Raw genomic sequence first — 229,931 nt, 5'->3', positions numbered from 1 at the left:
GCGACCGGCGGCCACGGCACGTTCCGCCAGCAGGTCGCCGGCTACCGCACGGTGTTCGGCGACCGGCTGTTCTGGCGGGTGGCGCCGCTGACCGTCACCACCATGACCGCCAATCTGGCGATCCAGGGGCTGTGGGCCGGCCCGTGGCTGCGCGACGTCGCCGGCTTCGACCGGGCCGGCGTCGCCACCTACCTGTTCGCCATCGCCGCCGCCATGACCGCCGGTTTCGTGGCGACCGGCGCGTTCGCCGACTGGTGCGGCCGCCGCGGCATCGGCCTGATCCCGGTGGTCGGCGGGCTGTGCGCCGCGTTCCTGCTGGCCCAGGCGGCGATCGCCTTCGAGCTGGCGCCGGCCTCGCTGCTGCCGTGGCTGGCGTTCGGCCTGCTGGCGAACGGCGCCGCCCTGGCCTACCCGCTGCTGAACCGGCACTTCCCGCTCGCGCTGGCCGGCCGGGCCTCGACCGGATTGAACACCCTGGCCTTCTTTGGCGCGTTCGCGGGACAATATCTCCTGGGGGCCGCCATCGACCTGTGGCCGCCCGCCGAGGCCGGCGGCTATCGGCCGGAAGCCTATCGCTGGGCGTTCGGCGGGCTTCTGGCGCTGCAGGCGGCGGGGCTGCTGTGGTATTTGCTGCCCGGAGGCACGCGCGAACCGGAGACCGCCCGTTGAGCCGCGACGTCAAGACCGAGGCCTTCGCCATGGCCTCCTTCGTCCTGCTGGTGAACACCCTGCGCACCCTGGTGCGCAAGGGCGTGCTGGACCGCAGCGAGGCGGTCGAGATGGTGGACGAGGCGCGCCGGCAGCTCGACCAGCTGATCGCCGCCAACCGGACCGACCGCACGGTCATGCTGGAGCGCGAGCTGCTGGACTACGAGGCGATCTTCCGCAACATCGACGACCGCGCCGCCGAGGACCTGCTGCGCACCCTGCGCGACGCCCTCAACCGGATTATGGACGACGATTCCGAGCCGGTAGACATCTGAGCGACGACCTCCTGACGGTGGGTCCCGGCTCTCCACGGCCGCGCCGCTGCGGCCGGGATGAGGCTTCTCCCTTCAATCCTCATCCCGGGCAAGCGAAGCGCGACCCGGGACCTATCTGCCCCCCTCACCCCGGCCCGACCACCAGCTCGGCACGTTGGTCGATCAGTTCGAACCCCATCGCCTCGTAGCTGCGGCAGGCCGCCCGGTTCTCGGCGGTCGCCCCGAGGGTGGCGAGCCGGATGCCGTCGGCGGCCAGCGACGCCAGCACCGCCGCCATGACCACCTTGGCGAGGCCGCGGCCGCGATGCTCGGGGATCGTCAGGAAGTTTCCGAGGTTGACGGTCGACAGCCCGGCGTTCCGGATCACCACGCCGCCGCACGCCACCAGCGACCCGCCTTCGACCAGCCCGACCAGCGTGTCCTCGAGCATCCAGCGCGAGAAGATGGTCGACGGATGGTGCGCCCGGAACAGCGCCGCCGCTGTCTCGTAGTCCGCCGCCGCCAGGCGACGGCAGCGCGGGTCCGGCGGCGGCTCGTCGCCGACCGGCCGGGCGTAGTAGCGGATGCTCTGGTCGGCCAGCACCCGGCCGACGCACAGCTCGATCACCGCCGGCCGCAGCGGCTCGGCCACGTGCAGCTCGGTCCGGCGATCGGTCGCGCAGACCGCAGCCAGTTCGTCGTCCGCCAGCCGGCCGATGACGGTACGCACCGTCACGTCGTCGAACTCGATCGCCAGAACCGCGCCGGCCCCGGCCCGGCCGATCATGACCGAGCGGTTCCGCTCGCCCGCCCGGGCCGCGTCGAGCCCGGCCTCGAAGTACAGCCGGAACACCGGGTGCCCACCCAGCAACCCGCGGACCGCCGCGCACTCGCCGTCGGTCAATCCAGCCAGTTGCCGGAATCCGTCAGCAGACGCTTCGATCACCGGTTCAGCCCCCCTTTCGCGCAAAAATTGGCGTGATAAGGTCGCGGGTCAGACATCTCGTACCCCGTCTCGGGAGAACACCATGAGCTTCCAGCCGAATTCACCGGCGGCGCGCGACGTCGCCTATTTCCTCCATCCGTACACCAACGCCAAGGCCCACGAAGAGCAGGGCCCGATGATCATCGAGCGAGGCCAGGGCGTGTACGTCTACGACGACGCCGGCAAGGCCTATATCGAGGCGATGGCGGGTCTGTGGTGCGCCTCGCTCGGCTTCGACGAGAAGCGCCTGGTCAAGGCCGCGACGGCCCAGCTCGAGAAGCTGCCGTACTACCACACCTTCGCCCACAAGGCGCACCTGCCGGGCATCGACCTGGCGGAGAAGCTGATCCAGCTCGCGCCGGTGCCGATGTCGAAGGTGTTCTTCTGCTCCTCGGGCTCCGAGGCCAACGACACCGTCATCAAGCTGGTCTGGTACTACAACAACGCCCGCGGCCGGCATGCCAAGAAGAAGTTCATCAGCCGGATCAAGGGCTATCACGGCGTCACCGTCGCCTCGGCCAGCCTGACCGGCACCCCGGTCAACCATCCGGGCTTCGACCTGCCGTTGGCCGGCTTCAAGCACACCTCGAACCCGCACTACTACCGCTTCGGCCAGGAGGGCGAGAGCGAGGAGGACTTCGCCACCCGGATGGCGAACGACCTGGAGCAGATGATCCTGGAAGAGGGCCCGGAGACGGTCGCGGCGTTCATCGCCGAGCCGATCCAGGGTGCCGGCGGCGTCATCGTCCCACCGGCCACCTACTTCGAGAAGATCCAGGCGGTCCTCAAGAAGTACGACGTGCTGATGGTCGCCGACGAGGTGATCTGCGGCTTCGGGCGCACCGGCAACTTCTGGGGCTCCCAGACCGTCGGCATCAAGCCGGACATCCTGAGCTGCGCCAAGGCGCTGTCGTCCAGCTACCTGCCGATCTCGGCGGTGATGATGACCGACGAGGTGTACCAGCCGATCGCCCAGGCCAGCGCCGATCTCGGCGTGCTCGGCCACGGCTACACCTACTCGGCGCACCCGGTGTGCGCCGCGGTCGCGCTCGAGACCCTCAAGATCTACGAGGAGCGCGACATCGTCGGCCACGTGCAGGCCGTGGCGCCGCGCTTCCTGGAGCGGCTGCACGCGCTCGGCGCCCACCCGCTGGTCGGCGAGACCCGCGGCCGCGGCCTGATGGGCGCGCTGGAGATCGTCGCCGACAAGGCCACCAAGGCCCCGTTCGACCCGAAGGCCGGCGCCGGTGCCCTGGCCTACAAGGCGGCGGCCGAGCACGGCCTGATCGTGCGGTCGATCGGCGACACCATCGCCTTCACCCCGCCGCTGATCATCAACGAGAGCCAGATCGACGAGATGTTCGACAAGATGCACAAGGCTCTCGACGACGCCCTGGCGGCGCTCAAGAAGGCCCAGGCGGCGTAAGGTCTACGCGGCGTAAGGCCCACGCCAGCCGGAAGTTCATGGAGGGGGCCGCCTCGGCGGCCCCCTTCTGCGTCCACCCCAGCCCGCTGAACCGCCATGCCGCCCGTCATCGACGCCCACGCCCACTTCCTCCCCGAGCCGATCGTGGCCGCGCTCCGCGCCCGCGGCGAGGCGCCGGACATCCGCGCCGAGCCCGGCGGCGGCGAGAGCTTCGGGATCTACCGCACCCGCATGCCCTACGGCCGGGCCTACGACGACCTGGACGCCCGGCTCGCCCGCATGGAGGAACTCGGCGTCGACCGCCAGGTGATCTCGCTGCCGGGGTTGTTCGGCGTCGACTCGCGGCCGGCCGACCAGGCGCTACCGCTGGTGCGTGCCTTCAACGACGGCATCGCCGAGCTGGTGCGCCGGCATCCCGACAGATTCTCCGGCATCGCCGCCCTGCCGCTGGCCGATCCGGCCGCGGCCCTGGAGGAGTACCGCCGGGCCCGCGGCCTGGGCTTGAGCGGCATGATCCTGCCGGGCGACGCCTTCGTCAGCGTCGCCGGCGCCGAACGGGTGCGACCGCTGTTCGAGCTGGCGGCCGAGATCGGCGGGCTGGCGTTCGTGCATCCGGGGCCGCTGCCCGACACGGTCTCGGGCGCCGTCGACGCCCCGGCCCCGCACAGCGACAGCATCGTCCATCGCCGGGTCACCGTGGACATCCAGAACCGCATGACCGAGGTGATGGTCACCCTGGCGCTGACCGATTTCCTCGATCCCTACCCCTCGGTGCCGGTGCAGGTCGCCAATTTGGGCGGCACCCTGCCGTTCGTGATCGAGCGCATGGACCACGTCTACGCGCTGCGCCACCCGGACCAGCCGGCGCCGTCGCGCAGCCTGCGCCCGCTCTACGTCGACGCCGCCTCGCTCGGGCCGCGGGCGATCGCGCTGGCCGCCGAGGTGTACGGCGCCGACCGGGTGCTGTTCGGCAGCGACTGGCCGATCTTCGACGACGCCCGCTGCCTCGACGCGGCGCGCCAGGCTCGGCTCACCCCGACCGAGCAGGCCCTGATCGCCGGCGGCAACGCCGAGCGCATGCTGGCCGAGGCCGGTTGACCGGCCGGGCCGGCGCTCCGACCATCGGCCGGAAGGCCCCCAGCCCGGAGACCGTCCCATGACCCATCCCGTCCTCGGCTCCCACCGCGCCGCCGTCGTCACCGGTGCCGCCAGCGGCATCGGCCTCGCCACCTGCGAGCGGTTCGCCGCACTGGGCATGCCGGTCTGCCTGATCGACCTGGAGGACGACGCCCTGGAGCGGGCCCGAGACCGGGTCGCCGCCCATGTCGCACACCCGCACCAGCAGGTGATCGCGGTCGCCGCCGACGTCTCGAACGCCGCCGAGATGGAAGCGACCGCGGAGCACGTGCAGGACCGGCTCGGCCCGGTGGCCATGCTGATGAACAACGCCGTCACCCGGACCGGCGGCGGTGTCTGGGCCAGCCCCGACGACTGGCGAAAGGCCTTTGAGGTCAATTTCTGGGGCGTCACCAACGGGGTGAACGCCTTCGTGCCGGCCATGATCGCGCACGGCGAGCCGGCCATGGTGGTGAACTGCGGCTCCAAGCAGGGCATCACCAACCCGCCCGGCAACACCGCCTACAACGTCACCAAGTCGGCGGTGAAGTCCTACACCGAGGGGCTGCAGCACGAGCTGCGCAACACTGCGGGCTGCCAGGTCACCGCCCACCTGCTGGTGCCGGGCTGGACCACCACCGGCAACCGGCCGCACAACCCCGGCGCCTGGCTGCCGGAGCAGGTGGTCGACCGGATGATCGGGGCACTCGAGGCCGGCGACTTCTACATCGTCTGCCCGGACAACGAGGTCACCCCGGAGATGGACCGCGCCCGCATCCTGTGGGGCGCCGGCGACATCACCGAGAACCGCCCGGCCCTGTCGCGCTGGCACCCGGACTGGCAGGCCGCATTCGCCGCGTTCAAGCCGGGGGAGTAGCCGCTCTGCAGCGCCGAGGCGGCGGGTGGGTTCCGACTCGGCCGCGCCGGGGCGGCCCGGCCGTCCGGAATGACGACAAGGGGGACGTTCCGCCGCTTTCTCCCCCTGTCGTCATTCCGGAGCGGGTCGCCGCAGGCGGGTCGCATCCGGAACCCACGCAGCGACGTGCGACTGCTGCGCTACACCGCACTGCGGCAATTCCGCCACACCCGGCGGCCAACTGCGTCATCCCGCCGCAGTTCGACTCGACGGCCCGCATGGGTTGTGCGAGACAGGGCGCCCGTCGGCTGCGGCCCGTCCGCCCCGGCGACAACCGAAAGGAAACTCGATGTCGTACGAACGGCTTCTGATTCTCGGCCGAATGGCCTGAGGCGCCGGCGCCTGACATGCGACGCGGATCGCGGGACCTGAGTTCCGCCTGACCGCTTCACCCGATCACGCGACCGGTGATGCCCCCGAGAGGGCACTCCAATTTCCCGCGTGCGTGGAGCGAAGCGATGATCCGCTGGATCGAGACCTATCTGGACCCCTTCTCGTCGGACCGGCTGGACCAGCCGCCCCAGCGGCTCGCCGCATTCTTCCGGCACTACCTGATGCAGGCCTGGGGGATGTTCGCCCTGACCCTGTTCACCGCCGCCCTGGTGGCGGTGCTGGGGGCGGCGCTGTACGCCTATGTCGGCGTCCTGATCGACCGCATCGAGCAGGCCCCGGACGCGCACAGCTTCTTCGCCGACAATTTGGGCCTGCTGATCGGCGTCACGATCCTGGTGGCCGTGCTGACCCCCGGGGTCGACGCGGTCCACATCCTGGTGATGAACCAGGGCATCGTGCCGTCCTTCACCAACCTGGTGCGCTGGCAGACCCACCGCTACGTGCTGCGGCAGTCCATGGGCTTCTTCCAGGACGACTTCGCCGGGCGGATCGCCAACAAGGTCCTGCAGACCTCGCTCGGCCTGCGCCGGGCGGTGGCGGAGTTCATCAACGCGGTCTGGTACGTGTCGGTGTTCGTGGTCAGCGCCCTGGCGATCCTGGCCGACAACGACTGGCGGCTGGCGATCCCCCTGCTGGCCTGGATCGCGCTGTACGCCGCCGCGCTGCGGCACTGGGTGCCCGAGATCAAGCAGCGCTCGACCGTGTCGTCGGAGGCGTACTCCCGGCTGACCGGGCGGGTCGTGGACAGCTACACCAACATCCTGACGGTCAAGCTGTTCAGCCACGCCAACCGCGAGGACGACTACGCCCGGGCCGGCATCGCCGAGCAGAACGTGCGGACCACGGAGCTGCTGCGCTCGCTCACCGCGATCAACATCGTGGTCGGCGCCCTGCACTCGTTCCTGATCGTGTCGGTCGGCGGCACGGCGCTGTGGCTGTGGTCGGTGCAGGAGCTCAGCGTCGGCGCGGTCGCCGCCAGCATCGGCCTGGCCATGCGGATCTCGATGATGTCGCACTGGATCATGAACGTCGCCACCGGCATCGCCGAGAACGTCGGCGTGGTGCAGGAGGGCATCGGCACGATCTCGCGGCCGCATGCGGTGGTCGACCGGCCGGACGCGGCGGCGTTGCGGGTCGACCGGGGCGAGGTGCGCTACGAGCACATCGGCTTCCGCTACGGCCAGGCGGCGGCGGTGATCGAGGACCTGTCGCTGACCGTTGCACCCGGCGAGAAGGTCGGGCTGGTCGGCCGCTCCGGGGCCGGCAAGTCGACCCTGGTGCAGCTGCTGCTGCGGTTCCACGACCTCGACGGCGGCCGAATCCTGATCGACGGCCAGGACGTCCGGAACGTCAGCCAGGAGAGCCTGCGCCACGCCATCGGCATGGTCACCCAGGACACCTCGCTGCTGCATCGCTCGGTCGCCGACAACATCCGCTACGGGCATCCCGAGGCGACGATGGAGCAGGTGATCGAGGCGGCCCGGCAGGCCCATGCCCACGACTTCATCCTCGGGCTGGAGGACCGCAACGGGCGGCGCGGCTACGACGCCCAGGTCGGCGAGCGCGGGGTGAAGCTGTCGGGCGGCCAGCGCCAGCGGGTGGCGATCGCGCGGGTTCTGCTGAAGAACGCGCCGATCCTGATCCTGGACGAGGCGACCTCGGCGCTCGACAGCGAGGTCGAGGCGGCGATCCAGGAGCAGCTGTTCAACCTGATGGCCGGCAAGACCGTGATCGCCATCGCCCACCGGCTGTCGACCATCGCGGCGATGGACCGGCTGGTGATCATGGACCGCGGCCGGATCGTCGAGCAGGGCAGCCACAACGAGCTGCTGCGGCGCGGCGGCCTGTACGCCGACATGTGGAGCCGACAGGCCGGCGGCTTCCTGGCCGAGGACACGGTGGCGGCAGAGTAACGGCCGCCACCGTGGGCCTCGAGTGCGCCCCCACTACCTGACGTCATCCCGGCCCGCTTCACCGAAGGTGGAGCGGAGCCGGGACCCACCCGCTGCCCCGAAGTGGCCGTGCCCATCGAGCGCCCCATGGGTCCCGGATCGGCCGCGCTGTCGCGCGCCCGTCCGGGATGACGTCAATTTGGGAATCGGCGTTTTGCGGCCTCCGCCTGCCATAGCCTCCGCATGGCAGACCCGACCCTGCGTCTACATCCTCGCGTCCCGCCGGCACGGAACGCTCTACGTCGGGGTGACCGGCGATCTGGTCCGGCGCGTGTGGGTGCATCGCGAGCATCCGTCGGGCTTCTGCGCGCACTACCGTGTCGACCGGCTGGTCTGGTACGAACCACAGACCGACATGATCGCCGCCATCGCCTTCGAGAAGCGCCTCAAACGCTGGCGGCGAGCCTGGAAGATCGCCCTGATCGAAAAGCAGAACCCGGACTGGAGAGACCTCTATCCGGAGCTGACAACAGGCACCGCCGGTCTCCAGGCCATCGAACGGCCATCGAGACAATGACCTCATCCCGGACGGCCACGCGCCAGTGTGGCCGATCCGGGACCCAGCAAGGCCCACGCCTACTCCGCCGCCAGCTTCTGCGACTGCAGGGCGATGGTGGCCTGGGCGGCCGACAGGCGGGCGATCGGCACGCGGAACGGCGAGCAGCTGACGTAGTCGAGGCCGACGGTCTCGCAGAACCCGATCGAGGCCGGGTCGCCGCCGTGCTCGCCGCAGATCCCGAGCTTGAGGCCCGGGCGGGCGGCGCGGCCGCGCTCGGCGGCGATCTTCACCAGCTCGCCGACGCCCTCCTGGTCGAGGCTGACGAACGGATCGGCCTCCAGCAGCCCCTTGTCGACGTACTCGCCGAGGAACGAGCCGGCGTCGTCGCGCGACAGGCCGAACGCGGTCTGGGTGAGGTCGTTGGTGCCGAAGCTGAAGAACTCGGCGACATTGGCGATCTTGCCGGCCTGCAGGGCGGCGCGCGGCAGCTCGATCATGGTGCCGACCATGTATTCGAGCGCGACGCCGCTGGCCGCCTTCACCTCGCCGGCGACCCGGTCGATGATCGCCTTCAGGACCGCGATCTCCTTCTCGGTCGCGGCCAGCGGGATCATCACCTCCGGCACCGGCGCGTCCTCGCCGGCCTTGGCCACCTCGGCCGCCGCCTCGAAGATCGCCCGGGCCTGCATCTCGCAGATCTCCGGGAAGGTGATGGCCAGCCGGCAGCCGCGGTGGCCGAGCATCGGGTTGGCCTCCTTCAGCTCCAGCGCGCGCCGGCGCACGGTCTCGACCGAGATGCCGGCGGCCTCGGCCACCTGCTTCATCTCGGCATCGGTGTGCGGCAGGAACTCGTGCAGCGGCGGGTCCAGCAGGCGGATGGTCACCGGCAGGCCGGCCATGATCCGGAACAGCTCGACGAAGTCCTGGCGCTGGTACGGCAGCAGCTTGGCGAGCGCAGCGCGCCGGCCCTTCTCGTCGGTGGCGACGATCATCTCGCGCATCGCGACGATGCGGTCGCCCTCGAAGAACATGTGCTCGGTCCGGCACAGCCCGATGCCCTCGGCGCCGAACTCGCGGGCGGCGCGGGCGTCGGCCGGGGTCTCGGCGTTGGTGCGAACCCGCATCCGGCGGACCTTGTCGGCCCACTCCATGATGGTCGCGAAGTTGCCGGACAGCTCGGGCTGCACGGTCGGGACCTCGCCCAGCATCACCTCGCCGGTGCCGCCGTCGATGGTGACCCTGTCGCCCGCCTTCACCGTGACGTCGCCGACGAAGAAGCTGCCGTCGGCGTAGTCGACGCGGATTTGGCCGGCGCCGGACACGCAGGGCCGGCCCATGCCGCGCGCCACCACCGCGGCGTGGCTGGTCATGCCGCCGCGGGTGGTCAGGATGCCCTCGGCGGCGTGCATGCCGTGGATGTCCTCGGGGCTGGTCTCGACCCGCACCAGGATCACCCGTTCGCCCTTGCGGGCCTCGGTCTCGGCCTCGTCGGCCGAGAACACCACCTTGCCCGAGGCCGCACCCGGCGACGCCGGCAGGCCCTTGGCGACGACCCTGCGCTCGGCCTTCGGGTCCAGGGTCGGGTGCAGCAGCTGGTCGAGACCGCGCGGCTCGATGCGGCTGACCGCCTCGTCGTGGGTGATCAGGCCCTCGGCCGCCATCTCGACGGCGATCCGCAGGGCGGCGTGCACGGTGCGCTTCCCGTTGCGGGTCTGCAGCATGTACAGCTTCTTCTGCTGCACCGTGAACTCGATGTCCTGCATGTCGCGGTAGTGCTGCTCCAGGGTCCGGCGGACCTCGGCGAGCTGGGCGAACACCTCCGGCATGGCCTCTTCCATGGCCGGCAGGTCGGAGCCCTGGGCGCGCTTGGCGGCGACCGTGAGCTGCTGCGGCGTGCGGATGCCGGCGACCACGTCCTCGCCCTGGGCGTTGATCAGGAACTCGCCGTAGAACACGTTCTCGCCGGTCGACGGGTCGCGGGTGAACGCCACGCCGGTGGCGCAGTCGCTGCCCATGTTGCCGAACACCATGGCCTGGACGTTGACCGCGGTGCCCCACTCCTCGGGGATCGAGTTCAGCTTGCGGTAGACGATGGCGCGCTGGTTCATCCAGGAGCCGAACACCGCGCCGACCGCGCCCCACAGCTGGTCGCGCGGGTCCTCCGGGAACGGCTCGCCGGTCTCCTGCTTGACCTTGTCCTTGAAGCGCTGGGTCAGGGCGGCCAGGTCGTCGGCGTCGAGGGCGGTGTCGAGTTCGACCCCCTTCTCCTCCTTCGCCAGGTCCATCAGCTCCTCGAAGTGGTAGTGGTCGACCCCCAGCACCACGTCGGAGTACATCTGGATGAAACGGCGATAGCTGTCGTAGGCGAAGCGGCGATCGCCCGACCGGTTGATCAGCCCGACCACCGTGGTGTCGTTCAGCCCGAGGTTCAGGACCGTGTCCATCATGCCCGGCATCGAGGCGCGGGCGCCGGAGCGCACCGACACCAGCAGCGGGTTGTCGGCATCGCCGAACTTCGCACCGACCTCGGCCTCGATGGCGGCGAGCGCGGCCTCGACCTGGCCTTGCAGCTCGTCCGGGTACTTGCGGCCGTTGGCGTAGTAGTAGGTGCAGACCTCGGTGGTGACGGTGAAGCCCGGCGGCACCGGAAGGCCGATCGAGCTCATCTCGGCCAGGTTCGCGCCCTTGCCGCCCAGCAGGTTCTTCATGTCGGCCCGGCCGTCCGCCGTGCCGCCGCCGAAGCCGTACACCCACTTGGTCATCATCGCACCCTCTTGGTGTTCAACCCTCGATTTTCGAGAAGTCGGCAACTTGGTTCATCGTTCGCACAATACTCGAGAGAAATCTCAAGCGATTCTCCCGACGGGTAGCGTCGGCGTCGTTGACAGTCACTTTCTCGAAGTACCGGTCAACCGGCCCTCTCAACGTCGCCAAAAGTCTCATTGCGTCAGTGAATTTTTCGTCAACCAGCAGCGGCTCGATCTTCTCATCCACCTCGCCAAGGGCGTGCATGAGCTCGACTTCAGCACTTTCGTTCGGATCGCTAAAGGCAGCGAACTGACTGATCTCCGGCCAGCTCTCGTAAGTACGACCGTCCTTCTTTTCTTCGATGCGCACGATATTCGCAGCGCGCCGGAACCCGGTCAGCAGGTTGGCGCCGTCGTCGGTGCCGAGGAAGTCGGCCAGCGCATGGACCCGCGCCAGCAGCCGGACCAGGTCGTCCTCGCCACCCAGCTCGAACACCGCGGCGATCAGGTCGTGCCGCACGCCCTGCTCGCGCAGGTGGACCTTCAGGCGGTCGGCGAAGAACGCCAGCAATGCCGCCACAACATCATCGCAGCTAAGAAGCGCCCCTTGCTCAGAGGATTCGCCATCCTCTTGGCCCAAATGCTCACTGAACCGCTCGAAGCCCGTCACATGATTGGCGATGGGCCAATAGGCAGATGCGAGCATCTCGGCGAGGGGAAGCCTGAGGTCATTTTCCAAGATAAGTCTGATCACCCCGAGCGCGGCGCGGCGCAGCGCGAACGGGTCCTTGGAGCCGGTCGGCCTCTCGTCGATCGCGAAGAACCCGACCAGGGTGTCCATCTTGTCGGCCAGCGCGACCGCGACCGAGACCGGTGCGGTCGGGCAGGTGTCGGACGGGCCGAGCGGCGAGTAGTGCTCGGCGATCGCGTCGGCGACCGCCGGGTCCTCGCCGGAATCGAGGGCGTAGTAGCGGCCCATGATGCCCTGCAGCTCGGGGAACTCACCGACCATGCCGGTGGTCAGGTCGGCCTTGCTGAGGGTCGCGGCGTGCCGCGCCAGCTCCGGATCGGCGCCGATCCGGCCGGCGATCTCGGCTGCCAGCGTGGCGAACCGCTCGACCTTGTCTGCGATTGTCCCAAGGCTCTCGTAGAACTTGACGTCCTGCAGCGCCGCGCGCCGGTCGGCCAGCCGGACCTTGCGGTCCTGGTCCCAGAAGAACTTGGCGTCCGACAGCCGGGCGCGCAGCACCTTCTCGTTGCCGGCGACGATGTTGGCGTCGCGCTTCGGCTCGCTCGCCATGTTGGCGACCACCGCGAACCGGTCGGCCAGCGCCCCGTCGGCGGTCTCCAGCGCGAAGTACTTCTGGTGGCTGCGCATCGAGGTGACCAGCACCTCCTTCGGCACGCCCATGAACTGGTCGTCGATGCGGCCCAGCATCGGTACCGGCCACTCGACCAGACCGCAGACCTCCTCCAGCAGGCCCGGATCGCCCTTGAACACCAGCCCGGCTTCGGCGGCCAGGGCGGCGATGCCGTCGGCGATGATCCGCTTGCGCTCCTCGCGGTCGAGGATCACGCAGGCGTCCTTCAGCTTCGCCTTGTAGTCGGCGAACGACCCGACCGCGAACGGTTCGGGCGCCAGGAAGCGGTGGCCACGCGTGGTGTTGGAGGCGCGGATGGTGCCCGCGGCGGTCGGCGCCTCGGCCTCCTCCTTGGTGCGCAGCAGGTGGAAGTCGAGGTCGAGCGGCTTGCCGTCGACGATCGCCAGGATCGAGTGCAGCGGCCGCACCCAGCGGAAGTCGTTGCGCCCCCAGCGCATCGACTTCGGCCACGGCATTTCCGAGATCGCCTCGAACAGCAGGTACGGCAGGTAGGTCTCGAGCGGCGCACCGGCGATGTGGCGGACCGCGAAGTAGAAGTCGCCCTTGTCGGTCGCCCGGATCTCGGCCTGGTCGATCGACTCCAGACCGGCGCCCTTCAGGAAGCCCTGCACCGCCTTGTCGGGCGAGCCGACCTTCGGGCCCTTGCGCTCCTCGGTGCGGTCCGGCTGGCGGGCCGGCAGGCCGTCGATCGCCAGCGCCAGCCGGCGCGGCGTGACGTGCGCCTCGGCCGACGCGAATCCCAGGCCGGCGGCCTTGAGCTTGGCCGTGACCAGCCCCTTCAGGTCCTCGGCGGCGCGCGCCTGCATGCGCGCCGGGATCTCCTCGGAGAACAGCTCGACGAGCAGTTCAGCCATTGCTGCGGCGCTCCCGCTTCTTCTGCTCCCAGTCGGCCTTCCAGGCCGTGCTGGTCTCCACCCACTTCTCGCAGCACGCCTTGGCCAGCGCCCGCACCCGGCCGATATAGGCCTGGCGCTCGGTCACGCTGATCACCCCGCGGGCGTCCAGCAGGTTGAAGCTGTGGCTGGCCTTCATGCACTGGTCGTAGGCCGGCAACGGCATCGGCTTGTCGGCCGCCAGCAGCCTCTGGCAGGTGCGCTCGGCGTCCTCGAAATGCCGGAACAGGGTCTCGGCGTCGGAGAACTCGAAATTGAAGGTCGAGAACTCCAGCTCGGCCTGCTTGTAGACGTCGCCGTAGACCTTGCCGCCCTGGTCCTTCGGGATGCCGTCCCAGTCCAGGTCGTAGACGTCGTCGACCCCCTGGATGTACATCGCCAGCCGCTCCAGGCCGTAGGTCAGCTCCAGGCTTACCGGCGCGCAGTCGATGCCGCCGACCTGCTGGAAGTAGGTGTACTGCGACACCTCCATGCCGTCGCACCAGACCTCCCAGCCGAGCCCCCAGGCCCCCAGGGTCGGGCTCTCCCAGTCGTCCTCGACGAACCGGATGTCGTGCTCCATCGGGTCCAGGCCGATGGCGCGCAGCGAGCCGAGATAGAGCTCCTGGCTGTCGACCGGCGACGGCTTGATGAGGACCTGGAACTGGTAATAGTGCTGCAGCCGGTTCGGGTTCTCGCCATAGCGCCCGTCGGTCGGCCGCCGCGACGGCTGCACGTAGGCCGCCTTCCAGATGTCGTCCGGACCGAGCGAACGCAGCGTGGTCGCCGGGTGGAAAGTACCCGCGCCCACTTCCATATCGTATGGCTGCAGGATCAGGCAGCCCTTGCTGGCCCAGTAGCTCTGCAGGGTCAGGATCAGGTTCTGGAAGGCGAACCGGCTGTCCGGTCTGTCCCCATCGGGCATGGCACGACTCGCACGTCACGATTCATGGCCGCTTTCGCGGGTGCGAGAAACTAGACGGCAGGGTCCGGGGAATCAAGCAGACTCACGGCCGCACGCCACGGCCGGACCGCGGCCGGCCCTGCCCTATCCGAGCAGGCTGCCGAGCAGCCACACGGTCAGCGGCAGGGTGACGAACGCAAGTGCGGTCTGGACCGTGATGATCGTGGCCATCAGCGGCGCGTCGCCGCCCATCGCCCGGGCCAGCGTATAGCCCGACGCCGCCGTCGGCACCGCCCCGAACAGCCCGGCGACCGTCACCGCCATCGGCGACAGCCCGGTCCACACCGCCAGCCCGACCAGGACCGCCGGGAACACCACCATCTTGCCGACGGTCGACAGCAGGGCCGGGCCGACCGACGCGGTCATCTCCCGCACCCGGATGTTGGCGCCGACGCACAGCAGCACCACCGGCAGCGCCGCCTGCCCGAGGATCGCCGTCACGTCGTGCAGCACCGGGATGAGCCCGACGCCCGACAGGTTGACCGCCACCCCGCCGAGCACCGAGATCAGCAGCGGGTTGCGCGCCAGGTCGCGGGCGATCGCGGTGGCCAGCCCGAGGCCGCCGGCCGCCCGGCCGCGCAGCATGGTGACCATCAGCGACACCACCGTGATGTTGGTCACCGGGATCAGCAGCGCGGTCGCCAGCGCCGCCATCGCCAGCCCCTCGCCGCCGTACAGCCGCTCGGCGGCGGCCAGCGCGATGAAGGTGTTGTGCCGGCCCGCCCCCTGCAGCACCGAGGTGGCGGTCGGCCCCGGCAGCCGGAACACCGCCGTCGACAGCAGCGCGAACGCGACCGCGCCGCCGAAGCCGCCGAGGATCACCACCGCGTAGTCGCCGACCAGCTCGCCGGACAGCTCGATGGTCGAGGTCTTGTAGAACAGCAGGCTCGGGAACAGCACCCAATAGACCAGCTTGTCGTTCAGGTTCCAGAACTCGACCGACGGGATGCCGCCGCGCCGCAGCCCGTGGCCGAGGACGATCAGCAGGAAGATCGGGGCGATCGACAGCAGGATCGCGATCATGCGGGCTCCGGAGAGGACGACAGGGTTCGACGACCAGTGCCGCTCAGCGCGGCCGGTACCGCTGCATTACCGCGCAGAGGCGGCCGCGGTCGATCCCCCAATCCGGGTCGCAACACTTCGCCCGGCGCCCCTCGTTCCTGCCATACTCCCGCCGGCAAGCCCGGGGTCGACCGAGGGAGGGACGGATGGCTGGATGGGTGGCGTGGCTGGATCTGCTCGGTGTCGCGGTGTTCGCGGCAACCGGGGCGCTGGTGGCCTCGCGCAAGCAGATGGACCTGATCGGCTTCGGCCTGATGGCGACCGCCACCGGCATCGGCGGCGGCACCCTGCGCGACGTACTGCTGGGCCGGCCGGTGTTCTGGATCGCCGACGGCCGCTATCTCGCGGTCTGCCTCGGCATCGCCGTGCTGGTCTATGTCGGCGCCCATGTGGTGCAGCGCCGGTTCGTCGCCCTGCTGTGGGCGGATGCGATCGGCATCGCCGCCTATGCGGTGATGGGCGCCGAGCTCGGCCTGCGTTCCGGCGCCGCCGCCGCCGTCGCCGTGGTGCTCGGGGTGATGACCGCGACCTTCGGCGGGCTGATCCGCGACGTGCTGTGCCAGGAGACCCCGCTGATCCTGCGCCGCGAGGTGTACGCGACCGCGGTCGCCGCCGGCGCCGGGACCTATGTGGCGGCGCTGGCGCTCGGCGCCGGCAAGCCCTGGGCGGCGGCGCTCGGCTTCCTGGTCGGCTTCGCGATCCGGGGCGGCGGCATCCAGTTCGGCTGGACCCTGCCGACCTACAAGCCGCGGCCGGGGCGGGAATACCCGGTCGAGTGACGCCGCACCGTTAACGTCCTGGTGAGCCCCGGGTGCTAAGCTGGGTTTGCACGACCACATCCCAGAGGAGCGGCTCGGACCGGCTCACTCGGTGCTTGCCGCACTGGTCTCACGAGAGGCCTGGCGATGACCAAGGGACTCATCTTCCTGATCCTGCTCGGTTGCGACGACAGCGGCACCCTGTGCGACGTGCTTGCCCAACCGCCGGAATCCTACGCGAGCCGCGAGGCCTGTCAGGTCGCGGCCGACCGGCTGCTCGACGGTTCCTTCGGCTACCCCTATCCGGTGCTGGCCACCCAGTGCGGCACCGAGACCGAGATGGCCGCCCTGCTCGGCGCGGTCGCCGCGCCGGAGGCGCTCACCGCCGCCGGCAAGCCCCCAGTCCCGCCCGGCGACCGGTAGCCCCGCCGGTCGGGTTTGCGCCGCACAACGCTCCCGGCTATGAGTCGCGGCACGCTGCGACCGGACGGAGATCGACAGATGGCTGACGCCTTCAACCTCACCGGCAGGACCGCCCTGGTGACGGGGGCCAGCCAGGGCCTCGGTGCCGGCTTCGCCGTCACGCTGGCCGCGGCCGGCGCCAAGGTGGCGTTGGCGGCCCGCCAGGCCGGCAAGCTGGCCGAGCTGCAGAAGACCATCGAGGATGCCGGCGGCACCGCCCACGCGGTCGCCATGGACGTCACCGACGCCGCCTCGGTGCGGGCCGCCTTCGACGACGCCGAGGCCGCGCTGGGGCCGGTCGACGTGCTGGTGAACAACGCCGGCATCGCCATCCCCAAGCCGTTCCTCGAGGTTACCGAGGCGGACTGGGACGCGGTCGTCGACACCAACCTCAAGGGCTGCTTCCTGGCCGGCCAGGAGGCCGCGCGGCGGATGTCGCAGCACGGCGGCGGCTCGATCATCAACATCTCCAGCGTGCTCGGCCAGCAGGTGATCGGCCAGCTCGCCAGCTACTGCGCCTCCAAGGCCGGGCTGATCCACCTGACCAAGGCGATGGGGCTGGAGCTGGCGCGGGTCGGGGTGCGGGTCAACGCGATCTGCCCCGGCTACATCGAGACCCCGATGAACAGCGAGTTCTTCCACAGCCCGGCCGGCGAGAAGCTGGTCAAGGGCATCGCCCAGCGCCGGCTCGGCCAGGCCGACGACCTGGACGGCGCCCTGCTGCTGCTGGCCTCCGACGCCTCGCGCTACATGACCGGGACGGTGGTCACCGTCGACGGCGGCTTCCTGCTGGGGTGACACGATGGCGGTGCCGCTGATCGACCGGGACGACCTGGATTTCACGCTGTGGCGGGTGCTCGGCGCCGAGTCTCTCACCCGCTACCCGCGCTTCGCCGAGCACGACCGCGGCACCTTCAGCCAAGTGATCGAGACCGCCCGGGCGATCGCCGAGGACAAGTTCCGCCCGCACGCCGCCAAGTCCGACGCCAACGAGCCGCGCATCGAGAACGGCAAGGTGGTGCTGATCCCGGAGATCGGCGAGGCGCTGCAGGCGTTCGCCGAGGCCGGCTTCCTGGCCGCCCACCACGACGCCGAGATCGGCGGGCTGCAGCTGCCCTGGACCATCCAGCAGGCCGCCTTCGCCCACTTCAAGGCGGCCAACACCCCGACCGTCGGCTACGCCTTCCTGACCATCGCCGCCGCCAACCTGATCCACGCGCACGGTTCCGCTGAGCAGAAGCGGCTGTGGATGCAGCCGATGCTGGACGGCCGCACCTTCGGGACCATGGCGCTGTCGGAGCCGCATGCCGGCTCGTCGCTGTCGGACGTGCGCACGGCGGCAAGGCAGCTCGACGGCGACCGCTACGCCATCAAGGGGTCCAAGATGTGGACCTCGGCCGGCGAGCACGAGCTGACCCGCAACATCGTGCACATGACGCTGGCCCGCATCGAGGGCGCGCCGCCGGGGGTGAAGGGCCTGTCGCTGTTCATCGTGCCGCGCTACCGGCTGGACGCGGCCGGCGAGCCGACGGTTCCGAACGACGTCACCCTGGTCGGCCTGAACCACAAGATGGGCTACCGCGGCACCGTCAACACGGCGCTGAACTTCGGCGACGGCGACGACTGCGTCGGCTATCTCGTCGGTGCGCCCGGCCGCGGCCTCGCCAACATGTTCCACATGATGAACGAGGCCCGGGTCGGCGTGGCGTTCGGCGCCATCATGCTGGCCTATGCCGGGTTCCAGGAGAGCCTGGAGTACGCCCGCACCCGGGCGCAGGGCCGGCATCCCGGCGACAAGGACCCGACCACGCCGCAGCTGCCGCTGGTCGAGCACGCCGACATCCGCCGCATGCTGTTGCAGCAGAAGGCGGTGGCCGAGGGCGGGCTGATGCTGGCGCTCGACCTGGCGCTGCGCATCGACCGCCAGAAGCAGGACCCGGACGAGGCGGTGCGCCGGCACGAGGCGCTGCTGCTCGACTTCCTGACGCCGATCATCAAGGCCTGGTACTCGGACCGGGCGCTGGAGGCGAACCACAACGCCATCCAGATCCTCGGCGGCTACGGCTACACCCGCGACTACCCGGTCGAGAGGATCTACCGCGACAACCGGCTGAACCCGATCCACGAGGGCACCAACGCGATCCAGGCGATCGACCTGCTGGGCCGCAAGGCGGGGATCGCCGAGGGCGCGGCGTTCCGGGCGGTGGTCGACGAGATCCGGGCGACCCTGGCCGAAGCCGAGGGCAAGCCGGAACTCGACGCGCTGCGGCGCGAGACCGCAACCGGGCTGGAGCGGCTGGTCGCGACCACCGAGACCCTGCTGACCGCCGCCCCCGACATCGGGGCGATCCGCATGCTGTCGAACGCCGCCGCCTACATGGACATGGCCGGGCTGGTGGTGTTCGGCTGGGTGTGGCTGCGCCAGGGGCTGGCGGCGCTGGCCGAGCTGCCGCAGGCGGCCGCGGGCCGGCCTCGCGATTTCCTGCTGGGCAAGCTGCAGACGGCGCGCTACGTCGCCGCCTGGGAGCTGCCGCGTACGGCCCAGCACGCCGCCCTGCTCGGCTCGCTCGACGACACGCTGACGACCATGGAGGCGAGTTGGCTGTGAGCGCTCGTCGCTTCGTGGGTTCCGGAGCCGGGCGCTCACGCGCCCTCTCCGGAATGACGAAAAGGAAGTGTGGTCCCTGACCCTGCTTCGTCATCCCGGAGGGGCTACGCGAGCAGCCGGCTCCGGGACCCACCGGCCGCCTCGACCATCGAATACAGACAGACCCGACCAACCCGGAGGAACTTGATGACCATCCAGAAGATCGGCGTGTGCGGCGCCGGCATGATGGGCTCGGAGATCGCGCTGGTGTTCGCGCTCGCCGACCACAAGGTGCGCCTGATGGACATGGACAAGGCGTTCGTCGACAAGGCGATGAAGAAGCTCGAGGCGACCCTCGACGCCGGCATCGGCCGCGGCTTCTACACCGAGGCCGACAAGCCGCGCGCGCTCGCCAACATCGAGACCGCGACCGACGTCTCGGCCTACGGTGACGTCGACCTGGTGATCGAGGCGATCACCGAGGACCAGGAGGCCAAGGGCGCGCTGTACAAGCAGCTCGACGCGGTGCTGAAGCCGGACTGCATCATCGCGTCGAACACCTCGTCGATCTCCATCACCGTGCTCTCGTCCTACTTCTCCGAGGCCCGGCAGAAGAACTTCATCGGCCTGCACTTCTTCTCGCCGGTCAGCCGCATGAAGCTGGTCGAGGTGATCACCGCAATGGACAGCGACCCGGAGGTCGTGAAGGCCGCGACCGCCGCCTGCGAGGCGATCGGCAAGAGCCCGATCCAGGTGAAGGACGTGGTCGGCTTCGCGGTCAACCGCATCCTGTTCGCCATGTGGGACGAGGCGATCCGGCTGGTCGAGGAAGGCGCCTGCACGCCCGAGGACATCGACACCGGCTGCCGGCTCGGCCTCGGCCACCCGGTCGGCCCGTTCGAGCTGATGGACAACGTCACCGTCGACCTGACCTACAAGGTGTCGCAGATCCTCGAGGACGCCTACGGCGACCGCATGCACACCCGGCCGACCATCAAGCAACTGCACGCCGCCGGCCGCCTCGGCCGCCGCTACGGCCGCGGCTGGTACCGCTACGACGAGAAGGGCAAGCGGGTCGGCTGAGGCCGGCGCCGGAACTCAGCCGCGTCGGGGGCCGAACGGATGCTCGACGCCGGTGGCCTCGAGAAACCGGTAGTCGTGGGTGGTGAGGTCCCGCGGCAGATCGATCACGTCGCGCACGTCCAGGGTCCGGGATCCGGGCCCTGGAACCGGCGCGCTCGGCGACACCTGCTCCAACCCGGGCGTCGGCGAAATCCTTAGCTTCTCGCCTTCACCGTAGCGGAAGAACTCGGTGTCCGGCGCGGCATAGAGCCAGAAGTCCTGGCCCCTGACGTTGTGGAATCCGGCCCGGCAGAACTCGGTGTGAATGTCTTTCACCTTGGACACGAACTGCATTCCGGGCGACACGTAGGCGAAGAGGCCGGGGCTACCGCCGCGCAGCAGCCTGGACGACAGCCTCAGGGTGTACCGGAGCCCGATCCGGTCCATCTCGCCGAGCATGTCCTCGGCGATGACGAGGTCGATCGCCGGCAGCTTCTCGGCCTCGAACAACTCGACGAAGTCCCACCACGGAAGGTGCACGATCGTCGCCCCCCCGTCGAGATACCGTTCCGGCGCCCGTCCTGTCTCCACGGTCTCGACGAAGTGATCACCGAAGGCGCGACGGAACAGCCGGTTCTGCCAGAGGTAGTAGCCCTCGGCATTGTCCATCAACAGGCATTGATGACCGGCGAGGCCGAGGTACAGGCCGACGTAGCCGCTGCCGGGGCCGATTTCCAGGATCCTCAGGGGCCGCCCTACAGCCTGTGCCAGGCTGGTCACCAGGCGATACAACTCGAGGCTCTTGACCGTGGTGAAGACGGGCCGAATTGACCGGCCGAAGCGTTCGCCGGTCAGTTCCTCGGCCAGGGCACACGCATCCTGGACAAGTTTGGCCTCGTGTTCCGACACGGCGAACCGCTCGGTCCAGTAGGCGATGGCCTTGCCCACGAACAGGTTGTCGACATAGCGCTGAAGCCCCCGCTCCGTCAGCGCCCGGGTCGGCATTCCCACCGCAGCGAACGTGATCGGCGAGAACGCCTGGATGGCCCGAACGCCGATGGCGTCCATCGCTTCCGCCTCGCGGGCGCGGTAGGTCTCGGAGGAAAGGAAGGGTTCGGGCGTTGTCATGGGAAGTCCTGGACGACTGCCGGCAGGGTCATCCCTCATGGAGTACGCGACCCGCATTGGCAAGCCACCAATCGACCGCATCCCGGTCCCAGGGCCGCCGGAACAAGTCGCCCCTCCTCGCCGGTCAAGCGCTGTTGACCACCGCCCCCGTTCCCACGGCTCCCCGCCCCGTCTACCCTGCCCCGTCAGCTCGTTGTGGCAGGAGGCGACGTGCTCATTCGATCGGCTTCCGAGACCCGGCCCTACCATCTCGGCCCGTTCCCGCTCGAGGTACTGAAGCGCGATCCGAGCGTCGCCGAGGTCGAGGCCGCCCGGCCCCGGGTCGCGGCACCGCCGGCCCGTCCCGCCACCGACACCGCCTTTGCCCGCGCCGCCGCGCGCTACGATGCGCTGTTCGGCGGTTTCGTCGACGGCGAGACCGCCCCGGTCCGGGCCCCGGTGCCCGACGACCTCGATCGTCGCGCCGCCGACATCAAGGGCGGGGCGTATTTCCTGAACGCCTCGCAGGTCGGGATCTGCCGGCTGCCGGCCAACGCCTGGCTGCTCGGGGCCAAGCCGGCGGCGCACGATCACGCCGTGGTCGTCCTGGTCGAGCACGCCCGGTTGCCGGAGCCGGACAACCTCGCCCGCGGCTGGATCGGCGACGCCGCGGCGGCGACCTTCGACATGCGGGCCGGCTCGCTCGCCGTGGTGGTCGCCGGGCACATCCGCCGCATGGGGTTCGCGGCGCGCGCCCACACCGCCGCCGACATGCTGGTCGACCTCAACCGGCTCGCGGTGCTGGCCGGGCTGGCGTTCCGGTCGTCCGACGGCCCGCTCAGCAACCCGTTCATCGCGGGCGGCTTCTCGCTCGCCGCCGTCACCACCGACTACGCGCTGGCGGTCGACCTGCCGCTCGACCCGACGGCCCCCGGCCCTTCCGCCCTGCGCTATTGGTGGGGCATCGACGGTGCGATGTCGGGGCGCGAGCGCCGGCGCCGGGCCGGCCGCGCCAGCCACCTCAGCGCCTATCCGATGGAGCAGGTGAAGCGGGTCGACCGGCCGACCACGCTGATCCTCGACGACGAGGTGCCGCGGGTGCCGAAGCGCGCCGCCTTCTTCGAGCGGGCGCTGCGCGGCGACCTCGGCGACAAGAGCAGGGCCGAACGCGGCCGGTTCGCCCTCAAGCACCCGTTCGCCCATGCGATGACGCCGCTGATCCGCGGCATGGTGCCGATGCAGGACGGTCCGGCGGCGGAGACCGCGCCGCACGGCCTCTCCGATCCGGCAGCCAACGCCCGGGCGGTCAAGTCGCTGTCGTACTTCCTCGGCGCCGACCTGACCGGGATCTGCGAGGTCCCGCGCTACGCCTGGTTCTCGCACAAGGAGGACGGGACCCCTATCGAGCCCTACCACCGCTACGCCGTGGTCATGCTGATCGACCAGGAGTTCGACACCATGGAGGGGGCGAGCGGCGACGACTGGATCTCCGGCGCCCAGTCGATGCGCGCCTACATGCGCGGCGCCGAGATCGCCGGGGTGATGGCCGACACCCTGCGCGACCTCGGCGTGCCGGCGCGACCGCAGACCAATTTGGACAGCGACGTGCTGCACATCCCGCTGGTGCTGTGGGCCGGCCTCGGCGAGCTGGCGCGGATCGGCGAACTGGTGCTGAACCCGTTCGTCGGCCCGCGCTTCAAGTCGGTGGTGCTGACCACCGACCTGCCGCTGGAGGTCGACCGGCCGATAGACTTCGGCCTGCAGTACTTCTGCGACCGCTGCCTGAAATGCGCCCGCGAGTGCCCGTGCGACGCCATCCCGTACGGGCCGAAGGTGATGTTCAACGGCTACGAGATGTGGAAGCCGGACGTCGAGCGCTGCACGCGCTACCGGCTGACCAACGTCAAGGGCTCGGCCTGCGGGCGCTGCATGAAGACCTGCCCGCTGAACAAGGTGATCTCCGCCGACGGGCCGCTGCTGACCCGGGTCGCGAGCTGGATGGGCGTCAACGCCATGTGGGCCAAGCCGGCGATGGTGCCGGCCGCGGTCCGGCTCGACGACGCGCTCGGCCACGGCAAGCGCAACCCGGTGAAGAAATGGTGGCTCGACCTGGAGATCGTCGACGGCGTCTGCGTGACGCCTCGCGGCACCAACGAGCGCGACATCGACCCGGCCCGGGAGGCCTCGCTCGACCCGGCGAAGCAGCGGATCGCCTACCACCACGCCGACGCGATGCCGCCTCCCGACCGCCTCGACCCCGTGCCGGTCGACCGCAAGGCGGCGCTGGCGGCGGCGGAGAGGATCGAGAGCCCGGAAGCGGCCCGCGAGCGGGTGGCACGCGGCGGGCTCCCACCTGCCCACTACACGCCGACGCCGGCTTCACGGTAGTCTGCTCCGCCGGCACCAGGGCGGCCGTCCGGCCCGCCCGCGCCGGCGTTCAGCGAACCCGGAGTTCCGCTCCATGATCGACTTCTACACCGCCGGCACCGGCAACGGCCGCCGCCCCGCCCTCATGCTCGAGGAATGCGGCCTCGCCTACACCGCCCACAAGATCGACCTGATGAAGGGCGAGGGCAAGAGCCCGGAATACCAGAAGATCAACCCGGTCGGCGCGATCCCGGCGATCGTCGACCGCGACGGCCCGGGCGGCAGGACCGTCACGCTGGCGCAGTCGGGCGCGATCCTGCTGTATCTCGCCGAGAAGACCGGCAAGTTCTGGCCGGCCGACCCGGCCGAGCGCGCCGTCCACCTGCAATGGCTGCTGTACGCGCTGACCGACGTCGCACCGACCAGCAGCGCGGTGTTCTACGCCTCCCGACTGGACGACAAGTCGGCGCAGGGCCTGTTCGAGGGCCGGCTGCTGGCGATGTTCGGCCATGTCGACCGGCGACTCGGCGAAAGCGAGTATCTGGCGGGCGGCTACGGCCTCGCCGACATGGCGCTGTACCCGGTGTACGACGGCCGCAGGGCGTTGATCGAGGCCAAGGGCGGACTGCCGAACGTCGCCCGCTGGGCCGCCGCGGTCGGCGGCCGGCCGGCCGTGCAGAAGGGCATGGCGGTGGCCTGAGCCCCCGCCGCCATCGTTTCGTGGGTCCCGGCTCTGCGCGGCTTCGCCGCTTCGGCCGGGATGAGGGGTTGCAGCGATCGCCACTCCTCCTCATCCCGGCCGAAGCGCAGCGAAGAGCCGGGACCCATGCCCTCAGTGGCTCTCGCGCAGCACCGGTGTGCCGGACTTGCCGACCAGGAAGTCCAGGTCGGCGCCTTTGTCGGCCTGGTTGACGGTCTCGACGTACAGCTTCGAGTAGCCGCGGTCGTACGGGTTCACGAACGCCGTGCCGGCGGCCCGGCGCCGCGCCATCTCCTCGTCCGACACGTCGAGGTGCAGGCGCCGGTTCGGCACGTCGACCTCGATCATGTCGCCGTTCTGCACATAGGCCAGCGGCCCGCCGGCCGCCGCCTCGGGCGCGCCGTGCAGGATCACCGTGCCGTAGGCGGTGCCCGACATGCGGGCGTCGGACACCCGGATCATGTCGGTGATGCCCTTGCGCAGCACCTTCGGCGGCAGGCCCATGTTGCCGACCTCGGCCATGCCGGGATAGCCCTTCGGCCCGCAGTTTTTGAGGACCATGATGCAGGTCTCGTCGATATCGAGGCTCTCGTCGTCGATCTTCGCCTTGTAGTCCTCGATGTCCTCGAACACGACCGCCCGGCCGCGATGCACCATCAGTTCCGGCGAGGCGGCCGACGGCTTCAGCACCGCGCCGTCCGGGAACAGGTTGCCGCGCAGCACCGCGATGCCACCGTTCGGCTTGAACGGCTTCTTCAGCTCGAACACCACGTCGCGGTTCCAGCACGGGGCGTCCTTGACGTTCTCCCAGATGCTCTTGCCGTTGGCGGTGACCGCGTCCTTGTTCAGGAAGTCGCCGATCTCGCGCAGGATCGCCGGCAGGCCGCCGGCGTAGAAGAAGTCCTCCATCAGGTGCTCGCCCGACGGCATCAGGTTCAGCAGGCACGGCACGTCGCGGCCCAGCCGGTCCCAGTCGTTCAGGTCGAGCTCGACGCCGACCCGGCCGGCGATCGCCAGCAGGTGCACCACGGCGTTGGTCGAGCCGCCGATCGCGCCGTTGGTGACGATGGCGTTCTCGAACGCCTGCTTGGTGAGGATCTTCGACAGCCTCAGGTCCTCGATCACCATCTCGACCGCACGCATGCCGGACATGTGGGCCAGCACGTAGCGCCGCGAATCGACCGCCGGAATCGCCGCGTTGCCCGGCAGGGTCATACCGAGCGACTCCGCCATTGACGCCATGGTCGAGGCGGTCCCCATGGTCATGCAGTGGCCGGCCGAGCGCGAGTTGTCGGCCTCGGCGCTCATGAAGTCCTCGATGCTCATCTGGCCGCCGCGCACCGCCTCGGAGAACTTCCAGATGTGGGTGCCGGACCCGATCTTCTCGTTCTTGTAGTAGCCGTTCAGCATCGGCCCGCCGGACACGCAGATCGTCGGCAGGTCGCAGCTCGCGGCCCCCATCAGCAGGGCCGGCGTGGTCTTGTCGCAGCCGACCAGCAGCACGACGCCATCCATCGGCAGACCGCGGATCGCCTCCTCGACGTCCATCGAGGCGAGGTTGCGGTACAGCATCGCGGTCGGCCGCAGCTGGCTCTCGGAGTTCGAGAACACCGGGAACTCCACCGGGAAGCCGCCGGCCTCGTAGACGCCGCGCTTCACGTGCTCGGCGAGCTTGCGGAAGTGCGCGTTGCAGGGATTGAACTCGCTGAAGGTGTTGGCGATGCCGATCACCGGCCGGCCGTCGAACAGGTGCGCCGGGAAGCCCTGGTTCTTCATCCAGGACCGGTGGGCCCAGCCGTCCTTGTCGGTCTTGCCCCACCATTGCGAGGAGCGGCGCTTGCCCTTCATGGGATCGGGACGGTCGGTCATGGTGGTTTCCTCCGGGAGTCGGTGGCCGGCTTGGCGTCGCGGCTTGGGGCGGTCGAGCGTTGCGGTCGAGTGATAGTATGAATCCGTGCCGGCAGCCTGCCCCCGGCGACCGGCAGCGGTCAAGCTGCTGCGCGAGCGCGCGACCGGCCGGCGAAGCGGCGGCAGCCATGCACGGAGCGCAACGACAGGAATGCGCGCGCCGATATGGTAGATCGGCGCCGGCCCCCCATCTACAGCGGCCAGTCCCGAAACCGAACGGCTCCCCGACCGATGACGATCCTTCTGCTCTTCGCAGGCCTGGTCCTGCTGCTCGCCGGCGGCGAGGTTCTGGTGCGCGGCGGCACGGCCCTGGCCGAGCGATTCGGCGTGCCCCACTTCGTGATCGGCGTGGTGGTCGTCGGCTTCGGCACCTCGACGCCGGAGCTGGTGACCAGCGTCGAGGCCGCCCTGGTCGGGGCGCCCGGCATCGCCGTCGGCAACATCGTCGGCTCCAACATCGCGAACATCCTGCTGATCCTCGGCCTGACCGCGGCACTCATGCCGATCGCCGTCGACCGGGCGGTACTGCGCCAGGACGGCGCGATCGCCCTGGCGGTCGCGGTGGCCTGCCTCGGGCTCGCCCTGTTCGACGTGGTCGACCGGCTGACCGGCGCCCTGCTGGTCGCCGGCCTGGTCGCCTACATCTACGTCACGATCCGCCACCCGGCCTGCCCGGACTGCCCGCTCCCGCAGGACGGCGAAGCCGCCCCGGCCCGGCTGCCGGTCGCCGTGCTGCTGGCGCTCGCCGGGCTCGCCATGGTGATGTTCGGCGCCGACCTGCTGGTCTCGTCGGCCGTCGACATCGCCCGCAGCACCGGCGTCTCGGAATCGGTGATCGGCCTCACCATCGTCGCGGTCGGCACCTCGCTGCCGGAGCTCGCGACCTCGCTGGTCGCGGCCTATCGGCGCCAGACCGACATGGCGCTCGGCAACATCCTCGGCAGCAACATCTACAACGTGCTCGGGATCCTCGGGATCACGGCGATGGTCAAGCCGATCGACCTGCCCGACGACATCGCCGGCTCCGACATCTGGGTCATGGTCGGCGCCACCCTGCTGCTGATGTTGTTCGCCACCACCGGCCGGCGGATCTGCCGGCTCGAGGGGCTCGGCTTCCTGGCGCTGTACGGCGGCTATATCGGCTGGCTGACGGTCGGGTAAGCGCCCGTCGGCGCCGAGGCGGCGGGTGGGTTCCGGGGCGCCCCTCGACCAGCTCGAGGGTCGCCCGGAATGACGAAGAAGAGAAGCAAGCCACCCTCGCCATCGTCATTCCGGAGCGGACCGCAGCAGGCGGGACGCATCCGGAACCCACGAAGCGACGGACGGCCTAAACCAGCGAAGCGCGGACGATTCCCGAGGCCTTGGGCAATTCAGGCAACACAGTCAATACGGTGACAGTGCACTTAGAATACGGTGACAGTGCACTTAACTGCGCCGAATACGGTGACAGTGCACTTAACTGCACCGCTGCGACGCCCGACGAGCGAAGCGCGGAGATGAGCGCACTGTCACCGGATTGACGGTCGGGTACCGGGCCATCGGCGCCGAGGCGGCGGGTGGGTTCCGGGGCGCCCCTCGACCAGCTCGAGGGTCGCCCGGAATGACGGTGAGAAAATGCGGCCCCCCCCTGTCGTCATTCCGGAGCGGGCCACATCCGGAACCCACGAAGCGACGGGCTGCCTACACCAGCGAAGCGCGGACGATTCCCGAGGCCTTGGAGAAGTCCATGCGGCCCGGATAGCGCTCCTTCAGGGCGGCCATGGTGCGGCCCATGTCCTTCAGGTTGGAGGCACCGATCTCCTTGATCGTCGTCTGCACCGCGGTCTCCAGCTCGGCGCCCTCGATCGGCGTCGGCATGAACCGGCGGATGACGTCGATCTCCTCCTGCTCCTGCTCGGCCAGCTCGCATCGCCCGCCCTGCTCGTAGAGCCGGATCGATTCCTGGCGCTGCTTGATCATGGTCTGCAGCATCGCGAGGACCTCGTCCTCGCCGACACCGTCCATCACGCCCTTCTCGCGGGCGGCGATGTCGCGGTCCTTGAGGGCCGCGAGAATCAGACGCACGGTGGCGACGGCGCGGCTGTCCTTCGCGCGCATCGCTTCCTTCAAGGCGGTATTGAGCTGTTCGCGCAACATTGTCGGTTCTCCCCAAGGACCGAAACCGTCGCCCGTCATTCGCCCCAGGGCGGAGCGATGGCGGACATTACAGGATCGGCCCGCACCATGCAAACGGGGGCCTGTTTTGCAAGGCTTTGATTTTACTGCATTCTCATAGATTCTTCCGGCTTGACGCCAGACGGCCTTTCGCCTATCAACCCGCCAATTTGCCCGTTCGCAGCCGGATTTCAAGCCCAGCGCCCCCGTTGGGCCGCCATGCGCGCGGGTACCCGCCCGACCGGAGTCCGCCGATGACCGACCCTTCCGCGCCCGCCTCTCCCCTGCCCGGCGCCACCGCCGCTCTCGTGCTCGCCGACGGCACGGTGTTCTGGGGGCGAGGCCTCGGTGCGGCGGTCACCCGGGTCGGCGAGGTCTGCTTCAACACCTCGATGAGCGGCTACCAGGAGATCCTCACGGACCCCTCCTACGCCGGCCAGATCATCACCTTCACCTTCCCGCACATCGGCAACGTCGGGGCCAACCCGAACGACCTGGAGAGCACCACGCCGGCCTCGCTCGGCTGCGTGCTGCGGGCCGACGTCACCGACCCGTCGAACTACCGCTCTCAGCGCCACCTGGACGACTGGCTGAAGTCGGTCGACCTGCCCGGCATCGCCGGCGTCGACACCCGCCGCCTAACCCGCCGGATCCGCGACCTCGGCGCGCCCAGCGGCGCCCTGTGCCACGCCCCGGACGGCGCCATCGACGTCGCCGCCCTGCAGAAGCTGGCGGCCGAGTGGCCGGGCCTGGAGGGCATGGACCTCGCCAAGGAAGTGTCCTGCAGCCAGACCTACATCTGGACCGAGACGCTCTGGGACTTCGCCGACGACGGCCGCAGCGACGGCTTCGGCACCCTGGCCGAGCCGAAATTCCACGTGGTCGCGGTCGACTACGGTGCGAAGCGCAACATCCTGCGCAACCTCGCCTCGCAGGGCTGCCGGGTCACCGTGGTGCCGGCGAGTGCCACCGCCGACGAGATCCTCGGCCACAAGCCCGACGGGGTGTTCCTGGCCAACGGCCCGGGCGATCCGGCGGCGACCGGCGTGTACGCGGTGCCGGAGCTGCGCCGGCTGATCGACAGCGGCGTGCCGATGTTCGGCATCTGCCTCGGCCACCAGATGCTGGCCTTGGCGCTGGGTGCGAAGACCGAGAAGATGCACATGGGTCACCGCGGTGCCAACCACCCGGTCAAGGACCTGGAGACCGGCAAGGTCGAGATCACCAGCCAGAACCACGGCTTCGTGGTCGCCGAGGGCTCGCTGCCATCAGGCGTCACGGTCACCCACCGCTCGCTGTTCGACGGCACCGTCGAGGGCCTGAAGGTCGACGGCAAGCCGGTGTTCTCCGTGCAGTACCATCCCGAGGCCTCGCCGGGCCCGATGGACAGCCACTATCTCTTCGCCCGCTTCCGGGAGCTGATGGAACGCAATGCCTAAGCGCACCGACATCGAGAGCATCCTGATCGTCGGCGCCGGGCCGATCGTCATCGGCCAGGCCTGCGAGTTCGACTACTCCGGCACCCAGGCCTGCAAGGCGCTGCGCGAGGAGGGGTACCGGGTCATCCTGGTGAACTCCAACCCGGCGACCATCATGACCGACCCGGGCACGGCCGACGCCACCTACATCGAGCCGATCACGCCGGAGATGGTCCGCAAGGTGATCGAGCGCGAGCGCCCGGACGCCCTGCTGCCGACCATGGGCGGCCAGACCGCGCTGAACACCGCGCGCTCGCTGGCCCGCGACGGCACGCTGGCGGAGTTCGGGGTCGAGCTGATCGGCGCCGACCTGGAGGCCATCGAGAAGGCCGAGGACCGCCAGCAGTTCCGCGCCGCCATGGACGCGATCGGCCTCGACACCCCGCGCTCGCGGCTGATCGGCGACTTCGCCGACGCGGCGGAAGCGCTGGAGCATGTCGGCCTGCCGGCGATCATCCGCCCCAGCTACACGCTCGGCGGCCAGGGCGGCGGCATCGCCTACAACCGCGAGGAATTCGAGCAGATCGTCCAGAACGGCCTGCGCCTGTCGCCCTCCCACGAGGTGCTGATCGAGGAATCGGTGCTGGGCTGGAAGGAATACGAGATGGAGGTGATCCGCGACCGCGCGGACAACTGCATCATCGTCTGCTCGATCGAGAACGTCGACCCGATGGGCGTGCACACCGGCGACTCGATCACCGTGGCGCCGGCGCTGACCCTGACCGACAAGGAATACCAGCGCATGCGCAACGCCTCGATCGCGGTGCTGCGCGAGATCGGGGTGGATACCGGCGGCTCGAACGTGCAGTTCGCGGTCGACCCGGCGACCGGCCGGCAGATCGTCATCGAGATGAACCCGCGGGTGTCGCGGTCGTCGGCTCTGGCCTCCAAGGCCACCGGCTTCCCGATCGCCAAGGTCGCCGCCAAGCTGGCGGTCGGCTACACGCTGGACGAGCTCGACAACGACATCACCAAGGTCACGCCGGCCAGCTTCGAGCCGACCATCGACTACGTGGTCACCAAGATCCCGCGCTTCACCTTCGAGAAGTTTCCGGGCGCCGATGCCCGGCTGACCACCTCGATGAAGTCGGTCGGCGAGGTCATGGCGATCGGCCGGACCTTCGCGGAATCGCTGCAGAAGGCGCTGCGCGGGCTGGAGACCGGGCTGGTCGGCCTGGACCCGGTCGAGCTGCCCGGCACCGAGGGCGGCGAGATCGACCGCCAGCGGGTGACCGCCGAGCTCAGCACGCCGACCGCCGACCGCCTGCTGAAGGTCGCCCAGGCCCTGCGGGTCGGGATGACGGTCGAGGAGGTGCACGCCGCCTGCCACATCGACCCGTGGTTCCTGGCGCGCATGAAGGAGATCGTGGACGCCGAGGCGCAGCTGGCGGCCGACGGCCTGCCGGACAGCCCGGCCGACTGGGTGCGGGCCAAGTCGATGGGCTTCTCGGACGCCCGCCTCGGCCAGCTCACCGCCCACGACGAGGACGTGGTGGCGGCCCGCCGCCGCAGCGCCGGGGTGCGCCCGGTGTTCAAGCGGATCGACACCTGTGCCGGCGAGATCCCGTCCGACACGCCGTACATGTACTCGACCTACGAGACCGGCATGGCCGGCCCGGACGGCGCCGTGGCGGCCGAGAACGAGGCCGACCCGACCGACCGCCGCAAGATCGTGATCCTGGGCGGCGGTCCGAACCGGATCGGCCAGGGCATCGAGTTCGACTACTGCTGCGTCCACGCCGCCTACGCGCTGTCGGAGGCCGGGTTCGAGACCATCATGGTCAACTGCAACCCGGAGACCGTCTCGACCGACTACGACACCTCGGACCGGCTGTACTTCGAGCCGCTGACCGCCGAGGACGTCACCGAGATCGTCGAGCTCGAACGCTCCAAGGGCGAGGTGCTGGGCGTCATCGTGCAGTTCGGCGGCCAGACCCCGCTGAAGCTGGCGGCGGCGCTGGAGAAGGCGCAGATCCCGATCCTCGGGACCTCGCCGGACGCCATCGACCTGGCCGAGGACCGCGAGCGCTTCCAGAAGCTGCTGCACAAGCTGAAGCTGCGCCAGCCGGAGAACGGCACCGCCACCTCGACCGAGCAGGCCGAGAAGATCGCCGAGACCATCGGCTATCCGGTGGTGATCCGGCCGTCCTACGTACTGGGCGGCCGAGCCATGGAGATCGTGCACGACATCGAGGGGCTGCGCCGCTACATGCGGACCGCCGTCGTGGTGTCGGGCAAGAACCCGGTGCTGATCGACAGCTTCCTGCGCAACGCCACCGAGATCGACGTGGACGCGGTCGCCGACGGCACCGACGTGTTCATCGCCGGGGTGATGGAGCACATCGAGGAAGCCGGCATCCACTCCGGCGACAGCGCCTGCTCGCTCCCCCCCGTGTCGCTGCCCGACGGCATCGTCGACGAGGTCAAGCGCCAGGCCGAGATGCTGGCCCGCGGCCTCGGCGTGGTCGGGCTGATGAACGTGCAGTTCGCGGTCAAGGACGGCGAGGTGTTCATCCTCGAGGTCAACCCGCGCGCCAGCCGGACCGTGCCGTTCGTCGCCAAGGCGACCGGCAACCCGATCGCCAAGATCGCCTCGCGGGTGATGGCCGGCGAGAAGCTGGCGTCGTTCACCCTGTCGGAGCGGCCGCTCGGCCATATCGCGGTCAAGGAGGCGGTGTTCCCGTTCGCGCGCTTCCCCGGCACCGACATCATCCTCGGCCCCGAGATGCGCTCGACCGGCGAGGTCATGGGCATCGACCGCGGCTTCGACCGGGCGTTCGCCAAGTCGCAGCTCGGCGCCGGGGTGGTGCTGCCGGAGACCGGCACGGTGTTCGTCTCGGTGCGCGATTCCGACAAGGCCGCGCTGGTGAAGATCGCCGGCGACCTGCACCGCCTGGGCTTCAAGCTGATGGCGACGGCCGGCACCGCGGACGCGCTGGAGGCCGAGCAGATCCCGGCCAATCGGGTCAAGAAGGTGCTGGAGGGACGGCCGCACATCGTCGACAACATGCTGTCCGGCCACGTCGATCTGGTGATCAACACCACCGAGGGCGCGCAGGCCATCCGGGACAGTTTCAGCTTGCGCCACACCGCCCTGACCCACAATATTCCCTATTACACGACCGTCGAGGGCGCCCGCGCGGCGGTTCGAGCGATCGCGGCGATGAAGGCCGGGCGCCTTGAAGTGGCTCCCCTGCAGTCCTACTTGACCGGATCGTTCTGACGGTCGCGGCGTGGGCGGGGAGCCGTTCCGGTTCCCCGACACGGCCGGGAGTCGACGATGCGGTAGCGGCGGCGCGGTAGCGGCGGCGCGGCTATGGCGGCGCCCGGAACGGACGAGCTAGAATTCGCAGGTGAACGGACAGCGTGGGCCGATGGACAAGGTTCCTATCACAGCGGGCGGCTTTCAGCGTCTGCAGGAAGAGCTGAGGCAGCTCAAGACGGTCGAGCGGCCGGCGGTGATCAAGGCGATCGCCGAGGCGCGCGAGCACGGCGACCTCTCGGAGAACGCCGAGTACCACGCCGCGCGCGAACGCCAGTCCTTCATCGAGGGGCGGGTGGCCGAGCTCGAGGACGTCATCAGCCGGTGCGAGGTCATCGACGTCAAGAAGCTGTCCGGCGACACGGTCACCTTCGGCGTCACGGTCGAGGTCGCCGACGAGGACACCGACGAAGAGACCAAGTACACGATCGTCGGGCCCTACGAGGCGGACCTGTCGAAGGGCATGATCTCGACGTCCTCGCCGATCGCCCGCGCCCTGATCGGCAAGCGGGTCGGCGATTCCGTCGAGGTCGCGACCCCGCGCGGCGCCAAGAGCCTGGAAATCCTGTCGATCGCCATTCAGTAGGGCGACACAGCGACGTGCGGCGAGTGGGTCCCGGATCGGGCCCACCTTCGGCGCGCCCGTCCGGGATGACGTCAAATAGGGGAATGCCGACCGCTTGCCCCTCCCCCGACGTCATCCCGGCCGACGCGCAGCGGCGAGCCGGGACCCACGGAGCGACCGGCGCGTGGCCGCGCCGCCTCAACCGGCGGCGTGCTCGTCCTCGTGATCATCGTCCGGCTCCTCCTCGACCGGCACGCCCGGCAGGCGCTTGCGGGTGCGGATCACCAGCGCGGTCTTGACGTTGGAGACCAGCGGCGCCGGCGTCAGCTTGGAGGTCAGGAAGCGCTGGAAGGCGTCCCAGTCCTTGGCGACGATCTTCAGCAGGAAGTCGGCCTCGCCCATCAGCATGTGGCACTCGCGGACTTCCGGCCAGTCGCCGACCATCTGCTCGAAGCGGGCGAGATCGCCCTCGGCCTGGCTGGTCAGGCCGACATGGGCGTATATCGTCACCGTGAAACCCAGCATTTCGGGCGCGATGTCGGCGTGGTATCCCCGTATGTACCCCGCCTCCTCCAGCGCCCGCACGCGCCGCAGGCAGGGCGGGGCCGAGATGCCGGCCCGGCTCGCCAGGTCGACATTGGTCATGCGGCCGTCGTCTTGGAGATCGCGCAGAATGCGTCGATCGATCCGGTCAAGTTTCACGCGACGCATCGCGCGGCTCCCATCTGAGTGGCTGTCGGGGACGGTGTTGTCATGGGTGAATTGGGATCGGCGCGCTCGGCGCCCGGCAATCAACATAGGCACGCCGCACCCATTGCGCAAGATTATTACTCGAACGTGACATAAATGACCAAAATTCTCCCAGAACCGGCGCCCCCCGAGGCCTCTCGCGGCCTCCGACAGCCCGTGACCTGGATCCTGACCGACGGCACCGTCGGCATGCGGATCCAGTGCCTCGGGCTCGCCAAGGCGGCCGGGCTGACGCCGATCGTGAAGCATATCCACCCGAGCTGGTTGCTGCGGGCGCTGCCGGCGATCGCCGGCGTCCCCGGCGTGCCGGCCGCGGCCGGCGGCGACCCGCTGACCGCGCCGTGGCCGGACGTGGTGATCTCCTGCGGCCGGCGCACCGCCGGCGCCGCCCTGGCGGTCAAGCGGCTGTCCGGCGGCCACGCCTTCCTGGCGCACATCCAGGACCCGCGCCTCGACCCGCGCCGCTTCGACATGCTGATCGTGCCGGAGCACGACCCGGCCCGCGGCCCCAACGTGGTCACCACGCTGGGCGCGCTGAACCCGCACGACCCTGAGATCCTGGCGGCGGCCGCCCGGCAGTGGGAGCCGGAGGTCGCCGGCCTGCCGCGTCCGCTGGTCGGTGTCATGGTCGGCGGCAGCAACAAGCGCTACGACTTCTCGGCCGATGCCGTGGCCCGGTTCATCGGGCAACTGCGGGCGGTCTCCGAGGCCGGAGCCAGCCTGCTGGTCGCGGCTTCGCGCCGGACCGACCAGGCGACCCGCGCCGCGCTGCGCGACGGCCTCGCCGGCTGCCCGGGCATCGTGTGGACCGGCGACGGCGAGAACCCCTATCTGGCGTTCCTGGCGCTGGCCGATGCGCTGGTCGTCACTTCCGACTCGGTCAACATGGCCTCCGAGGCCTGCGCCACCGGCAAGCCGGTGCACGTCGCCACGGTCGAGCCGGAGACCGGGCGACTGGCCGCGTTTCACGCCCGGCTGCGCGCCGACGGCCATACCCGCGCGTTCGAAGGCCGCATCGACTCCTGGTCGCCCCCGCCGCTCGACGAGACCCCGCGGGTCGGCGCGCTGCTGCGCCGGCGGCTGGCGGAACGCGGCCTGTTCGCCGCCGAGTGACGACGGAGCGGCGGGTGGGTTCCGGCTCGCCCGCGCCGAGGGCGGCGCGCCCGCCCGGAATGACGACAGGGAGAGAATCCGCCCCTCATTCTTTCGTCATTCCGGGCCGGATCGCTGGAGGCGAGACGGACTCGGAACCCACCAGCCGCCCCACCGCCGGAAGCCGCCGCGCCTTACCCCTGGGCCATCCGGCCGCGTTGCCGGAAGCGCCCCGGTCGGGTATGCATCCGACCGACACCGCTCCGACCGCACCGGGACGCGCGCCATGGCCCTCAAGATCGACACCTTCTCGAACCAGAACGGCAGGGGGTTCAGCTTCTTCAAGGCGGTCGGCCACCCGCTGACGGCCGAGGCGCTGGACGCGCTGCTGACCCGGCTGGCCGGCCTTGGGCCGGTGGCGCTGTACGACCCGATGGGCCATCTCGGCACGCTCGCCGAGCTGCACGACCTCGGCCGGCTGACCGTCGCCGACGTGTTCGTCCAGGCGATCGAGCGGATCGGCGAGGACATCCTCGGCCACCCCGCCCGCCCGGTGACCGAGCTGCCGACGACGACCGCCCGGTCGGTGCTGGTCGCCGGCTTCGACGCCGGCCGGGCCGCCGACCACATCCGGCACCTGCTGCCCGCGGGCGTCGAACTGGTCACCCTGGACGCGGTCCGGCTGCCGGACGCCATGCTGACCAACAGGCGGAACTACCTCGACCCGCTGAACTTCGCCACCAACCACGGCTTCCTGCGCGACGCGGGCGGCCGCCACACCCGGCTGGTGACCGCCAACTACTGGGCCGGCTACGGCGGCACCGGGCTGCGGCTGTGGCTGCGGCTGTTCGATGCCGACGGCGGCGTGCTGGCGACCTGGGAGCAGCCGCTCGGCGACGGCGTCTCCGGCATCGTCATCGACAGCGCCGAGGTGCGCCGGCGCTTCGGCCTCGGCGAGTTCACCGGCACCCTGTTCGTGCACGCCATCGGGGCGCGCGGCCACGACGTGGTGAAGTACGCGGTCGACACCTACGGCGACGCCGAGGACGAGCTGTCCTGCACCCACGACGCCAACGCCTGGCCGGCCGACCTGTACGCCGGCCTGCCGGCGCCGAAGGACGGCGAGCGGGTCACCCTGTGGCTGCAGAACGCCCACCCCTCGCCGGTCCCGGCCGGCGCGATCGGCCTGAACCTGATGGGCCGCGACGAGATCCGCCCCTTCGACGAGGCGATCCCGGGCTTCGGCTGCCGTGCCCTGGACCCGGCTGCGCTGTTCCCGGACGAGCGCTGGCCGGCGCAGTTCGAGCTGCAGGCCGGCAAGCACGTGGTGCGGCCGCGCTACGAGATCCTGGCCGGCAACCGGCGCAACCGGATCGCTCACGTCAACGTCGAGCGCGTCGACCTGAAGCCCGATCCGCGGATCGCCGAGGCGTCCAGGCACCTCGGCAAGGGCTGGGTCCTGCCGGCGCCGATCCTGCCGCTCGACCGCTACCGGTCGTTCGCGCTGCCGACCCCGATGTCGACCGCCCAGACCCGCCTGCCGCTGCAGGCCGTGGTCTACGACGCCGACGGCATCGAGGCCGCCCGCCACCGGTTCGGCGTGCTGGCGCGCTCCGACAGCGTCGCGATCGAGGCCGGCGCCCTGGTCAACGGCAGCGGCCTGCCCAGCGGCTACGGCCACCTGGAACTGATCTACGACTTCGAGGCCGGCGCCAACGACGCCCCCGACGGCTGGCTGCACGGTCTGTTCCGCTACGAGGACACCCGGACCGGTCACGCCGCCGACACCAGCTTCGGCGGCCACGTGTTCAACGGCGTGCTGACCTTCAAGGGCGAGCCGCAGAGCTACGGCGGTCCGCCGCCGGGCCTGTCGACCCGGCTGTTCCTGCGGCTCGGCCACGATCTGGAGCGGGTCGACACGCTGTGTCACCTGATCTATCCGGCGTCGACGCCCTGGCACGCGGTGTCGGCCACCGACCTGATCCTGACCTCCGCGGACGGCGAGACCATCGCCCACGCCCCGCTCGCCATCCCGTGCGGCGGCTCGCGGCTGTGGCGGGCGTCCGAGACGTTCGCCGCGGAGGATCTCGCCCGGGCGGGCGGCGGCGGCTACGTGCTGATCCGCGACACCACCTGCCGGCTGTTCGGCTATCACGGCCTGATCCGCGACGGCGCGGCGTTCTCGCTCGATCACATGTTCGGGTTCTGAGCGACCGCCGGAGTCGCACGCGCGCCGGACCGTCCGCGGAAACCGGCTGTCGGACCCGCCACTCGACGACTCGCGGCAATTGTGGCGTCTCGGATTGTCACCGGACGGTCGGTTGAGGCGGTCCGGCGACGTCACTATGTTGGGCGGGTTCCCACGGACGGAGGAGTCGATGGCCGAGCATCGCGTGAAGGTTCTCATCATCGGCGCGGGTGCGGCCGGGCTGACCGCCGGCATCTACACCGCGCGCGCCAACCTTTCGCCGATGCTCGTCGCCGGGCTTCAGCCGGGCGGCCAGATGACCATCACCTCCGAGGTCGAGAACTACCCCGGCTTCGCCGACGTGATCCAGGGCCCATGGCTCATGGAACAGATGCAGAAGCAGGCGGAGAACGTCGGCACCAGGATCGTCAGCGACGTGATCGTCGACGTCGACTTCTCGTCCCGGCCGTTGCGCTGCGTCGGCGACACCGGCGACGTCTACCTGGCCGACGCGGTGATCGTCGCGACCGGCGCCCAGGCGCGCTGGCTCGGCCTGCCGAGCGAGCAGCAGTTCAACGGCCGCGGGGTGTCGGCGTGCGCCACCTGCGACGGCTTCTTCTACCGCAACAAGGACGTGGTGGTGGTCGGCGGCGGCAATACCGCGGTCGAAGAGGCACTGTACCTAGCCAACATCTGCAGCTCGGTGACGCTGGTGCATCGCCGCGACACGCTGCGGGCCGAGAAGATCATGCAGGACCGGCTGTTCCGGAACCCCAAGATCCGGCTGATCTGGGACAGCGTGGTCGACGAGGTGCTGGGCGGCGACGGCCCGTTCGCCGGCGTCGAGGCGGTGCGCATCAAGAACGTGCGCAGCGGCGACGCCACGGTGATCCCGGCCGAGGGACTGTTCGTTGCGATCGGCCACGATCCGGCGACCAAGCCGTTCCGCGGCCACCTGCCGGTCGACGGCGAGGGCTATCTGCTCGCCCAGCCGGGCTCGACCCGCACCACGGTGCCGGGCGTGTTCGCCGCCGGCGACTGCGTCGACAAGGTGTTCCGCCAGGCCGTGACCGCCGCCGGCATGGGCTGCATGGCGGCGCTCGAAGCCGAGCGCTACCTCGCCGAGCTCGAGGACGCCTCGCAGGCGGCCGCGGCGGAGTGATCCGCCGGCCCGACCCCGGCACTTCGCGAATCGGACAAGCCGTCGAAGGGGTTAACCCGGCGCCCGGTCTCGTGTAGAGATAGGGGGCGCGGTCGGCACCGCGCCAGTGTCGGCGGGCGGAATATGGACTGGGACAAGCTGCGGGTCTTTCATGCGGTCGCCGAGGCCGGCAGCTTCACGCACGCCGGCGACACGCTGAATCTCAGCCAGTCCGCGGTCAGCCGTCAGATCAGCCATCTCGAGGAGAGCCTGCGGGTGCCGCTGTTCCACCGGCACGCCCGCGGCCTGATCCTGACCGAGCAGGGCGAGATCCTGTACCAGACCGCGCGCGACGTGTTCGCCAAGCTGGCGACCACCGAGGCGATCCTGTCCGAGGGCAAGGACCGCCCGAAGGGCCCGCTCCGGCTGACCACCACGGTCGCGCTCGGCTCCAACTGGCTGACCCCGCGGATCGGCGCGTTCCTGGAGCTGTACCCGGAGATCAGCCTGACGCTGATCCTGAACGATTCCGAGTTGGACCTGTCGATGCGCCAGGCCGACGTGGCCCTGCGGCTGACGCCGCCGCGCCAGCCGGACCTGATCCAGCGCCACCTGAAGACCATCAAGTTCCACCTGTACGCGGCCCCTTCCTACCTGAAGAGGGCCGGGGTGCCGCGCTCGCCGGCCGATCTGGTCGACCACCGGCTGGTGATCTACGGCGAAACCGCGCACCCGCCGTTCCCGAACGTCAACTGGCTGCTCGACGTCGCGGCGGGGCCGCGTGGCCGGCCGACCTCGGTGCTGCGGGTGAACAATTATTTCGCCATGTACCGGGCCGTGCAGACCGGCATCGGCATCGCCGCCCTGCCCGACTACATGGCGCGTGAGGACGTCAACCTGATCCGCGTCGTGCCGGATCTGGAAGGGCCGCAGGTGCCGGCCTACTTCGTGTATCCGGAGGAGCTTCGGCACTCCAAGCGGATCACCGTGCTGCGGGATTTCCTGATCCAGGAAGTCGCGAAGTCGCAGTTCTGAGGGGTTTCCGGCGGCTCCGACCGGCCCCGTCGATTCGACATTCCGAGCCATGCGTCTGGCGCATATCGGAACTGTTGTTTTGCGAATGGTCGTTAAGGCTTCCGCAACCTATTTCTCCTAATGTTCAGATGTTGCGTTGCAACATCCTCTGAGCCCCCCGCTCAGAGCAGGGCCCTCCGGGGTCCTACGTCTCCCAGACGTGAAGCCTCCCTGTTCAACTTGCCCGGAAGCCCCCGCTTCCGGGCAGTTTTTTTATCCGGCACTGCCGTTCCCGCGGGCAATTCCGCTGCATTCGCTCGACCCCTTCCGGGCGGCGACGGGAATACTTGCGCGTCCGGCGCTTCGCGTCCGGCGGCTCCAGGATCCGGTCTCGCTCCCCCGCCCTACAGCCGAAACCGTGAATTCGCTTCGAGGAATCGTTCGGAAAACGCTAAGCTCGACATACTTCTCGACCGAAACGAGGATCGGGCGTTCGGGCGCCGATGTCGTTTGTCGTGGAATGCAGCGGCGGGGCGAGGCGAATGGCCGGACTGTCGACGAGTTCCCTGGTTGTCATCGCCGTGGCCGTTGTCGTCCTCGGCTGGGGCGTTCTCACCTACAACCGCTTGGTTGCACTGCGTCAGCGCGTCCGCGAAGGCTGGAGCGGCATCGACGTGCAGCTCAAGCGGCGAGCGAACCTGGTTCCCAACCTGGTCAGTACCGTCAAGGGATACGCGCAGCACGAGCGCGGCGTGCTGGAGGCGGTCACCGAGCAGCGGGCCCGCGTGCAGGCGGCGGCCGGCGCCACCCCGGCGGACCGCCAGGCGGCCGAGAACGGGCTCACGGCGGCGCTGACCAGGCTGTTCGCGGTCGCCGAGAACTACCCGGACCTGAAGGCCGACGGCACCTTCGTCGACCTGCAGCAGACACTCGGCGAGCTCGAGGACCAGATTCAGATGGCGCGCCGCTACTACAACGGGACCGTGCGCGACCTGAACACCCTGATCGAGGCCTTCCCGAGCAACCTGATCGCCGGCTGGTTCCGGTTCGAGCCGCGCGAATACTTCGAGGTCGAGCATGACGGCGACCGGGCCGTGCCGACCGTGTCGTTCTAGCCCACGGGACATCGCGCCGTGACCGTGTCCGCCCTCCGCCGTGTCTCCCTCGCGATCGTGGCGGCGGTCGGCCTGCTGATCGCGACCGGCGGTCCGGCCTCGGCCGAGCGGGAGCGCATCGTTTCCTTCGACTCCGACATCACGGTCCGGCCCGACGGCTGGCTGCACGTGGTCGAGACCATCGAGGTCGTCGCGACCGGCGACAGCATCCGCCGCGGCATCTACCGCGACTTCCCGACCCGCAGCCTCACGGAGTACGGCGTGAACCGCCGCGTCGACTTCGAGATCGACCGGATCGAGCGCGACGGCCGGCGGGAGCCCTATCATACCGAACAACTGAACGCCGGCGTGCGCGTCTACGTCGGCAATGCCGACGTTCTGCTGCGGCCGGGACGATACCGCTATACGATCGCCTACGACACCAGCCGCCAGCTCTACCACTGGCCCGACACGGACGAGCTGTACTGGAACGTCACCGGCGACGCCTGGGCGTTCCCGATCGAACGGGCCACGGCAACGGTGCACTTGCCGGAGGGGGCCGCGGTCGGGCAGACCGACGCCTACACCGGCCCGCGCGGCGCCCGCGGCGACGACTTCCGGATCGTCGGGAACAGCGGCGGCACGTTGCGGATCGCGACCACCCGCACCCTGCTCCCCGGCGAGGGCCTGACGATCGCGACGGCGTGGCCCGCCGGGCTGGTCGACCGCCCGACCCAGGCGACCGTGATCGGCCGGGCGGTGTACGACAACGCGGGCCTGGCAGCCGGCGCCTTCCTGACGGCGGTGCTGCTGGTCTACTTCCTGGTCGCCTGGCACCGGGTCGGCCGCGATCCGCGGAAGGGCGTCGTGTTCCCGCGCTTCGAGGCCCCGGACGGGCTGTCGCCGGTGGCGGTCGGCTACGTCTGGCACGGCGGATTCGGAAACGGCTTCGGCGTCGCCCGCGCCCTGACCGTGGCGATCACCAGCCTCGCCACCAAGCGGCGCCTGGTGATCGACGACGACGGCAAGCGCCGGTACACGCTGTCGGCCGTCAAGGGTGCGCGCGGCAAGCTGCCGCCCGGCGAACTGGCGGTGTACAAAGCCCTGTTCCCCCACGGCCGCGACACGGCCAGCTTTGGTAGCGAGTACGAGCCGGCGATGGGGCGGGCGTCGTCGGTCCTGCTCGACGCGTTCGACTGGGAATACGGCCGGGCCTACTTCCGGAGCAACTCCCGCCCCTGGCTGATCGGCGCCCTGATCGCCGTCACCGCAACCCTCAGCAGCCTGGTGATCGACGCCACGGGCCAGGATGCCTGGCTTATCGTGTCCGTCATGGCGGTGTTCGCCACCGCCCTGCTGACGATCGGGACGACCATGGTCATCCTCGTGTCGGGACGCTGGTCCAGGGCGTTCTCCATCGGGACCCCGATCCGGCCGATCCTGTCGCTCGGGCAACTGGTCGGCGGGATCGCGGGATTCCTGGCCGCCGCGGTCGTCGGGCTGATCCTGGCCGACTTCGTGGCACCGGCGGCCGTACCGCTGGCCGCCCTGCCGGTGCTCGTGACGATCGCGTTCTGGTTCCTGATGAAGGCGCCGACCCGACTCGGTCGCCGGACCCTCGACGCGATCGAGGGATACCGCTTGTACCTGTCGGTGGCCGAGGCCGACCGCCTGAACAGCGCCGGCCGCGAGCCGGAGGTCACCACCGCGCTGTTCGAGACCCACCTGCCCTACGCCATGGCCCTGGGTGTCGAGGAGCAGTGGACGGACAAGGTCATGGCGCGTCTGGAGGCCAGCACCGACAAACCGTTCGACCGCGGCTCGTACCGGCCCAGGTGGTACCGCGGCGACGGCAGCGGCTTCGCGAAGGCCGGAACGCTCGCCGGCGCGCTGTCCCAGGGGCTCGGCAGCGCCGCCGCGCACGCCATGTCGCGTCCGTCCAGCAGCGGCTCGTCCGGCGGCGGCTTTTCCGGCGGTGGCGGGTCGTCCGGCGGGGGCGGCGGCGGCGGTGGCGGCGGGGGGTGGTAGATGCCGGCGGGCTGGGCAGCGCAGCGCCTGTTGCGGGACGCCGTGACGCTCCTGTACGTGACCATCCCGTTCCTGGCGCTGGCGGTCACCTTCCTGATCCTCGGCAAGCTGACCGGCGGCGGCCTGGACGCCCTCGACTACCTGGTCTACGCCATGGCCACGGGCGTGCTGTGGGCGGCCGCGGTGATCCTGTACATGGCCTGGATCGTGATCCGCGACGGCTGGCAGCTGTCGAGCGTCCCGGCGGTGACGGTGCTGGCCGTCGTCGCGCTGGCCGTCGCGGCCTGGGCCTACGACCGGCACGCCCGGGAGGCGGAGTGCCGGGCGGCGGAAGAGTTCTACCAGACGCTGGTCGTCCTGCCGGCCGCCGAGCGGGCGGCGGCGATCCGCGACGCCGGGGCCTTCGTGCGCACGCCGACGATCTGCGCGATCGACAGCCTGCGCGTGGTGCTGGGTCGCCACGTGCTGGATCCGGAGCCGAGTTCGCCCGAGCAGGACGCCGCCCGGCGCGCGATCCTGGCGGAACTGCTCGCGGCCGGGTTGCCGCCGGACTACCGCCTCCTCTATGGCTTCGCCGTGTCCGACGCCGATCCGGCCGCGACCCGGATGCTGCTGCAGAGGCGCAGGCTGGCGATCCAGACCGGTGGGGCGGAGTGGGATCTGTTCCCCGACGACATCGTCCGAACCCTGTTGACGCGCGCCCGTGAGGCGCCGGGAACCGAGCCCGATCGCAACGCCGCGCGGTATCGCGCGACCCTGGCGGTCCTGGTCGAGGAGGCCGGGCCCGACCCGACCAGGCTGACCGGCTGGACGCGGGAAACGCTGATGTCGCTCGGCCTGCTGCCGGCGTCGGCGACGGCGCGCTGACCGATCGCTGCCGGAGCCGGTTCGCCGATCCCCTGGACGGCGGCGTCTCCGTCCGGTCTCATACCCGCCGATCTTGTCCATCGTCCGTCGGGGGCCGCCGGGAACATCGTGCTCAATCGGGGACCGAACACCGACCGGCGCCTGCGGGCGGACCAGGTCGTCGTGCAAGCGGTGTCGCTTCCGGTCACCGCCGCGGAGGCGCTGACCTCGGCGATCTGCCGGAGCGGCCTGGAACACTGGCGGCACCTGCGGGGGGATCGGGCGATGCCGAACCGCAACGCCGTCGACCCGTCGGCGATGCGGCCGCTTCTGCCCTACACCTTCCTGCTGGATGCGCTGGAGCGGGGCACCGACTTCCGCTACCGGCTGGTCGGCACCGACATCGTCGCGCACACCCCGCGCGACAACACCGGACGGCGGCTTTCCGAGATCGCCGACCAGGGCACCCAGCAGCAGCTGACCGCCCTGTACGCGTCGGTCGTGGCGGGGCGGACCCCGCGGTTCCAGCGGATCGCCTACCGGACCCGGATGGGCCTGCGGTCCTGGTACGAGACCGTGGTCTGCCCGCTGGGCGACCCGAGCGGAGCCGGCGACGTCGCGATGCTGATCGGCTGGGCCGAGCACTTCCACCAGCCGGTCGCGGAAACCGGCAGCGCGTAGCCGCCCTCCGGTCGACCCGGCCTATCGCCAGGGCCCCGGGTCGTCCAGGCCGACCTCCGGCAGCAGGCATGCCGGCGACGCGAACCCGACCTCCGGCTCCGCCTCCAGCCGATCGGGGACCGCGCGGTCGTGGCGCACGGCGCCGCTCTCGGTGACGATGCCGTCCATCGGCACGTCGTGATCCAGCGGATGAATGGTGTCGAGCCGACCGAGATCGAGCCCGAGCCCGATGGCCCAGGGACGCGGCCGCCGGGCGGCCAGGGTCCGGTCGTAGTAGCCGCCGCCGTAGCCGAGCCGGTAGCCCATGGCGTCGAAGCCGACCAGCGGCACGACCAGGCAGGCCGGATGCACGGTCGGCGTGCCGTCCGGGATCGGGATGTTCCACACCCCTCGCGTCATCGGGACGTCCGGCGCCCATTCGCGGAACGCCACCGGCGCGTTGCGCTCGACCACCACCGGCAGGCCGACCCGGGTGCCGGATTCGATCAACGATCGCGCCAGGGGACGCGGGTCGATCTCGCCGCGGAACGGCCAGTACAGGCCGACCGTGGCGAAGCGGGCCAGATCGACCGCGTCCGCCAGGGCCGCGAGCGCCCGGGCGGCCCGGCGCGCGCGCTCGTCCACCGGCAGCGCGAGCCGGGCCTCGATAAGCCGGCTCCGGGTCTCCCGCCGCCACCCCATGATCTCGGCTCGTGCCGGCATCGGTCCGCCCTCCGCTCGTCGTGCCCCTACCCTGCCACGACCGCCGGTCCTGTCGACCCCCGGCACGCGCCGCCGACCGTCGCGATCCCGCCACCGATGCCGGTCTGCAACGGTCGGCCAGGAAGCGACGCGCACCGCGCGGCGCCTCGTGAAACCCGGCGACGGCCCTGCTAGTGTGCGGGTCTTCTCGTTCTGGAGGCGGAGCATGAAGCTGGTTTGGATGCTGGTGACGATGATCGGCAACCAGGTTATCGAAAGCGGCGTGACCTTCACCGCGGCGAAGGAGTGCTTCGAACACGCGGCAGGCCTGCAGGTCGAAGCCTACAAGGCGGTCGACCTGGCGTTCATCCTGAACCACCAGCAGAACCTGTCGGCGGAACCGGTCCGACCGATGTTCTCCTGCATCGTCACCGTGCCGGTCGGCGAGTAGGCCGGGACAGTGGATGGTGCCCTCCGCCCGGCGACGCTCGGTCTCCTGGCGCTGGCCGGCGCCGCGGCGCTGTGGGCCGGACCGGCGGCGGCCCGCGAGGAACGCGTCGTCGCGATCGGCAGCGTCGAGCTGACCGTCGCGCTCGCCGACGGCGACTGCTTCTTCGACCCGGAACAGCCGGCCGACCGCGCCCTGATGGATCAGCTCGAGGTCGCCACCGGACCGGCCTTCGTCCCGCTGCTCGCCTTCGGTGCCTGCGACCGGATCGCCGGCTGGCGGACCGGCGACCCGCCCGCCCTGCGCCGCTTCGGCTACGTGATGATCGCCGAGACGCACCTCGAACCGGTCTTCGGTTTCGACCAGCCGGCGCTCGCCGACGCGATCGCCCAGGCGCTGGCCGACCAGGGCGTCGCCGACTACCGCGCCGACATCGCGCGTCTGGCCGCCGACCTGGAGGCCGCCTGGACGGCCGTGCCACCCGGCGGCAAGCGGGACCTCGGGGTCGTCCACCGGGATCGCTACGGACCGGTGCAGGCGGCCGTGCTGAGCGTCGCCGGCCCCGACGGCCGGGCGTTCCCGCGCGTCATGCTGCACCAGTCGGTGCTGCTGCACGGCAAGGTGCTGAGCGTGGTCGCGCTCCGCGACTACCGGGACCAGGAAAGCATCTTCGAGGCATATGGTGACCTCTCGGCCGTGGTCGAGGCCACCGCGGCACGCAACGCCAAGTGACGATCGCGGATGGGTATCCCGGCTGACCGGCTCGAAAGGGAGTTCGAAGCGTGCTGATTCTCGGCATACACATGGGCCACGACGCCGGTGTGGCGGTTGTCGACGACGGTCGGATCGTCGCGTTCGTCGAGCGCGAGCGGCACACCCGCGTGAAGCACGCGGCGATCGCCACGATCGACGACGTCGAGCTGGCCCTGGCCGATGCCGGCGCGACGATCGACGACGTCGACTACGTCTCCATCACGGGAACCCAGAACTGGCCGTTCATCTTCTACGACGAGGCCGAGTTCCGGTTCGATTTCGCGCCCGGGATGGCCGGCCCGCTCGGCGTGCCTCCCGCCTTCCAGGAGCGGACCCGGGATCACGCGAGGGCGATGGTCGAGCAGCGCGACGCCTTCCGCACGGTCATGCTCGAATGGTTCAGCGGGTCGAGCGACTACGTCCGGCTCAGCGCCCGTCCGGTCGACGTCCGGGCGCCCGGCTTCGACTTCCACGGCACCCGCGAGTTCCCGTTCTATCCCAACATCTGGGACCGCAACCTCTCGCTCGGCGCCCTGCGCCGCATGCCGGGAGGCGAGCTCGCGGAGCAGCTCTCCGGCTGGGTGCAGCACGGCGTGTTCCACATGCCGGTCGAGGTTCGGCTGCGGCACCGGCGCCTGGCGGGGATCCTGATCTCCCACCACACCGCGCACGCCGCGAGCGCGTTCTACCAGTCGGACTTCGACACGGCGGCGATCCTCACGTCCGATGGCGGGGCCATCAAGAGCCGGTTCGGACACGGCGGCGGGCTGTTCGCCCAGGGTCGCGGCAACAAGCTGGTTCCCCTGCTGCCCAACTACCTGACCTCCGGTCCGACCTACATACGGGTCGGCCAGCACCTGTGTCTCGACAACGGGCCCGGCGCCCCCGGCAAGCTCATGGGCCTCGCCCCGTACGGCAAGCCGAGGTTCTTCGACCCCGATCTGGTCGGCAATGCCTACGACCGCCCCGACCTGATGCTGTCGTCGCGCCGGCCGGGCGACGGCGACGACCATCTGATCTATGCACAGACCCTGGTCGACCGGGCCCGGACCCGCGCCCGGCAGATGGGATACGACCATGTCGAGCCGAGCGCCGACACCAGGCTCTCGCCGTTCAGCCGGGATCTGGCCGCAACCACCCAGAAGCTGTTCGAGGAACAGAACCTGCTGGCCACCCTGACCCTGTTCGAGCTCGGCCTGAAGCTGGGTCGCCGTTCGCCGAACCTCGCGATCTCCGGCGGCTGCGCCCTGAACTGCCCGTTCAACAGCCGGGTCTGGCGCGAAGGTCCGTTCGAAAACGTCTTCGTACCGCCGTCCTGCGACGACAGCGGGCTGGCGATCGGCTCGGCCCTCTACCTCACCCACCACGTTCTCGACCGGCCGCGGCAGCCGCAGGGATCGAAGACATCGACCTCGGCCTATCTCGGGCGCCGGCACCCCCCGGAGGCGGTCGAGCGGGCGCTCCGCGAGGCCGGCGACGACCTGGTGGTGACCCCGGTCGGCGACGCCGCCGCCGACGCCGGTGCGGCACTCGCCGGCGATGCGGTCGTGGCCTGGTTCGAGGGGCGCAGCGAGATCGGGCCGCGCGCCCTCGGGCATCGATCGATCCTGGCCGACCCGCGGGCCGGCGGCAACTGGGAGCGGGTCAACCACATCAAGCGCCGCGAGACCTGGCGGCCGTTCGCGCCGGCGGTCCTGGAGGAACGGGCCGCCGACTGGTTCGACGGGGCCCCGCTGCCGTCGCCCTTCATGCTGTTCACGGCCCGGGTCCGCTCGCGGGAGCTACCGGCCATCACCCATGTCGACGGAAGCGCGCGGATCCAGACCGTCGCCCGCGACGGCGGCGGCTTCCGGGCCGTGCTCGAGGCGTTCGACCGCGAGACCGGCGTGCCGGTGGTGCTCAACACCTCGTTCAACGGCCCGGGCGAGCCCATCGTCGAGACCCCGCAGGACGCCGTCCGGTTCTTCCGGACCTCGGAACTGGATCGGCTCTATTTCGACGGGCTGCGGGTCGAGCGCAAGGCCGCCGCGAACACCTAGGCCGTGCCCGCGGCGCGCGAGTGCCGCCGGCTCAGCCGTGCGGCACCAGGATCTGGCGCACCACCTCGCCGTCGGCCAGCCGGTCGAAGCCGCGGTTGATGTCCTCGAAGCCGATGTGCTCGCCGATCAGCCGGTCGACCGGCAGCCGGCCCTGACGGTAGGCCTCGATGAAGCGCGGGATGTCGCGCACCGGCACGCACGACCCCATGTAGCTGCCCTTTACCGAGATCTCCCGGGTCACCAGGTCGGCGGCATGGATCGGGAACGCCGCGCCGGCCGGCGACAGGCCGGCGGTAACCAGGGTCCCGCCGGTGCGCAGGATGCCGTAGCCGGTCTCCAGAGCCTTGATGTTGCCGGCCAGCTCGACCGCCACGTCGACGCCGCCGCCGGTCAGGTCGCGGATCTGGTCGAGGTGGTCGGGCTCGCGCGCGTCGATCGCGTGGTCGGCGCCGAGCTGGCGGGCGAGACCGAGCTTGGCCGGGTTGGCGTCGACCGCGATCAATACCGACGGACCGGCCAGCTTCGCGCCCAGCAGGCCCGACAGGCCGACGCCGCCGAGCCCGATGATCGCCACCTTCTGGCCCGGCCGGATCGCCGCGGTGTTGAGCGCCGCACCGACTCCGGTCATCACCGCGCAGCCGAACACCGCCGCCATCGCCAGCGGCACGTCCTTGTCGACCTTGACCACCGAGCCGCGGTCGACCGTCGCGTACTCGGCGAAGCACGACACGCCGGACTGGTGGTTGACCGGCTGTCCGCGGGCGTCGCGCAGGCGCTTGCCGCCGGCCATCAGCTCGCCCTTGGCCCGGGCCGCCCCGTGCGCGATGCAGATCTGCGGCCGGCCCTCCAGGCAGCGCTCGCAGCGCCCGCAGCTGGCCGAGAACTGGAACACCACCGGATCGCCGGGGGCGATGTCGCGGACGCCGACCCCGACCTCGACGACGGTGCCGGCGCCCTCGTGGCCGAGCGCCACCGGCAGCGGCCGCGGCCGCGAGCCGTCGATCACCGACAGGTCGGAATGGCAGAGCCCGGCGCCGGCGATCTTCACCAGCACCTCGCCGGCCTGCGGTCCGTCGAGCTCGACTTCCTCGACCGAGATCGGCTGGGTCCGGGCGTAGGGACGGTCGGGGGCGATGGTCCTGAGGACCGCGGCGCGCATCTTCATGGGCTTCCTCCTGCTTTGCCGGGAGACTAGCCGCGGCAGCTGCTGGCCGACAGACCGCAAATCGGCAATACGCCAAGCCGTGGGCGAATGGTATTGACGGCATCGGCCGTCTTCCCGCGGCAGGCGGCGGGACGCGGTTTCGCCAGGTTCGATGGAGACGGCAGGACGTGCTTGTACTGGGCATACACATGGGCCACGACGCCGGCGTCGCGGTGGTACACGACGGCGTCATCCGGGCGCTGGTCGAACGGGAACGCCACACCCGCGTCAAGCATGCGGGCATCTCGACCATCGAGGACATCGAGCTGGCGCTCGCGGATGCCGGCGCGACCCTCGACGAGGTCGACTGCGTCGCGGTTTCCGGCACCCAGAACTGGCCGTTCATCTTCTACGACAGCGACGCGTTCCGCTTCGACTTCGCCCCCGACCTCGACGGCCCGCTGGGCGTGCCGGCGCCGCTGCGGGACGGCGTCCGCGCGCATATGCGTTATCTGGCGAACACCCGTCGGCAGTTCGCGGAGATGATCGCCATCCGGTTCCAGACCCGCAGGGACTTCGCCCACCTGGCGGCCCGGCCGGTCGACGCCTCGGCCCCCGGATTCGACTTCCACGGCACCCGCGAGTTCCCGATCTACCCGCAGGTCTGGGACCGCAACCTGTCGCTGCGGGCCTTGCGGGACATCAGCCCCGAGGATCTGCGGAAAGGTATCGCGCCCTGGATCGAGGCGAAGACCTTTCACCTCCCGATCGCGGTCCGGCTGCGCGACCGGGTGGTTCCCGGCGTCCTGCTGTCGCACCATACCGCCCATGCCGCCAGCGCGTTCTACCAGTCGGACCGCGACGATGCGGCGATCCTGACGACCGACGGCGGCGTCAACCGCAACCAGTTCGGCCACAGCGGCGGCCTGTTCTGTCTCGGTCGCGGCAACCGGATCTACCCGCTGCTGCCGAACTTCCTGACGTCCGGCAACATGTACATGCGGGTCGGCCGCTATCTGCAGCTCGATCGCGGCGAAGGGGCGCCGGGCAAGCTGATGGGGCTGGCGCCGTACGGGCGCCCCCGGTACTTCGACCCCGATCTGGTCGGCAACGTCTACGACAATCCGGCACTGATCTTTCCGACGGCGGACGGGGCGGACGGGCCGCAGTTCATGGCCAGCGCCGAGGCACTGATCGCACAGGCCCACCGGCGGATGCGGGAGGCCGGCCTCGACGTCTCGGAGCCGTCGGCCGAGACCAAGCTGTCGCGGTTCAGCAAGGACCTTGCAGCGACCACCCAGAAGCTGTTCGAGGAACAGGGCCTGCTGGCGACGCTGACGCTGTTCGAGCTCGCCCGGAAGCTGGGTCAGCCATCGCTGAACCTGGCGATCTCCGGCGGCTGTGCCCTGAACTGCCCGTTCAACAGCCGGGTCTGGCGCGAAGGCCCGTTCGAGACCGTGTTCGCGCCGCCGTCATGCGACGATTCCGGGCTCGCCATCGGCTCCGCGCTCTACCTCAGCCACCACGTGCTCGACCTGCCGCGCCAGCCCCAGGGCGCCGAAACCTCGACCTCGGCCTATCTCGGCCGGCGGCACGGCTCCGAGAGCGTCGAGCGGGCCCTTCGCGAGGCCGGCAGCGACCTGGTGGTGACGCCGGTCGGCGACGCGGCCCAGGACGCCGGCCGCGCGCTCGCCGACGACGCACTGGTCGCCTGGTTCGAAGGCCGCAGCGAGATCGGTCCGCGCGCCCTCGGGCACCGCTCGATCCTGGCGGATCCGCGCCGCCAGGAGAACTGGGAGCGCGTCAACCGCGTCAAGAAGCGCGAGGCCTGGCGGCCGTTCGCCCCGGCGGTCCTGGAAGAACGGGCGGCGGAGTGGTTCCAGGGAGCGCCGCTGCCTTCGCCGTTCATGCTGTTCACCGCGCAGGTCCGCTCGAACCGCCTGCCGGCGATCACCCATGTCGACGGCAGCGCCCGGATCCAGACGGTATCGGCCGATTGCGGCGGCTTCCGGCGGGTCATCGAGGCCTTCGACCGGGAGACCGGCGTCCCGGTCGTCATGAACACGTCGTTCAACGGGCCGGGCGAGCCGATCGTGGAGACCCCGCAGGACGCCGTCCGGTTCTTCCGGCAGTCCGAGCTCGACCGGCTGTACTTCGACGGTTTCCGGGTCGAGCGTCGCGGCGGCGGGCCGACAACCGGGCCCCGGCCCTAGGTAGCGGCCCGGAACGGCCGGTCGCAGAGGCTGATCAGGTCGTAGCGGAACAGCGGCTCGAGTTCCTTCTCCAGTCGCTGCCGGAGCGTGTCCCGGTCGCCGAACGCCGGCTGCTTGGCGATCATGAGGTCGAAGATCTCGCCGTTCGTCCGCACCTCGTTCACGCTCAGCAGATAGAAGGTCGCCGCCCCGCCGACCTGCATCCGCAGGCCCCCGAACCGGGTGTCCCGCAGCTCGACCCGGCCCTCGGTGTCCAGGGTCCAGCGGATGTTGGTGAAGATGGTCCGGTGCGGAATCATGTCGTCGACGAACGGGGCGCGGCGGGCGGCACCGCGCGAGGCGTAGGCGCTCTGGACCACGAGCCGTCCGTGGAACAGCTCGAGGAACCGCTTGCGCGCCAGTTCGGGCAGCGCCTCGACGCGCCGTCGCAGGTCGGCGGGGAACCGGTAGCCCCGGACATCGTAGACCATCTTCTGGAACGGCTCGCAGTGGTCGGCGAACACCAGACCGGAGCCGTCGAGCAGCGCGCGGAAGCTGTAGGCGTCGTAGGCGACGTCGCGGGCGTGCAGGATGGCGTCCAGCAGCGCGTTGTCGCCGTGGCGGCCGATGTGCAGCATCATCGCCGGATCGGAACGGAGCCAGTTGGACTTCGGGAGCCGCTCCATCGCGGACCGCGCGATCGCCACCGTCTCGTCCAGGCTCGCGACACCGTCGGTCAGGACGCCCATCGCCTCGCGGGCGAGATACACCGCCGTGCGACCGACGTCCGCATAGACCGCGAGCGACAACGCGCCGCCGTCGGTGAGTACCCCGGCCAGCCTGTCGAGACCGGCCTGCGGGTCGGGAAGGTGGTGCAGCACTCCCATGCACTGCACGTAGTCGAAGCGGCGCCCCGGCAGCAGCGACGGGATGTCGTGGATCGAGCCCTGCACGAACTCGACGTTGTCGACGCCCCTGGCCCGGCAGAACCCCTCGGCGACCTCGATCGAGCGCCCGCTCAGGTCCAGGTGAACGATCCGGGTCCCGAAATGCCGGGTCAGCATGGCCAGGCCGAGCGTCTTCTCGCCAGTCCCGCCGCCGGCGATCAGGATCGACCAGGTCGACGGGTCCGCCCGACCGCCGAACAGCGACCCGCTGAGACGCGCCGGATCGTCGGAATTCGCCAGGGCGGAGATCACGGCACGCGACTTCGAGTGGTCGGGGAACGGAAACCGCTCGTACTGCTCGCGCACCCGGCTCTCCAGGGCTCTGTGTTCAGGGTCATTCATGGACCGTCCGCCGCCGTCACGATGTGGTGCTTCACAGAATCGTCCGAAGATAGCCCGCGCAGCCGCGGCCGTGATCCCATTGTCGCGGATAGCCGAGCGAGACCTCCTCGAAGCGGGCGCCGTCCACGATGTCGGTGCGCCGGGTGTGCAGGTGCCCGGTCACGACCGCATGGGCCCGGTAGCGGCGATGCCAGTCCTCGGTCTCGGTCGTCCCGCACCACGGCGTGAACCGCGGCACCCGGGGGATGCGTACGAGGTCGCGGCGCAGCGGCCAGTGGTTCACCAGCACCGTGTGCGCCTCGGCCGGAAGCTCGCGCGACAGCCGGTGCCGGGTCTCCTCGAGCCGGGCCCGGCACCAGTCGTGCCGCGTGCTGAACGGGTCCGGCAGCAGATGCAGTTCGTCGGCGCAGACGTTGTGCGCCTCGTCGGCCCAGGCCACCACGTCGGCGAGCGCCACGTGGTCCGGGCGGAAGCTGTAGTCGTAGAGCAGGAACAGCGGCACGATCACCAGCCGCGACACCCCGTCCGGCAGCGGCCCTGGCCAGTCGGGGAACGGGTCCTCCGGCGTGACGACACCGTGCCGGCGGGCGATCGCGATCAGCCGCTCATAGCGCGCCACGCCGCGCGCCGCATCCGGGCCGTCGCGCGCGACGGTCCACAGCTCGTGGTTGCCCGGCACCCAGACCACCCGCTCGAAGCGGCCCGCCAGCAGGCCGAACGCCCAGTCGACGACCTCCAGCCGTTCGGCGACGTCGCCGGCGACGATCAGCCAGTCCCCCGGGTGCTCGGGCAACGCCTCGAGCGCCGCCCGGTTGTGCGCCGCCGCGAGATGCAGATCGGAGATCGCGCGCAGGCGCATCGCCTGGGTCCCGGTCGCTCAGAACGCGCTCGCGCCGCTCTCCGCCGGCAGGATCGCGCCGGTAATCCGCCGGGACTCGTCCGATGCCAGGTAGAGTGCCAGATAGGCGATGTCGTCGGGCTCCAGCACCCCCATCAGGGATTTCGCGACCAGCGGATCGTCCGGCTTCAGCATGGCCTTCACCCGCTCGGTCGCCACCACGCCGGGGCCGATCGCGTTCACCCGGATCTTCGCGGTATGCCATTGCATGGCGAGCGACTTGGTCAGAGTCAGAACCCCGCCCTTGGCGGCCGAGTAGGCATCGGCCCCGGCGGTGCCGATCAGCGCCCGGATCGAGGTGGTGTTGATGATCGACCCGCCGCCGCCGGCCGCCATGTGGGGGATCGCGAAACGGCACCCCAGGAAGGTGCCGAACAGATCGACCGACATGGTGCGCCAGAACTCCTCCAGCGGCATCTCGGTGACCTTGCCGTCCTTCGGAGTCGCGCCGCCGGCGTTGTTGTACAGCACGTCGAGCCGGCCGTGCCGGGCGACCGCGCCGTCGATCAGCGCCTGGACCTCGGCCTCCTTGGAGACGTCGGTGGTCACGAACTCCGCGCGGCCGCCGGAGGCGACGATCTCGGCGGCGGCCGCGTCCCCGGCCTCGCGCTTGACGTCGGCCATCACCACGACCGCGCCCTCGCGCGCGAACAGCGCCGACGATGCCCGTCCGATACCCGATGCCGCACCGGTGATCACCGCGACCTTGCCCTGCAGCCGTGCCATTCCGTTCCTCCGAGATCGTCGTTGAAGCCTTGCGAGATCCGGGACTCTAGCGAAAGCGGCCCGAAGGCGCATCCCGAGCCTGCCCTGGTGACGGATTGTTAAGGCCCGCTACGGATGATCGCCGCGAACCTGCGACACGCCACCGCCGAGAGTAGCCGTTTGACGTCGGTCCCGCCCCTGCAGAGCGATGTCGAACAGGAGCTGACCGCACCGCCCGAAGCGCTGCTCGACAGGCCGCTGCATCCCAAGATCCGGACGCTGATCGAATACTGGCTCTCGATCCGGCCGGCGGAGGCAGCGGTGCCGGGGCGCGTGCATTTCGAGCCGCTGGACGTGCCGACCCTGCTGCCGAATCTGTGGCTCGCCGACGTCGAGCGCGCCCCGGCCCTACGGTTCCGCTACCGGCTGGTCGGCACTCACATCGCCCGGGCCTTCGACGGCGATCCGACCGGAGCGTATCTCGACACCCTCACGCCCGGCTCCCGCGACGACCGTGTCGAGGCGTCGCTCGGGACCGTCGCCACCAACGGCCAGGCCTCATGGCGCGCCGGCCGCCCGCGCCTGTGGCGGCTGCACGACTATGTCCGCATCGAGCGGATCTACCTGCCGCTGGCCGGCGACGGCCGCACCGTCGACATGATCCTCGCGGCCACCCTGTTCCTGGACCGCTACGGCGACGAGCTCTGAGCCCGGCCTCACATGAACAGGCGCTCGCCGTCCATGCCCTTGTACAGGTCGGCCACGAACTCGCCGTAGCCGTTGTACAGCTGGGTCGGGATGCGCTCGGACTCGCCGAGCGGCTGCTCGGTCGCCTGCGACCACCGGGGGTGCGGCACCTCCGGGTTCACGTTGGCCCAGAACCCGTACTCGCTGGCCTGCAGGTGCTCCCAGAACGACACCGGCCGCTTGTCGGTGAAGGTGAAGCGCACGATCGACTTGATGCATTTGAAGCCGTACTTCCACGGCGTGACCAGCCGAATCGGCGCGCCGTTCTGGGCGGGCATCGGCTTGCCGTAGATGCCGGTCGCCATGAACGCCAGTTCGTTGGTCGCCTCCGCGATCGTCAGTCCTTCGACGTACGGCCACGGGTACCAGTACTGCTTCTGCCCGGATGCCAGGTCCGGGTTCTGGAAGGTCTGCATGGTGACGTATTTCGCGGAACCCAGCGGCTTGGCGTACCCGACCAGCCGTTTCATCGGGAAGCCGGCCCACGGCACGGTCATCGACCAAGCCTCGACGCAGCGATGCCGGTACACCCGCTGCTCCAGCGGTCCCATGGCGTTCAGCAGGTCGTCGATGGCCACCGATTGCGGCTTCTCGACCATGCCGTCGAAGGTCACGGTCCACGGCCGGATCGGCAGGACCTGGGCCGCACGCCAGATGTTCTTGTGGCTGCCGAACTCGTAGAAGTTGTTGTAGGTGGTCGCGAGATCCTCGGGCGTCATGGCCCGCTCGCCGCGGTAGCGCATGTTGGTCTTCGGCGGGTACAGCCCGGCCGACGGGTCGGTCGCCGCCTGGGCACCGGCCGTCCCGGCGCCCAGCATGGCGGCGGCCCCGGTCAGGACCGGCCCGGCCGCCAGGCCCTTCAGCAGACGGCGGCGGTCGAGCCACACCCCCTCCGGCGTCGCCCGGTTCTCCGGGATCTCCCATCCCCGGGTACGCTTGATCAGCATGGCGGCCCTCCTCGACTAGCGATTGCCCGTTTCGAGCTAGGCCGTTCCGCGACAAACGCCAAATCAACTCGGGGTGAGGAACGGCCGGCTCCCGGACAGGCAATGCCGCCCGGGAGCCTTTGGTTGCTCAACGACCGCCGACGGTCGCCGGCCGCGTCAACGGGCGTCCGCCTCCTCGCGATGCTGCACCACCTGGTCGGCCAGCCGCCCGGTCAGCTCCGACAGGTGATCGAACCGCCACTCGAAGGTGGCCAGGCCCTGGCTCTGGGCCCGCAGCTCCAGGATCAGGTCGTGGATCTCGGCCTCCGGCAGATAGGCCGTGACCGCGTCCCAGCCGGGCCAGCCGTCCTTGGCGTCGAACCCGAGGATCTGGCCGCGCCGGCTCGACAGGATGCCGTGCACCCGGCTGGTGGCGTCCGACGGTACCGAGATCGTGACCTCGTGGATCGGCTCCAGCAGCACCGGGTCGCACTTCGGCAGCGCCTCGGACAGCGCCAGCCGGGCGGCGATCTTGAACGCCATGTCGGAGCTGTCGACCGAGTGGAAGCCGCCGTCGTGGAGCGTCACCTTGAAGTCGACCACCGGGAAGCCGAGCGGTCCGCGCTTGGTGTACTCGCGGCAGCCCTCCTCGACCGCCGGGATGTACTGCTTCGGCACCGACCCGCCGACGATCCGCTCCTCGAACTGGAAGCCGGACCCGCGCGGCAGCGCCTCGACCTTGACCTTGATGTCGGCATACTGGCCGTGACCGCCGGACTGCTTCTTGTGGCGGGCGTGCTGGTCGGTCGACCGCCGGATGGTCTCGCGGTAGGCGACCGCCGGGCGGCCGGTCTCGACGTTCAGCTTGAAACGGTTGCGCAGCCGCTCGACCACCACCTTCAGGTGGGTGTCGCCCTGGCCCCACAGCACCAGCTCGCCGAGCTCGGCGTCCTGCTTGACCAGCAGCGACGGATCCTCCTCGCACAGCTTGGTCAACGCGCCCGAGACCTTCACCTCGTCGTTGCGGTCGGGCACGTGGGCGGCCAGCGCATAGACCGGCTGGGGCGGCGCCGGCCAGGCCAGGCCGGCTTCCGGCACGCCGCCGGACGGGGTCAGCACGTCGCCGGTCTGGATCGGATCCATGCGGCCGAACGCCACCACCTGGCCTTCGGCGGCGGACGCGGCCTTGTCCAGCTTGCCGCCGAGAATGCGGTAGACGCCCGACACCTTGGCGCCGTTCAGCACGTCGCCGTCCTTGACGGTGCCGCGCCACATCCGGACATAGGACAGCTTGCCCATGTGCGGCGCGTGCACCGTCCGGAACACCTGCGCCAGCGGCTCGCCCTCGACCGCGATGCCGCGGCGCGCGACGGTCGCGGTGTGGCTCGGTCCCTCGTGGCGGATCAGCTTCAGGAGCCGCTGCACGCCGTTGTCGCGCTCGCCGGCGCCCAGCACCACCGGCACCAGCAGGTCGGCCTGCATGGTCTCGGTCAGGTGCGCATAGACCTGCTTCTTGTCCGGATCGATCTCCTCGAGCAGCTGCTCCAGCAGCCCGTCGTCGTAGTCGGCCAGCGTCTCGAGCAGCTGGGTCCGGGCCTCGGCCTCGCGCTCCGCCACGTCGCCCGGCAGCTCGATCAGCGCCGACGGCTCGCCGTTGCGGTAGCGGTAGGCACGCTCGCTGACCAGATCGACGTAGCCGGTGACCTCCTCGCCCTCGCGGATCGGCACCTGGCGCAGCACCAGCGGGCGCGTGGAAAAGCCCTGCAGGGACGCCAGCACGTCGCGCACCCGCTCGTTGTCGGTATCCATCTTGTTGATCAGCACGACGTGCGGGACGTCGTGGTCGTCGAGGAACTTCAGCATCGGCCCGGCGGCCATCGCCTTGCCGGCCTCCGGCTCGACCACCACGATCGCCAGGTCGGCGATCATGCAGGCGCTGCGCGCCTCGGGCGCGAACTCGATGCTGCCCGGCGTGTCGATGAAGGTCCAGGAATCCCCGAGATACTCGCCGTAGCCGACCGCCAGCTCGGTGCTGGCGTTGCGGGCCCGCGCCTCCGGCGCCGTGTCGCCGACCGTCGACCCGTCCTTCACGGAGCCCTTGCGCGGGATCGTCCCGCAGGCGGCGAGCAGAGCTTCGAACAGGCTGGTCTTGCCGGACTGGTAAGGTCCAACGATCACGGCGCAACGTGTGGCGCCGTTCGGTTCTCCTGCCATGTGGTTCTCCCTCGGTTCGCCCGGGTGGTGCCACCCGTGTCGAGGTTCGAGCGGGGGCGTCCCGGGTCGCGTGATCCCGTGGTCGCCCCTGGTCCGAGGGCATTCATCGTCGGAACGCCGGGACGACCGGCGTCGGTTCGGTCATCTTCGACCCGTCCGAACCGGGGGCGCAAGCCGATTCGGGCGGAAGCCGGCACCGCCTCACCCGGTCGAGGTCATGCGGGCGGCCTCCGGCATGGCGAGGGAGGCCCAGGCCGCCAACGCGCCGGCGACGCCCAGCGCGACGATGCCGATCTCCACGCCGCCGGCCTCGACCAGCAAGCCGAAACCGGCAGCCATCATCGATAGGAGCCCGACCAGCGTGTTTGAGAACGCCGCGAACAGCGCTCGCTCGTCCGCGGGGGCGCCGTCCACGAGGTAGGTCTTGCGGCCGAGCCGAACGCCCGCCAGGGCGATGCCGAGAACCAGGAACACCCCGCCATACGCCCAGCCGAGCGCATCGCCGTGCAGCAGCCGCGGCAGGGCCAGCGCCAGAACCGCGGAAGCCGCCCCCAACAGCGCCGACACGATCATGACCCGGCGTGCCGAGCCGTCGGCCAGCCGCCCCCAGAACGGGCTCGCCACCACCCCGGCCAGGCCGACCGCCAGCACGAAATAGCCGAGGTCGGCGGCGCCGCCGCCCAGCAGGCCGTGGGCATGCAGGGCATAGAACGGCATGGCGACCTCGACCGCCAGCAGCAGGGCACGGGCGGTCAGGAACCGCCGGAACCCCGGATACCGGCGCAGCGCCGCCACTCCGCGTCGCCATTCCGCCAGGGCGTCCCGGACCTCGCCCGGCTCGCTCGCCGGCTCCGGTATCGCCGCGAACAGCGCCGCCGAGACCGCCCACAGCAGGGCCGCCGCGCCGACCAGCGCCAGCAGCGGGAGCACCTCGACCGTCTCGCCGAGCGTCGCTCGCATAGCGGCTCCCGCCGCCAGGGTCAGCGCCCCGCCGACGGCGGCCCGGGTCGCCAGCATCCGGCCCCGGGCGCCGCCCGGCACGGTCTTGCCGGTGACGTCCTGAAACGCCACCGAGCCGCACCCGCTCGCCGCGCTGAACAGCAGCAGCAACGCAATCAGCGCCCAGCCGGCCGCGGCGGTCGGCAGCAAGGCGGCAGCCGGTATCATTGCCACCAGCAGCAACGCCTGTGCCGCCGCCGCCGAGACCCACGCCCATTTCCGTCGCGCCAGCCGCCGGATCCTCCCCGACACCGCCAGTTGCGGGACAAGCGAGCCGGCCTGTTTCGCCGGCACAAGCAGCGCCACCAGCCCGGCCGGCGCCCCGATCGCCCCCAGCAGCCACGGCAGCACCAGTTCAGGACTGGCGAGCTGTTCGGCGAGCTTGGTGCAGGCGCCGCTGGCGACATTCAGCCGGTAGGCACGCGCCGCCTGCGGCGTGTCGATCTGCTTCGGAAGAAGGATGTCCGCCAACCGACGGAGAGGGCCGGCGGCCCCCGGCGTCGCCTCCACCATTCGAATGCCCGTCCGAAAATGGAACGGGCGCCACCGGACGTGGCGCCCTTGCCCATCGGGAACCTAGGTCATTTCGGCGCCCCGGCCACCCCCGGGGCGGCCGGAGCGGCGTCTCAGCGCAGCGAGCCGCAGAACCGCTGGATGCGGGTGCAGGCCTCTTCCAGCAGTTCGGTGGCGGTGGCGTAGGAGATCCGGAAGTGCGGCGACAGGCCGAACGCCTCGCCCTGGACTGCGGCCACGCCCTCGGCCTCGAGCAGGGCCGAGACGAAGTCGCTGTCGTTCTCGATCACCTTGCCGTCCGGGGTCTTCTTGCCGATCACGCCGGCGCAGGACGGATAGACGTAGAACGCGCCCTCCGGCGTCGGGCAGTTCAGGCCGTTGGCCTGGTTCAGCATCGACACCACCAGGTCGCGGCGCTGCTTGAACACCTCGTTGTTGGCCTTGATGAAGTCGTGCGGGCCGTTCAGCGCCGCCACCGAGGCGGCCTGGCTGATCGAGGACGGGTTCGAGGTCGACTGCGACTGGATGTCGGTCATCGCCTTGATCAGGTTCGCCGGGCCGCCGGCGAAGCCGATCCGCCAGCCGGTCATGCAGTACGCCTTCGACACGCCGTTGACGGTCAAGGTGCGGTCGTACAGCGCCGGCTCGACCTCGGCCGGGGTGCAGAACTCGAAGTCGTCGTAGACCAGGTGCTCGTACATGTCGTCGGTCAGGACCCAGACGTGCGGATGCTTCAGCAGCACGTCGGTGATCTTCTTCATGTCGTCGCGGGTGTAGCCGGCGCCGGTCGGGTTCGACGGCGAGTTCAGCACCAGCCACTTGGTCTTCAGCGTGATCGCCTTCTCCAGGTCAGCCGGCTGCAGCTTGAAGCCGGTCTCCTGCGGGCAGTCGACGAACACCGGCTTGCCCTCGGCCAGGATCGCCATGTCCGGATAGCTGACCCAGTACGGCGCCGGGATGATCACCTCGTCGCCCGGATCCAGGGTCGCCATGAAGGCGTTGTACAGCACCTGCTTGCCGCCGGTGCCGACGATGATCTGGTTCGGCTTGTAGTCGAGGTTGTTGTCGCGCTTGAACTTGGCGCAGATCGCGTCCTTCAGTTCCGGCGTGCCGCCGACCGCGGTGTACTTGGTCTCGCCCCGGTCGATCGCGGCCTTGGCCGCGTCCTTGATGTGCTGCGGGGTGTCGAAGTCCGGCTCGCCGGCGCCCAGGCCGATGACGTCGTGGCCGGCGGCCTTGAGTTCGCGGGCCTTGTTGGTGACGGCAATGGTGGGCGACGGCTTCACGCGGCTGAGCCGTTCGGCGAGAATGCCCATGATCTTTCCTCGTGGACTGGCGGACGGGAGACGGCGAGCAACCTACGCCCGCCCCCGGGCCTGTGCAAGCCGAAGCGCGGGCCTCCGGGCGAGGTTCTCGAACGGCAAAGGGCCGGCCTCTCGGCCGGCCCCATCCCATGGAAACCGATACGCGTCGAGCGGGTTCAGAGCTTCTCGACGTTGATGCCGACGGTGATCGCGCCGATCGGTTGGCCGGTCGCCGGATCGACCACCGTCCCGCTCACCTGCGACTGGAAGGTCTTGCTCGACTCGTCGAACTCGACATCGTCGATGAACATGGCGTCCGGGCCGACCGGGTAGGTCTTCTGCCACTTGCCCTCGTCGCCCTGCATGTAGTCCGAGGTCACGTCGCTGGCGCCGACGTTCAGGCCCTTGGCGTCCATCACGAAGATCTCCGAGTACACGCCGCCGGAGCCGTCCTTCTTGCCCTTCAGGAAGGCCGACAGGGCATTGCCCATGACCTCGTTCACCAGCGGCCCGCCGCCGGCCTTGGCCTCGGCCCGCCACTGCTTGTCGAGCTTGTCGATGTCGGCGTCGCTCAGTCCGGAGGTCTTGGCGTTCTGGGCCTTGACCGCATCGACCACGGCCGGGTCGCTGAGCCACGGCTTGATCTGTTCGTTCATCAACTTGGTGATCTGCGGTGCGAAATCGTTCGCTGCCGCGGCGGTCGTCAAAGCGCCGAACAGCAGCAGGCCGGCCGACGTGACCCTGAGAATCCTTCCGAGCATTCCACCCTCCTTCTGGACCATTGTGAACGAGCCCCGTCATCGGCGCGGGCCTCAGGCTCAACGCGAGGGTTTACTCAAAGCTTTAAGAAATAGTTTCTAACAATGTCGCAACTTTTGAGAGAACTCCAAGAATATCGCTTTTTATAATCATTTGTTAACCGGCCCTACTGTTGTGTGATCCTCGAATAGGCACGTTGAACCGTGAGGGAAGCGATGCGGATCGGCAGCAAGATCAGTGCCGGGTTTGCGGCGATGGTCGTCCTTACCGGCGTACTGGGCCTGGCGGGATGGCTCGGACTGGACCGATATGCGACGTCCGTCGACGGCGCCGACCAGATCGCCGCCATTGCGGAGCAGGTCGCCTCTGCAAACATCGACGCGACGTCCTTCCGGGCAACCGGCGACAAGGATGCCGTCACCCGAGCCGCCGACAGCCTCAGCGGGGCCGGCGAAGCCGCCACGCGGATCGGAGCGGCCGAGTTGTCGGACGCCATCGGCCGCTTCGACACTGCGTTCTCCGACCTCGTCCGCCTGAGCGACGAGGCGAACAGCCTGACCGCCGACATGGAAGCCAACACCAAGCAGTTGGAGCGGTTCGCGGTGGCCATCCAGAAGATGGAACGCGCCAGGTACACGCGGGTCGCCGAGGAACGCCAGGCGGCGCTGGCCGAGCAGGAGCGTACGCTGAAGGGCGCCCAGGCCGCCGAGGCGCTGATGCGCGCCACCCTGACCGCCGACCGCGAGCAGGCGATGTTCCGGCTGTCGGGCGACGAAAAGGCCGCGGAAAACGCGCGAAACGCCATCAAGGCGATGTTCCTCTCGGCACTCTCCCTCAAGAAGGTCGCCGGCGACGGCGCCGGAGCAGATCTGGCGAGCAAGCTGGCGGGCGCCGTGAACGAGTACCGGCAGGCCTTCGACAAACTGAGCAAGTCTGCCGCCGGAACCCCCGAAGCGCTGGAGGCGGCGGCTGCCCTGGATTCCGTAACCTCGGAGATCAGCAAGATGGCGATGGAGCTGTCGCGGATGGAGCTCGACAGCTATGCCAAGGCACGCACCGTTGCCGATGCGGCTTCCGAGGCGACCGAGAAGGCGGTCATCACAATGACAGAAGCGCTGACGATGGTCGTCGACGTGCAGCGCGTTGCACTTGCACGGGAAAGGGTCACCGCTTCCGGCGGGCAGCGCGAGACCATCGAGCATGTGGTGTCGGCCCTCGACGCCCTGGAGAAGAACGTCGACCAGTTGGCGGCCGACGCGACCGCGGACTCGACGCGCGCTGCGATCAAGACCGCCAAGGCCGAGATCGGCAAGTATCGGAGCTCGTTCGCGGCGATGGTCGCCGCCCTCGAGCAGCAGGCGCAGGCCGCGGCGTCGATGACGGCGTCGGCCCAGGACGTGAACGCCACCGTCGCGACGGCCGTCGGGGAATTCGCCCACACCCGCGACAGCGACGGCGACACCGCGCGCATCGTGATCGCGGCGGCCACCGCCGGCGCCGCGGTGCTGGCGATCCTGGTCGCCCTGGTCCTGGGACGCGGCATCACCCTACCGATCCGCTCGATGACCGAAGCGATGAACCGGCTCGCCGCCGACGATACCGAGGTCGAGGTGCCTGGCCGCGACCGCAAGGACGAGATCGCCGACATGGCGAAGGCCGTCCAGGTGTTCAAGGAGAACGCCGAGCGCATGCGCGTCATGGAGGCGGAGAAGGCGGAGGCCGACCGCCGGGCGGCCGAGGACAAGCAGCGGGCCATGGCCGAGCTGGCGGACAGCTTCGAGCAGTCGGTGGGTTCGGTGGTGGCGAACCTGAGCGGCTTCGTCAACGACGTGCGAAATCGCGCCGAGGCCATGACCGAAGCCTCGGAGCTGGCACAGCAGCAGGCCACCGGCGTCGCCAGCTCGTCCGAGGAGGCGAGCGCCAACGTGCAGGCGGTCTCGGCCGCAGCCGAAGAGCTGGCCGCCTCGGTGAGCGAGATCGGCAGCCAGGTCGCCAGGGCCGCCGAGATGGCGCGCCGGGCCAGTGAAGAGGCCAGGCGCGGCGACTCCCGGGTTCAGGCGCTGGCCGACACCGCCACCAGGATCGGCGACGTGCTGACGCTGATCCAGGACATCGCCGAGCAGACCAACCTGCTGGCCCTGAACGCCACCATCGAGGCGGCCCGGGCCGGCGAGGCCGGCAAGGGCTTCGCGGTGGTGGCCTCGGAGGTCAAGAACCTGGCCAGCCAGACCGCCAAGGCGACCGAGGACATCCGCACCCAGATCGAGGAGATCCAGCAGAGCAGCCGGGACGCGGTCAGCGCGATCCAGTCGATCGGCGAGGCCGTGAACGAGTTGGACTCGATGAACGGTGCGGTCGCGGCCGCGGTCGAGCAGCAGAGCGCGACCACCAACGAGATCGCCCGCAACACCCAGGAGGCGGCGGCCGGCAGCAGCCAGGTCTCGGTCGCGATCGTCGAGGTCTCGAGCGCGTCCGAGCGGACCGGCGAGGGCGCCTCCGCGGTGCTCGCCATGTGCGGGGAACTCGCCGGTGCGGCCGACACGCTCAACCAGGAGGTCCGCGACTTCCTCGTCCGGATCCGCGCCGGTTGACCAAGAGTGGTTCCAGCGGCCGCGGACACAATTTTAGGTAAATGCTGCAACGCAAAATTATCTCCGCGCGAGAGTAGGAATTTAATAGACCGTTAAGGTTGCAAGCCTTCCAATGCCCGGGTTCAGGCATGAGCAGGAGGGCTCGCAGCCATGCGGATCGGGACCAGAATCGGGATCGGATTCTCGGCAATCGTCGTCCTCACCGGCGTGCTCGGCGCCGCCGGATGGTTCGGCCTCCAACGCTACGCCCTGTCCGTCGACGCCGCCGACCGCATGGCGGCCATCGCCGACACCGCCCGGTCGGCGGGCAACGACATCGACGCCTACCGGGCGAGCCAGGACCCCGACCGGATCAGCGCCGCCAGCAGCAAGCTGGCGGCCGCCCGCAACATCGCCACGGCCGCCGGGCTGGCGACCGTGGTCGGCAGCATCGACCGGGTCGAGGCCGCCTTCGACGACCTCGTCAGCCTGATGGACACCACCGCCGAGGCGCGCCAGGCGCTGTTCGACCGGATCGCGGACATGGAGTCGGTCGCCGAGGCCGTGCGGGCGCACGAGGACGAGCACTTCGCCGCCCTGACGAAGAAGCGCGACGACGCCATGGCCGAGCTGCTCCGTCGCATCGGGGCCGCCACCCTCGCCGGCGACCTCGGCAGCGCCACGCTGGACGCGCAGTTCGCGACCTACCGGATCCGCGGCGGCGACGCCGACGCGGTGCAGAACGCCCGCAAGGCGTTCGCCGTCCTGACCAAGGCCTCGACCGGCCTGCGCGAACTGATCAGCACCGGCAACGAGGCACCGATCATCGTCAAGCTCGGCGAGATCGTCGACGACTACCGCAAGGCCTTCGATGCCTGGCAGGCGTCCGGCGGCAGCGACGCCGAGGCCGGCAAGGCGCTCGACAAGGTGTCGCGGCGCATCGGCATGACCGCCGCGATCACCAGCCGGGCCCAGCTCGACCACCGGCGCTCCGCGCAGGCCGGCGTCGCGGCGGCCTCGTCCGCGCTCACCAGCGCCGCCGGCACGGTCACGGTCGCGACCCAGGCGCTCGCCGACATCCGCCAGCTTCGCCAGGCGGTCAACGTGGTGTTCGAGGCCGGCGGGACCGGGGAGGCCGCCGCCGACGCACGGGCGGGCATCGAGACGATCCGGGCCGACCTGACCAGGCTCGGCGCCATGGCCACCGAGCCTTCGACCCATGAGGCGCTGACCGCCCTGGGCGGCCTGCTGGACAGCTACCGATCGGACCTCGACGCCGCGCTCGGCACGCTTGCGGCGCGCGCCGATGCCGGCGAGACCATCAAGTCGGCGACCGCCGAGGTGCTGGCCGCCGTGCACCACGCGGTCGATGACGTCTCGGCGGCGCGCAGTGTCGAGGGCGAGCTCGCGCGACGGGTGATCCTGGGCGCCACCGGGGGCGCCGTCGTGCTGGCCCTGCTGGTCGCGATCGTGCTCGGCCGCGGCATCACCCGGCCGATCCGCGAGATGACCGGCTCCATGCGCCGCCTCGCCGACGACGATCTCGACGTCGAGGTGCCCGGCCTCGCCCGCACGGACGAGATCGCCGACATCGCCCGGGCGGTCCAGGTGTTCAAGGACAACGCCGTCAGGATGCGGACCATGGAAGCCGAACAGGCCGCGGCCGACCGCCGGGCCGCCGAGGACAAGCGCCGGGCCATGGACGAGCTGGCGGCGAGCTTCGAGTCCTCGGTCGGCGCGATCGTCGAGACGTTGGCCGGCTACGTCGCCGACGTTCGGAGCCGCGCCGAGGCGATGAGCCAGGCGACCGACGAGGCCCGCTCGCAGGCCAGCGTGGTGGCCGGCTCGTCCGAGCAGTCGAGCACCAACGTGCAGGCGGTCTCGGCCGCCGCCGAGGAGCTGGCCGCGACGGTCACCGAGATCGGCAGCCAGATGACCCGGGCCGCCGAGATGTCGCGCCAGGCCAACGAGGAGGCCCGGCGCGGCGACGGCCGGGTCCAGGCGCTGGCCGAGACCGCCCAGCAGATCGGCGACGTGATCACCCTGATCCAGGACATCGCCGAGCAGACCAACCTGCTGGCCCTGAACGCCACCATCGAGGCCGCCCGGGCCGGCGAGGCCGGCAAGGGGTTCGCGGTGGTCGCGTCCGAGGTGAAGAGCCTGGCCAGCCAGACCGCCAAGGCGACCGAGGAGATCCGCGCCCAGATCGAGGAGATCCAGTCGGCCAGCCGCGACGCGGTCGAGACCATCAAGGCGATCGCCGAGGTGGTGCAGTCGCTCGAGCAGATGAACACCGCGGTCGCCTCGGCGGTCGAGGAGCAGGGCGCGACCACCCAGGAGATCGCCCGCAACACCCAGGAGGCGGCGTCCGGCGCCAGCCAGGTGTCGGACGGCATCGCCGACGTGTCGGCGGCGTCGGAACGCACCGGCGAGGGTGCGGCCGAAGTGCTGAACATGTGCGGCGAGCTGGCCGCCTCAGCCGGCAATCTGGAGCGCGAGGTCCACGATTTCGTGCGCCGGATCCGGGCGGCGTGATCCCGGCACCGCGATCCGGGCGGCGTGATGCGGGCGTCTATCCGATGATCGGCACGTGCGGCGCCGCGGTGCGCGGCACCGTGCCGGTCAGCCGCGGGTCCTCGGCGACCTCGATCTGCCGGCGGAACGGCACGAACCCGGAGCGCACGTAGAACGCCAGCGCTCCCGGGTGATCGAGCGTGCAGGTGTGGACCCAGAGCCGCTCGACCGGTCGCTGCCAGACCAGATCGAGCGCCCGGTTCATCAGCCACCGCCCGGCGCCGGTACCCTGGACCGCCGCGGTCAGCCCGAAGAACGCCAGCTCGCATTCGCCGGCCGCCCGGAAGTCGAGCTCCAGCAGCCCCTCGGCGGCTCCAGCGGCCTCGAAGGCATACACCGCGACCCGCGAGTCATGCACGATCCCGGCGAGTTCGCCGTCGCTCATCCGCAGGCGCGAGAACCACAGCCAGTCCTCGCCGACCCGGCGGTACAGGTCGCGGTACCAGTCGAGGTCAGGGCGCTCGACCGCCCGCAGCGACCAGGTCCCGCCGCCCGCCTCCGGCCGCCGCCCCGGGTGGGCCGTCATCTGCAGCGAAGTCACGACCGTGGCCACGCGGCCGGCGGGCACGTCGCTGTATCCGTCCGGGACGATCATGCGGGTTCCTCGACTCGATGGTGGCGAAATCCAGTCAGCTATAGACCGGGGGCCGGTCGGAACGGAACCCGGTTGACGGCGCGACGGATCGCGACGGATCGCGACGCCGCAATCGGTGTGTTGCCGATCCGCCGGGGTAAGGCGATCCTGCGCGCCTGTCGGAACGCGCATCGACGCGCGCCGACGGGCGCGGCAGAGGCCCGAACCGGCCGGGAGGAACGCATGAGCGAGGCAGACGAAACCGGACATCCGCCGGAAACCGGACACTTGCCGTCGGCTCGTCTGGCCGGCGTACAGGAGGCCCTCCGCAACCTGATTGCCCGGACCTCCGATCTCGACGTTGCCGCGGCCCTGGCAGCGGCCGCCCGGGAAATCGGCGAGGTCCGGCTTCTGCTCGACCTGCCGCGCCCCGGAGGCCGCCGCGCCCACATGCGGGTTCCGGAGACCATCGGCACCGCCCTGATGGTCGACGACCGCGAGCTCGATGCGGCGATCGTCGACATCTCGGTGGGCGGCGTCGGGCTTGTCACCGACGAGCAGCTCGCTGCCGGCACCGTGCTGCGGATCGCCGTCCCGCCGGCCGGCTGGATCGAGGCCGAGGTGGTCGGGGCGAGCGGCGACCGGCTGCACGTCCGCTTCCGGTCCGACGATGCCGACACCGACCAGCAGCGCGCCCTGCTCGACCTGGTGATGCGGCATTACGAGTAGCAGGCGGTCCGCCACCGGGGGACTTTCGCCCGCCCGCCGTTCGCTCTATGTTCCCACCATGAGCACCCAGACCGCCGAGCGCGAACGGCCGGCCCCGCTGCACGGCGCGGTCGCCCCCGACCTCAAGTCCGACGTCGCCCGCCAGGACGCCGGCGTGCCGTTCCAGGTGGTGTCGGAGTTCGCGCCGGCCGGCGACCAGCCGCGCGCCATCGAGGAGCTGACCGCCGGCATCCGGGCCGACGAGCTCGACCAGGTGCTGCTCGGGGTCACCGGCTCCGGCAAGACCTTCACCATCGCCCACGTCATCCAGGCGGTGAAGCGGCCGACCCTGATCCTGGCCCCGAACAAGACGCTCGCCGCCCAGCTGTACGGCGAGATGAAGAGCTTCTTCCCGCACAACGCGGTCGAGTACTTCGTCTCCTACTACGACTACTACCAGCCCGAGGCCTATGTCCCGCGCACCGACACCTTCGTCGAGAAGGAGGCGTCGGTGAACGAGCAGATCGACCGGATGCGGCACTCGGCGACCCGCGCGCTGCTGGAGCGCGACGACGTCATCATCGTCGCATCGGTGTCGTGCATCTACGGTATCGGCGCGGTCGAGACCTACGGCAAGATGACGGTCAACCTGAAGGTCGGGGCGATCGTCGACCGCACCGAGCTGATGCGCCGGCTGGTCGAGCTCCAGTACAAGCGCAACGACGCCAGCTTCCACCGCGGCACCTTCCGGGTGCGCGGCGACAGCCTGGAGATCTTCCCGGCCCACCTGGAGGATCGGGCGTGGCGGCTGTCGCTGTTCGGCGACGAGCTGGAGGCGATCCAGGAGTTCGACCCGCTGACCGGCGAGAGGACCGCGAGCCTGGAGCAGGTCCGGGTGTTCGCGAACTCGCACTACGTCACCCCGAAGCCGACCCTCCAGCAGGCGGCTCGGCTGATCAAGGCGGAGCTGAAGCAGCGGCTCGACGAGCTGAACCGGGCCGGCAAGCTGCTGGAGGCGCAGCGCCTGGAGCAGCGCACGACGTTCGACATGGAGATGATCGAGGCGACCGGCTCGTGCGCCGGTATCGAGAACTACTCGCGCTATCTCTCGGGCCGCAATCCCGGCGAGCCGCCGCCGACCCTGTTCGAGTACCTGCCCGAGAACGCCCTGCTGATCGTCGACGAGAGCCACGTCACGGTTCCGCAGATCGGCGGCATGTACAAGGGCGACTACGCCCGCAAGTACACGCTCTCGGAGTACGGCTTCCGGCTGCCGTCCTGCATGGACAACCGCCCGCTCAAGTTCGAGGAGTGGGAGGACATGCGGCCGCAGACGGTGTTCGTCTCGGCGACCCCGGGGCCGTGGGAACTGGACCGCACCGGCGGCGTGTTCGTCGAGCAGGTGGTGCGGCCGACCGGGCTGATCGACCCGGTGTGCGAGATCCGGCCTACCAAGAACCAGGTCGACGACGTGATCGCCGAGTGCCAGGACGCCGCCGCCCGCGGCCACCGGGTGCTGATCACGGTGCTGACCAAGAAGATGGCCGAGGCGCTGACCGAGTACATGAACGAGGCCGGCATCAAGGTGCGCTACATCCACTCCGACGTGGAGACCCTGGAGCGCATCGAAATCATCCGCGACCTGCGGCTCGGGGTGTTCGACGTGCTGATCGGCATCAACCTGCTGCGCGAGGGGCTCGACATCCCGGAATGCGCGCTGGTCTGCATCCTGGACGCCGACAAGGAGGGCTACCTGCGCTCCAAGACCTCGCTGATCCAGACCATCGGCCGGGCGGCGCGCAACGTCGACGGCCGGGTGCTGCTGTACGCCGACCAGATGACCGCCAGCCTGGACTATGCGATCGGCGAGACCGAGCGTCGGCGCCAACGCCAGATGGAGTACAACGCGGCGCACGGCATCACGCCGGAGAGCGTGAAGAAGAACATCGGCGACATCCTCTCCAGCGTCTACGAGCGCGGCGACCACGTCACGGTCGACACCGGCGCCGAGGAAGGCGAACTGGTCGACAAGCCGATCCGCCAGATCATCGAGGAGCTGGAAGCCCGCATGAAGGCCGCCGCCGCCGACCTCGAGTTCGAGGAGGCGGCCCGCATCCGCGACGAGATCAAGCGCCTGGAGGCGGCCGAGCTCGGCATGACCACCGAGGGCAAGCCGCTGCCGAAGGGCGCCGTCGTCAGGCTCAAGGTGCCGATCCAGCCGCCCAGCGGGCGGCCGCCGGAGAAGAAGGGCGGCGGCCGGCGGCCCAGGCGGGGGCGGTAGGTCAGCCGGCCGTCAGCCGCCGGTCCGGTGCGCGCGGGCCGCGATCGTCCGCCGGGTCGGCTTCCTCGCTGCCGGCCGTTTCCCGAGCCGCCAGGTCCTGCCCGACCGCCGGATCGGCCCGTGCCTCGTCCGCCGCCGCGGCAGTGGCAGCCGCGCGGCCGCCCGGCGGGGGCATCGGCGCGGTGTCCGCCGCTCCGCCGTCTGCCGTCGCGGCGTCCGCTGTTCCGGCATCCGCGGTTCGGGCATCCGCGGTTCGGGCCTCCGCGGTTCGGGCAACGTCAGCCTCGACTTCCGCCGCCTCGGCCCGCTCCGCCTCCTCCTGGCGCTCCTCCTCCTCGGCGAACATGGCGGCCGCCAGCACCGGGTCGGCCGGCGGCGCCGCCGGCTCGCCCTCGCCGGCCGGGCGCACGCCGATCGGGTCGGAGATGCCGTCGACGAAGCGGAGCTGGCGGATCAGCTCCTCGATGTCGCGCCAGTGGGCGCCGGTGCGCCGCAGCACCTCGCCGCCGAGCTGCAGGCTGGCCTCCAGGGTCTCCAGCACGGTTCCCTCGGCCCCCAGCTCCTCCAGCCGGCGGGCGTGCAGCGGGTCGCGCGCCCGGGCGTAGACCGGCAGTTCCGGGAACCGGGCCTTCAGGTAGGCGACGGTGCGGTCGACCCCCTGCCCGCTGGTGGTCAGGGTAACGACCACCGCCTGGGCCCGCTCGCCGCCGAGGCGCCGCAGGACCTCGTGCCGGCTGGCGTCCCCGTAGAACACCGGCTGCCCGGCCCGCCGGCCCTCGCGCACCCGCTGGGCGTCGGTGTCGAGCGCCACGTAGGGCACCAGCTTGGCGTCGAGCAGCCGGGCGACGGTGCGGCCGACCCGGCCGAACCCGGCGATGATCACGTGACCCTCGAGTTCCGCGACGCTGTGGTCGGCGGCGCCCATCGCCTGGTTCTGACGGTGCTCCAGCAGGTCGGCGAGGCGCCCGACCAGGGCCACCACCAGCGGCGTGGTGGCCATGCTGATGGCGACCACCAGGAACAGCAGGTCGCTGAGCCCGTCGGAGATCAGGGCATGCGAGTCCGCGAGGCCGAGGATCACGAAGGCGAACTCGCCGCCCTGGGCGAGCAGCGCGCCGGTCCTGAGCGCGGTCGCGAACGGCATCCGGAACGCCAGTACCAGGCCGAACACCACCGCCAGCTTCAGGCCGACCAGGCCGGCCAGGAAGCCCAGCACGGTCAGGGACTCGCGCAGCGCCAGCCCGAGGTCGACCGTCATCCCGACGGTCATGAAGAACAGGCCGAGCAGGATGCCGCGGAACGGCTCGATATCGGCCTCGACCTGATGGCGGAACTCGCTCTCCGACAGCAGCAGCCCGGCCAGAAACGCGCCCAGCGCCATCGACAGGCCGACCATCTGGGTCGCCCAGCCGATGCCGAGCACCACCAGCAGGGTCATCGCCGTGAACACCTCGGGCGCGTTGGCGGCGGCGATGATGTGATAGAGCGGGCGCAGCAGCTGGCGGCCGGCGATCACGATCACCGCCAGCGCCGCCAGCGCCTTCAGCAGGGCGATCGACAGGGCCAACGCGATCGACTCGCCGTCGCCGCCGCCGGCGATCAGCGGGACCACCACCAGGATCGGCACCACGGCGAGGTCCTGGAACAGCAGCACCGCGAACGCCGCGCGGCCGTGTCGGGTGGCCAGCTCGCCGCGCTCGGTCATGAGCTGCAGGACGAACGCGGTCGACGACAGCGCCAGCGACGCGCCGACCACCGCGACGGTGGCCGCGCCGTAGCCAAGCGCCACGCCGGCGGCCGCGATCAGCACGGCGGTGGCGGCGACCTGGGCCGCCCCCAGGCCGAACACCAGCCGACGCATTACCTTCAGGCGTTCCAGCGACAGCTCCAGGCCGATCGCGAACAGCAGGAACACCACGCCGATATCGGCGAGCTCGCGGGTCGCGTCGACGTCGTCGACCATGCCGAGGGCATGCGGGCCGATCACCGCCCCCGCGGCCAGGTAACCGAGGACCAGGCTGAACTTCAGGCGCCGGAGCAACGGTGCGACCAGCACGGCCGCCGCCAGGAAAACCAGCGCGTCGCCGATCGTGCCGCCGTGGCCGTCCACCGGCATCCCGCCGAACGCGCTCAGCAGGGTCTCCACCGCCTTCCTCCGGTCGAATGACAGTCCCTCAACCCTAGCCCGCCGGCCGACGAGCGGCCAGACGTCAGACGAATTCAGCCGACGGACACATTGAAATGTGGCAAAGAATCACCACAACTGGTCCCATGCTGGCGTCGTCGTGCGCCGGCCCTTCCACCGACGGCCGGCAATGATCATCGACAACCGACGCGACCGAGTGCATCTCCGAAGCGCCGCCGATGCCGGGGGCCCGTCGCCGCGATGATCTCTGCCGCCTGGATCTTTGCCGGACTCGTCCTGCTTCTGCTCGGTGCCGAGGTGATGATTCGCGGCGCCGTCGCCATGGCCCGACGGGCCCGGGTCAGCCCGCACGTCATCGGCCTCACCGTCATCGCCTTCGGAACCTCGGCGCCGGAACTGTTCGTCAGCCTGAAGGCCGCGCTGCACGGCTCGCCGGGCATCGCCATCGGCAACGTGATCGGCTCGAACATCGCCAACATCCTGCTGATGATCGGCACGGTCGGCGTCGTCACCCCGTTCGTGTGCCGCGGCGCCCCTCTGAAGCGCGACGGGCTGGTGCTGCTGCTCGGTACCGTGCTGTTCGTGGCGGCCGGCCTCCACGGCATGATCGAGCGCTGGCACGCCGTCCTGATGCTGGTCCTGCTGATCGGCTACCTGCTGTACTGCTACCGCGAGGAGCGGCGATCCGGGGACGAGAGCCTGCACGCCAAGGAAGTCGCCGAATTCGACCAGCTGCCGACCAGCCTGTGGCGCAGCGCGGCCTATACGATCGGCGGGCTGATTGCGGTGCTCGCCGGCGCACGCCTGCTGGTCGACGGCGCCATCGCGGTGGCGCAGGTCGCCGGCATCTCCGAGACCGTGATCGGCGTGACCGTGGTCGCGGTCGGAACCTCCCTGCCCGAGTTGGCGACCACCGTGGTCGCCGCCATGCGCCGGCACTCCGACGTGGCCCTCGGCAACATCATCGGGTCCAACATCTTCAACACGCTCGGCATCCTCGGCGTCGTCGCGATGGTCCAGCCGCTGGCAATCCCGCCCGAGGTGCTGTCCGCCGATCTGTGGATCATGGCGGCGGTCACCGTCGGGTTCGTCGCCCTGGCGATCCGGCTCCCGGCCTTCAACCGGCCCTGGGCCGTGCTGTTCTTCCTCGGATACGCCCTGTTCATCACCGAGCAGTTCCTGCCGGCCGGCGCCTGGGCATCGGCTTTCGACATGGCCGCCAACTGACCGCTCCGGACCAGCCCGTGCAAGCGCTTGACGTTGCGCCATCCGGCGTCAGGTTAACGACATGACGCAGCGCCACCCCTGCCCCGTTCCCCGCGCAGCCCTGGTCACCGGCGCCGGCAAGCGCGTCGGGCGGGCGGTCGCCCTGCGCCTGGCCGAGGCCGGCTGGGACATCGCCGTGCACTACGGCCGGTCCCGCGACGAGGCCGAGGCGACCGCCACCGCCGTCCGCGAGCGGCAGCGCCGGGCGGTGACGCTGTCGGCCGACCTTGCCGAGGAAGCCGAGGTCGAGGGACTGGTCGGGCGGGCCCGGGAGGCGCTCGGGCCGATCGGCCTGCTGGTCAACAACGCCTCGGTGTTCGAGCCCGACCGGCTCGACACCATGACCCGCGACAGCTGGGACCGGCACATGGCGACCAACCTGCGGGCGCCGGTGGTGCTGATGCAGCGCTTCGCGGCCCTGCTGCCCGCCGACAACGACGGCGTGGTCGTCAACATCCTGGACCAGCGCGTCTGGAATCCGAACGAGGAGTTCCTGTCCTACACCGTCACCAAGGTCGCGCTGCACGGCCTGACGCGGACCCTGGCGCTCGACCTGGCCCCGCGGATCCGGGTCTGCGGCGTCGGTCCCGGGCCGACCCTGCCGAACGCCCGCCAGCATCCCGAAGCGTTCGACGCCCAGGCGCGGTCGCTGCCGCTGCGCCGCGCGATCGACCCGGCCGAGATCGCCGACGCCGTCGCCTATCTCGCCGACGCCCGCTCGATCACCGGCCAGATGATCGCCGTCGACGGCGGCCAGCACCTCTGGTGGGCGCCGCCGACCGACGCCACCCCGCGCGACTGAACCGCCCGGATTGACAGGCGAATCGGCGCCAAACAGGCAGATTCAACGCAGCTTCCGGCGTCAGCGTCATCAAGTTGTTCACACGGCACCTTCGGTCACGCGACTGTCACAGCACTGTCAAGGAATTATCTTTCTGTAAAAGGATCTTAACATTGGGCAGCTAGCAAAATGTTAAAATTCAACGGGTTACAAGAATTGCCCAAAAATTAAGCAATGTCGCGAATCCCCATGGAGTCCTAGGGCTCGGCGTTTGACCCCAAGGGTTATCCACATGGTTCTCCACCGTTCCCGTGGAAAATCCGCGCCCGTTGCTTCCGGCCAGACGGCGCTTGACGGCAGCCCGGCGCACGCCCATCACCAAGCCATGACCGACAGCGCTTTCGCCGATCCGCCGACCGGAACCGAGCGGGCTCGCCGACGCCGGCGCACCCAGCCGGACATCGAGCGCGGGGTGGCGGTCATCCGCGAGCATCTGCGGACCATGCCGGCCGGCCCCGGCGTCTACCGCATGCTCGACGACGACGGCGACGTGCTCTACGTCGGCAAGGCCCGCAGCCTCAAGAAGCGGGTCACCAACTACACCCACCCGGCCAAGCTGCCGCACCGGATCTTCCGGATGGTGAGCGAGACCACCCGCATGGAGGTGGTCACGACCCATACCGAGGTCGAGGCGCTGCTGCTCGAGAGCAACCTGATCAAGCGCCTGAAGCCGCGCTACAACGTGCTGCTGCGCGACGACAAGTCGTTCCCGCACATCCTGATGACGGGCGACCACCCCTACCCGCAGATCACCAAGCACCGCGGCGCCCGGACCCGCAAGGGCGACTACTTCGGGCCGTTCGCCTCGGCCGGTGCGGTCAACCGGACGATCACCGCGCTGCAGCGGGCGTTCCTGCTGCGCAACTGCAGCGACTCGATGTTCTCGGCCCGCACCCGGCCGTGCCTGCAGTACCAGATCAAGCGCTGCAGCGCGCCCTGCGTCGGATATGTGTCCGAGACCGAATACGCCGAGCTGGTCGACGAGGCGCGCCGGTTCCTGACCGGCCGCAGCCACGACGTCCAGCAGGAGCTGGCGGCCCACATGCAGCAGGCCTCGGACGCCCTGGAGTTCGAGACCGCGGCGATCTACCGCAACCGCATCCGGGCGCTGACCGCCATCCAGGCGCACCAGGACATCAACGTCGAGGGTATCGAGGAAGCCGACGTGATCGCCATGCACGCCGAGGGCGGTCACTCGTGCATCCAGGTGTTCTTCTTCCGGGCCGGCAGCAACTTCGGCAACCGCGCCTATTTCCCGAGCCACGACAAGGAGACCGAGGATTCCGACGTGCTGGCGGCGTTCATCGGCCAGTTCTACGACGACAAGCCGGCGCCGCGCCTGATCCTGCTGTCGCAGGCGGTGCCGGAGGCCGAGCTGATCGCCGAGGCGCTGTCGACCCGGGCCGACCGCAGGGTCGAACTGCTGGTGCCGCAGCGGGGCTCCAAGCGCAAGCTGGTCGAGCACGCCACCCTGAACGCCCGCGAGGCGCTCGGCCGGCGGATGGCCGAGAGCGCCTCGCAGCGCAAGCTGCTGGACGGCGTGGCCCAGGTGTTCGGCCTGGACGCCACGCCCGAGCGGGTGGAGGTCTACGACAACTCGCATACCCGCGGCACCAACTCGGTCGGCGGCATGATCGTGGCCGGCCCCGAGGGTTTCGTGAAGAACGCCTACCGCAAGTTCAACATCCGCAACGTCGCCGACGGCGAGCGCGACGAGCGGGTCGACGACCTGGAGGCCGGCGACGACTACGCGATGATGCGCCAGGTCCTCACCCGCCGGTTCGCCCGGGCGCTGAAGGAGGACCCGGAGCGCAGCTCAGGCAACTGGCCCGACCTGGTCCTGATTGACGGCGGCGCGACCCACCTGGCGGTCGCGCAGGAGGTGTTCGCCGAGCTCGGCATCGACGACGTGCCGGTCGCCTCGATCGCCAAGGGCCCGGACCGCGATGCCGGCCGCGAGCGGTTCTTCGTGCCCGGGCGCGACCCGTTCATGCTGGAGCGCCGCGACCCGGTCCTGTACTTCCTGCAGCGGCTGCGCGACGAGGCGCACCGGTTCGCCATCGAGACCCACCGGGCCCGCCGCACCAAGGCGCTCGGCAGCAACCCGCTCGACGAGATCTCGGGAATCGGGGCCCGCCGCAAGAAGGCGCTGCTGCACCACTTCGGCTCGGCCCGCGGGGTCGCCCGGGCCGGATTGGCCGACCTGGAGGCGGTCGACGGCATCAGCCGGACCGTCGCCAAGCGGGTCTACGACTTCTTCCACGAGGACGGATAGGGCCGGCCGATCGGTCAGGACGTGGTCCGGGCCGGATTGACGCCGGGCTTCACCCGGTCGCGGTCCTGGTCGGCCAGATGGCCGAGGCCGGAGCGCAGGTAGTCCCAACCGGTCACCAGGGTGAATCCGGCCGCCAGCCAAAGCCCGACCTCTCCGATCAGCTGCGCCCGGGTCCAGGCCGGGGCGTCGCCACCGATGATCAGGAAGCCGATCGCCAGCAGCTGCACGGTGGTCTTCCACTTCGCGAGCCGGCTGACCGGCATGCCGATGCGGATCTCGGCCAGGAACTCCCGGAGCCCGGAAACCAGGATCTCGCGCAGCAGGATCACCAGCGCCGCCAGCACGGTCCACCCCGAGATGTAGTGCAGCGCGCTCAGGATCAGCAGGCACGCCCCGACCAGCAGCTTGTCGGCGATCGGGTCCAGCAGCCGGCCGAACGCCGACTGCGCCTTCAGGGTCCGCGCCAGGTAGCCGTCGAGGTAGTCGGTGATGCTGGCCAGCGCGTACAGCCCGAGCGCGACCCAGCGGAAGGTCTCGCCGCCGATCCACAGGCATGCGATCAGCGGCGGAAGCACCAGGATCCGCGAAAGCGTCAGCAGGTTCGGAAGCTGGGCGAGCATCGCGCTCGGTTCTCCGTTGCCGGCATGGGCGTTCGCCCGAACCATAGTGTACATGACGCCGTCGGCAAAACCGATCGGGCGCCGGTCCTGCCGGATTTCCGTGACCGGTCGGCGGCCGGCGCCCGGCCGCTCCGGGCCGACTCGGCGTTCAGCCGTTCTCCACCACCGTCTGCTGCGGCCGGGCGTCGCGCCGGCGCTTGGCCATCTGGACCTGGCGCGCCTGCCGCCGCTCGACCCGACGCTCGAGGAACCGCTCGATGCCGCGCCCGATCCAATAGCCGACGGGGCCCCCGACGATCATGAACGGCAGGCTTCCGATGAAGATCGCCAGCGCCCCGTCGCCCAGGGTCGTGAGCATCTGGTGCACCTGATGCTCGGACTGGAACTCGACGACGGTCGAGCAGGTCACCGCCCGGCACCCGATCACGTAGTACAGCGTGTAGGTCGGGACCATGGTGAGCGGGTTGACCACCAGCGTCCCCACCACCGAGACCACGATGTCGAACAGGTAGCGGCCGGCCAGCCGGTTCACGATCAGGATGAGGATCAGGCAGATCACCATCTGCAGCCCGACGGTCGGCGAGAACCCGACCACCATCCCCATGGCCATCGAGCGGGCGATGACGCCCTTGGACAGGGTCATGCGCCGGGCCTGGCGCATGATCTTGGTAACGATTCGCTTGAAAAGGGCCTTCAACAAACGCTCCGGGGTTTCGGGCTCGGGCGCGAGCGTATAGTTGCGGTGTGCGCGGAACAACCGTATCCGATATCCCCGTCAATATGGGGTAAAGATCGGGCGAGGAAATGGCATGCGCGTGTTCGGGCTCGCAGGTTGGTCGGGAAGCGGCAAGACGACCCTGATGTGCCGCCTGATCCCGGAACTGGTCGGGCGCGGGCACCGCGTGTCGACCGTCAAGCACGCCCATCACGCCTTCGACGTCGACCAGCCCGGCAAGGACAGCTACGAGCACCGGGCGGCCGGCGCCACCGAGGTGATGATCGGGTCGGCCGCCCGGTACGCCCTGATGCACGAGCTGCGCGGCGCCCCCGAGCCGGAGCTCGGTGAGCTGCTGGCGCGCATGGCGCCGGTCGACTTCGTGCTGATCGAGGGCTTCAAGCGCACCGGCCACCCGAAGCTGGAGGTGTACCGCGCGGCCGTCGGCAAGCCGCCGCTGTGGCCGTCCGACGACGCCGTCGTGGCGGTCGCCAGCGACGCTCCCCTGCCCGACTGCCCGCGGCCGGTGCTGGACCTGAACGACGTCGCCGCGATCGCCGATCTGGTCGAGGCGCGTGCGGCCGACCCGGCCGCGCTGATAGGGTAGCCGCATGGTGCAGCTGACCGACGACTGCTTCGCCTTCGACGGCGGCCTGATCCCGGTGGAGACCGCGCTGGAGCGCGTGCAGGCGCGCCTCGCGGCGGTGACCGGGGTCGAGACCGTGCCGCTGGACGCGGCACTCGGCCGCACCCTGGCCGAGCCGGTCGTCGCCGGCATGGACGTGCCGCCGCACGACAACTCGGCGGTCGACGGCTGGGCGGTCTATGTCGACGACATCGCCGGCGAGGGCGAGACCCGCCTGCCGGTCGGCGGCCGGGTGGCGGCCGGCGAGCGCCTGGCGCGGCCGCAGCGGCGCGGCGAGACCATCCGCATCTTCACCGGCGCCCCGATGCCGGCCGGCCCGGACGGCAGCCCCGGACCCGACACCGTGTTCATGCAGGAAGACTGCCGGGTCGACGGCGAAACCGTCGTGTTCCCGGCCGGCATCAGGCGCGGCGCCAACCGACGGTTCGCCGGCGAGGACGTGAAGACCGGCGCGACCATCCTGCGGGCCGGCCGCCGCCTCGGGCCGCCGGACATCGGCCTCGCCGCCTCGGTCGGCCTGACCGCGCTGCCGGTGCGCACCGCGCTGCGGGTGGCGGTGTTCTCGACCGGCGACGAGGTGCGCGAGCCCGGCGACGCGCGCGGGCCGGCCGCGATATATGATTCCAACCGCTACACCCTGAAGGGGCTGCTGCGGTCGCTCGGCTGCGTGGTCACCGACCTCGGCATCCTGCCGGACGACCGGGAGGCGATCCGGGCCGCCCTGGTTGAGGCAGCCGCCGGTCACGACGCCCTGATCACCTCGGGCGGTGTGTCGACCGGCGAGGAGGACCACGTCCGCGCCGCGGTCGAGAGCGAGGGCCGGCTCGACGCCTGGCGGCTCGCCATCAAGCCGGGCCGGCCGGTCGCACTCGGCGTGGTGCGCGGCACGGCGTTCCTCGGCCTGCCGGGTAATCCGGTGGCGGTGGTCGTGACCTTCCTGCACGTCGCCCGCCCGGTGCTGCTGACCCTGGCCGGCACCGCGGTGCACGCCCCGCAGCGGTTCCCGGTGACCGCGGCGTTCGGCTACCGCAAGAAGCCGGGCCGGCGCGAATACGTCCGGGTCCGCCTGGAGCCGGTGCCCGGAGGCATGCCGGTCGCCCACCGGGTCGGCAACGAAGGGGCCGGCATCCTGTCGTCGCTGGTCGCCGCCGACGGCCTGGTCGAGCTCGCCGACGACACGCTGGGGGTTTCGGAAGGCGACACGGCAGCCTATCTGCCGTTCAGCGAGGTGATGCGATGAAGGTTCTGTATTTCGCCTGGGTCCGGCAGCGGATCGGCGTCGGCCACGAGACGGTCAGCCCGCCCGACGGCGTGGCGACCGTGGCCGCCCTGGTCGACTGGCTGCGCACGCGCGGGCCGGGCTATGCCGAAGCGTTCAAGGACACCCGCGCGATCCGGTGCGCGGTGAACCAGGAATACGTCGAGCCCGACCACCCGGTAATCGCCGGCGACGAGGTCGCGTTCTTCCCGCCGGTGACCGGGGGCTGAGGAAACCGTCATGACCGTCCGGGTCCAGGAGCAGGATTTCGACGTCGGGGCCGAGCTGGCCGCCCTGACCGCCGGCAACCACGGGATCGGCGGCCTCGGCGTGTTCGTCGGGCTGGTGCGCGACATCGCTGACGGCTCGTCGGTCGCCGGCATGACGCTCGAACACTATCCCGGCATGACCGAGCGCCAGCTCGAGGCGATCGAGGCCGAGGCCCGCGCCCGCTGGCCGCTGGAAGCGAGCCTGATCGTGCACCGGGTCGGCCGCCTGGAGCCCGGCGACAACATCGTGCTGGTGGCCTGCGCCTCGGCCCATCGCCAAGCGGCGCTGGACGCCACCGCGTTCCTGATCGACTGGCTGAAGACCAAGGCGCCGTTCTGGAAGCTGGAGGAGACCCCGCAGGGCGAGCACTGGGTCGACGCCCGCGAGTCCGACGATGCCGCCGCGGCGCGCTGGGGGCGGTAACGCCTGGAGAGGTGATCGGGCAACGGTCCCGGGGATCGAATTCAGTGCACTGTCACCGGAATTCCAGTGCACTGTCACCGGAATTCCACCGGAATTCACCATGAACTCAATCGGTCTTCTTCGCCAAGCCCACGTGCTGACCGTCGCGCTCATCGCAAGGATCGGATGCAAGGGGCACCCGGCCCTTCCCTCGGAACCCCGCTGGCCGTATGTTCCGGTCAACCGCTCGCCCCTGCTCGGAACAGCGCCCGGATGCCGATGCCCAGGTTACGCTTTCTCGCGCTCGCACCGCTGATCTTCGCAGCGTTGGCCGGCTGCAGCTCGAAGGACGAGACGCCCTACGTGGAGCGTCCGGTCGAGGAGATCTACAACGAGGCCTACGACGCCGCGCTCGGCGGCAACTTCAGGAAGGCCGCCCCGCTGTTCGACGAGGTCGAGCGCCAGCACCCGTACTCGGTCTGGGCGACCCAGGCGCAGCTGATGTCGGCCTACTCGCAGTACCAGGCCAACAAGTACACCGACGCCATCAACGCCCTCGACCGGTTCATCCAGCTCAACCCGTCGAACCCGAACGTCGACTACGCCTACTACCTGAAGGGGCTCTGCTACTACGAGCAGATCGTCGACGTCGGCCGCGACCAGAAGCTCACCACCCGGGCGCTCGACAGCTTCGACGAGGTGGTCAGGCGGTTCCCGACCTCGAAATACGCCCGCGACGCCCGCCTGAAGATCGACCTCACCCGCAACCACCTGGCCGGCAAGGAGATGTCGATCGGCCGGTGGTACCTGAACCGCGGCCAGTACCTGGCGGCGATCAACCGGTTCCAGCGGGTGGTCGAGCAGTACGACACTACCGACCAGGTTCCGGAGGCGCTGCTGCGGCTGACCGAAGCCTATGTCGCTCTCGGCCTCAAGGACGAAGCCAAGCGGACCGCCTCGGTGCTGGGCTACAACTACCCGGGTACCGAGTGGTACCAGGACGCCTATGCCCTCGCGACCACCGGCGAGGCCCGCGCCCAGTCGGAAAGCGACGGCGGCTGGTTCGGCTGGGGCTTCGGCCCGTTCTGATCCATGCTCTCCGCGCTCGCGATCCGGGACGTGGTGCTGATCGACCGGCTCGACCTCGGCTTCGCGCCCGGGCTGTCGGTCCTGACCGGCGAGACCGGGGCCGGCAAGTCGATCCTGCTCGATGCCCTGGGGCTGGCGCTCGGCGCCCGCGCCGATTCCGGGCTGGTGCGGCACGGCCGTGACCAGGCCAGCGTCACCGCCGAGTTCGACCCGCCGCCCGGGCATGCGGTCGACGCCGTCCTCGCCGAGGCAGACCTGGACCCGCGCGACGGCCCGCTGATCCTGCGCCGCGTGGTCACCGCCGACGGCCGCTCGCGCGCCTACGTCAACGACCAGCCGACCAGCGTCACCCTGCTGCGCCGCCTCGGCGACGCCCTGGTCGAGATCCAGGGCCAGTTCGACCAGCGCGGCCTGATGGACCCGTCGACCCACCGCGAGACCCTCGACGCCTTCGCCGGGCTGGCGGGCAAGGCCGCGGCGGTGCGGGCGGCCTGGACCGCCTGGCGGGACGCCCGGGCCCGGCACGCCGAGGCCCGGGCCGCGCTGGACAAGGCGCGCGCCGACGAGGCGTGGCTGCGCCACACCGTCGAGGAGCTCGACCGCCTCGCCCCGACCGAGGGCGAGGAGCAGCGGCTGGCCGAGACCCGCGGCGTGCTCGCCAACGCCGAGGCGGTGCTGTCGGCGATGAACGCGGCGGCCGATGCGCTGGCCGGCGAGGACGCCGGGGCCGACGGCGCGGTCGCCCAGGCGCAGCGCGCCCTCGACCGGGTGGCGGACCGGGCCGGCGAGCGGCTGGCCGGGGCGCTCGCCGCGCTCGACCGGGCGGCCGCCGAGATCCAGGAGGCGATCGCCGAGCTGCAGTCGGCCGCCGACGACATCGAGGCCGATTCCGGCCGCCTGACCGAGATCGACGACCGCCTGCACGCGCTGCGCGACGTCGCCCGCAAGCACGGGGTCGAGCCGGACGACCTGCCGGCCCTGCACCGCGCCACGGTCGACCGGCTGGCCTCGCTCGACGCCGAGGGCGGCGGGCTGGCGGCGCTGGCGGCGGCCGAGCGGCGGGCCCGGGCCGACTACCTGACAGCCGCCGAAGCACTGTCGAAAGGCCGCCGCGAGGCCGCCGGCCGGCTCGACGCCGCGATCGCCGCCGAGCTGCCACCCCTGAAGCTGGAGAAGGCCCGGTTCGAGACCGCCGTCGAACCGCTCGACGAGACCCGCTGGGGGCCGGACGGCCTGGACGCCGTCGGCTTCCGGGTGGCGACCAACCCGGGAACCCCGCCGGGCCCGCTGAGCAGGATCGCCTCGGGCGGCGAGCTGTCGCGCTTCCTGCTGGCCCTCAAGGTGGTGCTGGCGGAATCCAGCACGGTGCCGACCCTGGTGTTCGACGAGGTCGATTCCGGGGTCGGCGGCGCGGTTGCGGCGGCGGTCGGCGACCGGCTCGCCCGGCTGGCCGGTCGGCTGCAGGTGCTGGTCGTCACCCACTCGCCGCAGGTCGCCGCCCAGGGCGCCCATCACTGGCACGTCGAGAAGCGCACCGACGGCGACAGCGTCAGCACCACGGTCGCCGCCCTCGACTCCGCCGCCCGCCGCGAGGAGATCGCCCGCATGCTGTCGGGTGCCGCGGTCACCGCCGAGGCGCGCGCCGCCGCCGGCAGCCTGCTCGCCCAGTCCAACGGAGCCCGCGCCGCCGGCGCCGGGCAGTGACGGAAGCCCCGCAATGACGACCGACGCCGACCTCGCGAACAAGCCCGTCGACGCGCTCGACGCCGGCGAAGCCAAGGCCGAGCTGCAGCGGCTGGCCGACGCGATCGCCGAGGCCGACCGGCTGTACCACGTCGAGGACGCGCCGGTCCTGACCGACCCGGAATACGACGCCCTGCGCCGCCGCAACGAGGCCATCGAGTCCCGGTTCCCCGAGCTGAAGCGCGAGGACAGCCCGAGCGAGCGGGTCGCCCCCGGCCCGGCCGAGGGCTTCGCCAAGGTGCGGCACGCCCGGCCGATGCTGTCGCTGGCCAACGCCTTCGACGACGAGGACGTGCGCGAGTTCGAGCGCCGGGTCAGGCGGTTCCTCAGCCTCGGCGAGGGCGACGAGGTCGCGCTGGTCGCCGAGCCGAAGATCGACGGGCTGTCGGCGTCGCTGCGCTACGTCGACGGCCGGCTGCAGGTCGGCGCCACCCGCGGCGACGGCACCGAGGGCGAGAACATCACGCGGAACCTGCAGACCCTCGATGACATCCCGGGTACGCTCCCGGCCGGGGTGCCGGAGATCCTTGAGGTCCGCGGCGAGGTCTACATGACCAAGGACGACTTCGTCGCCCTGAACGACCGCCAGGCCAAGACCGGCGCCAAGATCTTCGCCAACCCGCGCAATGCCGCCGCCGGCTCGCTGCGCCAGCTCGATCCGTCGATCACCGCGTCGCGGCCGTTGCGGTTCTTCGCCTATTCCTGGGGCGAGGTCAGCGAGGACTTCGCCGACACCCACTGGGGCTTCCTGGAGCGCCTGACGGGCTGGGGCTTCCGCACCAACCCGCTGGCCAGGCTGTGCAGCACCGTCGACGAGGCGCTCGAGGTCTACGCCGACATCGGCCGGCGCCGCGCGAGCCTGCCCTACGACATCGATGGCGTGGTCTACAAGGTCAACCGGCTCGACTGGCAGCAACGGCTCGGCATGGTCAGCCGGGCGCCGCGCTGGGCGATCGCCCACAAGTTCAAGGCCGAGCAGGCCGAGACCGTGCTGAACGCCATCGAGATCCAGGTCGGCCGGACCGGTGCCCTGACCCCGGTGGCCCGGCTCGAGCCGGTCAAGGTCGGCGGCGTGACCGTGTCGAACGCCACCCTGCACAATGAGGACGAAATCCGCCGCAAGGACATCCGGGTCGGCGACACCGTGGTGATCCAGCGCGCCGGCGACGTCATTCCGCAGGTTGTGCGGGTCGTCCTGGAGAAGCGGCCGGCCGGCAGCGCCGAGTACGTCTTCCCCGAGACCTGCCCGGAATGCGGCTCCGACGCGGTCCGTCCCGAGGGCGAGGCGATCCGGCGCTGCACCGGCGGGCTGGTCTGCCCGGCCCAGGCGGTCGAGCGCCTGAAGCACTTCGTCAGCCGCGACGCCTTCGACATCGAGGGACTGGGCGCCAAGCAGGTCGAGGCGTTCTACGCCGACGGGCTGATCAGGCGGCCGGGCGACATCTTCCGCCTGAAGCGGCACCGGGAAACCCTGGTCGGCGAGAAGGGCACCAAGGCCGTCTCGACCGACAACCTGCTGGCGGCGATCGAGAACCGCCGGACCATCGGTCTCGATCGCTTCGTCTATGCCCTCGGGATCCGCCAGGTCGGCCAGGCGACCGCCCGGCTGCTGGCGATCAACTACGGCACCCTGGAGGCGCTCCGGACCGCCATGGCCGCCGCCCACGACCCGGAGAGCGAGGCCTACGCCGACCTGGTGAACATCGACCAGATCGGCTCCTCGGTCGCCCAGGACCTGACCGACTTCTTCGCCGAGGCGCACAACCGCGAGGTGCTCGACGACCTCGCCGCCGAACTGACCATCGAGCCGTTCGCAGCACCGGTCGCGACCGATTCGCCGGTCGCCGGCAAGACCGTGGTGTTCACCGGCACCCTGACCCGGGTCGGCCGCAACGAGGCCAAGGCCCGGGCCGAGGGCCTGGGGGCCAAGGTCGCCGGCTCGGTCTCGAAGAAGACCGACTACGTGGTCGTCGGCGCCGATGCCGGCTCGAAGGCCGCCAAGGCGGAGGCGCTCGGGGTGCGGATGCTGACCGAGGACGAGTGGTTCGCCCTGATCGGGGACTGACGCCGCCCTGCGGCACGATCCAATACGTCCAATGAATCAAGGTGTTGTCGTCTACCGACCGGTTGACCTGCGCGCTACGCCGTCGAGCCATGCAAATCCGTCATGCGGATTTGCGGTTTTTCGTCTTTTTTCCGCGACGCATGCTTTCTATTTGGAGCGTATCGGTTACGATGGCGGCGCGGTTCCGAATGCCTTCGGCGCGCCCGTTTTGGGAATGCAGGCCATGGTTACCATGTCCACCAGCGGTTGGCTCGATCGTTACATCGCCGCGCGCGAGGCGTCCCTGGAGTCCCTCACCGACCTCGACCGGGCCGGACAGGGCGTGGTCGACCGCGACGTCCGCTTCGGCACGCTGACCGCCGCCCTGCGCTCGTTCTTCTGCGTCCACCGGTCGCGCCGTCGCGCCCTGACCGACATGGACGATCGCGTCTTCGCAGATCTCGGCCTCGCCCGCCGGCAGGTCGTCGCGATGGCCGCCCGCGCCACCGAGGCGCGGTGGACGGCCCGCGACCCGTTGCTGCCGCCGGTCGCGAACGCCAACTCGAGGTTCCGGGCCGCCTGAGGCGACCCGGTTCAGCCGGTTCCCCCCGCCAGACGGACCGGCTTCATTCCCTAGACTCCCTGACTACGGATGCGCCCCTCCTCGGAGGGGCGCATCTCGTTTGACCGCGAGCCTCCCGCTCAGAACATAGCGGCTAGGCCTATCCATGCGCCGGATGCAATGCTGCACTGCAAAACGGCCGCTGTGCCCGGCCGGCCGGAAGTCCCAAATACCGGTGCGACACAGCGGACCCGAGACGACTTCGCCCAAGGTCCGAGACCCTCTTCTCGGAGATACCACGATGACCACCGACACCTTCCTCAACGACCGCACGCTGCACGGCACGACCGTCAACGCCCTGGCCCTGGCGATCGACGCCCGTCGCAAGCGCGACGCCTATGTGGCCGGGCTGCTGTCCCGCGGCACCACGAGCCTGACCTCGCTGCTGTTCGGTCGCCTGAACACCTGGCTGCGCCAGCGCCGCGCGATGGCCGAGCTGAGCCAGCTCGACGCCCGCATGATGGCCGACATCGGCCTCGACCGCGGGGCCTTCGCCGCCGGCGTCATCCGCCGGATCGACGCCGATCGCGCGCAGGCCATCGCCACCCAGACGCTGGCCCCGGTCACCCGCCCGGTGACCCGCCATGCCGCCGAACCGCATCTGGCCCCGGCGGTGACGCCGGCGGCCGCCAACGACACGCGCCGGGCCGCCTGACCTCCTCCCCCTCCCCCCCGGTCGGGAATACCGGCGTGTGAAGCGGCCGGCGACCTTCGGGTCGCCGGCCGACTTGCTTTGTGGGAGCGAGCGTCCGCCGCTCTACTTCCGGTCCGGCGGATACACCTGCCCGGGCGCGAGCTTGTAGGACCACGGCAGCCCCGCGTTCTTCCAGCCGTTCACGGTCCGCCGGCCTTTGGCCGGACCGGCCTTCGCCGTATCGCCCTCGAAACCGTCGACCACGCTGTAGACCCGGGTGTAGCCCATCGAGGTCAGCAGGTTGGCGGCCTTGGCGCTGCGGGTGCCGGAGCGGCACATCAGCAGGATCGCGGTGTCCTTCCCCAGGCCGCGCTTCTGCAGTTCCTTCTCGAACACCAGCGGGAAGTCCGGGTTGGGCTCGAGCTTGTAGGTGCCCTTCTCGGGATCGAAGCGCGCCAGGTCGGTGAGCTCCATGTACGGGATGTTGACGTCCACGTCCGTCGGCAGCCCCAGGAAGTTGACCTCGGCCCGCGACCGCACGTCGACGAACAGCGTCTTGTGCGCGGCGCGGAAGTCCCTTGCCTCGGCCGCCGTCAGGTACAGCCCGGCGGTGGTGAGCTTGTTCGCCGGCAGGGCGCCGGTCCCGGCCGTCGCCTCGAATGATGCCAGCACCGCGAGCAGTGCCAGGCAGGACGGTTTCAACCAGTTCATCGGGACTCTCCCATCGGCAGCGCGTCACCTGTCGGGCCGGTCGGCCGGACGCGCGGCGGACCATAGCAGCCGATGCCGCCGGCAATCCTTGCGATACCGCAAGCCTACCCCAGCACCAGGGCGCTCCACCCGTCGCGCCGGTAGCGCCGGACCAGCCGCAGGCCCTGGGCGCGGTGCGCGGCGACGACCTGCGCCTCCTGGTGGGTCATCAGGCCCGACAGGATCGCCCGGCCGCCGCGCGCCAGGCCGCGCCCCAGATCCGGCGCCATGGCGCACAGCGGCTTCGCCAGGATGTTGGCCAGCACCATGTCGTAGGGCGCCGCGCCGCGCACCAGCGACGCGTTCCAGCCACGCGACACCCCGGTCCGGATCCGCGTCGCGGTGCGGTTCAGCCGGCAGTTCTCGGCCGCCGTCGCGACCGACACCGGGTCCAGGTCGACCGCCACCACGCGCGCGGTCGGCACCAGCTTGGCCGCCGCCATCGCCAGGATCCCCGAACCGCAGCCGAGGTCGAGGACGCGGCCCGGCCGGCGCCGCCTGATCTCGTCCTGCAGCGCCCGCAGGCACAGCGCGGTGGTGGCGTGGCTGCCGGACCCGAAGGCGCGCGCCGCGTCGACGATCAGCTCGATCGACGCGGCCGGGCACGGATCGGTGACGTGGCTGCCGCGCACCCACACCCGGCCCTCGCGGATCGGCGGGAACGACTGCCGGTTCAGCGACAGCCAGTCGACCTCCGGCAGCGGCTCGATCACCGTGTCGGGCGGCGGCGTGCCGACGGTGGCGGCGGCCAGCGCCAGGGCGGCGACGATCGTCGGGCGCTCCGGTTCGGTCTCGCTCAGCCCTTCGATCGACCAGGTCCCGCCGGGCGTGTCCTCCATGGCGGTCAGCGCGGTCACGTAGGGCTCCAGCGCGGCGGCCAGGGCCTCGGCGGCGCGCGCCGGCGCGGTCATCGCGATCCGCCAAAGCGGCGTGGTCATGGTTGGGATCTCCGGCCTCGCGGTCTCACGGCGTCGACACGAAGGTATCGACGACCTTCTTCACCCCGGCATGGTCGAACGCGATCTCCAGCTTGTCGCCGTCGACCGCCTGCACCGTGCCCATGCCGAATTTCTGGTGGAACACCCGGTCGCCGACGGCGTGGCGCGCCGGCTTGGAGCGGTCCACCGTATAGCCCTCGCCGTCGATCACCGGCGGCCGGCTGCGGATGCTGCCGCCGCCGCGCCGCAGGTAGCCCGGCCCGCGCCCGGCGACCCCGCCGGCTGACTCCCAGCGGCTCGACCGGGCGGCGCCGAACGAGCCGGCGTCGTCCTCGCGGTCGCCGAAGCTGAGGCCGTCGCGCCGGCCGGCCTGTGCCGCACTGCCGTAGCCGCCCCCGCCGTAGCTTCCGCCCGTGGCGCCGTACAGCCCGGCCTCGGAGACCACCTCGACGTGCTCGCCCGGCAGCTCGGAGACGAAGCGCGACGGGATCGCGCTCTGCCACAGCCCGTGCACCCGGCGGTTGGCGGCGAACACGATCTCCACCGACTTGCGGGCCCGGGTCAGCCCGACATAGGCCAGCCGCCGCTCTTCCTCCAGGCCGGCGGCACCGTTCTCGTCGAGCGCGCGCTGGTTCGGGAACATGCCCTCCTCCCAGCCCGGCAGGAACACCACGTCGAACTCCAGCCCCTTGGCGGCGTGCAGGGTCATCAGGCTGACCTTGGCCTCGGCCGGGTCGTCGGCGTTCTCCATGACCAGGCTGATATGCTCAAGGAACCCGCCGAGGGTCTCGTACTCGTCGAGCGCGGTGACCAGCTCCTTGAGGTTCTCCAGCCGGCCCGGCGCCTCCGGCGAGCGGTCCTTCTGCAGCGATCCGGTGTAGCCCGATTCGTCGAGCATCATGCGCGCGAGGTCCGGCAGGGTCTCGGTCCGGGCTGCCTCGCGCCAGCGCCCGAACGCCTCCATCAGCGCCTTCAGGTTGCGGCGGGCCGCCGCCGGCAGCTCGTCGGTCTGCACCAGCTCGTCGACCGACCGGGTCAGCGACAGCCCCTGGGTGCGGGCATAGCCGTGCACGGCGCGCATGGTGGTGTCGCCGATGCCGCGGCGCGGCACGTTGACGATGCGCTCGAACGCCAGGTCGTCGTCGGGCTGGTGGATCACCCGGAGATAGGCGACGGCGTCGCGCACCTCCTTGCGCTCGTAGAACCGGGCGCCGCCGACCACCCGGTACGGCACCCCGAGGGTGATCAGCCGCTCCTCGAACTCACGGGTCTGGAAGCCGGCCCGCACCAGCACCGCCATCTGGTTCAGCGGCACGCCCTTGCGCTGGTGATCCTCGATCCGGTCGCAGACGACCCGGGCCTCCTCCTCGCCGTCCCACACCCCGCGCACCACGACCTTGTCGCCGTGGTCGCCCTCGGTCCACAGGGTCTTGCCGAGCCGGCCCTCGTTGTTGGCGATCACCCCCGAGGCGGCCGCCAGGATCCGCGAGGTCGAGCGGTAGTTCTGCTCCAGCCGGACCACCTTGGCGCCCGGGAAGTCGGTCTCGAACTTCAGGATGTTGCCGATCTCGGCCCCGCGCCAGCCGTAGATCGACTGGTCGTCGTCGCCGACGCAGCAGATGTTCCTGTGGCCCTGGGCCAGCAGCCGCAGCCACAGGTACTGGCAGACGTTGGTGTCCTGGTACTCGTCGACCAGCAGGTAGCGGAACCGCTCCTGGTAGTCCTTGAGGATCTCGGGCCGGGTCTGGAACAGGGTCAGGTTGTGCAGCAGCAGGTCGCCGAAATCGGCGGCGTTCTGCGTCGTCAGCCGCTCCTGGTACTGCCGGTACACGTCCTGCAGCCGGCCGCCGGCCAGGTCGCCGGCCTCGGCGACGGTGATCTTCTCGGGCCCGAGGCCGCGGTCCTTCCAGCGCTGGATGACGCCCATCACGACGCGCGCCGGCCAGCGCTTGTCGTCGATGTTCTCGGCCTGCAGAACCTGCTTGAGCAGCCGCACCTGGTCGTCGGCGTCGAGGATCGTGAAGTTGGAGCGCAGCCCCACCACCTCGGCGTGCCGGCGCAGGATGCGGGCGGCCAGGGCGTGGAAGGTGCCGAGCCAGACCTGCTCGGCGGCCGGGCCGACGATCCGGGCGACGCGCTCCTTCATCTCGCGCGCCGCCTTGTTGGTGAAGGTGACGGCCAGCACGTTCCACGGCCGCGCCTTGCCGAGCGCCAGCAGGTGGGCGAGCCGGGTGGTCAGCACCCGGGTCTTGCCGGTACCGGCACCCGCCAGCACCAGCACCGGCCCGTCGAGCGCCTCGACCGCCTCGCGCTGGGCCGGGTTCAGGCCGGAGAGGTAGCTGTCCGGGCGCGGCGCGTGGATCGCCGGCGTCGCCGGCAGGGCGGCGGGGTCGCTGTGGGCCGGGCCACCGGACGCGGGATCGGAACGGGACGAGAACAGATCAGCCATAGCCCCGGATATAACACGCGGGCGGCGGGGGCCGAGGGGCAAAATCGGCCAGAGCACGGCGAGCCACGGCAGTCCGGGAACGCCGCCCGGCGTCGAAGGCCCGGCACCGCCGTCAGAAGGCGCGCGGCGACCGGACTCGACCGGGGCAACGGCCACCCTGGGTGGGGAGCGGTCGTTGGTTCCTTCTCCCTTCCGTCATCCCAGTGCGGCCGCGTAGCGGGCGACTCCGGGATCCATGGGGCAACATGGGCGTCCGCGGGGCGGTTCGACGGATGGATCCCGGAGTCCGCTCCGCGGCTCCGGAATGACGAAAGAGGGTCGAGTCCCGCCGAATCCCCCTACAGCGTCTCCCCGTGCTCCTCCTTCCGGAGGTTCACCAGCGCCGTGTTGTAGGCCCGCATCACGTCGCGTTCGTGCAGGCAGCCGACCAGCCGGGTGCCCTGGTGGTCGTCGACCACGCCGAGCAGGCCCTCGTCGACCTCGCCGAACCGGCGGATCGCCTTCTGCAGGTCGTCCGACAGCGCCAGCACCGGCGGCGACCGTCGCGCCAGGTCGCCGGCGCAGCGGTCAGCGTCCTGGCTGTGGTCGAACGCGGCTTCGCCGAGCTCGGCGAGCGTGATGGTGCCGACCAGCCGGTCGTCGGCGTCGACCACGAACAGCTCGTTCATCGGCGCCTGGCGCAGCCGGTCGCGCAGGGTGTCGAGCGTCGCGTCGACCGGCACCGCGATGTGGTCCTGGCGCATCACGTCGTGCACCCGGAGCGCGCGCAGCGCCGCCATGTCGTGGCCGCCCTGCAGGTCCAGCCCGCGGCGCCGGAGCTGGTCGGTGAAGAACGACGGGCCGTGCCACATCCGGGTGATCAGCGAGGCGATCACCACCGCGATCATGACCGCGATGGTCAGCCGGTAGTCGCCGGTCAGCTCGAAGATGATCAGGATGGTCGAGATCGGCGCCCCCAGCACCGCCCCCGCGACCGCGCCCATGCCGATCAGGGTGTAGGCGCCGTGGCCGGACGACAGGTCCGGGAACGGGTGGCTCGCGACGATCCCGAACGCGCCGCCCACCATGGCGCCGATGAACAGCGACGGCGAGAACACCCCGCCGCCGAACCCGGCCCCCAGGCACAGCGCGGTCATCAGGATCTTCAGAACCGCCAGCGTCACCAGCATCTGGAAGCCGTACTGCTCCTTCAGGGCGTCGTCGGTCGCCTCGTAGCCGACCCCCAGGATCTCCGGGTACCAGACCGCGACCACGCCGACCGCGAGACCGGCCGCCGCCGGGTGCAGCCAGCGCGCCGGCAGGTCCGAGGTCCGCAGCTCGACGATCTCGGTCAGGCGCATCAGGGCGATGGCGGCGACCGCGCACACCACGCCCAGCAGCGCGAAGGCCGGGAACTGCAGGAACGAGACGATCTCGTGGTCGCCGAGCCGGAACGCCGGGAAATCCCCGAACCAGATGCGCGACACGATGGTGCCGGTCACCGAGGCGATCACGATCGGCGCCAGCGCCGACAGCGCGTAATGCCCGACCACCACCTCCAGCGCGAAGAACACGCCGGCGATCGGGGCGTTGAACGAGGCCGCCACGGCGCTGGCGACGCCGCAGCCGAGCAGGGTCCGCGACTGCGAGCGCGTGAGCTGGAGCGGGCGGCCGACGAAGCTCGCCAGGGCGGCGCCGAGGTGGACGGCCGGCCCCTCGCGCCCGACCGAGGCGCCGGCCCCGATCGAGATCGCGCTCATGGCGGCGGCGCCGGCCGCCTGCCGGGCCGACATCCGGCCGGCCCTGAGCGCGCTCGCCTCGATCACGTTCGCCACCCCCTGCGGGCGGCCGCCGGGCATCAGCCAGCGGGCGATCGCGCCGACCACCAGCCCGCCGGCCACCGGCGCGAGCACCACGCGCCAGCGCGCCGCCTCGCGGGCGCCGCTGGCGACCAGCTCGTGGTAGAAGCCGAGAAACAGCCACTGCAGCCCGACGATCGCCTCGCGGAACGCCACCGCCCCGGCCGCCGCGGCCAGGCCGACCACCAGCGCCGCCACGCTGGTGACCAGCTGGTCGTTGCGGACGAGCCGCTTCAGTCCCATGACGGGACGGCCGATGAGTGACTTCAGCATGGCGGCCCGGGGTTCGCGACCGGCGAGGTAAGCCCTTGCAGCTTAACGACTCTCGGGCCGGGTTGAAAGCAGCCTTGCGGATCGTGCCGGCAACTCTCTACCGTGCGCCGCCATGACGATCGAACTCCGCCCGGCGGTCGCCGCCGATGCCACCACCCTTCTCGACCTGATCCGCCGGCTGGCGGAGGCCCAGGACGCTGCCGACTACGTGGAATCGACGGTCGACGACCTGCTGCGCGACGGCTTCGGGCCGGCGCCGCGGTTTCACGCCCTCCTGGCCGAGGCCGTCGACCCGGCCTCCGGACGGCGCGACGCGATCGGGCTGGCGCTCTACTACTTCACCTATTCGACCTGGGCCGGCCGGCCGAACCTGTACATCGAGGACCTGTACGTCGACCCGGACCGCCGCGGCGACGGCATCGGCCGGCGGCTGGTGGCGGCGCTGGCCAGGGCGGCGGTCGACGGCGGCTGCGCCCGCCTGGAGCTGGCGGTCAAGACCGACAACCGGGCCCGCGAGTTCTACGAGCGCCTGGGCATGGTCCGCAAAGGAACCTGGCTGCCCTACGCGATCGCCGACGACGCCCTGCGGACGCTGGCCGGGACCGCGACCTGACGCGGGTCAGTTCGCCGCCGCCGCCGACAGGTCGCCGTCCACCTCGACCCGGTTGCGCCCGGCCTGCTTGGCCCGGTACAGCGCGGCGTCGGCCCGCTCGACCGCCTGGGCGATCGGCTCGCCGAACCGGTAGGCGGTGGCGCCAAGCGACAGCGTGACCGCGCCCAGGTCGTCGCCGGTGCTGCGCCGGACCACGTGGCGGTGGCCGATGCGGTCGCGGATCCGCTCGGCGATGCGCGCCGCCTCGTCGAGGTTGCAGTCCGGCAGGATCACCGTGAACTCCTCGCCGCCGTAGCGGGCGACCAGGTCGCCCGGCCGCACCGCCTCGGACAGCACCCGGGCGACCAGCCGGAGCACCTGATCGCCGACCGAGTGGCCATGGGTGTCGTTGAACACCTTGAAGTGGTCGATGTCCGCCATCAGCAGGCACAGCGTGGTGCCGTCCTCCATCGCCGCGGCGGCGGCCATCCGCAGCTCGCGTTCGAAGCGCATGCGGTTGGCGATCCCGGTCAGGCCGTCGGTCGAGGCCTCGCGGCGGGTCTCCTCCAAGGTCTCGCGCAGGCGGGCGATCTCGCTCGACGACTGCTCCAGGCGTTCGCGCAGACGCGCGTTGTTCGCCTCCATCTCCCGGGTCTCCTGCATCAGCCCGGTCACCAGGCTCCGCACTCCGGTGTCGTCGGCGCCGGTCCCGTCGGCGCCGGTCCGGTGCAGCGCCCCGGACACGTTCGACAGGGCGTCGCCGTAGCGCCGGACGCCGGCGCCGGCGTGGCCGACCGTCGTCGACAGCTGCCCGGCAACGGCATGCAGGTCGTCGGCCACGGTGTCGACCGCGCTGGTCCGGTAGGTCGGCAGCACGAAGCGGGCATGCAGCTCGGCGTTGCGCAGGTCGTCGAATTCCTGGCCGTTGTCCATCAGGATGTCGATGGTCCGGCGCAGGTGCGGATCGCTGCCGGCGGCATAGGCGAACCAGACCGCATAGTTCTCCGGCGTCGGCGGGATCCCCAGGACCGCCATGTGGCGCAGCGCGGTCTCGGCGGTCTCGCGCGCGCGGTCGAGTTCCGGACCGGACACCATCGTGCGCCTCCGTCGTCGGCGCCCCGTCCCCCATGCCCCGGGCGAACCGACTCCGGAAAGTCTACCCGAACTCGCCCGACAGGGTCACCGGCGACGTATGCCGATCGACCGGCCCGCACCGTCGGTCGCCCCGAACCGGGCGTGCGCCTCGCCGACCTCGCGGATCCGCGCCATGGCGTCGTCCGGGAACGGGCTGGTCTTGCGTTGCTTCAGGTCGACGTGCAGGCACATCAGCTCGTTGGTCGCGGCCAGGAACCCTTCCTCGGCGTGGAACATCCGGTGCATCAGGTGCAGCCGCTTGGAATCGAAGGCGACGATCCGGGTGCGGAACGCCAGCGGCGCCCCTTCCAGCAGCTCGTGGTCGTAGGTGACGTGGGCCTCGAGCACGAACGTCGACGCGTCGTGCTCGCGCCGATAGGCTTCACCGATTCCGAGATGCACATGGATCGCCTCGGTCGCCTGGTCGAACGCCACGAGGTAGTAGCCGACGTTCATGTGGCCGTTGTAGTCGATCCAGTCCGACCGGACGACCGCCCGCCCCGAATCGAACCAACCTGCGTCGTCGATGCCCGTCACCCTGCCGTCTCCTGTCATGGCTTCCCATTGCCCGCCAACGGCGGGTGCCGCCCCATGATGGGCATCCTGTCCTGGTTCGGCAAACGCGCGACCGGCTGCCTGCCGGCCGGCGTGGTGCTCGGGCTGGCGCTGCCGGAGCTGGCAGCCTCGGCCAAGCCGCTGCTGGTTCCGGCGATCGCGCTCATGCTGACCCTGTCGCTGCTGCGCCTGGAACCGGCCGAAGTCGGCCGGTCGCTGCGGCGGCCGTGGCTGCTGCTGCCGGCGGTCGGGTTCGTCCTGCTGGCCTCGCCGCTGCTCGGGTTCGCCGCCGCCCGGGCCCTCGACCTGTCGCCCGGCATCGCCGTGGCGCTGGTGGTGTGGTCGGCGTCGCCGCCGCTGATATCGGTTCCGGCGATCGCCACGCTGGTCGGGCTGGACGGCGCCCTCGCCCTGACCGTGACCACCGTCACCGGCCTGCTGGTCCCGGTCACCCTGCCGCCGATCGTGTTCGCGCTGCTGGGCCTCGAACTCGACATCGGGCCGGTCGCGCTGGCGGTCCGGCTGGCGGCGCTGCTGGCCGGGTCCGTGCTGACCGCCGCCGTCATCCGGCGGCTCGCCGGCCCGGCCCGGCTGCGGACCCATGCCGCCGCGATCGACGGCGGATTCGTGATCGTCATGCTGCTGTTCGCGATCGCGGTGATGGACGGGGTCACCCAGGCGGCGGTCGCGAGCCCGGCCCGGGTCGCCGGCCTGCTCGCCCTGGTGTTCGGCGTCAGCCTCGGCATGCAGGCCCTCGGCTGGGCGGTGTTCCGGCCGACCGGCGCGCGGACCGCCACCACCCTGGCGCTGGCCTGCGGCAACCGGAACATGGCGCTGGTGCTCGGCGCCGCGCCGGCGGCGTTCGCCCCCGATACCTTCCTGTATCTGGCGCTCCTGCAATTTCCGATCTACCTGCTGCCGGGGTTGCTGCGCCCGGTCTACCGGCGCGCCGCCAGCCGCGATGTTGCCGGCCGGGGTTGGAGTGCTCCGGCAGATCGGCGATAATCCGGCGGCGTCGCAACGCCCGTCGGTCGGGCGTCCGCACCACCCTGAGTTGACATCGAGGCGGGATCCGTGAAGGCGATCCGGAGTGCGCGACGGCGGGGCCGGCTCGGAACCTGGCAGCGTCGCTTCACCATCCTGCTGTGCACCGCGGGTGCGGTCGCCGTGAGCTACGTGTTCTCGCTCGGGCGCCCGGCCAACTATCAGCTCCTGCTCGCCTGCGTCGTCGGCTTCGTCGGCCTGTGCGCCCTGGTCCTGGACTGGTGGATCAGCCGGGGCATCAAGCGCAGCGGCGGCGTCCAGGCGATGCGGTCCGGTGGCGTGCTGTCGACCGGCCCGGCGGCGATGGCCGGCCGGCTGTGGGCGCAGGGCGAGGGGTTCCGGATCTGCGGTCTGCTCGACGACGCCCGCAAGAACTTCGGCGAGGCGGCATCGCTGGCGCGCGAGGCCAAGCAGGAACTGCTCGAAGCGACGGTCAGGCTCAGCCAGGGGGAACTGGCCGCCGAGCGCGGCGAGTACGACGACGCCGGCCGGCTGTTCGAGGACGCGCTGAACCGGTTCCGCGGCGGCAACGACAGCCGGAACGCGGCGCGGGCCCTGATGGGGCTCGGCAACCTCGCGCTCGCCCGTCGCGGCTACGAGGCGGCGCGCCAGGCCTTCGAAGAGGCCCGGGCGATCTTCGGCCAGGAGAACGACCGGTTCGGCGAAGGGTCGGCCTATCTCAGCCTCGGCGAGGCGTGCGTCAGGCTGGCGAAGACCGAGGAGGCGGCCGGCTGCTTCGACCAGGCGCGTTTCCTGCTGACCCAGGTCGGCGACCGCATCGGCGAGGCGCACGCGCTGTACGCCCGCGGCGAGATGTACCGCCTGGAGCGCAACGCCGCCGAGGCCCAGAACCGCTTCGAGCGTGCCCTCACCCTCTACCGGCGGACCGGCGACTATGTCGGCGAGGGCCTGGTCCGCCTGGTGATGTCCGACGGCTACCGCAAGATGCAGCGGCCGACCGAGGCCCGCGAGATGGCCCTGGAGGCGGCCCAGCGCTTCAAGCAGGCCGGCCGGCGGGTCGGCGCCAGCGCGCTGATCGCCGGCCGCGGCGACGCCCGGCGTTGCCGCATCCGTTTCGAATGGGGGCGGGCCAACGGCACCATCGCCCGCAACCTGTTCGTCGAATCGGGCGATAAGGACAATGAGGCGCGGCTGATGGTCGGGCTCGGCGAGATGGAGCGGATCGCCGGCAACATCGAGGACGCGCGCGTCATGTTCGACCGCGTGATCGCCCAGGCCAAGAGCTCGGAGGACCTGCTGATCACGGCCGACGCGCAGAAGGGCCGCGGGCACGTCGACATCGCCCGCGACCAGAAGCGGAGCGCCCGCGAGATCCTCAAGGAGGCCTACGGCCACTACCAGAACGCCGGTGGCGCGCGCGACGCGGCGCAGGCGCTGATGGACCTCGGCCAGGTCGACCTGCTGATGGAGAACCACGACCGGGCCCGGGTCAACTTCGCCCAGGTCCGGACCATGTACCAGGGCCTGAAGGATCCGCACGGCGAGGCCTCGGCGCTGCGCGCGATCGGCGATCTGGAGTCGTCGCTCGGACGGCTGCCGCAGGCCCAGCAGGCCTACGCCGAGGCCCGGATCCTGTTCCAGAGCGTCGGCGACCGGTTGTCGGAGGCCGATGCGGCGCTGCTGATCGGGCTGCTGGCGGTCAACATCGACAACGCCACGGCGACCGCCCTGCTGGTCCAGGCCGGCCGGCTGTACCGCGCCGTCGGCGCCGTGGAGTGGCAGCGCAAGGCGCACGCCCTGGCCCATCGGGTCCGCTGAGCCGGGATAGTTAAAAACCGCGATATTTTTGCAACACCCGGATTGAAGCTCCAACGCCGCGGGTCCCGCCATCTGGTATCGGGGCCGTCTCTGTGATACCTCGACAATGCGTCTGAGGGGATCAACAGCGGCCGAGAATCCGCGCCGTGTTGGCCTCAAGTCTCGGGCGTGCGTACGTAAAATGCGGGTCGCACAGGCGGAAATGGGGCTTTGTCGGATGCGTCGCTCGTTCACGGCCGCGGTTTTCGCGACGGGGCTCTTAGCCGGATGCGCAAGCCAGACCGAGCTTGAGCCCGGGGCGGTCTACGATCCCATCGAACCGGCCAACCGGATGGTGTTCGCGGTGAACGATACCGTCGACACCTTCGTGCTGCAGCCGACCGCGTACATGTACAAGGAAGCCGTGCCGGATCCGGTGCGCGACATGGTCCGCAGCTTCCTGGAGTGGCTGACGACCCCGGTCGTGCTGGCCAACAACCTGTTCCAGGGCGACTGGAGCGCGGCCGGCACCACGGCGTCGCGGTTCGTCGCCAACGCGCCGCTGTTCGGCTTCGTCGACAACGCGACCGGTCTCGGGCTCGAGCACCGGGAAGAGGATTTCGGGCAGACCCTGGCGGTCTACGGCTCCGGCGACGGGCCCTACATCGTGCTGCCGCTGCTCGGCCCGTCGAACGTGCGCGACACGGTCGGCCTGGTGGTCGACTACTTCCTGGATCCGATCAACTACGTCGGAAACGGCAACCCGCTGGAGCGCGACGGCGACCGGACCCGCGTCCAGCTGGCCCGCCGTGCCGCCGGCGCCGTCGACTTCCGGGCCCGGAACTTCGCGGCCATCAACGACCTGAAGCAGACATCGGTGGACTACTACGCGCGCGTCCGCACGATCTACAAGCAGCGGCGCGACGCGCTCATCAACAACGGCACGCCGCCGGCCGGAGCCGGCGGGCGCTCGAACACCTCCGAGGAGTTCGACGAGTACGTGCCGGGCGGCCAGCCCGCCGAGAGCGCCGGGCCGAAGTCGCCGTCGAGCTGAGGCGGCCATCAGCAACGGGAGTTGTCACATGGCGTTCGCGCGGGTTTTCGCGTTCGTGCTGCTGGTGCTGACCGCGCCGGTGCTTGCGCGCGCCGATGCGGCGGCCCCCGAGGCGTTCATCCACGCCCTCGCCGACCGCGCCCTCGGGCTGGTCACCGACAAGGCCGCCGACATGGAGGCCAAGCGCGCCCGCTTCGACGAGCTGCTGAGCGACACCTTCGACATGGAGGGGATCGGCCGGTTCCTGCTCGGCCGCTATTGGCGCCTGGCGACGCCGGAAGAGCGCGAGGCCTATCTCAAGGCCTTCAAGGAAAGCATCGTCTACACCTACACGGCGCGGTTCGACGAGTACGCCGGCCAGAAGCTGGTGGTCGACGGCAGTCGCGAGGACGGGCAGTTCACCCTGGTCGGCAGCCGCATCGTCGACCCGAACGGCAACGCCGACGTCAAGGTCGAATGGCGGCTGATCCGCCAGGGCGACGACTACAGGGTGGTCGACGTGGTGATCGAGGGGGTGAGCATGAGCGTCACCCAGCGTCAGGAGTACGCCTCGGTCATTCAGAGCAACGGCGGCGAGGTCAAGGCCCTGATCAAGGCCCTGAACGAGCGTATGGCCCGGCTGAAATCGTCGGGTTCCTGATCCTTCAAGGCCCGCCGCGCTAGGTCCTCAGCTCGGCGTTGGACGGTTTCCCGGCGGCGTGGATCGCCATGGCTGGGCGTTTCGGAAGGAGCCCTGGCAATTCATGCGGTTCGGGCGCTCGCCTGGACAGGAAGCAATCGCGCTGCTCTCGATCGACAAGTCCCCGGCGCGCCTCCTCCCCTCTTAGAGGGACGCCGGCGCGGCGGGCGCCTCGGGGTGACAGAGGCTCAAAAGTCCCGGATTGACGCACCATCACCCTGAGGCGCCCCCGCGAAAGCGGGGGCCGCCACCAAGGGTCAGCTGCGCCGGATCGGCTTGTACTTGATGCGGTGCGGGGTGTCCGCCTCGACGCCGAGACGGCGCTTGCGGTCGGCCTCGTAGGCCTCGTAGTTGCCCTCGAACCACTCGACGTGGCTGTCGCCCTCGAACGCCAGGATGTGGGTGGCGATGCGGTCGAGGAACCAGCGGTCGTGGCTGATCACCACCGCGCAGCCGGCGAACTCCAGCAGCCCGTCTTCGAGCGCCCGCAGGGTGTCGACGTCCAGGTCGTTGGTCGGCTCGTCGAGCATCAGCAGGTTGGCGCCGGACTTCAGCATCTTGGCGAGGTGAACGCGGTTGCGCTCGCCGCCCGAGAGCTGGCCGACCTTCTTCTGCTGGTCCGAGCCCTTGAAGTTGAACAGGCTGACATAGGCCCGGCTCTGCATCTTGCGGCGGCCCAGGTCGATCTCGTCGTTGCCGTCGGAGATCTCCTCGAACACGGTCTTGTCGGCCCGCAGGGTATCGCGGCTCTGGTCGACATAGCCGAGCTTCACGGTCTCGCCGACCCGGAAACTGCCGCCGTCGGGCTTCTCCTGGCCGGTGATCATGCGGAACAGCGTGGTCTTGCCGGCGCCGTTCGGGCCGATCACGCCGACGATGCCGCCCGGCGGCAGCTTGAACGACAGGTCGTCGATCAGCAGCCGGTCGCCGAAGCCCTTGGAGAGGTGCTCGGCCTCGATCACCACGTCGCCGAGGCGCGGTCCGGCCGGAATGACGATCTGGGCGGTGTCCGGCGCCTTCTCCTGGTTCTGGGCGAGCAGATCCTCGTAGGCCGCGATGCGCGCCTTCGACTTCGCCTGGCGGGCCCGCGGGCTCTGCTGGATCCACTCCAGTTCGTGGTTGAGGGTGCGCATGCGCGCGGCCTCGGTCCGGCCCTCCTGCTCCAGGCGCTTCTGCTTCTGCACCAGCCAGCCCGAGTAGTTGCCCTCGTACGGGATGCCGCGGCCGCGGTCGATCTCCAGGATCCAGCCGGCGACCTCGTCGAGGAAGTAGCGGTCGTGGGTGACCGTCACGACGGTACCGGCGTAGTCGGCCAGGGTACGCTGGAGCCAAGCCACCGACTCGGCGTCCAGATGGTTGGTCGGCTCGTCGAGCAGCAGCAGGTCGGGCTGCGACAGCAGCAGCTTGGCCAGCGCCACCCGGCGCCGCTCGCCGCCGGACAGCTTGGTGACGTCGGCGTCGCCCGGCGGGCAGCGCAGCGCGTCCATGGCGATCTCGACCTTGCGGTCGATGTCCCAGCCGTCGGCGTGGTCGATCTTCTCCTGCAGCTCGCCCTGCTCGGCCAGCAGGTCGTTCATCTCGTCGTCGGTCAGCTCCTCGGCGAACCGGGCGCTGACCTCGTTGAAGCGGTCCATCAGCGCCTTGAGCGGCCCGAGCCCCTCCATGACGTTGCCCTGCACGTCCTTCGACGGATCCAGCTCCGGCTCCTGCGACAGGTAGCCGACGGTCGCGCCCTCGGCCACCCAGGCCTCGCCGGTGAAGTCCTTGTCGACGCCGGCCATGATCCGAAGGATCGTCGACTTGCCGGCGCCGTTGACGCCGAGCACGCCGATCTTGGCGCCCGGCAGGAACGACAGCCGGATGTCCTTCAGCACCTCGCGGCCGCCGGGATAGGTCTTGGACAGACCGTTCATGACGTAGATGTACTGATAGGAGGCCATCGGGGCGGCTCGCCGTCGGTTGCAGGTGACGGCGGGTTCTAGCGCAGGCGGCCGCGCGACCGCAACGTTCCTCGCCGGTCAGGCGCGGCGGCTCGCGCGCGGGCATTGCCGCGAACCGCGGCGGCGCACAGAATTGACGGATCCCTGGCTCCGGGAGTTCCCCGCATCGGACCAGGTCCAGGAGGCCGGACGTGACGCCCATCACCGGTGCCACTCCCCTGTTCGCGCTCGAGGCGGTCGCGCTCGACCTCGAGACCACCGGGCTCGACGCCGCCAAGGCCCTGATCGTGCAGGTCGGGGCGGTTCCGATCGCGAAGGCGACCCTCGGGGGCGCCGCGGCCTACGAGCGGCTGGTCGACCCCGGGGCGCCGATCCCGCCCGCCTCGACGCAGGTGCACGGGATCGCCGACGCGACGGTGAAGGGCGCGCCGGCCCTGCCGGCGGTCTGGGGCGAGGTCACGGCGCTGTTGGACGGCCGGGTCGTGATCGGCCACACCATCGGCTTCGACCTGACGGTGCTGGCGAACGAGGCGCGCCGCCACCGGTTGCCGTGGCGCAAGCCGCGCGCGCTCTGCGTGCGCATGCTGGCCGCGGTCGCGGCTCCGACCCTGGCCAGCCACTCGCTCGACGCGCTGGCCAGTTGGCTCGGCCTCGAGACCCGGGACCGGCACCGGGCTCTCGGCGACGCCGAGGCCGCCGGCCTGGTGTTCCTGGCCCTGCTCCCGCACCTGGAGGCGAAAGGCATCCGGACGCTGGCCGAGGCCGAGCGCGCCTGCCGCAGGCTGAGCGGCGAGCTGGAACGCCAGCAGGGCGCCGGCTGGGAGGCCCCCGTCGAGGAACCGCGCGACGAGGTGCTCGGCAGCTTCGACACCTACCCCTACCGGCATCGCGTCGGCGACATCATGGCCAGCCCGCCGGTGGTGGTGCCGCCGGAGACGACGCTCAAGGCGGCGATCGACATCATGACGGCCCGCTCGATCTCCTCGGTGTTCGTGACCTCCGACGGTCGGCCCGGCCGCGACGTCGCGGAGTACGCCATCGTGACCGAGCGCGACGCCATGCGGCGGATCGCGGCCGCCGGCGCCCCGGCGCTCGACGAGCCGGTCGGCCCGATCGGCTCGCGGCCGCTGGTCACGATCCGCGAGAACGCCTTTCTGTACCGCGCCGTCGGCCGGATGGGACGGGTCGGGTCGCGGCACCTCGGGGTCCGGTCGGACAGCGACGCCCTGGTCGGCGTGGTTTCGGCCCGCGACCTGCTGAAGCTGCGGGCCGGGCCGGCGATCACGCTCGCCGACGCGATCGAGCAGGCGGGGTCGGCCAGGGACCTGGCGCTGGCCTGGTCGACCCTGCCGGTCGTCGTCCGCTCGCTGCTGGCGGAGGGCGTCGACGCCCATGTCGTGTGCCGGATCGTCAGCGAGGAGATCCGGTCGATGACCCGGCGGGCCGGCGTGCTGGCGGCCGACGCCATGCGGGCGGACGGCAAGGGCGACGCGCCCTGCCCCTATGCGGTGATGGTGCTCGGCTCCGGCGGGCGCGGCGAAAGCCTGCTGGTGCCGGACCAGGACAACGCCGTCGTGTTCGCGGCCGGCGCGCCCGACGGTCCCGAGGACCGCTGGTTCGCCGAACTCGGCGACCGGCTGGCAACGATCCTGGACGAGGCCGGCATTCCGTACTGCACCGGCGGGGTGATGGCGAAGAATCCGGACTGGCGCGGGTCGCTGGAGACCTGGACGGAGCGGATCGCGCGCTGGGTCCGGCTGTCGCGGCCGCAGGACCTCCTCAACGTCGACATCTTCTTCGACGAGGCCCCGGTGCACGGGACGCTCGGCCTCGGTCACACGCTGTTCGAGGCCGCCTATGCCGCCGGCCGCGAGAACCCGACCTTCGCCAAGCTGCTGGGCGAGCGGCTGGCTTCGGTGCCGAGCCCGGTCAGCCTGTTCGGAAAGATCCGGGGCGAGAACGGCCGGCTGGACCTGAAGCAGCACATCCTGTTCCCGGTGGCTTCGGCCGCGCGGACCCTGGCGATCCGCCACGGCATCGAGGAACGCTCGACCCGGGCCCGGCTGGGTGGGCTGATCGCCCGGGGGATCGGCAGCGAGGCCGACCTGTCGGCACTGATGGAGGCCCATGCGCTCGGCGTGTCGCTGACCCTCGACCAGCAGAGCCGCGACATCGCCGCCGGCCTGAAGCCGAGCCGGATGGTGGAGATCGGCACGCTGACCCGGCAGCAGCGCTCGGACCTGAAGCAGGCGCTCGGCCATCTCCAGCACATTCCGACCCTGCTCCGCGACCTGATGTTCTGAAGCGGGCGGACGGTCGCCGCTCAGACCAGCTGGAAATTCGCGGCGGAAAGCGCGTCCGCCGACACCCCGATCAGGGTCACCGACTGGCCCGCCCCGAAGTCGACGACGGCATCGCCAGACGCGTCGTTCGTGACACTCGCCAGAAGCTCGGCAACCGAGGCCGGCCCGACCCCGGCAAGGGCCGCGCGGACAATGACGTCGCCGCCCGTCGGATCGAAGTCGGCGATCGTGTCGGTCCCCGACAGCCCGCCGAACACGAACTGGTCGGCGCCGGCGCCGCCGTTCAGAAGATCGTCGCCGAGGCCGCCGTTCAGGACGTCGTCGCCGGTCCCGCCCGACACCATGTCGTCGCCCTGGCCGCCATGCAGCCAGTCGACGCCGTCGCTGCCGTCCAGGGTGTCGTCGCCGAGGTTTCCGTACAGCCGGTCGTCGCCGGTCCCGCCCTCGACATGGTCCCTGTGCTGGCCGCCGTACAGGACGTCGGCGCCATCGTCGCCGTACAGGAAGTCGGAACCGACGTTGCCGTAGATCACGTCGTCGTCGAAGCCGCCGTGCAGGTCGTCGTCGCCGTCACGGCCGTGGATGTCGTCGCGGCCCACGCCGCCGTCCAGGTGGTCGTCGGAATCGCCGCCGCTCATGACGTCGTCGTCGTCGTTCCGCCGATCGTCGCCGTGGTCGCGGTCGTCGCCGTGGTCGCGGTCGTCGGAATCGTGGCCGTCGGAATCGTGGCCGTCGGAATCGTGATCGTCGTGCCCGCTTCGATCGTCGCGATGCTCGAAGGCATCGTCGTCGCGCTCGTCCTCGCTCTCGAAGAGGCTGTACAGGTCGCTCGACATCGGATCGCTCCTTGTTCACCGGGCCGGCCGTCCGGCCGGTACGAGCGAAGGATGCCCGGGCAAACTGACCTGAACCTGAAGCCGGATCAGGAGGTCTCCGGAAGCCGGATGACCGCCGCGAAGCCGGATCCGCTGCCCGGCGCGGGCGAGTGCAGCTCCAGGCTACCGCCAGCCTGGCGCACGATGCTGGCGACGATCGCGAGGCCGAGCCCGGAGCCCGACGCCTTGGCCGCGCCCCGCTCGAACCGGTCGGTCAGCACCGCCATCCGTTCGGGCGGAACCACCGGCCCGGCATTCGTCACGGCGATCGACCGGTCGGGCGCCACGCTGACCCGCACCGGCTCCTCGGCACTGCCGTGGACCAGGGCGTTCTCGATCAGGTTCCGGACCGCGATCGCGATCGCGTCGATGTCGGTCATGGCGAGGACATCCCGGTCGGTCTCGACCTCCAGGCGGATCCGGTCGGCGTAGCGCCCGTCGCGCCGGAACTCCTCGACCAGCAGTTCGGCGACCTGGACCAGGTCGACCGGCTCCCGCCGCAGGGCGATGCCGGCCTCGGCCCGCGCGAGCTGAAGCAGCTTCTCGACGGTCCGGGCCAGGCCACGCAGGATGTCGGCGATCCGGTCCGCCCGGGCGGCGCCGGCCGTGCCCTTCAGTTCCTCGGTCAGCCGCGACAGTTGCGCCAGCGCCGCCGCCACCGGCGTCCGCAACTCGTGCGCGCTGTTGGCGGCGAACGACCGTTCGCTCTCCAGGGCCTTGGCCAGCCGCCGCATGAGCCGGTTCACGTCGTCGACGATCGGGACCAGTTCGACCGGCATCCCGTCGCCCGGGATCGGCGCGAGATCGGAACCGCCGCGGTCGCGGATCGCCTCGCGCACGCCGGCGATCGGCGCCAGCACCCGTCGGACCACCAGCACGATGATCAGGCCGGCCAACGGAATCAGCAGCGCCAGCGGAGCCACCAGCCAGACCACGGTTTCCAGGAGCGCCTCGCGGCGGTGCGCCTGGCGGTCCAGGACCTGGATGTAGAGCCGGCCGTCGGTGGTGCGCTCGGTATAGGCCCGCCAGCCCTCGACATCCGTGAAGCCCGGCCGCAACGGCACCGGAAACGGCTTCGTCGAGGCGTCGTGGGACCGGAGCAGCACCCGCCCGCTGGCGTCGCGAAGCTGATAGACGAGGTACTCCTCGTGTTCCGGGACGTTTGCCGCGTGATCGATCTCCCGGCCATCGCCGTCGTCGTCCTCATCCCGCAGGTCGTCGATCGCCAGCGGCAGCAGCCGCTGCGCCATCTCCTGCAGGGCGCTGTCGAACACCTCGTTCAGCTCGTCGCGGACCACGACGACCGCCGACAGGACGGCGACGATCCACAACACGGCGATCCCCAGGATCAGCGCCCCGGAGAGCCGCCGGGACAGGCTCCAGGCATCGCTCACGAAGGGTCGACCCGGTAGCCGACGCCGCGAAGCGTCCGGATCGTGTCGCGGCCGAGCTTCTTGCGCAGCCGGCTGACGTGAACCTCGACCGTGTTGCTCTCGACCTCCGCCTCGAAATCGTACAGCGCCTCCTCGAGCCGGTCCTTGGAGACGATCGCCCCGGGCCGCCGGGTCAACAGGTCCAGGACCGCCCATTCCCGGCGGGTCAGCTCGATCGCCTCGTCGCCGCGCCGGATCCGTCGCGCGGTCTTGTCGATCTCGAGATCGCCCAGCCGAAGCGTCGGATTGGGGTTGCCGGCATAGCGGCGCGACACTGCCGCGACCCGGGCCCGCAGCTCGTCGAGATCGAACGGCTTCACCAGATAGTCGTCGGCGCCGGCGTTCAGACCGGCGATCCGGTCACTGATCTGGTCGCGCGCGGTGACGATGATCACCGGACTGGCGTTGCCGGCGGCCCGCATGGCCTTGAGCAGGTCGAGCCCACGGCCGTCCGGAAGATGCAGGTCGAGCAGCACCAGGCCGTAGTCGACGGCCCGCAGCGAGGCCTCGGCATCGTCGACGCGGGTGACCCAGTCCACGGCGTGGCCGTCGGCCGCCAGATGCTCCTGGACCGCCTCGCCGAGACGAGGCTCGTCCTCCACAAGCAGAATGCGCATCGCCCTGGCCCCGTCCCTGCTGCCGATCCCGAAGGTCCGCCGCGGACCTTACGGCAGGCTGAAGGCAAAATCCGGCGCCCGTCAGGCCCCCGTCAGCTTCGCCGCCTATCAACCCCCATCGTCGATCAAACCAACGGAGATTTCCATGAAGCGGTTCTACCTGGCGCTGCCGCTGGCCCTGGTTCTCGGGGCCGGCATCGCCCACGCCGACGGCGATCGCTGTGCCGTCCCGCGCGACCAGTGGCAGCCCGAGCACGCCCTGCGCGCCAGGCTCGAGGCCGATCACTGGCGGATCCGGCGCATCAAGGTCGAGGACGGCTGCTACGAGGTCTACGCGATCGATGCCGCAGGGAACCGGAAGGAAGGCCACTTCGACCCCCGGACCCTGCAGCCGGCGGGCACGGACGGGGACAGCTGACCATGGCCGGGAAGATCCGGGTCTGGGACCCGATCGTGCGGGTCGCCCATTGGGCGCTGGTCGCAAGCATCGCCGTCGCCTGGATCAGCGGCGACGAGTGGCAGGCCCTGCACGAAACCGCCGGGTACGCCGCCGTCGGGATCGTGGCGCTCCGCGTCGTCTGGGGCTTCGTCGGCTCCCGGCATGCCCGGTTCTCCGATTTCGTGCGGGGCCCGTCGACCGTGCTGGCCTACCTCAGGGACCTGGCTGCCGGGCGCGAGCGGCGCCATCTGGGCCACAACCCGGCCGGCGGCGCCATGATCGTCGCCCTGCTGGCGACGATCCTCGGTCTCGGACTGACCGGCTGGCTCGGAACCACCGACGCGCTCTGGGGCGTCGACTGGATCGAGGAGGCCCACGAGACGCTGGCCGACGGGCTGGTCGTCCTGGTCGCCCTGCATATCGCCGGCGTCCTGCTCGCCAGCATCCGGGAGGGCGAGAACCTCATCCGGGCGATGGTCACCGGACGCAAGCGCCTCGGCGAGCCGGCGCAATAGCCGGCCACCGCACCGTCGACGACAGGCGGCGCTCGCCCGGCACGGGGCCGTCCGTCGACGCGGCTTGTCAATAATTTACAGAATGACAGTCCGGCAGGACGATTAATTGACAAACTCGGCGCGGAATTTCAGTCGGTTGTTGACTGTGTTTTCTCACCCGATACCGTACTGCAGGTTGCCATAGTAATGTCGTTTTCGACAGATTCGCCGGGCACAGCGGGTGGCCCGCTTCAGGGGGAAACAGCCCCCTCATCGCGGAGAGAAGCGCAACAGAAGCACTCGAAAACTGCGGACGCGCCGATGCCGTCGGGGGCGGCGACGCGACGGTCGTGGAGGCGAAGCCCCGGAACGTGATCGCCCGGAGGACGGGGCGACCCCATTCCCGGCACGCTCGAAGCGACCGACCGCACGCGAGACACGCGAGACCCCATCCTGCTTCCGCGCGTCGCGTGGACGGCCTCCCAATGGCCGACCCCAAGAATTCGGACACTGCCCCGAAGATATCGTGGAGCAGACCGCTGCGCTTCCAACGATTCGTTCCCCGGCTTCGCGGACAGATGACGCGATCCCCTTGTCGCTCCCCAACACTCCTTTCCGCTTTGCTTTCCAAGACCGGAGAATCACGTTAATATACAAAACAGTATGGGTGGATAGGCTGCCCATCTTGGGGGTTTGAATAAAAATTCAGATACTCTGAAATCCCAATATACACCCCCGACCTCAAGGGGAGGAAAAGACGGTGACCGATCACGCCTCGGACAACCGACAAGAACACTGGAACAGAACCAGGAACCTGATGATCGCGCATCTGGTGGTCTGGTTCTTCTTCGCCTATCTCGTCCAGTGGTTCGCGGCCGACCTCAACAAGATCAGCTTCCTGCACTTCCCTGTCGGCTTCTACATGGCCGCCCAGGGCTCGCTGTTCGCGTTCGTGATCCAGCTGTTCATCTTCGTGAAACAGCAGGATCGCATCGACCGCGAATGCGGCGTGGCTGAAGAAGACTGACGGGGGTACGCAACATGAGCTGGTTTCGAATCCAGGGACGGTTCGTAGACAACCTTCCCAAGATCTACGCCATGTACACGGGCGGCTTCCTGCTGTTCGTCGTCCTCATGGCGATCCTCGAGCAGGCCGGCCTCAGCGCCGATACGATCGGCCTCCTGTTCGTCGGCTTCACCATCGTGATCTACGCCATGATCGGGTGGCTGTCGCGAACCATGCAGGTCGACGCCTACTACGTCGCCGGCCGCGAGGTTCCGCCGGTGTTCAACGGCATGGCGACCGCGGCGGACTGGATGTCCGGCGCGTCGTTCGTGGCGATGGCCGGCGGCATCTACATGGCCGGTCACCCGTACCTGGCGTTCGTGGTCGGCTGGACCGGCGGCTACGTCCTGGTCGCGGTACTGATGGCGCCGTACCTCCGCAAGTTCGGCTGCTACACGGTGCCGGACTTCATCGGCACCCGCTACGGCGGCAACCTCGCCCGGTTCCTGGCCGTGGTCGTCCTGGTGGTCGCGTCGTTCACCTATGTGACGGCGCAGATCAACGCCACCGGCACGATCGCCGCCCGCGCCCTGCAGATCCCGTTCGAGGTCGGCGTCTGGTTCGGTCTCCTCGGCATCCTGCTGTGCTCGATGCTCGGCGGCATGCGGGCGGTGACCTGGACCCAGGTGGCCCAGTACATCGTGCTGATCATCGCCTACCTGGTGCCGGTGTTCTGGATGTCCATCAAACAGGACTTCGGCTGGTTCCCGCAGTTCGCCTACGGCGATGCGGTCGCCCGCATCAACGAGCTGGAACCGATGCTGCAGGTCGGAGTGCTGAAGCCGGTCGACAAGGTCGCCGGCATGAGCGCGCTGACGGTCCTGCACGCCACGCCGGCCAACACCGCGCTGGCGTCGTGGCAGTTCGTGACCCTGGTGGCGTGCATGATGCTCGGCACCGCGTCGCTGCCGCACATCCTGATGCGCTACTTCACCACCCCGTCCGTCCGGGCGGCGCGCAGCTCGGTGGCGTGGTCGCTGTTCTTCATCACGCTGCTTTACTTCACGGCCCCGGCGCTCGCCACGCTGACCAAGCTGCAGGTTCTCGATCCGAACCTGGCCACCAGCATCATCGGCAAGGCGGTATCGGACGTGAACGCGCTCGAATGGATCCAGAAGTGGAGCGCGGTCGACATGCTGAAGATCGTCGACAGCAACGGCGACGGCATCCTGCAGATCAACGAGTTCTTCATGCGCGCCGACATCGTCGTGCTGGCGACTCCGGAGATCGCGGGGCTGCCCTATGTCATCTCCGGCCTGGTGGCCGCGGGCGGCATGGCGGCGGCGATGTCGACGGCCGACGGCCTGCTGCTGGCGATCGCCAACGCGCTGTCGCATGATCTGTACTACAAGATCATCGACCCGAAGGCGGAGACCCGGAAGCGACTGCTGGTCGCCCGCGTCCTGCTCATCGTGATCGGTGCGGCGGGTGCGTTCGTGGCCAGCCTGAAGCTGACCGGCATTCTCGGAGCGGTGGCCTGGGCCTTCGACTTCGCGATGTCGGGCCTGTTCTTCCCGCTGGTGCTCGGCGTGTGGTGGAAACGCGCCAACCGTCCGGGTGCGATCGCCGGCATGGCGATCGGGCTGGCAGCCGGGTCCTGGTACCTCTACATGGTCCGCTTCGCGGGCATGGAGCCCTGGATCGGCATCGATCATCTGCGGTTCGGCATCATCGGAGCGGGCGCGAGCCTGATCTCGATGGTGGTGGTATCGCTGCTGACCGAGGCCCCGGACAAGGAGACCCAGGACATGGTCGACGAAGTCCGGATCCCGTCCGGCCAGACCATCCTCGGCTCGACGCACTGACCAGACGCATACGGGAAGCCGGGGGGAGCTCGCCTCTCCCCGGCTTCGCTTTTTCGGGCTATTGCTGCACTGACGACAGCTTAGGGGGATTGCCGACAATGGAGGACTTCGTCCCGCTGTGGGCCGTGGTGATCGATTATGTCCTCGGCGTCGTCATGTGGACGCTGATCGGCCGGTTCGGGATGGGCCTGTTCCTGCCGGAGAACTCCAGCTTCTTCTTCATGCGGTTCTTCGTGCGCTCGACCGACCCGCTGATCCGGGTGTTCCGTCCGGTCACGCCGGGCTTCCTCGACCAGCGTTTCTGGCCGTTGTACGTCGCCTGGTTCTTCTACATGGCCCGCTTCTACCTGATGCCCTGGCTGCTCGGGTACTCGGTTATGGGCATGCTGTCGTTCCCGCTGGAGGGCGAGATCGCGCGCGGCCTGGCGTCGCTCATGTACCGCTTCCAGAACTAGGCCGCCGTCACTCGCGGCCGTCGGTCCGGTGAAGCCGCCGATCAGCAGGTCCCGTTAGTCGACCCCCATCAGCACGATCCGGTCGCTCCCGCTTCGCGCTGCCCGTCCCGGAGGACGGCCGCCGTGTCGAGGGTATCGCGAAGGTTCTGCCGCACCTCGCGCCACCGGAACCGGACCGAGTTCAGGACGATCGGCTCGTCCAGCTCCTTCAGCTCGTCGACGATCGGCGCCCAGCGCACCAGCGCCGGCGGACTCTCGACGAAAGCGGCGGCGTCGTCGGTGACGGCTGTCCAGTCGCAGGCCTCGATACGGGCCAGGACCGCCCGGGCACTCTCCTCGAACGCCGGTCCGGAGTCGGTCGGCTTGCCGGTTTCCGCCAGGATCTCCGCGACCGCCTCGCGCACCGCCGCCCCGATCTCGGGAACCGCGGACGGCAGGTCGCGCGCCATCAGCCCACCGGCGAACACCGCCAGGTCGGAGAGGCAGGCCAGCCACATCTGCCATTTCGCGATGTTGATCGAGTGGACGAACCCGTCGTCGTCGAACAGTTCGGGGTAGCGCATGCCGGCCCGGGTCCGCAGGTATCCGTAGAGAGAGATCTGCGCCACGTGGCTCGCGCGGGTCGCCAGGAACCGCCTGAGGGTCTCGCGGTCGGCCACGGGCTCCCGCCGCCGGCTCCGGCCCAGGCCGAGATAGTCGCGGATGGTCCGCCACAACTCGCCCGACTGGCCGAGCGTCCGAAGTCCCTCGATAAGGCCCCCGAACGCCGGTTCCGGCCGTTCGACCCGCCTGAGACGCCGCATGCCGCCTCCCTGCCCGCCGGCCGCCCCAGACGGCCCGCAGACAGCCTAGGGAGGTTCCGCGCGGCCGGCAACAAAGCAGCCGGAGCGGCGCGCGCTCAGCCCCGGCGGGCGGCGATCCGGTCGCGCATCTCCAGGATTCGGCGGGCCCGGTCGACGATCGGCTTGTCGATCATCTTGCCCTTGTAGGCGACCGCCCCCAGACCCTGGGCCAGGGCCGACTCGAACGCTGCCAGCAGCCCCTCGGCGTGCGCGATCTCCTCCGCACTCGGCGCGAACGCGGCGTTCAGCACCGGCACCTGGGCCGGATGGATCGCCATGCCGCCCTCCGACCCGGCCCGGCGGCCGGCCTCGGCACAGCGCCGGAACAGATCGAGATCGGTAAACTCGGCGATCGAGCCGGGATAGCCGATCGGCATCACACCGGCTTCGCGCGCCGCCAGCCGCACCGCCGCCTCGTACGGCGCCAGCACCTCGGGGTCGGGCTCCGGCAGGCCGAGATCGGCCGCCAGGTCCTCGCCGCCGGCCACGATTCCCGCAACCCGCGGCCCCTTGGCGATCTCACGAGCCTCGGCAATGCCCTGGGCGGTCTCGACCAGCACGCAGAACCGGATCCGCCCGACCGGCAGGTCGCGCTCGGCCTCGAGCTCGGAGACCACCTGATCGATCTCCACCAGATGGTGGCGGGAGTCGACCTTGGGCAGGCACAGGCCGGTCACGCCGGCGATCACCGAGGCCTCCAGGTCCGGCAGCGCCAGCCGCCACGGCCGGTTGATGCGGACCAGCACCTCGCCGCCGCCGGCCGCCACCGTCGGCACGGCGGTCGCCAGCGCCGCCCGGGCCGCCGCCTTGCCGTCCGGCGGGATCGAATCCTCAAGGTCCAGGATTACGCCGTCGGCGCCACGGTCGGCCGCCTTGGCCACGAACCGCTCGGCGGTCGCCGGAACGTACAGCAGCGAGCGCCACAGCGGCATGTCGGCGATCCCGACGTCGGTCGTCCCGGTCATCACAGCGCTCCTTCCGCCGCCAGGGCCGCCGGGTCGTGCCCGAGCGCCCGCCAGATCTCGTCGTTGTGCTCCCCCAACTCCGGCGCCGGCCGGCGCAGCTTGCCGGGGGTCTCGGACAGCCGTGGGATCACGTTGTGCATGGCCAGCCGGCCGGTATCGGCGTCCGGCATCGAGACGATGACCTCGCGGTCGAGCGGGTACGGGTGCTCGGCGAGCTGCGCCACGTCGGCCACGGCGCCGACGGTGACGCCGGCCTTCTCGAAGATCGCCAGGCATTCCTCCTGGGTCCGCTCGGCCATGAAGGCGCCGACGATCGGGTCGAGCTCGTGGTTGTTGCGGACCCGGTCGGTGTTGGTGCGAAAGCGGGGGTCGTCGATCAGCTCCGGCCGGCCGATGGTCCGGAACAGCCGCTCGGCCATCGCCTGCATCGAACCGCTGAGCGCCACGTACTTGCCGTCGCTGCAGCGGTACACGTTGCGCGGCGCGGTCTGGTTGGACAGCGAGCCCAGGCGTTCCGGCACCCGGCCGGACAGGTCGTAGTTGGCGACGATCGGGCCGAGCACCGAATGGATCGGGTCGAACAGCGGCAGGTCGATCACCTGCCCATTGCCGCCCTTGGCCTCGATCTCGCGGATCGCCACCATCACCGAGAACGCGCCGTACAGGCCGGCGATCATGTCGGCCAGCGCCAGCGGCGGCAGCACCGGCGGCCGGTCGCCGAAGCCGTTCATCGCGGCGAACCCGCTCATCGCCTCGACCAGGCTGCCGAAGCCGGGCTTGTGCGCCCACATGCCGTCCTGGCCCCAGCCGGAGATCCGCACGACGATCAGGTCCGGGTTGCGGGCGTGCAGCACGTCCGGGCCGATGCCCATGGCCTCCAGGGTGCCGGGCTTGAAGTTCTCGACCAGCACCCGCGAGGTCGCCGCCAGGTCGAGCATCAGCTCGACCGCCCGCGGATGGCGGAAGTCCAGGGTCACGCTCTTCTTGTTCCGGCAGTAGACTTTCCAGTGGGTCGACACGCCCTCGGTCCGCCAGTTCCGCAGGTCGTCGCCGACCTTCGGCTTCTCGATCTTGACGACCTCGGCGCCGTGGTCGGCCAGCACGTGGGTGACGGCGTTGCCGGCCACCAGGCGCGACAGGTCCAGCACGCGGATGCCGTCGAGCGCCCCCGGCGCGTCCGGCTCCCAGGACTTCTCAACGCCGCTCATCGGGCAGTCTCCTCCAGGGCTGAAAAGATGGTATCGGCGGTCGGCGCGCCGGGCGAGGCGGGTCTTCGGTCAGCCGACGATAGCGACGCCGGCGGCGCCGGTGAAGTTCGCGAACCGGAAATGGTGTCTCACGGCTGCAGCGGGTCCGGCTCCAGCCTGATCAGGCCGAGCGAACGGCCGCTCTCCAGGTCGACAACCATCAGCGCCTTGTCGCGCCCGGCGAGCTGCAGGTGCAGGACCAGCCGGCGCTGGTCCATCGCCATGTCGAGGATGCGGGCCCGCGGCGGCAGCTGCAGCGACACCTCGCCGAAAGCCGTCGGCGGCGCGGTCGGCACGGCGACCGCGACGGCCGCCTCCGGCTGGTCGGAGCCGGCGCCGCCAAGTCGCTTGGCGACCGTCACCCCCAGGATGCCGAGCCCGGCCACGATCATGACGCCCATCACGACCGCCGCAACCTTGACCGCACCAAGATACGGCACGACCGGCCGCTTCTCGGGGGTACCGCCTTGTCCTATGTTGCCGGCCATGAATTCCGATCCCCAGTGCCCGGTTCCGACCGGGATTACAGCGCCGACCGTCGTCGTCGTCGAGGCCACCGCCGAAGCCCTCGCCGCGCATCCGGGCGACCGGATCGACCGCTGGCTGACGCGCTGCCTCGACGCCCGTGACGACTGCCCGCCGCTTTCCCGTAACCGACTGAAATCGTTAATACTGGACGGCCAGGTTCAAGCGGACGGCGCGACCATATCCGACCCCTCGGACCCGGTCAAACCGGGCGCACGCTACCGGATCGAGGTGCCGCCGGCGGCCCCGGCCGAGCCCGAGGCCCAGGACCTGCCGCTGTCGGTGGTCTACGAGGACGACGCCCTGATCGTGATCGACAAGCCGGCCGGCATGACCGTGCACCCGGCGCCCGGCGCCCCGAAGGACACGCTGGTCAACGCCCTGATCGCCCATTGCGGCGACAGCCTGTCGGGGATCGGCGGCGTCAAGCGGCCCGGCATCGTGCACCGCATCGACAAGGACACCAGCGGCCTGCTGGTGGTCGCCAAGACCGACGCCGCCCACCATGCGCTCGCCCGGCTGTTCGCCGAGCACGAGATCGAACGGGCCTACCGGGCGGTGTGCTGGGGCGTACCGGTGCCGCCGGCCGGCCGGATCGAGGGCGCGATCGGCCGGCATCCGCGCGACCGCATCCGCATGGCGGTCCGCCCCGAGGGGTCCGGCAAGCCGGCGGTCACCCACTACCGCACGCTGCGCCGGTTCGGCGAGGCCGCTTCCCTGCTGGAGTGCCGCCTGGAGACCGGGCGCACCCACCAGATCCGCGTCCACCTGACCCATATCGGCCATCCGCTGGTCGGCGACCCGGTCTACGGCCGCGGCCGGACCGCGCGTCTCGCCGGGCTGCCGGACGCAGTTCGCGACAAGCTGCGGGGGTTCCCGCGGCAGGCCCTGCACGCGGCCGTGCTCGGCTTCGCACACCCGGTCAGCGGCGAGGCGCTGCGCTTCGAGAGCCCGCTGCCGGCTGACATCGCCGCGCTGCTCGCCGGTCTCGAGGGCGCCGGATAGCGCGCCCTCTTCAAATCAGACCTCAATGGTCCTATTTATACCACAAAGCCGGGGCATTCAGGCTGTCCAGGACACACAGGGGTAGGATCGAAATGGCGGCTCCACGCGCGAGTCTTCCGTCCATCAGCGTCGAGGGCAACCTCTCCCGCTACCTCCAGGAGATTCGGAAGTTTCCGATGCTGGAGCCCGGCGAGGAGTACGTGCTCGCCAAGTCGTGGCGCGAGCACGGCGACGTCGATTCCGCACACAAGCTGGTCACCAGCCACCTGCGGCTGGTCGCCAAGATCGCCATGGGCTACCGCGGCTACGGCCTGCCGCTCGCCGAGCTGATCTCGGAGGGCAACGTCGGCATGATGCAGGCGGTGAAGCGCTTCGACCCGGAGCGCGGCTTCCGCCTCGCCACCTACGCCATGTGGTGGATCCGGGCCTCGATCCAGGAGTACATCCTGCATTCCTGGTCGCTGGTGAAGATGGGCACCACGGCGGCGCAGAAGAAGCTGTTCTTCAACCTGCGCCGGCTGAAGGGCCAGATGCAGGCGATCGAGGACGGCGACCTGTCGCCCGAGCGGGTCAAGGCGATCGCCGAGAAGCTGGAGGTCTCCGAGGCCGACGTGGTCTCGATGAACCGCCGCCTGCAGAGTCCGGACCATTCGCTGAACGCGCCGCTCCGCCAGGACGGCGAGGGCGAGTGGCAGGACTGGCTGGTCGACGAGGAGCAGAACCAGGAGGCCCGGTACGCCGAGGACGAGGAGCTGTCGAAGCGCCGGCGCCTGCTGAACAATGCCATGGAGACCCTGAACGACCGCGAGCGCCACATCCTGACCGAGCGCCGGCTGCGCGACAATCCGACGACGCTCGAGGATCTGAGCCAGGAGTACGACATCAGCCGCGAGCGGGTGCGTCAGATCGAGGTGCGGGCGTTCGAGAAGCTGCAGAAGGCGATCCGCAACGCCGCGATCGAGGAGAAACTGGTCCAGGAGAGCCGCTGACCGCAGCTTTCCCGGCCCGGCGGCGTCACTCGCGGCCGGGCCGTCCCTGGTTAGGCCGATCCTGGCCGGCGCGATCGTCGTCGGCCTCGCGGCGCCCGCCGGCGACGCCGGGGCCCCATTCCTCGACCAGGTCGCGCTGGCGCCGCCGAAGCCGCTGGATCCGCTGCTCCGTCCGCATGCCGATGAACATGCCGACGATCCCCGGCGCCACGAAGTAGATCGCCCAGCCGAGCGCCGCGGCGCCGTACATCACCAGCCAGGTGACCGGCTGGGCGATGACCCGGAACGCGTGCTCGTAGGAGTGATCCTCGGTCCACAACTGGATCATGAACGGCAGCACGCCGGTGAAGTTCATCGCCCCCACGCACAGGGTCGCGTACTTCTCCTTGCGGCGATCGGTGATCATCGCGCCCAGGGTCGGCAGCATGCCGATTCCCAGCACCAGGATGGTCGGCAGGGTGAACAGGCCGATCACCGCGATGATCATGAAGAAGATCGCGCGGGTGGCCGCGCTGCTGGCCGAATTGGCTGTCATGTCGACGAACGTGGGATCGGTCGATGCGAAGAAAGCTGGGCGTCGGCCATGTCTATAGCATGAACATGATGATGATGGCGGTCGAGCCGATGCTGCCGACCACCCCCGAGGTGACCGCGGCCACCTGTTCGCCGAGCTCGGTGGCCATGTGGTCGCGGTTCTGCAGCTCGATCGTCAGCTGCTGGATCTGCGCCCCGCAATGCTGGTGCTCCTGCTGGGCCCGGGTATAGCCCTGCTGGTCGCGCTGCGACGCCTTGGTGTCGCCGTAGATGTTCTGCAGCTCCATCAGCAGGCCGGTATCGGCGGCGCGCGAGATGCTCTGCTCCATCGCCTTGCGCTGCTTGAGATTGTGGAAGCCGTTCACCGCCGACTTCATGAGGTCGACGAACCAGGCCGCCAGGTTGGGCGCCGGTCCGCTCTTGGTCATCACCTGCACCCGCGCCAGCAGCGTCAGGGCCGCCAGGACATGGTCGGTGCCGGAGTTGTCGGTGCCGCCCAGCGGCCGCACGAACCGCTCGTCGACGTCCGGCGACCGGGCCACCGCGAACGCCGCGATGTGGCGGTCCATCGGCCGGCCGCTGCGGTCCTTCGACGCCGCCACCCGCTCAAGGGCCGGCACCAGCTCCTCGATGCGGGTCACGTACAGGTGCTCGATCAACGGGCTGCGGCAGTGGACGTGGTCGTTCAGCTGATACAGCACCCGCTCGATCCCGAACCCGGGTCCGGTCTGGTTCAGGATCAGCGGCAGCTTGTCGAACAGCGCGTAGAGCTCGTTCAGGTCGGACCGGGTGCGGGCCTGCAGCGACATCCACAGCCCGACGAACCGGCCATTGATGAAGTCGGCGACCTTCTGGCGGACGTCGTCGCGCTCGAAGTCGAGCGCCAGCGCCGCCCCGACCCCGTCGACATGGGCGGCGAACCCCTTGTGCCGGATCGGCGCCCCCGGATCCAGGGCCATGCAGGCCCGGGTGATCAGCCGCGGGGTCTCGGCCTCGGCGGCGTTCTGGACCGCGGCGTGGTTGCCCAGCACCTTGTTGACGTTCTCGAGCACCTTCTCGTCGTTCAGGCTGCGCCGCAGCCAGTTGTCGAAGTCCTGGCCGCGCACCACCTCGCCGGCGACCAGCCAGTTGCGGCCCAGCGCCTCGGCCACCGACCGCACGTTCTCGTGGTCGCGCCCGCCGATCAGGATCGGGCGTGCCGCCTTGGCCGGCAGCTTGGCCTGCTTCGGCGTCAGCCGGCGCCCGCCGATCCACAGCTCGACCTCGCGGACCGACCAGCGCTCGCGCGCGTCGTCCGACAGCAGTCCGCGCAGCAGCTCCATCATGTTCATCTGGATCCGCGCGCCGGCGGTCAGCGTCGCGTACGAGCCCTGGGCGATCTTCCGCTCGATGATCTCGGTGCTGCCGAGCTCATGGACCGGGTTGCGCCCGAGCAGCAGGAACACGATGCAGACGCCGAGCGAATACAGGTCGTCGGCGATCCCGCCGCGGCCGCGTGCCGACGGCTCGGCCATCGCCTGCTCGAGGGTCTCGCAGAACGCGGGGTTGTTCAGTCCCGGCGGCGACGTCAGGCAGTCGCCGAGCATCACCTGCTTCTTGCCGGTGTCGGCGAAGTACAGGTTGTCGGGCCGTATCGCCCGATGCGGTATGCCGCGGGTCGACAGGTCGCGGAGTATGCCGATCGCCGGCGTCACGAAGCCGCGCACGATGCGTTCGTCGCTCATCGGCTCGATCACGTCGGCGATGGCGTGCGCGACCCGGCCGCCCGGCGGACGCTCGTAGACCAGGACCGGCAGCCGGCGGCGCGCCGGCGCCCAGGCCGCGACACCCCACTCCACGAATCGCATCATGGCGCTGGAGGTCAGGCCGCGGACCGGCTCGATGTCCTCGTGACGATAGGGAACGCGGGCGTCGCAGACATAGGCGACGAGGTCCCCGTGCTCCTCGCGCCGGGCCGTCGCCCTGTAGGCCTTGGCCTGAGGCAGGTCGAAATCCGGCAGCGGCTGGTCGGGGTCGACCTCCACCCGTTCCTTGATGACGACACGTTCGGCCATGGCTCGCTCCCGGGAACCGACCGGGCAAGTCTAGCACGAGGGGTGCCGCCGAAAGCACCCACATTGCCCGGAAGGCGGCCGGCCTCGCGCCCGTCAGAGCCCCGAGGCGAACGGATCGCGGACCAGGATGGTGTCGTCGCGCTCCGGGCTGGTCGACAGCAGCGCCACCGGTGCCTCGATCAGTTCCTCGATCCGCCGGATGTACTTGACGGCGCTGGCCGGCAGTTGGGCCCACGAACGCGCGCCGTGGGTACTGTCCTGCCAGCCTTCCATGGTCTCGTAGATCGGCTCGACCCGCGCCTGCGCGGCCTGGCCGGCCGGCAGGTGGTCCAGTTCCCGGCCGTCCAGCCGGTAGCCGACGCACACCTTCAGCTCGTCGAAGCCGTCGAGGACGTCGAGCTTGGTGAGCGCGATGCCGTTGACGCCGCCGGTCTTGATCGCCTGGCGGACCATCACCGCATCGAACCAGCCGCAGCGCCGCTTGCGGCCGGTCACGGTGCCGAATTCGCGCCCGCGCTCGCCCAGTTTCTCGCCGATCGCGTCGGTCAGCTCGGTCGGGAACGGACCGGCACCGACCCGGGTGGTGTAGGCCTTGGTGATGCCCAACACATAGCCGATGTTGGTCGGCCCCATGCCGGAGCCGGTGGCGGCCTGGCCGGCCACGGTGTTCGACGACGTCACGTACGGATAGGTGCCGTAGTCGACGTCCAGCATCACCGCCTGGGCGCCCTCGAACAGGATCCGCTTGTCGGCCAGCCGCGCCTGCTCCAGCCGCTCCCACACCCGGCCGGCGAACGGCAGGATCCGCGGGGCGATCCCGGCCAGCGAGGCCAGCAGCTCGGCCGGGTCGATCTCCTCCTCGCCGAGCCCGCGCAGATAGGCGTTGTGGTGCTGCGCCAGGTACTCGACCTTGGCCTTCAAGGTCTCCGGCTCGCCCAGGTCGGCGACCCGGACCGCCCGGCGCCCGACCTTGTCCTCGTAGGCCGGGCCGATGCCGCGGCCGGTGGTGCCGATCTTGCCGTCGCCGCGCGCCGCCTCGCGCGCCTGGTCGAGCCGGCGGTGCACCGGCAGGATCAGCGCCGCGGTCTCGGCGATCAGCAGGTCGCCCGGCTGCAGGTTCAGGCCCTGGCCGCGCACCCGGTCGAGCTCGTCGAGGAACGCCCAGGGATCGACCACCACGCCGCTGCCGATGACCGACAGCTTGCCCGGCCGCACCACGCCCGAGGGCAGCAGGCTGAGCTTGTAGGTCTGGTTGCCGATCACCAGCGTGTGGCCGGCGTTGTGGCCGCCCTGGAAGCGCACCACCACGTCGGCGCGCTCCGACAGCCAGTCGACGATCTTGCCCTTGCCCTCGTCGCCCCACTGGGCGCCGATCACGGCGACGTTGCTCATGCCTTGTCCTCCGACGCCCCGGCCTTTCCGAGGGCGATGACCTTTCCGTCCTGCCAGACCGCGGCGCAGCGCTGGCGCCGGGCCTCGGCCACCACGTCCGCCACCGGCTCCAGCCCCTGCACCGTCACCCGGCCCTCGGCCCGCAGCGCCGCCGCCGCCTCGCGCGGGGCGCCGTGCGGCACGAACACCGCCTCGCGCCGCTTCGGCGCCGGCAGGGCCTGCAGCACCTTCTCCATGTAGAGCGTGAAACCGGTCGCGGTCTCGTTCGGGTCGCCGTTCGGCCGGTACCGGCCGCCACGCCCGACCTCGGCCCGCACCCCGCGCACGAACAGGCTGAACGCGATGCCGGTGTGATACTCGAAGCCGCGGTTCTCCACCGGGTCCAGGGTGATCGCCAGGCCGGGCGCGGCGGCCGCCACCAGGTCGGCCACCTCGGTCAGGCGGTCGAGCGCGGCCCGCGCCTCCTCGGGCAGGTCGATCCCCGCCAGCGCCGCCAGCGCGTTGTCCTTCGGCCCGGTGGCTGCCAGCAGGCGCGTCAGCACCGGCGCGACCTTGCCGCCCAGTTCCTCGACCGCGGCGGTGTCCTTGCGGTCGATCGCGGCGCGCAGCCGGGCCGCCTCGGCCGCCGGCAGGTCGAGCCCGGCGAGCACCGCCGGCACCAGCGGCGGCACCATCAGGTCCAGCGACAGCCGCTCGATCCCGGCGGCGCGCAGCGCCTCGATGCCGACCAGGATGATCTCGGCGTCGGCCGCGGCGGTGTGGCTGCCGATCAGCTCGGCGCCGACCTGCACCATCTCGCGCTCCGGGCTGACCTGCTCGGCGGTAGTGTGCAGCACCTCGCCGGCGTAGCAGAGCCGCAGCGGCCGCGGCACGTTCTTCAGCCGGGTCGAGGCGATGCGCGCGACCTGCGCCGTCATGTCGGCGCGCACCCCCATCATGCGCTGCGACATCGGGTCCATCAGCCGGAACACCCGCGACGACAGCGCGGCGCCCGGGCCCTCCAGCAGGCTGGTCTCGAACTCGATCAGCGGCGGCTTGACGCGCTCGTATCCGTGGGTGGCGGTGCGCGCCACCATCACCTCGATCAGCCGGGCTTCGTTCTCGGCGTTGGGCGGCAGCACGTCGCGCAGCCCTGCGGGCAGCAGGGCGCGGCGGCCGAGATCGGTCATCGGATCGGACACGGGCTCGCAGGCCTCTTCGTCGGGGCGTTTTGACGGGCGCATTGTCCTAGAGGAAACCGGCGCCGGGGGCAACGGCGGGATCGTCGCGGCGGCCCCAGTTCGCCGCAGGCTCACCCACCTGCCTGCGCTATCGCCCCCGAACCCGTCACGCTGATGCTACTCTCCGGGTCGCAGTCGCCCGCGACACACGTGAAGGACACAACACGATGAACGGCGATCCGCATACGGGGGCGCCGCCCGATATCTACGTGCTGCGCGCCACCTTGACCTCGCCGTATGGCCGCAAGGTGCGGATCGCGGTCGACGTGCTCGGGCTCGCCGACCGCATCCGGCTGGTCCCGGCCGACACGCTGGACGCCGGCGACAGCCTCCGGCAGCAGAACCCGCTCGGCAAGATGCCCTGCCTGCTGCTGGCCGACGGCACCGCCCTGTACGACAGTCGGGTGATCGTCGAGTTCCTGCAGGAGCAGGCGGGCACCGAGCGCCTGCTGCCGGCCCGCGGCGAGGCCCGCTATCGGGCGCTGACCCGGGCGGCGCTGGCCGACGGCATCGCCGACGCCGCCCTGCTGATGGTGTACGAACGGCGGTTCCGCCCCGACGGCCCGTGGTCCGAGCGCTGGCTCGACCACCAGCGCGGCAAGGTGCGGCGCGGCCTTGCCGCGTTCGCCGAGGCGCCGCCCGACCCGCTGCGGACCGACCTGGTGTCGATCGGCCTCGCCTGCGCGCTCGCCTATCTCGACTGGCGCCAGCCGGTATCCTGGCGCCCGGACTTCCCCGCCCTCGCCGGCTGGCTCGACGCCTTCGCGGCACACGAGCCGGCGTTCGGCCGATCGTTTCCGAGCGAACCGACGCCCACACGGAGTTGACGACATGAGCCGGGTTCCCGAGATCGACCCCGAGGCCCTGACCGCCGAGCAGCGCCGGGTCTACGACGCCATCGTCGCCGGCCCGCGCGGCCGGGTCCGCGGCCCGCTGGCGATCTGGCTACAGCGCCCGGACCTCGCCGACCGCGCCCAGGCGCTGGGCCGCTACTGCCGCTACGACAGCTCGCTGCCGCCGCGGCTGTCGGAGCTGGCGATCCTGGTCACCGCCAGGGTCTGGGGGGCGGAGTTCGAGTGGTACGCGCACGCCCCGCTGGCGGCCGAGGGCGGACTGTCGGCGGCGGCGATCGAGGCGATCCGGACCGGCGCGGAGCCGGTCTTCGCGGGCGAAGACGAGCAGGTCGTCTACGACGTCGCCCGGGCGATGAACGCCGAGCGCCGGCTGTCGCAGCCGCTGTACGACCGGGCGGTCGCCGTGCTGGGGCTGGGCGGCCTGGTCGACCTGATCGGGGTGCTCGGCTACTACAGCCTGGTCTCCATGACCCTTAACGCCTTCGAGGTCGACCTGCCCGCCGGCACGCCGCCGCAACTCGGGTGACGGCGATGACCTGTTCCGTCCCGACCTTCCACCTCTCGCCCAGCGCGCCGACCCTCCGGCTACCGGCCGGCGCCTGCGACACCCATTGCCACGTGTTCGGCCCGGCCGCGGCCTTCCCGTACGCCGAGAACCGGACCTACACGCCGCCGGCCGAGGCCCCGAAGGAGAAGCTGTTCTCCCTGCACGACGCCATGGGCCTCCAGCGCTCGGTGATCGTCCAGGCCGGCTGCCACGGCTTCGACAATTCGGTCGTCGCCGACGCCATCGCCGCCCGGCCCGGCCGCTATCTCGGGGTCGCCCTGCTGCCGGTCGACGTACCCGATGCCGAGCTGCGGCGGCTCGACGCCCAGGGCTTCCGGGGCGTGCGCTTCAACTTCATGCGGCATCTCGGCAAGGGGGCGTCGATCGACGAGGTGATCGCCTTGTCGACGCGGCTGGAACCGCTCGGCTGGCACCTGCAACTGCACATGGAGAGCGGGCTGCTGGCGGAGATGATCCCGGCCATGAAGCGCTCGGCGGTGCCGGTGGCTATCGACCACATGGCGCGGGTCGACGCGGCACTCGGCCTCGATCAGCCGGCCTTCGTCGACTTGCGCCGGCTGCTCGAGGACCCGAACTTCTGGGTCAAGGTCAGCGGCAGCGAGCGCTCGACGCGCACCGGCCCGCCCTACGCCGACGCGGTGCCGTTCGCCCGGACCCTGGTCGAGGACGCCGGGGACCGGGTGCTGTGGGGCACCGACTGGCCGCATCCGAACTTCAGCGGCCCGGTGCCGGACGACGGCGCGCTGGTCGACCTGCTGGCCGGGATCGCCCCGGACCCGGCGGCGCTGCGGGCCCTGCTGGTCGACAACCCGACCCGGCTCTACCGTTTCCCGACATCCTGACAGCGAACGGACCGGCATCATGGGCAAGCGCCTCGAGGGCAAGATCGCGATCGTCACCGGCGCCGGCTGCGTCGGCCCGGGCTGGGGCAACGGCCGCGCCACCACAATCCGGTTCCTGGAGGAAGGCGCGTCGGTGCTGGCGGTCGACCGTTCGCCGGAGGCCCTGGAGGAGACCCTGGAGCGGGCCCGCGCGGTCGGCGGCGAGGTCCAGGCGCATCTCTGCGACGTGACCGACAGCACGGCGGTCGCCGGCATGGTCGCCGCCTGTACCAAGCGCTGGGGCCGGGTCGACGTGCTGGTGAACAATGTCGGCGGCTCGGCCCGGGGCGGCCCGGTCGAGATGGCCGAGGAGGTCTGGGACGCCCAGGTCGACTTCAACCTGAAGAGCGTGTTCCTGACCTGCAAGCACGTGCTGCCGGTGATGGTCGAGCACGGCGGCGGCGCGATCGTGAACCTGGCCTCGACCTCCGGGCTGCGCTGGACCGGCGCCGCCCAGGTCGCCTATGCCGCCACCAAGGCCGGGGTGATCCAGCTCTCGAAGGTGGTGGCGGTCGAGTACGCGCCGAAGGGCATCCGGGTGAACACCGTGGTGCCCGGCCAGCTCCACACCCCGATGGTCGAGGCGCGGCTGGCCGGCCAGCGCGCCGGCGGCGACGTCGAGGCGCTGTTGCGCGACCGCGTGGCGCGGATCCCGCTCGGCTTCATGGGCGACGGCCGCGACACCGCCAACGCCGCGGTGTTCCTCGCCTCCGACGAGGCCCGCTTCGTCACCGGAACCGAGATCGTGGTCGACGGCGGCATGACGGCACGCTGCGACTGAGGGCCGGTTCGCGTCACCCTGGATATACGCGCCCGGATCGGGTATCGAATCGGAACGGGCGGGGGCCCAGAACGGAGCGAGCCTGCAGTGCGCCTGCTGTTGACCGGACTGACCTGTATCCTGCTTTCCGCCTGCGTGACCACCGGCCAGCCCGAGGTCGCGAGCGTCCCGGCACCGACACCGTCGACCAACGGCAAGGCGACACTGGCCTCGACCATGGAAGTCCGGGTCGACACCTCGGCTGTCGGCGGCATCCGTCCGGCCCAGGTCGGCGAACGGCTGGCCCTGGCGCTCGCCACCATCACCGAGTACCAGCCGGAGACCGGCGAGGCGGTGACCCCGATCCGCAGCGCCGTCGCCATGCCGGACGCCAGCGGCCAGATGACCCGCACCACCGTCTATGCGCCGAACGCCTACCGGCAGACCGTCTGGATGGACGACCACGACAAGGTGCTGTTCGACCGGCGCGAAGTCGATCCGGGCTGGTACCTGGTCCACAGCTTCGGCTCGACCGCCGGCTTCGAGCGGAGCAAGCCGCGCAACGGCCAGCGCGGCTGCCTGCTGTACGGCGGCGCCCCGGCGCCCGGCGTCGAGCCGGTCGCGCTGCGGGCCGGCGAGGTCGGGTATTTCGGGCACTTCGTGATCACCATCGCCGTCGCGCCCGGCGACGACCCGGCCAAGCCCTACAGGCTGTCGGTGGCCGACGCCGCGATCGAGCCGGCGCCGCCCGGGCTCGACGACCTGCTGCGCCGCGACGGCTTCGACCCGGCGCGCGTCACCCGGATCCCGCCCGACCGCTTCCCGTGCCCCTGGACGGTGCCGCGGGCGGCGACCAGCTGACCGGCGCCGCGCCCGGTTCCGCGACGCCCTCCCCCCTGAAACCGACGCGTATCCGTCGCCCCCGGCAAAACGGCGTCGTCCGCGGCCGCTAGGGTGCGGTACATCGTAGCCAGACGCATCCGGGGGAGCAGGCCGCATGGCCGAGGCAGGACGCCGGCGCGGCCCGACGGGCAAGCCGCGCTATTCGATCTTCGCGCTGGCGCGCAACGCGCTCAGCTATCACGAGAACTGGCAGGCAGCCTGGCGCAGCCCGGAGCCGAAGCCGTCCTACGACGCCATCGTCGTGGGCGGCGGCGGCCACGGCCTGGCGACCGCCTACTACCTCGCCTCGGTGCACGGCATCCGCAACGTCGCGGTGCTGGAGAAGGGCTGGATCGGCGGCGGCAACACCGGCCGCAACACCACGATCATCCGCTCCAACTACCTGTGGGACGAATCGGCGGCGATCTACGAGCACGCGCTCAAGCTCTGGGAGGGCCTGACCCAGGAGCTGAACTTCAACCTGATGTTCAGCCAGCGCGGCGTGATCACCCTGGCGCACTCCGAGCACGAGCTGAAGGAGATGCGGCGCCGGGTCGAGGCGATCCGCCTGAACGGCATCGACACCGAGGTGCTGGACACCGCCGGCGTGAAGAAGCTGGTGCCGATCATCAACACCGACCAGTCGATCCGCTACCCGGTGATGGGCGGCTTCGTGCAGCGCCGCGGCGGTACCGCCCGGCACGACGCGGTTGCCTGGGGCTATGCCCGCGCCGCCGACGATCTCGGCGTCGACATCATCCAGGGCTGCGAGGTCACCGGCTTCCTGAAGGACGGCCAGGGCCACATCGAGGGCGTCGAGACCACGCGCGGCACGATCCGCTCCAAGCGCATCGGCTGCGTCGCCGCCGGCCATTCCGCGGTGCTGGCCGCCATGGCGGGGTTCAAGCTGCCGATCCAGGCGCGGCCGCTGCAGGCCCTGGTGTCGGAGCCGATCAAGCCGGTGATCGACACCGTGGTCATGTCGAACGCGGTGCACATGTACGTCAGCCAGTCCGACAAGGGCGAGCTGGTGCTGGGCGCCGGCACCGACAGCTACAACTCCTACGCCCAGCGCGGCTCGCTCAACATCATCGAGCACCAGCTGGCCGCCGCCTGCGAGCTGTACCCGATCGTCTCGCGCCTGCGGGTGCTGCGGACCTGGGGCGGCATCGTCGACACCTGCCCGGACGCCTCGCCGATCATCTCGACCACGCCGGTCGACGGGCTGTTCTTCAACTGCGGCTGGGGCACCGGCGGCTTCAAGGCCACCCCCGGCTCCGGCCACGTGTTCGCCGACCTGATGGCCAAGGGCCGGCCGAACGCCATCGCCGCCCCGTTCAGCCTGGAGCGGTTCAGCGGCGGCTACCTGATCGACGAGCACGGCGCCGCCGGCGTGGCGCACTGAGGGACCGGACCATGCTGCTCATCACCTGCCCGTACTGCGGTCCGCGCGACGACGCCGAGTTCAGCTACGGCAACCAGGCCCACATCGCCCGCCCCGTCGACCCGTCGGTGTGCAGCGACCAGGAATGGGCCGAGTACCTGTACTACCGCGACAACCCCAAGGGCCCGTTCGCCGAGCGCTGGATGCACGCCGCCGGCTGCCGGCGCTGGTTCCACGTGGTGCGCGACACCAATACCCACGCGATCCTGCAGACCTACAAGGTCGGCGAGTGGCCGGACCCGGCGATCGACCCGCGGGAGGGCACGTCGTGATGCGGGTGCTGCGGAGCGGCGGGTGGGTTCCGGATCGGCCGCACCGGGGTGACGCGTCCGTCCGGAATGACGGAGAGGGAGGGTCGGTGGCCATCCTCGCCATACTCCCTTGTCGTCATTCCGGACCGGATCGCAGGAGGCGAGACGGAGCCGGAACCCACGAAGCGACGTGCTTTCCCACGGAGCCCCCCCGATGAGCCAACCCAACCGCCTCGCCACCGGCGGCCGGATCGACCGCGGCCGGCCGCTGGCGTTCCGCTTCGACGGCCGCACCCTGCACGGCTATGCCGGCGACACCCTGGCCTCGGCGCTGCTGGCGAACGGCGTCCACCTGGTCGGCCGCAGCTTCAAGTACCACCGGCCGCGCGGCATCCTCGGCCTCGGCGCCGAGGAGCCGAACGCGCTGATCCAGCTCGGCCGCGGCAACCGCACCGAGCCGAACCTGCGGGCGACGCAAATCGAGCTGTTCGACGGCCTCGACGCCCAAAGCCAGAACCGCTGGCCGTGCCTGCGGTTCGACGTCGGCGCGGTCAACTCGGCCTTCCACCGGCTGTTCCCGGCCGGCTTCTACTACAAGACCTTCATGTGGCCGCCGGCGCTTTGGAAGACCTACGAGGAGGTCATCCGCAACGCCGCCGGCCTCGGCAAGGCGCCGGAAGGCCCCGACCCCGATCGCTACGAGCGCATGCACGCCCATTGCGACGTGCTGGTGTGCGGCGGCGGCCCGGCCGGACTGGCGGCGGCGCTGGCGGCCGGGCGCAGCGGGGCGCGCGTCATCCTCGCCGACGAGCAGTCGGAGTTCGGCGGCTCGCTGCTGGGCGAGGCCGACGTGGCCATCGGCGGCAGCCCGGCGACCGACTGGGTCGCCGAGGTGGTGGCCGAGCTCGAGTCGATGCCGGACGTGACCCTGCTGCGGCGCGCGACCGTCAACGGCTACTACGACCACAACTACCTGACCGTCGCCGAGCGGGTGACCGACCACCTCGGCGTCGGCCTGCCGACGGTGCCGCGCCAGCGGCTCTGGAAGATCCGGGCCAAACGGGTGATCCTGGCGACCGGCGCCATCGAGCGGCCGCTGGTGTTCCGCGACAACGACCGGCCCGGCGTCATGCTGTCGAGCGCGATGCGCGGCTATGCCGTGCGCTACGGCGTGCTGGCCGGCGACCGGCCGCTGATCGTCACCGGCAACGACGACGGCTATCGCACCGCCCTGGCGCTGGCCGACCGGCACGCCCGGGTCGCCGGCATCGTCGACCTGCGGGCCGAGCCCGAGGGCCCTCTGGTCGAGGCGGCCCGCGACCGCGGCATCGAGGTGTTCGCCGGCCACAGCGTCGCCGGCGCCCATGGCGGCCGACGGGTCGAGGCGGCCGAGATCGCCTTCATGACCCGCGACGGCTCCGGAATCACCGGCGGCACCCGCACCATCGAGTGCGACGCCATCGCCATGGCCGGCGGCTTCAACCCGACCGTCCACCTGTTCTCGCAGTCGCGCGGCAAGCTGCGATGGGACGAGGAGCGGGCGATCTTCCTGCCCGGCACAAGCCACGAGGCCGAGGTCTCGGTCGGCGGCTGCGCCGGCACCGAGAGCGTCGCCCAGGCGATCAAGGACGGCATCAGGGCCGCCGTCGAGCAGGTCCGTGACCTCGGCCACACCGTGCGCCAGCCGGCCGCCCCGGCGGTCGAGGAGCCGGGCCAGGGCGCCGGCAACCGGGTGATCTGGATGCTGCCGTCGACCGCCCCGGTCGGCCGCAAGGGCAAGCACTTCGTCGACTTCCAGAACGACGTGACCGCCGCCGACGTAATGCTGGCGACCCGCGAGGGCTACCGCTCGATCGAGCACGTCAAGCGCTACACCACCACCGGCATGGGCACCGACCAGGGCAAGACCTCGAACGTCAACGCGCTGGCGATCGTCGGCCAGACCCTGGGCGTCGACGTGCCGGCGGTCGGCACCACCACCTTCCGGCCGCCCTACACGCCGACCACCATCGGCGCCTATGGCGGGCGCGACGTCGGCCGGCTGTTCGCGCCGGTCCGCACCACCGCGATGGATTCCTGGCACCGCGCCAACGGTGCCCGGTTCGAGCACGTCGCCGACTGGATGCGGGCGTACTACTACCCGAAGGACGGCGAGAGCTTCCGCCAGGCGGTCGACCGCGAGGTCACGGCCGCCCGCCAGGGCGTGGGCGTTCTGGACGCCTCCACCCTCGGCAAGATCGACGTGCGCGGCAAGGACTCCGCCGAGTTCCTGAACCGGGTCTACACCAACGCTTGGGCCAAGCTCGGCGTCGGGCGCTGCCGCTACGGGCTGATGCTGAAGGAAGACGGCATGGTGATGGACGACGGCGTCACCACCCGGCTCGCCGACGACCACTTCCACATGACCACCACCACCGGCGGTGCCGCCCGGGTGCTGAACTGGCTGGAGGAATACCTGCAGACCGAGTGGCCGGAGATGGACGTGCGCCTGACCTCGGTCACCGAGCAGTGGGCGGTCGCCTCGATCTGCGGGCCGAAGAGCCGCGAGCTGCTGGGCCGGATCTGCACCGACATCGACCTGTCGAACGATGCCTTCCCGTTCATGGCGATGCAGGAAGGCACGGTCGCCGGCATCCCGGCCCGGGTGTTCCGGATCTCGTTCACCGGCGAGCTCAGCTACGAGATCAACGTGCCGACCCGCTACGGGCTGGCGCTGTGGGAAGCCGTCATGGCGGCCGGCGCGGACCTGGGCATCACGCCGTACGGCACCGAGGCGATGCACGTGCTGCGGGCCGAGAAGGGCTTCATCATCGTCGGCCAGGACACCGACGGCTCGGTGACCCCGCTCGACCTCGGCATGGACTGGATCGTCTCGAAGCAGAAGCCGGACTTCATCGGCAAGCGCGGCATGGCCCGCCCGGACCTGTCGAAGCCGGACCGCAAGCAGCTGGTCGGCCTGTACACGAAGGATCCGAACGAGGTGCTGCCGGAGGGCGCGCAGGTGGTCGAGACCCTGAAGCCGAAGCCGCCGATGGCGATGCTCGGCCACGTCACCTCGTCCTACTACAGCCCGAGCGTCGGCCGATCGATCGCCATGGCGCTGATCAAGGGCGGCCATGCCCGCAAGGGCCAGACCCTGCACGTGCCGCTGGAGGGCCGCACCGTCGAGGTGACGGTGACCGACGGCACCGTGTTCTTCGACCCGGAAGGGAGCCGCCGCGATGGCTGACACTGCTACCCCCGCCGCCCGCAGCCCGCTGGACGGCTGTACCGGCCCGGTCGGCGGCCCGTCCGACGCCGGCGTGGTGCTGGGCGAGCTGCGCTTCCAGGGCAAGATCAACCTGCGCGGCGACGCCGCCGACAAGGCGTTCGCCGCGGCGGTCGCCAAGGCGATCGGCGTCGAGCCGCCGGCGACCCCCGGCACGGTGGCGACCGCCGGCGGGCGCGCGATCCTGTGGCTCGGCCCGGACGAGTGGCTGGTGGTCACCCCGGAAGGCGAAGGCGGCGACCTCGCCGGTACCCTGAACGCGGCGCTGGCCGGGATGCGGGCCTCGGCGACCGACGTGTCGGACAACTACACGACCGTCAGGATCGCCGGGCCGAAGGCCCGCTGGGTGCTGGCCAAGGGCTGGGCGGTCGACCTGCACCCGCGCGCCTTCGGCCCCGGCCGGGTGGCGCAGAGCCAGCTGGCGCTGACCAACGCGATCATCCGGCAGACCGACGACCTTCCGTCGTTCGAGATCCTGGTCCGGCCGTCCTTCGCCAGGTACCTGTGGGACTGGCTGACCGACGCGTCGCTCGAGGTCGGCTACCGGGTCGAGGCCTGACCGCCGCACACCGAACGCACGCAGCCGCGCAGCCAGCGGTGCGCCGGATCTGCGTCCATCCGCGGGTGCCACAGCAGCGAGACGGTGATCTCCGGGACCGGCACCGGTAGCGGGAAGCTGTACAACCCGGCACGCAGGGCGACGGTGTGCCGCTCCGGCACGGTGGCGATCAGGTCGGTGTCGCGGGCGAGCGCCAGCGCCTCGGCGAAGCCGGCGACGATCGTCGCGACCCGGCGGGTCAATCCGAGCGGCAGCAGCGCCTCGTCGACCGGGCCGCGATCAAGTCCGCGCCGCGACACCGCGATGTGGCGGCCGGCGGCATAGCGGGTCGGCGTAACCTCGCCCTCGCTCAGCTCGTGCCCCTGGCGCACCACGCCGACGAAGCGGTCCCGGAACAGCGCCTGGGCCCGCACCTCCGGCCCGCTGGTGCCGCTGGCCACGCCGGTGTCCAGGTCGACGCTACCGTCGCGCAGCGCCCCGCTTTCCTTGTCGGACTTCGGCACGAACCGCAGCCGCACCCCCGGCGCCTCGGCGGCGACCCGCGCGATCAGGGCCGGCCCGAAATTCTCCACGAACCCCTCGCGCACACGCAGGGTGAAGGTACGCGCCAGCGTCCGGAGATCGAGGGCCTCGGCCGGACGCAGCGCCGCCTCGACCTCGCGGACCAGTTCGCCGACCCGTTCGCGAAGTTCGAGCGCTCGCGGGGTCGGAACCAGGCCGCGACCGGCCCGGACCAGCAGCGGGTCGCCGGTAGTCTCGCGCAGCCGGGCCAGCGCCCGGCTCATCGCCGACGGGCTGAGCCGCAGGCGCTTTGCCGCCCGCGCCACGCTGCCTTCCGCCAGCAGCACGTCGAGGGTGACCAGCAGGTTGAAGTCCGGCCGTGCCATGCGCCGAGCGTAGCACGTCCCAGCCAATACATGGCGTCATATGCAGTATTTGAGTGCAAACGCTGCGCGTTCCGCCATGCCGCATCACGGCCCAGGTTTCCGGCGTCTCCGATCCGGGGTCGCAAGGAAGCGAGGTGCATGGTGAGACCGACCGCAACGGAAACCGCGACGACCGTCACAACCCGAGGCGCCGGCTGGGCGCTCGCCAGCCTGGCGCTGTCGATGCTGCTGTCTTCGCTTGGTGTGAGCATCGCCAACGTCGCCCTGCCGACCCTGGCCCAGGCCTTCGGCGCATCGTTCCAGGCCGTGCAGTGGGTGGTGCTCGCCTACCTGCTCGCGATCACGGTCCTGATCGTCGGCGTCGGCCGGCTCGGCGACGTCGTCGGGCGCCGCCGGGTCCTGCTGGGCGGGCTTCTGGTGTTCGCGGCGGCCTCGGTGCTGTGCGGCCTCGCGCCCACGCTCGGAACCCTGATCGCCGCCCGGGCCCTGCAGGGCCTGGGGGCGGCGGCACTGATGGCGCTTACCGTCGCGTCGGTCGGCGCCTCGGTGCCGCCGGAGCGGACCGGCAGCGCCATGGGCCTGCTCGGCACCATGTCGGCGATCGGCACCGCGCTCGGCCCGTCGCTCGGCGGGCTGCTGATCGCCGGCCCCGGCTGGCGGGCGATCTTCCTGGCGATGGCCGGCCTCGGCGTGGTCACCTTCGGCCTCGCCTGGCGCTGGCTGCCCGACCGCGAGCGGAAGGCGACGGCCGGACCGGCCGGCTTCGATGTCCCGGGGACGCTGCTGCTCGGCCTGACCCTGGCGGCCTACGCCCTGGCGATGACCGTCGGGAACGGCCGGTTCGCGGGCGCCAACCTGGCGCTGCTGCTGGCCGCCGCCTTCGGCGCCGGGCTGTTCGTCGCGGTCGAGGCGCGCGCGAAGTCGCCGCTGATCCGGCCGTCGGCCCTCCGCGATGCCGGGCTCGGCTCCGGTCTGGCCGCCAACGCCCTGGTCTCGACGGTGATGATGGCCACCCTGGTGGTCGGGCCGTTCTATCTGTCACACGGCCTCGGGCTCGACGCCGCCGCGGTCGGCGCGGTGATGTCCCTCGGCCCGTTGGTCTCGGCGTTCAGCGGCGTCCCGGCCGGTCGGATCGTCGACCGGTTCGGCGCGCCGGCCATGGTCGGCAGCGGGCTGGCCGCGATGGCCGCCGGCTGCCTCGCGCTCGCGCTGCTGCCGGGCCTGCTCGGCGTCGCCGGCTTCGTCGCCGCCATCGCCGTCCTGACGCCCGGCTACCAGCTGCTCCTGGCTGCCAACAACACCGCGGTCATGACCGGCGTCGGACCGGACCGCAAGGGCGTGGTGTCCGGCCTGCTCAGCCTGTCGCGCAACCTCGGCCTGATCACCGGCGCCTCGGTCATGGGCACCGTGTTCGCGCTCGCCGCGGCGACCGACGACTTTGCGACGGCCGGCCCCGAGGCCGTCGCCGCCGGCATGCGGATCACCTTCGCGGTGGCGGGGGGGCTGATGGTCCTCGCGCTCGTCGTCGCGACGGCCGGCCGTCCCCGGCGCCCGCTCACCGAGGACGCCGGATGACGCCCGCAACCGGTCACCCGGCGGCGGTGTCGACGACCTCGAAGTCGTGGGTGATCGTCGCGGTCTTGGCCAGCATCAGCGAGGCCGAGCAGTACTTCTCGGCCGACAGCGCGATCGCCCGCTCGACCTTGGCCGGCGCCAGGTTGCGGCCCTTGACCACGAAGTGCATGTGGATGCGGGTGAACACCTTGGGGTCGGTCTCGGCCCGCTCGGCCTCCAGCTCGACCACGCAGTCCTCGACCGCCTCGCGGCCCTTCTCGAGGATCTGGACCACGTCGAACGCGGTGCAGCCGCCAGCGCCCATCAGCACCAGCTCCATCGGGCTCGGCCCCGGGGTCGGCCCGTCCGGCGTGGCCCGCGCGCCCAGGACGATCCTGTGCCCGCTGCCGGACTCGCCGACGAAGGTCCGTTCCTCGACCCACTTGATGCGCGCCTTCATCGCGGCCCGTCCCATCGCTTGTCGCCCGTGTTGACGGCGACCATACGGCCTGCCGGCGGTCGGGTGTAGTGGCTTTCGCCGCCGGACGCGGCCCGCCCGGGGCAAATCACCGCGTCGGAACGATCGCCTGGTCACCTTGATCGTGCAATCCTGCGACGGCCTCAGCGATACAGCATCCGCCCAAGGTCCTCGAACAGCCGGTTCAGGCGTTCCCCCCGGTACCACTCGTCGATCGCGAAGTCGCCGTCCTCGGTCAGGTCGAAGAAGCTCCGCCCCGACATGCGCTTCAGCGCCAGCTGGGTCGACGACTGCTCAGCCAGCCGGTCGAGCACCCGGCGCAGCCTGATGCGCACCTGCGGATCCTGGACGCCGTCGGCCAGCCGGTTGGGCGACACCTCGCCCAGCCGGCGCGGCGTGATCGCGACCAGCACCGATGACCGGTAACGCAGGTCGGACTGCCGGTCGAACAGCCACTGCACGACCGGGATGTCCTTGAGCACCGGCGTGCCGTCGTTCGACTTGGTCGAGCCGGCCTCGGTCAGCCCGCTGACCAGGATGGTCTGCCCGTACCGGGCGGTGACGCTAGCTGCGACGCTGGTGCGGGTGGTCGACAGGGTCTGCGAGAAGGTGCTGGCCCCGCCGAGGGACGAGGTCGCCAGCGAGGAGCGCGCCACCTTGACGTTAAGGTTCAGGGTCTGGTCATCGATCACGGTCGGGGTGATCGACAGGCTGACCCCGATCGGCTTGTCCGTAATCGAACTGGACGAGCTGTCGCTGCCGACTATCCCGATCGTCACGATCGAACCGGAAAAGAAGGTCGAAGGCAGGCGGTCGATGGCGACCAGCGACGGCTGCGAGATGATCTCGCTGGTCGACTGCACCGAATTGGCGATGTCCAGCGCATAGGCGATGTAGTTCGTGGTCGGCGAGCTGCCGAGGTCGATGCTGAAGCTGCGGACGTTGGTCGAGTTGGTCCCAATCGAGGTCCCGTTCGACGAGCTGGTGGTCTCGGTGAAGGTCAGGCCGCCGGTGGCGAACACGCTCAGCGCGTTCAGCAGGTTCACGCCGTAGCGGCTGCCGACCGCGTCGTTCGACTGGATGATCGCGGTGTCGAGCATGACCGACGGCGGCGCCGGGGCACCCGGGCAGGGCCGCGGTATCGCCGGCAGACGCTCGGTCTCGTCGCCGTTGCCAGGCTGTGTGCCCTGCATCTCCGACGCTGACGGCAACGGAACGCCCGGCTCGCGGTCACAGTCGAACCAGTGCCCAGCCGCCTTGTCGGCAGTGCCCTGCGCGTCCTCCTCGACGGCGGCGTCGGACGACGTCTCCGTCGGTTCATCGGTGGCCTCGGCCGCCGCGAGCTGCAGGTCGGCCTGCCGCTGCTCCAGCTGGGCGAGTTGCACGCGTCCGTAGCCGTAGTTGCTCTCCAGGGCGGCAAGGGCCGGTCGCGCTGCCATCGGGTCCTGCAGAATCCCGGCCATCAGGGCGTCGAGGCGCAGCACCGTCGGAGTCTCCAGCCCGCGGCTGCGGGCATCCTCGCGCAGCGACCGGGCGACCGGCAGGTCCCCGGCGTACCAGGCGGCCACCAACAGTTCGTCGAGCAACTCCGGCTTTCCAGGCTGCCGCGCGTAGGCCTTCAGGAAGGCGTCGCGCGAAGCCTCGTACCGCCGGCCCTGGAAATGCAGCCGGCCGATCTGCTGATGCGGCAGCGGGCTGCGATCGTCCAGCCGGGCGGCGACCTCGTAGGCGGTCATCGCCAGGTCGGCGGTGTTGCGGCCCGACAGGTACTTCAGGTGATAGATCGTGCCGAGCAGCAGGTGGTACCCCATGGCGTCGGGGCGCAGCTTGATGGCGGCCTGCAGGCGCTCCGATGCCGCATCGAAGTCGCCGGCCTCCAGCCGCTTCAGCCCGTCGACCGCCAGGGTTGCCGGCACGTCCTTCGGATCGACCTTGCGCTCGGCGAGAGGGGACGCGGCCGGCGCCGGGTTGTCCGGCGCCGGCGATGCGAACATCTGCGTGGCCTCGGCGCACGCGCCGAGCAGCAGGCAGGCCACCGCCGGCACGAAGGCCTTGCGGAGACGACTCATGAGCCGGAGCGTCCGGTCAGCAGTTACTTGTCCTCAACGCACACAGCGCCGAGGTAGTTGTTGTTCGGGTCCTGCGGCGTCTTGAAGTAGATGCCAAGGAACTGGTTGTTCTTGCTCAGCGTCTGCGCCATTCCCCCGACCTGAAGGCTGCCATCCGGCATCTCCTTCATGTTGAATCCGCCGAACTCTTTCTTCTTGTCATTGTTGCAGTAGGACCCGCCCCACATCAGCTTCTTTTCCTGATTGTAGACGCCGACCAGGCACTCCGGGCCCGGCTTGCGCGGCCGGATTTTGATCGCCAGCTTCTTGTCGTTGCTCTTGCCTTCCTCAAAGTAAATCTTAACAAATCCGTTGAAATCGTCACTACTGCTGCCAGATCCAAGCTTTTCGAATGTCTTCTTACAGGTAAACTTGTAGTCGTCCTGCGTCTTTCCATGAATTTTATCTTTGAAATCCTTATAGCATTTGCAGTGCATTTCCTTGGCCTGCGCCGCGCCTGCCCCGAGAGCGAGCACGAGAACGCCCAGTACGAAAACCATGTTTCGCATCGCGAACTCCCCAAATTCACAAGAACTCCCCACTCAGACCGCAGAACCCTGTTGCAGACTGCGCCGACTATATTCGCCGACCCGCAATACCGCACAAGTGAACCACGTCCCGGACGTTACATACGTTTCAGAAGTTCCTGCAAGCGGTCTTGAATTAAATGCCTGCAAAAAGCACCGGACCGGCAGAGCGACCCGCCCAACCGCCGGGCGGCAGCCGCATGGCGCGCCGCTTGGTCCGCTCCCAGGCCTCGGGATTGCGGATGGTCTCCGGCCGCTCGCCGCGGAACACGCTCCGCGTGGTGCGGGCCACGGTCGCAGCGCTCTGCTCCTTGAGGCCGGCGGTCAACCCGCCAACATGCGGCGACGGCAGGAAGCTGTCGAGCTTGCACAGCGGGTTGTTCGGGCCGACCGGCTCGGCCTCCGGGGAACGGCGTGCAGACGGCAGTCCGAACGGGTGCCTCAGCGCTTGCGCACGAACTCGGTGCGCAGGACCAGGCCCTTGATCGACTCGTGGCGGCAGTCGATCTCCTCGGGGTTGTCGGTCAGGCGGATCGACTTGATGACCGTCCCCTGCTTGAGGGTCTGGCTGGTGCCCTTCACCTTCAGGTCCTTGACCAGGGCGACCGAGTCGCCGTCGGCCAGGACGTTGCCGGCGGCGTCGCGGACCACCAGCGCCTCGGCGGCGGCCGCGGCGATCTCGGAGGCCGGGCGCCATTCGCCGGTCGCTTCGTCGTAGACGTACTCGTCGCTGTCGTCGGACACGCCGGTCCCCTTTCCCAAAAAGAAGAATCGCGCCGACCGGCCGCAGGCGGCGCGCGTCGAGGTCTGGTCGGCATCGATGATCGGTGCAAGCCGCTTACACCACGGCGGACGGCCGGCGCAACGGTCTCCGCCGCCGCCGGGACGACCGCCCCCTTGCCATCCGCCCGATTGCGCCGCCACTCTTAGGGCCCGCCGAAGGGGCCGGACCGTCGATGTCCGGCCGCCAGAATGCATCCGAAGGCAGTCCGAAGGGAAAACCATGGCGCGACCCGTTATCGGCATCATCTGCAGCCGCCATCTGGTCGACGGCACGCGCGAGACCCAGATGACCGGCCGGCGCAACATCGACGCCGTCGCCAACGCGGCCGACTGCGCGCCGCTGCTGATCCCGAGCCTGCCCGATGCGATTTCCGTCGGCGACCTGCTGGAGGCGGTCGACGGGGTGATGCTGACCGGCGGCCGGGCCAACGTGCACCCGCGGCACTACGGCGAGGAGTTGACCGAGCGGCACGGCGAGATGGATGAGGGCCGCGACGGGGTCGCCCTGCCGCTGGTGCGCGCCTGCATCGAGCGCGGGGTGCCGATCTTCGGGATCTGCAAGGGCATCCAGGAGATGAACGTGGCACTCGGCGGCAGCCTGCACCCGGAAGTCGGCGAGCTGCCGGGCAAGCACCGGCACCGGATGCCGAAGGGCTGCAAGGACCCGAAGATCGTCTTCGAGCTGCGCGAGCAGGTCCGCCTACGGCCCGGCGGCGTGCTGGCGACCATGCTGGGCACCGAGTCGATCGTTACCAACTCGCTGCACGGCCAGGCGGTCCTGGAGCCGGGCGAGCGCGTCGTGCTGGAGGGCTGGGCCGCCGACGACACGGTCGAGGCGATCTCGGTCGCCGGCGCCCGCAGCTTCGCGGTCGGCGTGCAGTGGCACGCCGAGTACGAGGCCGAGACCGACCCGGTGAACAGCGTGCTGTTCGGGCGTTTCGGCGACGCCGCCCGGGCCTACCGGAAGCTGCGCCGGGCCGCCGCCGCCTGAGACCCTGCATTCGTTGCGCCTCGCCGGCGCCACCCTGTGAACCGATACGGACCCGCCCGATGACCGCGCCCGACCCGATCACGATCTCGGTGATCCACCATCGCCTGACCGGCATCGTGGAGGAGATGGGCGAGGCGATGCTGCGCACCTCGTTCTCGCAGATCCTCAACTCCAGCCGCGACTTCTCGACCGCGATCTGCGGCGCCGACTCCCAGCTGGTCGCCCAGGCCGAGCACATCCCGGTCCATGTCGGCGCCCTGCAGCCGGCCGCCAAGGCGGTGATCCAGGCGTTCGGCGACGACGTCCACCCGGGCGACGTGTTCCTGCTGAACGACCCCTATGCCGGCGGCAGCCACCTGCCCGACGTCACCGCCTTCGTGCCGATCTTCCTGGACGGCGCGCTGACCTTCTGGGCGATCAACCGGGCCCACCACTCCGACATCGGCGGCGCCACCTACGGCGCCTACAACGCCTCGGCCCGCGAGATCTGGCAGGAGGGCATCCGGCTGCCGCCGATCAGGTTCTACGACAAGGGCGTCATGCGCCCGGACATGCTGCGGATGCTGAAGGCCAACGTCCGGCACGCCCGCGACTTCGAGGGCGACCTGTCGGCGCAGATCGGCTCGGTGCTGCTGGCCGACCGCCGGGTCAAGGCGCTGGCCCGTGAGTTCGACCGCGCCACCATCGTCGCCGCGGTCGACCGGATGCTGGAGGCGACCGAGGCGCAGACCCGCGAGAGCATCGCCGAGTGGAAGGACGGCACCTACATCGGCGAGGCCTGGCTGGACGACGACGGCCGCGGCAACGACGACATCCTGATCCGCGCCAAGGTCACCGTCGACGGCTCCAGCCTGACCGTCGACCTGCGCGAGTGCGCGCCACAGGTGACCAGCTTCGTGAACTCGTCGCCGGCCAACACCCGCTCGGCGGTGATCGTCGCCCTGTCGGTGCTGCTGGACAAGGAGATCGCCAAGAACGAGGGCATGGTGCGGCCGCTGACCATCCTCACCACGCGCGGGACCATCGTCGACCCGGACCCCGGCCTGCCGGTCACCATGTGCACCTCGCACTGCAGCAACGAGATCATCGAGGCCGTGGTCACCGCCCTGTCCGGCGCCTGCCCGGAGCAGGCCATGGGCGGCTGGGGGCGCCGGCTGCGGATCGCCATCAAGGGCGTCGACCCGCGCAACGACCGGCCGTTCATCTGGCACATGTTCCACGCCCGGCCGGGCGGCGGCGCCTCGTCCGGCGGCGACGGCTGGCACAACGCCGGCGAGTGGCACTCGGCCGGCGGCCTGAAGTTCGGCTCCGTCGAGGTCGCCGAGGCCCGGTTCCCGCTGTTCTTCGGGCGCCACGAGTTCCGCCCGGATTCCGGCGGCGACGGCCGCTATGTCGGCGGCACCGGGGTCGACCTCGACCTGACCGTCGAGACCGAGCAGCCGGCGGTCGCCAACACCGCCGGCGACGGCCTGCGCCACGGGGCGCGCGGCATGCTCGGCGGCCACGACGGCGCGCCGCACCACTACCTGATGCACCCGCCCGGCGCCGACACCGTGGTGCTGGCCAGCAAGGCCGAGGGCATCCGGGTGCCGCCGGGCACCACCTTCGAGATCCATTCCGGCGGCGGCGGCGGCTGGGGACCGCCCGAGCAGCGCGACCCGGCGGCCCGGGCGCGCGACGCCCGCGACGGCCTAGTCTCCGCCCCGAACACCGCCCCGAACGCCGGAGGCGACCGATGAGCTACCGGATCGCGGTCGACGTCGGCGGCACCTTCACCGATCTGGTGGCGGTCGATTCCGCCGGCAGGGTCACCTTCGTCAAGGTCCCGAGCACGCCCGAGGACCAGGCGATCGGCTTCATGGACGGCATCGCCCGGCTGGCCGAGACCCTGGGGCTGGCGGTGCCGGACCTGCTGGCGGACACCGACCAGGTGCTGCACGGCATGACCGTCGCCACCAACGCCCTGCTGGAGCGCAAGGGTGCGAAGGTCGGGCTGCTGACCACCGAGGGCCACCGCGACGTGCTGGAGATGCGCGAGGGCCTGAAGCCCGACCGCTACAACCTGCGCCTGCCGCGCCAGGAGCCGATCGTGCCGCGGCACCTGCGGTTCGGGGTGCGCGAGCGGATCCGCGCCGACGGCCGGGTCGAGACGCCGCTCGACCGGGCCTCGCTCGACGCCGCGATCGCCGCGCTGAAGGCCGAGGGGGTCACCTCGGTGGCGGTCGCCTACCTGCACTCCTACCGCAACGACCGGCACGAGCGGGAGACGCTGGAGGCGCTGCAGGCGGCGATGCCGGAAGCCAGCATCTCGCTGTCCTCCGACGTGCTGCCGCAGATCAAGGAGTTCGAGCGGGTCTCGACGACGGCGGTGAACGCCTATGTGGCGCCGCTGATCAAGGGCTACCTGGAAGGCCTGGAGGGCCGGCTGCGCGACGCCGGGTTCACCGGCCCGCTGCTGATCATCTTTTCGCACGGCGGGGTGGCGCCGGTCGGCGAGGCGGTGCGGATCGCCGCCGGCACCGTGCTGTCCGGCCCGGCCGGCGGCCTCGCCGGCGGGCGCCGGATCGCCGAGATGATGGGCATCCCCGACCTGATCACCTTCGACGTCGGCGGCACCTCGACCGACATCTCGATGGTCATGAACGGCGACGTGGTGCTGTCCAGCAACCGGACCATGGCGAACGAGCGCATCGCCATGCCGAGCCTGGACATCGTCACGCTGGGCGCCGGCGGCGGCTCGATCGCCCGGCCGGTGGCCGGCGGCCTGCTGACCGTCGGACCGGAGTCCGCCGGCGCCCGGCCCGGGCCGATCTGCTACGGCCGCGGCGGCACCAGCCCGACCGTGACCGACGCCAGCGTGGTGCTCGGCTTCCTCGACCCCGACAACTTCGCCGGCGGCCGCTCCAGGCTCGACCGCGACGCCGCCCTGGCGGCGTTCGCGACCCTCGGCGAGGCCCTGAAGGTCGACGCCCTGCAGGCGGCCGAGGGCGTGCACCGGGTGGTCAACACCCAGATGGCCGAGGGCATCCGCGCCGTCACGGTGCGCCGCGGCGTCGACCCGCGGCGCTTCGGCCTGCTCGGCTTCGGCGGTGCCGCCGGCCTGCACGTCACCGAGCTGGCCCGCATGCTCGGCCTGCGCCGGGTGGTGGTGCCGCGCGTCGCCTCGGTGCTGTCGGCCTGGGGCATGCTGACGACGGAGCTGCGCCTGGAGGCCGTGCAGTCGCTGCTCGGCGAGGCCGACACCCTGGACGTCGAGGCGGTGCAGGCGCTGTATGCCGGCATGGTGGCCGACGGCCGGGCCCGCATGGCGCAGTGGTTCGACGGCGAGATCGCGGCGCGCCGCAAGGCCGACATGCGCTACGGCGAGCAGGTGTTCGAGATCGACGTCGAACTCGGCGACATCGACCTGCAGGCGCCGGACGCGATGGCGACCCTGAAACGGTCGTTCGAGGCCCGCCACGAGGAGCTGTACGCCTACAACCTGCCGGACCAGCAGCCGGTGCTGGTGAACGCCCGGGTGGCGACCGTCGGCGTCCTGCCCGATCTGCCGCAGGAGCCGACCGTCGAGGACCGCGAGCCGGCAGCGCCCAAGGGTGCCCGCGACATCTACCTGGGCGGATGGACCGCGGCCGAGGTCTACGAGTTCCCGCTGCTGGCGGCCGGCCAGGTGATCGAGGGCCCGGCTCTGGTCGAATCCGAGACCACCACGGTGCTGCTGCGCCCCGGCGACCGCGGCACCGCCACGGCGCATGGCTGGCTGGACATCGCGGTCGGCAGCTGAGCGTCAGCCGCCGGCCAGCAGCCGCGTGGCGCGCTGCTTGGTGCGCTCCCAGGCCTCGGGGTTGCAGATGGCCTCCGGCCGCTCGCCGCGGAACACGCTCAGCATGGTGCGGGCCACGGTCGCGGCACTCTGCTCCATGAAGCCGGCGGTCAGCCCGCCGACATGCGGCGACAGCAGGATGTTGTCGAGCTTGCACAGCGGGTTGTCCGGGCCGACCGGCTCGACCTCGAACACGTCGAGCGCGGCGGCCCGGATCCGCCGCCCGGCCAGTGCCGTGTGCAGGGCGTCCTGGCTGACGATCTTGCCGCGCGCGGTGTTGATCAGGCAGGCGTGCGGCTGCATCGCCGCGAACGCCGCGTCGTCGAACATGTGGTGGGTCTCGTCGTTCAGCTCGGCATGCACCGAGACGTAGTCCGAGCGGCCCAGCAGGTCGACCAGGTCCTCGACCTTCTCGACGCCCAGCTCGTCCATGGTCGCCTTGTCGACGTACGGGTCGTAGGCCAGCACGGTCTGCGAGAAGGCGCCGGCGCACTTGCGGGCCATCTCCCGGCCGATCTGGCCGAGGCCGACGATGCCGAGGGTCGAGCCCTCCAGGTCCCGGATGGTGTTGCCCGCACCCAGCCGGTCGCTCCAGCCGGTGCCGGCCCGGGTCATGGCGTCGTGCTCGAAGCCGTGGCGCGACAGGCTCATCATCATGAACAGCGCGTGCTCCGACACCGGCACCTTGCCGAAGCCCGGGTTGTTCACGACCGACACCCCGCGCTCGGTCGCCGCCGCGATGTCGATGGCGTCGGTGCCGCGCCCGGACGAGCAGATCACCAGCAGGTCCTCGGCCGCGGCGATCACCTCGGCGTCGACCTTGTTCGGGTAGCGCCCGCAGATGCCGTGGGCACCGCGCGCCGCCCCCAGCACCGCCGCCCGCTCCGGGCGGAGCAGCAGCTCGACGTCGGCGTGCTCGCGCAGATGGGCCTCGCCGCCGGGATGGTACAGCGGATCGATCAGCAGAACCTTGTGGCGCATGGGAATCCTGTCGGGAGAGGGCCGGCGGACGCGGCGGGGAGGGATCGCGACCCTAGCCGTCCGCCCCGGGCGGGACAAGCCGCCCCCCCTGCTTGACCCACGTCAACGCCGGACCGCACGGATTGCGGAAATATGACAGCGCTACGATGGAGACGGCCGGCGGCGGAGGATGGAATGCTCACATTCGAGGACTGTCTCGCCCTGGCGGAGCTGACCGAGGAGGAGATCGCGGCGATCGCCGAGCACGAGCACCTGCCGGCCATCGTCGCGGCCGAGCTCGGCAACTACCTGGTCCACGACGACAAGGGCGTCCCGGTGATCCGCCGGATGATCCTGGACGACATCGAGGCGGCCCGGGCCCGCGGCGACAGCCGGCACGCCCTGGCGCTGAAGATGGTGCTGAAGCACTTCGTGGAGACGCACCCGAGCGTCAAGGGCGACCGCGGCGACTGACGGCTACGAGCCGAACCCGACCCGGCCGATCGCCGGCAGCCGCAGGGCCGGCTTCGTCAGGTCCAGCCCGACTGAGAGCCCGAGCAGGTTGATCTCGACCCCCTCCTCCGGCGCCAGGATCAGGCCGGCGAGCCCGAGCAGCGACACCTGGACGCCGCCGCCGCTGGGTGCCCGGCCGATCGCGTCGGCCAGCGGGCGGTAGTCCTTGCCGATCGCGGTCGGCGGCAGGTCGAGCCCGAGTTCCGGCACGGAGCGCGCCACATGGGCGGTAAAGGTGTTGCTGTTCGGCCCGGGATAGCTGCGATAGCGCTCCGGGAACGGATAGGCCGCGACCGCCGCCTCGATCCGCGGGATCAGCGCGGCCGCCGCCTCGCCCCGCCGGTCGACCAGCAGCCGCGGGGGCTGGCCGTACCACATGGCGTCGGGTGCGGCGTAGTTGCGCCGGACCACCCGGCCGCCGCCCCAGCCGACGACGTCCCAGCGGGTATAAGCCTCGCCGCCCTCGGTCTTGGTCACGATCCAGGTGTGGACCGCCACCACCCCGCGCCAGCCGAAAGTCTGGGCGGCGTAGACCTGGACCACGGCGCGCGGCTCCTCGGCCGGATCCGGGGCCAGACCGGTCGAGGCGCGCGACGCCTCGTACCAGGGCACCTGCGCCCAGGAATGCCCGGCACTCTTGATCAGCACCGGGGCGAGCAGCCCGGCGACGGCGATCCCTATCGAGAGATTGGCAAGAACACCCATCGGCCCCGCCGCACTGCCGTGCGCCCCGTTCCATGTACTTCCATCCCGGGAAGATAGGATGCGCCGGCGGTTCGGCAACGTCTACCGCAATGCAACATTCGGCGAAACTCGGCGCGGGGCGGCGGGTGGGTTCCGGAGTCCGCGAGGCGGCTCCGGAACGACGAAGGAGAGGGTGGCTCCCGCCCTGCCTTTCGTCATCCCGGTGCGAGCGCCAAGCAGTCGACGCCGGGATCCATGGAGAGACGGACCCTGAGCGGCCGGTGGGTTCCGGCTCGGCCGCGCCGTAGTGGCGCGCCCGTCCGGAATGACGAAAGGGAGAGAAGGTCACACACCCCATTTCGTCATTCCGGACCGGACCGCCGTTGGCGGGACGGGTCCGGAACCCACCCGCCGCCTCGACGCTGCCCGTCTCAGTTCATGCGGAACAGCTTGCCCGGGTTCATGATGTTGTCCGGGTCGAGCGCCTGCTTGACCGCCCGCATCACCGGGATCGCCTCCGGCAGCTCGGCCGCCAGGAACTCCATCTTTCCGTAGCCGACCCCGTGCTCGCCGGTGCAGGTGCCGTCCATCGACAGGGCCCGCAGCACCATGCGGTCGGCGTGCTCCTTGGCGCGGCGCAGCTCGTCGGCATCGTTCGGGTCGATGACGTAGACCAGGTGGAAGTTGCCGTCGCCGACATGCCCGACCAGCGGCGCGAACAGGCCGGTCTCCTCCAGGTCCTTCTTGGTCTCGACGATGCACTCGGCGAGCCGCGAGATCGGCACGCAGACGTCGGTCGGCCAGCCCTTGGAGCCGGGCCGCTGGGCCAGAGCGGCGTAGTAGGCGTTGTGCCGCGCCTCCCACAGCTGGGTGCGGTCCTCCGGCTTGGTCGCCCACTTGAAGTCGGTGCCGCCCATCTCCTGGGCGATGCCCTGCACGGTCTCGGCCTGCTCGACCACCCCGGCGCTGGTCCCGTGGAACTCGAAGAACAGCGTCGGCTTGGCCTCCAGTCCCTCGAGCTTCGAGTGGCTGATGCAGGCGCCCATCTGGGCGTCGTCCAGCAGCTCGACCCGGGCCACCGGCACGCCGGTCTGGATCGTCAGGATGCAGGTGTTGACCGCGCTCTCCAGGTCCGGGAACTGGCAGACCGCCGCCGACATCGCCTCGGGGATGCCGTAGACCTTGAGCTGGACCTCGGTGATCACGCCGAGCGTGCCCTCGGAGCCGACGAACAGCCGGGTCAGGTCGTAGCCGGCGGCCGATTTCTTGGCCCGCCGCGCGGTCTTCACGATGCGGCCGTCGGCCATCACCACGGTCAGGCTGAGCACGTTGTCGCGCATGGTGCCGTAGCGCACCGCGTTGGTGCCGGAGGCGCGGGTCGCGCACATGCCGCCGATGGTGGCGTCGGCCCCGGGATCGATCGGGAAGAACAGCCCGGTGTCGCGCAGGTGCTCGTTGAGCTGCTTGCGGGTGACGCCGGCCTGCACCCGGACGTCCAGGTCCTCGGCGTTGACCTCCAGCACCTTGTTCATGCCGGAGACGTCGATGCACAGGCCGCCGCGCAGTGCCGCCACCCCGCCCTCCAGCGAGGTGCCGACCCCGAACGGGATCACCGGCCACTTGTTGGCGGCGCAGATCTTCACGGCCTCGGAGACCTCGTCGGTGCTCTCGGCGAAGAACACCGCGTCGGGCGCGACCGTCGGGTGATAGCTCTCGTCGGTGCCGTGCTGGCGGCGGATCGCCTCGCCGGTCGAGAGGCGGACGCCGAAGCGCTCCTTCAGCGCGGCGATCGCGGTCTCGCGGGCGGTGGCGTTCGAAGGGATGGCGTCGACCTGCATCGCAAGGCTCTCCGATCGGGCGGTCAAAACGGGTGGCGCGCAGAATGCCCCGGCGCCGCCGCCGGGTCGAGTGCCCTGATCCCCCGGTCAGGTTGCCGCGATCGACAGCACCGCCGTGATCACCGCGACCCCGGCGAGGTTCAGCAGCAGGCCGGCCCGCAGCATCTGCGGCAGGGTGATGTAGCCGGAGCCGAACACGATCGCGTTGGGCGGCGTCGCCACCGGCAGCATGTAGGCCGAGGACGCGGCCAGGGCGACCGCCATCGCGACCACCGTCGCAGACAGCCCGGTGCCGTCGGCGAACGCCGCCACCACCGGCAGCAGCGCCGCGGTGGTGGCGGTGTTGCTGGTCAGCTCGGTCAGCAGGATGACCAGCAGGGTCACCCCGACCAGCAGCACCACCGGCGGCGCGATCGCCAGCAGGTCGAGGCCGCCGCCGAGCCAGCCGGCCAGCCCCGAGGTCTCGATCGCCCGCGCCAGGCTCAACCCGCCGCCGAACAGCACCAGGATCTCCCACGGCAGGCGCTTGGCGCTCGGCCAGTCCATCAGGAACTCGCGGCGCCGCCAGTCGGCCGGAATCGCGAAAAGCGCGACCGCGCCGGCGATCGCCAGGCCGGTGTCGGTGACGAGGCCCCTGCCGAGCAGGTCGTCGAGGAACGGCCGCAGGATCCAGCACACCGCGACCGCCGCGAACACCGCGGCAACCCGCTTCTCGGGCACGCTGACCGGCCCCATGGCCCGCAGCATGCCGGCCAGGGCGTCGCGGCCGCCCTGCGGAGCCGTGTCGGCGAACGGGAACGCCACGCGGGTCAGGACCAGCCATGCCAGCGGCAGCATCGCGACGGCAACCGGCACGCCGACCGCCATCCAGCCGGCGAAGCCGACGGTCACGCCGAAGCCCTGGGCCAGGAACCCGGCGGCCAGCGCGTTCGGCGGCGAGCCGATCAGGGTCGCCAGCCCGCCGATCGAGGCGGCATACGCGACGCCGAGCATCATCGCCGTCGCGAAGTTCGAGCCGACGACCGCCCCGGCGTCGTCCTCGCCGGACGCGACCGCGACCAGCGAGGCCGCGATCGGCAGCATCATCATCGCGGTGGCGGTGTTGCTGATCCACATGCTGAGCACGGCGGTGGCCAGCATGACGCCGGCCACCAGGCTGCGCGGGCGGCTGCCGACCAGGATCACGATGTGCAGCGCGATCCGGCGGTGCAGGCTCCAGCGCTGGACCGCCGCCGCGATCACGAAGCCGCCGAGGAACAGGTAGATCAGCGGGTCGGCGTACGGCGCGGCCGCCGCCCTGGCATCGGCGATGCCGAGGACCGGCAGCAGCACCAGCGGCAGCAGCGCGGTCGCGGCGAGCGGCACCGCCTCGGTCGCCCACCAGGCCGCCATCCACACCGCAACGGCGGCGGTCGACCAGCCGGCCGGCGACAGCCCGGCCGGCACCGGCGAGGCCGACAGCGCGACGAACAGGGCCGGCCCGAGCAGCAGGCCGACCGTCTGGTAGCCCCGGTAGCTCCCCGCCGTCACCGCGCCGTCCGGCATGACTGCACCTCCGTCGATCTGACCGGTCGGATACCGCATACCACAGGACCGGGGCTCGGATTGCCGAACGGTTAACGAATCCTTATATTGAAACCCGGTTGCAGAACGCAGCGCCCGATGCCCGGAACAAGCACCCGGGTGTCCGACGATCGACCGGCCGGAGGTGGGGAAATGGCCATCGACTCGTCCGGGACCGGAAGCGGCACCGTCTCGCAGCTGCGGGATACCATCACCGCCCTTCGGGGACTGGACACGATCAACCGGATCAATCCGACGGCGGACGATCCGGACCGGATTCGCACCGAGGATTCCGTCCGGGTGTCCGATACCGCGACCCCGGACCCGCGGGTTCTGGAGCAGCAGGAGCTCGACACCATCCGGCAAGGGCTGAGCGACGCCTCGGCGGCCGGCAACGTGGCGCTCGCCGGCTCCCAGGCGGTGTCCGGGACGCTCGACGAGATCGGCACCCGGCTCCAGCAGCTCACCGACACCAGCCTGAGCCAGGACCGGCGCACCGCGCTCGCCGCCGAGATCGACACCCTGGTCCGGCAGGGGTTGGAGACCGTCGACCAGGCCAGCTTCAACGGCGTCAACCTGCTCGACGCCGAGCGCAACGAGAACCTGGAGGTCGTGGCCGACCGCGAGGGCAACACCGAGACGGTCCGCGACCAGACCCTCCGGCCGGCGCTGGAAAACCTCCAGACCCTCAACCTCGAGACCGCCGAGGGCGCACAGTCGGCGATCGACGGCGTGTTCGCCGACGCCCGCACCGCCACCGACATCGCGGTCCGTCAGCTGACCGAGGACAACGGCCGGATCGGCGAGCGGCTGACCGCGATCCAGGACCGTCAGACCGAGCTCGCCGGCGCTGACCTGGCCGTCGATCCCGGGCTGGACAGCGAGGGCGCCCAGCAGACCGCGCAGCAGCTGGCGTCCCAGCTCCAGCAGGCGCTCGGCGACCAGAACAGCCTCGGGATCGTCAACACCCGTCCGGAGACCCTGATCGGGCTGTTCCGCTAGGACCTGCCGGCCAGCCGGTTCAGGTCAAGGGAACCTCCGCGCACGGGCAGACCGTCGCCGGCCCGCCGGGCGCGATGAAGTCGGCCCACACCGCGTTGTGGTGTTCGATGATCTTGGCCGCCGGCAGATGCGGGCGGTCGGCCGTCGTGTGACCGTCGGACGGCACCAGCGTCGGGATGCCTCGCGCCAGGGCGCTGCGCACCGTGGTGTCCACGCAGTAGTCGGTGGCGCAGCCGGTCACGATCAACCGCTCGATCCGGTTGTCCGCCAGCACCCGGTCGAGCGTGGTGCCGAGGAACGAGTCGCAGGCGGTCTTGCGGACCACCACGTCGCCGTCCCGCACCTCCAGGTCCGCCAGCAGGTGCCAGCCGGGCGCATCGGGATGATGAGGGTCGCCCTCCGGCCCGTCGTGCTGCACGAACACCACCAGCCCGCCCGCGCCACGGACCGCCGTCGCCAGCCGGTTGAGCCGCTGCACCAGCCCCGCCGTATCGTGGCGCGGGCTGGCCGCGGTGAACGAGCCCTGCTGCATGTCGATGACGATCAGTGCCGGTCGCATGCCCTCACTCCCCGATCGGCATCGTTGTCGGGCGCGGCGGAACCGCGAACTCGTAGGTCCGCGTCTCCGGGTCGATGCCGAGATTGGCGTTGTACCAAGGATCGGCGTGCAGCAGGGCGCCCCAGCGTTCCCGCATGATCGCGGTCTCGACCTCCCAGCGCCGGCGCTTCGCCACCGTCATGTAGGGGCCGCGGGTCGCGGATTCGTGGTGCAGCAGCCGTGCGTGCGGGGTCCAGACCGTCCGGAAGCCGCGCGCCGAGGCCTGCAGGCACAGGTCGATGTCGGAGTAGTCGACCGTCAGATGCTCGGCATCGAACCCGCCGGCCGCGTCGAACACCTCGCGGCGCATCGCCAGGCAGGCGCCGGTGACCGCGCTCAGGGTCTGCACAAGCCGGGCCCGCCCCATGTAGCCGCCGTCGGTGTCCGGCTGACCGACGTCGACATGCCGGGCCACCCAGTCGCCGGACAGGACGACGCCGCCGTGCTGCACCGTGCGGTCCGGGTACAGCAGCTTGGCGCCGACCGCCCCGACGTCGCGCCGGCAGGCCTGGCGCACCAGTTCCTCGAGCCAGTCCGGATCGAGCGGCTCGACGTCGTTGTTCAGGAACACCAGCACGTCGCCGCGCGCCGCCGCAGCACCATCGTTCATCAGCGCCGAGAAGTTGAACGGCCCCGGCCGCGCCAGCACCCGGACCCGCGGGTCCTGTTCGACCTGGCGGAACCAGGCCAGGGTCTCCGATCGCTCGCTGCCGTTGTCGAGGATCACCACCTCGCGCTCGGGATAGCCGGTGGCGTGCAGGACGCCGTCGACGCAGCGCCGCAGCAGCTCGAGCCGGTCGCGGGTGGCGACCACGATGCTGGCCAGCGGAGCCGGTGCCGGCAGCGGCCACTCGACCCGATGGCCGTCGCCGGCCGGCACCAGCCGGGCGCCCGGGTGCCGTCGCGCCAGATGCTCGGCGACGGCGCGCCGGGTGGCGGCGGCGGCATACGGCTTGGCGTCCATGGTGAGTGCGGTCGACCCGGCGACCGCCCGCCAGTGGTACAGGACCCGCGGCAGGTGCCGGATGCGGTCCGGCGTCGTCGCCTCCGAGACCCGCAGCAGCAGGTCGTGGTCCTGGCTGCCCTCGACGCCCTTGCGCAGCCCCCCGACCCGCTCGACCAGCGCGCGGCGGTATACCGCGAGATGGCAGACGTAGTTCTGTCCGAGCACCCGGTCGGGGTCGAAGTCCGGCTTGAAATGCGCGCCGAAGCGCGAGCCGAGCTCGTCGATCTTGTCCTCGTCGGTGAACACCAGGTCGAGGTCCGGGTCGGCGACGATCGCGGCGGCGACGTGGTGCAGGGCGTGCGGGTGCAGCATGTCGTCGTGGTCGAGGAAGCCGACCCAGCCGCCCTCGGCCATGGCCAGCGCCGAGTTGGTCGCCGCCGAGATGTGGCCGCGCTCGGCCCGCCAGGTTACCGCGATCCGCGGGTCGCGCGCCGCCGCCGCCTCCAGCACCGCGCGCACCGCCGGGTCCGACGAGGCATCGTCGGCGAGCCGCAGGCGCCAGTGCGGATAGAGCTGCCGCTCGACCGAGGCGATCGCCTGCTCGAGAATCGCCGGCGGCGGGTCGCAGACCGGCACCAGCACGCTGATCACCGGCGGCTCGGTCCAGCCGGCGCACTCGGCCGCCAACGCCACCGGGTCGTCGCGCGCCTCGACGGCGGCGATCCAGCGCTCGTACCGGCTGGTCGCGGTCCGGGCCCAGTCCAGGCCGGCGCGGCGGCCGACCCGCAGGGCCGGCTCCGGTACCTCGGGGGCCGCCTCGAACCGCGCGAGCACCGGCGCCGCCGCCGCAGCGTCGCCCGCCGCGACCAGCGCCTCGGCCAGCGCGATCGCCGCCTGGTCGTCGCCCGGGTCGACGCACAGCCAGCGCCGGCAGGGCGGCTCGGATTCCGCCAGTCGGGCCAGGTCGGCCAAGGCTTCGGCATGGCCCGGGGCCAGCAGCAGGGCGCGCCGCACCAGGAGCGTCGCCGTGGCAAGATCGCCGAGCCGGGCCGTCACCCGGCCCAACCGGTCCCACGCCCCGGGCCGCGCCGGGTCGAGGGCGACTGCCCGCTTCAGCCAGCGCCGTCCGTCTGCCCGGGTGCCGAGCAGCGGCAGGGTCACCCCGACGTTGTACAGCGCCTCCGGATCGGCGGGCTGCAGGATGACCTGCCGGCGCAGCGCCACCGCCGCCTCGTCGACCCGGCGCGCGCCGTGGCAGGCGCCGGCCAGCGCGGCATGCCGGTCCGGGTCGGCGGGCTGCAGCCGGGCCGCGGTCCGGAACGCGGCGATCGCATCGTCGATCCGGCCGGTCCGGCGCAGCAGCACGGCCAGGTTGGCGTGCGCCACCGACACCGCCGGCCAGCGCGCGACCACCGCCTCGAACGCGGCAATCGCCGCCTCCGGCGGGCCGTTCGACGCCAGTTCGGCGGCCGCGGCAAAGGCCGTCGGCAGATCGGCGCTCTTGTCGGTCGTCATGGCCGGTGTCGGGACCCGCGGTTCGATCGGCCCCTCATTACACGGCCGACCGCCACACGACACGGGCTTTCGTGACGTTAAGGGTTCATTCACGCCATGGCCCTATTGTCGGTTCCGGGGAGACACAGAACTTCTCGCCAAAGGTGAATCGACATGTGGGCGGCAATCAAATCGGCATTGGGCGGCAGCGACGAGCGCCGCGTGGCCCCGCGTGTCAGCGCCATCGGCACGGTCCACGTCGACAGCCGGACCTACCCGCTGGAGAACTGGAGCGCCTCCGGCGTGCTGTTCAGCGGCCATGACGGCCGTCTGGCCAAGGGCCAGCGCTTCAAGATGCGACTCGAGGTGCAGGGCGACCGCGGGCTGATCGAGTTCAACGCCGAGGCGGTGGTGGTCCGCCTCGCCGGCGACAAGGTGGCGGCCCAGTTCTTCATGATCGACAAGGCCAAGAAGCGGATCATCATGGACTACTTCGCGCGGCTCGACGCGAAGCGTTGACCCCCGCCGGCTCGGACGCCAGACTCCGCACCCGACCACGGGATTGCGGAACGGGCCGGGTCAAGCGTGAGCATCTGGGGAAAAATCATCGGCGGCGCCGCGGGCTTCGCGCTCGGCGGGCCGATCGGGGCGTTGCTGGGCGTGGTCGGCGGTCACGCCATCGACCGCTATGCGACTCCGCCGGAGCCGATCGACGAGGAAGCCGCGACCCGCAAGATCGCGTTCACCATCGGCGTGATCGCGCTGGGCGCCAAGATGGCGAAGGCCGACGGGGTGGTGACGCGCGACGAGATCGCGGCGTTCCGCGAGGTCTTCCACATCCCGCCCGAGGAGACCCGCAACGTCGGCCGGGTGTGGGACACCGCCCGCCGCACCAGCGAGGGGTTCGAGGCCTACGCCGCCCAGATCGCCCGGCTGTTCAACCCCGGGTCGCCGGTCCTCGAGCAGCTCCTGGGGTCGCTGTTCCACATCGCCCGTGCCGACGGCGTGGTGCACGAGAAGGAAATCGAGTATCTCCGGCGCGTCGCCGCCATCTTCGGATTCGACGACCTTGCGTTCGAGCGCCTGCGCGCCACCTTCAGCGGCGAGCCCGGCAACGACCCCTACTCCATCCTGGGCGTGTCCCCGGACGACGACGACAAGAGCATCCGCGACAGCTACCGACGCCTGGTGCGCGAGCACCACCCCGACCGCCTGATCGCCCAGGGTCTCCCGGAGGAAGCGGTGGCGGCGGCCACCGAGAAACTGGCGCGCATCAACGGCGCCTGGGACCGCATCAAGCAGCACCGCAACCTGACCTGAACCGCTTTTCTTGGTCCGCAACATGGCATCTCCCAGCGACAGGGCGACTCCGCCGGCCGTCGCGCTCCGCGGCGCGCAACTCGGCTTCGGCGGCCGGCCGCTGTTCACCGGCATCGACCTGCCGGTCGCCAAGGGCGACCGGATGTGCCTGGTCGGGCGCAACGGCTCGGGCAAGTCGACCCTGCTGAAAGCGTTGTCGGGCGAGGTCGACATCGACGCCGGCGAGCGCTTCGTGCAGCCCGGCGCCCGCATCGCCTACCTGCCCCAGGACCCGCGTCCGCCGGCCGACCAGCTGGTGTTCGACTATGTCTTCGCCGGCCTGCCGCCGGCCCCGGAGGGGATTCCCCGCGACCATCTGGTCGAGGCCGCGCTGGCCGGCCTCGCCCTCGACGGCGACCGCTCGATGGGCACCCTGTCCGGCGGCGAGGCCCGGCGCGCCGCGCTGGCCCGGGCGCTGGTGTCGGAGCCGGACGTGCTGCTGCTCGACGAGCCGACCAACCACCTGGACCTGCCGACCATCGAGTGGCTGGAGCAGGAACTGCTGCGCAGCGAGGCCGGCCTGCTGATCATCAGCCACGACCGCGCGTTCCTGCGCCGGCTGGCCAACCGCACCCTGTGGCTGGAGCGCGGCGAGCTGCGCCGGCTGAACGGCGGCATCGACGAGTTTCCCGACTGGGCCGACCGGGTGCTGGCCGAGGAGGAGGCCCAGGCCCACAAGCTGAACCGCCGGATCGCCGAGGAGACCCGTTGGCTGCGCGAGGGCCTGACCGCCCGGCGCAAGCGCAACATGGGCCGGGTTCGCGCCCTGCTCGGCCTGCGCCGCGACAAGGCGGAGCGGATCAAGCGCCCGGAGGGCCTGAAGCTCGACGCCGGCGACGCCACCCGCAGCGGCAGCCTGGTGCTGGAAGCCATCAAGCTGTCGAAGACCTACACCGACGACCGCGGCGGCGAGAAGCAGGTCGCCGACGACGTCTCGTTCACGGTCCGGCGCGGCGACCGCATCGGCATCATCGGCCGCAACGGCGCCGGCAAGACCACGCTGCTGCGCATGCTGCTCGGCCGCGAAGAGCCGGATTCCGGGCGGGTGAAGCTCGGCTTCGGGGTCGAGCCGGTGTACTTCGACCAGAAGCGCGCCCAGCTGAACCCCGACGACAGCCTGTGGTCGACCCTGTGCCCGGGTGGCGGCGACACCGTGACGGTGCAGGGCAAGCCGCGCCACGTGGTGTCCTACCTCCGCGACTTCCTGTTCGCCGACCGGCAAGCCACCGCCAAGGTCGCCACCCTGTCCGGCGGCGAGCGCAACCGCCTGCTGCTGGCCAAGCTGTTCGCCCAGCCGCACAACCTGCTGGTGCTCGACGAGCCGACCAACGACCTCGACGTCGAGACCCTCGACCTGCTGCAGGAAGAGCTGGCGGACTACGACGGCACCATCATCCTGGTCAGCCACGACCGCGACTTCCTGGACCGCACCGTGACCTCGATCATGGCGGTCGAGGGCGACGGCAAGGTCCGGGAGTACGTCGGCGGCTACAGCGACTACGTCGCCGAGCGCGCGCGAACCGAGACGGACGCCGGCGGGATCGCCGCCGGCCGCACCGGCCGCCCGGCCAAGCCCGCCGCGGAGAAGCCCAAGGCCCGGGCCACCAAGCTCAGCTACAAGGACGCGCGCGAGCTGGAGCAGCTCCCGGACCGGATCGCCGGGCTGGAGGCCGAGATCGCGAAGCTGGAAGCCGCGCTCGCCGATCCCGACCTGTACGGGAAGGACCCCAAGCGCTTCGAACGCGAGACCGCCCGACTGGCCGAGGCCCAGGCCGGGCTGGCCGCCGCCGAGGACCGCTGGCTCGAGCTGGAGGCCCTGCGCGAGGAACTGGAGGGCGTCTCGTGAAGCCGGTCGACCTGCTGGCGGCGGTTGCGGTCAACCTCGCCTGGGGTCTCAACTTCGCGATCGCCAAGCTCGGGGTCGGCGAGCTGCCGCCGATGCTGCTGATCGGGCTGCGCTACGGCCTCACCGCACTGCTGCTGTTCCCCTGGCTGCGGCGCTGGCCGCGCGGCCAGTTCCGGCAGATCCTGGCGGTGTCGTTCACCCTCGGCTTCCTGCACTTCTCGCTGATGATCACCGGCCTGCAGGGCGTCGATTCGTCGATCGCGGCGATCGCCGTGCAGGCCCAGGTGCCGTTCGCCGCGATCCTGGCATTCCTGTTCTTCCGCGACGCCATCGGCTGGCGGCGGGCCGCCGGCATCGCGCTGGCGCTCGGCGGCATCGCGCTGATCGCCGGGCAGCCGACCGGCCAGTCCGACCCGCTGTCGCTCGCCATGGTGATCGGCGCCTCGCTGGTCTGGGCGGTCTCGTCGATCCAGGTGAAGAAGCTCGGCTCGATCGACACCCTGGTGCTGAACGCCTGGATCGCCGCGCTGGCGACCCCGCAGCTGCTGGTCGGCTCGCTGATCTTCGAAGGCGACCGCTGGGCGTCGGTGCCGGACGCCGGGTTCTGGGGCTGGGCGGCGGTCGTCTACATGGCGGTCGCGGTCACCGTGTTCGGCTACGGCCTGTGGTACCGGCTGCTGCTCCGCTATCCGGTCACCACGGTCATGCCGCTGTCGCTGCTGGCGCCGACCTTCGGGGTGCTGTGCGGGATCTTCCTGCTGGGCGAGCCGGCGAGCCCGGAGAAGCTGCTGGGCGCCGCCGTGACCCTGTCCGGCGTCGCCATCGTGATCCTGGCGCCGCGTCCGAAGCAGACAGGGACGGCGGCGTGAGACTCGTCGAGCGCCCGTCGCCGAACCACGGACCGCGGCGCGGCGGCCCGGTTGACGTCCTGCTGCTGCACTACACCGACATGCCCCGGGTCGCGGACGCCCTGGACCGGCTGTGCGATTCAGCGGCCCAGGTCAGCGCCCATTACGTGCTCGGCGAGGACGGCACGGTCTGGCGGCTGGTGCCCGAATCGGAGCGGGCCTGGCACGCCGGGGTGTCCTGGTGGGCCGGCGAGAGCGACCTGAACTCCCGCTCGGTCGGCATCGAGATCTCGAACCCGGGCCACTCGCACGGCTACCGGCGGTTCCGGGAGCCGCAGATGACGGCGCTCGAATCGCTGTGCCGCGGAATCCTGGCCCGGCACCCGATCCCGCCGCACCGGGTGCTCGGCCATTCCGACGTATCGCCCGGCCGCAAGATCGACCCCGGTCACCTGTTCGACTGGCAGCGGCTGGCGCGCGCCGGCATCGGGCTGTGGCCGGAAGAGGTCGCGCCGACGGCACTGTCGGGGTCCGGCATCGTGGCCGCGCTGGCCGCCATCGGGTACCGCACCGAGGGTCCGGATCCGGCCCATCCGGCGAACCGCGCCGCCCTCAGGGCATTCCGCCGGCACTGGTGTCCCGACACCCTGGAAAAACCGTTCGACGACAGCATGGCGGGCATGCTGAAGGCGGTCGCCGACGCCGTCAAAAAAACCTGAAAAACCCATTGCGCGCCGGGGGGATAGAACATACCTTCCGCTCATTGACGCGTGCGCACGTGCCGCTGGCCCCATAGTGGTTACGCAACGACGAGGCGTCTCTTTTCACAACCCCGGCCTTGAATGGCCGGTTGTCGAAGGGGGAACCCACGATGCTGCGACCCGATACGGGCCTGGAGGCCCGTCGTCGTCTCTTCACCGAATCCGCTCCGTCCACCCCGGCCCACCGGCCGGCTCTCAGTCTCGTGCCGGCCGTGGTGCCGCCGAGGGGCGAGCCGTCCGAGGCGATCCGGCGCTATTTCGACGAAACCCCGCACGAGCATCCGGTGCTCGCGGTCGACCTGTCGATCGTCGAGTGGAACTACCGGTCGCTGGCGCTGGCCCTGCCCGACACGCAGATCTACTACGCCGTCAAGGCCAATCCGGCCGACGACCTGGTCGATCGGCTGGCCGCGCTCGGCAGCCATTTCGACGTCGCCAGCCGCGGCGAGATCGAGCTGTGCCTGGCGCGCGGCGTCCCGGCCGAACGGCTGTCGTTCGGCAATACCATCAAGAAGGAGCGCGACATCGCCTTCGCGCACGAGGTCGGCGTGCCGATGTTCGCCGTCGACTGCGAGGGCGAGGTCGAGAAGGTCGCCCGGGCCGCCCCCGGCGCGGCAGTGTTCTGCCGCATCCTGACCTCCGGCACCGGCGCCGAGTGGCCGCTGTCGCGCAAGTTCGGCTGCACCCTGGCGATGGCCCGCACCGTGCTGCTGCGGGCCGCCGAGCTCGGCCTGAAGCCGCGCGGCGTGTCGTTCCACGTCGGCTCCCAGCAGGTCGACCTCGGCCAGTGGGACATCGCGCTGACCGAGACCGCCGAGCTGTTCGACGAGATGGACCGCCACGGCGTCCACCTCGACCTGATCAACCTGGGCGGCGGCTTCCCGGCCCGCTACCGCGAGGATGTCGCCGGCGCCGAGGCCTACGGGGCGGCGATCCGCTCCGCCCTGACCCGGCATTTCGGCGGCCGGGCGATCGAGACCATCGCGGAACCGGGCCGCGGCCTGGTCGGCGACGCCGGCGTGATCCGCTCCGAGGTCGTGCTGGTGTCGCGCAAGGACGCCGGCGAGGACACCCGCTGGGTCTACCTGGACATCGGCAAGTTCTCTGGCCTGGCCGAGACCATGGACGAGGCCATCAAGTACCGGGTGACCACCGCGCACGACGGCACGGCCGACGGCCCGGTGATCCTGGCCGGCCCGTCCTGCGACAGCGCCGACATCCTGTACGAGAAGGCCAGCTACCGCCTGCCGCTCGACCTCAAGGCCGGCGACACGGTGCTGATCCTGGCGACCGGCGCCTACACCTCGACCTACTCGTCGGTCGGCTTCAACGGCTTCCCGCCGCTGGAGACCGTCTGCCTCTGAGGCGAGAACGGCACGCTCCGGGCCCGAGCCGGAGCGTGCCGCCGCCCGCTATCCGTCCTCCAGCACCGAGCGGGTCGCCGCCGCCGACGGCCGCGCCCGCATGCGCTCCAGCCACCTCGCGATCCGCGGGAACTCCGCGATCATCCCGGCCCCCGGAGCCGTCCGTTCGAAGTAGACCATCATCGGCAGGGCGTGGGTGTCGGCCAGGGTGAGAGCGTCGCCGGTCAGGAACGCCGCGCCCTCAGGCATCAGCCGGTCGAGGGTCGCCAGCACCAGCCTCGACTGCGCCAGCCCGTCCTCCATCGACAGCCGCCCGCGCTCCTGGCCGCGCGCCAGCACGATGAACACCGTCCAGATCATCGCCGGGTAGGCATAGCCGTCCATGATCCGCATGGCCTGGGCCATCCGGCCGATCCGCTGCGGCTCGACCGGGGTCAGCGGGCGCTCGGGATACGCCGCCTCCAGGTAGCGCAGGATGGCGTCGCTCTCGAACAGCTCGAAGCCGCCGTCGCGCAGCGTCGGCACCTTCCCGAACGGCTGCATCGCCCGGTACCAGTCCGGCGGCCCGCCGTCCTGGAACGGATCGACCTCGTGCAGCGCGTAGGGCAGCCGCTTCTCCTCGAGCGCCAGCCGCACCGAGCGGACGTAGACGCTCGGCGCGAAGCCGTAGAGATCGATCGTCGGTGCGGACATCGGACCCTCCCGCAGCGGTCAGGCGGCGATGCTAGAGCGGCCGCACCTTGACGGACACCCCCCGCGTGCTAAGTGCAGGCCACGGATCAGACGGTCGGACGGCCGCCGGTCCCGGCCCTCCGGGGACCGGGGCGGGAGGAAAGTCCGGGCTCCACGGGAATACGGTGCCGGGTAACACCCGGCGGGGGCGACCCCAGGGAAAGTGCCACAGAAAGCAAACCGCCCGCCCGCTCCGGGCTTCGGCCCGGCGCCGGCGGGCAAGGGTGAAAGGGTGCGGTAAGAGCGCACCGCGCCACCGGTAACGGCGGCGGCAGGGTAAACCCCACCGGGAGCAAGACCGAATAGGGATGGCCGGCCGCGGCTCCGGAAACGGGGTCGGCGGCAGACGCGTTCCCGCGTCGTCGTCCGGGTAGGTCGCGCGAGGCGGTCGGCAACGACCGTCCCAGATGAATGGCCGTCGCCCGCCGGCTGGCCCCGGATCTCGGTCCGGGGAACCGCGGCGGGGACAGAACCCGGCTTACAGACCGTCTGATCCGTTCGGCTTCCCCCTCTTAATCCCCCGTTAACCACGCCCGGCGCATGCTGCCGCCATGGGCGATCTGATGCACACGATCGCCGACCCGGAGCACCGGGCGCTGTTCGACTGGTGGCTCACGGTCCGCGGCGAGCGCGACATGCCTTCACGGGCGGACTTCGACCCGCTCGACCATCCCGGCTGGCTGCCGCGCCTGTTCCTTGTCGAGGTCGGCCGTCGGCCGCCGATCTTCCGCTACCGGCTGTGCGGCACCGAGATCGACGAGCAGCAGGGCTACTCCATGACCGGCCACAGCTTCGAGGAGCTGTTCGAGGGCGAACTGCTGCGCTTCACGCTGGAACGCTTCGGCGACGTCGCCTTCAAGCGGCGGATCAGCTACCACTCGACGCATTTCAGCAACGACAACACGGCGAAACGGTCGCGCTTCACCCGGCTGCTGCTGCCGCTGTCGGGGGACGGGACCCGGGTCGACACCATCCTGGGCAGCCGCATCCAGGTCAGCAACTTCCGGCGCAACTTCGACCAGCTCGACCACGACGATCGCGTCCGCCGCCGCTACGAGGTCGCCATGGTGCCGGCGACCGAAGCGGCCAGCGGCACCGTCACGGTCCTGGGGCCGTAGCCGCCGGGACCGCGTGCAGCGCGCCGGCCTTAAGAAATTGTTAAGGCGCCCGGATCAGCATCTTTACATGGGTACGCTTCGCGAGTTCATCGCCGATACCGAGCATCGGGAACTCCTCGACTGGTGGTTCGCCGCCCGCGGCGGCCGGGCCATGCCGTCGCGCGCCGACTTCGATCCCGTCGAGCATCCCCGCTTTCTGCCCCGGATCTTCCTGGTCGAGATCGCCGGCACCCCGCCGCACTTCGTCAACCGTCTGTGCGGCACCGAGATCGACGAGCAGCAGGGCTACTCGATGACCGGGAAGCCGTTTGAGGAGACGTTCGCGGGGGCGCTGCTGGACTTCACCACCGAGCGCTTCGCCGACGTCGCATTCAACGGCCTGATCACCTGCTACTCCACCATCTTCACGATGGAGGAAGACGGCGCGCGGACGCGGTTCACGCGCCTGCTGCTGCCGTTCTCGGACGACGGGCAGCGGGTCGACATGGTTCTCGGCAGCCGGATCCAGGCCGGCGACGTGACCCGCACCTACCGGGCCCTGCTGACCGACCCGCAGGCCACGCAACGCCACGAGATCGCGGTGGTGGCGGCCGCCGACGTCGAGCACGCCGACGTCACGATCCTGACCGCCTGACGCGGGGGCCGGCAGCGATCGGCTGCGCTCGCGGAGGGCGCCCGCCCCCTTCGCCCCCTTCGACGCTCCCTTTCACCGCTCCCGCGACGCCCGCCCGCGCCCCCGCGCCGGCCCCCATGAGAACATTACATGAACAATAAATCCCGTCGGTCGTGACCGCCCGGTCCTTTCGGACGCATCGCGTGTTCTTTCAAAGACTTCACGAACGACGGGAAAAACCCCGATCTGGCCCTGTCGACCCAAGTGATGAGGGTGTCGTCCCGTTGACGCCCATCTGGTCCCATGATATCCCATGTTATCCCATGAACGAGGCGGGCCCATCCCATGCCGCTCCGTTCGCCGGGCCGGGGCGATCGTCCGGTTGCGGGTCGGGAACGAGGAGGGCGATCGGGCCGAGAGGTCGACGAACAGGGGCCGGTTACCCGGCACGCGAGGGCAGAAGTGGCAGTTTTCCTGTCCACATTCGCGAACAAGGTCGACAAGAAGGGGCGGGTATCCGTCCCGGCGACCTTCCGCGCCGCCCTCGAGCAGGAGAAATCCGCCGGGGTCATCCTCTACCCGTCGTTCAAGCACCCCTGTATCGAAGGCTGCGGCGACGAGCGCATCGAGCAGATCGCGGCATCGATCGACGCCCTGGACGCGTTCTCCGAGGAAGCCGAGAACCTGCAGACGATCCTGGCGGACTCGGTCCGCCTGACGGTCGACGGCGACGGCCGGATCATGATGCCGAAGGAGCTCGTCGACTTCGCCGGACTGGATGAGACCGCGACCTTCGTCGGCCTCGGCAAGAGCTTCCAGATCTGGGCGCCCGCCGCCTACGAGGCCCACCGCAACGAGGCGCGCGAGCGCGCCCGCCGGTCCGGCGCCACCCTGCGGCTGGTGCGCAACGACGGCGACGGAGGCGGCCGATGACCGGCGTGTCCCCTGCCGCCGCCCAGCACGTCCCGGTCCTGCTGGAACCGGTGGTCGAGGCCCTGGCGCCGCGCGACGGCGGCCGCTACGTCGACGGCACCTTCGGCGTCGGCGGCTACACCCGCGCCATCCTGGCGGCCGCCAGGTGCACGGTCTACGCCATCGACCGCGACCCGGACGCGATCGCCCGGGCGCGCCGGCTGGCGGCCGAGTACGACGGCCGGCTGATCCCGCTGGAGGGCCGGTTCGGCGCCATGGACCGGCTGGTGTCGGAGGCCGGCGCCGACCGCGTCGAGGGTGTGGCGCTGGACCTCGGCGTCTCGTCGCCGCAGCTCGACGAGGCCGAGCGCGGCTTCTCGTTCCGGTTCGACGGCCCGCTCGACATGCGCATGGAGAAGTCCGGGCCGAGCGCCGCCGACGTCGTCAACAAGGCGGGCGAACAGGAGCTGGCCGACATCATCTTCCACCTGGGCGAGGAGCGGCACTCCCGCCGGGTCGCCCGGGCGATCGTCGCGGCACGGACGCACGGCGCCATCCAGCGGACCGGCCAGCTGGCCGACATCGTCCGCCGGGTGGTGCCGTCCGCCAAGTCCGGCGGCATCGACCCTGCCACCCGGACCTTCCAGGCGCTGCGCATCCACGTGAACCGCGAGCTCGACGAACTCGACCACGGCCTCGAGGCCGCCGAACGGCTGCTCTCCCCGGGCGGCAGGCTGGCCGTGGTCTCCTTTCATTCCCTCGAGGACCGGCGGGTCAAGACCTTCCTGCGCGGCCGGTCGGGGCGGACCGCCGGTCCGTCGCGGCACGCCGCCGCGGCGATCGCCGGCCCGGCCGAAGGCCCGCGCCCGACGTTCCGCGTAATCACCGGCCGGCCGATCGGGCCGACCGACGAGGAAGCCGCCCGCAACCCGCGCGCCCGCTCGGCCCGCCTCCGGGTCGGCGAGCGGACCGACGCACCGGCCTGGACGGCCGGGAACGCGTCCACGGGCGAGGTGGCGTGATGCGCCGGGCGACGATCCTGTGGTTCCTGATCGCCACCTGCCTGGGGGTCGCGCTGTTCCTGGTGAAGCACGAGGTACAGCGGCGCGAGGAGCAGCTGGCCGGCCTGCACCGGCAGATCCTGGCGAGCCAGGAGGCGATCCACGTGCTGGAAGCCGAGTGGAGCTACCTGAACCGCCCCGACCGGATCGAGGCGCTGGTGCGCCGGCACCTGAACCTGGTGCCGATGGACACGCGCAGGATCGGCTCGGTCGAGATGCTGCCGATGCGCCTGCCGATGCCGGACGCCGCCGAAGACGGCGTCGCGCCGACGCTGGCCGGCCTGCCGCCGCTGCCGGTCGGGCGTCCGCTGGTCCTGACCCGGGAGGCCCGGCGATGAAGACGCGTTCCGAGACCGTCCGCCTGGAAGGTCACGCCAAGCAGGCGATCGAGACCGGCCGCAACCGGCTGATCCTGGCCGGCTGCCTGGTCGCCCTCGCGTTCGCCGCGATCGGCGCCCGGGTGATCGAGCTGTCCGCCCTCGGCGGCGCCGGCGAGCCCGGCGTGGCGAGCGTCGACCCCGACGCGCAGCTGACGGTCGGGCGTGCCGACATCGTCGACCGCGACGGCCTGCTGCTGGCCACCTCGCTGCGCACGCCGTCACTGTACGCCGACCCCAAGGAGGTGCTCGACGCCGAGGACGCCGCGTTCCGGCTGTCCACCGTGCTGCCCGAGATCAACCCGGCCGAGACCGCGGCCAAGCTCGCGTCGGACCGGCGGTTCGTGTGGCTGAAGCGCAACCTGACCCCGCGCGAGCAGCAGGAGGTGAACAGCCTCGGCATCCCCGGCCTGCACTTCCAGGACGAGTGGAAGCGGATCTACCCGCAGGGAACGCTGACCGCCCATGCCGTCGGCTTCACCGACGTCGACGACCGCGGCATCTCGGGCGTGGAGCGCAGCTTCGACGACGTGCTGCGCGGCGGCCGCGACCCGCTCCGGCTGTCGCTCGACCTGCGGGTCCAGCACATCGTCCGCGAGGAACTGCTCCGCCAGATCGCAACCTTCAGCGCGATCGGCGGCGCCGGCGTGGTGCTGGACGTCGACACCGGCGAGACCATCGCCATGGTGTCGCTGCCCGACTTCGACCCGAACGTGCCCGGCCAGATGGACCCCGACACGCTGTTCAACCGGGCGACGCTCGGCGTCTACGAGATGGGGTCGACCTTCAAGATCTTTAACACCGCGATGGCGCTGGACGCCGGCACCGCGACCATGCGCAGCGGCTACGACGCCACCCATCCGATCCGGATCGCGCGGTTCACCATCAACGACGACCACGCCAAGGCGCGCTGGCTGTCGGTGCCGGAGATCTTCAAGTACTCCTCGAACATCGGCTCGGTGAAGATGGCGCTGGACGTCGGGACCGACGGCCAGCGCGCGTTCATGGCCAAGCTCGGCATGCTGCGCGAGACCGCCATCGAGCTGCCGGAGCGCGGCCGGCCCATGGTCCCGAGCCCGTGGCGACCGATCAACACCATGACCATCGCGTTCGGCCACGGCCTGGCGGTCAGCCCGCTCCACCTGGTCGGCGGCGTGGCGGCGATCGTGAACGGCGGCATCCGCCGCCCGGTGACCCTGCTCGCCTCGGACATCCCGTCGCCGGGCCAGCGGGTCATCTCCGAGCAGACCTCGCACGACATGCGCCGCCTGATGCGGCTGGTGGTCGAGGACGGGACCGGGCGCAAGGCCGACACCCCCGGCTACGTCGTGGGCGGCAAGACCGGGACCGCCGAAAAGGCCGGCGGGCGCGGCGGCTACAAGCAGAAATCGCTGATCTCGTCGTTCGTCGCCGCCTTCCCGATGCACGACCCGCGCTACGTCGTCCTGATCATGGTCGACGAGCCCAAGGGCACCAAAGAGACGTTCGGCTATGCCACCGGCGGCTGGGTGGCGGCTCCGGCCGTCAGCCGGATCGTCGCCCGTTCGGCTCCCCTCCTCGGTGTGGCGCCGGTGGACCCGGAAACGCCCGAGATTCGCCGCGATCTGATGATCGAAGTGCCGGTCGAGGGAGGTAAGCGCCTTGCGTCTTTCTGAGCTACTCGACGGCCGCAGCATGAGCCCCGCGATCCTGGTCGGGGCCGATCCGGACGTGACCGGCCTGACCGCCGACAGCCGCGAGGTCCGGCCGGGCTGGCTGTTCGCCGCCCTGCCCGGCAGCCGGTTGGACGGCCGGTCCTACATCGACGACGCGCTGGCCCGCGGTGCCTGCGCGGTGCTGACGACCCCGGACGCCGGGGCCCGGGTCCGCGGCCGGGTGCCGCTGGTCGCCGACGCCGAGCCGCGCCGCCGGCTGGCCCGGCTGGCCGCTCGGTTCTACGCCGCCCAGCCGGAGACCATGGTCGCGGTCACCGGCACCAACGGCAAGACCTCGGTCGCCGAGTTCACCCGCCAGATCTGGGCGCTGACCGGCGCCCGTTCGGCCAGCCTCGGCACCCTCGGCCTGATCGTCGACGGTCCGTCGGAAGGCCCGAGCCTGACCACGCCGGACCCGGTCCGCCTGCATGCGGTGCTCAAGGACCTGGTCGACCGCGGCGTGACCCATGCGGCGATGGAGGCGTCCAGCCACGGCCTGCACCAGGCGCGGCTGGACGGCGTCCGCATCAAGGCGGCCGCCTTCACCAACCTGACCCGCGACCACCTCGACTATCACGGCTCGATGGACGCCTACCGGGTCGCCAAGCTCAGCCTGTTCGACCGGGTCATGGAGTCCGGCGGCACCGCGGTGCTGAACGTCGACTCGCCGGAATACCAGACCTTCGCCGCCGCCGCCGGCCGGCGCGGCCACCGTATCGTCGCCTACGGCCGCCGGCCGGGTGCCGAACTGCGGCTGGCCGGCCGCACCGCGCGGCCCGGCGGCCAGACCCTCGACCTGATCGTGTTCGGCCGCGCCCACTCGGTCGAGTTGCCGCTGGTCGGCGACTTCCAGGCCTGGAACGCGCTGGCCGCCCTCGGCCTGGCGATCGCCACCGGCACCCCGGCCGAGCGGGCGATCGCGGCGCTCGGCCACCTCGCCGGCGTGCGCGGCCGCATGGAGCGGGTCGCCGTGCTCGACAACGGCGCCGCGGTCTACGTCGACTACGCCCATACCCCGGACGCACTGGAGACCGTGCTGCACGCGGTGCGTCCGCACACCACAGGCAAACTGTGGTGCGTGTTCGGCTGCGGCGGCGACCGCGACCCCGGCAAGCGGCCGATGATGGGAGCGGTGGTCGCCAAGCTGGCCGACCGCGCCATCGTCACCGACGACAACCCGCGGTCCGAGGATCCGGCCGCGATTCGCGCCGCCGCCCTGGCCGCCTGCCCCGGCGGCGAGGAGATCGGCGACCGCGCCGAGGCGATTCGCACGGCGATCTTGCGGCTCGGCCCGGGCGACGTACTGATGGTCGCCGGTAAGGGCCACGAGCAAGGGCAGGAGATCAGGGGCGAGAAGCGTCCGTTCGACGACGCCACGGTGGCACGCGAAGCCGCCGCCGCCCGCTCGGGAGAGCCCGCATGACCGCCGCCCTCTGGACCCGCGACGACGCCGTCCGTGCGACCGGCGGCCAGCCGCTCGGCCGTGGCTGGAACGCGTCCGGCGTGGTCATCGACAGCCGGGCGGTGCGCGCCGGCGACCTGTTCGCGGCCTTGCCGGGCGAGAGGGTCGACGGCCACGACTTCGTGGCGCAGGCCCTGAAGGCCGGCGCCGCCGCCGCGCTGGTGTCCCGCCGCCCCGACGGCCTCGCCGAGGACGCGCCCCTGCTGCTGGTCGACGACGTGCTCGCCGGCCTCGCCGCCCTCGGCCGGGCCGCCCGCGCCCGCTCGACCGCCCGGATCGCCGCCGTCACCGGCAGCGTCGGCAAGACCGGCTCGAAGGAGATGCTGGCCGCGGCGCTGGCCGGCTACGGGCCGACCCAGGCCAGCCAGGGCAACCTGAACAACCACATCGGCGCGCCGCTGTCGCTGGCCCGGCTGACGCCGTCGGCCGCCTACGCGGTGTTCGAGCTCGGCATGAACCACCCGGACGAGATCCGGCCGCTGACCCGCTTGGTGCGCCCGCACGCCGCGCTGATCACCAACGTCGAGATGGTGCATGCCGGATTCTTCACCGGGATCGAGCAGATCGCCGACGCCAAGGCCGAGATCCTGGAAGGCCTGGAGCCCGGCGGCGCCGCCGTCCTGAATCGCGACAACGGCCAGTACGGGCGGCTGGCGGGCCACGCCGCCCGGCTCGGCATCGGCCGCATCGTCACCTTCGGCACCGACACCGCGGTCGACGTGCGCCTGCTCGACAGCGCGTCCGACGCCGGCGGCACCCGGGTCGAGGCCGAGGTCGCCGGCCGCCGGCTGTCCTGGACCGTCGGCGGGATCGGCCGGCACTGGGCGCTCAACAGCATCGGCGTCGCCGCCACCCTGCTCGCGCTCGAGCTGGACCCGGCCCCCGGCATGGCGGCGCTGGCCGGAGTGTCGGCAATGCGCGGCCGCGGCGGTCAGGTCCGGCTCGACCTGCCGGGCGGTCCGCTGACCCTGATCGACGAGAGCTACAACGCCAGCCCGCCGGCGGTGCGGGCGGCGCTCGCGGTGTTCGCCGAGACCCGGCCTGGCCCGGGTGGCCGCCGCATCCTGGTGCTCGGCGACATGCGCGAGCTCGGCGCCGGCGCCCCGGCCGCCCATCGCGGGCTGGCCGAGGCGGTGCTCGCCGCCCGGCCCGACGCGGTCTACCTGGTCGGCCCCGAGATGCGGGCGCTGGCGGTCGCGCTTCCGGCGGGCCTGGTCACCGCCCACACCGAGCGCTCCGAGGATCTGGCGACGGTCGTGGCCGGCGCCGTCGCACCGGGCGACGTGGTGCTGGTGAAGGGGTCGCTCGGCACCCGCATGAAGCCGATCGTGACGGCGCTGGAGGCTCTGGCCACCCCGACCCGTTTCGCGGTCGCCGGGCGTGTGGTCAACGGGGGCTGAGGCGATGCTGTACAACCTCCTGGCCCCGCTCGCCGACCAGCATCAGGTGTTCAACCTGTTCCGGTACCTGACCTTCCGGACCGGCGGCGCGACCATGACCGCGCTGTTCATCGCCTTCGTGCTGGGCCCGTCGCTGATCCGCTGGCTGAAGAGCCGGCAGCGCGGCGGCCAGCCGATCCGCGAGGACGGCCCGGAGAGCCACCTGCTGACCAAGAAGGGCACGCCGACCATGGGCGGGCTGCTGATCCTGATCGGGCTCAGCGTCTCCACCCTGCTGTGGGCCAACCTGGCCAACCCCTACGTCTGGGCGGTGCTGCTGGTGACCATCGGGTTCGGCGCCATCGGCTTCGGCGACGACTGGCTGAAACTGACCCGCCGCAACTCCAAGGGCCTGCCCGGCCGGCTGAAGCTGGTCTTCCAGATCGCCATCGGCACCGCCGCCACCCTCGGCATCGCCTCGACCGTGGCGGAGCCGCTGACCTTCGGCGTCGCGGTGCCGTTCTTCAAGGACGTGCTGATCCAGCTGTCCTGGTTCTTCGTGCCGTTCGCGGTGTTCGTGATGGTCGGCGCCTCGAACGCCGTGAACCTGACCGACGGCCTGGACGGGCTGGCGATCGTGCCGGTGATGATCGCCGGCGGCTGCTTCGCGCTGATCGCCTACCTGTCCGGCAACGCGGTGTTCGCCAACTACCTGCAGATCCACCACGTGCCCGGCGCCGGCGAGCTGGCGGTGCTGTGCGGGGCGCTGGTCGGCGCCGGCCTCGGCTTCCTGTGGTTCAACGCCCCGCCGGCCATGGTGTTCATGGGCGATACCGGCTCGCTGTCGCTGGGCGGCGCGCTCGGCGCCATCAGCGTGGTCACCAAGCACGAGCTGGTGCTGGCGATCATCGGCGGCCTGTTCGTGCTGGAGACGGTGTCGGTGATCGTGCAGGTCGCGTCGTTCAAGCTGACCGGCCGCCGGGTGTTCCGCATGGCGCCGCTGCACCACCACTTCGAGAAGAAGGGCTGGCAGGAGCCCACCATCGTCATCCGGTTCTGGATCATCGCCATCGTGCTGGCGCTGATCGGCCTCGCGACCCTGAAGCTGAGGTGACGCGATGGTGACCCTCGGCTTCGCACGCGACCACACCTACGCGGTCATGGGCCTCGGCAAGTCCGGGGCGGTCGCCGCGCGGGCGCTCGCGGCCGCCGGGGCCGACGTGCTCGCCTGGGACGACACCGCCGAGCGCCGGGCCGCGCTGGAGCACGCTTCCGGCGTGACCGTGACCGACCTGGCGGCGCGCGGCCTCGCCGGCGTCGACGCCCTGGTGCTGTCCCCGGGCATCCCGCACACCCATCCGGCACCGCACCCGGTCGCGGCCGCCGCCAAGGCCGCCGGCGTGCCGATCGTCGGCGACGTCGAGCTGCTGCTGCGGGCGCTGCCGAAGCGCCGGCTGGTGGCAATCACCGGCACCAACGGCAAATCGACCACCACCACCCTGATCGGCCACATCCTGGCCAGCGCCGGGGTGCCGGTCGAGGTCGGCGGCAACCTCGGCCGCCCGGCCCTGGAGTTCGACGATCCCGGCGCCGACGGCGTGATCGTGCTGGAGCTCAGCTCGTATCAGCTCGAGCTGACCCCGTCGCTGGCGCCGACCGTCGCGGTCTGGCTGAACATCACCCCCGACCACATCGACCGGCACGGCGACCTCGCCGGCTACGTCGCCGCCAAGCGCAACATCTTCGCCCGCCAGACCGCCGCCGACCTGGCGGTGGTCGGCTGCGACGACGCGGTCTCGCGCGATGTCGCCGAGCGGCTGCGCCGCGCCGGCCGGCGGGTCGTCGACGTCTCCGGCGACGGCCCGGTGGTCGGCGGCGTCTACGCCGAGGACGGCGAGCTGGTCGACGCCCGCTCCGGCCGGCCGGAGACCGTGCTGATGCTGGCCGAGGCGCCGGCGCTGCCGGGCGAGCACAACGCCCAGAACGCCGCCGCGGCGTTCGCGACCTGTGCCGCCCTCGGCCTGGACCGCACGGCGATCGCCGACGGCATGCGCAGCTTCCCCGGCCTCGCCCACCGCCAGGAGCGGGTGGCCGAGGCCGGGGGCGTGCTCTACATCAATGATTCGAAGGCTACCAATGCCGACGCGGCGGCCCGTGCGCTGGCCTGCTACAGCGCAATCTACTGGATCGCCGGCGGCCGCGGGAAGGAGGGCGGTGTCTCCTCCCTCTCCGCCTACTTCCCGCGGATCCGCAAGGCCTACCTGATCGGCGAGTCGGCCGGGGCGTTCGCCCGGCAGATCGGCGACGGCTGCCCGACGGCGCTGTGCCGGACCCTGGAGATGGCGGTCCGCCAGGCGCATCTCGACGCCCGCGCGGACCGGCAGCCGGGCGCGGTGGTGCTGCTGTCGCCGGCCGCCGCCTCGTTCGACCAGTTCCCGAACTTCGAGGTCCGCGGCGACCGCTTCCGCACCCTGGTCCGCGAGCTGGTGGACGGCAACGGCGGCGCCGACGAGAGCGGCGCCGGCGAAAGGAGGGCGTCGTGAGCGCGATCGCCCGCACCGACACCAGCGTGTTCGGCAAGTGGTGGTGGACCGTCGACCGCTGGACCCTGGGCGCGCTGTTCCTGCTGGTGCTGATCGGCGCGCTGTTGATCCTGGCGGCCAGTCCGGCGGTCGCCGAGCGGATCGGCCTGAACGCCTACCACTTCGTGCAGCGGCAGTTCGTGATCATGCCGGTGGCGCTGGCGCTGATGGTCGCGGTGTCGCTGCTGTCGCCGCTGCAGGTCCGGCGGCTGTCAGTGCTCGGCTTCGCGGCGACCGTCGTCCTGCTGCTGCTGGTGCCGCTGGTCGGCGCCGAGATCAAGGGCGCGACCCGCTGGATCTCGCTGGCCGGCTTCTCGCTGCAGCCGAGCGAGTTCGCCAAGCCGTTCTTCGCCGTGGTGACCGCCTGGATGTTCGCCGAATGGCGGCGCGACGAGGCGTTTCCCGGCCATCTGGTCGCCATCGGCCTGTACCTGATGACCGCCGCCCTGCTGCTGTCGCAGCCCGATCTCGGCATGACCGTGGTGGTCTCGGCGATCTGGTTCGGGCAGTTCTTCCTGGCCGGGCTGCCGATGATCCTGGTGGTCGGCTTCATCGCCACCGGGGTGTTCGGGCTGATCGGCGCCTACTTCCTGTTTCCGCACGTCTCCAGCCGCATCGACCGGTTCCTGGACCCGTCGGCCGGCGACAGCTACCAGGTCGACCGCTCGCTGGAGGCGTTCATGAACGGCGGCCTGCTGGGTACCGGCCCGGGCGAGGGCACGGTCAAGGCCTACCTGCCGGACGCCCATGCCGACTTCATCTTCTCGGTCGCCGGCGAGGAGTTCGGCGGCATCGCCTGCCTGGTGATCATCGCGCTGTACGCCTTCGTGGTGCTGCGCGGCTACGCCCGGCTGCTGGGCGAGCAGAGCCTGTTCGTGCTGCTGGCCGGCACCGGGCTGCTGACCCAGTTCGCCCTGCAGGCGCTGATCCACATGGCGTCCTCGGTGCACCTGATGCCGGCCAAGGGCATGACCCTGCCGTTCGTCAGCTACGGCGGCTCGTCGCTGCTGGCGCTCGGCCTCGGCATGGGCATGGCGCTGGCGCTGACCCGCAAGCGCTTCGGCGGGGAGGACCTGCCGTGAGCGACCTGATCCTGCTCGCCGCCGGCGGTACCGGCGGCCACGTGTTCCCGGCCCGGGCGCTCGCCGAGACCCTGCTGGCGCGCGGTCACCGGGTCGGGCTGGTCACCGACCGCCGCGGCACCGCCTTCGAGACCGCCAGCGGCACCCTGGAGGTGCACCGCATCCGGGCCGCCGGGATCGCCGGCCGCGGCATCGTCGCCAAGGCCCGGGCGGTCGGCGAGCTGCTGCTCGGCTACCTGGAGGCGCGGCGGCTGATCCGCACCCTGGCGCCGGCCGTGGTGGTCGGCTTCGGCGGCTACGCCAGCGTGCCGACCGTGCTGGCCGCCGCGGGCCGCGGCGTGCCGGTGGTGCTGCACGAGCAGAACGCGGTGCTGGGCCGCGCCAACCGCCTGCTGGCGGCCCGCGCCGACGCCATCGCCGTGTCGTTCGCCGAGGTCGCCAAGGTACGGCCGGCCGACCGCGGCAAGCTGCTGCTCACCGGCAACCCGGTGCGGGAGGCGATCCGGACGGTGCGCGACACCGTGCTGCCGCCGCTCAGCCCCGACGCCCCGGTCGCCGTGCTGGTCACCGGCGGCAGCCAGGGCGCCAGCGTGTTCGCCGACCTGGTGCCGGCGGCGGTCGCCCGGCTGCCGGAGGCGCTGCGCCGCCGCCTGCGGCTGTCCCAGCAGGCCCGCCCGGTCGAGCTGGAGCAGGTGACCGCGGCCTACCGCGAGCTCGGCATCGAGGCCGACGTCCGGAGCTTCTTCGACGACATGCCGGCCCGCCTGGCCGAGGCGCGGCTGCTGGTCTGCCGCTCGGGCGCGTCGACGGTGGCCGAGAACACCGTCGCCGGCCGGCCGGCCCTGCTGGTGCCCTATCCGCACGCCATCGACGACCACCAGGCCGCCAACGCCCGCGCGGTGGCCGCCGCCGGCGGCGCCCGGGTCATGCCGCAGGCCGGCACCGACGCCGCCGCCCTGGCCGCCGCCCTGGCCGAGATCCTGGGCGACCCCGCCCTGCTGACCCGCATGGCCGAGGCCGCCCGCTCGGTCGGCGTGCCGGACGCGGTCGAGCGGCTCGCCGACCTGGTCGAGCGCCGGGCCGGGGTCGCCCGCCCGCACGGCGCCGCCGCCACCACCGACCAATCCGCCCGGAGGGCCGCCGCGTGAGACAGCTTCCGCTCTCGATCGGCACCATCCATTTCGTCGGCATCGGCGGAATCGGCATGAGCGGCATCGCCGAGATCCTGCACAACCTCGGCTATACCGTGCAGGGCAGCGACATCGCCGAGAACCCGAGCGTCCGGCGCCTGAAGGGCCTCGGCATCCCGGTGTTCGTCGGCCACGCCGCCGGCAACGTCGACGACGCCTCGATCCTGGTGGTGTCGACCGCGATCAAGGCCGACAACCCGGAGGTCGCGGCCGCCCGCAGCCGCATGCTGCCGATCGTGCACCGGGCCGAGATGCTCGGTGAGTTGATGCGGCTGAAATGGTCGATCGCGGTCGCCGGCACCCACGGCAAGACCACCACCACCTCGCTGGTCTCGGCGGTGCTGGACGCCGCCGGCCTCGATCCGACGATCATCAACGGTGGCATCATCAACGCCATCGGCACCAACGCCCGGCTCGGTGCCGGCGACTGGATGGTGGTGGAGTCCGACGAGTCCGACGGCAGCTTCGTCAAGCTGCCGGCGACCATCGCGGTGGTCACCAACATCGACCCCGAGCACCTGGACTTCCACGGCTCGTTCGAGAACCTGCAGCGGGCGTTCGAGTCGTTCGTCCAGAACATCCCGTTCTACGGCTTCGCGGCGATGTGCCTGGACCACCCGACGGTGCAGACCCTGATCCCCAAGGTCTCCGACCGCCGGATCGTCACCTACGGCTTCAGCCCGCAGGCCGACGTCCGCGGCGTCGACGTCGAGATCACCCCGGCCGGCTCGCGTTTCACCGCGGTGATCGCCGACCGCCTGCACGGCACCGAGCGCCGGCTGGAGAACCTGCTGTTGCCGATGTACGGCCAGCACAACGTCCAGAACGCCCTGGCCGCCATCGCGGTGGCCAACGAGATGGGCCTGCCCGACGATGTGGTGACCACCGCCCTGCAGGGCTTCGCCGGGGTCAAGCGGCGGTTCACCAAGACCGGCGAGGCCGGCGGCATCACCGTGATCGACGACTACGGCCACCACCCGGTCGAGATCGCCGCGGTACTGTCGGCGGCGCGCGCCGCCTCCGGCGCCGGCCGGGTCATCGCGGTCGTGCAGCCGCACCGCTTCACCCGGCTGCGCGACCTGTTCGAGGACTTCTGCACCTGCTTCAACGACGCCGACGCGGTGATCGTCGCCGACGTCTATCCGGCCGGCGAGGCGCCGATCCCCGGCGTCGACCGCGACGCCCTGGTCGAGGGTCTGCGCGCCCGCGGCCACCGCAAGGTGGCGGCGCTGACCGACCCGGTCGAGCTGGCCGCCAAGGTCGTCGACCTCGGGCGCAGCGGCGACATGGTGGTGTGCCTCGGCGCCGGCAACATCACCGCCTGGGCGCAGGCCCTGCCCGACCAGATCCGCCACATCCTGGGCAACGGAGGTGGCCGGTGATCACCCTCGCGTCCCCACGGCACCGCAAGCCCATGACCCATCTGATCGAACGGCTGCCCCCGGTGCGCGGCGAGTACCGCGCCGACGCGCCGACCGCGCAGCTCACCTGGTTCCGGGTCGGCGGCCCTGCCGAGGTGCTGTTCCGCCCGGCCGACGAGGCCGACCTGATCGACTTCCTGGCCGAGCGGCCCGGCGACGTCCCGGTCACCGTGCTCGGGGTCGGCTCCAACGTGCTGATCCGCGGCGGCGGCATCCGCGGCGTGGTGGTCCGCCTCGGCAAGGCGTTCGCCGAGACCCGGATCGACGGCGACCGGGTGACCGCCGGCGCCGGCGCCCTCGACGTCACGGTCGCGGCCACCGCCCAGCGCGCCGGGCTGACCGGCCTGGAGTTCCTGTCCGGCATCCCGGGCACGGTCGGCGGCGCGCTGCGCATGAACGCCGGCGCCTACGGCGCCGAGGTCAAGGACGTGCTGGTCTCGGCGCGGGCGATCGACGGGCTCGGCCATGTCCACACCCTGGCCGCCGCCGACATGGGCCTGTCCTACCGCCACTGTGCGGTGCCGGAGGACTGGATCTTCACCAGCGCGGTGTTCCAGGCCCGCCCCGGCGACCCGGCGACCATCGCCCAGGCCATGGCCGACATCCGCGACGCCCGCGAGGACACCCAGCCGCGCCGGGTGCGGACCGGCGGGTCGACCTTCGCCAACCCGGCCGGCCACAAGGCCTGGCAGCTGATCGACGCGGCCGGCTGCCGCGGCCTGAAGATCGGCGGCGCCCAGGTGTCGGAGAAGCACTGCAACTTCCTGCTGAACGTCGGCAACGCCACCGCCGAGGACATCGAGGCCCTGGGCGAGGAAGTCCGGCGCCGGGTCAGGAACAGCAGCGGGATCGAATTGCGCTGGGAGATCCGGCGGATCGGCGTCGCCAAGGGCGCGGAAGGCGGTGCGGCATGAACGCGAACCGGTCGGAAACCCACGTGGCGGTGCTGATGGGCGGCTGGTCGCCGGAGCGCGAGGTGTCGCTGTCGTCCGGCCGCGAGTGCGCCAAGGCGCTGCGTCAGGCCGGCTGGAAGGTGTCCGAGGTCGACGTCGACCGGGGCATCGCCGCCAGGCTGACGACCCTGAGGCCCGACGTGGTGTTCAACGCCCTGCACGGCCCGATCGGCGAGGACGGCAACATCCAGGGCCTGCTGAACATCCTGGGCATCCCGTACACCCATTCCGGCGTCCGCGCCTCGGCGGTCGCCATGGACAAGCCGACCGCCAAGGACGTGTTCGCCCGCCACGGCCTGCGCTGCCCGGAAGGCCGGGTGGTGACCCTCGAGGACTTCGACGACGGCGAGCCGCTCGAGCCGCCCTACGTGATCAAGCCGATCGACCAGGGCTCCAGCGTCGGCGTGCACATCGTGCGCCAGGGCGACAACTACCGGCCGACCGCCGCCGACTGGCCGTTCGGCCAGCACGTGCTGGTCGAGCGCTACGTCCCCGGCCGCGAGCTGACTGTGGCGGTGTGGGACGGCGAGGCCATGGAGGTGACCGAGATCACTTCCGACCGCGGCTTCTACGACTACGAGGCCAAGTACGCCGCCGGCGGCTCGGTCCACCTGCTGCCGGCGCCGGTGCCGGCGGCGATCCGCCGGCAGGCCATGGAGGTGGCGGCCCGGGCGCACCAGGCGCTCGGCTGCCGCGGCATCAGCCGGGCCGACTTCCGCTACGACGACACCGCCGGCGAGCCCGGCGAGCTGTACCTGCTGGAGATCAACACCCAGCCCGGCATGACCCCGACCTCGCTGGTGCCCGAGCAGGCCGCCCATCTCGGCGTCTCGTTCCCCGAGCTGGTGTCGCGGATGGTGGAGGACGCGCGATGCGACGAGTGATCGCCGGCCCCCGCAAGCCCGCCCCCCGGTCGCCCGCCGGCCGCCCCCGCCGGCGCGCCCGGCCGGCTTGGCTCGCCCCGGTGCTGCGCTGGGGAACCGCCGCGGTCGCGCTCGCGGCGGTCGGCGGCGCCATCGGCTGGTCGGTCGAATCCGGTCGGGCGGTCGCCGCCTGGCAGCAGGCCGTCGAGGGCGTCCAGCAGATGACCGCCGACGCCGGGCTGGCGGTCGGCGACGTGCTGGTGGCCGGCCGCCGGGAGACCGATCCGTCGCACCTGCTGGACGTGGTCGGCGTCGAGCGCGGCATGCCGATCCTGGCGCTCGACCTCGCCTCGATCCGGCAGCGCGTGGAGGCCCTGCCCTGGGTCAAGAGCGCCCGCGTCGAGCGCCGGCTGCCCGACACCCTGTTCATCTCCCTGACCGAGCGCCGCCCGCTGGCGCTGTGGCAGCGCCAGCGCGCGCTCGCCCTGGTCGACGAGGACGGCGTGGTCATCACCGACCGCAAGCTCGGCCGTTTCGCCCACCTGCCGATCGTGATCGGCGACGGCGCGCCGGAACGGGCGCGCGAGGCGATCGCCATGCTGTCGGCCGAGCCCGACCTGCTGGCGCGGGTGCGCGCCCTGACCTGGGTCGGCGACCGGCGCTGGACGGTGCGGCTGGACGACCTGCAAGGCGGCGGCATCGACGTCCAGCTGCCGGAGAGCGGTGCGGCCGCCGCGTGGTCGCAGCTGGCCGGCATGGAGCGCGACCACGGCGTGCTGAAGCGCGAGGTGACCACCGTGGACCTGCGCATTCCGAACCAGCTGATCGTGCGCGTCCCGTCCGACCCCGCCGAGCGGGTCCTGGCCCCCGGCAAGAATACCTGACCCCGGAACCGCAGAGCGAGCAAGGCAAGGCAGTGAGAAAACCCCTCGGCAAGACGCGAAGTGGAACGGTCGCCGCGCTCGACATCGGGTCGAGCAAGGTGTGCTGCTTCGTGGCGCGGATCGGCGAGCCCTCGTCGAACCCGCTGCTGGCCCGCGCCAGCGGCGTGCCGTTGGGCTCGATCCGGGTGGCCGGGATCGGCCACCAGATCTCGCGCGGCGTCAGGAACGGCCAGATCGTCGACATCGACGCGCTCGAGGCCTCGATCCTGAACGCCGTGCACGCAGCCGAGAAGATGGCCGGCGAGACCCTGCGCGGCGTCATCGTCAACCTGTCCGGCGGCTGGCCGGTGTCGGAGACCGTACCGGTCGAGGTCTCGATCGCCGGCCACGAGGTCGGCGACACCGACCTGCGCCTTGTGCTCGACCAGTGGCGCAAGCTCGACGGCATCGAGGACCGCGACCTGATCCACTCGATCCCGGTCGGCTTCACGATCGACGGCGCCAACGGCATCCGCGACCCGCGCGGCATGTTCGGCCAGAGCCTGGGCGCCCACATGCACGTGGTCACCGCCGCCGCCGGCGCGGTCCGCACCCTGACCACCGTGATCGAGCGCTGCCACCTCGACCTCGAGGCGCTGGTGGTGTCGCCCTATGCGTCCGGACTCGCCACCCTGGTCGAGGACGAGATGGACCTCGGCGTCACCGTGGTCGACATGGGCGGCGGCACGACCAGCTTCGCGGTGTTCTACGACGGCAACGTCGTGCACACCGACATCGTCCCGGTCGGCGGCCACCACGTGACCAACGACATCGCCCGCGGCCTGTCGACCCCGGTGCTGGCGGCCGAACGCATCAAGACCCTGTACGGCAGCGCCCTGCCCTCGCCGCTGGACGACCAGGAGACCATCGACGTCCCGACCATCGGCGAGGAGGACCACGCCCAGCCGAACCACGTCGCCAAGTCGCTGCTGGTCGGCATCGTGCGGCCGCGCATCGAGGAGACCTTCGAGCTGGTGCGATCGCGGCTGGAGGCCAGCGGCTTCGACCGGGTGGCCGGGCGCCGGGTGGTGCTGACCGGCGGCGCCAGCCAGCTGCCGGGCGTGCGCGAGCTTGCCCAGCAGGTGCTCGACAAGCAGGTCCGCATGGGCCGACCGACCCGGGTGCAGGGCCTGGCCGAGGCCGCCGGCGGCCCGGCCTTCGCCACCTGCGCCGGCCTGCTGGCCTATGCCGCCGACCCCAATCTCGACGCGCCGCGCCTGGCGCCGGTGCCGCAGCCGGTGCCGGCCGGGCTCGCCGGGCGCCTCGGCTCCTGGTTCAGGGAGCACTTCTGATGCGCCCGACCGTTCGCAGAGTCCGCGATCCCGCCGGCGTGCGCCGGCAGATGCAGAGAGTCGACCGGACGCCCGTCGGCGACCCCCTGCACCGACCACCCGGGTGTCGCCCGCCCGGCCCAAGACGAAGCGGCGTGAGCCGCCGCCACCCCCGAACAGAGACACGTCAGCCCCGGAGGCCCCTATGACCATCAACATCACCGTCCCGCACGACGACAACGAGATGAAGCCGCGCATCGTGGTGATCGGCGTCGGCGGCGCCGGCTGCAATGCCGTCAACAACATGATCCGGTCGAACCTGGAGGGCGTCGAGTTCGTCTCGACCAACACCGACGCCCAGGCGCTGAAGCAGTCGCTGGCCGACCGCCGCATGCAGCTCGGTACGGAAGTGACCCGCGGTCTCGGCGCCGGCTCCCGGCCGGACGTCGGCAAGGCCGCCGCCGAGGAGTCGATCGACGCCATCATCGAGCACCTCGGTGACAGCAACATGTGCTTCATCACCGCCGGCATGGGCGGCGGCACCGGCACCGGCGCGGCTCCGGTCATCGCCCAGACCGCTCGCGAGCGCGGCATCCTGACGGTCGGCGTGGTGACCAAGCCCTTCCACTTCGAGGGCCAGCACCGCATGCGGATCGCCGAGGCCGGCATCGAGGAACTGACCCAGTACGTCGACACCCTGATCATCATCCCGAACCAGAACCTGTTCCGGATCGCCAATGAGAAGACGACCTTCGCGGACGCCTTCAACATGGCCGACGACGTGCTGCACTCGGGTGTGCGCGGCGTCACCGACCTGATGATCATGCCGGGCCTGATCAACCTCGACTTCGCCGACATCCGCACGGTGATGAGCGAGATGGGCAAGGCGATGATGGGCACCGGCGAGGCGTCCGGCGAGAAGCGGGCGATCGACGCGGCCGAGGCAGCGATCAACAACCCGCTGCTCGAGGACACCACGATGAAGGGGGCCAAGGGCGTCCTCATCAACATCACCGGCGGCTTCGACATGACCCTGTTCGAGGTCGACGAGGCCGCCAACCGGATCCGCGAGGAGGTCGACCCGGACGCCAACATCATCTTCGGCTCCACCTTCGACGAGAAGATGGACGGCATGATGCGGGTCTCGGTGGTCGCCACCGGCATCGCCGCCGAGGGCATGGCCGCCAAGCCGCGCCCGCAGCTCTCGCTGGTCCGGGCCCAGGCCCAGCAGCGGATCGCCGACAGGCCGGCCGCGGCCGAGGCTCCGGCCTCTGCCATGCCGATCACCGCCCAGCAGCCCGCGATCCAGCAGCCCTCGGCCCCGCAGCCGGCGGCCCAGCACTCGGTCCCGGCGACCGCGGTGTCGGCGATGTCGACCATGGACATCAGCCGGCAGGCGGCCAGCGGCATCGGCGAGCTGAGCATGCCGGAGGTCCCGTCGATGGCCGAGACCGACGGGTCGCTCGCCTTCGACCTGACCGAGGAGATGATGGAGGCCCCGGCCGGCGAGGAGCCGGTGCAGCCGACGGTCGACGAAAAGCCGTTCATCGCCCCGGCCGCCCAGGTGCCGCCGCGCCGGCCGGAGACCGCCCCGCGGGCCGCCGACGCGTTCCGGGCCAGCGACCTGGTCAACGCCGCGCCGACCGCCGAACCGAAGGCCGAGCCGGCGCGCGGCCGCGGCCCGAGCCTGTTCCGGCAGATCACCGGTCTCGGCCTGGGCAAGGCCGACAAGCCGGAGCCGACCCACGCCGAGGCTCCGCGGCAGCCGGCCGCCCAGCCCGCCGGCCAGCCGGTCCAGCCGCGTCTCGGCGCCCTGAACCCGAGCGACCGGGTGCGTCCGAGCCAGTCCGAGGACGAGACCCTCGACATCCCGGCGTTCCTGCGCCGGCAGGCGAACTGAGGGAGAACTTCGCGCGGTTTCGCCGGAACCCGGCGGAACCCGCGGATTTCTGCGGTGTTTCAACGTAACACTCGGTAACAAAGAGTGATTTGGGGGCCCCGGTAGGTGTTGGTACATCTACCGGGGCTCTCTTTGAGTCCGAAGTCTCGACGCCGAACACGGCACCCGGAAGGCGACTGCATGGCGACCAGGACACAATCCCACGGTGTGCGCACCGGGCTCCGGCAGAAGACGCTGCGGCGCTCGATTCCGTGCCGAGGCGTGGGCCTGCATTCCGGAACCACCGTCGAGATGACGCTGCACCCGGCCGCGGCCGACCGCGGCATCCGTTTCCGGCGCACCGACGTGACCGACCGCGATCCCTGGATCGCCGCCCGCTACGACCGGGTGGTCGACACCCGCCTGTGCACGGTGATCGGCAACCGGGACGGGGTGACGGTCGGCACCATCGAGCACCTGATGGCCGCCTTCGCCGGCTGCGAGATCGACAACGCCATCGTCGACATCGACGCCGCCGAGGTGCCGGTCATGGACGGCTCGTCGGAGCCGTTCGTGTTCCTGATCGAGTGCGCCGGCACCGTCGAGCTCGACGCCCCGCGCCGCGCCATCGAGGTCCGCAAGCCGGTCACCGTCGGCGACGCCCGGCGCGGCCTGACCCTGGCTCCCGCCGACGCCTTCTCGGTGGATTTCGAGATCGACTTCGCCAGCCCGGTGGTCGCGCACTCGACGCTGGACGTCCGGCTGGTCAACGGCACCTTCAAGCGCGAGATCGCCAAGGCCCGCACCTTCGGCTTCCTGGCCGACGTCGAGAAGCTGCGGGCGGCCGGCCTCGGCCTCGGCGGCTCGCTGGACAACACCGTCGTGGTCGACACCGACCGGGTGCTGAACGAGGGCGGACTGCGCTTCGACGACGAGTTCGTGCGCCACAAGGTGCTGGACTGCGTCGGCGACCTGTATCTGGCCGGCGCCCCGATCCTGGGACGGGTGACGGCCACCAAGTCCGGGCACCACACCAACAACGAGGTGCTGCGCGCCCTGTTCGCCGACCCGACCGCCTATGCGGTGGTCGAGATGCCGGACCGATCGCACGACTACGCCGAGGCACTGCCGGCGACGGCTTGAACGGGCGCGCTGACCGTCGTTGTGCGCTTGGTGACCGCAAGTATCGCCGCAAAGCCCGCCCGGCTCGTCGGTAGACTCTGCGTGAGCCGGCGACGGTCGTCTTACATTTCCTGAGTCTTCATCCCATATTCATTCTACGACGACGCGTCGTCCTCCATCGGAACCAAGGATGGTCTCCGGGAAGGAGGTGAGCCATGAATCGGACTCTTGTCGGGGCAGTCCGAGGGGCGATGTGGGGCGCGGTCGCGCTGTTGCTGATGCCGGCTGCACCAGTCCACGCACAGATGGCCTGCGCCGCGCGCGAAGCCGTGGTATCGGCGCTGGCCACGCGTTTTGGCGAGACCGTCAGCGCCACCGGCGTCGACCGCAACGGCAACCTTCTCGAGGTGTTCAGCTCCGCCGGCGGCAGCTGGACCATTGTGCTGACAATCCCCGGCGGCCCGACCTGCCTGCTGGCGAGCGGCGACGGCTGGTGGCAGGCCGACGAGCGCAGGAAACCGGCGGGGACTCACGATTCCTGAGGGCGAGATCGATATCGCACCTGCCTACGAAAAAGCCCCGACCGAGGCCGGGGCTTTCGCGTTTCGGGACCCGGCGAGCCGGGTCGGCGGTCACTCCGCCGCCTGGGCCTTCGCCGGATCGGCGCGCACCAGGGCGTCGTAACCCTCGACCAGGGCGCGGGTGATGTCGCCCGGGGTGAACTTGTAGTCGCCGATCGTGCCGACCGGGGTGACCTCGGCGGCGGTGCCGGTCAGGAAGCACTCCTGCGCGTCGGCCATCTCCTCCGGCTTGATCTGCCGCTCGACGACCTCGTAGCCGAGCGACTTCGCCAGCTCGATCACGGTGCGGCGGGTGATGCCGTCCAGGAAGCAGTCCGGCACCGGGGTGTGGATCCTGCCGTCCTTCATCACGAAGAACACGTTGGCGCCGGTCGCCTCGGCCACCAGGCCGCGGTAGTCCAGCATCAGCGCGTCGTGGAAGCCCTCGCGCTCGGCCTTGTGCTTCGACAGCGTGCAGATCATGTACAGGCCGGCCGCCTTGGCGTGCACCGGCGCGGTGTCCGGGGCCGGACGGCGCCAGCCCGAAAGGGCCAGGTTGATGCCCTTCATCTTGGCCGCCGGGTCGAAGTAGGACGGCCACTCCCACGCGGCGATCGCCAGGTGGATGCGGTTCTGCTGGGCCGACACGCCCATCATCTCGCTGCCGCGCCAAGCCACCGGGCGGACATAGCCGTCGACGATGCCCATGGAGTCGATGACCGCCCGCTTGGCCGCCTCGATCTCCTCGGCGCTGTAGGGAATCTCGAAGTCGAGCGTCCTAGCCGAGCGCTGAAGCCGCTGGGTGTGCTCCAGCGACTTGAAGACACGGCCACCATAAACGCGTTCGCCCTCGAACACGGAACTGGCATAATGCAGCCCATGGCTCAGAACGTGCACCTTGGCGTCGCGCCAGGGAATCAGTTCGCCGTCGAACCAGATCGCGCCGTCACGGTCGTCGAAGGGAATCAAGGACATGATGTCGTTTCCTGCCTGGATGTCGTCCGGTTTCGCGCCGGTCAGAAACGATCCGTCGACCGTTTCGTGAGGTTCTTTTGTTTCCCGATTGGGTCCCGACGCATAACATTCGGAAGAAAGTAAGTCAACATGGTTGACGTAAAGGGCATTGCGAATCCCCTGTTCCTGCGCGAGGAGGAACTGCGCCAGGCGATCGAGATGCTGTTCTTCGCCTACCGCGACTTCACCGGCGAGCCCGACGCCATGCTGGCCGACCTCGGCCTCGGCCGGGCGCACCACCGGGTGATCTACTTCGTCGGGCGCAACCCCGGCATCACCGTGTCCGAACTGCTGAAGATCCTGCGCATCACCAAGCAGAGCCTGTCGCGGGTGCTGAGCCACCTGGTCGAGGAAGGCTACATCGTGCAGCGGCCGGGCGAGCGCGACCGCCGCCAGCGGCTGCTGACCCTGACCCAGAAGGGCGTCGAGCTGGAGCGCCGGCTGACCGCCAACCAGCGCGAGCGCATCGCCACCGCGTTCCGCAACGCCGGCGCCGAGGCGGTGCAGGGCTTCAACCTGGTCCTGCACGGCATCATCGATCCCGAGGACCGGCGGCGCTTCGACGTGCCCGGGACCGGCGGCCCGCTCGGCGCCGCCCGCCTGAAGGCCGGCGCCGGCAAGCGGTGACGGCGCCGCGCCCCCACACCCTGGCCGAGGAGGCGGGCGGCGCCTGTGCCGACGACCTGCCGCACATCCTGGTGGTCGACGACGACGGCCGGCTGCGCGAGCTGCTGCGCCGGTTCCTGTCCGACAACGGCTTCCGGGTGTCGACCGCGGCCGACGCCGCCGAGGCCCGCGCCCGCATGGCCGGCGTGTCCTACGACCTGATGGTCCTGGACGTCATGATGCCCGGCGAGAGCGGGGTCGAGCTCACCCACGACCTGCGCCAGCGCCAGCGCCAGCGCATCCCGATCCTGATGCTGACCGCCATGGGCGAGGCCGAGGACCGGATCGCCGGCCTGGAGAGCGGGGTCGACGACTATCTCGCCAAGCCGTTCGAGCCGCGCGAGCTGCTGCTGCGGATCCGCACCATCCTGCGCCGTGTCGGCGAGCCGGCGGTGCCGCAGGCCGCCGCCGCGGCCGGCGGCGAGGTCCGGTTCGGAGCCTTCCGGTTCGACCTCGGGCAGAACATCCTGTGGCGCGGCGAGCTGCCGGTGCGGCTGACCGAGGCCGAGGCCACGCTGCTGCGGGCCTTCGCGGTGGCGCCCGGGGTCACCTTCACCCGCGAGGACCTGGTCGACGGCAACGCCGTGAACGGCGGGATCCGGACGGTCGACGTGCAGATCACGCGCCTGCGCCGCAAGATCGAGCCGGACCCGAAATTCCCGCGCTTCTTGCAGACCGTCCGCGGAAAGGGTTACGTGCTCCGGCTGGAAAGCTGAGGTCCCCGCATGGCCGACGCGACCCGAACCGACCGTCCCGCTTTCACCGGCGCCGCCCGCTCGCGCCGCGGCGAGCCCAAGGCCGACGGCACCAGGCTGGGCGGCTTCAAGCTCGACCGGTGGGTGAAGCAGTTCCTGCCGAAGACCCTGTTCGGCCGGGCCCTGCTGATCATCGTCACCCCGCTGGTGCTGATGCAGGCAATCTCGGCCTACGTGTTCTACGACCGGCACTGGGAGATCATGACCCGCCGGCTGGTCCACAGCCTGGCCGGCGACATCGCCTTCCTGATCGAGGAGCTGCGGCCGCCGATCACCCCGGAGGCGGTGGCCCGGCTATCCGAGCGGGCCGACCGGCACTTCGACATCGTGCTCGACTGGCGGCCCGGCGACATCCTGCCGAACCGGCCGCCGCTGGCGTTCTTCGACGACACCCGGGTCGCCATGCAGGACGCCATGCGCACCAAGGTCCGCCGGCCCTACGTCATGGACACCGACACCGGCGACCGGCAGATCGAGATCCTGGTGCAGCTGCCGGACGGCGTGCTGCAGGTGCTGGCCCACAAGAAGCGGCTGTTCAGCTCGACCACCTACATCTTCCTGCTGTGGATGGTCGGCTCGTCGCTGGTGCTGTTCGCCATCGCCATCGTGTTCATGCGCAACCAGATCCGGCCGATCCGCCGGCTGGCGGTGGCGGCCCGGGCGTTCGGCCTGGGGCGCGACGTGACCGGCTTCAAGCCGGAGGGCGCCACCGAGGTCCGGCAGGCCGCCAGCTCGTTCCTGCAGATGAAGGACCGCATCAACCGCCAGCTCACCCAGCGCACCGAGATGCTGGCCGGCGTCAGCCACGATCTGCGCACCCCGCTGACCCGCATGAAGCTGCAGCTGGCGATGCTCGGCGGCGGCGAGGAGGTCGCCGAGCTGCAGGCCGACGTCGGCGAGATGGAGAAGATGGTCGAGGGCTACCTGGCGTTTGCCCGCGGCGAGGGCACCGAGCTGCCGGTCGACAGCGACGTCGGCGAGCTGGTGGCCGACGTGGTGCAGTCGGAGCGCCGCGACGGCCCGCCGATCGCGTTCGAGCGCCCGGACGCCGGCGCCGCCGCCCTGCCGGTCCGGCCGAACGCCCTGAAGCGGGCGGTCGCCAACCTGCTGCAGAACGCCAAGCGCTACGGCAAGCGGGTGTGGATCACGGTGGTGCGGGCCGGCGACCAGGTCGAGATCGTGGTCGACGACGACGGCCCCGGTATCCCAGAGGCCAAGCGAGCCGACGCCTTCCAGCCGTTCGTCCGGCTCGAGCCGTCGCGCAACCCGGCGACCGGCGGCACCGGCCTCGGCCTGACGATCGCCCGCGACATCGTCCGCGGCCACGGCGGCGACCTGATGCTCGAGGACTCGCCGCGCGGCGGGCTGCGGGCGGTGATCAGGCTGCCGGTCTGAGGCGTCGCGCCGGCCCCGCCGCTTCAATTCGTCGCAGCGTTAACGTTTTGTTTCGCCGCTGCCGTCAGACTTGCGGCGAGCTGACGAGGTGGGCATGGCCGCAGCCCTTGGTTCGTTCTTCAAGAGCAGGTCGGGACGGCTCTCGATCACCGTGATCGGGCTGATCGCGGCCTTCGCCGTAGCACTCGGAGTCGCCAGCTACCGGATCAGCGTCCACTGGTTCGAGACCAACAAGTTCGAGGAGAAGGTCACCGCGCTGCAGCTGGTCGACGCGTTCGTGGCCGACTACACCGAGATCCGCGGCCGGCACCTCGGTACGGACGCGCCGGTTCCCGCGTCGTTCCGGGCCCATTCGATCGAGCGCTTCAACATGGCCCGCGAAGGCGACAACGTGCTGCAACTGCTGTGGCTCGGCGTGCCCGGCCGGGAGATCCGCACCGCGCCCTCGGATCCGGCGACCGGCGAGGCGATCCGCGAAGCCGCCCGCAGCGGCAACGTCGAGCCGTCCAGCCGGTGGTGGGTGACCGGCGGGCAGCGGACCTTCCGGACGATCGCCCCGTCGATCGCCAGCCAGCAGGGTTGCGTCGACTGCCACAACCGGTACCTCGAGGGCCGCCCGCCCTGGCGCCTGAACGACGTCATGGGCGCGTTCGTCATCGACGTCCCGGCCGAGGCGTTCCTGTTGAACGCCCGCACCGAGTCGATCCTGCTCGGCTCGCTGTTCTTCGTGGTCGCGGCTGCCGTGAGCGGCGTCGTGCTGCGGCTGCAGCATCTGAGGCACACCGCCGCCATCGACGCCGCGACCAGCGCCGAACGCGAACGCGCCGCCCTCGACAGCCAGCGTGCCGCCGAAGCGGCGAACCGCGCCAAGTCGGAGTTCCTGGCGCTGATGAGCCATGAGCTGCGGACGCCCCTGAACGCCATCATCGGCTTCTCCGAGGTCATGGCGCAGGAACTGCGCGGCGCGATTCCGGCGCCGTACCGCGGCTACGCCCGCGACATCCACCAGAGCGGCCAGCACCTGATGCTGGTGATCGGCGACATCCTCGACATCGCCAAGGCCGAGTCCAACCGGTTCGACCTGCACGAGGAGGACGAGCCGCTGGAGGACCTCGTGCTGCCGTGCCTGCGGCTGATGGCTCCGCGGGCCTCGGGCGGGCGCGTCGAGCTGTCGGCCCGGCTGCCCGGCGGCCTCCGGGTGCGGTGCGACGTCACCAAGATCCGGCAGGTGGTGCTCAACCTGCTGTCCAACGCCGTGAAGTTCACCCGGGCCGGCGGCCGCATCGAGGTCAGCGGCTTCCTGAACCGGGACGGCGACCTGACGCTGTCCGTCACGGACACCGGCATCGGGATCCGCCCCGAGGACATCCCGCGGGCCTTCAGCCCGTTCGAGCAGGTGGAGTCGACGCTGCAGCGCAAGCACGAGGGCACCGGCCTCGGGTTGCCGCTCGCCAAGGCCCTCACGGAGCTGCACGGCGGCGTCCTGCAGCTGTCCAGCGTGCCGGGGCGGGGAACCCAGGTCACGGTCACCCTGCCGGCCGCCCGGGTCGTGCCTCCGGCCCCCGCCGGAACCGACCCGCAGCCGCCGCTGCGCTGGGATGCGACGACCGGTGCGTTCCTGCCCGGCGCCGGCGACCTGCAGGAGGCGCCGGGCGGGCAGCCGTGGCGACTGGTCTGCTGACCGTCGGCCGTCAGTGCAGACGGCCGCCGTTCGGGACCGGGTGGGTCGGCCGGATGAGCACCACGTTGCCGTCGGCGTCGGGAAAGCCGAGCACCAGGATCTCGCTCATGAACGGGCCGACCTGCCGCGGCGGGAAGTTCACCACCGCCGCCACCTGGGTGCCGATCAGCGTCTCCGGCGTATACAGCACGGTGATCTGCGCCGAACTCTTGCGGGTGCCGATCTCCGGTCCGAAGTCCACCCACAGCTTGTAGGCCGGCTTGCGGGCCTCGGGGAACGGCTGCACGTCGACCACCGTTCCGACCCGGATGTCGACCTTCATGAAGTCGCCGAAGCCGATCGTCGCTTCCACGTCAGCCATGCCCGCCTCCCGATGCCCGCCAGATCGTGGCAGGTCGGGTAGCACGCCCCCGGCGCCACGGACAAGGCCGAGACAAGCGAGTCACGTCGCGCGACGGAGACCCGGACCGACCCGCGCCGTCCCCGAACGCAGGAAGGCCGCCCCGGTCGCCCGGGACGGCCTCCCCGCACACACGCCTCGGGAGCAGGCGTTACTTCTTGGTCGCCTTGGTCAGGTCGCGGATCTCGTCGAGCGATTCGGCGACCCGCTTGTTGATCACGTCGAACGCCTCGGCGTTCGACTTGGAGACCATCTCGGACAGCTCCTTCATGTTGGCGATCGCCTTCTCAAAGGCGGTCTTGGTGAGCTCGGTGCTCTTCGCGACCTTGGCGTCGGGCGCGCCGTTCTCCATGAGGGACTGCATGTTCTTCTGCAGCTCCTCGGCCGTCTGGCGCAGGATCTCGGCCTGCCGCTTGGCGACCGCCTGCATGCCCTCGACGGCGAGCTGGTTGGCGCTGGTCAGCGCCTCGATGTTCTTCTTCTGGGCGGCGACGACGGCTTCGACGTCGACGTTCGGGATCCGGAACTCGCCCATCATCTTCTGGACGTCGATCTCCATGAAGGGATTCTTGAACTCGGCCATTGCGCTCTCCTTCGTCCCACCTGGACGTTTCGCTCCACCGGCGCGGCGCGATGCTGCACCGCACAATTACCGGGTATAGATGCGATCGGCCCGGCCGAATGTCAATGGCCATTGTGCAGTGCAGCAATGGCCGTCGCGCCTCACTCGCGCAGCTTCGCCGGCGCATTCGCGGCCGCCGCCTTGACCGCCTCCGACTGCTTGAGCAGCGCCACGATCCCGCCGACCGCGGCGTTCGCGATCGGCGCCGCGACCGCCCCCCAGGACTTGTCGAGCGACCCGCCCGGAACCTGGTTACGCTGGTCGACGGTGCCGATCTGCTTGCCCTGCGCGTCCATCACCGTCCACCAGATCTCGACCCTGTCGCGGCCGTCGTTCTGGCGGACCACCGAGACGTCGCCCTGCACCACGTGGCCGTCCTGCACCAGGTCGTCGGTCAGCTCGACCGGCGCCCGGTCGAGCGCCAGGGCGAGCGCCCGGCGCAGCAGGTCGTTGCCGTCGCCCGGCGCCCCGTCGACCGGGTAGACCGCGACCTTCGGCACGGTCTTCACCGCCGGCGCCACCCGCGGCCGCAGCCAGGCGGCGACGCTGGCCGTGGACTCGGCCAGTTGCTCGTCGGAGGCGATCGCGTCGGTTCGCTGGCCGACGACCGTGCCGTCGGACCGTGCCAGGGTCCAGGTGATCTCCATGGCGCCATCCAGCCGCCGCCGCCCCGCGCCGGACAGGAACAGGCTGGCCCGATTGCTGGAGCGGGTGCCGGCGACCACGTCCTGCTTCTGCAGGGCCCTGGCCGTGAGGTCGGCGATCATCTCGCCGGTCTCGGCGTCGACCCCCTCGACCGGCAGCACCACCACGCCCTCGGTGGTCGGCGCGATCAGGAACGGCGCCTTGGCCAGGTCGGCCCGGTCCTTCGAGAACGGCTGCGGCACCTGCCCGCAGCCGGCTAGCGCCAGCGCCGCGGCGACCAGGACCGGGGCCGCGCGGCCCCAGATCACATCACCCAGCATCCGACCAGCAGCCCCAGCAGCAGCATCGCAAGAAAGATCCAGAGGTGTGGCATCGTCGGGTTCCCGGGACGCTAGCGGCAGACCAGCTCCAGGGGCATCCGGGACAGCCGCTCGGGCTCGCCGTCGGTGACGATCACGGTCTCGCCCAGGGTCATCGCCAGGTCGGCCTCGCTGTCCATCAGGATCATGTGGAGGAAGAACACCATGCCCGGGGCCGCCGGCTCCGGGTTGGCGTGGTAGAACATCGGGTAGTCCATCCAGATCGGCGCGAACACAGCGCCCAGCGAATAGCCGCAGGCGTTCAGCCGGGCATGCCGGAAGCCGTGGCCGTCCATCACCCGGGCGTGGGCGTCGAACACCTCGCCGATCGGCCGTCCCGGCCGCAGCGCGCCCTTGCAGGCCTCCAGTGCGGCGGCGCAGGCGTCGAACATCCGGCGCTGGTGGTCGGGCACCGGGCCGACCGGGATCGTCCGCATCAAGCAGGCGTGGTAGTGCCGGTAGGCCCCGGCGAACTCCAGGGTCAGTTGGTCGGTGCTACCCAGCCTGCGGCGACCGGTGAAATAGCGGCACAGCAGGGCGTCCGGGCCGGAGCCGATGATGAACTCGTTGCCCGGGTAGTCGCCGCCGCCCTTGAACACCGCCCCCTGCATGGCAGCCAGGATATCGCCCTCGTCGGCGCCGGGACCGGTCAGCCGGTGCGCTTCCTCGAGCGCGTCGTCGGCCAGCTCGGCGGCCCGCCGGACATAGGCCAGCTCGGCCGGCGACTTCACCATGCGCAGCCGCGACACCAGCTCGGAGGCGTCGGCCAGCGCCGCGAAGCCGTCCAGCGCGGCGTCCAGCCGCTTGCCGTTGCGGGCGTTCAGCCCGTAGCTGTCGTACTCGACACCGAGCCGCCTGCCCTTCGCCCCCTTCTCCGCCAGCAGGTCGCGCAAGTCGTCGGCCGGGGTGGCGCCGTCGCGGTCGACCCAGATCCGGATATCCTCGATCAGGCTGGTGTTGCGGGCCTGCCGCAGGTCCGGCGCCCGGGTCAGCAGCACGAAGCTGCCGTCGGCGTCCAGGTACAGGCACTGGAAGAAGCAGAACCCGAAGGTGTCGTAGCCGGTGAGCCAGAACATGCTCTCCTGCTTGAACATCAGCAGCCCGTCCAGGCCGGCCTCGGCCATCGCCGCCAGGGTCCGGTCGCGCCGCGCCGCGAATTCCGCTCGTTCGAAATGCAGTGCCATGGCTAGTACCTGCTATTCCGAGATGGTGATGGCGGCGAGCATCCGGCCGTAGTCCGGTTGCTCGCGCTGCCGGGACCGGCGATAGCTGAAGAAATTCGCCTCGTCACGGCAGGTGTCGCAGTCGAGACGGTAGATCTCGCCGATCCCCGCCGCCGTCAGCCGGCGCACCAGGTAGCCCGACAGGTCGAACAGGAAATGGCCGTCGCGCGGCGCCTTCTCGAAAAACCGGGCGTTCTCGCGGTCCTGGGTCAGGAACGGTTCCGGGAACTCCGGCCCGACCTCGTAGGAGTCGAAGCCGATGCAGGGGCCGATCGCCGCGCGGATGCCGTCCGGCCGGGCGCCGAGCTCGAGCATGGCGTCGATGGTCGCCTCGCACACCCCGCCGACGGCGCCGCGCCAGCCGGCGTGGCAGGCGCCGATCACCCCGTCCTCCGGCGACGAGAACAGCACCGGGGCGCAGTCGGCGCTCATGACGCCGAGCGCCACGTTCGGGCGGACGGTCACGAAGGCGTCGGCCTCGTGCCGGACCTCGGGGTCAGACGCCTCGTCGACGACCACGACGGTGGCCGAGTGGATCTGGTGGTTGGTGAACAGCGCCGACGCCGGCAGGTCGAGGGCCGCCATCGCCCGCGCCCGGTTGGCTTCGACCGCCGCCGGGCTGTCGCCGCTACCGCGCCCGCAGTTCAGCGAGGTGTAGATGCCGCGGCTGACCCCGCCGCGGCGCGTGAAGAAGGCGTGGCGGACCGCGCCCTCGTCGAAACCCTCGATCTGGATCACCGCTCAGGAACTCTCAACTGGGCCGCAGTCACGCGTCAGGCCTCTCGAAACCCGGGGGCGGGGGCGCCGCGGCCGGGGTCCAGGCCACCGCCTTGAACAAGGTGCCCATTTCGTCCGGGTCGATCAAGCGAGTGCAGCCGCTGCGGATGGTCGCGCGCTGATGCTCGGCGGCGTTCCGGCACAGCGCCTCGGCCCGCGCCTCGATGCCGAGGCGGCGCAGGAAGTCGCCCTGGGTCACCGGCCCGTGCTGCGCGGCGCCGGCCTGGACGACCGCCCGGCCCAGCGCCGCGAAGTCGACATGCGCCGTCAGGTCGGCCTCGCCCAGGGTATCGAGGACCCCCACCGGCCGATGGCCCTTCACCGCCTGCAGGGTATCGCCGACGCCACTCGGCGCGTGGCCGTAGTCGATCGCCAGCACCGCCCCGCCGCCCCGGGCCACCCGTTCCGCCAGGGTGCGGGCGACCGACAGCCCGGTCGGGCAGATTTCGGCCAGGGCGCCGTCAGGAGCGGCGTCGCGGATCGCCGGCGCCAGCAGGGCGGCATGCGGCGAGGCCCCGGGGGTCAGAGTCCACACGAAGCCGCCGCCGGCCGGGTCGACCGCCACCCGGCGTTCCCGCCAGACCCGGCCGTCGCGCACCAGCTGGACGATCGGCAGGGCGTCGAAGAACTCGTTGGCGATCACGATCGACGGCCCGTCCGGCAGGCTGTCGAGAGCGTCGTGCCAGACAGGCGAGGCGCCCACCGGGGCGGCGTCCCGCAGCGCCTCGGCCTGGCGTCGCCGCAGCACCGGGCTGGCCTCGACCAGATGCACCCGCAGCGCCGCCCGGAACGCCGGCACGCCCCTGGCGGCGCGCAGGGCGTCAGCCATCAGGGTGCCGCGACCGGGGCCGAGTTCGACCAGGGAAACCGGGTCGGGCGCGCCCATGCCCTGCCAGACCACGGCCGCCCACAGCCCGATCAGCTCGCCGAACGTCTGGCTGATCTCCGGGGCGGTGACGAAGTCGCCGGCCGCGCCGAACGGGTCGCGGGTCGTGTAGTAGCCGTGCTCGGGGTCGACCAGCGCCGCCGCCATCACGTCGGCCACCGACAGCGGCCCTTCGGCCGCGATCCGGCGGCGCAAACGGTCCGCCAGAGCCATCGCCGAACGGCTCATCGCGGCTTCGGCACCGCCGGCGGCCGGCGGCGGGCGTAGGCGATCAGGCCGAGGCCGAGCAGCACCATCGGCACCGACAGCAGCTGGCCCATGGTGGCGCCGAACGCCAGGAAACCGAGCTGGGCGTCGGGTTCCCGGAAGAACTCGACGACGATCCGGAACAGGCCGTAGCCGGCCAGGAAGGCGCCGCCGACCTGACCCGGCCGCTCGCGCAGCTCGGGCCGGCGCGCCAGCAGGAACAGCAAGAAGAACAGCACCAGCCCCTCCAGGGCGGCCTCGTAGAGCTGCGAGGGATGCCGGGGCTCCGGCCCGCCGCGCGGGAACACCATCGCCCACGCGACGTCGGGCGCGGCCCGGCCGAACAGCTCGCCGTTCACGAAGTTGGCGAGCCGGCCGAAGAAAAGCCCGATCGGCGTGGCCGCCGCGACGATGTCGCCGACCGCCATGTACGGCGCTCCGACCTTGCGGGCGAACAGCCCGATGGCCAGCAGCACGCCCAGCATGCCGCCGTGGAACGACATGCCGCCCTGCCAGATCATCAAGGCCTCGAGCGGGTGCTCGGCGAAGTACGGCAGGTTGTAGAACAGCACGTAGCCGATCCGTCCGCCCAGCACGATGCCGAGGGTGGCGTACAGCACGAAGTCGTCGAGCGCCGCCGGATCGAAATACTGCGGCCGCCGCCGTGCCAGCCACAGGCAGTACCGCCAGCCGATCAGGATGCCGGCGATGTAGGCCAGCGCGTACCAGCGCACGGCGAACGGCCCGATGGCGATCGCCACCGGGTCGATGACGGGAAACGCGATGGCAGGCAGCATGGCGGCGGTCCGTGCGTGGCTCGGCGACGCCGGATGGTTTAGGCGCTCCGGCGCCGCCCCGCAAACCCTGCGTGCCGCCGGCCAGCCGTCACTCGCGCTTCAGCGGGCAGGTGCTCAGGCCGATCAGCTGGTAGGCCGGGCAGTAGCCGACGATCGCCGTCAGGATCGGCACCACGCCGATCCAGCCGACCCACGCGTAAGGGTGCGCGACCAGCAGCGCCACCGCAATCAACGCCGCGCCGACGACGATCCGCAGCACCCGGTCGACAAGCCCGACATTGGTCTGCATTTCCGTTCTCCATGGCAGAGCGGGACCGGACGCCCGCGGTCGGCGCATTGGAGACCGGGATCCATAAGCTGTCGCTGATCTGGATCAGTGGGGATGCCGGCGAAACAGCCGGTGGGTTCCGGATGCGCCCCGCCTGGGGCGGTTCGCTCCGGAATGACGGCAAGGGGAAGGATGCCGCCGGTCGCTCCCTTTCAATGTCGTCATTCCGGGCAAGCGTAGCGCGACCCGGAACCCACCGACCGACGGGCCTCACCGCCGCCGGGTCGCCTCGTCGACGCAGGCGGCGATCTGCTCGAGGTGCACCGGGTTGATGGTGCCGATCACCGCGCTCGCCACCCCGGGGTGCGAGAACGCGAAGCGGATGGCGGCCGGCACGTCGGCGGCGTGCCCGCTGGACAGCACCTTCTTCAGGATCACGCCCTTGCGGTGGGCGGCCGCGTAGTCGAGCACCGGCTCCTCGGCGCGGTAGTCGGCGGTGTAGGTCGCCATCGCCACGTCCATCAGCTCCAGCGCGCGGATGCCGCCCTCGACGGTCTTGGTCGAGACCCCGATCGCCCGCGCCGTGCCCTCGGCCTTGAAGTCGGCCATGGTCCGCATCAGCGCGTCGTCCTGCAGGATCGCCATGTCGGAGCCGTCGGAGTGGATCAGCAGCACGTCGATCCGGTCGGTGCGCAAGCGCTCCAGCGAGCGTTCCAAGCTGCGGCGGAAATGGTCGGGGGTGAAGACGTGCGACGAGATGCCGTCCTCGAATTCCTCGCCGACCTTGCCGATGATCACCCAGTCGTCGCGCTGCCCGGCCAGCAGCCGGCCCAGCCGCTCCTCGCTGGCGCCGTAGGCCGGCGCGGTGTCGAGCAGGTTGATGCCGAGCGACCGGGTCAGTGCCAGCAGCTCGGCCAGCGTGTCCTCGTCCGGCAGTACGAAGCCGCTCGGGTACTTCACGCCCTGGTTCCGCCCGAACTTCACGGTGCCGAGGCCGAGCGGCGAGACGCGCAGCCCGGTGCTGCCGAGGTTCACGAGGTCCATGCCGCCTTGTCCCATGGCGCGACCGCGTAGTCGACCGCGGGCAGGTCGGAGAAGTCGGTCGCCCGGCCGGACGGTGCGACGCCGAGGTGGTCGATCTCGACCGCCACCATGTCACCGAGCATCGGCGCGAAGGTCAGCTTGGTCGGCCAGCCGTACAGCACGGTGCCGGCGCGGTGCAGGGTCGGGGTGTCGGGCATGTGGAAGCCCTGGGTCCGGCCTTCGACCCGGTCGATCGGCAGCACCGCCCACTCGATCCCGTCCAGGTCGACCGCCGGCAGGTAGTCGCGGAATGCCCTGCGGGCGGCGGCGTAGACCTCCGCGGGATCGGCCTCCTTGGCGCGCTCGGCGACCGCCGCGCCGAGATACCAGACCAGGGCGCCGTCGGCGGTCTCGTGGGTGGTCACGGTCGCCACCGGCTTGTCGGAGGTGCCGACCAGATGGGCGTACAGCGGGAACGGTGCCGGCCGCATCAGGCCCTGCAGCAGCGGCCGGTGCTGGGTCTCGAGCCCGTCGTCGTGCCGGTTGCGCCGCGCGATGCCGTGGTTGCCGCCGGCGGCGGTGACCAGCACGGCGCGCGCCTCGATGCCGCGGTCGCGCAGGAACGCCAGCGGCTCCGCCGCCGCTTCCTCGGGAATCCGGCGTACCGAGTCGCGGTACGGGTCGGCCAGCGCGCGCAGGATGCCGGGCACGTCGAGCACCGGCTCGTCCATGAACACCGCCGAGCCGCGGAAGCCGGAAGCCTTCAGCCCGTCCGGCCACTCCGACGCGGCCAGGGTGCGGGTGTTGCCGCCGAGCGCGCGCTGCGCGACCAGCCGGGTCAGGCCGCCGAGAATGCCGCCCGGGATCAGCAGCATCTGCGAGTCGGCCCGGGTGCGGGCCGCCGACAGGTCGACCTCGCCCTCGCCCCGCAGGGCCGCGCGCCAGCGGTCCGGCATGGCACTGATCGACCGCGCGGTCTCGTTCACCTTGCCGGCCAGCGAGTACTTCAGTCCCGAATGGACGATCCCCTGCGACGCCAGGGTCTGCCCGCAGCCGATCGCCTCGCGCTCCAGCAGCAGCACGTCGTAGCCGGCCCGCTTCAGGCGGTTGAAGCACCACAGCCCGGCGATGCCGGCGCCGACGATGGCGATGTCGATGGTCCTGGTCATGCCGTTCCGGCGTCAGGCCGCCCCGACGCCGACCTTGATCCGCCGGTTCTGCCGGCCCTTGTTGTCGATCTTGAGGATGCGCGCAAGCCGGGCCTGCCCGGTCGAGGCGAGATGGGTGCCGCCGCAGGCCTGGCGGTCGAGGCCGGCGATCTCGACGACGCGCACCATGCCGTCCGGGCTCGGCGGCGGCGCCACCGACTTGCTGCGGAACATGCCGGGGATCGCCTCGGCCTCTTCCCGCGGCATGTAGGCGGCGCCGACCGCAAGGTCCTGCCGGATCGCCGCGTTCATCGGTGCCTCCAGGGCCCGCAGCGAGGCGCTGTCGACGCCCGGCAGGTCGAAGTCGACCCGGAAGGTGCCGTCGGCCGAGAGCTGCGCCCCGGTCAGCAGGGCGCCGCCGTGCGCCTGGTAGACCAGGGCGTTCAGCACATGGGCAAGGGTATGCAGTTCGCACATCAGCCGCCGGAACCCGGCGTCGACCTGCAGCAGCACCGTCCCGTACGGCTCGCCCGCGCCGGCGAAGCGGTGCCACAACCCGCGCTCGTCCGGATCGACACCCTCGAACGTCTGGACACCCCCGGACCAGGTCAGCGTGCCGCGGTCCGCGAGCTGGCCGCCGCCGCCGGGAAAGAACGGCGAGCGGTCGAGCAGCACCGCGCCGGGTCGCCGGTCGAGCACCGTCGCCTCGACCGCCAGCGCTTCGGGATACTCGATATGCCAGGGGCGCATCACCGTCGGGGCTCGCGGGGTTGCGGGATCGATGGGAGCGATCCTCCCGCCCGGCGCCCCCGCACGCAAGCTCGACAGGCGTGCCGGTTGCGGCCCCGGCCTGCGCGTGCCATATGCCGGAGAGGAGGTGAGCCATGCAGACCCAGAGCCGGTTCTTCGACGACCTCGCCCGTGTCGCCAACGGTGCGCTCAGCGCCGCCGCCGGGGTGCGGGCCGAGATCGAGCAGCTGGTCCGCCAGCAATTCGACCGCTTCCTGGCCGACCGCAACCTGGTGACCCGCGAGGAGTTCGAGGCGGTCGAGGCGATGGCCGCCAAGGCGCGTGGCGAGCAGGAGAAGCTGGCCGCCCGGGTCGCCGAGCTCGAGGCCGCGCTGGCCGCCAAGACTCCGGCCACCAAGACCCCGGCCCGCAAGCCGGCCGCGGCCGCCGCCAAGCCGGCTGCCACCCGCCGGCGCGCCGCGACCGCCGCCCGCCGTCCGGCCCCGCGCCGCAAGAGCAGCGACGAGACTCCGTCGGGCGCCGACGAATAGGCGGGCTGGAACGGGTGATTCGCCGCCCCCGGCCGCCGGTCCGGGAATAGATTGGATTTGCACGAACATTCCGGACGACCGAAGCGCCGACCGGCTTTCGTCCGATTTCAACAGCTTCGCGGGCAAGCCTATATCTACCTGTGAATCTTTTTTGACCCGCGAAATCTTGTGTTGAACCGCGATTCCGACTTTGAAATCCTAACCCTCGTGGTGACTCGGCGGCCTGCGCCACAAGATGTGGCCGACAAGCGACCCTGTCGGCCGCGCCAGGGCCGCTCCGACGCGCCGGCCCGCGCGCCAGAAGGGAGCCTTCCGATATGTCCCTGACCTATGTCGACACCGGCACGGCCCAGCCCCACCCGCTCGACCTGCTCGAGGAGCTGGTCGGCGCCAACGACTGGGCCTTCGACCGGGCCGGGCCGGACGAGCTGGCGGTCGAGATCGCCGGGCGATGGTGCGACTACCGCCTGTACTTCCTGTGGCAGGAGGATCTCGGCGCGCTGCACTTCTCCTGCCTGCTGGAAAGCCGGGTGCCGGTCGAAAAGCGGCGCGAGGTCAGCCTGCTGCTGGCGCTGCTGAACGAGAAGATGTGGCTCGGCCATTTCGACCTGTCGTCGGACGACGGCACCCCGATGTTCCGCCACACCCTGCTGGTGCGCGGCGCCGGCGGCGTCTCGGTCGAGCAGATGGAGGATCTGGTCGAGGTGGCGCTCGGCGAGTCCGAGCGGTTCTTCCCGGCCTTCCAGTTCGTGATCTGGGGCGGTAAGACTGCCGAGGAAGCGGTCGCCTCCTCCCTGCTGGACGTCCAGGGCGAGGCCTGACGCGCGCGCGGCGCGGCGACCGCCGGGCCCGAGACAACGCGAGGCATCACGTCATGACTGTTGCGCCCCTGCTCCTGATCGGCTGCGGAAAGATGGGCGGCGCCATGCTGGCCGGCTGGCTGGACGGCCCGGAAGCCTCCGGCGGCGTCCACGTGGTCGAGCCGCACGGCGGATCGCTCGGCGGGCTGGCCGACCGCAAGGAGGTCACCGTCCACGCCAGCGCCGACACCGTGCCGGCCGACCTGGCGCCCGGCACCGTGGTGCTGGCGGTCAAGCCGCAGACCATGGATGCCGCACTGGAGCCGCTGAAGCGGTTCGTCGCCCCCGGCACCTGCTTCCTGTCGATCGCCGCCGGCAAGACCATCGGCTATTTCGAGAGGCACCTGGGCAGCGAGGCGGCGATCGTCCGCGCGATGCCGAACACCCCGGCCGCGGTCGGCCGCGGCATCACTGCCTATGTCGCCAATGCCAACGTCACCGCCGACCAGAAGACCCGGGCGCACCGCCTGCTGGAGGCGGTCGGCGAGGCCCTGGAGGCCGACGGCGAGGACGCGATCGACGCGGTCACCGCGCTGTCCGGCGGCGGCCCGGCCTATGTGTTCCTGCTGATCGAGACCCTGGCGGCCGCCGGTGTGAAGGCCGGCCTGCCCGAGGAATTCGCGATGAAGCTGGCGCGCGCGACGGTGTCGGGCTCCGGCGAGTTGGCCCGCCGGTCGGCCGAGCCGGCCTCGCAGCTTCGCATCAACGTCACCTCGCCCGGCGGCACCACGGCCGAGGCCCTGAAGGTGCTGATGGATCCGGAGACCGGCATCCAGCCGATCTTCGACAAGGCGATCGCCGCGGCGACGGCCCGCTCGAAGGAGCTGGCGGGGTAGGTCCTGCTTTGTCGTCATTCCGGACGGCCGCGCAAAGGCGCGGCCGGTCCGGAACCCACGGAGCGACGGGCGCCATTCGCAGCCTGTGGGTTCCGGCTCCGTCCCGCCTCCGGCGCTCCGGTCCGGAATGACGGCAGGTTGGGGAGGCCCAGTCACCCCTGGACGCCCACGCCGTCACGGGCAATATGTCGACCATGACCGACATCGCCTCCGGGGCCGCACAGGCCACCCTCGACGCTTTCCTGGACGCCGCCCTCGACCTCGCCGCCGAGCGCGGGTGGCTGTCGCTGACCGCCGGCGAAGTGGCGGCCCGTTCCGGTGCCGAGGCCTCGGTGCTGGGTGGTTTCGGGCCGTTCCGGCCGCGGCTGCTGGCCTGCCTGATCGAGCGGGTGGACGACGGCATGCGCGACGGCCTGGACGACGACGCCCGCGATCCCGGGCTGCCGGTCCGCGACCGGCTGTTCGAGGCGCTGATGGCCCGGCTGGACGTGCTGAGCGCCCGGCGCGACGGCATGCGCGCGGTGCTGCGCGGGGTGCCGCTCGACCCGCCGTCGGCACTGGCTGCGCTGCCGCTGCTCGGCCGATCGATGGCCCGGACGCTGGAGGCGGTCGGCGAGTCGCCGCTGCCCCCGTTCGGACCGCTCAAGGTGAAGGGGCTGTCGCTGGTGTGGCTTTCCACATTGCGGGCGTGGCTGTCGGACGACAGCCCGGACATGGCGGTAACCATGAAGGCGCTTGATTCCGCGTTGGCCCGCGCCGAGGAAGCCGCCAATTCCTTGCTGCCGGGTGCGCGTCGGCGGCCGGTCGCGGACGGACCGGCGGCGTAACCGAAATGACTTCCGGCTTGCGAGCGCCCCGCCGGGGCGGTTAAGTTCCGGCGCGCTTTGACGGGGCGGTGGTCCCGCCGCCCGGCGTGCCGCCCACCAACCCGGTCCGCGCATGAGCCCTCGTGATCCCAAGATCCTCGCCTGCAACAGCAACCGTCCGCTGGCCGAGGCCATCGCCGCCTACCTGAACCTGCCCATGACCAAGGCCGACATCCGTCGGTTCTCGGACATGGAGGTGTTCGTCGAGATCCAGGAAAACATCCGCGGCGAGGACGTGTTCGTCGTGCAGTCCACGAGCTATCCGGCGAACGACAACCTGATGGAACTGCTGGTCACGCTGGACGCCCTGCGCCGCAGCTCTGCGCGCCGGGTGACCGCGGTCATCCCGTATTACGGCTACGCCCGCCAGGACCGGAAGTCGGGCCCGCGCACGCCGATCTCGGCCAAGCTGGTCGCCAACCTGATCACCAAGGCGGGCGCCGACCGGGTGCTGACGATCGACCTGCACGCCGGCCAGATCCAGGGCTTCTTCGACATCCCGACCGACAACCTGTACGCCGCGCCGCTGTTCACCGACGACATCAAGGAGCGCTACGGCGACGAGAAGCTGATGATCGTGTCGCCGGACGTCGGCGGCGTGACCCGCGCCCGCGCGGTCGCCCGCCGGCTGGATGCCGACCTGGCGATCATCGACAAGCGGCGCGAGCGGGCCGGCGTGTCCGAGGTCATGAACATCATCGGCGACGTCGACGGCCGGCGCTGCATCCTGGTCGACGACATCGTCGATTCCGGCGGCACCCTCTGCAACGCCGCCGAGGCGCTGATCGAGGCCGGCGCCACCTCGGTCGACGCGTACTGCACCCACGGCGTGCTGTCCGGCGGCGCGGTGGCGCGCGTCACCTCCTCGCCGCTGACCTCGCTGGTCACCACCGACTCGATCCAGGCCACCGCTGCGGTCCGGGTGGCCCGCAACATTCGGCAGCTGACCGTCGCCGCACTGCTCGGCGAGGCGATTCGGCGGATCAGCGAGGAACGCTCGGTCTCCAGTCTGTTCAACTGACGGCGCCAAGCGGCGTCATCCCGGACGCCCCGGCGCCGCGATCCGGGATCCACGGCCTTACATCGCTCCCATCGTGCCCATCGGGACGAGCAGGAACTGATCGGTCGTCCGCTTCTGCTGATCGCCGAGCACGGCGCAGAGGCCTTCGGCCGGTCGCTCGAGCGCCCGCCGATCCCGACGGCATGGCTTCAGACCGCCCAGCGTTCGTTTGGCAACGGCACCGCTGCCGGCGCATAGTCGTGGGGTGACCAGGACCGCCGTGGAGCCACCGGTGAACGGAACCCTTACCATCGGGCAGGCGGCCGCCGCCGTCGGCTGCAACGTCCGGACGATCCGTTACTACGAGCAGATCGGCCTGCTGCCGTCGCCGGTCCGCACGGACGGCAACCAGCGCCGGTTCCTGACGTCCGACCTCAGGCGCCTGGCGTTCGTCCGCCACGCCCGCGAGTTCGGTTTCTCGCTCGACGAGATCCGCACCATGCTCGATCTGTCCGACCGGCCGGGGGAGTCCTGCAATACGGTGATCGACATCGCCCGCGCCCGATTGGCCGAGGTCGAGCAGCGGCTGCAGCGGCTGTCCGCCCTGCGCGACGGCCTCGCGGCCATGGTGACCGGCTGCCAGGGCGGCGCCATGTCCGACTGCCGGATCGTCGAGGCGCTCGCCGGCGACCTCGGGGGAGACTTGAACCTCCAGTAGCTGGAGGTTCTAAGCTCTCCGGATAGCGCGGCAACGAGCCCACGGTGTCGCGACGCAATCACAAGAGGGCTGGGGGTGGACGCTCCACTGGATCGGCTGCTGCACTGGGCGTTCCGGATCGCGGCGCTCGTGTGCTTTCCGTTGCTGGTGACGATCTCGATCTACGACATCGTCGGCCGGCAGTTCATGAACACCGGCTCGACCGCCCTGCAGGAGCTGCAGTGGCACCTGTTCTTCGCCAGCGTGATGCTGGCGCTCGGCTGGGTGTACCTGCGCGACGGCCACGTCCGGATCGACGTCTTCCGGACCCGCTGGCCGGAGCGGCGGCGGCACGCCGTCGAGATCGCCGGCGTCCTGCTGGCGTTGGTTCCACTCGCGCTCCTGCTGATCGTCGCCGGCGGTCTGCAGGCCTGGACCGCCTTCGAGAGCGGCGAGCATTCGCAGGCCGCGATGGGGCTCGGCCAGCGCTGGATCGTCAAGAGCCTGATGCCGATCGGCGGCGCCCTGCTGCTGATGTCGGGGCTGCTGATGCTGCGCCGTTCGATCGCCCGGCGGCGCGCCGCCGGGCGGAACGGCCGATGACGGAGCTGCTCCCCGAGACGCTGATCTACTGGCTGCAGGACTGGTTGCCCCTGCTGATGGCCGGATCGCTGGCGGTACTGCTGTTCAGCGGCTACCCGGTGGCGCTGGTGCTGTCGTTGATAGGCCTCGCCTTCGCCGGCATCGGCATGGCGCTCGACCTGCTCTCGGTGCTGGAGATCACCAACATCACCGCCCGCATGTACGGCTCGGTCGGCGAGAGCCTGCTGTACCCGTCGGTACCGATGCTGATCTTCATGGGCCTGATGATGGAGCGCTCCGGCGTCGCCCGCGAGTTGCTGGTATGCCTGCAGGTGGTGCTCCGGCGGGTCCCGGGCAGCCTGGCGATCGCGGTTGCGTTCCTGGGCATCATCCTGGCCCCCTCGGCCGGGCTGATCGGGGCGTCGGTCGCGACCATCGCGCTGATCGCCCTGCCGACCATGCTGGACCGCGGCTACGACCCGGCCTTCGCGGCCGGCGCGGTCGCCGGCGCCGGCACGCTGGGGATCATCTTTCCGCCGGCGATCATGCTGTTCTTCCTGGCCGACCTGCTCGGCGTGCGGATGGGGACCATGTTCCTGGCACCGGTGCTGCCGGTGGCCGTCCTGCTCGGGCTCTACGTCCTGTACTTCCTGGCCCGGGGCGTGCTGACGCCGAGGGCCGCGCCGAGCCTCGACATCCCCGACATGCCCTGGTCGTCGCTACTGGCCTATGTCGCCCGCAGCCTGGCGCTACCGGTCGCCCTGATCGCCCTGGTGCTCGGTTCGATCGTCGCCGGCATCGCCACCCCGACCCAGTCCAGCGCGGTCGGCGCCGCCGGCTCGGTGCTGCTGACCGTGGCCAACCGCAGCCTGTCCCGGACCATGTTGCGCGAGGTCCTGGAACGAACGGTGTCGGTCACCGCCATGGTGTTCTTCGTGGTGATCGGCGCGTCGGTGTTCTCCTACACCTTCCGCAGCATCGGTGGCGACGACCTGATCGTCGACCTGCTGGGGGCCACCGGCCTCGGCGCGTGGTGGATGCTGTCGATGATCCTGGCGGTGATCTTCCTGCTGGGCTTCATCATCGACTGGATCGAGATCGCGCTGATCACCCTGCCGATCTTCTATCCGATCCTGGAGAGCCTGGACTTCGGCGACCGGTTCGAGACTCCCGAACAGACCTTCGCCTGGATCGCGGTGATGATCGCCATCAACCTGCAGACCTCGTTCCTGACTCCACCGTTCGGCTTCGCGCTGTTCTTCCTGAAGGGTTCGGCGCCGCCGAAGGTCGACATGGGCACGATCTATCGCGGGATCGTTCCTTTCGTGCTGATCCAGGTCGCCGTGCTGGGCCTGGTAATGGCGTTTCCGGCTCTGGCCCTGTGGCTGCCCGGCGCTGTGTTCGACTGACGCCGCCGGAAACCGGGGCAATCAAGGCTGGCAATCCGGCGCGATTCGGTCTAGAACCCGCGCCCGTCAGCCCGGCACCCCTGGAGGCCGGGCCTTTTCCATAGGAGACGCCAATGTCGAACGTTTCGACGCTGAGCGCCCGCGCACGCGACCGGGTCGGTAAGGGGTCCGCCCGGGCAGCGCGCCGCGAGGGGCTCGTTCCCGCCGTGATCTACGGCGACAAGAAGGATCCGTTCTCGATCGTCTTGAACCAGCGCGAGCTGGACAAGCTGCTGAAGCCGGGCTTCTTCTCGCACCTGATCGACATCGAGGTCGACGGTCAGAAGCACCGCGTCCTGCCGCGCGACCTGCAGCAGCACCCGGTCACCGACCGCGCCCTGCACGTCGACTTCCTGCGGGTGTCGGCGACCAGCGAGCTGACGGTCGAGGTTCCGGTCGAGTTCATCAACGACGAGGCCTGCCGCGGCCTGCGCCGCGGCGGCGTGCTGAACGTCGTGCGCCACGAGATCGAGGTGTACTGCCGGGCCGACGCCATCCCGGAGAAGATCGAGGTCGATCTCGCCGGTCTGGACATCGGCGACTCGCTGCACATCTCGGCCGTGAAGCTGCCGGACGGCGTGCGCCCGACGATCGAGCGCGACTTCACGATCGCGACCATCGCCGCGCCGACGCTGATCTCGGAAGAGGCTGCCGACGCCCAGGCCGAGTCGCAGGCCGCTGCGGAAGAGGACGAGGAAGAGGAGGAGTAATCCTCCGCCCCTCGTTCTCCGCCCGGCCTTCTCTGCCGGAGACAACGCCCGGGGGGACCGTCGCTTGCGGTCCCCCCGGTGCCGTTCCGGCCCCCGCGATCTCGGGAGCGAGCGATGCTGCTGTTCGTCGGGCTCGGCAATCCCGGGCCGTCCTACGAAGGCAACCGCCACAACATCGGCTTCATGGCGATCGAGGAGATCGCGCGCCACCACGGCTTCGGGCCGTGGCGCTCGCGGTTCCAGGGCCTGGTCGCCGAAGGCACGATCGCCGGCCACAAGGTGCTGGCGCTGAAGCCGCTCACCTACATGAACGAGTCCGGCCGCTCGGTCGGCGAGGCGGTGCGGTTCTTCAAGCTCGAGCCGTCGGCGGTCTACGTGTTCTACGACGAGCTCGACCTGGTGCCCGGCAAGATGCGGGTGAAGACCGGCGGCGGCGCCGGCGGCCACAACGGCATCCGCAGCATCGACCGCCACATCGGCCAAGCCTACCACCGCATCCGCCTCGGCATCGGCCATCCCGGCGACAAGGCCAAGGTGCACGGCTACGTGCTGTCCGACTTCGCCAAGGCAGAGCGCACGAGCTGGCTGCCGGTGCTGATCGACTCGGTGGCCCGCGAGGTGCCGGCGCTGGTCGATGGTGACGAGGGCCGGTTCATGAGCCGGGTCGCCCACGCGGTGTTCCCGCCGCCCCCGAAACCCGATACACCCAAACCCGCCAGACCCGAGCCCATCAAATCCGATCCGGCGATGACGGCCTCGACCGACGCCCCCCAACCCAAAGACGGAGCGTAGCCCCATGGGCTTCAACTGCGGCATCGTCGGCCTGCCGAACGTCGGCAAGTCCACGCTGTTCAACGCCCTGACCGCGACCGCTGCCGCCGAGGCGGCGAACTACCCGTTCTGCACCATCGAGCCGAACACCGGCCGGGTGGCGGTGCCGGATCCGCGGCTGGACGCACTGGCGAAGATCGCCAAGTCCGGCAAGATCCTGCCGACCCAGATCGAGTTCGTGGACATCGCCGGGCTGGTGCGCGGCGCCAGCAAGGGCGAAGGGCTGGGCAACCAGTTCCTGGCCAACATCCGCGAGGTCGACGCGGTCATCCACGTGCTGCGCTGCTTCGAGGGCGAGGTCACCCACGTCGAGGGCTCGGTCGACCCGATCCGCGACGCCGAGACCGTCGAGACCGAACTGATGCTGGCCGACCTGGACAGCGTCGAGAAGCGGATCGTCGCGCTCGAGAAGCGCGCCCGCGGCCAGGACAAGGAAGCCAAGGAGCTGTTGCCGATCGCCCAGCGGGTCGCCGAGGTGCTGCGCGACGGCAAGCCGGCCCGCGTGCTGCTGCCGCAGCTCGACGCCGAGGAGCGCCGCCAGCTCCGTCTGCTGCAGCTGCTGACCGCCAAGCCGGTGCTGTACGTCTGCAACGTCGAGGAAGAGAACGCCGCGGCCGGCAACGCGCTGTCGGAGAAGGTCGCCGCCATGGCCGCCGAGCAGGGGGCCGAGTCGGTGGTCATCTCGGCGGCCATCGAGGCCGAGATCGCCCAGCTCACCGACCCGGCCGACAAGGCCGAGTTCCTGGAGACCCTGGGCCTCGAGGAGCCGGGCCTCGCCAAGCTGATCCGCGCCGGCTACCGGCTGCTCGACCTGCTGACCTTCTTCACGGTCGGCCCGAAGGAGGCGCGCGCCTGGACCGTGCGCCGGGGTGCGAAGGCCCCGGAGGCGGCCGGCGAGATCCACACCGACTTCCAGCGCGGCTTCATCCGGGCCGAGACCATCGCCTACGACGACTACGTCGCCTGCAACGGCGAGACCGGGGCCAAGGAAGCCGGCAAGATGCGGGTCGAAGGGTCGGAGTACGTGGTCAAGGACGGCGACGTCTTCCACTTCCGCTTCAACGTCTGAGACGCACTTCTCACTCGGCCGGCAGCGGCGCGATCCGGTCGACCGGAACGAAGCTTCGACGCACCCCGCGGAGGTCGGCCAGCGCCGGTCGGCCGGCACGGCCCTCGGAGCCGAGCAGCCGGTACTCGGTGGCGCCGATCAGGAACATCGGCGCGCCCTGCTCGTCGGCCAGCGGCAGCACCACCCGCTCGCCGCTGTAGAGGTTGCCGGCGTCGGAATACACCTCGCCGACGGCATGCATGACGAGCGCCTCGTCCAGCACGCGATTCCAGCGCCCGACGACCACCTCGGCCTGCGAGCGCTCGATCAGGTCCTCCAGCGCCGCCCCGGCCACCGAACGCCCGAACACCGCGTTGATCTCCTCGCCCGCGAGCCGGTAGACCAGCCGCCGGTCGGGTTGCCGTTCGACCAGCCAGATCTGCGGCAGCAGGCCGGCCCGCGCCAGGTCGATGGGGTCGATCCGGGCCTTCCGAGGCATTCCGGCGTCGCCGTCGCGGGCCGCGTGCCAGAGGTTGATCAGCCGCCGCAGTTTCGGGGCGCGCACCCTGCTCGTGTCCGGGAGAATCGCTTCGTCGTCAGCCAAGATCGCTCCGTCCGGACGCGGCTCCGTCGGCGCGGAGAGCCGGACCCGTCCACGCGGTTTGCAACGCAGCATTCTAGGCGGTTTGCGCGCGGGCCGACACCCGTTGCGGCCGACGTCGGTGGGAAGAGAGCTGTGCCGTGCCGCAATGCCCCGCGGGCTCTGGGTCCCGGATCGGGTTGCGCCCGTCCGGGATGAGGACTCGAAGGACAGTTTGCTCCACCCTCATCCCGGACGTCGCGCCAGCGGCGATCCGGGACCAGGAGCGGAACGCGAGCCCTCTCCTACGCCGCCCGACGCGTGAGCAGGCCGGCCAGCTCGGCCAGGTCCGCCACCTCGACGGTCGGCTCGGGTGCGCCGTCGCGGCGGTCGTTGCGGTTGCCGGTGCCGACCAGGACCGAGCGCATGCCGGCCGCCACCGCACCGGCGATGTCGGTCTCCAGGGTGTCGCCGATCACCGCGACCCGCTCCGCCGGCAGGCCGAGCCGGTCGCGCGCCAGCTCGAAGGCCAGGCGGTGCGGCTTGCCGACACTGGCTACCGGGCGGCCGAGCGCGGCCTCCAGATACGCCTTCACGGCCCCGGTCTCGGGTTCGGCCCCGAACGGGCCGGGCACCACCACGTCGGGATTGGTGACCATGATGCGCGCGCCCTCGGACGCCAGCCGCACGGCCTCGCGCAGGTCCGCCAGGGTCAGGGCTTCGCTGATCCCGACCACCACGGCGTCCGGGTGCGACGATGCGGCCAGCCCGGCCGCCGCGCAGGCCTCGGCCAGCGCGTCCGGGCCGATCACGGCGACCGAGCGCATCCCGGACCCGGCGAGGTAGCCGGCGACCACCATGCCGGAGGTCACGATCCGCTCGGCCGGAACGTCGATCCCGAGGCGCTGCAGCTTGGCGGTGTAGGCCGCGGGCGTCGCCCGCGCGTTGTTGGTCAGCAGCACGTGCGGCACGCGATCGCGCGCCAGCTCGGCCATGAACGCGGCGGCGCCGGGCATCGCCTCGTCGCCGCGGTACAGCACGCCGTCCATGTCGAGGACGAACCCGCCGACGCCGTCGAGCCCGCCGTCGACCCGGGTCGGCTTCGGCCGCCGGTCGAACGGATCGAGGATGCCGGCCCAGCGGGCATTGTCGGCCGGCAGCGGCAGGGTCATCGACAGGCCGTCCAGCCCGTGACTGCGCCAGCGCACCTCGAGCTCGGAGACGTCGAGGGTCGCCCAGGCGGCGGCCGGGTCGCCGGTCGTGCAGGTCTCGGTCAGCGACTGGATCGACAGGAACGGGATGCCGTCGACCGTGTGCATGGCGTTCCAGTGCACGTGGCCGGCGGCGCACAGCTTGACCTTGCCGCTGTCGACGATGACCCGCCGGATCGCGGCACCGTCGGCCAGGTACTGGGCGTACTGCAGGTTCTCCTGGAAATAGTAGTTGCCGACCATCGAGCCGCCGCCGAGCGGCACATGGCTGAACAGCAGCACCGGCTCGGCGCTGGCCGCCAGCTCGGTGCGCAGCCACTCCAGGTCGGACGGCCGCAGCTGGAAACCCTGGGGCCGGTGGATGAAGGTGTCGGCCTGCCAGAACACCAGGCGCCAGCCGTTGATCACGACGCTGTGGTGGCCGACCTCGCGGCCGAGGGCCGAGGCGTTGTCGTCATGGCTCAGGAACGCCACGTCGTGGTTGCCGAGCAGGTGATGGCGCGGCGGGCGGACCGCCTCGAACTCGGCGGCGACCTCGGCCAGCAGGGCGCCATCGGTCGAGCGGTCGACGTCGGAGATGCGGTCGCCGAGGTCGAGCACCGCGTCCGGCTGCCAGTCGTTCGCGAACGCGATGAACTCGCGCAGCAACGGCAGGGCGGCCGAGCCGCGCTTGGTGCCGGTGTCGGCGCCGTGATGGATGTCGGTGACGATCGCGAGCTTCAGGGCGTCGGCCATCGGAGGCGGTTCCTCGGGTTCTTCAGGCAAGGAATGGGGGCGGAGCCGACAGCCCCGCCCCCGGCGAGTATGCGGTCAGTTGGTCGCCGCGGCGACGGCCACGTTGCCCTTGCGGAAGTCGAGCACGTACGGGATGTGCCCCGGCAGCGGCCGCCACTCGACGTTCTTGCGCAGCCCGTAGGACTCGTAGGGCTGGTACAGGATCGTGAACGGCGCCTCCTCGGCGGCGTAGCGCTGGACCTTCCTGTAGGCCTCCAGGCGCTGCTTCGGGTCGAGCGAGAACCGGAACTCGTCCCACATCTGCTCGTATTCCTTGGACGGGGTCCAGGTGCCGGCGCTGATGCGGGCGCCGGTCGGACTCCACATGGTGCCGTAGGAGCCGGCCGGGTCCGGGAAGTACATCGGGTTCGACCAGTTGCGGGCCATCAGGTCCTTGTCGCCGCCGGTCCAGCGCTCGTCGACGTTGATCTTCATGTTCACGCCGACCGCGGCCCACATCTCCTGGATCGCCTGGGCGGCCAGCAGACCGTTGGTGTAGTAGGTCGGGTGGGTGTCGTAACGGATCTCGAAGCCGTCGTAGCCGGCCTCGGCCAGCAGCTTCCTGGCCTTCGCCGGGTCATACTCGATCCACTTGAAGTCCGGATCGTGCATGGCGCCGTACTGCGGGTAGGTGTGGCTCGCCGGCACCTTCGACTTGCCGTTCCACAGCGCCTCGTTCAGCAGGTCGCGGTCGATCGCCAGGTTCAGCGCCTGGCGGATCTGCTTGGTCATCTTCGGGTTGTTGGCGTTGTAGAACACCACGTGGAACAGCGGCGTCAGCATGCCGACGGTCTTGGTGTTCGGGTCCCTGTCGATCGCCTCGAGCTGGTCCGGCGGGACGTTGGTGATGATGTCGACCTCGGCGTTCTTCAGGGCGGTCAGCCGCGCCGCCATCTCCGGCATGCGCACCACCTCGACCCGCTCGAAGTCCGGCTTGTCGCCCCAGAAGCCGTCGAAGCGCTCCCACACCAGGCGCTCGCCCGGCTGGAACGCGGCGACCCTGTACGGGCCGGTGCCGACCGGCTTCAGGCCGAACGCATCGTAGTCCGAGGCCTCGTCGACGTTCGGGTCGCCGGTCAGGCCCATCAGGTACTTCTTCGGGACGATCATCGACTGCTGGACGTTCAGCAGGGTCTCGAGGATCGGGTCCGGCCGCTTGGTGACGACCCGCACGGTGTAGTCATCGACCTTCTCGGCCCGGTCCATGTTGTCGAAGTATTCCTTCGACCGGCTGACGTACGGCGCATAGGTCGGCTTGAACATGCGGTTCAGCGAGAACACCACGTCGTCGGCGGTCATCGGGTCGCCGTTCTGGAACAGCACGCCGTGGCGCAGCTTCAGCTCGACCACCGTCGGCGAGACCATCTTCCAGCTCTCGGCCAGGCCCGGCATGAACACCGGCTCGACCTTCGTGTGGTCCTTCTCGATCAGGGTGTCGAAGGTGTTGTAGTACTGCAGCGACCCGACGTTGGAGTGGTCCTTGCCGGGGTCGAAATAGCTCTGCATGTTGGCGGCCGCGACCTTGAGCTCGGCGGCGCCGGCCGGCATCGCGGCCATGACCGCGGTCAGCGCGACCGCGGACAGCAGCAGTCTCTTCATCGGTATGCCCTCCTTCGGCAGGGGAACCGCGGGCGCGGGTCCCGTCGTGGGGTGGTCGGTGTTGGGGTGATCGGTCTCCGGCGGGTGGCCCCCGCTCTCTGGTGGTTGGGGAACCTCAGTCCGAAAGCCGCACGTCCAGGCTGTCGCGCAGCCAGTCGCCGATCAGCAGCACCACCAGCGCGACCGCGACGATCAGCAGGGCCGGGGCGGCGACGATCCACGGGGCCGAGGCCATGTAGTCGCGGCCCTGCCCGACCATCGAGCCGAGCGAGGCGGTCGGCGGCTGGATGCCGAGGCCGAGGAACGACAGCGAGGACTCGAGCAGGATCAGGTTGCTGATCACCAGGGTCGCCTGGACGATGATCGGCGACGCCACGTTCGGCAGGATGTGGCGGAACAGCAGGCGCGAATTCGACATGCCGATGGCCCGGCCGGCCTCGACGAACGGCAGGCTGCGCAGCGCCAGGACCTGGCCGCGCACGATCCGGGCGTACTGCTCCCAGTAGGCGATGCCGAGCACCAGGATCAGTACCTCGACGCCGGTGCCGGCGATCGCCACCACCAGTAGCGCCACCAGGGTGAACGGCACCGCGATCTGGATGTCGACGACCGCCATGATGGCGTCGTCCACCCGGCCGCCGACATAGCCGCTCAGCAGGCCGAGCCCGGTGCCAAGGGTCAGGCTGATGGTGGCGCCGAGCGCCGCCATGCCGAGGGTGACGGTCAGCCCGTGGATACAGCGCGACAGCACGTCCCGGCCGAGCTGGTCGGTGCCGAGCAGGTAGCCGGCCTTGGCCCGCTCGAAGCCGACCGGCGGCCGAAGCCGCGACAGCAGCGACTGGTGGTCCGGGTCCATCGGCGACACCCAGGGCGCCAGGGCCGCTGCCAGCACCAGCAGCGCCGCCACCAGGAAGCACAGCCGGATGCCGAGCGGAATCCGGCGCCAGGCCTTGAGCGCCCGGCTGGGCCGGCGATCGGCCTCCGCGAGCGACGGGAATGCCAGGGTCATGTCAGCCTCCCACCCGGACCCGCGGGTCCACGACCGAGTACAGCAGGTCGACCGCGAGGTTCACGGTCACGACGACGGCCGCGAACCCGAGCACCCCGAACTGCAGGGTCGGGTAGTCGCGGCGGATGGTGGCCAGCACGATCTGCTCGCCGAGGCCGGGCCAGGCGAACACGGTCTCGATGATGACCGCGGCGCCGAGCACGTTGGTCACCTGCAGGCCGATGACGGTCAGGATCGGGATCAGGGCGTTGCGCAGGGCGTGGCGCAGCACCAGCACCCGCTCGCTCACCCCCTTGGCGCGCGCCGTGCGCAGGTAGTCCTGGCTCAGCACGTCGAGCATCGAGCTGCGGGTGAAGCGAACGACCGCCGCCAGCAGCACCGAGCCGACCGCCAAGGTCGGCATCACGTAGTGGGCGGGCGTGGCGGCGCCGGCGCTCGGCAGCCAGCCGAGATGGAAGCTGAAGATCAGCAGCAGCAGGATCGCCAGGACGAAGTTCGGGATCGCGTAGCCGAGGAACGCCGCGGTCATGATGCCGCGGGCCAGCGCGGTGTTGCGCTTGAGCGCGGCGACGATGCCCAGCGGCATGCCGAGCACGATCGCCAGGATCAGCGCCGAGGCGTACAGCGCCAGCGACGGGCCGAGGCGCTCCAGGTAGATCACCTCGACCGGCCGGCGCTCGTAGAAGCTGAGCCCGAAATGCCCGCCCAGGAACTCCCGGACATAGATCGCGTACTGCTCGATGATCGAGCGGTCGAGCCCGAGGTACTGGACCATCGCAGCCCGGGAGTCGGGATCGGTGCCCTCGGGCAGCAGGAAGTCGATGGTGTCGCCGGAGATCCGGGTGGCGACGAACACCACCGTCAGGATCACCCAGAGGGTGAGCAGGGCCCTGGCGGTTCGGATCGACATGTAGCGCAGCACGACGGCCTCGGATGACGGCGACCCGCAATTCGGCGGGACAGGCATCCGGATACCGGCCGAAGATGATATTCATCTTGCCGGTTTGGCCCTGAATCATAATTTCAGCTTATGTCAGGATAATCCCCGATGCCCCGCCCCTCGCCGTCCCAGCTCCGGGTGTTCAACGCCGTCGCCCGCCACGGCAACTTCTCGGCCGCCGCCGCCGAGCTCGGAATCTCGCAGCCCGCGGTCAGTGCGCAGATCCGCAGCCTGGAGCGCGAGCACGGTGCCCAGCTGTGCGAGCGCGGTCGCAGAGGTGTCACATTGACGGAACTGGGCCGCGAGCTGTTCCGGGCGAGCCAGCGGCTCGACGACCTGCTCGACGAGTCCGCGCAGATCCTCGGGCAGTCGGCCGCCCTCGCCCGCGGCTCGCTGACCATCGCGGCCGGGGCGCCGAACCCGGCGATGGCATTGATCGCCCGGTTCCGCCTGGCCCATCCCGAGGTCCGGCTGACGGTGCGGTTCGGCGACTGGAACGAGGTCGTTCGCGACGTCGCCGAGCGCCACGCCGATGTCGGGATCCTGACCGAGGGGCCGGGCGAGGAGCCGTTCATGCGGGTCGCCTGCGCGCCACTGCGGCTGGTCGCCCTGGTCCCGAGCGGGCACCGGCTGGCCCGGCAGCGCCGGACCACCCTGGAAGCGCTGTCGCGCGAGCCGCTGATCCTGCGGACCGGCACCTCGATCACCCAGCGCTCGCTCCAGCGCATCGCCGAGCGCAGCCGGGTCGCGCTGGAGCCGAGCCTGGTGCTCGGCAGCCGCGAGGCGGTGGTCGAGGCGGTCGCCGCCGGCGTCGGCATCGGCTTCGCCTTCGACCAGGCCAGCAGCCGGCGCGACGGCCTGGCCCGGATCCCGATCGCCGAGGCCGGCGAGGCGTTCGAGGAGTACGTGTTCTTCTCGCAGTCGCTGGCCTACCGGGCCGATATCGTGGAGCTTTGCCGGATCGCCAAGGACCTGCGGCGCGACCCGGACGGCGGCTGACGGTCAGCCGGCCGCGTCGAGCGGCGGTCGTGCGACCGCCGCCTTCAGGTGCTCCAGCCGCCCGATGACCAGCCGCCGGTAGTCGTCGAGGGCGATGCCGCGGTCCTCGGCCCGCAGCAACCCGCGCGACACCGGCACCAGCAGGTCGCCCGGCCGCCCGCCGCGCAGCGCGTCCAGCGCCCCCGGATCGCCGCCCTGCGGGCCAATGCCCGGGGCCAGGATGGTCGCGTTCGGCAGCAGGTGCCGCAGGCGCCGCCCCTCCGCCGCCACGGTCGCCCCGATCACGGCGCCGACCGGGCTCAACCCCGCACCGGTCGACTGTCCCCGGCCGACCGCGGTGATCAGCTCGGCCAGCCGCTCGGAGACCAGGCGGTTGCCGGTCATCCGGTCCTGCAGCCAGCCGGCGCCGGGATTGGAGGTGCGGCACAGCACCAACAGCCCCTTGCCGTAGCGGTCGACGCAGTCCAGGAACGGTTCCAGCGTGTCGGGACCCATCATCGGGTTCACGGTCAGGCAGTCGGCCTCGAAATCGCCACCGCCGCCGTGCTCGGCCGGCGTCAGGTAGGCGCGGGCGTAGGCCGCCGCCGTCGAGCCGATGTCGCCGCGCTTGGCGTCGAGGATGACGCCGAATCCGAGATCCCGCGCGCGATGCATCGCCACCGACAGGGCGCCAAGGCCGGCCAGGCCGCAGGCCTCGAAGAACGCCGCCTGGAACTTGACGAAACCGGCGCGGCCGGCGGTGGTGTCGAGGACGAAGTCGAGATAGGCCGGCAGCCAGCCCATCGTGCCGCCGACGGTCTCGAACGCCGCGGGCACGTCCGGGAGGTGGGGATCGATGCCGACCACGATCTCGCCGTGCGCCCGGGCATGGGCCTCGAGGATCCCGGTCCAGGTCGTTGACGACATCGCGACTCTCCCGTTGCCGGCCCTCCGGATAACCGATCGCGCGACGCCGGTCCATCCGGCGGCCGGACCGCCTGCGAAACCAACCGTTCGAGGCCGCACAACCGGTCCTGGCCGGGCCGCTGGAGCGACACACGCGTGACTGATTCGGCCGGGTATGCCGCGGCGGATTCCGCCGCGCTCCGTCGTCACACCCGCGTGAGATCGCGGCCCCGGGAAGGCGGCGGACGGTGCGTCGGGCCCATGATCGGACCACATAGAAAACATCGTCTGGGGGGCAACGCCATCGGATCGAAAGGTCAATGGAGGGTTGCCATGACCACCAATGCCGAACGACGGGCACGCCGGCCCCATCGCCCACGTCGATACCCCGACCCGATCCCGTCGCCGGACAGCGACCCCGTCGACTACTGGGAAGAGGTCGCCCTGGCCCGGCTGCGGCTGGCGCAACTCGCGCTGGTCGTCAGCCTGGCGGGATCGCTGATCGTCGCGCTGATCCTCGGTTGAACCGCTGGTTCAGTCCGGCGTCCACGGCGTCTTCGGCGCCCGGTAGGGCGTGTTCAGGATGGCGATCTGGTTGCCCATGCGGGTCTGCACCGCCGGGCTGACCATCTGGGTGCCGTCGGTGCCCTGGATCGGCGAGAACAGCAGGATGTTCAGCGAGCCGCCGAAGAAGAAGTTGCCGAACTCGGTGACCCCCTTGCGGACCCGCGCACCCTCGACCACGCCGGGCGCGAACACCACCGACCCGACGGTGTCGAGGCCGACCGGGATCGACGCGACGTAGCCGGTCAGCCGCTCCGGCTCGAGCCTCGGCAGGTTGGCGTAGCTCACCTCGATCACGATCACGCCGCGGGTGAAGCCCTGGAACTGGCTGAAATCGGTCCCGGGCCGGCCGACGTCGCCGCTCAGCGGCACCCAGTTCGGCCAGTCGTCGTAGCCGAAGGTGCCGAACGCGTCCTTGGTGCCGGCCTCGACGATCTCGGCATAGCGGATGGTGCCGTCCACCGGGCTGTGGAAGTGGTGGTAGGTGTTCGGCATCAGCACGCAGGCCAGCCCGCTGCCGCCGCCGAACCTGGCCTTCAGGTCGTCCGGGGCGTTGGCCAGCAGGTCGTCGACCGACAGCGGGATGCCCTTGACGTCGAGCACGGTGTCCTGCTGCAGCGGGTTCTCCAGGAGCCTGCGCTCCACCGGCCCGGACTTCGAGACCACCATCTGCACCAGCGGGTTCATGATGCAGTCGGTCGGCGACACCACCACGTAGTCGCGGCCCGGCAGGGTGACCGGCCGGGACGGATAACCGCCGGTCACCGGGTCGGTCTTCAGGTTGCGGGCGAAGAACGCGTTCCAGCTCGGGTAGTCGGCCGCCTTGGTGATCTCGTAGTCCTCGATCTCCAGCCGCGGGTCTTTGATCCACTCCGGCACGAAGGTCGTGGAGTCCGGGCCGTCCATGTAGGCCTTGTACTCGCGGTTGAAGCGGATCAGGAAAACCTTCACCGATTCCAGCGGCTTGGCCGGATCGACCGGATCGATCCCCTGGACCATCCGGCGACCGGCGGCGTTGTGGTAGTACAGCCACGCGAAGTACTGGATCGAATCGAGCGCGTTGTCGTTGGTGCCGACGATCTGCGGCAGCAGGGTGCAGACCTGGGTGTAGAACTCGGCCACCGCCGACGCCAGCCCGGCCCCGCTGCCGGCCGCCTTCCACGGATTGTCGGTCGACCCGCCGTAGGCGTAGCCGGGCGGCAGCGGCTGCAGGCCGTCAAAGGTCGCCTGGAACGCCGCCTGGGTCGCCGGGTCGTTGGCGTAGCGGTCCATCAGGTAGTCGATCGAGCCCTGGCACGGCGAGCCGGCGGCGCGCGCGCCGGCCGCCGGCAGCAGCACCAGCGCCGCGCCCATGAGAAGCGATGCGAATCGGATCATGTCCCCCTCCCTCACGCCACGGGCGGGGCCGGCTCGTCGCCCGGCTCGGCCCGACAGCACCCGAGAACACCAATTCAATGTACACGATTAAATATAACACAACTTTAGAATGCATATACGCCGAACGCTCCGACGCGCCGCCCCGATGCCGGCGCGGCGTGGCCCCTTCTACCCACCCGGCAACTGTGCAACCTTCCCGCCCGAAATCCGCCACCGCCGATCCGGCGACCGAAAACCGGGAGGAGCCGCCATGGCCGACACTTTGACCCTTACCGCCGAGGACGGGCACAAGTTCGCCGCCTATCTCGCCCAGCCGGAAGGCCGCCCGAAGGGCGGCGTCGTGGTCATCCAGGAGATCTTCGGCGTCAACAGCCACATCCGGGCGGTCGCCGACGACTATGCCGGGCAGGGCTATCTGGCGATCGCACCGGCCCTGTTCGACCGGGTGAAGCCGGGGATCGAGCTTGGCTACAGCGAGGACGACATCACCGAGGGCCGCGAGATCCGCGGCCGGGTGAGCAACGAGGACGCCCTGCTCGACATCCGCGCCGCCGCCGAGACGGTGAAGTCGGCCGGCCGGATCGCCGCGGTTGGCTACTGCTGGGGCGGCACGCTGGCCTGGCTGACCGCCACCCGCCTGGACGGCTTCGCGGCGGTTGCCTCCTACTACGGCGGCGGCATCGGCAGCTTCGCGGCCGAGCAGCCGCACTGCCCGGTGATCCTGCATTTCGGCGAGAACGACCACGCCATCCCGATGACCGAGGTCGACGCCGTCCGCAAGGCGCACCCCGAACTGCCGGTGCACGTCTACCCGGCCGGCCACGGCTTCAACTGCGACCACCGCGGCAGCTTCGAGCCGAAGAGCGCCGAGATCGCTCGCGAGCGCACGCTCGCCTTCTTCGCCAAGAGCCTGGGCTGAGGCGCCCACCTAGCGCATAGCTCCCGGCTCTACGCGGCTTCGCCGCTGCGGCCGGGATGAGGGCTGAAGGAGAACACCCCCAATCCTCATCCCGGCCGAAGCGCAGCGCAGAGCCGGGACCCACGCACCACTGTCAGTACCAGAGGCCCGGCCACCGCCAGCGCGGGGCCGAGCCGACTACGCGGTAGTCGCCCGGCAGTACCACTGGCCGTCGCCTCCCCTCGTCCGGCCGCGGCTCGTGCTCCGCCAGGTCCATCAGGCGGCGCACCCGCTCCGCGGTCGGCGGGTGGGTGCGCAGCAGCGACGGGTCGGGCACGTTGCGGCCGGGCATCAGGATGGATTCCCAGATCCGGCCCTGCTGGCGCTCCAGCCGCAGCAGCGCCGAAGCGAGACCGGCCGGATCGCCGGTCAGCCCGGCAGCGCCGAGGTCGGCCTCGTACTCGCGGGCCCGCGACAGCGCGAGCTGCAGCAGGCTCATCGCGGTCGGCGACAGCACCAGCACCAGGATCAGCGACCACGGCACCGCGACCGCGCCCATCAGGACCAGCGGCAGGTTCAGGGCCAGCAGGACGATCCCGACGTTCGACAGCAGCGCCGTCGCCCGGCTCATGGCGTCGGCCAGGTTCATGATCCACAGGTCGTTGTTGGCGACGTGGCTGATCTCGTGCGCCAGCACCCCGGCCAGCTCGCGCGCCGTCAGGGTGCGCAGCATGCCGTCGCTGACCGCGAGCGCCGCGTCCTGCCGGTTGCCGACCGCGAAGGCGTTGGCGACCGCGCTCGGGACGTAGTGCAGCCGCGGCGGCACCGGCAGCCCGGCCCGCCGGGCCAGCTCGTCGGACAGCGCGTAGCCCTCGGGGAACTCCGCCCGGCTCATCGGCCGGGCCCGGTACAGCGACAGCACCAGCCCCGGCGGGATCGACGGCGACAGTCCCATCGCCAGCACGACCGCGCCGACCGCCCACAGCACGCCCTCCCAGCCCCACAGCGCCCAGGCGCAGGCCGCGGCGATCAGCGCCATGCCGAGCACCAGCACGACCGAGTGCAGGATGTTGCGCAGCCTGTGCACGGAGCGCCGCCGACCGTTCGTCGCCATCGTGAGCCTCGTCGATTGCAGCCGTAACGTAGGTGGCTTCGTGCCGCGGTGAAGAGGCAGTCTCGCCGGGAAGGAACGGTGCTGCCGGCTGCGCGCGGCCGGCCGACGCGGATACACTGCCGTCCCCCATCGGCACGACGGTTCGGAAGGCGGCACCATGCAGGCTTGGATCACGGCGGCGCTCGACTACGTCCCCCGCTGGCTCGAGCACCAGATGCGGCTGTCGGAACAGCCGGGCTGCGCGATCGCGATCGCCCATCGCGGCAAGGTCGTGCTGGAGCGGGCGTTCGGCCACGCCAACCTGGCGACCGGCGAACGCCTGACGCCCCGGCACCGGTTCAGGGTCGCGTCGCACTCCAAGAGCTTCACCGCCGCCGGCATCCTCAAGCTGCGCGAGGCCGACAGGCTGCGGCTCGACGACCCGGTCGGACGCCATGTCGACGGCCTGCATCCCGCGGTCGCGGCCGCCACCATCGGCCAGCTGTTGTCGCACAGCGCCGGGCTGATCCGCGACGGCCTGGACGCCGGCCAGTGGCAGGACCGCCGCCCCTATCTCGACGAGGCCGAGCTGCGGGCCGCGCTCGCCGAGGCGCCGGTGCTGCCGGCCAGCACCCGCTTCAAGTACTCGAACCACGGCTTCGGCCTGCTCGGACTGGTGATCGAGAGCGTGACCGGCAAGCCGTACCGCGAGTGGATCCGCCGCACCGTCGTGGCCCGCGCCGGCCTCCAGGAGACCGAGCCCGACATGCCGCTGCCCGAGGGCACGCCGATGGTCAGCGGCCACAGCGGCAAGCTGCCGCTCGGCCGGCGGGTGATCGTGCCCGGCACCAACGACACACGGGCGCTGTCCTCGGCGACCGGGTTCGTGTCGACCGCCGGCGACCTGGCGCGGTTCTTCGCCAGCCTGGACCCGGCCGCCAAGCGCAGCGTGCTGGCGTCCGAGAGCCGCCGCGAGATGGTTCGCCGTCAGTGGAGCGACGCGCATTCCAGCCTCGACCGCCACTACGGCCTCGGCCTGATCCTCGGCCGGGTCGGCGACTGGGAGTGGTTCGGCCACGCCGGCGGCTTCCAGAGCTGCATCAGCCGCACCGTCGTGCTGCCGGGCCGCGACCTGACGGTGTCGGTGCTGACAAACGCCGTCGACGGCTACGCCCACCAGTGGTCCGACGGCATCGTCCACATCCTGCGAGCGTTCGAGAAGCGCGGGGCGGCGACCGCGAGGACCCGCGACTGGGCCGGCCGCTGGTGGACGCTGTGGAACGTCGCCGACCTGGTGCCGATGCGCGATCACGTGGCGATCTGTGCCCCGGCCCTGCTCAACCCTTTCCTCGACGCCGGCGAGATCGCGGTCACCGGGCCGGACGCGGGAACCATCCGGCTGGCCGGCGGCTTCGCCAACCACGGCGAGGGCGCCAGGCTGATCCGGAACGTCGGGGGCGAGGTCGCCGAGGTCCAGCTCGGCGGCACCCGCTACCTGACGGAGACGGCCCTGGCCGCCGAGCTGGTCGACCGCTACGACCGCGCACCCCGGCCCGATCCCGGTTGACTGCTGTTCACCTCTCGGCGACGGAGGATTGCGCCTGCGAGACCCGCCACTTGAATTCTGTTCAAGTCACCCTGAACCGAACTCGTTGGCGCGCACCCGCCGAAGCCCCCACTTTCCTCGCATCGACTTTCGACGGCCGGCCTGCCGGTCGCGACAACCGAGGAAGCAAGCCATGAGCGTCCAGACCGCGAACCGGACCACCGCAGCGAACCCCGGCGTCTCCACCCGCGCGCCGCTTGCCGCGATCGAGGCCGAACTGACCTTCATCACCCCGTCCGACACCAAGCCGGTCTTCCACAGCTCGGCGCTGACCGGCGGCGCACCGCGGGTGCTGTTCGAGACCGAGCGCCACCGGGTGCCGATCCACGACATGCGCCCGATCGCCTACTCGCTGTCGCTCGACCGCGAGGGCTTCGCGCTGCTGCGCCGGCCGACCGCGGTCGAGGACCTGTACGACGACGTGGCGGTGGAGACCCGCTACTATGCCGAGATCGAGGCGCTGCTGAAGGAGGCGCTCGGCGCCGCCCGCGTGGTGATCTTCGACGCCACCCGGCGCTCCGACGCCGGCCCCGGCGCCCCGAACCGCGACGGCAGCCGCGGCCCGGCCAGCCGGGTCCACGTCGACTACACGGCGAAGAGCGGGCCGCAGCGGCTGCGCGACGTGGTCGGCAACGACGAGGCAGACCGGCTGCTCGCCGGCGGCGCCCGGGTCGTCCAGGTCAACGTCTGGCGGCCGATCCGCGGCCCGGTCGAGCGCGCCCCGCTGGCCCTCGCCGACGCCTCCAGCGTCCGGCCGGAGGACCTGATCGCCACCGACCAAGTGTTCCCGAACCGGGTCGGCGAGATCTACCACCTCGCCCACGAGCCCGGTCAGCGCTGGTACTACGCGCCGTGGATGACCGCCGACGAGGTGCTGCTGATCAAGGGCTGGGACAGCCTGGACGACGGCCGCGCCCGGTTCACCCCGCACGGCGCCTTCGAGCAGCCGGACACCCCCGCCGACGCCGCCCCGCGCGAGAGCATCGAGGTCAGGACCCTCGTGATCATCGAGGGCTGATCCGGCGCAACCCCGGCCCGTCTCGGCGTCCGTCCCCGCACGCCGAGACGGTCGGGTTGCATGCATGACCTGCCGCTCAGGCGGCGGCCGTCCGCACGGCGCCGGCGCCGGATTCGTCGAACAGCGACAGTCCGCGGTCGAGGAACGACAGGGCGTCGTGAACGATCATCAGCGGCGGGTGGTAGCCGAACCACATCGGGATGTCGGCGCCGCGGTGGTGCCAGACGATGCCCGGCTCGGTGATCGACAGCCGGTAGCGCGCGCCGATTCCCTTTCGCATGACCTGTTCGGGCATCATCGCGAACACGTGGTCGACGCCCCAGCACTCGACCGCGATCGCCCGGCCGAGCAGCGGCAGGAGCGGAACGAGGGTACGGCTGAGCGGCGTGCCGCGGTACTGCTTGGATACCCAGATCCCGCCGGAGAAACCGACCGAGCCGCGCATCGCCTGGAACCACTGGCGCGCGGTCGCCCCCTCGATGCGCAGGTGGTCGTCGGTGCCGTCGAAGTACAGACCCGGTCCCTCCATGACATCGCTCATGCACGGATGGGCATCGTACAACGCGCAGGCATACGTCCCGATCTTGCGTCCCCGGTGCTTGACGATGATGCAGGTTCCGCGGGAGGACCGGGTGAAGCGGTTGTCGTAGGCCCCGAAGGCGTAGCCACCCTCACGGTCCACCTGGCCGAACGCCTGGAAATCGCCATGCACCGAAAGCGTGGCCCCGAACGCGTTCGCGACGGACCCGCGCGCCTGACGGAGCAACTTACGCAAGAGGTACGAGCTTTCGCGATCGATGTCGGTCTTGCGGATGCTGGGCGCCTCGTGTTTCATCAACTTCCTCCATTGGTTGTCGCCACCATTCGGTGACGTCCCACTCTATGGGGGAGTGCTCCTCAAGCGCGATTCGTTGAGCGCCAGCCGGCTCCAAGTTTCGGTCCGGCGCCTTACGCATCGGCATACTGCGAAGGGTCGACGGACCGATGTTGAACTGGTGGAAGGGGCAGCCGGGCGAGTTCAAGGGATCGGCGTGCCTCTCGGCAGCCGGCGCCGCCTTCGTTGCGATCAATGCGATTGTTCATGGCCTCGGCGGCTCGGTCCCGGCTTTCCAGATCGCCTTCCTTCAGCAGCTCGTGGTGGTCATCCTGGTGATGCCGGGCATCCGCGCGAAGGGCGTGGCCGTCATGAAGACCCGCGCGCCCTGGAAGCATCTCGCGCGCTGCCTCGCGACCGGAGTGGCGATCTTCACCGGCTTCCTGGCGATGACGAACCTGCCGGTGGCCGAGACCACCGCCCTGCTGTTTTCCCGCATGCTGTTCACGGCGGCGCTGGCCACGCTGTTCCTGAAGGAAGCCGTCGGAGCATCCTCGTGGGTGCGGATCGGGATCGCGAGCCTCGGCGTGGTGATGGTGCTCGCGCCGGAGACCACCGCCGTCAACGTCTATAGCCTTGCCGCCCTGGTTTCCGCCCTGGCCATCTCGGTGACCATGCTGCTGATCCGGGCAATGCCCGACGAGACAGCCGAGGCGGTCGTCGGCTGGCAGGCGATCGGCCTGGTGTTCGTGTTCGGGGTGCCGGCGATCCATGGATGGGTCGACCTGGACTGGCGCGCCCTGGCCGCCTGCGTGGCCGTCGGGGTCCTGCTCTGGCTGGCACAGCACCTCAACGTCCTCGCGTATCGGTTCGCGGCGGCGGCGGCGATACAGCCGGCCGAGGCAAGCCGGCTGATCTTCGCATTGGCGGTGGATGGCCTGCTGTTCGGTGTCGTACCGTCGGCCCTGGTCGTGGCCGGCGCGGTTCTCATCATCGCCGCGGCGATGTATGGCAGGATTGCATGGCGAAGGGAGCGCACGGAGAGCGCCTGACATGACGCAAGGGCTGACCGGACGCGATCTCCAGGAGGCGGCGCGCAAGCTCAAGCTGAGCCAACGGGACATCTCGAAGGCCACCGGCCTGTCGGTCCGGACCATCAATCGCGTGTTCAACAGCGACGGGCACCTCGACGCGCGGCAGTCCACGCTCGATACGATCGCCAAGGTCGTCGGGCTCGGTCCGGCCGCGCGGCTCCATTCCCCGGACCCTCTGCTGGTCATCGACCTGCCGCCGGAGAAGCTGTACCGGGCCCGGATGGCGCTTCCGGATCTCTACGCCATGCTGGAAATCGCCTCGGTTACCCGCCGCAAGAGCGATGTCGTCGAGCAGATGGCGAAGATCAACGCCAAGCGGACGACGTCGGTGTCGTTGCGCGACAACGATCTCTACTTCGACTGGATCGGCGACGGCATTCGCTGGGCCGGCAACCACGTCAGAGGTGCGCGTGTCCTGGACCTGGCGGACCCGGCCGTCGCCCGGGCGGCCGCCGAGCGCTACTGGAAGGCGCTGATCGCCAACGACCCGGTGTTCCAGTACGTGCGTACGCCGCTCGGGCTGGAGTTCGTGGCGCTCACCGTGCCGACCGATGACGGGCCCGAACGCGGCCTGGTGACGATCACGTCGCTCGGAAGGCCTCAGTTCTAGAGGCGAGATACGAAAAATGCGCCAAATGGCCATTTTTTGGTTCGCTTACGTCGTCGTTTTGCGTTAGTACTTCGCGCAGTGGGTGTATCTCTGCGGGTGGTTCCAACGTGCGGACGCACCATTTCGAGTCGATCTGGGTAGACGGGACGGGCGCCACGGTTCCGGCAAACGACGCGGCCCTGTTTCGCTCGATCGACGAGCGGATCGACGCGGTCGATCGACGCGGCTGGATCAACCTGCGCGCCGGGACCGACAGCGTCGAGCTCTGGATCAATCCGCTGAACGCCGGGTCGAGGACGGTGTGCGCAGCGATCGAGATCCTTCGTAGAGCCCGAAGTGAACGTCGATTCGTGGTCCGGGTGTACGATCGCGGAGCCTGCGGCGCATTGGTCGCGGACTCGATCGAGCAATTGCCGGAACTCATCCACGAATCCGTCGGCCTGACATCGCGCCCGGGTTTCCCGCTGATGCAGGATCGCCTCGCCGGTTGCCTGCCGACCGACATCAACGACCGGCAGGTGCAGGAAATGTGGCGGTTCCTCGTGGCCACCCGGTTCAGTCCCGGCGACCAGCTCGTCGACCGCGTGGTCGACACGCCGGGCCGGGCCAAGATCGTCTCCGTCGGCCCCGGCGGCAAGGTCCGCTACCTCGCCCACGACCGCCAGACCTCCGCCCTCTGGAAGCGGCCGGACGGGTTCGCCGGCGAGAGCCTCGACGAGATCCCCATGCCGACGCCGCTGAAGCGGTCGGTCCGCGCCGACCTGGCCGCCTTGCTGGAAGGACCGCAGATCGTGGTGTCCTTCGTGCGCGGCCTGCGCCGGGTGATGCGGGACGAAGCGCCGATGGACAGCTACTTCCGCATCAGCATCCCGCTGAGCCGGCACCCGCGCAGCCCCGAGCGCTCGGCCCTCGTGCTGCTGGCACCCTACGGCTGACCGCCGCCCGCCCGGCGTCACACCGGCGGCAGGGCCGCCACGTCCAGGATGCCGTCGGCCCGCATCCGCCAGTCCGGATGGCGTCCCGCCAGCCCCGCGAACCGCGTGTGGTTGTAGAGATAGAGCCAGGGCGGATCCGCCTGCAGCAGCCGGTGGCACTCGCGGTAGATCGCCTCGCGCTCGGCGTCGCCGACGGTCGCTCTGGCGCGGTCGACCAACGCCTCGACCTCTGGATTCCGATAGCCCTGCCACCACGACCCGGCGACCCGCGAGTCGATCTTCTCGTGCAGCACCCGGAACGTGCTCATCGGGCTGGAATCGAAGACGCAGAGGTCGCCGATCCGCTTCAGGCGAACCCGGTTGGCATAGTCGACCCGGTCCTCGACCCGCTCAACCCGGAACGATACCCCGAGCGGGGCCAGCTGGGCCGCCACCGCGGCGGTCAGCGCTTCCGCCTCGTCCGGCAGGCTGGTCGGACACGTGACCTCGAGCTCCAGGCCCGAGCCGTACCCGGCTTCCGCCAGCAAGCGCCCGGCGCTGTCGGGATCGCAGCCGGCGGTCGCGGCGGCGGCGCCGAAATGCACCGGGCTGACGAAGCCGTGCAACGGCCGGCCAGCACCGCCGAGGACGTCCGCCACCAGGTCTTCGCGGTTCAGCGCGAGGTTCAGCGCCCGGCGCACCCGGGCGTCGCGGACCGGACCGCGCGCGGCGTTGAACAGAAAGATGATGGCGGTCGGCACCAGATGCTCGACCACCGTGACCGCGGGGCCGGCGCCCAGCGGCCTCGCGCTTTCGCCGGCCAGGCCGGTGGCCGCTTGTACGGTTCCGGCGGCCAGCGCCGCCGCCCGCTCCGCCGCGCACGCGATCCGCTGGAACCGGAGCCGTGGGTTCGCGGCGGGCACCGCGGCCGACGCCGGGGCGGCCCGCAGGACGAGGCGTTCGCCGGGAACGTGATCCTCGATCCGGTAGGGTCCGCAGCCGACCGGGGCATCCGGGTCCGAGCCGGGCGACAGCACGTAGCCGGCACCCAGAACGTCCGGCAGATCGGCCATCGGGCGATCCAGTTCGATCCGGACCGTCGAGCGGGACAACGCCTCGATCCGGGCGCCGGCCAGATACTGCGCCCAGACCGCCGGGGCGCCCAGGGTGGCCCCCATGTCGGGCCGTGCCATCCGGGCGACCGACCAGGCGACGGCCTCGGCATCGGCCGGAGCACCGTCGTGGCAACGTACGCCGGGCTTCAGCTCGAACGTCCAGGTGCGGGCATCCGGCGACACCGTCCAGCGGTCCGCCAGCGCCGGCCGCCAGCGACCGTCCGGTCCCCGGCGCACCAGGGCCATGTGGGTCGCCTCGAGGGTCGCCAGCTTGTCGGGGTCGTCGGTGCAGTCGTGCGGATCGACCAGATCGACGGAAGCCTGGGCGACCGCGGCCGTGCCCGTCGCGCTCACCGATTGGCGCCCCAGACCTGCTTGTACAGCTCGACGATCGTGGCCTCGTCCGGAATCTTCGGGTTGTTGGCGTGCGAGCCGGAGGCGATGCACTGCTTGGCCATGGTCTCCATCAGGCCGAACCACTTGGCCTCGTCGATGCCGTAGGCCGGCGGGCTCGGGACCTCCAGGTCCTGGTTGATCTGGAACAGCCACTCCAGCAGCTTGCCGGCCGCGGCCTCGTCCGGGTCGGTCCGCTCGGCGGCGCCGATCAGCCGGCCGGCCTCGGCGTAGCGGTCGAGCGCGGCGTCCAGCGACCAGCGGGTCACCGTCGGCAGCAGCATCGCGTTGGACAGCCCGTGCGGTACGTGGAAGTGCGCCCCGATCGGCCGGCTCATGCCGTGCACCAGGGCGACCGAGGCATTGGAGAACGCCATGCCGGCCTGGGTGGCCCCCAGCATCATCTGCTCGCGCGCCTCGCGGTTCGACGGCTCGAAGCAGGCGGTCCGCAGGTTCGCCCCGATCCGCTGCATCGCGGCGATCGCCATGGAATCGGAGTACGGGTTGCGCTTCTGGCTGACGAACGCCTCGAGCGCGTGGGTGAAGCTGTCGATGCCGGTGTCGGCGGTCAGCCGGAACGGCTTCTTCATCGTCAGCTCATAGTCGACGATCGCGGCGTCGGCCTGGCCGGCCAGGCACATGACCAGCATCTTCTCGTCGGTCTCGACGTCGGTGATCACGGTACCGCGCGTCACCTCGGAGCCGGTTCCGGCGGTGGTCGGGATGCAGAGCAGCGGCGCCGCCGCGGTGTCGACGCCGTTCGGCACCTTGTAGTCGCGCATGCGCCCGCCGTGGGCCGCCAGGATGTTCATCGCCTTGGCGGTGTCCATCGGCGAGCCGCCGCCGAACCCGATCAGCCCGTCGTATCCGCCCTCCTTGAACGCCACCGCCCCGGCCTCCACCACCGTCGTGGTCGGGTCCGGCACGGTGTCGGAGAACACGCCGTAGGCGATTCCCGCCTCCTCGAGAGGGGCGGTCAGGGCGGCGATCAGGCCGGACGACACCATGAACGGGTCGGAGACGATCAGCGGCTTGGTCACCCCCAGCTTGCCGAGCACTTCCGGCGCGCGGCCGATCGAGCCACCGCCGATCAGCATGATCCGGGGGCCGAAGATCGTGGCGGACATGGCGCGTTCTCCCTGCGGTGTTCTGGTTTGCTCGGGCAGACGATACGCGGCGGCGGGAAACCGGGGCAAGGGCGGCTCCGCGCCCGAGGGCGGGATGCCGCGCCGATAATTGACGTCGATCAACTTGCCGCGCCGCCATTGGCGTATGCTGACCGGATGCTGCACTGCGGCAAACACGGAGATGACGTTCCCGGGCGGTTGCGCCAGAACTCCGCATCCCGACGAAAAGCGACGCAGTGGCAATCCATTGCCTCATCCAGGAGTCGACGCATGCGCCTGAAGGACCTTTCGCTCGCGCGCAAGATGGCCTTGCTCGTTGCCGCGATCACGATGCTCAACGTCGCCTGGGGCGGATGGATGCTCTACGGTGACCATCGGACCCTGCTGAAGGACAAGCAGCGCGAGATCACGGCGATCGTCGACGCCGCCTACTCGATCGCCGCCGGCTTCGAGCAGCAGGCCGGCGCCGGGGCGCTTTCCACCGACCAGGCGCAGGCGGCGGCGCTCGCCGCGATTCGCCTGCTGCGCTACGAGGACGGCGACTACGTCTGGATCAACGACCTGGAGCATCGGGTCGTGATGCACCCGATCAAGCCGGAGCTCGACGGGCGGGACGTGTCCGGACTCAAGGATCCGGCCGGCACCTTCGTGTTCCGCGAGTTCGTCTCGGTCGCCAAGACCGCCGGAAGCGGCTACGTCGACTATCTCTGGCCCAAGCCGGGCTTCGAGGAGCCGGTCGGGAAGACCTCCTACGTGAAGCTCCTGCCGTCCTGGAACTGGGTGATCGGGAGCGGCCTGTACCTGGACGACCTCCAGGCCGAGTTCCGGGCCATCGCGCTGCGTACCGGCCTTTCCGTCGCTGGTGTGACCGCCGCGATGCTGCTGTTCGGATGGCTGTTCGTCCGCAACGTCGTCGGCCCCCTGACCCACTCGGTACGAACCGTACAGCGGCTGGCCGATGAGGACCTGACCGTCGAGGAGGGCGACCAGAGCCGCGCCGACGAGATCGGCGACCTGTCGCGGGCGATCGCCGCGTTCAAGGCCAAGCTTCTGGAACGCCGGACGCTGGCCGAGCGCGAGGAGACGGAGCGGGCCGAGAAGGAACGCCGGCGCGAGGCCGTCGAGCGGCTGATCCAGGACTTCTCGATCACCATGGCCAGCACCATGAACCAGCTCGCCGACGCGTCGTCGGAGATGTCGGCGACCGCCGATACCGTGAACCGCAGCGCCTCGACCACGACCGAGCAGGCGGTTGCGGTGAGCGCCGCCGCCGAACAGGCCAGCGTCAACGTGCAGACCGTCTCGGCCGCCGCCCAGGAGCTCGCGGCCTCGATCGCCGAGGTGACACGCCAGGTCGGGCAGGCCAGCTCGGTCACCGGCGAGGCTCAGCGCCAGGCCAGCGACACCGCCGGGACGGTCGGCCGGCTGCAGACCGCGACGGCCCAGATCAACGCGGTCGTCGAGCTGATCAGCACGATCGCCGCGCAGACCAACCTGCTGGCCCTCAACGCCACGATCGAGGCGGCCCGCGCCGGCGACGCCGGCAAGGGCTTCGCGGTGGTGGCCGGCGAGGTCAAGGAACTGGCCAACCAGACGGCCCGGGCGACCGAGGACATCGGCCGGCAGATCGCCGAGATGCAGCAGGTCTCCGACGAGGCGACCGGCGCGATCGCCGGCATCGTCGAGACGATCGAGCGGATCGGCTCCATCAGCACCTCGGTCGCGGCCGCCATGGACCAGCAGAACGCCGCGACCCAGGAGATCGTCCGGTCCGTCGAGGAGGTCGCCGGCGGCACGAGCATCGTGGCCGAGAGCATCGAGTCGGTCCGCGAGGCGGCGGTCGACTCGCGGGGCGCCGCGTCGAGCGTCTCGGAGACCGCCGGCCAGCTCAGCCAGCAGACGTCGACCCTGCGCGAGGAGGTCACCGCCTTCCTGCAGGAGATCGGCCGGGCCGGCGAGCGCCGCAACTTCGCCCGCCGCGACTGTGATATCGAGGCGACCGTGGAGGCCGGCGGCAGCCGGATCGCCGGGCGGATCTGCAACATCGGCAACGGCGGCGCGCTGTTCCGGGGACGGGTCGCCGGCCGGACCGGTGAGACGGTGACGGTCCTGGTGAACGGCCAGCGGCTGGCCTCCCAGATCGTCGAGGCCGGCGAGCTGACCCGGCTTCGCTTCACCCTCGACGCCGCCAACCAGCGGGCGGTCGAGGCGGTGACGCGCGGCCTGGCGGCATAGCCCCGGCGGCCGCCGAGACGCCGGCCGCCCGACACTGGTCGCCCGACACTGGCCGCGAGGCGCCGAGCGGCCACCGGAACGCCATCCGGTGGCCGCGGACCATGCTAAGCTGGCGCCATGGCATTGGTGGAAGACACCGTTCTGTTCCTCGGCTCGGCGGTGATCGCGGTGCCGGTCTTCAAGCGGCTCGGCTTCGGGTCGCTGCTCGGCTATCTGGCCGCCGGAATCGCGATCGGCCCCGGACTGTTCGGCCTGGTGTCCGACGTCGACGCGATCCTGCACTTCGCCGAGTTCGGGGTCGTCCTGCTGCTGTTCCTGATCGGGCTGGAGCTGCATCCGTCCCGGTTGTGGGCGTTGCGCCGGCCGATTCTCGGCCTCGGGGCCAGCCAGGTCCTGCTCAGCGCCGCGGCGATCGCCGGCGCCGCCTGGCTGGCCGGCCAGCGCACCCAGACGGCGGTGGTGATCGGCCTGGTGCTGGCCCTGTCGTCGACCGCCTTTGCGCTGCAGACCCTGTCCGAGCGCCGCGAGCTGCGGACCCAGCAGGGCCGGGCCGCGTTCTCGATCCTGCTGTTCCAGGACCTGGCGGTGATCCCGCTGCTGGCGATCCTGCCCTGGATCGCCGGCGCCTCGATCGCCACGGTGGCCGACGGTGCCGCTCGGCTGACCGGGACCGACTGGCTGGCCATCGGCTTCTCGGTCGCGGCGGTCGCGGTCGCGGTGGTCGGCGGCCGCTACGTGCTCCGCCCCTTCCTCAA

Annotated in this window: 202 protein-coding genes and 1 other RNA gene (2 of these 203 cut by a window edge); 127 read left to right on the top strand and 76 right to left on the bottom strand. The window is 70.8% G+C overall.

From position 1 onward, the window contains the following. Both IE246_RS16270 and IE246_RS16265 read left to right on the top strand, forming a co-directional pair. Positions 1 to 669, top strand: partial view of an MFS transporter gene (locus tag IE246_RS16270; protein WP_189991503.1) — the 3' portion only. The gene continues 612 nt to the left of window position 1, outside the view; 669 of the gene's 1,281 nt are visible here — the last part of the coding sequence; its start codon lies beyond the left edge, outside the window; it ends in the stop codon at positions 667 to 669. Beyond that, the gene (locus IE246_RS16265) at positions 666 to 983 is read left to right on the top strand and encodes a hypothetical protein (RefSeq protein ID WP_189991500.1); all 318 of its coding nucleotides are present in this window, start codon (positions 666 to 668) and stop codon (positions 981 to 983) included. Before IE246_RS16270 ends, IE246_RS16265 begins: the two co-directional genes overlap by 4 nt. A gap of 124 nt (positions 984 to 1,107) precedes the next feature. On the opposite strand, the gene IE246_RS16260 is transcribed toward IE246_RS16265, so the two are convergent. Then, entirely contained in the window at positions 1,108 to 1,866 is a 759-nt protein-coding gene (locus IE246_RS16260; protein ID WP_229837273.1) for a GNAT family N-acetyltransferase, read from the bottom strand. Positions 1,867 to 1,990: 124 nt separating this feature from the next. Between IE246_RS16260 and IE246_RS16255 the strand changes: the two genes are divergently transcribed. The 5 genes from IE246_RS16255 to IE246_RS28135 all read left to right on the top strand — a co-directional run bounded on the left by IE246_RS16255 (position 1,991) and on the right by IE246_RS28135 (position 8,267). Then, positions 1,991 to 3,373 carry an aspartate aminotransferase family protein gene (locus IE246_RS16255; protein WP_189991496.1) on the top strand — a complete coding sequence of 461 codons (1,383 nt, stop codon included), beginning with the start codon at positions 1,991 to 1,993 and terminating at the stop codon, positions 3,371 to 3,373. 96 nt (positions 3,374 to 3,469) lie between these two features. Beyond that, positions 3,470 to 4,471 carry an amidohydrolase family protein gene (locus IE246_RS16250; protein WP_189991494.1) on the top strand — a complete coding sequence of 334 codons (1,002 nt, stop codon included), beginning with the start codon at positions 3,470 to 3,472 and terminating at the stop codon, positions 4,469 to 4,471. 58 nt (positions 4,472 to 4,529) lie between these two features. Next, on the top strand, positions 4,530 to 5,366 hold the full coding sequence (locus tag IE246_RS16245) for an SDR family NAD(P)-dependent oxidoreductase (RefSeq protein WP_189991491.1): 837 nt from the start codon (positions 4,530 to 4,532) through the stop codon (positions 5,364 to 5,366). A 497-nt stretch (positions 5,367 to 5,863) separates the two neighbouring features. Then, a complete protein-coding gene (locus IE246_RS16240) occupies positions 5,864 to 7,711 on the top strand; it encodes an ABC transporter ATP-binding protein (RefSeq protein WP_189991490.1) in 1,848 nt (615 codons plus the stop codon). Positions 7,712 to 7,733: 22 nt separating this feature from the next. Further along, positions 7,734 to 8,267 (top strand): GIY-YIG nuclease family protein, encoded by a 534-nt coding sequence (locus IE246_RS28135; RefSeq protein ID WP_308434494.1) that lies wholly within the window; start codon positions 7,734 to 7,736, stop codon positions 8,265 to 8,267. 59 nt (positions 8,268 to 8,326) lie between these two features. Here the strand turns inward: IE246_RS28135 and ppdK are convergent, their stop codons facing one another. The 4 genes from ppdK to IE246_RS16215 form a co-directional block, all read right to left on the bottom strand. Then, a complete protein-coding gene (ppdK, locus tag IE246_RS16230) occupies positions 8,327 to 11,011 on the bottom strand; it encodes a pyruvate, phosphate dikinase (RefSeq protein WP_189991488.1) in 2,685 nt (894 codons plus the stop codon). Positions 11,012 to 11,030: 19 nt separating this feature from the next. Further along, the gene (gene glyS / locus IE246_RS16225; protein WP_189991486.1) at positions 11,031 to 13,232 is read right to left on the bottom strand and encodes a glycine--tRNA ligase subunit beta; all 2,202 of its coding nucleotides are present in this window, start codon (positions 13,230 to 13,232) and stop codon (positions 11,031 to 11,033) included. Then, on the bottom strand, positions 13,225 to 14,175 hold the full coding sequence (locus IE246_RS16220) for a glycine--tRNA ligase subunit alpha (RefSeq protein ID WP_189991484.1): 951 nt from the start codon (positions 14,173 to 14,175) through the stop codon (positions 13,225 to 13,227). The genes glyS and IE246_RS16220 overlap by 8 nt, the downstream gene beginning before the upstream one ends. A 123-nt stretch (positions 14,176 to 14,298) precedes the next feature. Continuing rightward, positions 14,299 to 15,237, bottom strand: coding sequence for an AEC family transporter (locus IE246_RS16215; RefSeq protein ID WP_189991482.1), 939 nt, complete (start codon positions 15,235 to 15,237; stop codon positions 14,299 to 14,301). Positions 15,238 to 15,422: 185 nt separating this feature from the next. On the opposite strand from IE246_RS16215, the gene IE246_RS16210 reads away from it, so the two are divergent. The 5 genes from IE246_RS16210 to IE246_RS16190 all read left to right on the top strand — a co-directional run bounded on the left by IE246_RS16210 (position 15,423) and on the right by IE246_RS16190 (position 20,166). Then, positions 15,423 to 16,055, top strand: coding sequence for a trimeric intracellular cation channel family protein (locus tag IE246_RS16210; protein WP_189991480.1), 633 nt, complete (start codon positions 15,423 to 15,425; stop codon positions 16,053 to 16,055). A 126-nt stretch (positions 16,056 to 16,181) separates the two neighbouring features. Further along, positions 16,182 to 16,457: a hypothetical protein gene (locus IE246_RS16205; RefSeq protein ID WP_189991478.1), complete on the top strand. Its 276-nt coding sequence runs from the start codon at positions 16,182 to 16,184 to the stop codon at positions 16,455 to 16,457. A gap of 78 nt (positions 16,458 to 16,535) precedes the next feature. Next, positions 16,536 to 17,294: an SDR family NAD(P)-dependent oxidoreductase gene (locus IE246_RS16200; RefSeq protein ID WP_189991476.1), complete on the top strand. Its 759-nt coding sequence runs from the start codon at positions 16,536 to 16,538 to the stop codon at positions 17,292 to 17,294. Between the two features lie 4 nt (positions 17,295 to 17,298). Beyond that, positions 17,299 to 19,104, top strand: coding sequence for an acyl-CoA dehydrogenase (locus tag IE246_RS16195; RefSeq protein WP_189991474.1), 1,806 nt, complete (start codon positions 17,299 to 17,301; stop codon positions 19,102 to 19,104). A gap of 186 nt (positions 19,105 to 19,290) precedes the next feature. Next, positions 19,291 to 20,166 carry a 3-hydroxyacyl-CoA dehydrogenase family protein gene (locus IE246_RS16190; protein WP_189991472.1) on the top strand — a complete coding sequence of 292 codons (876 nt, stop codon included), beginning with the start codon at positions 19,291 to 19,293 and terminating at the stop codon, positions 20,164 to 20,166. 15 nt (positions 20,167 to 20,181) lie between these two features. Here the strand turns inward: IE246_RS16190 and IE246_RS16185 are convergent, their stop codons facing one another. Then, positions 20,182 to 21,273 (bottom strand): class I SAM-dependent methyltransferase, encoded by a 1,092-nt coding sequence (locus IE246_RS16185; RefSeq protein ID WP_189991471.1) that lies wholly within the window; start codon positions 21,271 to 21,273, stop codon positions 20,182 to 20,184. Between the two features lie 210 nt (positions 21,274 to 21,483). Here IE246_RS16185 and IE246_RS16180 point away from each other — a divergent pair, with 210 nt between their 5' ends. Both IE246_RS16180 and IE246_RS16175 read left to right on the top strand, forming a co-directional pair. After that, complete coding sequence (locus tag IE246_RS16180; RefSeq protein WP_189991468.1) at positions 21,484 to 23,640, top strand: Fe-S protein; 2,157 nt, start codon at positions 21,484 to 21,486, stop codon at positions 23,638 to 23,640. A gap of 73 nt (positions 23,641 to 23,713) precedes the next feature. Beyond that, positions 23,714 to 24,319, top strand: coding sequence for a glutathione S-transferase family protein (locus tag IE246_RS16175; protein ID WP_189991466.1), 606 nt, complete (start codon positions 23,714 to 23,716; stop codon positions 24,317 to 24,319). Between the two features lie 132 nt (positions 24,320 to 24,451). On the opposite strand, the gene IE246_RS16170 is transcribed toward IE246_RS16175, so the two are convergent. Continuing rightward, on the bottom strand, positions 24,452 to 26,188 hold the full coding sequence (locus tag IE246_RS16170; protein WP_189991464.1) for an IlvD/Edd family dehydratase: 1,737 nt from the start codon (positions 26,186 to 26,188) through the stop codon (positions 24,452 to 24,454). 270 nt (positions 26,189 to 26,458) lie between these two features. On the opposite strand from IE246_RS16170, the gene IE246_RS16165 reads away from it, so the two are divergent. Beyond that, a complete protein-coding gene (locus IE246_RS16165) occupies positions 26,459 to 27,388 on the top strand; it encodes a calcium/sodium antiporter (protein WP_189991462.1) in 930 nt (309 codons plus the stop codon). Positions 27,389 to 27,907: 519 nt separating this feature from the next. Here IE246_RS16165 and IE246_RS16160 read toward each other — a convergent pair. Next, positions 27,908 to 28,363: a GatB/YqeY domain-containing protein gene (locus IE246_RS16160; protein ID WP_189991460.1), complete on the bottom strand. Its 456-nt coding sequence runs from the start codon at positions 28,361 to 28,363 to the stop codon at positions 27,908 to 27,910. Positions 28,364 to 28,635: 272 nt separating this feature from the next. Between IE246_RS16160 and carA the strand changes: the two genes are divergently transcribed. The 3 genes from carA (at position 28,636) to greA (ending at position 33,707) form a co-directional block, all read left to right on the top strand. Beyond that, complete coding sequence (gene carA, locus IE246_RS16155; RefSeq protein ID WP_189991458.1) at positions 28,636 to 29,820, top strand: glutamine-hydrolyzing carbamoyl-phosphate synthase small subunit; 1,185 nt, start codon at positions 28,636 to 28,638, stop codon at positions 29,818 to 29,820. Continuing rightward, positions 29,813 to 33,082, top strand: a complete 3,270-nt coding sequence (carB, locus tag IE246_RS16150; protein WP_189991456.1) for a carbamoyl-phosphate synthase large subunit — start codon at positions 29,813 to 29,815, stop codon at positions 33,080 to 33,082. Before carA ends, carB begins: the two co-directional genes overlap by 8 nt. A 151-nt stretch (positions 33,083 to 33,233) precedes the next feature. Beyond that, entirely contained in the window at positions 33,234 to 33,707 is a 474-nt protein-coding gene (gene greA / locus IE246_RS16145; protein ID WP_189991454.1) for a transcription elongation factor GreA, read from the top strand. A 177-nt stretch (positions 33,708 to 33,884) separates the two neighbouring features. Here greA and IE246_RS16140 read toward each other — a convergent pair whose 3' ends face one another. Continuing rightward, entirely contained in the window at positions 33,885 to 34,397 is a 513-nt protein-coding gene (locus IE246_RS16140) for an Lrp/AsnC family transcriptional regulator (protein ID WP_189991452.1), read from the bottom strand. 195 nt (positions 34,398 to 34,592) lie between these two features. On the opposite strand from IE246_RS16140, the gene IE246_RS16135 reads away from it, so the two are divergent. The 8 genes from IE246_RS16135 to IE246_RS16100 all read left to right on the top strand — a co-directional run bounded on the left by IE246_RS16135 (position 34,593) and on the right by IE246_RS16100 (position 44,520). Continuing rightward, positions 34,593 to 35,549: a mitochondrial fission ELM1 family protein gene (locus IE246_RS16135; RefSeq protein ID WP_229837268.1), complete on the top strand. Its 957-nt coding sequence runs from the start codon at positions 34,593 to 34,595 to the stop codon at positions 35,547 to 35,549. Between the two features lie 265 nt (positions 35,550 to 35,814). Next, positions 35,815 to 37,737, top strand: coding sequence for a hypothetical protein (locus IE246_RS16130; protein ID WP_189991448.1), 1,923 nt, complete (start codon positions 35,815 to 35,817; stop codon positions 37,735 to 37,737). A gap of 169 nt (positions 37,738 to 37,906) precedes the next feature. After that, positions 37,907 to 38,878, top strand: a complete 972-nt coding sequence (gene trxB / locus IE246_RS16125; protein ID WP_189991445.1) for a thioredoxin-disulfide reductase — start codon at positions 37,907 to 37,909, stop codon at positions 38,876 to 38,878. 123 nt (positions 38,879 to 39,001) lie between these two features. Next, positions 39,002 to 39,892, top strand: coding sequence for a LysR family transcriptional regulator (locus tag IE246_RS16120; RefSeq protein WP_189991443.1), 891 nt, complete (start codon positions 39,002 to 39,004; stop codon positions 39,890 to 39,892). A 560-nt stretch (positions 39,893 to 40,452) separates the two neighbouring features. After that, entirely contained in the window at positions 40,453 to 40,986 is a 534-nt protein-coding gene (locus IE246_RS16115) for a LemA family protein (protein WP_229837266.1), read from the top strand. A gap of 18 nt (positions 40,987 to 41,004) precedes the next feature. Beyond that, positions 41,005 to 42,993, top strand: coding sequence for a DUF2207 domain-containing protein (locus tag IE246_RS16110; RefSeq protein WP_189991441.1), 1,989 nt, complete (start codon positions 41,005 to 41,007; stop codon positions 42,991 to 42,993). Continuing rightward, complete coding sequence (locus IE246_RS16105) at positions 42,994 to 43,860, top strand: hypothetical protein (protein ID WP_189991439.1); 867 nt, start codon at positions 42,994 to 42,996, stop codon at positions 43,858 to 43,860. A 108-nt stretch (positions 43,861 to 43,968) separates the two neighbouring features. After that, positions 43,969 to 44,520 carry a PAS domain-containing protein gene (locus IE246_RS16100; protein WP_189991437.1) on the top strand — a complete coding sequence of 184 codons (552 nt, stop codon included), beginning with the start codon at positions 43,969 to 43,971 and terminating at the stop codon, positions 44,518 to 44,520. 21 nt (positions 44,521 to 44,541) lie between these two features. Here the strand turns inward: IE246_RS16100 and IE246_RS16095 are convergent, their stop codons facing one another. Beyond that, positions 44,542 to 45,222 carry a 5-formyltetrahydrofolate cyclo-ligase gene (locus IE246_RS16095; protein WP_229837264.1) on the bottom strand — a complete coding sequence of 227 codons (681 nt, stop codon included), beginning with the start codon at positions 45,220 to 45,222 and terminating at the stop codon, positions 44,542 to 44,544. Positions 45,223 to 45,427: 205 nt separating this feature from the next. On the opposite strand from IE246_RS16095, the gene IE246_RS16090 reads away from it, so the two are divergent. Genes IE246_RS16090 through IE246_RS16080 form a run of 3 tightly spaced genes read left to right on the top strand, consistent with a single transcriptional unit; the run spans position 45,428 to position 48,441 of the window. Continuing rightward, a complete protein-coding gene (locus IE246_RS16090; RefSeq protein WP_189991435.1) occupies positions 45,428 to 45,652 on the top strand; it encodes a hypothetical protein in 225 nt (74 codons plus the stop codon). A 9-nt stretch (positions 45,653 to 45,661) separates the two neighbouring features. Beyond that, a complete protein-coding gene (locus tag IE246_RS16085; RefSeq protein WP_189991433.1) occupies positions 45,662 to 46,381 on the top strand; it encodes a hypothetical protein in 720 nt (239 codons plus the stop codon). A 50-nt stretch (positions 46,382 to 46,431) separates the two neighbouring features. Further along, on the top strand, positions 46,432 to 48,441 hold the full coding sequence (locus tag IE246_RS16080; RefSeq protein ID WP_189991431.1) for a carbamoyltransferase C-terminal domain-containing protein: 2,010 nt from the start codon (positions 46,432 to 46,434) through the stop codon (positions 48,439 to 48,441). Between the two features lie 31 nt (positions 48,442 to 48,472). Here the strand turns inward: IE246_RS16080 and IE246_RS16075 are convergent, their stop codons facing one another. Then, the gene (locus IE246_RS16075; RefSeq protein ID WP_189991429.1) at positions 48,473 to 49,606 is read right to left on the bottom strand and encodes a zinc-binding dehydrogenase; all 1,134 of its coding nucleotides are present in this window, start codon (positions 49,604 to 49,606) and stop codon (positions 48,473 to 48,475) included. Between the two features lie 167 nt (positions 49,607 to 49,773). Here IE246_RS16075 and IE246_RS16070 point away from each other — a divergent pair, with 167 nt between their 5' ends. Beyond that, positions 49,774 to 51,798, top strand: coding sequence for a carbamoyltransferase family protein (locus IE246_RS16070; protein WP_189991426.1), 2,025 nt, complete (start codon positions 49,774 to 49,776; stop codon positions 51,796 to 51,798). Here IE246_RS16070 and IE246_RS16065 read toward each other — a convergent pair. From IE246_RS16065 to IE246_RS16055, 3 genes are read right to left on the bottom strand one after another with little or no spacing between them, the layout of a single operon-like run. Further along, positions 51,795 to 53,066, bottom strand: coding sequence for a class I SAM-dependent methyltransferase (locus IE246_RS16065; RefSeq protein WP_189991424.1), 1,272 nt, complete (start codon positions 53,064 to 53,066; stop codon positions 51,795 to 51,797). The genes IE246_RS16070 and IE246_RS16065 overlap by 4 nt on opposite strands. 31 nt (positions 53,067 to 53,097) lie before the next feature. Beyond that, positions 53,098 to 53,925, bottom strand: coding sequence for a metallophosphoesterase family protein (locus tag IE246_RS16060; RefSeq protein ID WP_189991422.1), 828 nt, complete (start codon positions 53,923 to 53,925; stop codon positions 53,098 to 53,100). Positions 53,926 to 53,943: 18 nt separating this feature from the next. Continuing rightward, positions 53,944 to 54,690, bottom strand: a complete 747-nt coding sequence (locus IE246_RS16055) for an SDR family NAD(P)-dependent oxidoreductase (protein WP_189991420.1) — start codon at positions 54,688 to 54,690, stop codon at positions 53,944 to 53,946. A 159-nt stretch (positions 54,691 to 54,849) separates the two neighbouring features. Between IE246_RS16055 and IE246_RS16050 the strand changes: the two genes are divergently transcribed. After that, positions 54,850 to 55,377, top strand: a complete 528-nt coding sequence (locus tag IE246_RS16050; RefSeq protein ID WP_189991419.1) for a PAS domain-containing protein — start codon at positions 54,850 to 54,852, stop codon at positions 55,375 to 55,377. A gap of 8 nt (positions 55,378 to 55,385) precedes the next feature. On the opposite strand, the gene msrP is transcribed toward IE246_RS16050, so the two are convergent. From msrP to IE246_RS16025, 5 genes are all read right to left on the bottom strand, one after another. Further along, on the bottom strand, positions 55,386 to 56,363 hold the full coding sequence (msrP, locus tag IE246_RS16045; RefSeq protein ID WP_189991417.1) for a protein-methionine-sulfoxide reductase catalytic subunit MsrP: 978 nt from the start codon (positions 56,361 to 56,363) through the stop codon (positions 55,386 to 55,388). Between the two features lie 156 nt (positions 56,364 to 56,519). Further along, positions 56,520 to 58,556: an elongation factor G gene (locus IE246_RS16040; protein ID WP_189991415.1), complete on the bottom strand. Its 2,037-nt coding sequence runs from the start codon at positions 58,554 to 58,556 to the stop codon at positions 56,520 to 56,522. Between the two features lie 201 nt (positions 58,557 to 58,757). After that, on the bottom strand, positions 58,758 to 60,026 hold the full coding sequence (locus IE246_RS16035) for an MFS transporter (RefSeq protein WP_229837262.1): 1,269 nt from the start codon (positions 60,024 to 60,026) through the stop codon (positions 58,758 to 58,760). Positions 60,027 to 60,181: 155 nt separating this feature from the next. Then, positions 60,182 to 61,384, bottom strand: a complete 1,203-nt coding sequence (locus IE246_RS16030; protein ID WP_189991411.1) for a pyridoxal phosphate-dependent aminotransferase — start codon at positions 61,382 to 61,384, stop codon at positions 60,182 to 60,184. 164 nt (positions 61,385 to 61,548) lie between these two features. Beyond that, complete coding sequence (locus IE246_RS16025; protein ID WP_229837260.1) at positions 61,549 to 62,133, bottom strand: hypothetical protein; 585 nt, start codon at positions 62,131 to 62,133, stop codon at positions 61,549 to 61,551. 213 nt (positions 62,134 to 62,346) lie between these two features. Here IE246_RS16025 and IE246_RS16020 point away from each other — a divergent pair, with 213 nt between their 5' ends. Continuing rightward, on the top strand, positions 62,347 to 64,722 hold the full coding sequence (locus IE246_RS16020) for a methyl-accepting chemotaxis protein (RefSeq protein ID WP_189991409.1): 2,376 nt from the start codon (positions 62,347 to 62,349) through the stop codon (positions 64,720 to 64,722). A gap of 150 nt (positions 64,723 to 64,872) precedes the next feature. Beyond that, on the top strand, positions 64,873 to 67,236 hold the full coding sequence (locus IE246_RS16015; protein ID WP_189991407.1) for a methyl-accepting chemotaxis protein: 2,364 nt from the start codon (positions 64,873 to 64,875) through the stop codon (positions 67,234 to 67,236). 37 nt (positions 67,237 to 67,273) lie between these two features. Here IE246_RS16015 and IE246_RS16010 read toward each other — a convergent pair whose 3' ends face one another. After that, positions 67,274 to 67,870: a GNAT family N-acetyltransferase gene (locus IE246_RS16010; RefSeq protein ID WP_189991405.1), complete on the bottom strand. Its 597-nt coding sequence runs from the start codon at positions 67,868 to 67,870 to the stop codon at positions 67,274 to 67,276. 72 nt (positions 67,871 to 67,942) lie between these two features. Here IE246_RS16010 and IE246_RS16005 point away from each other — a divergent pair, with 72 nt between their 5' ends. Next, positions 67,943 to 68,578: a PilZ domain-containing protein gene (locus IE246_RS16005; protein WP_189991403.1), complete on the top strand. Its 636-nt coding sequence runs from the start codon at positions 67,943 to 67,945 to the stop codon at positions 68,576 to 68,578. A 58-nt stretch (positions 68,579 to 68,636) separates the two neighbouring features. After that, positions 68,637 to 70,838 carry an excinuclease ABC subunit UvrB gene (uvrB, locus tag IE246_RS16000; RefSeq protein ID WP_229837258.1) on the top strand — a complete coding sequence of 734 codons (2,202 nt, stop codon included), beginning with the start codon at positions 68,637 to 68,639 and terminating at the stop codon, positions 70,836 to 70,838. Position 70,839: 1 nt separating this feature from the next. Here uvrB and IE246_RS15995 read toward each other — a convergent pair whose 3' ends face one another. Further along, positions 70,840 to 72,984: a monovalent cation:proton antiporter-2 (CPA2) family protein gene (locus tag IE246_RS15995; RefSeq protein ID WP_189991401.1), complete on the bottom strand. Its 2,145-nt coding sequence runs from the start codon at positions 72,982 to 72,984 to the stop codon at positions 70,840 to 70,842. A 240-nt stretch (positions 72,985 to 73,224) separates the two neighbouring features. On the opposite strand from IE246_RS15995, the gene IE246_RS15990 reads away from it, so the two are divergent. The 3 genes from IE246_RS15990 (at position 73,225) to uvrC (ending at position 77,366) form a co-directional block, all read left to right on the top strand. Beyond that, the gene (locus IE246_RS15990) at positions 73,225 to 74,211 is read left to right on the top strand and encodes a calcium/sodium antiporter (RefSeq protein WP_189991399.1); all 987 of its coding nucleotides are present in this window, start codon (positions 73,225 to 73,227) and stop codon (positions 74,209 to 74,211) included. Between the two features lie 61 nt (positions 74,212 to 74,272). Further along, positions 74,273 to 75,052, top strand: coding sequence for an SDR family oxidoreductase (locus IE246_RS15985; protein WP_189991397.1), 780 nt, complete (start codon positions 74,273 to 74,275; stop codon positions 75,050 to 75,052). Positions 75,053 to 75,416: 364 nt separating this feature from the next. Beyond that, a complete protein-coding gene (gene uvrC, locus IE246_RS15980) occupies positions 75,417 to 77,366 on the top strand; it encodes an excinuclease ABC subunit UvrC (protein ID WP_189991395.1) in 1,950 nt (649 codons plus the stop codon). A 14-nt stretch (positions 77,367 to 77,380) separates the two neighbouring features. On the opposite strand, the gene pgsA is transcribed toward uvrC, so the two are convergent. Beyond that, positions 77,381 to 77,986: a CDP-diacylglycerol--glycerol-3-phosphate 3-phosphatidyltransferase gene (pgsA, locus tag IE246_RS15975; RefSeq protein WP_189991392.1), complete on the bottom strand. Its 606-nt coding sequence runs from the start codon at positions 77,984 to 77,986 to the stop codon at positions 77,381 to 77,383. A gap of 148 nt (positions 77,987 to 78,134) precedes the next feature. Then, on the bottom strand, positions 78,135 to 78,683 hold the full coding sequence (locus IE246_RS15970) for a DUF2062 domain-containing protein (protein WP_189991390.1): 549 nt from the start codon (positions 78,681 to 78,683) through the stop codon (positions 78,135 to 78,137). A gap of 112 nt (positions 78,684 to 78,795) precedes the next feature. Here IE246_RS15970 and mobB point away from each other — a divergent pair, with 112 nt between their 5' ends. The 9 genes from mobB (at position 78,796) to IE246_RS15925 (ending at position 87,430) form a co-directional block, all read left to right on the top strand. Continuing rightward, positions 78,796 to 79,308, top strand: coding sequence for a molybdopterin-guanine dinucleotide biosynthesis protein B (mobB, locus tag IE246_RS15965; protein ID WP_189991388.1), 513 nt, complete (start codon positions 78,796 to 78,798; stop codon positions 79,306 to 79,308). A 4-nt stretch (positions 79,309 to 79,312) separates the two neighbouring features. Next, positions 79,313 to 80,587, top strand: coding sequence for a molybdopterin molybdotransferase MoeA (locus IE246_RS15960; protein ID WP_189991385.1), 1,275 nt, complete (start codon positions 79,313 to 79,315; stop codon positions 80,585 to 80,587). After that, entirely contained in the window at positions 80,584 to 80,835 is a 252-nt protein-coding gene (gene moaD, locus IE246_RS15955) for a molybdopterin converting factor subunit 1 (RefSeq protein ID WP_189991383.1), read from the top strand. The genes IE246_RS15960 and moaD overlap by 4 nt, the downstream gene beginning before the upstream one ends. Before the next feature lie 10 nt (positions 80,836 to 80,845). Then, complete coding sequence (locus IE246_RS15950) at positions 80,846 to 81,298, top strand: molybdenum cofactor biosynthesis protein MoaE (protein ID WP_189991381.1); 453 nt, start codon at positions 80,846 to 80,848, stop codon at positions 81,296 to 81,298. 258 nt (positions 81,299 to 81,556) lie between these two features. After that, positions 81,557 to 82,366 (top strand): outer membrane protein assembly factor BamD, encoded by an 810-nt coding sequence (locus tag IE246_RS15945; RefSeq protein ID WP_229837256.1) that lies wholly within the window; start codon positions 81,557 to 81,559, stop codon positions 82,364 to 82,366. 3 nt (positions 82,367 to 82,369) lie between these two features. Further along, on the top strand, positions 82,370 to 84,070 hold the full coding sequence (recN, locus tag IE246_RS15940; RefSeq protein ID WP_189991377.1) for a DNA repair protein RecN: 1,701 nt from the start codon (positions 82,370 to 82,372) through the stop codon (positions 84,068 to 84,070). A gap of 13 nt (positions 84,071 to 84,083) precedes the next feature. Beyond that, complete coding sequence (gene ligA, locus IE246_RS15935) at positions 84,084 to 86,174, top strand: NAD-dependent DNA ligase LigA (protein ID WP_189991374.1); 2,091 nt, start codon at positions 84,084 to 84,086, stop codon at positions 86,172 to 86,174. A gap of 31 nt (positions 86,175 to 86,205) precedes the next feature. After that, the gene (locus tag IE246_RS15930; protein WP_189991372.1) at positions 86,206 to 86,736 is read left to right on the top strand and encodes a hypothetical protein; all 531 of its coding nucleotides are present in this window, start codon (positions 86,206 to 86,208) and stop codon (positions 86,734 to 86,736) included. Positions 86,737 to 87,016: 280 nt separating this feature from the next. Beyond that, positions 87,017 to 87,430: a DUF1127 domain-containing protein gene (locus IE246_RS15925; protein ID WP_189991370.1), complete on the top strand. Its 414-nt coding sequence runs from the start codon at positions 87,017 to 87,019 to the stop codon at positions 87,428 to 87,430. Positions 87,431 to 87,532: 102 nt separating this feature from the next. On the opposite strand, the gene IE246_RS15920 is transcribed toward IE246_RS15925, so the two are convergent. From IE246_RS15920 to IE246_RS15905, 4 genes are all read right to left on the bottom strand, one after another. Next, positions 87,533 to 88,120 (bottom strand): rhodanese-like domain-containing protein, encoded by a 588-nt coding sequence (locus IE246_RS15920; protein WP_189991368.1) that lies wholly within the window; start codon positions 88,118 to 88,120, stop codon positions 87,533 to 87,535. Between the two features lie 104 nt (positions 88,121 to 88,224). Next, the gene (locus tag IE246_RS15915; RefSeq protein WP_189991366.1) at positions 88,225 to 89,097 is read right to left on the bottom strand and encodes a 50S ribosomal protein L11 methyltransferase; all 873 of its coding nucleotides are present in this window, start codon (positions 89,095 to 89,097) and stop codon (positions 88,225 to 88,227) included. 25 nt (positions 89,098 to 89,122) lie between these two features. Further along, positions 89,123 to 91,546: a UvrD-helicase domain-containing protein gene (locus tag IE246_RS15910; protein ID WP_189991364.1), complete on the bottom strand. Its 2,424-nt coding sequence runs from the start codon at positions 91,544 to 91,546 to the stop codon at positions 89,123 to 89,125. Between the two features lie 338 nt (positions 91,547 to 91,884). After that, complete coding sequence (locus IE246_RS15905) at positions 91,885 to 93,657, bottom strand: chloride channel protein (RefSeq protein ID WP_189991362.1); 1,773 nt, start codon at positions 93,655 to 93,657, stop codon at positions 91,885 to 91,887. 112 nt (positions 93,658 to 93,769) lie between these two features. Here IE246_RS15905 and IE246_RS15900 point away from each other — a divergent pair, with 112 nt between their 5' ends. After that, on the top strand, positions 93,770 to 94,270 hold the full coding sequence (locus tag IE246_RS15900; protein WP_189991360.1) for a GNAT family N-acetyltransferase: 501 nt from the start codon (positions 93,770 to 93,772) through the stop codon (positions 94,268 to 94,270). A 6-nt stretch (positions 94,271 to 94,276) separates the two neighbouring features. On the opposite strand, the gene IE246_RS15895 is transcribed toward IE246_RS15900, so the two are convergent. Together IE246_RS15895 and IE246_RS15890 are read right to left on the bottom strand one after the other, a co-directional pair. Further along, complete coding sequence (locus IE246_RS15895; RefSeq protein ID WP_189991358.1) at positions 94,277 to 95,344, bottom strand: GGDEF domain-containing protein; 1,068 nt, start codon at positions 95,342 to 95,344, stop codon at positions 94,277 to 94,279. Between the two features lie 84 nt (positions 95,345 to 95,428). After that, positions 95,429 to 95,920 carry a thioesterase family protein gene (locus IE246_RS15890; RefSeq protein ID WP_189991356.1) on the bottom strand — a complete coding sequence of 164 codons (492 nt, stop codon included), beginning with the start codon at positions 95,918 to 95,920 and terminating at the stop codon, positions 95,429 to 95,431. Between the two features lie 54 nt (positions 95,921 to 95,974). On the opposite strand from IE246_RS15890, the gene IE246_RS15885 reads away from it, so the two are divergent. The 4 genes from IE246_RS15885 (at position 95,975) to IE246_RS15870 (ending at position 100,434) form a co-directional block, all read left to right on the top strand. After that, complete coding sequence (locus IE246_RS15885) at positions 95,975 to 96,943, top strand: sodium:proton symporter (protein ID WP_189991354.1); 969 nt, start codon at positions 95,975 to 95,977, stop codon at positions 96,941 to 96,943. 69 nt (positions 96,944 to 97,012) lie between these two features. Continuing rightward, complete coding sequence (locus tag IE246_RS15880) at positions 97,013 to 98,761, top strand: tetratricopeptide repeat protein (protein ID WP_189991352.1); 1,749 nt, start codon at positions 97,013 to 97,015, stop codon at positions 98,759 to 98,761. Positions 98,762 to 98,867: 106 nt separating this feature from the next. Beyond that, complete coding sequence (locus IE246_RS15875; protein ID WP_308434493.1) at positions 98,868 to 99,794, top strand: MlaA family lipoprotein; 927 nt, start codon at positions 98,868 to 98,870, stop codon at positions 99,792 to 99,794. 28 nt (positions 99,795 to 99,822) lie between these two features. Then, on the top strand, positions 99,823 to 100,434 hold the full coding sequence (locus IE246_RS15870; protein WP_189991348.1) for an MlaC/ttg2D family ABC transporter substrate-binding protein: 612 nt from the start codon (positions 99,823 to 99,825) through the stop codon (positions 100,432 to 100,434). A 296-nt stretch (positions 100,435 to 100,730) separates the two neighbouring features. Here IE246_RS15870 and ettA read toward each other — a convergent pair whose 3' ends face one another. Next, on the bottom strand, positions 100,731 to 102,413 hold the full coding sequence (ettA, locus tag IE246_RS15865; RefSeq protein WP_189991346.1) for an energy-dependent translational throttle protein EttA: 1,683 nt from the start codon (positions 102,411 to 102,413) through the stop codon (positions 100,731 to 100,733). Positions 102,414 to 102,604: 191 nt separating this feature from the next. Between ettA and IE246_RS15860 the strand changes: the two genes are divergently transcribed. Continuing rightward, positions 102,605 to 104,716: a DUF294 nucleotidyltransferase-like domain-containing protein gene (locus IE246_RS15860; RefSeq protein ID WP_189991344.1), complete on the top strand. Its 2,112-nt coding sequence runs from the start codon at positions 102,605 to 102,607 to the stop codon at positions 104,714 to 104,716. A 20-nt stretch (positions 104,717 to 104,736) separates the two neighbouring features. On the opposite strand, the gene IE246_RS15855 is transcribed toward IE246_RS15860, so the two are convergent. The 3 genes from IE246_RS15855 to IE246_RS15845 all read right to left on the bottom strand — a co-directional run bounded on the left by IE246_RS15855 (position 104,737) and on the right by IE246_RS15845 (position 107,641). Beyond that, positions 104,737 to 105,552 carry a calcium-binding protein gene (locus IE246_RS15855; protein WP_189991341.1) on the bottom strand — a complete coding sequence of 272 codons (816 nt, stop codon included), beginning with the start codon at positions 105,550 to 105,552 and terminating at the stop codon, positions 104,737 to 104,739. An 86-nt stretch (positions 105,553 to 105,638) separates the two neighbouring features. Continuing rightward, the gene (locus IE246_RS15850; RefSeq protein WP_189991339.1) at positions 105,639 to 106,985 is read right to left on the bottom strand and encodes a sensor histidine kinase; all 1,347 of its coding nucleotides are present in this window, start codon (positions 106,983 to 106,985) and stop codon (positions 105,639 to 105,641) included. Beyond that, positions 106,982 to 107,641, bottom strand: a complete 660-nt coding sequence (locus IE246_RS15845; RefSeq protein WP_189991337.1) for a response regulator — start codon at positions 107,639 to 107,641, stop codon at positions 106,982 to 106,984. Before IE246_RS15845 ends, IE246_RS15850 begins: the two co-directional genes overlap by 4 nt. A 145-nt stretch (positions 107,642 to 107,786) precedes the next feature. Here IE246_RS15845 and IE246_RS15840 point away from each other — a divergent pair, with 145 nt between their 5' ends. The 5 genes from IE246_RS15840 to IE246_RS15820 all read left to right on the top strand — a co-directional run bounded on the left by IE246_RS15840 (position 107,787) and on the right by IE246_RS15820 (position 111,900). Next, entirely contained in the window at positions 107,787 to 108,059 is a 273-nt protein-coding gene (locus IE246_RS15840) for a PepSY domain-containing protein (protein ID WP_189991335.1), read from the top strand. A 2-nt stretch (positions 108,060 to 108,061) separates the two neighbouring features. Beyond that, positions 108,062 to 108,595, top strand: a complete 534-nt coding sequence (locus IE246_RS15835; RefSeq protein ID WP_189991333.1) for a cytochrome b/b6 domain-containing protein — start codon at positions 108,062 to 108,064, stop codon at positions 108,593 to 108,595. Between the two features lie 739 nt (positions 108,596 to 109,334). After that, entirely contained in the window at positions 109,335 to 109,601 is a 267-nt protein-coding gene (locus tag IE246_RS15830) for a DUF4212 domain-containing protein (RefSeq protein WP_268245280.1), read from the top strand. Positions 109,602 to 109,615: 14 nt separating this feature from the next. Further along, positions 109,616 to 111,445, top strand: coding sequence for a sodium:solute symporter family protein (locus tag IE246_RS15825; RefSeq protein WP_189991329.1), 1,830 nt, complete (start codon positions 109,616 to 109,618; stop codon positions 111,443 to 111,445). A gap of 98 nt (positions 111,446 to 111,543) precedes the next feature. Continuing rightward, on the top strand, positions 111,544 to 111,900 hold the full coding sequence (locus IE246_RS15820; protein ID WP_189991327.1) for a YggT family protein: 357 nt from the start codon (positions 111,544 to 111,546) through the stop codon (positions 111,898 to 111,900). 68 nt (positions 111,901 to 111,968) lie between these two features. Here IE246_RS15820 and IE246_RS15815 read toward each other — a convergent pair whose 3' ends face one another. From IE246_RS15815 to IE246_RS15800, 4 genes are all read right to left on the bottom strand, one after another. Next, positions 111,969 to 112,703, bottom strand: a complete 735-nt coding sequence (locus IE246_RS15815; RefSeq protein WP_229837251.1) for a hypothetical protein — start codon at positions 112,701 to 112,703, stop codon at positions 111,969 to 111,971. A 95-nt stretch (positions 112,704 to 112,798) separates the two neighbouring features. After that, positions 112,799 to 113,707 carry an HpcH/HpaI aldolase/citrate lyase family protein gene (locus IE246_RS15810; RefSeq protein WP_189991325.1) on the bottom strand — a complete coding sequence of 303 codons (909 nt, stop codon included), beginning with the start codon at positions 113,705 to 113,707 and terminating at the stop codon, positions 112,799 to 112,801. After that, complete coding sequence (locus IE246_RS15805) at positions 113,707 to 114,915, bottom strand: CaiB/BaiF CoA transferase family protein (protein WP_189991323.1); 1,209 nt, start codon at positions 114,913 to 114,915, stop codon at positions 113,707 to 113,709. Before IE246_RS15805 ends, IE246_RS15810 begins: the two co-directional genes overlap by 1 nt. 128 nt (positions 114,916 to 115,043) lie before the next feature. Then, positions 115,044 to 115,442 (bottom strand): hypothetical protein, encoded by a 399-nt coding sequence (locus tag IE246_RS15800; RefSeq protein WP_189991321.1) that lies wholly within the window; start codon positions 115,440 to 115,442, stop codon positions 115,044 to 115,046. Between IE246_RS15800 and IE246_RS15795 the strand changes: the two genes are divergently transcribed. Next, positions 115,441 to 116,484 carry an RluA family pseudouridine synthase gene (locus tag IE246_RS15795; protein WP_189991319.1) on the top strand — a complete coding sequence of 348 codons (1,044 nt, stop codon included), beginning with the start codon at positions 115,441 to 115,443 and terminating at the stop codon, positions 116,482 to 116,484. The genes IE246_RS15800 and IE246_RS15795 overlap by 2 nt on opposite strands. A 92-nt stretch (positions 116,485 to 116,576) precedes the next feature. Continuing rightward, on the top strand, positions 116,577 to 117,473 hold the full coding sequence (gene rpoH, locus IE246_RS15790; RefSeq protein WP_189991317.1) for an RNA polymerase sigma factor RpoH: 897 nt from the start codon (positions 116,577 to 116,579) through the stop codon (positions 117,471 to 117,473). A 25-nt stretch (positions 117,474 to 117,498) separates the two neighbouring features. On the opposite strand, the gene IE246_RS15785 is transcribed toward rpoH, so the two are convergent. From IE246_RS15785 to IE246_RS15770, 4 genes are all read right to left on the bottom strand, one after another. Continuing rightward, the gene (locus IE246_RS15785) at positions 117,499 to 118,008 is read right to left on the bottom strand and encodes a hypothetical protein (protein WP_189991315.1); all 510 of its coding nucleotides are present in this window, start codon (positions 118,006 to 118,008) and stop codon (positions 117,499 to 117,501) included. 52 nt (positions 118,009 to 118,060) lie between these two features. Then, positions 118,061 to 120,061, bottom strand: coding sequence for a serine/threonine-protein kinase (locus IE246_RS15780; RefSeq protein WP_189991313.1), 2,001 nt, complete (start codon positions 120,059 to 120,061; stop codon positions 118,061 to 118,063). A 93-nt stretch (positions 120,062 to 120,154) separates the two neighbouring features. Continuing rightward, positions 120,155 to 121,453, bottom strand: a complete 1,299-nt coding sequence (locus tag IE246_RS15775; protein ID WP_189991311.1) for an adenylosuccinate synthase — start codon at positions 121,451 to 121,453, stop codon at positions 120,155 to 120,157. Beyond that, a complete protein-coding gene (locus IE246_RS15770) occupies positions 121,450 to 122,634 on the bottom strand; it encodes an ATP phosphoribosyltransferase regulatory subunit (protein ID WP_308434492.1) in 1,185 nt (394 codons plus the stop codon). Before IE246_RS15770 ends, IE246_RS15775 begins: the two co-directional genes overlap by 4 nt. A 206-nt stretch (positions 122,635 to 122,840) precedes the next feature. On the opposite strand from IE246_RS15770, the gene IE246_RS15765 reads away from it, so the two are divergent. The 9 genes from IE246_RS15765 to IE246_RS15725 all read left to right on the top strand — a co-directional run bounded on the left by IE246_RS15765 (position 122,841) and on the right by IE246_RS15725 (position 132,140). After that, the gene (locus IE246_RS15765; protein ID WP_229837250.1) at positions 122,841 to 123,500 is read left to right on the top strand and encodes a glutathione S-transferase family protein; all 660 of its coding nucleotides are present in this window, start codon (positions 122,841 to 122,843) and stop codon (positions 123,498 to 123,500) included. A 4-nt stretch (positions 123,501 to 123,504) separates the two neighbouring features. Then, a complete protein-coding gene (locus IE246_RS15760; protein WP_189991308.1) occupies positions 123,505 to 124,053 on the top strand; it encodes a carboxymuconolactone decarboxylase family protein in 549 nt (182 codons plus the stop codon). A gap of 5 nt (positions 124,054 to 124,058) precedes the next feature. Continuing rightward, entirely contained in the window at positions 124,059 to 124,937 is an 879-nt protein-coding gene (locus tag IE246_RS15755; protein WP_189991306.1) for an amidohydrolase family protein, read from the top strand. A gap of 19 nt (positions 124,938 to 124,956) precedes the next feature. Beyond that, entirely contained in the window at positions 124,957 to 125,757 is an 801-nt protein-coding gene (locus IE246_RS15750; RefSeq protein ID WP_189991304.1) for an SDR family NAD(P)-dependent oxidoreductase, read from the top strand. 87 nt (positions 125,758 to 125,844) lie between these two features. Continuing rightward, positions 125,845 to 126,597: a hypothetical protein gene (locus IE246_RS15745; RefSeq protein ID WP_189991302.1), complete on the top strand. Its 753-nt coding sequence runs from the start codon at positions 125,845 to 125,847 to the stop codon at positions 126,595 to 126,597. A 136-nt stretch (positions 126,598 to 126,733) separates the two neighbouring features. Next, positions 126,734 to 128,023, top strand: coding sequence for a sarcosine oxidase subunit beta family protein (locus IE246_RS15740; protein WP_189991300.1), 1,290 nt, complete (start codon positions 126,734 to 126,736; stop codon positions 128,021 to 128,023). Between the two features lie 11 nt (positions 128,024 to 128,034). Continuing rightward, the gene (locus IE246_RS15735) at positions 128,035 to 128,334 is read left to right on the top strand and encodes a sarcosine oxidase subunit delta (RefSeq protein WP_189991299.1); all 300 of its coding nucleotides are present in this window, start codon (positions 128,035 to 128,037) and stop codon (positions 128,332 to 128,334) included. 193 nt (positions 128,335 to 128,527) lie between these two features. Then, positions 128,528 to 131,542, top strand: coding sequence for a sarcosine oxidase subunit alpha family protein (locus IE246_RS15730; RefSeq protein WP_189991297.1), 3,015 nt, complete (start codon positions 128,528 to 128,530; stop codon positions 131,540 to 131,542). Next, positions 131,535 to 132,140: a sarcosine oxidase subunit gamma gene (locus IE246_RS15725; RefSeq protein WP_189991295.1), complete on the top strand. Its 606-nt coding sequence runs from the start codon at positions 131,535 to 131,537 to the stop codon at positions 132,138 to 132,140. Before IE246_RS15730 ends, IE246_RS15725 begins: the two co-directional genes overlap by 8 nt. Here the strand turns inward: IE246_RS15725 and IE246_RS15720 are convergent. Beyond that, complete coding sequence (locus IE246_RS15720) at positions 132,122 to 133,027, bottom strand: LysR family transcriptional regulator (RefSeq protein ID WP_189991293.1); 906 nt, start codon at positions 133,025 to 133,027, stop codon at positions 132,122 to 132,124. The genes IE246_RS15725 and IE246_RS15720 overlap by 19 nt on opposite strands. Positions 133,028 to 133,165: 138 nt before the next feature. On the opposite strand from IE246_RS15720, the gene IE246_RS15715 reads away from it, so the two are divergent. Continuing rightward, positions 133,166 to 134,602 (top strand): MFS transporter, encoded by a 1,437-nt coding sequence (locus IE246_RS15715; RefSeq protein ID WP_229837247.1) that lies wholly within the window; start codon positions 133,166 to 133,168, stop codon positions 134,600 to 134,602. 13 nt (positions 134,603 to 134,615) lie between these two features. Here the strand turns inward: IE246_RS15715 and IE246_RS15710 are convergent, their stop codons facing one another. The 4 genes from IE246_RS15710 to IE246_RS15695 form a co-directional block, all read right to left on the bottom strand. Beyond that, positions 134,616 to 135,041 carry an OsmC family protein gene (locus IE246_RS15710; protein WP_189991289.1) on the bottom strand — a complete coding sequence of 142 codons (426 nt, stop codon included), beginning with the start codon at positions 135,039 to 135,041 and terminating at the stop codon, positions 134,616 to 134,618. A 161-nt stretch (positions 135,042 to 135,202) separates the two neighbouring features. Continuing rightward, positions 135,203 to 137,128: a type II and III secretion system protein gene (locus IE246_RS15705; protein WP_189991287.1), complete on the bottom strand. Its 1,926-nt coding sequence runs from the start codon at positions 137,126 to 137,128 to the stop codon at positions 135,203 to 135,205. A gap of 23 nt (positions 137,129 to 137,151) precedes the next feature. Further along, complete coding sequence (locus IE246_RS15700) at positions 137,152 to 137,667, bottom strand: hypothetical protein (protein ID WP_189991285.1); 516 nt, start codon at positions 137,665 to 137,667, stop codon at positions 137,152 to 137,154. Between the two features lie 468 nt (positions 137,668 to 138,135). Further along, entirely contained in the window at positions 138,136 to 138,438 is a 303-nt protein-coding gene (locus IE246_RS15695; RefSeq protein ID WP_189991282.1) for a zinc ribbon domain-containing protein YjdM, read from the bottom strand. A gap of 259 nt (positions 138,439 to 138,697) precedes the next feature. Between IE246_RS15695 and IE246_RS15690 the strand changes: the two genes are divergently transcribed. The 3 genes from IE246_RS15690 to IE246_RS15680 are packed head-to-tail and all read left to right on the top strand — an operon-like array spanning position 138,698 to position 143,249. After that, positions 138,698 to 139,468 carry a gamma-glutamyl-gamma-aminobutyrate hydrolase family protein gene (locus tag IE246_RS15690; protein WP_189991280.1) on the top strand — a complete coding sequence of 257 codons (771 nt, stop codon included), beginning with the start codon at positions 138,698 to 138,700 and terminating at the stop codon, positions 139,466 to 139,468. 59 nt (positions 139,469 to 139,527) lie between these two features. Further along, on the top strand, positions 139,528 to 141,207 hold the full coding sequence (locus IE246_RS15685) for a hydantoinase B/oxoprolinase family protein (RefSeq protein WP_189991278.1): 1,680 nt from the start codon (positions 139,528 to 139,530) through the stop codon (positions 141,205 to 141,207). Next, on the top strand, positions 141,204 to 143,249 hold the full coding sequence (locus tag IE246_RS15680; RefSeq protein ID WP_189991276.1) for a hydantoinase/oxoprolinase family protein: 2,046 nt from the start codon (positions 141,204 to 141,206) through the stop codon (positions 143,247 to 143,249). Before IE246_RS15685 ends, IE246_RS15680 begins: the two co-directional genes overlap by 4 nt. Positions 143,250 to 143,252: 3 nt before the next feature. Here the strand turns inward: IE246_RS15680 and IE246_RS15675 are convergent, their stop codons facing one another. Further along, on the bottom strand, positions 143,253 to 144,269 hold the full coding sequence (locus IE246_RS15675) for a hydroxyacid dehydrogenase (protein ID WP_189991274.1): 1,017 nt from the start codon (positions 144,267 to 144,269) through the stop codon (positions 143,253 to 143,255). Between the two features lie 174 nt (positions 144,270 to 144,443). Between IE246_RS15675 and IE246_RS15670 the strand changes: the two genes are divergently transcribed. Then, the gene (locus IE246_RS15670; protein WP_189991272.1) at positions 144,444 to 144,722 is read left to right on the top strand and encodes a hypothetical protein; all 279 of its coding nucleotides are present in this window, start codon (positions 144,444 to 144,446) and stop codon (positions 144,720 to 144,722) included. Between the two features lie 3 nt (positions 144,723 to 144,725). Here the strand turns inward: IE246_RS15670 and IE246_RS15665 are convergent, their stop codons facing one another. The 3 genes from IE246_RS15665 to IE246_RS15655 form a co-directional block, all read right to left on the bottom strand. Then, complete coding sequence (locus IE246_RS15665; RefSeq protein WP_189991269.1) at positions 144,726 to 145,466, bottom strand: DUF3750 domain-containing protein; 741 nt, start codon at positions 145,464 to 145,466, stop codon at positions 144,726 to 144,728. Between the two features lie 410 nt (positions 145,467 to 145,876). After that, positions 145,877 to 147,283, bottom strand: coding sequence for an FAD-binding oxidoreductase (locus IE246_RS15660; RefSeq protein WP_189991267.1), 1,407 nt, complete (start codon positions 147,281 to 147,283; stop codon positions 145,877 to 145,879). A gap of 87 nt (positions 147,284 to 147,370) precedes the next feature. Continuing rightward, positions 147,371 to 148,828: an SLC13 family permease gene (locus IE246_RS15655; protein ID WP_189991265.1), complete on the bottom strand. Its 1,458-nt coding sequence runs from the start codon at positions 148,826 to 148,828 to the stop codon at positions 147,371 to 147,373. A 171-nt stretch (positions 148,829 to 148,999) separates the two neighbouring features. On the opposite strand from IE246_RS15655, the gene IE246_RS15650 reads away from it, so the two are divergent. After that, positions 149,000 to 149,848, top strand: coding sequence for a flagellin family protein (locus IE246_RS15650; RefSeq protein ID WP_189991263.1), 849 nt, complete (start codon positions 149,000 to 149,002; stop codon positions 149,846 to 149,848). 19 nt (positions 149,849 to 149,867) lie between these two features. Here the strand turns inward: IE246_RS15650 and IE246_RS15645 are convergent, their stop codons facing one another. Further along, positions 149,868 to 150,407, bottom strand: a complete 540-nt coding sequence (locus IE246_RS15645) for a cysteine hydrolase family protein (protein WP_189991261.1) — start codon at positions 150,405 to 150,407, stop codon at positions 149,868 to 149,870. 4 nt (positions 150,408 to 150,411) lie between these two features. Beyond that, the gene (locus tag IE246_RS15640) at positions 150,412 to 152,907 is read right to left on the bottom strand and encodes a glycosyltransferase (protein ID WP_189991259.1); all 2,496 of its coding nucleotides are present in this window, start codon (positions 152,905 to 152,907) and stop codon (positions 150,412 to 150,414) included. Positions 152,908 to 153,108: 201 nt separating this feature from the next. Between IE246_RS15640 and IE246_RS15635 the strand changes: the two genes are divergently transcribed. From IE246_RS15635 to IE246_RS15610, 6 genes are all read left to right on the top strand, one after another. Further along, positions 153,109 to 153,405 carry a PilZ domain-containing protein gene (locus IE246_RS15635; RefSeq protein WP_189991257.1) on the top strand — a complete coding sequence of 99 codons (297 nt, stop codon included), beginning with the start codon at positions 153,109 to 153,111 and terminating at the stop codon, positions 153,403 to 153,405. A 66-nt stretch (positions 153,406 to 153,471) separates the two neighbouring features. Further along, entirely contained in the window at positions 153,472 to 154,206 is a 735-nt protein-coding gene (locus IE246_RS15630) for a TerB family tellurite resistance protein (RefSeq protein ID WP_189991255.1), read from the top strand. A gap of 22 nt (positions 154,207 to 154,228) precedes the next feature. Continuing rightward, on the top strand, positions 154,229 to 156,091 hold the full coding sequence (locus IE246_RS15625) for an ABC-F family ATP-binding cassette domain-containing protein (protein ID WP_189991253.1): 1,863 nt from the start codon (positions 154,229 to 154,231) through the stop codon (positions 156,089 to 156,091). Beyond that, entirely contained in the window at positions 156,088 to 156,960 is an 873-nt protein-coding gene (locus IE246_RS15620; protein ID WP_189991251.1) for a DMT family transporter, read from the top strand. Before IE246_RS15625 ends, IE246_RS15620 begins: the two co-directional genes overlap by 4 nt. Continuing rightward, the gene (locus tag IE246_RS15615) at positions 156,957 to 157,658 is read left to right on the top strand and encodes an N-acetylmuramoyl-L-alanine amidase (protein ID WP_229837246.1); all 702 of its coding nucleotides are present in this window, start codon (positions 156,957 to 156,959) and stop codon (positions 157,656 to 157,658) included. The genes IE246_RS15620 and IE246_RS15615 overlap by 4 nt, the downstream gene beginning before the upstream one ends. Positions 157,659 to 157,810: 152 nt before the next feature. Then, positions 157,811 to 159,064, top strand: coding sequence for a type III PLP-dependent enzyme (locus tag IE246_RS15610; protein ID WP_189991250.1), 1,254 nt, complete (start codon positions 157,811 to 157,813; stop codon positions 159,062 to 159,064). Between the two features lie 48 nt (positions 159,065 to 159,112). Here IE246_RS15610 and IE246_RS15605 read toward each other — a convergent pair whose 3' ends face one another. Further along, positions 159,113 to 159,757, bottom strand: a complete 645-nt coding sequence (locus tag IE246_RS15605; RefSeq protein ID WP_189991248.1) for a glutathione S-transferase family protein — start codon at positions 159,755 to 159,757, stop codon at positions 159,113 to 159,115. An 86-nt stretch (positions 159,758 to 159,843) separates the two neighbouring features. On the opposite strand from IE246_RS15605, the gene rnpB reads away from it, so the two are divergent. The 21 genes from rnpB (at position 159,844) to IE246_RS15500 (ending at position 182,240) form a co-directional block, all read left to right on the top strand. After that, an RNA gene (gene rnpB, locus IE246_RS15600) (RNase P RNA component class A) lies at positions 159,844 to 160,293 on the top strand. Between the two features lie 54 nt (positions 160,294 to 160,347). Beyond that, positions 160,348 to 160,914 carry a PAS domain-containing protein gene (locus IE246_RS15595; RefSeq protein ID WP_189991246.1) on the top strand — a complete coding sequence of 189 codons (567 nt, stop codon included), beginning with the start codon at positions 160,348 to 160,350 and terminating at the stop codon, positions 160,912 to 160,914. A gap of 67 nt (positions 160,915 to 160,981) precedes the next feature. Beyond that, positions 160,982 to 161,548, top strand: coding sequence for a PAS domain-containing protein (locus IE246_RS15590; RefSeq protein ID WP_189991244.1), 567 nt, complete (start codon positions 160,982 to 160,984; stop codon positions 161,546 to 161,548). Positions 161,549 to 161,989: 441 nt separating this feature from the next. Beyond that, positions 161,990 to 162,460, top strand: a complete 471-nt coding sequence (mraZ, locus tag IE246_RS15585) for a division/cell wall cluster transcriptional repressor MraZ (RefSeq protein ID WP_189991243.1) — start codon at positions 161,990 to 161,992, stop codon at positions 162,458 to 162,460. Further along, positions 162,457 to 163,461 (top strand): 16S rRNA (cytosine(1402)-N(4))-methyltransferase RsmH, encoded by a 1,005-nt coding sequence (rsmH, locus tag IE246_RS15580; RefSeq protein WP_189991240.1) that lies wholly within the window; start codon positions 162,457 to 162,459, stop codon positions 163,459 to 163,461. Before mraZ ends, rsmH begins: the two co-directional genes overlap by 4 nt. Continuing rightward, positions 163,461 to 163,838: a cell division protein FtsL gene (gene ftsL, locus IE246_RS15575; protein WP_189991239.1), complete on the top strand. Its 378-nt coding sequence runs from the start codon at positions 163,461 to 163,463 to the stop codon at positions 163,836 to 163,838. The genes rsmH and ftsL overlap by 1 nt, the downstream gene beginning before the upstream one ends. Then, positions 163,835 to 165,532, top strand: a complete 1,698-nt coding sequence (locus IE246_RS15570; protein WP_189991237.1) for a peptidoglycan D,D-transpeptidase FtsI family protein — start codon at positions 163,835 to 163,837, stop codon at positions 165,530 to 165,532. The genes ftsL and IE246_RS15570 overlap by 4 nt, the downstream gene beginning before the upstream one ends. 19 nt (positions 165,533 to 165,551) lie before the next feature. Further along, on the top strand, positions 165,552 to 166,994 hold the full coding sequence (locus IE246_RS15565) for a UDP-N-acetylmuramoyl-L-alanyl-D-glutamate--2,6-diaminopimelate ligase (RefSeq protein ID WP_189991235.1): 1,443 nt from the start codon (positions 165,552 to 165,554) through the stop codon (positions 166,992 to 166,994). Beyond that, the gene (locus IE246_RS15560) at positions 166,991 to 168,433 is read left to right on the top strand and encodes a UDP-N-acetylmuramoyl-tripeptide--D-alanyl-D-alanine ligase (protein ID WP_189991233.1); all 1,443 of its coding nucleotides are present in this window, start codon (positions 166,991 to 166,993) and stop codon (positions 168,431 to 168,433) included. The genes IE246_RS15565 and IE246_RS15560 overlap by 4 nt, the downstream gene beginning before the upstream one ends. A gap of 4 nt (positions 168,434 to 168,437) precedes the next feature. Beyond that, entirely contained in the window at positions 168,438 to 169,526 is a 1,089-nt protein-coding gene (mraY, locus tag IE246_RS15555) for a phospho-N-acetylmuramoyl-pentapeptide-transferase (protein WP_189991231.1), read from the top strand. A gap of 4 nt (positions 169,527 to 169,530) precedes the next feature. Continuing rightward, entirely contained in the window at positions 169,531 to 170,955 is a 1,425-nt protein-coding gene (gene murD / locus IE246_RS15550) for a UDP-N-acetylmuramoyl-L-alanine--D-glutamate ligase (RefSeq protein ID WP_189991230.1), read from the top strand. Beyond that, complete coding sequence (locus IE246_RS15545) at positions 170,952 to 172,076, top strand: FtsW/RodA/SpoVE family cell cycle protein (RefSeq protein ID WP_189991228.1); 1,125 nt, start codon at positions 170,952 to 170,954, stop codon at positions 172,074 to 172,076. The genes murD and IE246_RS15545 overlap by 4 nt, the downstream gene beginning before the upstream one ends. Beyond that, on the top strand, positions 172,073 to 173,224 hold the full coding sequence (gene murG / locus IE246_RS15540; protein WP_189991225.1) for an undecaprenyldiphospho-muramoylpentapeptide beta-N-acetylglucosaminyltransferase: 1,152 nt from the start codon (positions 172,073 to 172,075) through the stop codon (positions 173,222 to 173,224). Before IE246_RS15545 ends, murG begins: the two co-directional genes overlap by 4 nt. Then, positions 173,221 to 174,648: a UDP-N-acetylmuramate--L-alanine ligase gene (gene murC / locus IE246_RS15535; RefSeq protein WP_189991223.1), complete on the top strand. Its 1,428-nt coding sequence runs from the start codon at positions 173,221 to 173,223 to the stop codon at positions 174,646 to 174,648. The genes murG and murC overlap by 4 nt, the downstream gene beginning before the upstream one ends. Positions 174,649 to 174,680: 32 nt before the next feature. Then, complete coding sequence (gene murB / locus IE246_RS15530) at positions 174,681 to 175,601, top strand: UDP-N-acetylmuramate dehydrogenase (protein ID WP_189991625.1); 921 nt, start codon at positions 174,681 to 174,683, stop codon at positions 175,599 to 175,601. Next, complete coding sequence (locus IE246_RS15525; RefSeq protein WP_189991221.1) at positions 175,598 to 176,524, top strand: D-alanine--D-alanine ligase; 927 nt, start codon at positions 175,598 to 175,600, stop codon at positions 176,522 to 176,524. The genes murB and IE246_RS15525 overlap by 4 nt, the downstream gene beginning before the upstream one ends. Beyond that, positions 176,512 to 177,387, top strand: a complete 876-nt coding sequence (locus IE246_RS15520) for a cell division protein FtsQ/DivIB (RefSeq protein ID WP_189991220.1) — start codon at positions 176,512 to 176,514, stop codon at positions 177,385 to 177,387. The genes IE246_RS15525 and IE246_RS15520 overlap by 13 nt, the downstream gene beginning before the upstream one ends. Before the next feature lie 32 nt (positions 177,388 to 177,419). Beyond that, a complete protein-coding gene (gene ftsA / locus IE246_RS15515) occupies positions 177,420 to 178,718 on the top strand; it encodes a cell division protein FtsA (RefSeq protein ID WP_189991217.1) in 1,299 nt (432 codons plus the stop codon). Between the two features lie 184 nt (positions 178,719 to 178,902). Continuing rightward, positions 178,903 to 180,597, top strand: a complete 1,695-nt coding sequence (gene ftsZ, locus IE246_RS15510) for a cell division protein FtsZ (RefSeq protein ID WP_189991215.1) — start codon at positions 178,903 to 178,905, stop codon at positions 180,595 to 180,597. A gap of 180 nt (positions 180,598 to 180,777) precedes the next feature. After that, a complete protein-coding gene (gene lpxC / locus IE246_RS15505) occupies positions 180,778 to 181,719 on the top strand; it encodes a UDP-3-O-acyl-N-acetylglucosamine deacetylase (protein WP_189991214.1) in 942 nt (313 codons plus the stop codon). Positions 181,720 to 181,949: 230 nt separating this feature from the next. Further along, positions 181,950 to 182,240 carry a hypothetical protein gene (locus IE246_RS15500; protein WP_189991211.1) on the top strand — a complete coding sequence of 97 codons (291 nt, stop codon included), beginning with the start codon at positions 181,950 to 181,952 and terminating at the stop codon, positions 182,238 to 182,240. 90 nt (positions 182,241 to 182,330) lie between these two features. Here IE246_RS15500 and IE246_RS15495 read toward each other — a convergent pair whose 3' ends face one another. Then, positions 182,331 to 183,233 (bottom strand): branched-chain amino acid aminotransferase, encoded by a 903-nt coding sequence (locus IE246_RS15495; protein ID WP_189991209.1) that lies wholly within the window; start codon positions 183,231 to 183,233, stop codon positions 182,331 to 182,333. Between the two features lie 129 nt (positions 183,234 to 183,362). On the opposite strand from IE246_RS15495, the gene IE246_RS15490 reads away from it, so the two are divergent. The 4 genes from IE246_RS15490 to IE246_RS15475 all read left to right on the top strand — a co-directional run bounded on the left by IE246_RS15490 (position 183,363) and on the right by IE246_RS15475 (position 187,769). Then, positions 183,363 to 183,899 (top strand): MarR family winged helix-turn-helix transcriptional regulator, encoded by a 537-nt coding sequence (locus IE246_RS15490; RefSeq protein WP_189991207.1) that lies wholly within the window; start codon positions 183,363 to 183,365, stop codon positions 183,897 to 183,899. Then, a complete protein-coding gene (locus IE246_RS15485) occupies positions 183,896 to 184,654 on the top strand; it encodes a response regulator (protein WP_373297891.1) in 759 nt (252 codons plus the stop codon). The genes IE246_RS15490 and IE246_RS15485 overlap by 4 nt, the downstream gene beginning before the upstream one ends. Before the next feature lie 9 nt (positions 184,655 to 184,663). Continuing rightward, positions 184,664 to 186,088, top strand: a complete 1,425-nt coding sequence (locus tag IE246_RS15480; protein ID WP_189991205.1) for an ATP-binding protein — start codon at positions 184,664 to 184,666, stop codon at positions 186,086 to 186,088. A gap of 94 nt (positions 186,089 to 186,182) precedes the next feature. Beyond that, a complete protein-coding gene (locus tag IE246_RS15475; protein WP_189991203.1) occupies positions 186,183 to 187,769 on the top strand; it encodes an ATP-binding protein in 1,587 nt (528 codons plus the stop codon). Positions 187,770 to 187,779: 10 nt separating this feature from the next. Here the strand turns inward: IE246_RS15475 and IE246_RS15470 are convergent, their stop codons facing one another. The 11 genes from IE246_RS15470 to IE246_RS15420 form a co-directional block, all read right to left on the bottom strand. Next, positions 187,780 to 188,130 carry a tRNA-binding protein gene (locus IE246_RS15470; protein ID WP_189991201.1) on the bottom strand — a complete coding sequence of 117 codons (351 nt, stop codon included), beginning with the start codon at positions 188,128 to 188,130 and terminating at the stop codon, positions 187,780 to 187,782. 190 nt (positions 188,131 to 188,320) lie between these two features. Continuing rightward, positions 188,321 to 188,752: a phasin family protein gene (locus tag IE246_RS15465; RefSeq protein WP_189991199.1), complete on the bottom strand. Its 432-nt coding sequence runs from the start codon at positions 188,750 to 188,752 to the stop codon at positions 188,321 to 188,323. Positions 188,753 to 188,892: 140 nt separating this feature from the next. Beyond that, positions 188,893 to 189,744, bottom strand: coding sequence for a hypothetical protein (locus IE246_RS15460; protein WP_189991197.1), 852 nt, complete (start codon positions 189,742 to 189,744; stop codon positions 188,893 to 188,895). An 83-nt stretch (positions 189,745 to 189,827) separates the two neighbouring features. Beyond that, the gene (locus IE246_RS15455) at positions 189,828 to 190,979 is read right to left on the bottom strand and encodes a M24 family metallopeptidase (protein ID WP_189991195.1); all 1,152 of its coding nucleotides are present in this window, start codon (positions 190,977 to 190,979) and stop codon (positions 189,828 to 189,830) included. Positions 190,980 to 190,991: 12 nt separating this feature from the next. After that, the gene (gene pgeF, locus IE246_RS15450; RefSeq protein ID WP_189991193.1) at positions 190,992 to 191,756 is read right to left on the bottom strand and encodes a peptidoglycan editing factor PgeF; all 765 of its coding nucleotides are present in this window, start codon (positions 191,754 to 191,756) and stop codon (positions 190,992 to 190,994) included. A gap of 28 nt (positions 191,757 to 191,784) precedes the next feature. After that, positions 191,785 to 192,909: a class I SAM-dependent methyltransferase gene (locus IE246_RS15445; RefSeq protein WP_229837237.1), complete on the bottom strand. Its 1,125-nt coding sequence runs from the start codon at positions 192,907 to 192,909 to the stop codon at positions 191,785 to 191,787. After that, entirely contained in the window at positions 192,906 to 193,724 is an 819-nt protein-coding gene (gene lgt, locus IE246_RS15440; protein WP_189991191.1) for a prolipoprotein diacylglyceryl transferase, read from the bottom strand. Before lgt ends, IE246_RS15445 begins: the two co-directional genes overlap by 4 nt. A gap of 88 nt (positions 193,725 to 193,812) precedes the next feature. Continuing rightward, entirely contained in the window at positions 193,813 to 194,013 is a 201-nt protein-coding gene (locus IE246_RS15435; RefSeq protein ID WP_189991189.1) for a YgaP family membrane protein, read from the bottom strand. A gap of 249 nt (positions 194,014 to 194,262) precedes the next feature. After that, complete coding sequence (locus tag IE246_RS15430) at positions 194,263 to 195,036, bottom strand: aldo/keto reductase (RefSeq protein WP_229837230.1); 774 nt, start codon at positions 195,034 to 195,036, stop codon at positions 194,263 to 194,265. Continuing rightward, the gene (locus IE246_RS15425) at positions 195,024 to 196,184 is read right to left on the bottom strand and encodes an FAD-dependent oxidoreductase (RefSeq protein WP_189991182.1); all 1,161 of its coding nucleotides are present in this window, start codon (positions 196,182 to 196,184) and stop codon (positions 195,024 to 195,026) included. The genes IE246_RS15430 and IE246_RS15425 overlap by 13 nt, the downstream gene beginning before the upstream one ends. 12 nt (positions 196,185 to 196,196) lie before the next feature. Continuing rightward, positions 196,197 to 196,913 (bottom strand): alanyl-tRNA editing protein, encoded by a 717-nt coding sequence (locus tag IE246_RS15420; protein ID WP_189991180.1) that lies wholly within the window; start codon positions 196,911 to 196,913, stop codon positions 196,197 to 196,199. A gap of 134 nt (positions 196,914 to 197,047) precedes the next feature. On the opposite strand from IE246_RS15420, the gene IE246_RS15415 reads away from it, so the two are divergent. The 11 genes from IE246_RS15415 (at position 197,048) to ychF (ending at position 206,342) form a co-directional block, all read left to right on the top strand. Then, complete coding sequence (locus tag IE246_RS15415; RefSeq protein ID WP_189991179.1) at positions 197,048 to 197,443, top strand: accessory factor UbiK family protein; 396 nt, start codon at positions 197,048 to 197,050, stop codon at positions 197,441 to 197,443. 317 nt (positions 197,444 to 197,760) lie between these two features. Further along, complete coding sequence (locus IE246_RS15410; RefSeq protein WP_189991177.1) at positions 197,761 to 198,264, top strand: type III secretion system chaperone family protein; 504 nt, start codon at positions 197,761 to 197,763, stop codon at positions 198,262 to 198,264. A 53-nt stretch (positions 198,265 to 198,317) separates the two neighbouring features. After that, positions 198,318 to 199,139 (top strand): pyrroline-5-carboxylate reductase, encoded by an 822-nt coding sequence (proC, locus tag IE246_RS15405; protein ID WP_189991174.1) that lies wholly within the window; start codon positions 198,318 to 198,320, stop codon positions 199,137 to 199,139. A gap of 194 nt (positions 199,140 to 199,333) precedes the next feature. Then, positions 199,334 to 199,966 (top strand): hypothetical protein, encoded by a 633-nt coding sequence (locus IE246_RS15400; RefSeq protein ID WP_189991172.1) that lies wholly within the window; start codon positions 199,334 to 199,336, stop codon positions 199,964 to 199,966. Between the two features lie 112 nt (positions 199,967 to 200,078). Continuing rightward, the gene (locus tag IE246_RS15395; protein ID WP_189991170.1) at positions 200,079 to 201,026 is read left to right on the top strand and encodes a ribose-phosphate pyrophosphokinase; all 948 of its coding nucleotides are present in this window, start codon (positions 200,079 to 200,081) and stop codon (positions 201,024 to 201,026) included. 271 nt (positions 201,027 to 201,297) lie between these two features. Continuing rightward, entirely contained in the window at positions 201,298 to 201,723 is a 426-nt protein-coding gene (locus tag IE246_RS15390; protein ID WP_189991168.1) for a MerR family transcriptional regulator, read from the top strand. A 75-nt stretch (positions 201,724 to 201,798) separates the two neighbouring features. Further along, a complete protein-coding gene (locus tag IE246_RS15385) occupies positions 201,799 to 202,305 on the top strand; it encodes a TRAP transporter small permease subunit (protein WP_189991166.1) in 507 nt (168 codons plus the stop codon). After that, positions 202,302 to 203,693: a TRAP transporter large permease gene (locus IE246_RS15380; protein WP_229837228.1), complete on the top strand. Its 1,392-nt coding sequence runs from the start codon at positions 202,302 to 202,304 to the stop codon at positions 203,691 to 203,693. The genes IE246_RS15385 and IE246_RS15380 overlap by 4 nt, the downstream gene beginning before the upstream one ends. Before the next feature lie 113 nt (positions 203,694 to 203,806). Beyond that, positions 203,807 to 204,442 carry a 50S ribosomal protein L25/general stress protein Ctc gene (locus tag IE246_RS15375; RefSeq protein ID WP_189991164.1) on the top strand — a complete coding sequence of 212 codons (636 nt, stop codon included), beginning with the start codon at positions 203,807 to 203,809 and terminating at the stop codon, positions 204,440 to 204,442. Between the two features lie 114 nt (positions 204,443 to 204,556). Beyond that, a complete protein-coding gene (pth, locus tag IE246_RS15370) occupies positions 204,557 to 205,234 on the top strand; it encodes an aminoacyl-tRNA hydrolase (protein WP_189991162.1) in 678 nt (225 codons plus the stop codon). 4 nt (positions 205,235 to 205,238) lie between these two features. Continuing rightward, entirely contained in the window at positions 205,239 to 206,342 is a 1,104-nt protein-coding gene (ychF, locus tag IE246_RS15365; RefSeq protein ID WP_189991160.1) for a redox-regulated ATPase YchF, read from the top strand. Positions 206,343 to 206,352: 10 nt separating this feature from the next. Here the strand turns inward: ychF and IE246_RS15360 are convergent, their stop codons facing one another. From IE246_RS15360 to IE246_RS15340, 5 genes are all read right to left on the bottom strand, one after another. Next, positions 206,353 to 206,925, bottom strand: coding sequence for a PAS domain-containing protein (locus IE246_RS15360; protein ID WP_229837226.1), 573 nt, complete (start codon positions 206,923 to 206,925; stop codon positions 206,353 to 206,355). Between the two features lie 281 nt (positions 206,926 to 207,206). Beyond that, complete coding sequence (locus tag IE246_RS15355; protein WP_189991156.1) at positions 207,207 to 208,847, bottom strand: HAD-IIA family hydrolase; 1,641 nt, start codon at positions 208,845 to 208,847, stop codon at positions 207,207 to 207,209. Positions 208,848 to 208,922: 75 nt separating this feature from the next. After that, positions 208,923 to 210,485, bottom strand: a complete 1,563-nt coding sequence (locus IE246_RS15350) for an ABC transporter substrate-binding protein (RefSeq protein WP_189991154.1) — start codon at positions 210,483 to 210,485, stop codon at positions 208,923 to 208,925. A 115-nt stretch (positions 210,486 to 210,600) separates the two neighbouring features. Beyond that, on the bottom strand, positions 210,601 to 211,494 hold the full coding sequence (locus tag IE246_RS15345; RefSeq protein WP_189991153.1) for an ABC transporter permease: 894 nt from the start codon (positions 211,492 to 211,494) through the stop codon (positions 210,601 to 210,603). 1 nt (position 211,495) lies between these two features. Then, positions 211,496 to 212,416, bottom strand: a complete 921-nt coding sequence (locus IE246_RS15340; protein WP_229837223.1) for an ABC transporter permease — start codon at positions 212,414 to 212,416, stop codon at positions 211,496 to 211,498. A gap of 126 nt (positions 212,417 to 212,542) precedes the next feature. Between IE246_RS15340 and IE246_RS15335 the strand changes: the two genes are divergently transcribed. Next, the gene (locus tag IE246_RS15335; protein ID WP_189991151.1) at positions 212,543 to 213,433 is read left to right on the top strand and encodes a LysR family transcriptional regulator; all 891 of its coding nucleotides are present in this window, start codon (positions 212,543 to 212,545) and stop codon (positions 213,431 to 213,433) included. Positions 213,434 to 213,436: 3 nt separating this feature from the next. Here the strand turns inward: IE246_RS15335 and pyrF are convergent, their stop codons facing one another. Then, on the bottom strand, positions 213,437 to 214,339 hold the full coding sequence (gene pyrF, locus IE246_RS15330) for an orotidine-5'-phosphate decarboxylase (RefSeq protein WP_189991149.1): 903 nt from the start codon (positions 214,337 to 214,339) through the stop codon (positions 213,437 to 213,439). A gap of 312 nt (positions 214,340 to 214,651) precedes the next feature. Between pyrF and IE246_RS15325 the strand changes: the two genes are divergently transcribed. Next, positions 214,652 to 214,843 carry a hypothetical protein gene (locus IE246_RS15325; RefSeq protein WP_189991147.1) on the top strand — a complete coding sequence of 64 codons (192 nt, stop codon included), beginning with the start codon at positions 214,652 to 214,654 and terminating at the stop codon, positions 214,841 to 214,843. Between the two features lie 9 nt (positions 214,844 to 214,852). On the opposite strand, the gene IE246_RS15320 is transcribed toward IE246_RS15325, so the two are convergent. Next, positions 214,853 to 216,259, bottom strand: coding sequence for a phosphatidylserine decarboxylase (locus tag IE246_RS15320; RefSeq protein WP_189991145.1), 1,407 nt, complete (start codon positions 216,257 to 216,259; stop codon positions 214,853 to 214,855). Between the two features lie 250 nt (positions 216,260 to 216,509). Between IE246_RS15320 and IE246_RS15315 the strand changes: the two genes are divergently transcribed. Beyond that, a complete protein-coding gene (locus IE246_RS15315) occupies positions 216,510 to 217,178 on the top strand; it encodes a dienelactone hydrolase family protein (RefSeq protein ID WP_189991143.1) in 669 nt (222 codons plus the stop codon). A 133-nt stretch (positions 217,179 to 217,311) separates the two neighbouring features. On the opposite strand, the gene IE246_RS15310 is transcribed toward IE246_RS15315, so the two are convergent. Next, positions 217,312 to 218,271, bottom strand: coding sequence for a zinc metalloprotease HtpX (locus IE246_RS15310; protein ID WP_189991141.1), 960 nt, complete (start codon positions 218,269 to 218,271; stop codon positions 217,312 to 217,314). Between the two features lie 157 nt (positions 218,272 to 218,428). Here IE246_RS15310 and IE246_RS15305 point away from each other — a divergent pair, with 157 nt between their 5' ends. Both IE246_RS15305 and IE246_RS15300 read left to right on the top strand, forming a co-directional pair. Then, on the top strand, positions 218,429 to 219,817 hold the full coding sequence (locus IE246_RS15305) for a serine hydrolase domain-containing protein (RefSeq protein WP_189991139.1): 1,389 nt from the start codon (positions 218,429 to 218,431) through the stop codon (positions 219,815 to 219,817). Positions 219,818 to 219,989: 172 nt separating this feature from the next. Continuing rightward, the gene (locus IE246_RS15300) at positions 219,990 to 220,874 is read left to right on the top strand and encodes a CmcJ/NvfI family oxidoreductase (protein WP_189991137.1); all 885 of its coding nucleotides are present in this window, start codon (positions 219,990 to 219,992) and stop codon (positions 220,872 to 220,874) included. A gap of 76 nt (positions 220,875 to 220,950) precedes the next feature. Here the strand turns inward: IE246_RS15300 and IE246_RS15295 are convergent, their stop codons facing one another. Beyond that, complete coding sequence (locus IE246_RS15295; protein ID WP_189991134.1) at positions 220,951 to 221,709, bottom strand: hypothetical protein; 759 nt, start codon at positions 221,707 to 221,709, stop codon at positions 220,951 to 220,953. Between the two features lie 149 nt (positions 221,710 to 221,858). Here IE246_RS15295 and IE246_RS15290 point away from each other — a divergent pair, with 149 nt between their 5' ends. From IE246_RS15290 to IE246_RS15280, 3 genes are all read left to right on the top strand, one after another. Further along, a complete protein-coding gene (locus IE246_RS15290; RefSeq protein ID WP_189991132.1) occupies positions 221,859 to 222,740 on the top strand; it encodes a DMT family transporter in 882 nt (293 codons plus the stop codon). A 1-nt stretch (position 222,741) separates the two neighbouring features. Next, a complete protein-coding gene (locus IE246_RS15285) occupies positions 222,742 to 223,392 on the top strand; it encodes a helix-turn-helix domain-containing protein (protein WP_189991130.1) in 651 nt (216 codons plus the stop codon). Positions 223,393 to 223,499: 107 nt separating this feature from the next. After that, entirely contained in the window at positions 223,500 to 224,327 is an 828-nt protein-coding gene (locus tag IE246_RS15280; protein WP_189991128.1) for a hypothetical protein, read from the top strand. A 17-nt stretch (positions 224,328 to 224,344) separates the two neighbouring features. Here the strand turns inward: IE246_RS15280 and IE246_RS15275 are convergent, their stop codons facing one another. Beyond that, the gene (locus IE246_RS15275) at positions 224,345 to 225,775 is read right to left on the bottom strand and encodes an ABC transporter substrate-binding protein (RefSeq protein WP_229837215.1); all 1,431 of its coding nucleotides are present in this window, start codon (positions 225,773 to 225,775) and stop codon (positions 224,345 to 224,347) included. Further along, positions 225,772 to 226,941 (bottom strand): iron-containing alcohol dehydrogenase, encoded by a 1,170-nt coding sequence (locus IE246_RS15270; RefSeq protein ID WP_189991125.1) that lies wholly within the window; start codon positions 226,939 to 226,941, stop codon positions 225,772 to 225,774. Before IE246_RS15270 ends, IE246_RS15275 begins: the two co-directional genes overlap by 4 nt. 270 nt (positions 226,942 to 227,211) lie before the next feature. On the opposite strand from IE246_RS15270, the gene IE246_RS15265 reads away from it, so the two are divergent. Continuing rightward, positions 227,212 to 229,176, top strand: coding sequence for a cache domain-containing protein (locus IE246_RS15265; protein WP_189991123.1), 1,965 nt, complete (start codon positions 227,212 to 227,214; stop codon positions 229,174 to 229,176). A gap of 117 nt (positions 229,177 to 229,293) precedes the next feature. Further along, positions 229,294 to 229,931: the beginning of a monovalent cation:proton antiporter-2 (CPA2) family protein gene (locus IE246_RS15260; protein ID WP_189991121.1), read on the top strand. Its footprint extends 1,198 nt past the window's final position; only the first 638 of its 1,836 coding nucleotides appear in the window; it begins with the start codon at positions 229,294 to 229,296; its stop codon lies beyond the right edge, outside the window.

The organism is Thalassobaculum fulvum (genome assembly GCF_014652915.1).
Taxonomy (GTDB): domain Bacteria; phylum Pseudomonadota; class Alphaproteobacteria; order Thalassobaculales; family Thalassobaculaceae; genus Thalassobaculum_A; species Thalassobaculum_A fulvum.
The sequence above is the reverse complement of the archived record's forward strand: the minus strand, read 5'-3'. Positions and strand labels throughout refer to the sequence as shown.

Bases quoted from the DNA above. Each gene is read 5' to 3' on its own strand.
- IE246_RS16255 (WP_189991496.1), top strand. From the start codon at position 1,991: ATGAGCTTCCAGCCGAATTCACCGGCGGCGCGCGACGTCGCCTATTTC.
- IE246_RS16250 (WP_189991494.1), top strand. From the start codon at position 3,470: ATGCCGCCCGTCATCGACGCCCACGCCCACTTCCTCCCCGAGCCGATC.
- IE246_RS16245 (WP_189991491.1), top strand. From the start codon at position 4,530: ATGACCCATCCCGTCCTCGGCTCCCACCGCGCCGCCGTCGTCACCGGT.
- IE246_RS16240 (WP_189991490.1), top strand. From the start codon at position 5,864: ATGATCCGCTGGATCGAGACCTATCTGGACCCCTTCTCGTCGGACCGG.
- ppdK (WP_189991488.1), bottom strand. From the start codon at position 11,011: ATGACCAAGTGGGTGTACGGCTTCGGCGGCGGCACGGCGGACGGCCGG.
- glyS (WP_189991486.1), bottom strand. From the start codon at position 13,232: ATGGCTGAACTGCTCGTCGAGCTGTTCTCCGAGGAGATCCCGGCGCGC.
- IE246_RS16220 (WP_189991484.1), bottom strand. From the start codon at position 14,175: ATGCCCGATGGGGACAGACCGGACAGCCGGTTCGCCTTCCAGAACCTG.
- IE246_RS16215 (WP_189991482.1), bottom strand. From the start codon at position 15,237: ATGATCGCGATCCTGCTGTCGATCGCCCCGATCTTCCTGCTGATCGTC.
- IE246_RS16210 (WP_189991480.1), top strand. From the start codon at position 15,423: ATGGCTGGATGGGTGGCGTGGCTGGATCTGCTCGGTGTCGCGGTGTTC.
- IE246_RS16205 (WP_189991478.1), top strand. From the start codon at position 16,182: ATGACCAAGGGACTCATCTTCCTGATCCTGCTCGGTTGCGACGACAGC.
- IE246_RS16200 (WP_189991476.1), top strand. From the start codon at position 16,536: ATGGCTGACGCCTTCAACCTCACCGGCAGGACCGCCCTGGTGACGGGG.
- IE246_RS16195 (WP_189991474.1), top strand. From the start codon at position 17,299: ATGGCGGTGCCGCTGATCGACCGGGACGACCTGGATTTCACGCTGTGG.
- IE246_RS16190 (WP_189991472.1), top strand. From the start codon at position 19,291: ATGACCATCCAGAAGATCGGCGTGTGCGGCGCCGGCATGATGGGCTCG.
- IE246_RS16185 (WP_189991471.1), bottom strand. From the start codon at position 21,273: ATGACAACGCCCGAACCCTTCCTTTCCTCCGAGACCTACCGCGCCCGC.
- IE246_RS16175 (WP_189991466.1), top strand. From the start codon at position 23,714: ATGATCGACTTCTACACCGCCGGCACCGGCAACGGCCGCCGCCCCGCC.
- IE246_RS16170 (WP_189991464.1), bottom strand. From the start codon at position 26,188: ATGACCGACCGTCCCGATCCCATGAAGGGCAAGCGCCGCTCCTCGCAA.
- IE246_RS16165 (WP_189991462.1), top strand. From the start codon at position 26,459: ATGACGATCCTTCTGCTCTTCGCAGGCCTGGTCCTGCTGCTCGCCGGC.
- IE246_RS16160 (WP_189991460.1), bottom strand. From the start codon at position 28,363: ATGTTGCGCGAACAGCTCAATACCGCCTTGAAGGAAGCGATGCGCGCG.
- carA (WP_189991458.1), top strand. From the start codon at position 28,636: ATGACCGACCCTTCCGCGCCCGCCTCTCCCCTGCCCGGCGCCACCGCC.
- carB (WP_189991456.1), top strand. From the start codon at position 29,813: ATGCCTAAGCGCACCGACATCGAGAGCATCCTGATCGTCGGCGCCGGG.
- greA (WP_189991454.1), top strand. From the start codon at position 33,234: ATGGACAAGGTTCCTATCACAGCGGGCGGCTTTCAGCGTCTGCAGGAA.
- IE246_RS16140 (WP_189991452.1), bottom strand. From the start codon at position 34,397: ATGCGTCGCGTGAAACTTGACCGGATCGATCGACGCATTCTGCGCGAT.
- IE246_RS16130 (WP_189991448.1), top strand. From the start codon at position 35,815: ATGGCCCTCAAGATCGACACCTTCTCGAACCAGAACGGCAGGGGGTTC.
- trxB (WP_189991445.1), top strand. From the start codon at position 37,907: ATGGCCGAGCATCGCGTGAAGGTTCTCATCATCGGCGCGGGTGCGGCC.
- IE246_RS16120 (WP_189991443.1), top strand. From the start codon at position 39,002: ATGGACTGGGACAAGCTGCGGGTCTTTCATGCGGTCGCCGAGGCCGGC.
- IE246_RS16105 (WP_189991439.1), top strand. From the start codon at position 42,994: ATGCCGGCGGGCTGGGCAGCGCAGCGCCTGTTGCGGGACGCCGTGACG.
- IE246_RS16095 (WP_229837264.1), bottom strand. From the start codon at position 45,222: ATGCCGGCACGAGCCGAGATCATGGGGTGGCGGCGGGAGACCCGGAGC.
- IE246_RS16090 (WP_189991435.1), top strand. From the start codon at position 45,428: ATGAAGCTGGTTTGGATGCTGGTGACGATGATCGGCAACCAGGTTATC.
- IE246_RS16075 (WP_189991429.1), bottom strand. From the start codon at position 49,606: ATGAAGATGCGCGCCGCGGTCCTCAGGACCATCGCCCCCGACCGTCCC.
- IE246_RS16065 (WP_189991424.1), bottom strand. From the start codon at position 53,066: ATGAATGACCCTGAACACAGAGCCCTGGAGAGCCGGGTGCGCGAGCAG.
- IE246_RS16060 (WP_189991422.1), bottom strand. From the start codon at position 53,925: ATGCGCCTGCGCGCGATCTCCGATCTGCATCTCGCGGCGGCGCACAAC.
- IE246_RS16055 (WP_189991420.1), bottom strand. From the start codon at position 54,690: ATGGCACGGCTGCAGGGCAAGGTCGCGGTGATCACCGGTGCGGCATCG.
- msrP (WP_189991417.1), bottom strand. From the start codon at position 56,363: ATGCTGATCAAGCGTACCCGGGGATGGGAGATCCCGGAGAACCGGGCG.
- IE246_RS16040 (WP_189991415.1), bottom strand. From the start codon at position 58,556: ATGGCAGGAGAACCGAACGGCGCCACACGTTGCGCCGTGATCGTTGGA.
- IE246_RS16030 (WP_189991411.1), bottom strand. From the start codon at position 61,384: ATGGGCATTCTCGCCGAACGGCTCAGCCGCGTGAAGCCGTCGCCCACC.
- IE246_RS16025 (WP_229837260.1), bottom strand. From the start codon at position 62,133: ATGCTCGGAAGGATTCTCAGGGTCACGTCGGCCGGCCTGCTGCTGTTC.
- IE246_RS16020 (WP_189991409.1), top strand. From the start codon at position 62,347: ATGCGGATCGGCAGCAAGATCAGTGCCGGGTTTGCGGCGATGGTCGTC.
- IE246_RS16015 (WP_189991407.1), top strand. From the start codon at position 64,873: ATGCGGATCGGGACCAGAATCGGGATCGGATTCTCGGCAATCGTCGTC.
- IE246_RS16010 (WP_189991405.1), bottom strand. From the start codon at position 67,870: ATGATCGTCCCGGACGGATACAGCGACGTGCCCGCCGGCCGCGTGGCC.
- uvrB (WP_229837258.1), top strand. From the start codon at position 68,637: ATGAGCACCCAGACCGCCGAGCGCGAACGGCCGGCCCCGCTGCACGGC.
- IE246_RS15990 (WP_189991399.1), top strand. From the start codon at position 73,225: ATGATCTCTGCCGCCTGGATCTTTGCCGGACTCGTCCTGCTTCTGCTC.
- IE246_RS15985 (WP_189991397.1), top strand. From the start codon at position 74,273: ATGACGCAGCGCCACCCCTGCCCCGTTCCCCGCGCAGCCCTGGTCACC.
- uvrC (WP_189991395.1), top strand. From the start codon at position 75,417: ATGACCGACAGCGCTTTCGCCGATCCGCCGACCGGAACCGAGCGGGCT.
- pgsA (WP_189991392.1), bottom strand. From the start codon at position 77,986: ATGCTCGCCCAGCTTCCGAACCTGCTGACGCTTTCGCGGATCCTGGTG.
- mobB (WP_189991388.1), top strand. From the start codon at position 78,796: ATGCGCGTGTTCGGGCTCGCAGGTTGGTCGGGAAGCGGCAAGACGACC.
- IE246_RS15960 (WP_189991385.1), top strand. From the start codon at position 79,313: ATGGTGCAGCTGACCGACGACTGCTTCGCCTTCGACGGCGGCCTGATC.
- moaD (WP_189991383.1), top strand. From the start codon at position 80,584: ATGAAGGTTCTGTATTTCGCCTGGGTCCGGCAGCGGATCGGCGTCGGC.
- IE246_RS15950 (WP_189991381.1), top strand. From the start codon at position 80,846: ATGACCGTCCGGGTCCAGGAGCAGGATTTCGACGTCGGGGCCGAGCTG.
- IE246_RS15945 (WP_229837256.1), top strand. From the start codon at position 81,557: ATGCCCAGGTTACGCTTTCTCGCGCTCGCACCGCTGATCTTCGCAGCG.
- recN (WP_189991377.1), top strand. From the start codon at position 82,370: ATGCTCTCCGCGCTCGCGATCCGGGACGTGGTGCTGATCGACCGGCTC.
- ligA (WP_189991374.1), top strand. From the start codon at position 84,084: ATGACGACCGACGCCGACCTCGCGAACAAGCCCGTCGACGCGCTCGAC.
- IE246_RS15930 (WP_189991372.1), top strand. From the start codon at position 86,206: ATGAATCAAGGTGTTGTCGTCTACCGACCGGTTGACCTGCGCGCTACG.
- IE246_RS15925 (WP_189991370.1), top strand. From the start codon at position 87,017: ATGACCACCGACACCTTCCTCAACGACCGCACGCTGCACGGCACGACC.
- IE246_RS15920 (WP_189991368.1), bottom strand. From the start codon at position 88,120: ATGAACTGGTTGAAACCGTCCTGCCTGGCACTGCTCGCGGTGCTGGCA.
- IE246_RS15915 (WP_189991366.1), bottom strand. From the start codon at position 89,097: ATGACCACGCCGCTTTGGCGGATCGCGATGACCGCGCCGGCGCGCGCC.
- IE246_RS15910 (WP_189991364.1), bottom strand. From the start codon at position 91,546: ATGGCTGATCTGTTCTCGTCCCGTTCCGATCCCGCGTCCGGTGGCCCG.
- IE246_RS15905 (WP_189991362.1), bottom strand. From the start codon at position 93,657: ATGCTGAAGTCACTCATCGGCCGTCCCGTCATGGGACTGAAGCGGCTC.
- IE246_RS15900 (WP_189991360.1), top strand. From the start codon at position 93,770: ATGACGATCGAACTCCGCCCGGCGGTCGCCGCCGATGCCACCACCCTT.
- IE246_RS15895 (WP_189991358.1), bottom strand. From the start codon at position 95,344: ATGGTGTCCGGTCCGGAACTCGACCGCGCGCGCGAGACCGCCGAGACC.
- IE246_RS15885 (WP_189991354.1), top strand. From the start codon at position 95,975: ATGATGGGCATCCTGTCCTGGTTCGGCAAACGCGCGACCGGCTGCCTG.
- IE246_RS15875 (WP_308434493.1), top strand. From the start codon at position 98,868: ATGCGTCTGAGGGGATCAACAGCGGCCGAGAATCCGCGCCGTGTTGGC.
- IE246_RS15870 (WP_189991348.1), top strand. From the start codon at position 99,823: ATGGCGTTCGCGCGGGTTTTCGCGTTCGTGCTGCTGGTGCTGACCGCG.
- ettA (WP_189991346.1), bottom strand. From the start codon at position 102,413: ATGGCCTCCTATCAGTACATCTACGTCATGAACGGTCTGTCCAAGACC.
- IE246_RS15855 (WP_189991341.1), bottom strand. From the start codon at position 105,552: ATGTCGAGCGACCTGTACAGCCTCTTCGAGAGCGAGGACGAGCGCGAC.
- IE246_RS15845 (WP_189991337.1), bottom strand. From the start codon at position 107,641: ATGCGCATTCTGCTTGTGGAGGACGAGCCTCGTCTCGGCGAGGCGGTC.
- IE246_RS15840 (WP_189991335.1), top strand. From the start codon at position 107,787: ATGAAGCGGTTCTACCTGGCGCTGCCGCTGGCCCTGGTTCTCGGGGCC.
- IE246_RS15835 (WP_189991333.1), top strand. From the start codon at position 108,062: ATGGCCGGGAAGATCCGGGTCTGGGACCCGATCGTGCGGGTCGCCCAT.
- IE246_RS15825 (WP_189991329.1), top strand. From the start codon at position 109,616: ATGAGCTGGTTTCGAATCCAGGGACGGTTCGTAGACAACCTTCCCAAG.
- IE246_RS15820 (WP_189991327.1), top strand. From the start codon at position 111,544: ATGGAGGACTTCGTCCCGCTGTGGGCCGTGGTGATCGATTATGTCCTC.
- IE246_RS15815 (WP_229837251.1), bottom strand. From the start codon at position 112,703: ATGCGGCGTCTCAGGCGGGTCGAACGGCCGGAACCGGCGTTCGGGGGC.
- IE246_RS15810 (WP_189991325.1), bottom strand. From the start codon at position 113,707: ATGACCGGGACGACCGACGTCGGGATCGCCGACATGCCGCTGTGGCGC.
- IE246_RS15805 (WP_189991323.1), bottom strand. From the start codon at position 114,915: ATGAGCGGCGTTGAGAAGTCCTGGGAGCCGGACGCGCCGGGGGCGCTC.
- IE246_RS15795 (WP_189991319.1), top strand. From the start codon at position 115,441: ATGAATTCCGATCCCCAGTGCCCGGTTCCGACCGGGATTACAGCGCCG.
- IE246_RS15800 (WP_189991321.1), bottom strand. From the start codon at position 115,442: ATGGCCGGCAACATAGGACAAGGCGGTACCCCCGAGAAGCGGCCGGTC.
- rpoH (WP_189991317.1), top strand. From the start codon at position 116,577: ATGGCGGCTCCACGCGCGAGTCTTCCGTCCATCAGCGTCGAGGGCAAC.
- IE246_RS15785 (WP_189991315.1), bottom strand. From the start codon at position 118,008: ATGACAGCCAATTCGGCCAGCAGCGCGGCCACCCGCGCGATCTTCTTC.
- IE246_RS15780 (WP_189991313.1), bottom strand. From the start codon at position 120,061: ATGGCCGAACGTGTCGTCATCAAGGAACGGGTGGAGGTCGACCCCGAC.
- IE246_RS15775 (WP_189991311.1), bottom strand. From the start codon at position 121,453: ATGAGCAACGTCGCCGTGATCGGCGCCCAGTGGGGCGACGAGGGCAAG.
- IE246_RS15765 (WP_229837250.1), top strand. From the start codon at position 122,841: ATGAACGGCGATCCGCATACGGGGGCGCCGCCCGATATCTACGTGCTG.
- IE246_RS15760 (WP_189991308.1), top strand. From the start codon at position 123,505: ATGAGCCGGGTTCCCGAGATCGACCCCGAGGCCCTGACCGCCGAGCAG.
- IE246_RS15755 (WP_189991306.1), top strand. From the start codon at position 124,059: ATGACCTGTTCCGTCCCGACCTTCCACCTCTCGCCCAGCGCGCCGACC.
- IE246_RS15750 (WP_189991304.1), top strand. From the start codon at position 124,957: ATGGGCAAGCGCCTCGAGGGCAAGATCGCGATCGTCACCGGCGCCGGC.
- IE246_RS15740 (WP_189991300.1), top strand. From the start codon at position 126,734: ATGGCCGAGGCAGGACGCCGGCGCGGCCCGACGGGCAAGCCGCGCTAT.
- IE246_RS15735 (WP_189991299.1), top strand. From the start codon at position 128,035: ATGCTGCTCATCACCTGCCCGTACTGCGGTCCGCGCGACGACGCCGAG.
- IE246_RS15730 (WP_189991297.1), top strand. From the start codon at position 128,528: ATGAGCCAACCCAACCGCCTCGCCACCGGCGGCCGGATCGACCGCGGC.
- IE246_RS15725 (WP_189991295.1), top strand. From the start codon at position 131,535: ATGGCTGACACTGCTACCCCCGCCGCCCGCAGCCCGCTGGACGGCTGT.
- IE246_RS15720 (WP_189991293.1), bottom strand. From the start codon at position 133,027: ATGGCACGGCCGGACTTCAACCTGCTGGTCACCCTCGACGTGCTGCTG.
- IE246_RS15715 (WP_229837247.1), top strand. From the start codon at position 133,166: ATGGTGAGACCGACCGCAACGGAAACCGCGACGACCGTCACAACCCGA.
- IE246_RS15710 (WP_189991289.1), bottom strand. From the start codon at position 135,041: ATGAAGGCGCGCATCAAGTGGGTCGAGGAACGGACCTTCGTCGGCGAG.
- IE246_RS15705 (WP_189991287.1), bottom strand. From the start codon at position 137,128: ATGAGTCGTCTCCGCAAGGCCTTCGTGCCGGCGGTGGCCTGCCTGCTG.
- IE246_RS15700 (WP_189991285.1), bottom strand. From the start codon at position 137,667: ATGGTTTTCGTACTGGGCGTTCTCGTGCTCGCTCTCGGGGCAGGCGCG.
- IE246_RS15690 (WP_189991280.1), top strand. From the start codon at position 138,698: ATGGCGCGACCCGTTATCGGCATCATCTGCAGCCGCCATCTGGTCGAC.
- IE246_RS15685 (WP_189991278.1), top strand. From the start codon at position 139,528: ATGACCGCGCCCGACCCGATCACGATCTCGGTGATCCACCATCGCCTG.
- IE246_RS15680 (WP_189991276.1), top strand. From the start codon at position 141,204: ATGAGCTACCGGATCGCGGTCGACGTCGGCGGCACCTTCACCGATCTG.
- IE246_RS15675 (WP_189991274.1), bottom strand. From the start codon at position 144,269: ATGCGCCACAAGGTTCTGCTGATCGATCCGCTGTACCATCCCGGCGGC.
- IE246_RS15670 (WP_189991272.1), top strand. From the start codon at position 144,444: ATGCTCACATTCGAGGACTGTCTCGCCCTGGCGGAGCTGACCGAGGAG.
- IE246_RS15665 (WP_189991269.1), bottom strand. From the start codon at position 145,466: ATGGGTGTTCTTGCCAATCTCTCGATAGGGATCGCCGTCGCCGGGCTG.
- IE246_RS15660 (WP_189991267.1), bottom strand. From the start codon at position 147,283: ATGCAGGTCGACGCCATCCCTTCGAACGCCACCGCCCGCGAGACCGCG.
- IE246_RS15655 (WP_189991265.1), bottom strand. From the start codon at position 148,828: ATGCCGGACGGCGCGGTGACGGCGGGGAGCTACCGGGGCTACCAGACG.
- IE246_RS15650 (WP_189991263.1), top strand. From the start codon at position 149,000: ATGGCCATCGACTCGTCCGGGACCGGAAGCGGCACCGTCTCGCAGCTG.
- IE246_RS15645 (WP_189991261.1), bottom strand. From the start codon at position 150,407: ATGCGACCGGCACTGATCGTCATCGACATGCAGCAGGGCTCGTTCACC.
- IE246_RS15640 (WP_189991259.1), bottom strand. From the start codon at position 152,907: ATGACGACCGACAAGAGCGCCGATCTGCCGACGGCCTTTGCCGCGGCC.
- IE246_RS15625 (WP_189991253.1), top strand. From the start codon at position 154,229: ATGGCATCTCCCAGCGACAGGGCGACTCCGCCGGCCGTCGCGCTCCGC.
- IE246_RS15610 (WP_189991250.1), top strand. From the start codon at position 157,811: ATGCTGCGACCCGATACGGGCCTGGAGGCCCGTCGTCGTCTCTTCACC.
- IE246_RS15605 (WP_189991248.1), bottom strand. From the start codon at position 159,757: ATGTCCGCACCGACGATCGATCTCTACGGCTTCGCGCCGAGCGTCTAC.
- IE246_RS15595 (WP_189991246.1), top strand. From the start codon at position 160,348: ATGGGCGATCTGATGCACACGATCGCCGACCCGGAGCACCGGGCGCTG.
- IE246_RS15590 (WP_189991244.1), top strand. From the start codon at position 160,982: ATGGGTACGCTTCGCGAGTTCATCGCCGATACCGAGCATCGGGAACTC.
- rsmH (WP_189991240.1), top strand. From the start codon at position 162,457: ATGACCGGCGTGTCCCCTGCCGCCGCCCAGCACGTCCCGGTCCTGCTG.
- ftsL (WP_189991239.1), top strand. From the start codon at position 163,461: ATGCGCCGGGCGACGATCCTGTGGTTCCTGATCGCCACCTGCCTGGGG.
- IE246_RS15570 (WP_189991237.1), top strand. From the start codon at position 163,835: ATGAAGACGCGTTCCGAGACCGTCCGCCTGGAAGGTCACGCCAAGCAG.
- IE246_RS15565 (WP_189991235.1), top strand. From the start codon at position 165,552: ATGAGCCCCGCGATCCTGGTCGGGGCCGATCCGGACGTGACCGGCCTG.
- IE246_RS15560 (WP_189991233.1), top strand. From the start codon at position 166,991: ATGACCGCCGCCCTCTGGACCCGCGACGACGCCGTCCGTGCGACCGGC.
- mraY (WP_189991231.1), top strand. From the start codon at position 168,438: ATGCTGTACAACCTCCTGGCCCCGCTCGCCGACCAGCATCAGGTGTTC.
- murD (WP_189991230.1), top strand. From the start codon at position 169,531: ATGGTGACCCTCGGCTTCGCACGCGACCACACCTACGCGGTCATGGGC.
- murB (WP_189991625.1), top strand. From the start codon at position 174,681: ATGACCCATCTGATCGAACGGCTGCCCCCGGTGCGCGGCGAGTACCGC.
- IE246_RS15525 (WP_189991221.1), top strand. From the start codon at position 175,598: ATGAACGCGAACCGGTCGGAAACCCACGTGGCGGTGCTGATGGGCGGC.
- IE246_RS15520 (WP_189991220.1), top strand. From the start codon at position 176,512: ATGCGACGAGTGATCGCCGGCCCCCGCAAGCCCGCCCCCCGGTCGCCC.
- ftsZ (WP_189991215.1), top strand. From the start codon at position 178,903: ATGACCATCAACATCACCGTCCCGCACGACGACAACGAGATGAAGCCG.
- lpxC (WP_189991214.1), top strand. From the start codon at position 180,778: ATGGCGACCAGGACACAATCCCACGGTGTGCGCACCGGGCTCCGGCAG.
- IE246_RS15500 (WP_189991211.1), top strand. From the start codon at position 181,950: ATGTGGGGCGCGGTCGCGCTGTTGCTGATGCCGGCTGCACCAGTCCAC.
- IE246_RS15495 (WP_189991209.1), bottom strand. From the start codon at position 183,233: ATGTCCTTGATTCCCTTCGACGACCGTGACGGCGCGATCTGGTTCGAC.
- IE246_RS15490 (WP_189991207.1), top strand. From the start codon at position 183,363: ATGGTTGACGTAAAGGGCATTGCGAATCCCCTGTTCCTGCGCGAGGAG.
- IE246_RS15480 (WP_189991205.1), top strand. From the start codon at position 184,664: ATGGCCGACGCGACCCGAACCGACCGTCCCGCTTTCACCGGCGCCGCC.
- IE246_RS15475 (WP_189991203.1), top strand. From the start codon at position 186,183: ATGGCCGCAGCCCTTGGTTCGTTCTTCAAGAGCAGGTCGGGACGGCTC.
- IE246_RS15470 (WP_189991201.1), bottom strand. From the start codon at position 188,130: ATGGCTGACGTGGAAGCGACGATCGGCTTCGGCGACTTCATGAAGGTC.
- IE246_RS15465 (WP_189991199.1), bottom strand. From the start codon at position 188,752: ATGGCCGAGTTCAAGAATCCCTTCATGGAGATCGACGTCCAGAAGATG.
- IE246_RS15455 (WP_189991195.1), bottom strand. From the start codon at position 190,979: ATGGCACTGCATTTCGAACGAGCGGAATTCGCGGCGCGGCGCGACCGG.
- IE246_RS15445 (WP_229837237.1), bottom strand. From the start codon at position 192,909: ATGAGCCGTTCGGCGATGGCTCTGGCGGACCGTTTGCGCCGCCGGATC.
- lgt (WP_189991191.1), bottom strand. From the start codon at position 193,724: ATGCTGCCTGCCATCGCGTTTCCCGTCATCGACCCGGTGGCGATCGCC.
- IE246_RS15435 (WP_189991189.1), bottom strand. From the start codon at position 194,013: ATGCAGACCAATGTCGGGCTTGTCGACCGGGTGCTGCGGATCGTCGTC.
- IE246_RS15430 (WP_229837230.1), bottom strand. From the start codon at position 195,036: ATGGACCTCGTGAACCTCGGCAGCACCGGGCTGCGCGTCTCGCCGCTC.
- IE246_RS15425 (WP_189991182.1), bottom strand. From the start codon at position 196,184: ATGACCAGGACCATCGACATCGCCATCGTCGGCGCCGGCATCGCCGGG.
- IE246_RS15420 (WP_189991180.1), bottom strand. From the start codon at position 196,913: ATGCGCCCCTGGCATATCGAGTATCCCGAAGCGCTGGCGGTCGAGGCG.
- IE246_RS15415 (WP_189991179.1), top strand. From the start codon at position 197,048: ATGCAGACCCAGAGCCGGTTCTTCGACGACCTCGCCCGTGTCGCCAAC.
- IE246_RS15410 (WP_189991177.1), top strand. From the start codon at position 197,761: ATGTCCCTGACCTATGTCGACACCGGCACGGCCCAGCCCCACCCGCTC.
- proC (WP_189991174.1), top strand. From the start codon at position 198,318: ATGACTGTTGCGCCCCTGCTCCTGATCGGCTGCGGAAAGATGGGCGGC.
- IE246_RS15400 (WP_189991172.1), top strand. From the start codon at position 199,334: ATGACCGACATCGCCTCCGGGGCCGCACAGGCCACCCTCGACGCTTTC.
- IE246_RS15395 (WP_189991170.1), top strand. From the start codon at position 200,079: ATGAGCCCTCGTGATCCCAAGATCCTCGCCTGCAACAGCAACCGTCCG.
- IE246_RS15380 (WP_229837228.1), top strand. From the start codon at position 202,302: ATGACGGAGCTGCTCCCCGAGACGCTGATCTACTGGCTGCAGGACTGG.
- IE246_RS15375 (WP_189991164.1), top strand. From the start codon at position 203,807: ATGTCGAACGTTTCGACGCTGAGCGCCCGCGCACGCGACCGGGTCGGT.
- pth (WP_189991162.1), top strand. From the start codon at position 204,557: ATGCTGCTGTTCGTCGGGCTCGGCAATCCCGGGCCGTCCTACGAAGGC.
- ychF (WP_189991160.1), top strand. From the start codon at position 205,239: ATGGGCTTCAACTGCGGCATCGTCGGCCTGCCGAACGTCGGCAAGTCC.
- IE246_RS15355 (WP_189991156.1), bottom strand. From the start codon at position 208,847: ATGGCCGACGCCCTGAAGCTCGCGATCGTCACCGACATCCATCACGGC.
- IE246_RS15350 (WP_189991154.1), bottom strand. From the start codon at position 210,485: ATGAAGAGACTGCTGCTGTCCGCGGTCGCGCTGACCGCGGTCATGGCC.
- IE246_RS15345 (WP_189991153.1), bottom strand. From the start codon at position 211,494: ATGACCCTGGCATTCCCGTCGCTCGCGGAGGCCGATCGCCGGCCCAGC.
- IE246_RS15335 (WP_189991151.1), top strand. From the start codon at position 212,543: ATGCCCCGCCCCTCGCCGTCCCAGCTCCGGGTGTTCAACGCCGTCGCC.
- pyrF (WP_189991149.1), bottom strand. From the start codon at position 214,339: ATGTCGTCAACGACCTGGACCGGGATCCTCGAGGCCCATGCCCGGGCG.
- IE246_RS15325 (WP_189991147.1), top strand. From the start codon at position 214,652: ATGACCACCAATGCCGAACGACGGGCACGCCGGCCCCATCGCCCACGT.
- IE246_RS15320 (WP_189991145.1), bottom strand. From the start codon at position 216,259: ATGATCCGATTCGCATCGCTTCTCATGGGCGCGGCGCTGGTGCTGCTG.
- IE246_RS15315 (WP_189991143.1), top strand. From the start codon at position 216,510: ATGGCCGACACTTTGACCCTTACCGCCGAGGACGGGCACAAGTTCGCC.
- IE246_RS15310 (WP_189991141.1), bottom strand. From the start codon at position 218,271: ATGGCGACGAACGGTCGGCGGCGCTCCGTGCACAGGCTGCGCAACATC.
- IE246_RS15305 (WP_189991139.1), top strand. From the start codon at position 218,429: ATGCAGGCTTGGATCACGGCGGCGCTCGACTACGTCCCCCGCTGGCTC.
- IE246_RS15300 (WP_189991137.1), top strand. From the start codon at position 219,990: ATGAGCGTCCAGACCGCGAACCGGACCACCGCAGCGAACCCCGGCGTC.
- IE246_RS15295 (WP_189991134.1), bottom strand. From the start codon at position 221,709: ATGAAACACGAGGCGCCCAGCATCCGCAAGACCGACATCGATCGCGAA.
- IE246_RS15290 (WP_189991132.1), top strand. From the start codon at position 221,859: ATGTTGAACTGGTGGAAGGGGCAGCCGGGCGAGTTCAAGGGATCGGCG.
- IE246_RS15285 (WP_189991130.1), top strand. From the start codon at position 222,742: ATGACGCAAGGGCTGACCGGACGCGATCTCCAGGAGGCGGCGCGCAAG.
- IE246_RS15270 (WP_189991125.1), bottom strand. From the start codon at position 226,941: ATGTCCGCCACGATCTTCGGCCCCCGGATCATGCTGATCGGCGGTGGC.
- IE246_RS15265 (WP_189991123.1), top strand. From the start codon at position 227,212: ATGCGCCTGAAGGACCTTTCGCTCGCGCGCAAGATGGCCTTGCTCGTT.